Genomic DNA, 230686 nt, shown 5'->3' on the forward strand with positions numbered 1-230686 from the left:
GTATTGCCACACGCTATGACAAATTGGCTCAAAACTTCCTGTCAGCAATCTATCTTGCTTCAACAATAATTTGGCTTAATTGATGACACGCCCTAGCTTCATCCTTATAAAAAACCCGCAATAAATACGGGCTATCATCAGTTGAATTAAACTATATATGCTTATTCCATATTATTAATGATTGCTTGACCAAACTCTGAACAACGTAACAAAGTCGCATCAGGCATTAAACGCTCGAAGTCATACGTTACCGTTTTCGCAGTAATCGCACCAGCAATACCTTTGATGATTAAATCAGCAGCTTCAGTCCACCCCATGTCACGAAGCATCATTTCAGCAGAAAGAATAATAGACCCAGGGTTTACTTTGTCTTGACCCGCATATTTAGGCGCAGTACCGTGAGTTGCTTCATAAACTTGGATCGCACCACCGATATTTGCACCAGGCGCGATACCGATACCACCTACTTCAGCTGCAAGCGCATCCGAAATATAGTCACCGTTCAAATTAAGTGTCGCAATAACAGAGTAATCAGCTGGACGCATCAAAATTTGCTGCAAAAATGCATCGGCAATGACGTCTTTAATGATGATTTTTTTGCCAGTTTTAGGATTCTTAATCGTGACCCATGGCCCACCATCAAGAAGTTCACCACCGAAACGCTCAAGTGCGACTTCATAGCCCCATTCTTTAAATGCACCTTCGGTGTACTTCATAATGTTGCCTTTGTGAACTAAAGTCACGCTTGGCTTATCATTATCAATCGCAAATTGAATTGCTTTACGTACAAGACGTTGAGTCCCTTCTTTAGATACGGGCTTGATACCAATACCACAGTTCTCTTCGAAACGGATTTTAGTCACACCCATTTCTTCTTTCAGAAATTTGATCACTTTTTTAGCTTCAGGAGAGTCAGCTTTCCATTCAATACCTGCATAAATGTCTTCAGAGTTTTCACGGAAGATCACCATGTCAGTCAGTTCAGGATGATGAACTGGTGAAGGAACACCTTCAAACCAACGAACTGGACGCACACAAACATAAAGATCTAATTCTTGACGTAAAGCTACGTTAAGCGAACGAATACCACCACCCACTGGAGTCGTTAATGGGCCTTTAATAGAAACAACAAATTCACGCAGTGCATCAAAAGTTTCTTCTGGCATATAAGTACCATAGATTTTGTCTGCTTTTTCGCCGCAATACACCTCCATCCATTCGATCGAGCGTTTGCCAGCATAAGCTTTTTGCACCGCAGCATCTACCACCGCTTTCATCGCTGGTGTAATATCCACACCTATACCATCACCTTCAATAAAAGGAATGATTGGATTATTCGGAACATTGAGTGACAAATCTGCGTTTACGGTAATTTTGCTACCATCCACAGGAACTGCAATCTTTTGATAACCCATTGTACAACTTCTCCGTTTGTCGCTGGCGAATCTAAAAAATAATTGCCAATAAGCAATACTTTCAACTGTTCTTAACGCATAATATCCTAATCTAGATTCAGTATTTTTGAGATTTATATGAGAAATAACAATATTTCTCGATTAAATAATACTCAACGTTTCCAAATTTAATCATTAGCAAAGTAGTTATTTTCTATGAAAATCGTCATTCTTAATAAACCTTATGACGTTCTCTCCCAGTTCCGTGCCGATGAGAAACATCAAACCATGGCTGATTTTACTCAAGATCCTGACTTGCGTATTGCAGGTCGTCTTGATTTAGATTCAGAAGGCTTAATGTTCTTAACGGATCATGGTGGTTTGAACCAGTTCATTACCAACCCAGCCAGCAAAAAGTTTAAAACTTATGTGGTTCAGGTTGACGGCGACATTACGGAGGAAGCTTTAGAGCAACTTCGTAAAGGCGTTGAACTTAAAGACGGTATCACCCTGCCAGCTACAGCTCAAAAAATTGATGAGCCAGATTGGTTATGGGAACGTACTCCGCCAGTTCGTTTTCGTACATCTGTTCCGACATCTTGGGTAGAAATTTCAATTTGTGAAGGTCGTAACCGTCAAGTACGTCGTATGACCTCTGCGGTAGGCTTCCCAACTTTACGCTTAATTCGTACCCAAATTGGTACAATTAGTATTGTAAAACTTGGCTTACAACCGGGTGAGCAAGTTGAAATTGAACCTTTACTTTATCCTGACTTTAAAGATGTTCCTGCGGACAAACCGTATGAAGGTCGCTCTTTTGCGAAAAAGACCACAACCAAGAAACAACATTTCTCGGTTGCTAAAGATAAAGCACGTGAAGAACGTGGTGAAACACCTTTTAAAGGCAAGAAAAAAGCTGGTGGTGGTACTACACGTATTTGGCAAATGGATGATGCAGATAAACCACGTCGTAAAACCAATGGTACGACACGTCCAAATACGAAAGCACCTCGTGGTCGTGGACGTAATGGTCGTTAAAAGTTTCTAGTTAAAAGGACGCATATGCGTCCTTTTAACTACATAAAAAGCTAATAAGTATTACGAAATTTCTTCATTTATAATTTGTATATATTTTGCCAAATCATTATCGATGAGATTACGAAAACGAGCGGTGATAATCTCTCTCACATTTTCAGTATCGCCACTTTCCATAAAACTCAAAATCTCATCTTGTGTTAAAATCATTTTTTGAAATGATAAATGCCATTCAGGTGCAATTTCTTTCTTCCCCATTCTCTGAAAAAAATTTTTATTTTTTGAATAAATATTGTAAAGTTTTTCTCTTATTTTCTGATCACCTCTACCAATTTTTAAATCGAATTTAACAAAACTATTTCTTACATTAAATTCAAATAGATAAACCCAATTATCTTTTAAATTATCTAATGAAGTTAACAATCCATTTTGTATTAGTTTTTCCGAATTCTCATATAAAAAATTTGGCTGAAACCTAAGATAAGTTTTATTACTATGGAAATCCTTTATTACTGACTCATTCTTAATTAATTCATTTAAAATCTCTCCTATTTCAGTAGTTTCAGTTGAAGCATTATATTTAAAAACAAGATCAAATGCTGATCTGTATTTTCTATAAAGACTCTTCGTGATTTCTTCAATTTCTTTATTTTGATTTAACATGGATTTTAATGTCCGCAAATATTGTTCAAATACAAATTTAGTTTTATCAGCAAGATTTAATTGTGGATTTAGAAGTATTCGTTCAAGAAGCTTAATAATATGTGAGTAATTTAATTGGACGTAATATTTAGCTTCTTCTTCATTAATTATTTGATCCTTAAGGGACAAGTAAATATATATTTGATGATTATATCCTGCATATAACTCATTAACTATATTTCTATACTTTTTCAATTGCCCCGCTCTTTCTCCTGAATAAATTTTGTTTTCCATTAACAAAAAAAACTTATTTTTCGGGGACAAAAACAATAGGTCTATATTTTTAAATTCTCTCTTTATGATCAGATCATCAAACTCAAAATGGATAAAATCAAAAACAGATAATCCATTCTCAACACCTAAATTTTGAAATTCATTTTCTTTAAAATAAATTTTTATGAATTCTTTAAAGGCAAAGTCACCTAAACCATGCGTTGCATTAGGATCAAACAACCAAGACAAAAAATTAGAATGTTGAAGCTCTCTATGCGATACTCTGAGAATATCCATTAAATTTACTTCTTCATTTACTAAATTTTGTAAATTTGTAAAATCATCATCAAGAATCAGTTCTTTTAATTGACTCTCTACATCACTATCCATATAACGTACCTTACTTGATAAATATTAAACACTGATCAATTATTTACAGTCTAATAGATATTCAAAACAATAAAACCTAAACCCATGTTTTACATAAAATTAATTACAAGTTAGGTCATCCCAATAAAACAATGTTGTTTTCACCCTAATCTATCCATTAATTTGAGAAAATATACATACGAACTTGTTTATGACTCCCTACTAAATTCTTTAATTTTTTTAGATGTATTTCATTACGTATAATTTACATACAAAAAAGCCGGTGCATATACACCGGCTTTTTTACATCACCGACTAAATCGTCGGCTTTGTATGATCATACTTAAACAGTTACAAGCGCTGCGTTTAAAGTCGCACTTGGACGCATTACAGCATTCACTTTCTCTTGATCAACGGCATAGTAACCACCGATGTCAACTGACTTACCTTGAACGGAAGCAAGCTCAGCAATGATTTTGTCTTCGTTTTCAGCCAATACTTTCGCAAGTGGAGCAAACTTCGCTTTCAACTCAGCATTTTCATCCTGCGCAGCAAGCTCTTCAGCCCAATACTTAGCTAAATAGAAGTGGCTACCACGGTTATCAAGCTCACCAGTACGGCGCGATGGTGACTTGTCGTTGTCAAGTAACTTACCTGTTGCTTGATCAAGCGTTTTCGCCAGCAATTTCGCACGAGCATTGTCTTCTTTAATGCCCATTTCTTCTAAAGAAACCGCAAGCGCCATGAACTCACCTAGTGAATCCCAACGTAAGTGATTTTCTTCCACTAACTGCTGAACATGTTTCGGAGCTGAACCACCCGCACCCGTTTCATACATGCCACCACCCGCCATTAACGGAACGATAGACAACATTTTTGCAGACGTACCCAATTCCATAATTGGGAACAAGTCAGTCAGGTAGTCACGTAGGATGTTACCCGTTACTGAAATCGTATCAAGACCACGTGCTACACGCTCAAGTGTGTAACGCATCGCACGAACTTGTGACATGATTTGAATGTCGAGACCTGATGTATCGTAATCTTTCAAGTACTCTTCTACTTTCTTGATCAATTCATTTTCATGTGGACGGTACGGGTCAAGCCAGAAGATCGCAGGCATACCAGAGTTAAGTGCGCGATTTACCGCAAGTTTCACCCAGTCACGGATCGGGGCATCTTTCACCTGACACATACGCCAAATGTCGCCTTCCTCAACGTTTTGAGTCATCAACACTTCACCAGTTTCAAGATCAGTGATATTCGCGATACCCGCTTCAGCGATTTCGAAAGTTTTGTCGTGCGAGCCGTATTCTTCAGCTTTTTGCGCCATCAAACCAACGTTAGGTACAGTACCCATGGTTTTCGGATCGAAGTTGCCGTTCCATTTACAGAAATTAATCATTTCTTGGTAGATACGCGCGAAAGTCGATTCAGGCATCACTGCTTTACAGTCGTATTGCTTGCCGTCAGCGCCCCACATTTTACCGCCACCACGAATCATTGCAGGCATAGAAGCATCTACAATCACATCGTTTGGTGAATGGAAGTTGGTAATGCCTTTCGCAGAATCGACCATTGCTAACGCAGGACGATGCTCCTGACATGCATGAAGATCTTCAATGATTTCTTCACGAAGAGAAGTAGGCAAAGTTGCGATTTTTTCATAAAGACCCGACATACCGTTATTGACGTTGATACCCAACTCGTCAAATAACTTACCGTGTTTATCAAATGCTTCTTTATAATAGATTTTCACACAATGACCGAATACGATCGGATGTGAAACTTTCATCATGGTCGCTTTCACGTGTAACGAGAACAAGATGCCCGCTTCGCGACAATCTTCAAGTTGCTTCTCGTAGAAATCGCAAAGTGCTTTTTTGCTCATGAACATCGAATCGATGATTTCACCGTCTTTCAATGCAACTTTCGGCTTAAGAACAACCGTTTCACCACTCTTTGTGATGAGTTCCATCTTCACATTGCGCGCACGGTCAAGTGTCATTGACTTTTCACCGTGGTAGAAGTCACCTTCTTCCATGTGTGACACATGGGTCTGTGACCATTGCTTCCATTCGCTCATTGAATGCGGGTGTTTCTTAACGTAGTTCTTGACTGCAGCAGGAGCGCGGCGGTCAGAGTTACCTTCACGTAGTACAGGGTTCACAGCCGAACCTAGACACTTGCTATAACGTGCTTTAATCGCTTTTTCTTCTTCAGTGGCTGGGTTTTCTGGATAATCAGGAATAGCATAGCCTTTAGACTGAAGCTCCTTAATACACGCCATCAATTGACCAACAGAGGCACTGATATTTGGAAGTTTGATGATGTTCGTATCTGGATCTTGCGTAAGACGACCTAGCTCTGCGAGAGTGTCAGGCACTTTTTGTTCGTCGCTTAGGAAGTCTGTGAATTCTGCGAGTACACGTACGGCCACGGAGATATCGCTTTTAACGATTTCGATGCCAGCCGGTTTAGTAAAGGTCTCAATGATCGGCAGCAGTGAGTAGGTCGCCAATAGTGGCGCCTCATCGGTCAATGTGTAAATGATTGTTGACTTTCCACCAGCCATATATAGCCCCTTGCTTTGGATTGAGTTTGTTAGGACTAAGCTTTTGACTCAGCCCTGCGAACCGGTTTGCTTAAATAAAATATTTAAAGTATTGGTGCTGATTGCACCTCAGTCAAAACAATATCTTTTCATATTGCTGTTTGGCTGATAAATTTATACGCATCAGTGTTGTTCACCAATGCTGATATTCTACTTGAAATTTCGTCTTTTTTCGAATATGGGCAGTCCTAGGCTGTCGCTTTGACTGTATCGATGCACTTCATTACCCAAGTGCTAGTTTAGGGTCTTTATAACATAAAATATATATTTATCAATATTTTAATAGATTTACACCCCATAAATATGATTAAAATTTCACCAGATCAATTTACTGATTTACAAACCAATTACTTGGAACATGTTGGGTATCATGGAAATAAATCACCTATTAGGAAATAGGATGCAAATTTCCGTCCTGATCAGCCGAAAAAGTTATTTTGGTGAGGGATGCTTTCCTCACTATGAGGTTGCACTTAATTGAAAGGCTTTGGAACAATAAGCATCAGTATGACATCGCCTGCGAATCTAAAAATCTTCAATTTCAACACATTTAAGCAATGCCTTACCCTTGCCCCATAGCTTGTTATCGACATACTTTGACTACTCTTAATCAGGTACATAAAAACCATCTTTTTTGTAAGGCTGCTAAATTTCTTCTTAAAGCTAATCTAGATTTATAAATTTTTATATCTACTTCTAATAAAAAACCGATGCCTAAGCATCGGTTGTACATGACTTCAAATCGTTAGAAAATTAAGCTTTCAGCCACTTTTCCGCTTTCACTTGATCTTCAACTTTCAATTCAACTGTGGTTAAGTTAATTGCACCACCTGAAAGTTCAAACTGCATCAACTCATCACGGCGGAATGCATACACAGTAAAAGTGCCTTCCTGTTTTGCATATTGCTCGATCAGTTTTTCAGTGGCTTTTAAACCATCAATGGCAATAATCACATCATTGGCAGAAAAACCCGCTTGAGCTGCAACACCATCACGTCGCGCACTTTGAACCAGTACACCTTCAGGTTTATCAGCAACTTTTAACCCATATGGCAAAGTTTTGTCATTTTTCAAAGTATAGCTTAGACCAAACTCTGGAAATAACTGATCAAGCGGCAATTCATCTGTAGTATTAATCAAGTGATTAATTTGCTCTGCCCAATCTTGACCTGTCAGCGCTTTACACAAATCAAAAATAGTTCGCTCACTGACTTGAATGCCATTTTGTGCATTTTCATACAGCTTACGCATTAAGGCATCTAAACTTGAACCACGTAAACGTAAGCCCAGATCTAGACACAATGCAACTAAACAACCTTTGTTGTAATAGTTGGTTCCTGCATTATTTGAATTTTCATCCTGACGGTAAAATTTCACCCACGCATCAAAACTAGACTCAGAAACAGTCTGAACAGATCGACCGGGATTTTGTAAATAACGATCAATTTGCGCTTTTAATAACTCAATATAAGACGCTTGATTCACCACACCACTGCGCAGCAAAATCAAATCATCATAGTACGACGTAAAACCTTCAAAAATCCACAATAAAGAGGTATAGCCTTCTTTGTTTAAATCATAATTGACAAAGTTTTCAGGACGAATAAATTTGACTAGCCATGAATGAAAATATTCGTGGCTACATAAACCTAAGAACCGTTGATAATCTTTAGATGGCTCAATCGGTTCATCTGCTTTAGGCAGGTCATCACGTGGCGTAATGAGACTGGTACTGTTCGGATGTTCTAAACCACCATAACTATTACCTGTCGCCATGGTCATAAAGGTGTAATTTTCAAATGGTGCAGAACCAAACATTGTAATCTCTGTACTACAGATTTTTTCAATATCTTGTTTCATCCGTTGTTCGTTCATGGCATGTTTGCCTGAAACCACAAACTCATGTGCAATTCCATTCGCTTCAAAACTAAAACGCGTTTGATCTGCCAGTTCAAATGGACTATCAATCAACTGTGCATAGTTTTTAGCTTTTAAGGTATGACGACCTTTAACCAAGCTTTGATGCGCTAAGCCCGTAGCCAATTGGAAGTGTTTCAGTTCATTTGGAAGGAAGACTTCAACCTCGACTTGATTCTCTTCCTGACCTTCAAGCCCCAAACATGCACATGCTGGATTCACATATAAACGGTTCTGGTCAACATAAGCACCACGTACTGACAGGTCATATGCATAAACATCATATTCCACGGTAATCAGTTCAAAATCGGTATTAAATAAACGCCATTTATTTTTTTCAAATTTGCTTATTTGCAGCATACGCCCATCTTCATCATAGGCTTTAACAGACTCAATATGCTTTGAAAACTCACGAATCAGATAACTTCCGGGAATCCAAGTCGGTAACGAAAGCACCTGTGTTGGAATGGCAACAAAACGTAAAGTGACATGAATTAAATGCTGACGATAATCGTCAAATTCGATTTGATAATGCAACATAATAGGCGATTCAAAATGTGAAAAAGGTAACTTATCAATGAGCTTAGCATTTTTTTACAAAGCAATGCTGAACTGTCGCAATTGTCTACAATTCTGACTAGCCATTCAGCAAAAAAAGGCATAGCATTCGCAAGGTTTTTTGCATTTTAAAGTCAACGGATTGGCAAATAAAGGAACATCATTGAAAGCTGTTATCTACCTCATCGCATCACTTGGTTTATTGTGCTCCACAATAGTCAATGCCACATTACTCAATCTAGTCCCAGAAAGCGTTGAAGCTCAAGCTTGGACCATTATTGATACTCAGTCAGGACAAGTCATTGCTGAACAAAATAGTCATGTTCAACGTGCCCCAGCCTCGCTGACTAAAATGATGGTGGCTTACATCACGTTAAAAGAACTTCAGGCTGGTCATTTACGTAAAGATGAGGTCTTAACTGCAACACCTGTGGTTAAAATGGTGATGTGGGATGAATCACAGATGTACCTAAAAGAAGGTGAGCAGATTTCAGTCGATCAACTTCTTGCTGGCTTAGTGGTGATGTCTGCCAATGATGCTGCGGTGACTTTGGCAGAACGTATTGCTGGGAATGTTCCAAAATTTATTGAACGGATGAATAAAGAAGCTCAAGCTCTGGGAATGAAAGACACTCACTTCCAAAATCCAGCAGGCATTAGCATGCCTGAACATTATTCAACCGCAGCAGATTTAGCGCTGTTAGGACAAGCCCTAGTTACACAAACACCCGATTATTTAAATTACTCAAAACAACAAAGCTTTTCCTACAATAATCGCTTTCACCATGCCACAAATAGATTGTTAAAATTAGACCCTACCGTAGATGGCTTAAAAACAGGATTCACTAAAGCTGCGGGTTATAATCTCGCATTAACTGCAAACCGCCCAACAATGAACCCAGACACGCCTGAACGTCGCTTAGTGGTTATTGTCCTAGGGGCAGCCAGTGCAGCCAAACGTGCCGAAGTTGCCTATAACCTCATGAACATGGGCTATACCTATACCCGTAATGAAGTTGCAATTAAAGACAAACAACTGATTGCAGAATTACCGGTCATCAAATCTACGTTAAAAATGTTTAAATTAGAAACGACTAAACCGCAAATTATTACCACGTCTTTATATGACCAACCTTTTGCGATTGATTTAAAAACCTATGACACAACCAACCAACGTATTATGTTAAATACAGGCAATGGTACGATTCAAACCATTGAACCCTTACAAGAAACAAAAACCCACTTAAATGTTGAAATCAACGAAAAATTACTCACTGCACCTTTGGCCAAAGTGATGCAATTAGCCACAGTACAGGTCTATCAAAACAACCAATTGATTCGAACCATTGCCATTGAAGATGATGTACACATTGAAGAAGCCAATTTTTTTCAAAAAATCGCCCTTTGGTTTAAACAACTTTTCAGTTTTTTTTCTAGCGATGAAATAGAAGTTAAAACATATCCTTTAGGATAATTAAGTTCAATGTCTTAATTTTATCCAATCTGTATAACTATTTTAAACGTAATAAAAAGAAGATGGCTTATTAGATGTCATCTTCTTTTTTTGTACTCAAAATAATACATCGGTTAAAAATAAATGATCTTCACTCAATAGCTAAAATATTGTCACAAGAAAAATCACTCAGAATGATAAAATTGCATTGAAATTTAAAAAACCGTCCCTATTATTAAAAAAACGCCATAAAAACGCGGAAAATGCAATTTTTTGCTAAATATAGTCTACAAAATTTGCTTTTCACTTTATGATGTACCCTTAAAAAATTGAATGGATCAATGACATGACTGCTATTATTGCAAATGACCTCGTGGTTTCTTTCCACTACACGTTGACTAACGCAGAGGGCGAAACTCTCGACCAATCACAAGGTGAGCCACTTGCATATTTACACGGTGCAGGTAACATCATCCCAGGTTTAGAAAATGCTTTATTAGGCAAAACTGTTGGTGAAAAATTCACTGTAAACGTTCCTGCTGCTGAAGGTTATGGCGAATACAACCCAGACCTAGTACAAGAAGTTCCTGCGCAAATGTTCCAAGGCGTAGATAACATCCAAGCAGGTATGCAGTTCCAAGCTCAAACGGATGACGGTGTTCAAATCGTTACAGTTAAAGCAATCGAAGGCGACAACATTCTTGTTGATGCAAACTTCCCACTTGCTGGTCAAGATTTAACTTTTGAAGTTGAAATCATTGAAATTCGTGAAGCATCTGCTGAAGAATTAGAACACGGTCACGTACACGGCGCTGGTGGTCATCACCACTAAGATCGGTACAGATCAAAAAAAGGCAAAGTTTTTACTTTGCCTTTTTTATTATTTAAAACACTCTTTCTCATGCTTACTGCATCATTTTTATATGATCAATATTTATAAAAATACTATGTCTTCTAAACAACATTTCATAAATTTAAGCTTATAAATAATCGCCTTCGCGTTCTGGCTGATACAACACTTTTTCAATCTTAACTTTCATTAAATGACCATCAGGTTGTGGCCATTCAATTTCTTGTCCTTCGGCCAAGCCAAGAATAGCTGCACCGACTGGAGCAAGAACATTCACTTGACCTTTATCACCGCGAAAATCATGTGGATAGACCAAAGTAATTTCCGTAGATTCACTCGCTGGTGCAATGGTAATACGCACACGAGCATTCATGGTCACTACATTTTCTGGGACATCTTGTGGAGCAACAACATCCGCACGTGCAAGTTCATCTTCAAGATGCTGCATGGTCGGACTGAGTTTAGATTGATGCTCAAGCATGGTTTCTAAACGCTGAAGATCTTGTTGTGAAATAATAATTGTTGGTTTAGCCATTTACCTGATTCCTTTGAAAGAAAGATGTCATTACAGCAACAGCAAAATGATTTATATCTTTTATGAAGTATTATTCTGTTATAGCAGAAATATGTGATTTGAAAAATATGACTTTTAAACATCTATAAAAAAAGCCCCCTTGAGGGGGCTTTCTCAAGTCGTTACTTATTTTGCATAAACTGGAAATTTAGCACAAACAATTTCAACTTTCGCTCTAGTCGCGTTAATTACAGCTTCATCGCCTTTCGCATCTAAGATGTCAGCGATCCAGCCTGCCAAATCACGAACTTCAGCTTCACCAAAACCACGAGTGGTTACAGCTGGCGTACCAATACGGATACCTGAAGTCACGAACGGAGAACGTGGGTCATTTGGTACAGCATTTTTGTTCACAGTGATGTGAGCAGCACCTAACCATGCATCTGCTTCTTTACCAGTCACATCTTGTTTAATGAGTGACAATAAGAATAAATGGTTTTCAGTACCACCAGATACAATATCGTAACCACGTGCGATTAATACTTCAGCCATTGCTTTAGCATTTACCACAACTTGCTTTTGATATTCTTTGTATTCAGGTGTCATTGCTTCTTTAAAGCAAATCGCTTTCGCTGCAACCGCGTGAACCAATGGGCCACCTTGATTACCAGGGAATACTGCTGATTGTAATTTTTTCTCGATTTCTTCGTTTGCTTTCGCAAGGATTAAACCAGAACGCGGACCACGAAGTGTTTTATGCGTAGTCGTTGTAGTTACATCAGCAATTTGTACTGGGCTTGGGTAAACACCTGCAGCAACTAAACCAGCAACGTGAGCCATATCTACAAATAGGTAAGCGCCAACTTTGTCCGCGATGTCACGGAAACGTTGCCAGTCAACAATTTGGCTATAAGCAGAGAAACCAGCAACGATCATACGTGGCTTATGTTCTACTGCTAAACGCTCAACTTCTTCATAATCGATTTCACCAGTTTCGGTGTTTAAACCGTACTGAATCGCATTATATGTTTTACCAGAGAAGCTAACTTTTGCACCGTGAGTCAAGTGACCACCGTGAGCCAAGCTCATACCTAAAACGGTATCGCCTGGGTTAAGCAACGCCAAGTAAACAGCTGAGTTAGCTTGTGAGCCAGCATGTGGCTGAACGTTTGCATAATCTGCACCGAAAAGCTCTTTAGCACGGTCAATTGCCAATTGTTCGATGATGTCTACATATTCACAACCGCCATAGTAGCGTTTGCCTGGGTAGCCTTCTGCATATTTGTTGGTAAGTTTTGAACCTTGAGCTTCCATCACTGCTGGAGAGCAATAGTTTTCAGAAGCAATCAGTTCGATGTGCGCTTCTTGGCGAGCATCTTCCTGTGTGATTGCTTGCGCGATTTCTGGGTCAAATTCAGCAATTGAGATATTGGCAAACATTAGCGAGGTCCTATAAATTAGGGCTTTTAAGCCGTGCTAAGATTGGCGCGTATTGTAGCATGAAGTTTATAAATTTCGAGAATGAACTTTACTCAGTTTTAAATAAAAAAGCTCATGTAAATACAAACATGAGCTTTTTAGGTCAAATCAAGTTATGGAGTTGGTATTGTTGCTGGCATCATCTTTTGAACATCAATAACAAACTGATCTAAATTTTCCAGATAAACACTACTGTGAGTCCATTTTGCATCTGGTTTATATTGAATTATTGTACCTTTAGCTTCAGCACTTGCTCTCAGTAAATCAGTTGCTGCTTTTGGTACAGTCGCATCTTGTCCACCTTGATAAATAATAACAGGCTGATTTAGCTTCACTGTACCGGGTTGTGAGTCTTTTATTAAGAAATTATTAATCACAGGTATAGACATAAAGTTATCCTGCTTTCGTCCATAGCCACTCAAGGAACCCGAATGCTCAGGTAGTGCAATATAATCTGTCATTCCTTTAAACAAGGCTTCCCTAACAGAATCTAAACACTCTGTTTCTGCAATAGGTGCAATTTTTGCAGTATCTGCTTTAAAAACGTCAGCATAACTGACCGAAACCTGATGCCCTTGCATTCCAGCAACAATTAAAGAAGTAAATGCATCTAAAGGTGGTAGAGCTTGGATCTGCACACCTACAGGTTGATCTTTTACAGCATTTTCTCCTCCTTGCAATATTGCAGCAAGGTTTGATGCAGGTGCAATTGCAATTGTACCCTTGTAGTCTAGCTGCGCTCTAGAAGCATATTGTGCTGCACCCAATGCAGCATGACCACCTTGCGAATGACCTATTGTCATCCATTGTGGAGCAACTTTCTTACCTTGACGACGTAGGTAATCATGTGTGGCGACTACAGCATCAGTAATGGAAAAGGCTTCGCTTTTTAAATTAAGAAATGGATGATTACCCTCTGCTCCCAATCCCTCATAATCTGGGGCAACCACCACATAACCTGCTAATAATAATTTTGTCAGCAGCATTTGAGATTCCTTTAAACCCTGCTGACTAGGTGCACACTTATCTGCAACACCCGTTGTACCATGCGCCCAAACCACAATCGGCCAGCCATTTGCAGGTGCAGCAGTTTTAGGGGTAAAAACTAAAGACGTTGCTTGAACTTCTTTGCCATTTACACCCAACATTTTATACGTCATCAGCTGACTGTCCGCAGCAACTAGAGACATACCATCCTGCGTATAAGCAGTCACACTTACGACTGGATTTTGAATATTATTGGCAGATTCATTATTAGAAGAAGTAAAGACTGAATCACCATCTCCACTACCACATGCAGTTAACAGCATGACCGAACTACTCATGAACACTGTAAGCAATGTTTTTTTCATGTTTGCACTTCCTTATACGTTTTTTGTTGTGATGATTTTAATAAAGCGATTACTTTTATTTTTCAATTTCAGACTAAATACATTATTTTAAAACAAGGTAAAACACAATAGTACTAAGGTATTGATTTTTTAAATTATTATTTTTTACAATTACAAATACTCAATAATATCAATTCAATAAAATATTTTTTAATAGAAAAGCTAAGCGCCTCAAAATGTTCGAATATTGTATCTTTTAAGATCAACACAATATTATTTGAGCCGTATTGTTGCATTAATTTTGCATAGACAATAATTCTACTTTTAAAAGGTCAATAAAGAAGAATATTCCTCAAAGCACAAACCATTATTTTGGCTAGGATTAATCCCCCACACAGCATGTTTGAAAAAATTGCAGACATTAGGAATATCTTGCTTAAACATACAATATTTTATGATTTCAGATCATGACTAGAAGACTATAGATAGCATCTAAGGCATGAAATAAATGAGTCATGAAATTGGCTTTTATATCTATAAAAAGTCTTATTTTCAGTAATAAATTAAAACAAGCACATTTAAACAGCATCTTTAGGCAGAAATAATCAGGAATAATCCAAAGTTGATGTTTTCAGTTTGTACCAAGGCATTTGAAAGTGTTAAATTTATTCAAAATTTCGCTACGGTTATGGACTAGGTCATGCAAGCAATTATTCTCGATACAGAAACCCATACTTTAAATGGACAGCCCATTGAGATTGCTTATGCACCGATTCAAATCCATGATGGCAAACTTACGCTAGATAAAAGCCAAATTTTCGATCAGCTCTATCGTGTAGATGAACCGATTTCTTATGCGGCAATGGCTGTACACCATATTTTAGAATCCGAGTTGGTCGATCAACCCCACTATACCAGCTTCAGCCTTCCACAGGACACAACCTATATTATTGGTCACAATATTGATTACGATATTCGTGCACTTGAAAAATGTGGCGTAGATACCTCAAAAATTAAAGCCATTTGTACACTTGCTCTTGCGCGTTTAGTTTGGCCAGATGCCGAGGCACATAATATTTCTGCACTCATTTATATGATTACCAAAGGCAGCGCAAAAGCCCGCGACATGATTAAAAAAGCGCACCGTGCCGATATGGATATTATTTTAACAGCAAATATTTTAATGCATGAAATACATCATTTAAAAATTCAAACCATTGAAGAACTCTATACAACATCCGAAGATGCACGTATTCCACGCACCATTAATTTTGGTAAACACCGTGGCACAGCCATTACCGATTTACCCGCAGACTATATGCAGTGGTTACTTCGTCAGGAAGATCTAGACCCTTACTTACGTAAGGCAATAGAAAATGCCAAGATCATGACTTTATAATCTTTTGATTTGTAATATTTTTTACATAATATTGTCATGATCAACTCATACAATCTGCCTTAATTTATTGCGGGGAGTAAATTAAGGTATGTCTCAATATTACAAAACTGATTTGGGCATTGAAAGTTTAAAACAGCGTTCAATGAATCTAAATGCTCGCCAACGCAGACTGTTACTGCTTATTGGTACAGATGATTTTGACCTCCTCGATGAACAATTCAAGCATCGGATTGCACCGTCAGAAGTTCTATCACAATTAATCGATATGGGATTAATTGTTCCTTCAATTCAACACCCTATTGAAATACCAGAACCCACAACACTGCTCCATACTGAAATTAAAACCAGCCTTCCACTGCAAACAACGAATTCTATTCAAGAGAAGTTAGCTGAACCCATCACCACAACGACTATCACACCAGTTAGCTCAGACATTGCTCATACCCACTCTAGGGCAACAGAACTACAACATGACCTAGATGTAACTTTAGAAGAATTAAACTTTGAGCAAGTAAAACATTTGATGGCTCAACTGCTACAACAAAACTGCGGTTTAATGGGCAAACAATTGATGAATCGCATTCTAAACAGTCATGATTTACGCAGTTTAAAATTGTGTCAAATGCAATGGATCACAGAGTTGCAAGAAAGTCGCATTCGACCTCACCAATTAAATCATTGCTTAAAACAAATCAATTTTTCGCTACAAAAGCTAAATGCTTCGTAAAAAATTAAGAGTATTTTTGTGTTTTACCAGTCATTTAAGCTCTAATTTTTTTACGTTATATTTTTATTTTATTTTTAAAAAACAATGCTATTTAATTTATTATTTAGATATTCAATTACCCTTAAGCCATATCATTTATCATACTAAGACTTTTGTTCAATGGTGCATATTCTCCAAAAATTACATACATTTAGTATTTAAGGGGAAATGAATATGAGTGCTCTATATTATTTAGACTTTCATCCAGCCGACAACCCAATGTACTTAAAAAAATTAGGTAATTGGGTGATTACTTTTTTAAGTTCTCAGGATGAAGTGGCGAATATCCAACTGGCAATTACCAGTGTGTTGCCTCGTCAATTAAGTGATAATTTACAACCTAGCCGAATTATTATTCATCAAACAGAACGCTATAATCGTTGGTTAATTCAACAAATTGAATGTTATAACAGCCTAGACGGCAAAGATAAATTATTAAGCTGTCATGATAAAGTCGGCAAACAAGTCATTCAAAATTTGATTCAAGAATTTAATAAATACGATGTAGAGGTAAACTTATTGTGAGTTTTAATTTTAAGCTCACATCGATGCGCTTTTTTAGTACGGATACTTTTTTAGTACGTATATATGGTGAATAAAATAAAATGCACCCTTCAAATTAGACTAAAAGTGCCCAACTTTCGAGGTACAGTTTATTTAAGTGAAGTTTTAGATCTGATGCTTTCATTCGAACAAACCACATATTTAACAAAAATTATTTATTCAATAACACGATAAATACTGTCCGAATGTCGACTTTCAAAGAGTAATTCAATACTCGGTTGAATCGTTTCACCATTCACCACTATATGTTCAATCCTTTGAAAAAGTGACAGATTATTCGCTTCAGCATGTTCAGGAAGATCCCGAAGTAATGCTAGTGCTTCATGAATGTTACTAAATTGATCTTTCACTTTTAATTCAATCACTTCAGTCATATGTTTTTCTCGTCTTATTTTACTCAATGGACCTTTTTATAACACAAGTTCTTGCGTGAACATGGTCTAGAGTTGTTAGATTTCTTGGCAATGTAATGTTTTATAAACAGAGAAATCATATTTACTTCGGCTATTTTCAAATAGAAAATGAAGCAATAATTCAATATAGTCTCAGCGATCTACTACACTCACAGACCATTTTAATTAAGAAAATATTTCTAACGCAATTAAGAAAGCCCGCATTTCTGCGGGCTTTTATGTTGGAAGGCTAGTGCTGATTTCTTGTTCAACCCTAAGGTTGCAAACTCAACGAGCTGTCATTGATCCGTCCAACTACTTCGTAGCATCTTCACGACCTACTGTAGGTTTAATATAGAACTGAAAAGTATATTAGGCAAGTGTGCTCAACATTTATACACATCAATCAAATAAAATTCTAATTGAATTAAAGCAAATTTATGAAATACGAGATGTATAAACTAAAAAGGATATAAAAATGAAAATTGAATGAACACATTTCTTCTATTTTAGAATTTAGATTTTTAAAAATTGGTACGGCCAGCGGGACTCGAACCCACGCCACAGGCTTCGGAGACCTGTACTCTATCCAGTTGAGCTATGGCCGCTTCTTTCGGATTGCGCACATCATAACAAAAAAAACCATAAGGTAAAGCAACTATCTCTAAGTCATCATTTTTTGTGCTCATACTTTAAACAATGTTCCATAATTGCAACACAGAATTCCTCCTTATTGACTTGGTTTATTACCCAAGATCACTCACAATACTCATACTATTCACCATGTGAGAATTTCATGACTGATGCATTGACCTTGAGAGACGTATCTAAAACTTATCGAAATGGTTTTCAAGCGCTAAAAGGGATTAACTTAAGCGTACCTGAAGGTGAGTTTTATGCCCTCCTTGGACCCAATGGCGCAGGTAAATCAACCACCATCAGCATCATTAGTTCACTCACAAAAAAAACTTCAGGTACTGTTGAAATTTTTGGACACAATCTAGATACCCACCCTTCAGAAGCAAAACAATGCTTAGGTGTTGTGCCTCAAGAGTTTAACTTTGGGCAATTTGAAAAAACATTTGATATTTTAGTCACTCAAGCGGGTTATTACGGTATTCCCAAAAAAATTGCAGAACAACGTGCTGAACAATATTTAGAAAAATTGGGTCTTTGGGACAAACGCGCGGTTCAAGCTCGTATGCTATCTGGTGGTATGAAACGCCGTTTAATGATTGCTCGCGCCATGATGCATCAGCCGAAACTGCTCATTTTAGATGAACCGACTGCGGGTGTAGATATTGAATTGCGTCGTTCAATGTGGGATTTCCTCACTGAAATGAATGAACAAGGCACTTCCATTATCCTCACAACCCATTATTTAGAAGAAGCTGAAATGCTCTGTCGCCGCATCGCCATTATTGACCGCGGCGTGATTAAAGAAGATACCACCATGAAGTCTTTCTTAAATCAGCTTAGTGAAGAATCCTTTATTTTCGATTTGGTCGAACCGATTCAGCCTATTCATATCGACATTATTGGTGTACGTTTCAATTTAATCGATCCCGTTACCTTAGAAGTAACGATGGACAAAGCCCACACCCTAAATGAACTGTTTCAGCTTTTACAATCACAAGGCATTCAAGTCGCGAGTATGCGTAATAAATCGAATCGTCTAGAAGAACTGTTTGTGAAAATGGTGGAAAAAAATCTTGAAGGGGCTGCGCAATGAACTTTAATCAATTATGCGTTGCACTCTATACGCTTGTGCATAAAGAAGTACGTCGCTTTATGCGCATTTGGCCACAAACATTATTGCCCCCTGCCATCACCATGAGTTTATATTTCGTGATTTTTGGAAATTTGGTCGGTTCGCGTATTGGTCAAATGGGCGGCTTCAGCTATATGCAATTTATTGTGCCAGGCTTAATCATGATGGCGGTCATTACCAATAGTTATGCCAACGTCTCTTCGAGTTTCTTTAGTGCTAAATTTCAAAAAAGCATTGAAGAATTGATTATGAGTCCAGTGCCTTTACATATGATTCTTTGGGGCTATGTGATTGGTGGCGTGTGCCGTGGTGTTTTGGTCGGCATTATTGTCACCAGCATGAGCATGTTCTTTACTGACTTATATATCACTAACTGGTTTGTGACTATATATACAGTATTAATTACCTCCCTCTTATTTTCGCTTGGGGGACTTATTAATGCAGTGTATGCCAAATCTTTTGATGATATTTCAATTATTCCAACATTTGTACTTACACCACTGACATATTTAGGTGGGGTATTCTATGCGATTAGCGCTTTAAGCCCTTTTTGGCAAAATCTCTCTTTAATTAACCCAATCGTATATATGGTAAATGCCTTCCGCTTCGGCATTTTAGGGCATAGTGATGTCAATGTTTCCGTTTCATTAAGCATCATTACCTTATGCTGCGTTGCGCTTTACGGCATAGCTTACTATTTACTTTCTCGTGGTTCAGGAATGCGTGAATAATGACTGTAGAACTCTCCTTATTAGGTAAAGACACCAATTATCCAACAGAATATCAACCCGATATTCTGTTTCCTATTGCACGTGCACCAGCACGTGAACACTATGCCCATGTTGAAGGCATTCAACAAGGGCAGGATTGGTGGCATGTTTTTGAAATATCTTGGTTAAATGCTGTAGGCATTCCACAAGTTGCCATTGGTCGTATTGCTCTACCCGCATCATCACCCAATTTAATCGAATCAAAATCTTTAAAGCTCTACTTTAATAGCATGAACTTCACTTCATTCGAATCAAAAGAAGCTTTTATTGCTACTGTAGAAAAGGATTTATCCGCAGCCGCAGGTGCACCTGTCACCCTCAGCCTATTCCAAGCCGACGATTTAGATATTGCCAAACCTGAGGGCATTTGTGTTGATGACTTCAGCCCTGAGCGCTTAGAAACGCATCCAGATGCAACTTTATTAAAGTTAGACACAGAAAATACTGGAACTGTCGATATTCAACTGTATTCACATTTACTACGCAGTAATTGTCCCGTCACAGGACAACCCGATTGGGGCACAGTTTTTATTCGCTATCAGGGTAAAAAACCTTGTTATCGCAGTATTTTAGCTTATATTATTTCTTACCGTCAGCATAATGGGTTCCATGAACAATGTGTGGAACAAATGTTCGCCGACATCTGGCAAAATTTTGCCCCAGAAAAACTGATGGTCTATGCAACCTATACACGTCGGGGTGGATTAGATATTAATCCTTGTCGTGTGTCGGATCTCACATGGATGCCCCGCCCCATTCGTTTGGCGCGACAATAAAATGAAAAATATTGAGGTTTTTTGACATGCCATTTTTTGGTTTTATTCCTTCTGCAGAATTATTAACAAGCATTCAGACAGGTCAGGAAAAGAAAAATTCGAGCGAGCCGCTTTACCCTTTACGTGACAAAACAGCACTACTGATTAATGATGAAATCATTGATGGGATTTTGACTGAACTTGTCCGTCGTTTTCCACCTAGCGATAAACGCGATACAGCAGAGAAACTTGCGGGTTATATCAAATCGACTGTTGCTGTTTTATTAAAACAGCTCATGGGTAAATCCTCAAATGACGTTGTTAAGCAATCCATTGAGTTTTCTGAAAAAAGTTTATTTAAAGATGCAGAAGGCAACTTCCGCGTTGGTGAACTTCTAGATGCAACTTTGGTGACAAATCTCAAAAATAGTTATGCTGAAATTAAAGCGGGCAATGAAGTCAATAAAGCAGCGCTAGCTGAACTTTATAAACAATTTGCAGACGCCACAGTCCATCATTTTATGAATGACTTTAATAAGACGCTAGATCTAGGCATGATCAAACGTAAAGCTGCGGATTTCGGTTCTGCTGCTGTCATTAAAGCGGTGCATATTGCTGCGGATAAAATCATCCCCAATCTCAATAAAGATGAGCTGCTGGCACTCGCGGAATATCATGATACTTTATTTCATGTTTAAGCTTTTTTAAAATGCTCAAAAACCTAGCTTTTGCTAGGTTTTTTTATTGCAAAATATTGATATATATTGTCTAAATGCAAGTTTATGTTAGCATCGCCTTTGCATTTATCCACCCCAAAAAGTCATGTCAACCAACCTGCATTCTAGATTTCTTAGTCAAACTCCACACAATGCTGCAAGCACAGCAAGATTGCCCTCTAAATGACAACCTTTACATTGTATTGATCCTGATTATTTTATGTTTCGTCATTATTCTTAAAACGATGCCAATTAGACTGAATTGTTTTTATCAGTCTGGTCACTTACTGGTGGGCGGTCTAGGTTTGTCGTTTTTTGTATATGTATTTGTTAACGCTGGCATGGTCAGTGTTATCTTAGCTATTACAGCACTTCTTTTTGTAAGTTATAGCGGTACTGCAATAATTGCTTTAATGGCTGCTTTTAGCGTTGTGATGTCTACCCATACACACAAATGATATTTTTTGGAACTTTGAGCAATATGTTAAACATCCACTTTTATAACAAAATGAAACGTCTCCCTTTACTTATTGGTGCGCTTTCCATCACCAGCTTCTGCCAAGCCAATGATTTTTACAACCATCCTGGTTATAGCAGTTTTAAACAGAAAACCATGCAAACCTATGGTTTAAGTGCAGAACAAATCGATTGGGCCATGAATGGTTCAAAAAACCTGCCGAATATTATTAACATTATGAATCGCCCCGGGGAAAGTAAACCGTGGTACGAATATAAAACCAATTTTATGGCTGAAAGTACCATTCAACGTGGCGTGCGTTTTAAAAACCAATATGCCGACACCTTAAACCGTGCCGAACAACAGTTTGGTGTCCCTCAATCGGTGATCTTAGGCATTTTAGGTGTGGAAACAGGTTTTGGTGCCAATAAAGGCAATTTCGTCACGCGTGATGCATTAGCAACCCTAGGGTTTGGTTACGAACGACGCGCACAATATTTCCAAGATGAACTTGCCGCACTCATTGCATGGTCATACAAAGATGGCGTTCCAACCCATTCAGTGGTTGGTTCTTATGCTGGTGCAATTGGCTACCCTCAATTTATGCCAAGCAACATTCCTAAACTCGGTGTGGACTACGATGGAAATGGACATATTGACCTGAGAAATTCTGCGGTCGATGCCATAGGTTCAATTGCGAACTATTTAGCTCAACATGGATGGCAACGCAATCAACCTATCGGTTTTGCGGCTCGCTATACAGGAAACAATCCTGAATCCATTATTGCCAAAAATTTGGAACAACCAACACCCTACGGAGCCCTAAAGAATCAAGGGATTACACCAACAAATCCGATTGTTAAAATAGATGACTTAGATCTGGTCAATGTGATTCAACTTCAAGAAAGTTATGCACCAATCTATTATATTACTTACCCTAATTTCCAAGTGATTACGACTTATAATAAGAGCCGTATGTATGCGACTGCCGTATGGCAATTGGGCACTGAAATCGCTAGTCGTTGAGACTAGCTTTTACCACAAATATAAAAAGTCAAGATTTTATTTTACAAAATAGTGTACAAAACACACTTTTTAAATAATATGTTACAATATTGATTATTTTTTAATCAAAAATTGATATATTTTCACCCTTTTTGTAATTATTTCAATTAAAGAGTAGACAGCTTTAGCCTAGCATGAATATTATCCATCTCGTCAAATGTAGTTGCAAAAGAGAATTAACAGACTTGATTGCCGATATTTCAATCGTTTAGATGAAGTTAAGCACATGGTCTTTAGGAGTTTAATAATGCAGTCTTCGCTTAAGTATATTTTAGCTTTAACCACCACTTTTGCCCTGAGCCAGTCTCAAGCAGAAATGGTTCAGTCATCATTCAATACCGATAATGACAACACTCGCCTAGCTACGCGTGTGTTAAACAAAGATGCTCAAAAGTTTAATTCACACTTTTCAAATTTAAATAGCCTTTCAATCACTGAGCGTTCTGGCGATAAAATCCGTCGTGAAACGATTGCAGCAAAAATTGAAATCCCTGAAGACGAGCCTTCAGTGATTGAAAAGTTAAACACTGTTGCATCCAATACTGTTCGTAAGTTCAGTCAGACTGGTGCAGCATCATGGTACGGTCGCCAGTTTCATGGTCGTAAAACAGCAAGTGGTGAAACATTTGATATGAATGGATTAACTGCCGCTCACCGTAGCTTGCCATTGAACTGTTATATTCGCGTCACGAATAAAACCAATGGTAAAAGTGTGGTCGTAAAAGTAAATGATCGTGGTCCATTCCATGGTAACCGAGTTCTAGACTTGTCTTACGGTGCTGCTAAACAATTGGGTATTACCAACGCTGGTACAGCCAAGGTTAATATTGAACGTGTAGATGGCCCAAGTTCATAAACACATGCAAAACTTCTAATACGTTTGACTTAAAAAGCCACTTAATGTGGCTTTTTTAATACCTTAAAAAACTTTGTTTTAAGCATCATCTTAGTGTTTAATAAATACAGCATATAAATTATAAAGAATGATAAGCATTGAGGATGAACATCATGCTAAAAACCCAAAAAACTTATACATCGAACTTGATAGCCAAATGCATCGTTTCATCACTACCCTTCACTTTACTTGTTGCCTGTTCTAATTTACCCACATCACAACATGATTCACCTCAAACAAAAGCCTCAAATACACTATTAATTTATGGCGGCCCCATTTTGACTATGGAGGGAATGCAACCTACCTATGTCGAAGCATTATTGATTCAAGCAGGTCATATCGAATTTAGTGGGAAACTTGAACAAGCGCGAAAAATTGCCCCTCGCGCACAGCAGCTTAATTTAGAACAACGCACAGTTATCCCAGGTATCATTGATGCACATAGCCATGTCAACAGTGTCGGCTTACAACAAACGGTTGCGAATCTTTATTCCCCCCCAGATGGAACAGTGACAGATATTAATTCTCTAATTGCTGCCATGAAAAGCTGGCAGCAGAAAAACCCTGAATTTATTCAGGCAACATCAGGCTGGATTATGGGCAACGGTTATGATGATGCTCAACTCAAAGAAAAACGCCATCCAACAGCAGCAGAACTCGATCAGATCTCTAAAAATCAGCCAGTCTTAATTCTTCATCAATCTGGACATCTAGCATCGGTAAATCATAAAGCTTTAGAAATACTCAACATCAATGCAAAAACACCCAATCCATCTGGTGGCGTTATTCGTCGGATGAACAACTCCATGGAGCCAAATGGTGTACTTGAAGAAAGTGTTGTTTTTAGTGCCATGATGCAGGCTTTTAAAAGTGTTCCACCCGATATTATGCAGAAAATGGCGCTCACGGCTATTCAAACTTATATCCAAAATGGCTACACCACCGTTCAAGAAGGTCGTGCGGATGCTGGAACCAGTGAATTATGGCGAAATTTAGCCAAACAAGGAAAATTACCCATTGATCTAGTGTCCTATCCAGACATCATTAATGAAAAAGAATACATGCTTAAGCATGGTACGAGTCGAAACTATGATCATCATTTTCGCATAGGTGGCGTTAAAATGAGTTTGGATGGCTCACCTCAAGGCAAAACAGCTTGGCTGACTCAACCGTATTTAATTCCACCAGAAGGTAAAGCAAACACCTATTCAGGTTATCCCGCCTTTCCTGAAAACAAAACGGTACAAGATGCCATTAATTTAGCCTTTGAACACAAATGGCAAATACTGGCCCATGCCAATGGTGATGCTGCAATTGACCAGTATTTAAATGATATTGATACCGCAACCAAGCACTATCCAAAATTAGACCGACGTAATGTCATTATTCATGCACAAACGATGCGTGAAGATCAGTTAGACAAAGCTAAATCTCTCGAACTCATTCCATCCTTCTTTTCATTGCATACCTATTATTGGGGCGACTGGCATCGGGAAGAAACTTTGGGCGTAGAACGAGCAAATCATATTTCGCCAACTGGATCCGCTTTACGCAAAGGCATTTTATTTACCGAACATCATGATGCGCCTGTAATTCCACCCCGTAGCATGATGACTCTAGATACCACTGTAAATCGCGTCACACGCAGTGGCAAGATACTGGGGGCTGAACAACGCGTCAGCCCTTATATTGCATTAAAGTCGCTCACAGACTGGGCTGCTTATCAATATTTTGAAGAAAATAGCAAAGGAACCCTAAGCAAAGGAAAACTGGCTGATTTTGTTATACTAAGTGACAACCCACTGACCATCCCAAGCAACAAAATTAAAGATATAAAAATATTAGCCACCTACAAAGAAGGTCAGCTAATTTATCAAAACCCAAACCTAAAAAACATAGAACTCAAAACATCACCATAAAATTATGGTATCGCGAGTTCTTTAATGGGTCATTCAGCCAATTTAAAGTGAATGACTCAAATCGACTATAGGATACTTTGCCCCATAACTGCTTCTGGTTTATATTTTCAGCATATAAAAATAAACACATGAATCAACATCCAACAGGAGTGATGATGAAAACAATGAACCAATGGTTTGATGAATATAGCGAAAGCCATCAAAATAAAACCAATAAAGCAATTCACTGGGCTTGTGTACCTGCAATCCTTTTTGCCATTATCGGTATACTTGCTCATTTCAGTGCCTTATTAACCGCTTTGCTTCTCGTGCTCAGCTTCGTTTTTTATGCTCGACTTGATTTGGTTCTCGCTGTAGCGATGGCTGCACTTTTAGTCGTCATGGCATGGTTGATTTACACATTACCTGTAGGTGTTGGGTTTTATCTGGGTGTTTTTGTTTTAGCTTGGATTGGTCAATTTTATGGTCACAAAGTCGAAGGCAAAAAGCCTTCATTCTTTAAAGACCTCCAATTCCTCCTCATTGGCCCAGTATGGTGCATGGACGCCTATCTAGGTAAATTGATACCTAAATGGAAAACTCGCCAAAAACTCGCTTTTTAGCGCATTTTAGCGTGGGATCAATATTTCTGACATATTTTATCTATTTCTTAAGGACTAAAGATAAAAATAAGCAGATAAAAGCACAGCAAACTGACAATCAAATTCGGAAGAAGCCTTTTAAATAGTAAGGCCAAAACAATACATATGCCTGCTGCAATAAAATATGGATCTAAAGGAATTGATCTTAAAACCTCCCCTTGATAAAAAATGATAGGGGCACAAATTGCTGTCCTATATTTTTTAATATTGATTGCTTCTTCCTTTTGTGCTTTGACTTAAAAATAATATCACTCAATGTTTTAAGTCGATTGTGATTTGAACGATGAACCCCTTAAGCTTTCCATGGCTACCCCCTCTAATCGTCAAAATTTTATAATTTTTTATTCACAATTTTATTTTCCTCTTCACAAGACAATGATTTATATTACCGCTGTATTTCTTTAGATTTATTCTTGCATGTTAGCTTGCCAACAGTTTCGTGATCATCTGATTGCCGTTTTCCCTGAACTCCAGCCTACCGATTTTCCACCAATCAACCACGCTCAAGATATAGATACTTGGATTACAGATTGGTTATCTGAATACCCAGTTAGCCGAGAATACCTCTTAGAATGTGATTATGAAGACTGGTCAAATAGTTTAGATCTTAAACTTCATTTTTTAAAAGCCAATGAAAACAACCCTATTCCTATCGATAGCGTTCTTGATGACGTTTATGATTTCTTTGAACCAGCATTGGATTTTGACGAACTTAGCAACCTTGAAATGGATCATTTTGAAATAGATGATCTTGCAGTAGAAGATCTTGAAGTAAATGACCTTGAAGTAGAAAACTTTGAACAAGATGATGTTAATGAAGATGACTCTATCCTTGTAGAAGCTGAGAATATTCTGCTCGATAATATTCTAAATTGCATTCTAAGAAATGGTATTGATGTCATTTTTATTGATTTACCTGTTAAATTTCAGCTAATTTTAAGCCGCAATCCAGATCGCTCAGCCCTACAAGCACTGGCTGCTTATTTAACAGAACACAGCGATCCGAACTACCCAGTTCGCTACTATTGCGCACGTAGCTATAGCCATCACCTTTTCCCATATCTGATTGGAAAACTTTAAAATACTCACATAAAAAAAGCCCCTAAAGGGGCTTTTTTCACACAATACTTTTACTTATACAGTAAAATTATTGAGCAGCAGCTTGAGCAGCAGCAACTTCTTCAGCGAAGCTCATTTCTGCTTTTTTCTCAATCCCTTCACCTACTTCGAAGCGAACAAATTGAGCTACAACTGTAGCAGTTGCTTTTAATACATCAGCAACTTTTTTGTCGTTGTCAATAACGTACATTTGACGTTCAAGCACAACTTCATTCAAGTATTTTTCAACTGAACCAGTCACCATTTTTTCAACGATGTTTGCTGGCTTACCAGATTCAATCGCTTTCGCTTCAGCAATTTCTTTCTCTTTAGCGATAAGATCAGCAGATACACCTTCAGCATTTACAGCAACTGGATTGAATGCAGCAACGTGCATTGCAATACCTTTACCTGTAGCAGCATCACCAGTGTAAGATACAACTACACCAATTTTTAAACCGTGTTTGTAAACTGCAAGGTTTTCACCTTCAACAATTTTCGCACGACGAACTTGGATGTTTTCACCGATTTTTTGAACAAGTGCAATACGCGCTTCTTCTACAGTCGTACCATCTTCAAGTTTTAATTCAGCAATTTTAGCAGCATCAGTTTCGTTTGCAGCAAGTGCAGCAGCAGCAACTTTAGCAGAAAAACCAGCAAAGTTTTCGTCTTTAGCAACGAAGTCAGTTTGACAGTTTACTTCTAAAAGAAGTGCTTTGTTGCCTTCTTGAGCAATAGTGATCGCGCCATCAGCAGCAATGTTACCAGCTTTTTTAGCTGCTTTTGCTTGACCTGATTTACGAAGGTTATCAATCGCTAATTCAACATCACCATTCGATTCTGTTAATGCTTTTTTGCATTCCATCATCGCAAGACCAGTACGGTCACGTAATTCTTTTACCATGCTCGCTGTAACTGCAGTCATGTTGTTCTCCTAAATACGGTAGAAAATTCAATCTGTTCAACAAAAACGGCCCAAAGTGTTCTCTGGGCCGTTCTGCTTTCTTGACGCTTAATTTGCCACCATTACATGTCGCAAAAATGACAACCTTGCGTCAAAACGCATTAAGCCTCTGGAGCTTCTTTAGCAACTTCTTCAACTTTAGCTTGAGCGTTTGCTTGTGATTGAGCGTACTCTTTACCAGCAAGAATCGCATCAGCCATAGCAGAAGCGTAAAGTGTAACCGCACGGATTGCATCGTCATTACCCGGAATAACGTAGTCTACGTTGTCTGGGTTAGAGTTTGTATCAACGATACCGATTACAGGAATACCAAGGTTTTTAGCTTCTTTAATCGCGATTGATTCGTGGTCAACGTCAATTACGAATAATGCGTCAGGTAAACCACCCATGTTTTTAACGCCGCCTAAAGCACGTTCAAGTTTTTCCATCTCACGAGTACGCTCTAAAGCTTCACGTTTAGTAAGCTTAAGGAAAGTACCGTCTTGAGATTGAGTTTGAAGGTCTTTCAAACGGTTGATCGATTGACGAAGAGTTTTCCAGTTCGTCAACATACCACCTAACCAACGGTGATCAACATATGGTTGACCAGCACGTTGCGCTTGTTCACGGATGATGTTAGAAGCAGCACGTTTAGTACCAACGAACAATACTTTGTTCTTTTTGCTAGCAAGATTGTTAACAAAGTTCAAAGCATCATTTAACGCAGGAACAGTGTGTTCAAGGTTGATGATGTGAATTTTGTTACGCGCACCAAAGATGTATTCACGCATCTTTGGATTCCAGAAACGAGTTTGGTGACCAAAGTGCGCGCCTGCTTGAAGAAGGTCACGCATGCTTACGTTGTAATCTGCCATTTTCTTTATACCTTAAAGTTTGGGTTAGGCCTCCATATATCCGCATTCTCCACCCCAAAGGGCACCCAGAGAAATGTGTCGATATATGTGCGGATTTTGTTGCCCCATCCAACAAAGCCCGTGAAATATATTCACGAAAAAGCATTTGATAAAATGGGCGGCTATTTATACCATAGTCACATATAAATTTCCAAAAGTTTTTAGAGATCATGAACAGTACTTACCAAGCGCCACGTCGACTTATTAAAACCCCAGATGAAATTGAAAAAATGCGTGTGGCGGGACGACTGGCGGCTGAAGTTTTGGATATGATCAAACCGCATATCAAACCGGGTGTCACCACACTTGAGCTTGATACGATTTGTCACGACTATATTGTCAATGTTCAAGATGCCATTCCTGCATGTTTAGGTTATGGCGCAGCTCCTGGACGCCCTGCGTTCCAACATGTCATTTGCACATCGGTCAACCATGTGGTTTGCCACGGCATTCCTTCTGACAGTAAAAAACTGAAAAAAGGTGACATCCTCAATATTGATGTCACTGTGATTAAAGATGGTTATCATGGCGATACCAATATGATGTATATCGTCGGTGGCGAAACGTCCATCTTGGCTGACCGTTTATGTAAAGTGGCTCAAGAAGCGATGTATCGCGGTATCGAAACCGTTAAACCAGGTTCAACAATTGGCGACATTGGTCATGCAATTCAACAATATGTTGAGTCGGAACGCTTTGGTGTGGTTCGTGAATACTGTGGTCATGGTATTGGCACAGTATTCCATGATGAACCACAAGTACTGCACTATGGTCAAGGCAATAGCGGCATGATCCTTGAAGAAGGTATGACTTTTACTATTGAACCTATGGTCAATGGTGGAGACTGGAAAACCAAACTTCTAGGTGATAAATGGACAGTCGTCACCAAAGACCATACTTTGTCTGCTCAATATGAACATACGCTTTTGGTCACAAAAACTGGGGTTGAAGTACTCACTGCCCGTCCTGAAGAAGATTTATCGCGCTTTATGAAATAAAAATTCAAGCATCTATTTTAAAATAGGCTACTTCAATGTGGCCTTTTTATTTTTTTACTTTTAATACGCAGTTTTTAGCTTACATCCATACAAGTGCTAATTGATTTTTAAAACATTTTAACCATACTGGCACCTATCCCAATTCATTTTCAGTTCAGAGCCTTCTATGTCCGATTTTAGTAATGTCACAGTAACCCACAATGATGATGACTCTGTTTCATTGTTAATTGATCAAAAGCCTATTTCTGAACGCTATGGCATGAATTTTAGCGCAACGATTGTCGATGAACTAAAAGCACTCACTACAGGTCAAAGTCTCAAACTATTCGAGCAATTTGTCTTTTCACATACCGATTTAAACTTTGAACACAGCTATCGTTACGTGACCTGCGTAATTAACCAAGAATCTGGTTACATCACCTCATCTAATTTCGTTTATAAAATTACTGCTGTAGATCAACAACCGATAGAACATGTCATTACTAAGCAAGGACAAGCAATGACCGCAGAAGATGTTCGTGAATTCATTAATGCTCATCTACAAAAATCTCTAAGCGATTACACAGACTTAAAATACGCTTATTAAAGTTTAATTAAATTATTTCATCATGTTGGGCACAATCATTAGCACTATTTTTCATTCAAATGCAGTGCCCACAACATCCTACAAATCTTTGCTTAAAACCTCAATTTTAGACCCGACTTATTGCCACAAACCATATTCCGATTTCACTACCAATAAAGCCATCAGCTTTTATAGCGCTATATAAACCATCAATTAAACAAAACAATGTACTTTTTCTATTGTTGGCGCATTCTGTCTCCCCTTTCTTGTGTTTTTTAGGCTAAAATAATCTGCTTTTTTATTTTCTAATCCCCATAAGAAGGAATACTGCCGTGGACGTACGTCTCTCTGATCGTGTAAATGCCATCAAACCGTCCCCTACACTTGCTGTTACCAACAAAGCTGCTGAACTTAAAGCTGCTGGTAAAAACGTAATTGGTTTGGGCGCAGGTGAACCAGATTTTGACACCCCACAACACATCAAAGATGCAGCAATTACAGCAATTAACAACGGTTTTACCAAATATACCGCTGTTGATGGTACGCCAGGTCTTAAAAAAGCGATTATCGCAAAATTTAAACGCGACAATAATCTTGATTATGCAGCAAACCAAATCTTGGTTTCTTGCGGTGGCAAACAATCCTTCTTTAACTTGGCACTTGCTTTGTTAAATAAAGGTGATGAAGTCATTATTCCTGCACCTTATTGGGTAAGCTACCCAGATATGGTGATCATCGCTGAAGGCGTTCCAGTTGTTGTAAAATGTGGTGAAGAACAACGTTTCAAAATCACACCTGCTCAATTAGAAGCTGCAATCACTGACAAAACGCGTTTAGTCGTGCTTAACAGCCCATCTAACCCAACAGGCATGATTTACACTAAAGCTGAATTAGAAGCTTTGGCTGAAGTCCTTCGTAAATACCCAGAAGTTTATATCGCTTCTGATGATATGTACGAGCCAATCCGTTGGGATGATGAGTTCTACAACATCGCAACTGTTGCGCCTGACCTTTATGACCGTACAATCGTGTTAAACGGTGTGTCTAAAGCCTATGCAATGACTGGCTGGCGTATTGGCTATGCAGCGGGTCCTGCTAAATTGATTGGCGCAATGAAAAAAATCCAATCTCAATCGACTTCAAACCCAACGTCTATTTCGCAAGTTGCTGCTGAAGCTGCATTGAATGGCCCTCAAGATGTTCTTGAGCCAATGATTGAAGCATTCAAACGTCGTCATGACTTAGTGATGGCTGGTTTAAATGACATCAACGGTATTTCTTGCCTACCTGCTGATGGTGCGTTCTATGCTTACGCAAACATCAAACCACTTATTCGTGCGAAAGGCTTAAAATCTTGCACAGAGTTTTCTGAATGGTTATTGGAAGAAACGGGTGTTGCCGTGGTTCCTGGTGATGCATTCGGTTTAGGTGGTTTCATGCGTATTTCTTACGCAACTGCTGATGAAGTACTTGTAGATGCACTTGCTCGTATTAAGAAAGCTGCTGATTCAATCGAAGGCGTAGACGCTGCGATTGCTTCAATTGCTGCTGAAAAATAATCTGCTTTTTATAAAGCTAGATTAAAAAAACCCGCGATTTTCGCGGGTTTTTTTAAAATTAAAAATAAACACTTAATATAAGAAAGTGACTTACTTATTTTTCTTCAACGCTATTTTTTCCTGCATAAATCACCAAGAAAATCCCCAATAAAACAATCACGGTTGATAAAACAAGACGTAGCCCAATAGTTTCACCAATAAAAAGTGAACCACCTAAAATTGCTAAACATGGCACACTCAACTGTACAGTGCTCGCATCTATACGATCTATACGCTTAACAATGGAATACCACAGCACATAGGCTCCACCAGAGGTAACTCCACCTGAAAGCATGGCAAGAACAACGCCTTGAGCACTCATATTTGCACCTTGATGTAACATAAAATAGCCCAAGATCACCAAAGGAACAGCCAGCAAGAAATTCCCCAAACTGCTTGCTAAAGGACTCAGCATCTTCTTACCTAAAATACTATAAACAGCCCAAGCTAAACCGGAAATCATCATAATGATGGCATAACTCAAACTCGGTGCACTGGCCCCCGGTAAAAGTAAAATCGCAATCCCCATTAATGCAAGGATTAAACCAAAACCACGTTTTAAATTTAGTTTTTCACCATGAAAAACAGCATAAAAAACCATTATCAATTGTACCGTTCCAAAGAGTAAAAGCGCCCCAACACCTGCATCAATTTGGATATAAGCATATGAAAATGCCACAATATAAATTGCCAAAGCCAACGCACTGTATAAATTCCATTGTATTGCCTGTCGCGTTTGACTCAGCAACCACAGCATTAACAAGACCACAGCACCACTACAGACACGAATTACACTAAAACTTAACGGATCTATTTGCTGTCCAGCCAAAGCTAAACGACACAACACTGAATTCGCAGAAAAAGCGATCATTGCCAAAATTATTTTAAATAGCATTGTTGAGCATCCATATTCAACGACGGGCTTCTATTCACTCTTATAGATATACATATTTAGACATAAACTCCAGTTTTTATCTCTCATGTCTTAAATTAAATAACTGATGTTACGCAACGGCTTAAATCTGCCAAATTAAATTATAGAAAAAATTAATTTCGCGGATGGGTGGCATGGATGCCACCCGTTGGGCTGGCGTACAGGGATGTTCGCTCAGACCAATAAAGGGGTTTCTTGCGAAGTAATACTTCTCATTTGCCCTGTCAAAGTAACGAAATGCCTACACAAAGGTCTTTTAAACTTTGCAATACATCTAAGGCCGTGCACATGGCATAACATCAACTCAGTCATCTGTATGTCAAGCTAATCAATCTTTATTCATGACTAGAATTATCAGGCTTTTTTAAATGACTACGTAACATCAGTTAAATAAACCAATTCAAGTCAGTCATAAAAACTTATATGCTTCGCACACGCTCATTTTATGCTTATCTCAAACTTATTATTACAAAAAGAATATCCAACAAGGGCTTAAAATAAATATCAGCAGTCAAGCACACAAATCAGCTGCGTTAACTTGACGAATATAAAACAGCCCATTAAGTTACCTACACGTTTATTTTAAAACTCAATAATAATTCAGGAAGATCGTGATGAATCCCAAAGAAATGACAGGACTGCAACTTTTACAAGCCATGTGCGCTGGAAAAATCCCAGCTGCAAGCATTAGTGAAACCATTCCTATGCAGCCATATGAAGTTTCTGAAGGAACAATCCGCTTCAAGGCTAAAGCAGATAGCCGTCATTTAAACCCACTGGGTGGTGTGCATGGCGGTTTTGCAGCAACAGTACTCGATTCTGTCACAGGCTGCGCTGTACACAGCATGTTAGAAGCAGGTGTGGGTTACGGCACCATCGACCTAAACATTAAAATGTGCCGTCCTATTCCGCAAGATCAAGAACTTATTGCAATTGGCACAGTCATTAACATCAGTAAAAACTTAGGTATTTCGGAAGGTAAAATCATAGATGAAAATGGCAAGTTATATGCACATGCCACTGCAACCTGCATGATTATTCGTTAATTTCTATACCTTAAACTGTTTAAGCCCAGTATTTTGGCAAACCAATCAAAGGTTTGCCATTACGACATACTTTTCTGTTTATATGGCTGTTTTAAAATTTTTAATCAGGCTGCCCTGAAAAATACTCGGACGATGTGTACCTTTAAAAATACACAAATATTTAAATACACTATCTAAAGATACGGAAAGCTTTTTTTGCTCAGACACAGACCAGACTTTCGAATTGTTTCGTCCTGATAAAGCACTGCCATTTAACTGATAAAGATATAAATCATGATCACGCTGTAACGGTTTTTTACGGCCATTAGAATAACTTTCCAGCAGCAATTGACATGGCGAGTTAATCAACCATTTATCACTAAACCAAAGCTGTAATAAATCACCAAGATAAAGCTGTTCAGTGCCCACTGGCCACACCTGAATATAAGCGTCTTCTACCGCAGTTCGATACTGTACAGAATCTTGAATAATTGAAAGGTAGTTGTCTTGATAAAAAGATAAATTTGAAAAAATTTCGGCAATCGTCAGCGTATGCATTCGCTTTCTCCTGTTTAGCCATTTTAGTGCTGGCAAGTTGGTTTTAAATCCACACTGTTTGAATGTTCATTCAAACGCTCTGTTATGGATTTAATCTAGCAACTCATTTTTGGCTGTGCAAGTTTTTTTAACTATTTTGATTTATTTGTCTAAATAAAAAGCATACAGTGCAAAAATGAAGGAAAGGTGACAACTTTAGCTTGACCCTCTGAAAAATCCCCTTATAATCGCACTCAGATTCTCCAATAGCTCAGTCGGTAGAGCGACGGACTGTTAATCCGCAGGTCCCTGGTTCGAGCCCAGGTTGGAGAGCCAAATATTAAAAAGCCCAATCATTTTGAATTGGGCTTTTTTTATGCCTATATTTTAAATATACTGCGCCAAATCATTCTCTTAAAAATAAAAAATGCTGATTAAAACAGATTTAAAATCCAATCAAGCCGCATTGCTACGCGCTAAACTCGCCACTTTCGTACTTCTATTTTTAAGTATCCCCTTTGTCATTTACTTAGTGAGCTGCTCACCAAAAACTCAGCTTGAAAAACTAACCAATGCCGCACCACAGCTCTACGATAGTCAAACCAATCAAGCCATTCCCAGCACTCAACAATTGCTCATTCCCACTGATCAAATTCAGGATAATAAATTTCAGCCGAATAACAACCTTCCCGCACTTGAGCAGATATCAACAGAAAAACATTGGATAAGTCCAGCAGTCCCTTTCAACAACACTACGGGTCGCTTTTACCTGCACGTTGATTTTGCAGGGCAACAACACAACCGCCAAGATCTCGAAATTACAGTACTGCCAATCTGTGAGATACAAGGCAAGTCAGCACCTTGTCGTAAAACCAATCTAAATAATCAGGGATATTTCTTTAATGTCTCAACCAATCAACAAACAGAATATCAAAGCCTAAAAGCGAATCAATCTTGGTTATTTTACGGACATGATTTTGAAGAAAGCTACAGTATTCCCTACAATACACCATCGTTAAAATTTATAGTGAAAGCCAACATTCCTGAGGGCCTAAGCATCAACTGGTTAAGATTAAGCATTAGTGAAAATCCTATCACCTCACAACAGACCAGCATCATGTTAGGCAGCAAATATATACACTGGTTTAAATATGCCTTGATATTTCTTCCTGTGTTAGGCTTTTTGCTGTTTCATTTCAATCAAGGTTTTGAGAGCGGTAGAGCATTAACCATTGGCTTGCTCAGCAGCTTACTTTTTACAATACATACCGCTGTTTGGGACATCAATTACATGGTGTTCGGATGCCTACTCTTATCCTTGGCGAGCATTTTATACTGCTTTGGCAATTCGCTCTATCGCCTGCTGTATTTAACAGGCTTTCTAGTTATTGCAGGGTATGCACAACAAAAATTTGGTGGCTTTAATCACGCATTTTTCACTCAAACCACACTGATTTTGATTATTGGTTTAGGTTTGTATTTTGCAGAATACAAAGACCAATAAGCATCGCAACCAAAATAAAAAATCCCTCAGTTCAAGAGGATTTTTTATTACTTAGATTAAAACTGAACGTGGATTACAGCGCTTCAAATCACCTTAATAACAGCCATTAATTCGGCCAAATCTAAATAATCACTCTTAATATAAATGCCCACATTTACCATTGTCTTATTATCAATACTTAAAAATGATCGTGCAAATAGATAGAAAATAAATCTCTATTGCACCTCATCTAAGAATCTAAAAAATAAAAAAGCGCATCGAAATGCGCTTTTTCTAGTCAAATTATCTAAATAAAAATCAGATTTTTTTTAACGCTTCGGTAAAGGAATATACTGTGAACTATTATTCTGCGCTTTACGCTCAGCCACAATCACATCAAGCATTAATGGTTTTTCATCTCGAATAACAGCAATTTTGATACTGCTATTTGGAGCCTGTAAAGCCACATAGTTAATCAGGTGAGAAGCTGAAGTAATCGGCTCACCATTAACCTGAATAATCTTATCGCCTTTTTTAATTCCTGCGTTTGCCGCTGGCCCTTTAGGCAGTACATCTGCCACCACAACACCTGCTTGCTTAGGTTCAAGAAAATTTTCTTGCTGTACAGGCATCAGGCTAATCCCTAACCAACCCCGAACCACACGACCATCTTTTAAAATTGAATTCAATACTTGCTGACAAACTTTAGCAGGAATTGCGAAGCCAATACCCAATGAACCACCTGATTGAGAAAATATGGCCGTATTTACCCCAATCAAATTACCCGCGACATCAGTCAATGCACCACCAGAGTTACCCGGATTAATTGCAGCATCTGTTTGAATAAAGTCTTCATAGGTATTAATCCCCAAATCTGAACGATTGGTTGCAGAGATAATCCCTTGCGTTACTGTTTGCCCAACACCAAATGGGTTACCAATCGCAAGGACAACATCTCCAACCTCATTACCACTCAATTTAAAAGGCAAAACAGGCAGCTTATCTAATTCAATTTTAATTACAGCAAGATCAGAATCTGGATCAGTACCAATAATTTTTGCAAGTGCACGACGACCATCATTTAACCCCACCACAATCTGATCTGCTTGCGCAATCACATGATTATTGGTCAAAATATAGCCATCAGAACGAACGATAACACCTGAACCTAAACTGTTTTCATTTTGTTCTTGACCCAGTTGATCTGGAATTTGATCACCAAAAAATTCACGAAAAGCAGGATCATTTAATAAAGGATGTTCGGCTTTGTTTACTTTTTGTGTGGTAAAAATATTCACTACTGCCGGAGCTGCAACTTTGACAGCGGCACTATAAGAATCAACCCCACCCGTTTTGGTCGTATTGACCAAAGACTCCACTTTCTCTGCTGGCATTTTTACACCATCAGCGGCAATAGGCGCTTTAGGTTTCTGATATTGTTGCCATGAAAGAAAACCGAGAGTCACTAGAATGAGTAAAACCCAAGGTAACCATGAAAATGTGCGACGCACTTTAATTTCCTCTAATAAATATTTTAATTCGTTGATGACTAAGTAATTTATGAATCATTGTAAGATGAAATACATCAAGAAACATAAAATAGTACAAGAGTTTTGTCATGCTTTAGTTACAATTTAAAATATGTGTTGTTGATGTTAAATATTTAGACTTTTGAGAAATTTATGGCAAAACTTAATGAAATTATTCAGTGGTGCAATCAAACCCTGAAATCACATGAATTTAAAGACTATGCACCAAATGGTTTACAAATTGAAGGTAAACAAGATGTAAATAAAATTTTGTGTGCGGTCACTGCATCACAAGATGCCATTGATGCAGCGATTGAACAAGGTGCTGACCTACTCCTAGTGCATCATGGTTATTTTTGGAAAGGTGAACCCTACCCTATCACAGGAATGCGTGGTAAACGTATTAAGAGCCTCATTCAGCATGATATCTCCCTTGTAGGCTACCATTTACCGCTCGATTCGCACCCAAGCCTTGGCAATAATGCAGCCCTCGCGGAAATTTTAGGTTTACGCGATATCGAACCCCTAGACTCCAATGAACGCTACCCGATTGGTAATATTGGTTACTTAAACCAACCCATGTCTGCGGCAGCATTTAAACAATATTGCACTGATCGTTTAGGTTTTAACACCATCCACTTACCTGCTGAAAAAAGAAGCATCCAAAAAGTGGCATATTGTACTGGCGCTGCACAAGACTTTATCAGCAAAGCGGCTGAACGTGACTGTGATGCCTATATTTCTGGGGAAGTCAGCGAGCGTACTTATTATGAAGCACGCGAATTAAACGTAAATTACTACGCCTGCGGTCATCATGCAACTGAGCGTTATGGTGTTCAGCGCCTCGCTAAAGCTATTTCAGAACAGTTCAATATTGAGTATAGTTATTTCGAATTAAACAATCCGATTTAATTTTAAAATCGCTTGTGTTTGGCATTTTTCTTTATACATATAAATTCAGGCTTTATTCTGTATTGTTATTTATAAGCAATGCGCAATTTTCCCTAAGAATCTATTACAATAAAGCCACTTAATGTCAAAACCCAGCAAAATGCAAGGAATTGAAAACATGACAACGATTACTTTACCGGCACTTCCATACGGTTATGAAGATCTTGCTCCACACATCAGCAAAGAAACTTTAGAATACCATCACGACAAACATCACAACACTTACGTTGTGAACTTGAATAACCTGATCAAAGGTACTGACCTTGAAGGTAAAACTTTAGAAGAAATCATTACAGCGACTGCTGGTGATGCAACTAAAGCGGGTGTATTCAATAACTCGGCTCAAGTTTGGAACCATACATTCTACTGGAACTGTATGGCTAAAAATGGTGGTGGTAAAGCAACTGGCGCTTTGGCTGCTAAAATTGATGAAGCTTTCGGTTCTTTTGAAAAATTTGCTGAAGAATTTGCTGCGGCTGCAACAACTCAATTCGGTTCAGGTTGGGCTTGGTTAGTTGCTGATAAAGTAAATGGCAACCTTTCTATCCTTAAAACATCAAATGCAGACACTCCACTTGCTCACGGTCAAGTTGCAGTACTCACAATTGACGTTTGGGAACATGCTTACTACATCGATTTCCGTAATGCACGTCCTGTTTATATCAAAACTTTCCTTGATAGCCTAGTAAACTGGGATTATGCAAATGCTAAATATGCTGGTCAAGCTGCTGGCGTAGAAAAATAATTTATTATTTTTGCATAAAAAACCACCCATTATGGGTGGTTTTTTTATTTTTAAGACATTTCTGCATAATTATAAGGCAAATGATTCATTTCTTTATCTTTACATGTTGACGAGCCAGACTTTCATCCCTAAAATGCGCATCAGATTCTCCAATAGCTCAGTCGGTAGAGCGACGGACTGTTAATCCGCAGGTCCCTGGTTCGAGCCCAGGTTGGAGAGCCATCTATTCTTCCATAGCTCAGTTGGTAGAGCGACGGACTGTTAATCCGCAGGTCCCTGGTTCGAGCCCAGGTGGAAGAGCCAGATTCTAAAAAGCCCACTCATAATGAAGTGGGCTTTTTTTATATCCGTATTTATGAGCTATTCAATAAATAATATCCACGCGCTCAACTTATCAAAACATAAGCATCAAAAGCACCAAATTTGACCAGAATGATGATAAAAAAAGCAGTTAAATCAACATTTAGCTTTTTTTATCAAAACTAACTTGACCAAAGCACTTTAGGTCAATAGAATCCGTTTCAGATTCTCCAATAGCTCAGTCGGTAGAGCGACGGACTGTTAATCCGCAGGTCCCTGGTTCGAGCCCAGGTTGGAGAGCCAAAATTCTAAAAACCCACTCTTTTGAGTGGGTTTTTTCTTATCTCATTGAAAGACAAATATTGTGGTTAATTTAAGCCAAATTACATTTTTAATTATTGGGTGTATCGCAAGCCTTGCCATACTCATCATCATCAATCTTGAAAAAATTAAATTTAAACGTGACACTCAAATTAGCAGTACTAAAAAAGAATATTACGCTAAGCCTGTCATTAGTAATTTTGAAATTAAAATGTTTGAACGCTTAAAAAAAGCTTGCCCAGAGCATCATGTTTTAGCACAGGTCGCCTTTAGTGCATTAATGACCAGTAACTACATGGCAACACGGAATAAATTTAATCGGAAAGTAACTGATTTTGTCATCTTAAACCACCATCTTGATGTGGTGTGTATTATCGAATTAGATGATCCAAGTCATGTGGGCAAAGAAAATGAAGATGCAAAACGTGATGCAATGCTACAAGAAGCTGGCTACACCGTAATCAGATACACCAGTATCCCCACTGTTCGCCAACTTCAAAAAGATATTCATTAAAAAAGGAGCCGAAGCTCCTTTTTAATAAAATTTATTGTGCCGGCATATATTGCTGAATAAATGCGACTAAATCAGCATTTTTTTCAACAATCGCTTGAGTATGACTTGCATCAACAACAGGTAAAAATTTCACGTTTGTACCTTGTGCTAACATCGCTTTGTACATTGCCTCAGTTACAGGATATGGAACACTCATATCTTGAGTGCCCTGAATAATCAAAATTGGTTTATCAATTTTCACTGTTGCAGGTTGGCTATCCTTTAAAAATTTCTGTATTTGAGCACTTGCATAAAACTTATCCTTATTCAAACCAGGATAATCTAATAAACCCTTAGTTGGATTCTCCGTCAGGAATGCCACAATGTCTTGAGTAAATTTATATCGCAAACTATCTTCAGGATGGTTAGTTGGATCAGAACTACTTAAACATAATCCATTGTCACCTGTTGTTCCTTCTGCCAGTGCCGCAATATTTTGTGAACGTACATCGTTAAAAATTTCGCGATAATCAAAACGAGGGTCAGAAGCTTTAATCCCGACAGCAGCAAATGCAGCATAGCTTAATAGCGTTGCATAGGCTCCAATTGAACCCTTCTCTACACGATAAGCCAATGAAACACCAGCAGCCAATTCTTTATTCTCAGCATCTAACAAAGCAGCTGGTGCTACGTTAAATATAATTTTATCCAAACTTGATGCTGGTGCCCCTGCTACTGCACCTTTATAGTTTAAGTCTGTATTCGCATATTGTGCTGTTCCTAATGATGCTTGCCCACCTTGTGATTGACCAGCAGACATCCATTGTTTATTCAAAGTATTACCATAATGATCTTGTGCCGCTTTCACCGCTGCTATCGCTGATTTAGCTTCACTTTCAAGATGTAAATACGGATGAATACCAGCAGTACCCATTCCCTCATAATCAGGCGCAATAATGACATAACCAGCAGCTAAAAGACTTTTGGCTAAAGGATCTTTAAAATTAGTACCTAAAATATTATTTGTTGGCGCACAACCATCTGCAACACCTAGTGTTCCATGCTCCCATACTACAACTCGATAACCATCTTTCGGTTGTGTAATAGTAGGAAATAAGACCATCGCAGTTGCTTTTGCAGTCTTACCTTGTACATTCACCATGTTATAAGTCATAACTTTGATAGATGCCGCTTCTTGCAAACTTTTATCAAATACGTAATTTTTTTCAGAAATAAACGTCTGAGTTGGTGTTACTCCAACGTAATCATCACTACCATCATTACACGCTGTTAAAAAGAAAATTGCAGAACAACTGATGGCCAATAATGATCGTTTAAGTACATACTTCATTTCAACATCCTATTTTTGTTAGTTTTATGCTCTCTCCTTGAGAGCCATGTAATAAAAACACAATTCAACATATAAGGCTATATTGAAGCTAAGTTATTAAATTAAAATATTTTTATTTAATACTTTCCATTCTGTGAATAGTTACAGATATTAAGAAAATTGATTGATGAATTGCTCATTTTAATTCGCAAGATGCTCTAACGCTAAGACAATTTCAAAAATATAAAAGAATAAAAAAAGCATCTGACTAGGATGCTTTTTACCAAAGATTAAAATTTATAGAAATGAAACAAATATACCTAAAAAAATAATTACACCAATCCAACGGTTATGACGGAATGCCCAAAAACAACATTGCGGATCTCGGTCATTGGTTTTTATCCATTGGTAGATAAAATCAGCAATCGCCACAAATAAGGCAATTAACCCATAAGGAAATAATAAATTTTCTAAATACAATGCACAACCAATCAATAACACACTCACCGCTTGTAACATTGAAATAATTTCAATGTCATATCGACCAAATAAAATCGCTGTAGATTTCACACCAATTTTTAAATCATATTCACGGTCAGTAATAGCATATTGAGTGTCATAAGCCACAGTCCACGCCAAATTACCAAAATAGAGTAACCAACAGGTTAAATCTAGGGGCTTGCCCATGGCCGTAAATGACATCGGAATTCCCCAAGAAAAGGCCATACCCAATACCACTTGTGGCAAATGCGTATAACGCTTCATAAATGGGTAAATAAATGCAAGTAATAAGCCGCCCAGAGCACAATAAAATGTTGCGATAGGTAGAAAAAATAAGGTACAAGCACTTGCTGCAATTAATGCTATAAATACCCAGACAGCCTCTTTAGCTGAAATAACCCCTGTCGCCAATGGACGATTTTTAGTTCTTTCTACTTGCCCATCTACTTTACGATCAGCAAAATCATTAATAGCACAACCAGCAGCGCGCATGAAGATAGTACCCAATACCATCGCAATCAATATGGTGAGATTTGGAATCCCTTCTGCCGCAATCCATAATGCCCACATGGTTGGCCAAAAAACCAATTCCGTTCCAATCGGCTTATCAAAACGACATAAATAATAATATGCTGCTAAACGCTCACGCCATGTAGTTTGTTGCGCAATGTCCATGACTATCCTTAACTTACGTTACTGTTTAATATTTTACTCTGAAAGATTTTGCTGAATAAATTGCTCAAATGCAGACAAAAAAGTTTCTTGAACAATAAATTTACAACCATGCCAAGTATAGCAACTTTGCCGCGTCCAACCATCTTCAAGCAGAATGACACGACGTTGACACTGCGGATTAGTGCGTTGAAATAGGAACCATCCTATGGGCTTTTTACCAATATGCTGAAATATCCGTGCTTTTGCTTGCAGACTTAAAATAGGAAAGATACTTTTTGCTTTGACCCAAGGCTGTGCTTCAGAGCCATAGAGATAGCTTTCACGTACCCATGACGTATGCCAATGTGGCATTTGCATCCATTGTGCATCGCTAAAATTAAGACGTTTAAAATGTTCTTTAATAGGTTTAACCCTAAACTCACCATCCGCTAAATCTGTAAGCTGTTGTGTTAACGAACCTGATGCATATAACCATGTTTTTAATTCAGGAGAAAGTTGTGCATTCTGTACGTTACATGCCTGCTTATTTCGCATATACCCACTACTCTTTGAAGATGATTTTTTTGAATATCATTTACTGTAACTGAATTGATTCATGCTTTTGTCACGGCTTCGCCTAAATACACCCTGTTGCATTTATCCAAAGCGACAAAATACCAAAGCATCAGCACTTATCCGTTTTTGCAATCACTTCAAATTTACCACTGGCCGTTTTGTGTAAAATCAAACCCTCAGAACTTAGAAAAAAATGTTCAGGATAAGCATAATCTAAAGCCAATGCTGGATTTTTCAAACCAATGAATTCAGCCTGCTTATACCCTTCAGTTGTACGCCCAAGCTCCAAGTAAATGACCGTGGAAAAATTCATTTTAAAACCTTTACTATGATCTTTAACATCAACCCAAGGATAAAAGCTGGTTTCTTTTTTACGTTGTGCCATAAGTTTTCATAAAATCTTCTAATTCAAAAGCAATGATACAAAAAAACCCGCTACATGAGCGGGTTTCTTTTTGCTTAAATTCGCGTACGAATTACAAGCTGTAGTACATATCAAATTCGACTGGGTGAGTTGTCGTATTCAAACGACGAACTTCTTCAGTTTTAACTTCGATATACGCATTAAGCATATCTTTAGTGAACACGCCACCTTTTAATAGGTAGTCATGGTCAGCTTCAAGTGCTTCAAGTGCCATATCTAAGCTGTGTGCAACTGTAGGGATTTTCGCTTCTTCTTCAGGAGGAAGATCATACAAGTTTTTGTCAGCAGCTTCACCCGGATGGATTTTATTTTGAATGCCATCTAGACCAGCCATCAACAATGCCGCAAAACCTAAGTACGGGTTCATCATTGGATCTGGGAAACGCGCCTCAATACGTTTGCCTTTAGGGCTAGAAACGTAAGGAATACGAATAGACGCTGAACGGTTACGAGCCGAATATGCAAGCATAATTGGCGCTTCGTAATGTGGCACTAAACGCTTGTACGAGTTAGTAGATGGGTTGGTAATTGCATTTAACGAACGAGCATGCTTAATCACACCACCAATGAAGTACAACGCCATTTCTGAAAGGCCTGCATATTCATCACCAGCAAACAAGTTCTTGCCATCTTTAGAGATCGACATATGAACATGCATACCAGAACCATTATCACCAACCATTGGTTTAGGCATAAACGTAGCAGTTTTAGCATATTGATGCGCAACGTTCCAAACAGCATATTTAAACTGTTGTACTTCGTCAGCTTTACGAACCATCGTGTTGAAGCTCACACCAATTTCTAATTGGCAAGATGCAACTTCATGGTGATGTACTTCTACACGACCAGGGCCCATGATGTCTTCGATTTTTGCACACATTTCTGCACGCATATCATGTGAAGAATCTACTGGTGGAACTGGGAAGTAACCGCCTTTAACACGTGGACGGTGACCAGAGTTACCGCCTTCGTAGTCTTTGTTTGTTGACCAAGCAGCTTCTTCTGCGATTAATGTATGGCGCGCGCCAGACATATCGATTTCCCATTTAACTTCGTCAAATACGAAGAATTCTGGTTCAGGACCGAAGAATGCAGTATCACCAATACCTGTTGATTTTAAGTATTCTTCTGCACGGCGAGCGATTGAGCGTGGATCACGTTCATAACCTTGACCAGTAGATGGCTCGATTACATCACAAGTTACAACAACTGTCGCTTCAGCAAAGAACGGGTCAAGGAAACATGTTTCAGCATCTGGACGTAAAATCATGTCCGAAGCTTCAATGCCTTTCCAACCTGTAATTGAAGAACCGTCAAACATTTTACCGTCTTCAAATGTATCTTCGTCAATCGTATCTGCTGGGTAAGTTACGTGCTGCTCTTTACCCTTAGTATCAGTAAAGCGAAAATCGACCCATTTTGCGCCACTTTCTTGGATGAGTTGAAGGACCTTGTTCGCCATGCTCATTTTGCTCCGATGATTTTTTGTTGCACCTGCTAAGTGCGTGTTAGTAGTTGGTATCTATTAAGCAATTCTCATACCAACTTTTAAAAACAAAGATAAAATATTGAATTCTTTATCAGAATAGAAGATTTAACCACTTTGATTTGAAGCTATTATACTGTGTGAAAATGTAAATGCACCATATTCAAACACTCTTCATTACTTTTGATTAAAAAGTTTCTTTCATTGTATCAAAATGGTGCAGATTTATTTTTAAACCGTGTAAAAGATCCTTTTTTCGAGCTATTTAACTTTAAAGTAGCCTCTTTATTTCAAAATCAATCTTTAAAATTTATTTTTATGCCATGTTGATGATTTAATTGCTGAATATTTCAGCCATTCAATATAAATTAATAAAAATAAATTTACTTTAATCAAATTATTAGCGGGTTATTGTGGTGCTATTTTATGCTTTTACATTAAATATGCAAATATTTCACTCGACCAAATAATTCAAACTCTATGCGCTATTTTGGTGACAAGAGTTCCAACCCTCATTCCATCTGATAAATGTACACTGATAAAGCCAATCTTCAACCATTTAAATTTCAATATAAACCTTACTTATAGTAAGTCTATTACTTAAAATTAAAAATATTTTATTCTAAACTGCCTTTTAAACCTGAATAAAACCCTTATATTATTTAAGCTTATTTTAGGTTTTAGCAATCTAAATGATTAAAATTGATGCAGCATAACATGCAAATAAATTAGCTTATTCCTCTGCTGAGATCCCTCTAAAATCATTATCATAGAAATAGTTCAGCCGAAAATGCTTATTTTTTGCTATGATTATTCACACTCCATTTTTTTACTTATTTTAAAGCCCCTCATTTATATCAGGTCAGCTCTTAAAAAATAAGCACAATGTGAGTATTCTTGGACTATTCGAGCACATACACGTGCGTAAATTTCAACAGGTTAGCTCATGCTTTTAATGATCGACAACTATGACTCTTTTACCTACAACATCGTGCAATATTTTGGCGAGTTAAATCAGGAAGTAAAAGTCGTCCGTAATGATGCCGTGACCTTGGAAGATATTGAGCGATGGCAACCAAAGTACCTCGTGATTGGTCCTGGTCCATGTTCCCCTTCTGAAGCGGGTATTTCTATTCCTGCTATTCAGCATTTTGCAGGGAAAATTCCATTACTGGGTGTGTGTTTAGGCCATCAAGCGATTGGTCAAGCCTTTGGCGGTGAAATTGTTCGCGCCAAAACCGTCATGCATGGTCGCTTGTCTGACATGTATCACAGTAACAAAGGTATTTTTAGCAATCTGCCTTCTCCATTCTCTGCAACACGTTATCACTCATTAGTGATTGATCAAGCGACTTTGCCAGAATGTTTAGAAGTCACCTGCTGGACCAATGAAGCCAATGGTACGATGGAAGAAATCATGGGTGTAAAACATAAGACATTGCCTGTAGAAGGCGTGCAGTTTCATCCTGAATCAATTTTGAGCCAGCATGGTCATCAAATCTTCCAAAACTTCTTAGAAATTTATGCATAGTGAACACAATGAATATTCAACAAGCTTTAAATAATATTACCAAGCAAATTCACCTGAGTCAGCCACAAATGGAAGATGTGATGCGAGCAATCATGTCTGGTGAAGCTACTGATGCACAAATTGGCGCACTGATGATGGGCTTACGTCTTAAAGGCGAAAGTATTGATGAAATTACCGCTGCTGCACGTATTATGCGTGAATTTGCCATTAAAATTGATGTCAGCGATATTCCATATTTAGTCGATATTGTGGGTACAGGTGGCGATGGTCAAAACCTATTTAATGTCTCAACAGCATCTAGTTTTGTGATTGCAGCGGCTGGTGCAACCATTGCCAAGCATGGTAATCGCGGTGTATCGACTAAATCAGGTTCATCTGACCTATTAGAAAAGGCAGGTATTAATCTTGATTTAAATATGCAGCAAACTGAGCGCTGTATCCGTGAAATGGGGGTTGGTTTCTTATTTGCACCGAACCATCATAAAGCCATGAAATATGCCGTTGGCCCTCGTCGTGAATTAGGCATTCGCAGTATTTTCAATTTACTTGGCCCGCTTACGAATCCGGCTGGAGTAAAACGCTTTGTGATTGGTGTGTTCTCGAATGAACTTTGTCGCCCGATTGCTGAAGTCATGAAACAACTCGGTGCTGAACATGTCATGGTAGTTCATTCTAAAGATGGACTAGATGAAATCAGTCTTGCATCGCCAACCTATGTTGCCGAACTTAAAAATGGTGAAATCACGGAATGGATGATTACACCAGAAGAAGTTGATATTGAATCCCAAACATTAACCGGTTTAATTGTCGATGGCTCTGCTGAAAGCTTAGCTTTAATTAAAGATGCTTTAGGTAAAAAGAAATCAGCCCTTGGTGAGAAAGCAGCAAATATGCTGGCGCTCAATGCTGGTGCAGGGATCTACGTTTCTGGTCTAACCAATGACTATAAACAGGGTGTTGCTTTAGCCCATGATATTATTTATGGCGGACAAGCTTTAGAAAAAATGAGCGTTTTGTCTGAATTCACCAAAACACTCAAAGAATATGAAGCTTAAACAGATACAGGAATAACAATCATGGTAGATATCGCAAATACAATTTTAGGTAAAATTGTTGACCGTAAATACGAAGAGTTTGCTGCACGTTTAAAACAACGTAGCTTAAAAGATGTCGAAGAGCTGGCAAAGGCTGCGACACCTGTACGTAGTTTTGCCGATGCTTTAAATGCTAAACGCCCAGGGGTGATTGCAGAAATTAAAAAAGCATCACCGTCTAAAGGCATTATTCGTGAAAACTTTAATCCTGCTGAAATTGCTCAGCAATATGAACAAGCAGGTGCAGCCTGTTTATCTGTTCTGACGGATGTGGATTTTTTCCAAGGTGCCGATGAAAACGTTGCGATTGCCCGTCAACATTGTGCCCTTCCTGCACTGCGTAAAGACTTCTTAATTGATCCTTATGGTGTGATTGAAGCACGTGCATTGCATGCAGACTGTGTGCTTTTAATTGTAGCCAGCCTTTCGGATCAGCAACTTGAAGAAATGTCGAAAACGGCTTTTGAACACAATTTAGATGTACTGGTTGAAGTACATGATGAAGCTGAACTTGAACGTGCGATGAAACTTTCAGAGCGTTGTTTATTGGGTGTGAATAATCGTAATTTAAAAACGTTTGAAGTCGATCTAAATATATCGCTACGTTTGAAAAAATTACTAGAGCCTTCACGTCTTTTAGTGACTGAAAGTGGTATTGCAACACCAGAAGATGTTCGCATGATGCAGGAAAATGATATTCATGCTTTCCTTGTTGGTGAAAGCTTCATGAAACAACCCCGTCCAGATCATGCATTTACTGCATTATTTGGTCAGCCACAAACCGTATAAAAGTTATAGATGTTATGAGTAAACATGATTCTTCGCTTTCTAAAGATCAGTTTAATCTACTGAAAGCCTTTAAAAAACAAATTACCCATCCTCATTCAAGTGCGATTGCAAAGCAAGCTGAAGTGAAAGCTCCAGTTGTACAAGAAGAATTGGATGATTTCGATTTGTTCCAAAAGTCGATGCAAGGTGTCCAGAAAATGGATAGCAGTAATATTGCACCGATTGAAAAGAACAAAAAGAAAAAGCTCGATAGCCAAACTTTGGCAAAGCGTGCGGCTGCCACTGGCCCGATGGAAATGGACAATGCAGAGCTTTCAGATACGCAAGCCATGCTCAATCCCGTTGCCAGTCAAGCCACCCTAAACTATCGCATTGCGACTTTGCAGCATAAGGTTTTTGAAGACTTAAAAGCAGGTAATTTACGTTGGTTTGAAGCGGTTGACCTGCATGGTTGTACCGTTGAAGATGCGCGTTTTGCCGTATTACAGATCATTCAAATGGCAAAAGATGAAAATCAAAATGTCATTAAAATTGTACATGGCAAAGGGCCTGAAGCCATTTTGAAAACCTATGTCAACAGCTGGCTGCGTCAACATCGTGATGTTTTAGCTTTTGTCAGTGCGCCAGAGAAACAAGGTGGTACAGGTGCTGTTTTAGTTTTACTCAAACGCAGCGAAAAAAACCCTAAATTTAAACAGTAATCGGAATTTTTCCCGAAAACAGGGCATTGTAACGGTTTTCTGCTACAATGCCGTCCTTGTTCAATATCAGTGTAAGTGAACACGTCTTATGTCTATGCAGCAATCCTACGCCAATATTTTAACTGCCGTTGGTGAAGATCTTAATCGTCCAGGTCTGAAAGACACACCTATGCGTGCTGCTAAAGCTTTTTCGTATTTAACGTCTGGTTATAGCAAAACTCTAGAAGAAGTGACCAATAATGCGGTCTTCCCTTCCGATAACCATGAAATGGTGTTAGTGAAAAACATTGAGTTTTATTCACTTTGTGAACACCATTTACTGCCATTTTATGGCCGTGTGCATATTGCTTATTTACCAGAAGGTAATGTTTTAGGCTTGTCTAAATTTGCCCGTATTACCGAAATGTTTGCCCGTCGTTTGCAAATTCAGGAACAGTTAACGCAGCAAATTGCTGAAGCTGTGGCTGAAGTAACCAAAGCGCGTGGAGTCGCAGTCGTGATTGATTCTGCACATATGTGTATGATGATGCGCGGTGTCGGTAAACAAGAATCTACAACACGTACTGTTTCTTTTGTTGGTGACTTTAAAACCAACAAAGAAGAGCGTCGTGAATTCTTAAGTGCAGTGCCTGAAAATTATTGATCGCAATACATAACCAAGCTTCGCCCAAGCTTGGTTATTCTCACGCCATATTCTTGATAAATATATTCACTTTGCCCCCATTTCAACTTTCATCATCATTTATTGTATATATAGATTTTCTATTATAATAAAACTCAAATTTAAGCATCTGTACCACCACATTTATGTCATCTATTCCAGTATCCCAAGCAATCTTGCTGTCTAGCTCAGATTTAACACAATACGAAGTCACTCTAGATTACCCTCGCCCTGATCGTTTAGTCACAGGAAATCCCGAGCGTTTGACCTATAGTCAGTATGAACATCCTCATATGAGTTGTGGAATTTGGCACTGTCAGGTAGGTGCATGGAATATTCAATTTGCTGAAAATAAACAGGAATTTTTTCAAGTAATTGAAGGTATTGTGCGTATACATGATGCAAAAACGAGTTCATTCATTGAAGTCGTTGCGGGAAATGCAGGCATTATTCCACCTGCATTTGTAGGGACATTTGAAGTGATTGAAGCCGTGAAAAAATATTATGTGATTGTTGAAGTTTGATCAGTAAAACTTGTTTTGGTTGGGTACATTAGGCTGATCAAGCCTAAAAAAATCGCATATAACCCAAACTGGCTTTATTCCAATCCTTGCCATCTTGTTGCTGATATTGCCAACCGATGCGCAAGGTATTTTGATTGTTGAGTATATATTGAAATTGTGTATTCAACTTTAATTGCCATTGGTGTGAGTCTTGCCAATACGGTAATTCAACTTGCAACAAACTATTGATTTTATCCGTCCAAATATTTTGGCAACCTAGAGTTGGCCCTATACCCACACGCCAACCTTGCTCTAATGCCTTGCCTGCCTGAATGTGATTTTGCACTTGGGCATAACATAAATGTTTACGCTCTTTGTCTGCATAGCTATAACCCATTTGAACCTTTAAATTGCTCACCCCATGTTGTTCATATTCGCTAAACTCACCTGCTTTATTCAGTGCTTCTTGCTGCCAGCCCAAATTAAAACCCCAAGTCAGTGGCATTTTAAATGACGTAATCGGGTTATAAGAATTCACTGACAGAAAGTCAAAATGCTCCAACTTCAATTCATCATTACGATATTGAATAGAACCATCCCAGAACAATAACTGCGTACCCACGCGAAAGCCCGCTTGCGGATCAAGCAAATCGTGATAGGCTTGACGGTGCCCAATCTCGATGAATTTATCACCTTGAATCTCACCAACATTGACTGAAAAATTACGCGCATCATGTGCCTGTGTCGGATCATCTTTAGGTCGTTTAGGTTGTTGGCGTTGTTTTTCTAAATCAATTTGACTACGTAAACTCAATAACTGGCGCAATCGCGGCTGGGCAAAACTCGGCTCCACTTTGCGCCCTGTAAATTGCAAATATAAGTCGTCATAAGCCATTTCTAGAATTCTAGCTTGTTCTAAAGCTGGATATTTTTCCAAAACCACGGGCATATCTTTCGTTTCAGAAAAAGCAACTTCATGTGCTGCTTGAGCAAGAATATGACCATGCTGTTTCGCTTGCGCCAATAACTGTGTTTCTAAAGCAGGACGATAAACAATCTCTTTGACCAAAGCTTGCTGTTCAATGGCTTTAATGGTTTCAATGGGTATTGCCACCACATTAAAATGTTCAGATAAATTAAGCTCTGGACGAACCAAATCAATTAAACCCAATAAACGATAAGCACAATTATCACTGACGAAATAATAGGGAAAACTGACATGTTTCATTTCCCAAATATGTTCAACTAAAAATTGAGTTTCTTTCGGGCTTAAATTTAATTCATACTCCCATAAATCACGGCTTTCCAAATCACCATATTCTTTTACTTTACGATAATACGGCATTAAGGAATATTCACCAGGATACTGCCCCGTTAAACCTTTCCATGCAAAAGACCAGCCTTCGCTATCTGTCACTGTTGCTGCATAATTCACAGCATAAGAGACTAAATTGAGTTGTTTTTGATCTTTAGGATCTAAACGCAATAAGGTGTGTCCAAACATGGAACTAGGATTACCCATAAAATCGGTTGCATAGATGAGCGTGGCTTTATAAGGTTTAATTTGCCCCATCCAATCATCTAATTCTGGACACACAACTGTAGGTAAGTCTTGTTGTTGAATATGAAGCTGTTGCATTAACCAATGACTACGTGCAGGAAAGCGACAACGTACCGATTGATTGGCTTCAGCGGGTTGAAATAGGGCTTGAATATTGGCCTGTAACTCTTGCTTGAGCTGTGTTTGACCTTCAGGTGCCAGAAAATACCCTGAATAACCCACGTCGCTTTGACCTTTTTCATTGACATACATCAGCCTTTGCCAAGTGATGTTCTGCTGTAATTTTTGCTGTTCTGCTTGATCTAAATAAGGTTGAACGATTTGAGAGGTCGTTGCTGAATAAGCAACCGTTGAAGAAACTAAAGTAAACAATAACGCGATGGATTTCATTCAAATCTTTTATTTATGATTTATTTAAAGTTAAGAAGAAAAACCCCATCTAAGTGACAGGGTTTAAATATTCAACAATTATACGTAGGCTTTAAGCACGTCGTCTTTTGCCATTACCGCTTGTAAAGCAGCCAAAACTTGTAAAGAGTCCTGATTGTTGGCTGAATAAATTTCAGAGAAGTTTTGTTTAGATACAGCAAAGAAACGTGATTTGTCTTGTGATTGAATGTTAAGAAGTTCAGCCAATACATTTAAGCTTTCGCCCTGACCTACGGCCATGTCACGCGCTAAAGATTCAGCATTTTCATTGGTAAACGTCACCGCTTGTGCAGTTACTGTACCTGTACCACTACAGCCGAGCGTACCAAAAGTGATACCGAATAATTGGTTTGCAAATAAACCATTTGTCGTTGCAGCCAGAATTTTAGGTACTTTACCAGATTGACCTGCCCAAACTTGTGAACCAATACCACAACCCACATCTTTATCTGCAAATGCAGCGCTGGAACCGAGTGCGACAACTGCAACTAAAGCTAATTTTTTCAACATGGTTATTTCTCCAGAAATTATTATCCGAGTATTTTTAATTATTTCTAATTGCGTAATTTTTATTACACCTTTGTAAGATAGCCATATCTTTCTCATAACGCAAAACAATTTATACTAAAGTTAATGATTGCTTATTAACCACTTAAAATTCATCATTTTTTAACTTCCATACCCCTTCTGCACTACGCTGACCTAATATCTTTAACACTAAAACCAGACTTAAAAGCAACAATAAATACCATGAACCTAACTTACCCCAACCCACCATATGCCATGCATCGACCTGACTCGGATACAACCAAATTTTATAAAAAGTACTGATATTTTCAGCAATCCAAATAATAAAAGCCAAAATTGCCAGTACAGGTAACATTGGCAGTGCTATCTGATGCTGTTGTAATTGAAAGTGAATTTTGGTTTTCCAAAAAATAATGATGCTCCATGTGAACAGCAACAATCGGATATCAGCAACAAAAAACTTACTCATAAAATTAATATAAGAAAGCACCGCCAAGCAGATCATATTGAAAAAACTCGGAAGCTTTTCAAATGACACCTGATATAACCGTAATGAACGCGCAAAAAAACTACCCACTGCCGAATACATAAATCCTGCAAATAATGGAACAGTCAAAATTTTAAAGATGGCTGGTTGTGGATACTGCCATGAAGCAATTTGTGGGTGGGTCAAAAAAATTTCCATGACCATGGCCATAATATGAAACAAAGCAATCACTTTCGCTTCTGCCCAAGACTCTAACTTCAAATACAATAAGCAAACTTGAATCATTAAGGCATAGAACAATAAGTAGTCATAGCGAAAAAAACCATAAAACTCTTGGCTGCCCATAGATGCAGTAAATGCAAATGCAACAAGAAGCAAAATCCCAAATAAGGCAGCCGAAGCTGCCTTAAATGAGAACTCAAAACATGATTTAAACAGACTGATCAAGGGTGAATCCTAAAAAATGAGTTGACTCATATATCATTAAAGATATTTGGCACTATATTCATGCACTGTATCAATAAATACTTTAGGATTTGCAGGATCGACCCACTGGGTAATACCATGACCTAAGTTGGCAATATAACCCGTTTTTTCACCACCAGCATAAGCATCATCCAGCATGGCTTTAGTCGCTTTTTCAATCGATGCTGGGGTGCCATATAAAGTGGCTGGGTCTAAGTTACCCTGTAAAGCTACACGACCATTCACCGTTTGACGCGCCACATGCAGCGGTGTCGTCCAATCTAAACCTAAGGCATCTGCACCGATTGCAACCATTGGCTCTAGCCACTGACCGCCACCTTTGGTGAATAAAATCACGGGAACTTTGCGACCCTCTTTTTCACGTTGTAAACCTGCAACAATTTTTTGCATATAGTTGAGTGAAAATTCAATATATTCACGGTGTGCCAAAGCCCCACCCCAACTGTCAAAAATTTGTACCGCTTGTGCACCAGCATCAATTTGCGCATTTAAATAATCAATCACAGCAATCGCCAATCGATCAAGCAAAGCATGTAACACTTCTGGCTGGCTATACATCATATGTTTGGTATAACGGAAATCCTTACTTGAACCACCTTCAACCATATACGTTGCAAGTGTCCACGGACTGCCTGAAAAACCAATCAGTGGCACTTGTCCACCCAATGCAGAACGAATTGTTGTTACCGCATTCATGACATAATCGAGATCCGATTTGGCATTAAAGTTCGGTAAATTCGCTACATCTTGTTCTGTACGAATGGTTTTGTGAAATTTCGGTCCTTCACCTGCCTCAAAATATAAGCCCAAACCCAATGCATCAGGCACGGTTAAAATATCTGAAAATAAAATAGCAGCGTCCAAATCATAACGGCGCAAAGGCTGTAACGTCACTTCACAGGCAAAGTCATTATTTTTACATAAGGAAAGAAAATCGCCTGCTTTGGCACGTGTTTCACGATATTCAGGCAAATAACGCCCTGCTTGACGCATCATCCAAACTGGTGTGGTATCTACTGGTTCACGTAATAAAGCACGTAGAAAACGATCATTTTTTAGAGCCGTCATTTCTTTCCCATCTCATTTTTAATCTTCGAACCATCATAACAAAAAGGTCGAAAATTTAATAACTTCTAACGCATCTAAAAATCAATCATGCTTAAGGTAAAATAATTTTTAAACAAAAGAACTACTGCATCTCCTCATTTTTTCTGCAATACTTGTGTCGTTTTATCAAATTGTTAATGAATAATTCTTAAGGTTGAATTACATGTTCGTTCGCACATTACTCGCTATGAGTTTAAGTTGCATTATTGCGGGTACAGCATTTGCCGCACCTATCGCGGAACAACCATTAAATCCTAAAAAGATTGCTGATACTGCGGTTCAAGACCCGATTGATCCACTTGCGACTAATGCCGCATCAAGCGCTCAAAGCACGGCTGAAACCCAGATTACACAACAAGAACAACAAGACTTAAATAAGGCTTCAAAAACCTTACAAGATCTTGAAAAGTCTGAAGATGATACAGCTGCCATCGGTGCAGCACCGAGTGCAAGTACAGCAACGCCTTCTAATACCACAGTGGCTAAAGCATCTTGGACCCTTGATGGTTTAAACAATGCCAGCTGGTATGAAAATATTGGTAAAGGTCAATTCCCTGTTTATGCACGTGCGCATGTCATGCTCAACAATGCACATGCTTCACCTGGTGCTATTGATGGTTCAAGTGGTAAAAATACCCTAAAAGCAATTGCGTCGTTCCAACAAATCAATGGCATTAAGCCTACAGGCACATTAACGCAAGAAACTTGGAATGCATTAATTGCTAAACAAGGATCTAAACCTGCATTTATTGAATACACCATTACCGATGCTGACTTAAAAGGCCCTTATGCAGCCTCGATTCCTCATGATTATGCCTTACAAGCGAAAATGAAAGGCTTATACTACACGCGTGTAACCGAGATGCTCGGTGAAAAGTTCCATATGGATGAAGACTATTTGAAAAAGTTAAATCCAAAAGCGACTTTCAAAAAAGCGGGTGAAAAAATTATTGTTGCCAACATTCGTAACGAAGTTCCTGAAGACATTCATCTTATCGTTGCGCATAAAGGTGCTAAACAGCTGTATTTGTTTAACAGCCGTAACCAAATGATTGGCTCGTTCCCTGCGACCATTGGTAGTTCTGACACGCCATCACCAACAGGTACTTATAAAGTTACTGGTGTAGCACCAAACCCATGGTATAGCTATTCACCAAGCAACTTTATTCAAGGCAACAACAAAAAACCCCTATCTTTACCACCAGGCCCTAATGCTCCTGTAGGTAATATCTGGATTGGTTTAAGCAAAAAATCATTCGGTATTCATGGTACACCGAACCCATCGGCAATATCTAAAACGGCTTCACATGGTTGTATCCGTTTAACCAACTGGGATGCCAACGATTTGGGTAAAAAAGTAAAATCTGGGGTAACAGTTAAGTTCTTAGAATAAATTTAGCTTTATTTTCAGCTTTCAGCATAAAAAAACCTACTTTAGAGTAGGTTTTTTTATGCGCTGATCTTTAATCAATTCATTTACAAGCATCGTTCCAAAAACAAAACAATATGTTGCTTTTTCAGTATTTCATCCCACCTAATCAAAGATTAAAATTACGCCATTGAAGCAATAATAATTCGGAGATTGAGCATGACAACTTATTTACATCGTAGTGAAGATCGTGGGCATGTCAAAGCAGGTTGGTTAGAATCGAAACATAGTTTTTCTTTTGGCAGTTGGTATAACCCTGAGTTGATGGGAATCGGATCTTTACGCGTCATTAATGATGATATTATTGCAGCGCATAATGGCTTTGGCACACATCCACATGACAATATGGAAATCTTAACCTGTGTACTCAAAGGTACGATTTCTCATAAAGATAGTATGGGCAATGAGAGCCAAATTCATGCGGGTGAATGGCAACTCATGAGTGCGGGCACAGGCATTCAACACAGTGAAATGAACCAAGGCAATGAAGCAGTCCATCTACTGCAAATTTGGATTATTCCTAATGTGCAAAATGCAGAACCAACTTATCAACAGATTGAACGTGATCCGAAACTAACACCGAATGAATGGCAGTTGATCGTTGGTCCGAATGCCAATGCTCCAATGCACATTCGTCAAAATGCAGAAGTAAAAACTGCATTTTTACAACAAGGTCATACGCTTGATGTAGAGGCAAGCCAAAAATTTAACTATGTCCATGTGATTGAGGGCGAAATCGACATTGCAGGACAGACCGTTAAAGCGGGTGATGCCTTATTTTTTGATGATCTGGCGACAATTAAAGCCCATACAGATAGTCAATTTATTTGGTTTGATTTAAACAATTAAAGCATTTTCATCTCAGTTCCCTTGTTATTTAAGCTATGTTGCTCAAGTAAGCGGGAACTTTGATGACTTGTCGAATTCAAATCATTCACACGAGACTTAAAAACTAAAAAGCATTAAAGCCGCGGCTTTATAGTTTCTAAAAATAAAACAAAAATTAGACTTTTTCATGCATTTAAATGTGTAGCTCAACTGAATAAATAGATAACATGAAATGCAACCTTCAAATATTATACCTCGGCTACATTTATTGCCTCGTTGATTGCACTGGGCTGACCTTCCTACTGTCTAATTTTATTTAAGCTTTTATGAGTACGCTTATGAATTCTGATCAACTCAATCAACTTATTGCGCGACATCCTATTGTTAAGGATCTGATCGCACTCAAAGAAACAGCTTGGTTTAATCCTAATTTCACCACACTTGCAGAAGGCTTACCTTATGTGGGACTCAAGCAAACAGATATTGATGATGCTCGTGACCGCTTAGCACGTTTTGCGCCCTATCTCATGGCAGTTTTCCCAGAAACAGTAGCAACTGGCGGTATGATCGAATCTGAACTTGCTGCCATTCCAAATATGCAACAGCAACTTGAACAGCATTTTGGGCAAACCATTCGCGGTAAACTGTGGCTGAAAAAAGACAGTCACCTCCCAATATCGGGTTCGATTAAAGCCCGTGGCGGTATCTATGAAGTGCTCTGCCATGCTGAAAAACTTGCGTTGCAAGCGGGCTTATTAAGCCTTGAAGATGATTATGCAAAACTTAATAGCCCCGAATTTAAACAATTCTTTAATCAATATAGTATTGCCGTTGGTTCTACAGGAAATTTAGGACTTTCAATTGGCATTATGAGCGCACAATTGGGCTTCGATGTCACAGTGCATATGTCAGCCGATGCACGTCAATGGAAAAAAGATAAATTACGCTCCCACGGCGTAACAGTCGTTGAATACGCTGAAGATTATGGCGTGGCTGTGGAACAAGGTCGTAACGCAGCACTGCAAAATCCAAATTGTTTTTTCATTGATGATGAAAATTCACGAACTTTATTTTTAGGCTATTCAGTCGCTGGAGAACGGCTAAAAGCCCAATTAGAGCAAAAAAACATTGTTGTCGATCAAGCACATCCCTTATTTGTTTATTTGCCTTGTGGTGTGGGTGGTGGCCCCGGTGGCGTTGCATTTGGTTTAAAAATGGCATTTGGCGATCACGTACATTGTATCTTTGCAGAGCCAACGCATTCGCCATGTATGCTCCTTGGGGTAGCGACTGGCTTGCATGATGAAATTTCAGTACAAGAAATTGGTATAGACAACATTACAGCAGCAGATGGTTTAGCTGTTGGGCGTGCTTCAGGCTTTGTCGGTCGAGCAATGCAAAGACTGTTAGACGGTTTTTATACCTTAGATGATCAAACCATGTATTTATTACTGGGTATGCTCAATCAGTCTGAACATCTCAAGTTAGAGCCTTCTGCGCTCGCTGGAATGTTAGGCCCTGTCATCGTCAATCAGCATCCAGAGTACGCAGTGCTACATCAGTTTACTGAGCAACAATTACAGCATTCAAATCATATTGTTTGGGGCACGGGTGGCGGCATGGTGCCTACCGAGGAAATGGAGCAGTACTTAGCTAAATCGAACATTGAGCAGTTTTAAAAATAAATCACCATAATTAAGGCAAATGAAGTTTGATCTCATCTGCCTTAATGGTTTTAAATTACTGCGGTTCTTGTCGTTGGGTTGAATTCATCTCATGTCTAACTTGGCTAATACGGTCATAAATCACCTTGCGCATCCTATTTATTGCCCCGAGCGGTTTATGTTCAGGTAAAGTATGCCATGGTGTAAACGAAAGATTTTCACAAAATTTATTCTGATCAGGGCTGTCAAAAACCTGTTGAGGAATACGAATCGTTGCCACCTGATAAAAAGGGGCTTGTGTTTCTTTCCATTCGGTCATGGCATCTTCAACAAGCAATGTATTTGATGTTCTCGGTTGCACCAGAAACTCCATACAGGCATCGCCCTTTTGTAGGCTATTTCGTAGAGCATCACGCAGAAAGTCATGACTCGGATTGTTTGGCAAAGCGTCTTTTACTGTCGAGCAAGAACGAACAGAATACTTTACCGCCTGACGGTCAGAACCCATGCCTAACTGATAGGGAACCATAGACCAATATCGAGTTTGCAACGGATTTGCAATGGTTGTTCTGAGATTTAAAGCAATCCGTGTTCCCTTAAAACCAAGTGCAAAAGGAATATGTAGCTTTCTAAAAAAATGATCGCTATTGATATCCTGCATAAACGATAGATAACGGCTAGGATCGTTCACGAAAAATACAGGATGGTTGATCATAATAAAGTCTTGGGTCGTCACTTCATCCTCTAAGTGTTTCCCTCCCGATACCCCTAAAACTTTGATTGCCATCCCACGTGCATCTTTCTTTGTGTCTGCCTGCGTGGCATCTGGGGAACCATTTGAAAAACGAATCCATGCTTGATATTTTTTATCGGGAATAAAAATACCTTGAGCCAGATTCTTTGGCAGCATTTTCAACACATGAAACTCCGCTCGTACACAACCATGTGCTTTTGGATGTGCATCACGACGCGCACTGCCTAAGGCATATTGTTTACGAATCGACTTTTCAATCACCTCAGCAATCTCTTCGGCTACCATCTGTTCATTGGGATATAATTTTTCACTTAAACCAGAATCAATACTCGGGTAAACAATGCTCTTCGGTTTGGTCAGCGTTGTAGCAGAAGTATTTTTCGGTGGCTGCGCACTGCAACCACCAATTGCAAAGACTAGCGGTGTCAGCGTAAACAGCAAACTCAAATGTAGCGGCCGCATAAAATTTGGCATTGACCTTCTCCTTGCTGTAAAGATCACATTAGGCTCATCTTCAGTTTTTTGGTCGTTATTCTATTCAATAAATTTCTTTCATAAATCAAAAAGTGATCATTCATCGGTAGTAAAATGAATATTGAAAGTTCCTTATCTTGCGCCATATATGGCTCAGAGAACAGGTTAGGATGAGTGGATTCTTTAATAACATCCTCACCCTGAGCAGTATGCTGCGCAAACCTCCTTAAAAAGAGAGGAAATTTTCATTATGAATTAAATATTGTTCAAAAAATGACTTATTCAAGATGCCTAATGTATCAAACTGCAAAACCACCAGTTGATTATTAAACATCCTAAAAGATTATTATATCTCTTTTCATATTTGCCGTATCCCCCACTTTTATTTGATCAGGGGCTTATAATTAAAATAAGGGTATTCCTTCGTAAAGAAAAAAGGAGAAACCAACAAGACCCTTGTTGATTCCTCCTTTTAGGATGCTTAACTGTTCAGCGATGCCTTGCTTGATGAACCCAAACAACATAAATCAGGCATAAAACGTAAGTAAACTTTGATTATCCGCCTTAACCTTGCATCGGACTTTTATCAATTAATCTCTCGTATTTCGCTCATTTAACCAGCGATATAACACAGGTAAGATCAACAACGTCAGAAACGTAGAAGAAATAATGCCGCCAATCACCACCGTTGCTAAAGGTCTCTGCACTTCTGCACCTGTTCCCGTAGCCAGTGCCATCGGAATAAAACCTAAAGAAGCGACACAAGCCGTCATTAATACTGGACGTAAACGTAAAACTGCGCCTGACCATGTTGCTGTATGGACATCAAACTTTTCTCTGAGCTCTTTAATAAAAGTCAGCATGACCAAACCATTTAAAACAGCCACACCTGACAGCGCAATAAAACCAATGCCTGCTGACATGGAAATTGGAATATCTCTTAACCATAACGCCATTAATCCACCAGACAGTGCAAATGGCACACCACTGAAAACCAGCAAACTATCCTTAACGTTGTTAAACACAGCCATAAGTAAAACAAAAATGATGATGAATGCCATCGGGATGACGATTTGCATTCTGGCTTTTGCTGAAGCTAGGTTTTCAAACTGACCACCATAACCCAACCAATAGCCCGCAGGTAACACCTGTTGTTTTAGCTCTTGTTGCATTTCTTGCACAAAAGAACCTAAATCACGATCACGCACATTGGCGGTGACCACAACACGGCGCTTACCATTTTCTCGACTGACTTGGCTAATCCCCAAAATATTCTCAACTTTGGCCACATCTTGTAATTGAATCAATCCACCATTTGGCAGTTGAATCGGTAACATTGCCAATTGCTGTGGCGTGCGCATGCTTTCATCTAATCGAATCACAAAATCGAAACGTCGATCCCCTTGTAAGATGCTCCCCACATTTTGACCACCAATACTCGTCGCTACTAAATCTTGTATGGACTTCACCGATAAACCATATTGTGCTGCCAAAGCATGATCAATATCGACATTTAAGACAGGTAAACCATCGGTTTGCTCGACTTTAACTTCACTCGCACCCTCAATCTTTTTCAGTTTTTCCGCAATCTTTTCCGCTTCTTGATTCAGCGTCTGCATATCATCACCAAAAATTTTGATGCCGACATCACTGCGAATGCCCGAAATCAGCTCATTAAAACGGAGTTCAATCGGTTGCGAAAACTCACTGTTATTGCCGGGAATTTTTTCTACAAACGCCAGCATTCGTGCTCGCAAATCATCAATCGTTTCATCTTGATTCGACCATTGATCATGCGGTTTCAACAACACAACACTATCGGAAATATTTGGAGGCATGACATCTGTTGCCACTTCTGCCGTACCTGTACGAGAAAAAATCGCCTTAATTTCAGGAAATTCTTTTAAAAGCTGTTTTTCTAGCCCTTCTTGTATTCTTAAGGATTCTTCAATCCCTGTACTTGGTGCGCGCATTAATTGCAGTGCAAAATCACCTTCGCTCAAAGTCGGAGAAAACTCAGTCCCCACACGTGTCGATAATGCAGCCGTAAGAAGTAAAATACTGATTGCTGCTGTCACCACCACATATTTAAAAGCATAGGCTTGATCTAAAAGTTTTGCATAGCCATTTTTTAACGAACTCATCCAACGACTTTCTGTTTCTTTTACATCTCCTGTTAGGAACAAAGCGATGGCTGCTGGCACAAAAGTAATGGATAAAATAATCGCGCCCACAAGTGCAAGAACCACGGTCATTGCCATGGGATGGAACATTTTCGCTTCAACGCCTTCCAGTGCAAAAATTGGGAAATACACCACCATAATGATGATTTGCCCAAATATAAGCGGACGTCTTGCTTGTTTTGCAGCTAAAAAGACTTCAGTAAAACGTTCAGAGCGCGTTAATTTTCTGCCTTTATGCTGCTGAGCTTCCGCTAAGCGACGGATACAGTTTTCCACAATCACCACTGCACCATCAACGATAATGCCAAAATCCAAAGCACCTAAACTCATCAGATTGGCACTAATTTTCTGCTCTGCCATGCCTGTCAAAGTAAACAACATTGACAGTGGAATCACACATGCGGTAATCAGTGCCGCTCTAAAATTTCCCAGAAAAATAAACAGGATCACAATAACAAGGATGGCACCTTCGACAAGATTTTTGGCAACCGTCTTAATTGCCTTATCCACCAAATGACTACGGTCATAAACGGTTTCAATCACTACACCTTTGGGTAATGACTGTTGAATTACCTGAACTTTTTGATCCACAGCTTGAGCGACGGCCTTACTATTTTCACCCATCATCATCATGGCCGTACCCAATACGGTTTCTTCACCGTTATAGGTCGCACCACCTGTACGTAAATCATGACCAATGGAGACTGAAGCCACATCACTGACCCGAATAGGTAAGCCATTTTTGGTGCTAATGCTGACATTTTCGATATCTTGAATAGAAGACAATAAACCTGGCACACGTACGGTCAGTTGTTGCCCATTATCTTCAATAAAACCAGCACCGCGATTTGCATTGTTATCTTGAAGTGCTTGCTCCAACTCTGCCACTGAAATTTGGATCTGTTGTAAGCGTGTTAAATCTGGAGCAACAATATAGGTTTTTTCATAGCCCCCAATACTATTGACTTCTGCAACCCCTTCAACCCGTTGTAACTGAGGACGAACAATCCAGTCTTGAATTTCCCTTAAATCCATTGCTGTATAAGGTGTTCCATCTGGCTTTTTGGCATTGGGCTGTGCTTTGATTACCCACTGATAGATTTCCCCCAAACCTGTCGAGATAGGCGACATTTGTGGCTCAACAGCTTCAGGTAAAGCACTTTTGGCTTCTTGCAAGCGTTGATTAATCAGTTGTCTTGCCCAGTAAATATCCGTCCCATCTTTAAAAATAATGGTAACTTGCGAAAGTCCGTAACGAGAAATCGAGCGTGTCTGCTCTAGATTTGACATACCAGACATTGCATTTTCAATCGGATAGGTAATCCGTTGCTCAACCTCAAGTGCGGTAAAACCATTGGCTTGACTATTAATTTGCACTTGAACATTGGTGATGTCAGGTACAGCATCTATTGTCAGTTTTTGATAACTATATATTCCGATACCAATCCATGCGATGACAAACAACAGCACCCAAATAGCATTGCGAATAGAAAACTGAATGATTCGATCAAACAGTCCTTGACTCGGAAAAAGGTCATCTTGAGAATTAATGGGCATGTTCAGCCTCTCCCTTCTCCATTTCCGATTTCAACAGAAAACTGCCCTGACTGACATACTGCTGTTTCGCAGTTAAACCCGATTTAATCTCGACCCACTGACCATCACTTGAATAGTTGCCAAGTTGTACAGGGCTTGCCATCAGATGAATTTGCTCTTTTTCAGTCTTGGCAACAAACACAATCTGTTGACCATCAATCTGTTGAATCGCGGCTTTAGAAACACGCAATACAGGTTGTCGCGTTGCTTCACCTGTTAATAAAACATTGACCATTAAATTGGGACGTAGCTCTTGGGCTGGCGTTAAGACTTTCGCACGAACTTGTAAACGTCCTGTTTGACTATCCGCTTCAGTGGTTAAGGCCTGCACTCGCGCTTTAAATAAATTATTGGTTTGCAAAGATTTAAATTCAATTTCCTGATTCGGTTGAACATGAATATTTGCAGCACTCGGCAAAATAAACTCCACCCATAATTGATCTAGCTGATCAATGATAAACAATTGCTTATCCGCAGAAATATTTTCACCCACAACAATATCTTTTTTCGTAATCACCCCATTGAAAGGTGCCTTAATTACATAACGCCCTTGACTGCCACTGCTTGCACCCAGTGCGGATAAACGACTCCGAGCCGCTTGAACTTGAATCTCCGCTTGTCGATAAGCGTTATATGCACGTTGATAATCCTGTCTGGCAGAAATCCCTTGATCAAAGAGCTGTTTTTCTCTGTGATAATCTTGCGAAGCTAAAGTGAAAGCTTCCTGAGCAATACTCAAGTTGGCTTGTTGATCCACAAGGTCAGGAATAAAAAGCGTGGCTAAAGCCTGTCCTTTTTTAACGTCCTGTCCTAAGGTTACCGCGACACTTTCAACTCTTCCTGCAAAACTCGCCTCCACATGGGCTTGTTGGTCAGTATTCACCACCAGTTTGGCAGGATATTGTTGTTTTTGTTCAACATCGCCCAATTCAACTTGGGCTAATTTCACACCAGACTCAATCAATTGTTTTGAAGTAAAGTTTAACGATTCATCTTCAGCATCAGCCTCCTCAGCTTCATCATGTCCATGCTGTTCATCTGCATGTGCATCTTCATCGGCAGCTTTACCTGCTTTCTCTTTACCACCGAATAATAAAAAGGCACTCAAAACGATACTAATCGTGATAATGGCAATGATCCAAACCCATTGTTTTTTTGCTTGATCTATAGACACGCTTATTCTCCTACCACTGGGCTTAGGTCATTTGTGGATTGCCATAAATTTTGATTGATTTTCATCAGGGCATCGGGCGACATAAGCGCATTTGCATCTACCCCCAAGGCTAAACTTTCAGCTTGCAAAGATTTTTGCCATGCCTGTTTTAACGTTTGTATTTTATTTAAGCGTTGTTCCTGAAGCTGAATGCTGGCTTGATGTACATCAGTAATAGAGTATTTACCCACTTTAAAACCCAATAAAGTTTTTTGATGTACCGACTCCGATAACGGAATTTGTTGCTCATTGATCAAGTCGTATTGCCATTTCAAACCCTTTAACTCAACCAATAAAGTGTCCAGTTGAGTCCGATTCTGCTGTTGGTAATACTGCTGTTGCTGATCCAATAAATCTTGTTTTGTTTGGGCGATTTGCATGCCATATTGCTGACGATCAAAGATATTCAAAGGTATTTCAACCCCTAAGCGTATTTGACTTTCAGTATTGTTTAAATTGGCTTGCTTACTATTGATGATCCCCAAAAGCACATTCGGATTGGGTCTGGCTTGTGCTTTTAAATATGCTAAATGGGCTTGCTGTTTGGCTTTTTTCAGTTGAATACTTTGTGTCAATAAATTTTCATTCAGCGCCTGTTGCACAAAGGCAGTTGTATCAGTTGGCCATAATTGCGCACGGCTTATACTCAGATCATGATCAAGTTCAGCTGCTCCCCATAAATTTGCCAATTGTCTTTTCACCGTGGTTAAAGACAACGCCATTTCTTGTGTCCGTCGCTGATTTTCAATGTGAGCAAGCAAAGTACGATCCAAATCTAATCTGGAAATGCTTCCAGCACGATAGCGTAATCGTGTGGCATCCACATTTGCTTGACTGTCTGTTAATTGAGTTTTGCTAATTTTAAGCTCTTCTTGTAAAACAAGAACTTGAGACCATAAATATTTCACAGCCAAGCGGGTTTCTGCTTTATATAATTTTTGATTTAAATCGACTTGAGATAATTCAACTTTTGCTAAATTTTTTCGGCTACGACGTTGACCAAAAATATCTAAAGGTTGACTAATCTCGACATCTAATTCTTGATCCTGATCAGATTTAAAGCCCGTTTTTTGCACAGATAAACTTGGATTCGCCCACAGTTGGCTGTGTTTCAGTTTAGCCGTCGCAATGTCCTGTTGAGTCTGCAAGGCATGAATTTGGTTTTGATGACCTTCCACACGCATTAATATTTGATTGAAATCTGAATCTTGCTGATTTTTAGATGCTATTGAATGATCAGCAAAAATGCTCGCTGAAATAGATATCCCGAGGATGAATGCAACCAACTGACATTGTTTTACCTGAACAATCGTTTTCTCATTCAAACTCATACCATGAGTTGAAACTTTTTTTGACATGAAGATGTCCCACAAACATTAATAGAATGATGGTGGGTTGTTTTAGGCTACCCCACCGCGAGCGGGGATAATTCGGGAGGTGGAGCTAAACGAGGGAGATAGGGCGATTGGTAAAAATTTACCCAAGGTCGAGCGTGTAGAATATCGACTTGAAAATTAGGTTCATCGTTATAATAAGACTGTGTGTCTAGCTCAAGTGCAATATGATTCGATAAGTGGCTACACCTGTCGTTAAAACATATTTTTTGACAGTAATCATAAATTTTTTGATCATCGACCAGACTTTTTTTATTGTCATTACTTTGTGCATTGGGCTGAGCAAAAGAGGGATCATTGAAAAATGAAGGCACATTTGGCATTTCATGCAGACACGCCGCTTCCGCCACACTCCAAATACTTTGGAATGTGAACAATAGCAGGAAGATCTGTAGCAGAAATGTCTTTTTCTTCATAGCATCATCTTAAACTTTAAGCCCGCATTATAGCGATCATTTGGATTGAAAGCACTTAGATTTAGAAGATACAAATTAATCTCGCCAATAAAGCGGCACCCATACATTCAATGCCACCTTGCATAAAGTGAATCATCTAGAAAAAACTCAAGCTTAAAGTTCTTTGCAATAAAGCTTTCACCCCACAATTTGATTCCCCCATTTTAGATGCAACTCAACTTTTTATTGATGATAACTTAACCATTTTCTTTCCAAAGGATTCTGGCTAAATATTTAACGGTTTTGAGCAAGTCATTGCAATCTTGAGCATATACTTTTAAATCTATCCATGATCTCGCCTTATTTCAGACATAAGCTAATGACTCATAAGCCTTTCATATAGGAATTACTCCCTTATTAATATACTTTTTGATAAAAAATTAGTACGCTATGGTTAATGAATAGATTGAATAAAAAAGATAATGTATGAAATTACCATTTTGCGCTCTCTTGACCTGTATTTTGGTGGGTGCATCAGCACTGATTTATGCAGAAAACCAACAATCAACTCAGTTTAACGTGAGTATTAGCATTAAAGAAACTTGCAATATTACGGCAGCCAATAGCGCAGATCTCGATTTTGGCAGCATTAACCGCGCATCAAAAGGCTCAAATCAAAGTAATCATTTAGCAGTAACGTGTACCCAAGGAACGCCTTATCGTATTGCACTACAAAGCCAAAGAGCGATGGCAAATGCGACTTCAAATAATACTAAAATTCCTTATACCCTGTATCAGGATGCCAATCGGACAACGCTCTGGGGCGCAGATACTCAAAATGCTTATAGCAATACAGGCACTGGAAATACCCAAAAAATTCCAGTTTGGGGACAAGTCAACCAAGCAAACACCAATGTTCCTGCGGGGCAATATACAGACAAAGTAACCGCTGTCATTACTTACTAATAGGTTAGCGTCACTGTAATGGTGTCCTGATATTCTCCCGCAGGTACAGCCGCTGAACTTGGCCCAGCCTTTCCATAAATAGGAATCGTCTGTGTGCCATTGTTGCCCGTACCCTGTGATGCACCGCTATTGTTCCACAGCTGACTGTACTGCGCATCGCGGTATAATTCATAGGCAATATAGTCTGAACCTTTGCGCATACGACGTGTCGTGCCGTCATAGTTCATTCCCTGATCTAAATTCACTTTCCAAGACGTATTCAAGGGGCAAGACAAAGTTACCGTTGTCGAACTGGTCACTGCCTGAGATAAATCATTCATGTGACCAAAATTCAGATCGGATGCAGAAATCAAATTACAACTGTTTTCATAGTTTGTCGTGACGCTCAAACTGTTGCTGCTTTGATTGCTTGACTGAGATGCCAATACATCTTCTGTAGTTGGCTGTTTGTCCTGACTAAAGGCATATAATAGACTGACTTGCGTATCATTATTATTCTGATAGCTTCCAGCTGTGACATTTTGCCCCGCATAAACATAACCATAAATCGGCAGATCGAAAACTTTCTGGTTTTCATTCACGGTGAAAGTTTTATAGCTACATGTTAATGTCGATAAATTGGCTTGCGTATCAATTCTTTGGGTCAAAGCGGGATCATAAAACAAGTCATAACTGAGATAAGAGTGCGGCCAAGAAGAATATGAAACTATTTGACGGCGATTATTGGACAAACCTAAACCACCCGCGGTCGCATAAGGACACAAAGCAACATTGACCGTTTTGGTATGACCATATTGATTACACGTCACTTGCCAATTGCTGTAACTGGTTTTTCCTTTACCCGATACCGAACCGAAATTCAAAGCGGGGCCAGACAACCAACACGAACCAGATGCTTGAGCAGATGAACTAACACTCATCAGGGCAAAAGGCAGCATTAGGGCAAAAATCCAATATGCTAGTAGCAGCCCTGAACGCTGCGTACGGTGAATATTCATTATTATTGGCACGTTAAATTCCCCAAGTCTAGAAAACCATATTGCGCTGAAAAATCAGGCAAGTCTATACGGCAAACCTGCCCCATTTGCTCGACAAAAACTGTTGATGCAGCTGGATTTTCTAAATAAATCATGCCATCCCGCCCAACAATCGTATGTTCAACATTGTCTAAATTAGGCGCAGTTTTCTGTACCCACACTCGGCTTCCCATTTTTAAAGGCTGATTCTGTTTATCAACTGCAACCCATTGTACCGAACGCATTTTATACACTGGAAAATTCACATACACGCCACTAGAGCTATAAGGAACTGCATCTATTTGTGTCGATTCAATTTTATATTCCAGTGGTAAATCTAACGTATCTATAGACACCACATTATGCTGATATGGATTCAATGAATCGATTAATAACAGTCCCTTTCGATTGGTTTTACCCACGAGACGATTTTCCAGCCGTACAGGGATATCTGCCACACCTTCGGTAGACACCACAGCAAATGAATTCAGCGATTGACGCATGGCAAAAAGATTGCGGTTCATCATCACCAGGCTGCCACGTGCTGACCCAATGACAGTGCTATAATCTTCATCGTTAATCTTGGCATTTTGAAACCCTAGATCCCATTGTCCAACTGAAGTTTCCCGCTGCAACTGTCCCTGTAAACTATAATTACTTGGATCACTATATTCGATGTTGCTTTGCCAACCCCAATCTGCTTGATTTTGCAAAGCCGTTTTACGCACACTTGCCGACACCTTATTACGTTCCGTATTCTTTTGCGCATTCATAGTGGCGTTGGTCTGACGGTCTAACGGAATATTCAGTGACATAAAAAAAGTATTACTTTTTTCATTTAAATCACGCGTCATATTCAAGGTTAAATAACTCTTGGAAGGAAAATAATAAGACCAATTAAAGATCAGATATTCATTATCAATCCCTTGATATTGCTGCGCTGCATAACTACTGCCAAATTGACCAAGAGGCGTATTCACCCCCAAGAAAATATGATCAGAGCGGTCAATATAGGCATAGCCCAAACCACTGGCCAAATCACCAAAATTACCGTCACTTTGCTGATGATGCATAGAAAAGTTGATCAAGCGGTTATTCCACTCATAACCTGCTGAAAAAGCCTGCCCTGCCTGTTGATTTAATTCGCTATAACTATAAGAGCCATTTAACACCCCCAAAGTATTTGGCAAGCGGTGTACAACACCAAATCCTGCTAAAGCCACATCATTTGAATATTCAGTATGGCTTTCCAATGTCGTGTTATTGCTTAAACCGTGCCGGAAAGTGGCATTCATTAAAAGATCATGCCCATAGCTAAATGACTTGACCGCATAATTCAGTTTATTCACCCCCAGACTCACATCCCAGTCGGATAAACCTTGCTGCAATAACTGTGAAGTGCCAAATAAGGAAAAGTTGACAATCCGTTGCTGTCCATTCAAATCGGTAATTAATAACTGCGCTGTTCCCGCACCTGTAATTGACGGTGCAGTCTGAATATTGAACTGCCCTGGAAGCACTTCACTGCTGCTTTGCTGAATACCATTAATTAATAAATCTACCGTTGACGGCAATAGCACTGAATCTTTAAATGAGGCTAATGGTGAAGTCACTTGGTACGGCTGTAAATTATAGTTTTTTGCCAGTTTAATGCCTGAAATGCGGGTCGAGCGACTCCAATCTAAAGCGCGCGACTGACTATCGCCTAATGTTAATGTCAGCGCCCGATTGGCAAAATCCTTTTGCCAATAAGTATCTAAAATCTGGCTATTCAGTTCTTCCGATGTCTTTGACTGGGTATAAGCATGGTTAGCAGAAATACTTAAAACACTGCCCGCTCCAAAACCAAAAAAACGTAGCTCATTCCAGCCGCTTAAAGACCAAACATCTTCAGTGGCTTGGGCATAAAAATCGTAATTGAAAAGCACGCCCGGTTTAATCTGCTGAGCATTGACTTTGGCGGCTTCAATCGGAATAAATCCTGCTACAGTATTGTTCTGCAAAAAAGAGACAGCTACATCCAAATGGATACTTTGCGCAGCGGCATTGTAATTGTAGCTTAAACCAGAAATTTGAGACAAACTGATAAAACCTGCATGCTGGGGAGCATCAGGTACGCTGACTTTTAATTGCAGTTCTTGCAGGGTTGTCCGTGAAATTAGTAAATCATGCGATGTTTGAATAAAGTGCCCAAAAGTTGAGCTAGATGCCTGATTCAACACAATACTTAAATACAGCTCCTGCTGCTTAATACCATCATCTTCTAAACTGACATTTTCGCTAGCAATGACCAAAGTACTGGATAAACAATACGTACACAGCAATGCTTGAAATAATGGGCCACAGTCAGCGAACTTTTTTCTCATTACAGTTTATTGGATGGGAAGCATCTGTGCTAAACCATCACTATTGATTCTGGCTTCAAACTTACCATTTGGGAGTATTTTTTTAGACTCAGGAATATCCCAACGCATAGTCTGACCAGCAAGTGCATAGCCCACTAGACCATTGATTAACGGTATTCTTTCGCCATTTGGATTGATATAGGTTAATTCACTCATCCGAATATGGCTTTTCGTATTGTTCTGCACAATCAGCTGTTGATTCTGATATTGAAAATTCACCTGATTTAACAGCGTTAAACCATTACGCATAGCAATACTGTCAGTAGGCTGGATAAAAACGGGAATAGAATACTGTAATAATAACTGCAAGCCGGTCTGTGCATCGGCTTGTCCTGAACTTGGCAGTTCATCAATCAATAAGCGGTAAGTCTGTTCTACCGCGGTATTTTGTGAGGCAATACGAATAATTCGGATCAGCTGCTGCTGACCCGCTTTAATTTCTGTAATCGATGGGCTGGCAACCAAGTCTCGTGTAGGATTCACTTGATCCTGACCTGAAACTTGCGACCAAATCAGCACGCGAGTTTGCGCCCGAATAGGTCGTTCACTGGTATTGGTCAGCCATATTTCTTTGGCTTTTTCCTGCGGGGAGAATGAAACAGAAATTGGAGCAACTTGCAGACTGGCTGCCAAACTGCTCAGCGAATAAAGTGAAACGATAGAAGCACAAATGAATTGTCTCAATTTGTTCATATACTGCGTCACTCTATTCGTACAGCTCTAACCAATTAGTAAGTTACAGTTGCAACTACTGTATCTACATAATTACCAGCTTCAACGTTGGTATCACCCGCTAACTTAGCATAGACAGGAATTGCTTGGTCTTTACCATTACCTGTTTTTGATAATAAGTTGACAGCATCCCACTCTGTTGTACGGGTAGAGTCTTGATACAATTTATATGGAATTTTGCTGGTTGAAGCAGTATTGGTATTACTCATTTTACCATTACCTGCCAAAGCAATTTTATAGGGTGTATTTAAAGTACAAGTAACATTTAACTGGCCTTTCGCATTGCTTGCAGATTTAGTAGAACGATCAACAGAAGCAAATTCCACGTCTTGAGCCGCAGTAAACTTACATGATTCATTTACTGTAAGTTTAACCTCAAATTGAGTAGAATCAGTGCCTGCTGCATGTGCTACTGTAAAAAGAGAAGAAAAACCTAGAACTGCCGAAACAATGACTTTTTTCATGAAATGCCCCATATAATGTGAAGGATGACACATTAAATTAAAATATGGGGTGGATTATAGGCTTTTTTTTGATCTTGTAAAGCACTTAAGTAAAAATTTAATTATAAAATTCATCCTATTATTTTAGATATTCATCCCCCTTATTTAACCTTGTCCCCCACATGATGTGTGCTGAGTTTATGCAAGAATCTCGTGCCTAGACTTTTAAGCAAAAATTCTACTTTTAGATTTTTTATTTTTAGGGGGGATTACCGTAAGTTGTAGGGAAAATTACAGACAAAAAAAGATCCTTGATCATCAAGAATCTTTTTAGATATTTGGCGGAAGCAGTGACAGTCATATTTACAACTTAAATAATTGATATATTTTTATAAATTTAATTTCTTACTACTATTTTTTACTGCTTTATATTTTATTATTTTTTTAATTATTTCTTATAGATAATTATACGTTACTCGTTAGTAACGTTTAGTTTTAATTATAAATCATCACAATTTTCTATTACACCATAGCAATGGAATATTTTATCAATCATAGTTCTGCTGACTTATTGAATCGACTCAAGTTGAGGCCCAAGTTCAAAACCATATCGTTTCAGCACCTTTTCAGAGTGACATACTTTCCAATATGTCTTTAACTGATTTAATTAAATGTATGCACGAACAGAAGCCTAAAGAAAATTGCTTAGGCTATATTAATCCAAAACAAAATTGTGCCATTACTATTCATGGTTTCTGCTCTACATTTCGTGACTGGTCTGCTGATAAAACTGATTACCCACATGAAGTTTGTGAACATGTACTTACACATAAGTTACCAGATGAGTTTTGAAGCAGCTTATTTAGAAAAAATGTAAAAGATTAATGACTGATTGCGCTATGTGATGTGATGAATAAGTTACTTATTTGAATAAACAGCATATTATTAAACTTCTGCCTTAACGAGCAGAAGACTTTTATAATATGCTGTTTAGGATATTCCAAGTAAAAGTCTTCAGTATTTGCAACACAATTCACTTTTTATGTTGCATATTTTATGCTTACCTTTTTTAATTCATCAAACTTTTTGAGTTCATAAGGAAGTCCAACATAGTTTTCAGCTAAAGTCGTTTGCCCTGCTTCTGAGCCCAGAATATAAGCAAGCTCAGCTTGTTTGATTTTAATATCAAACTCACTTTCAGTTTCAAAACGGTGCAATAAATGGGTCATCCACCAAGAGAAACGTTCAGCTTTCCATACCCGTTTTAGGCATTTTTCAGAATATTCATCAATGCCTTGCTTAGAACCATTTAAGTAATATTCTATTAATGCACTAGATAAATATGCAATATCAGAGGCTGCCAAATTCAAGCCTTTAGCACCAGTTGGAGGAACAATATGTGCGGCATCACCTGCTAAAAATAAGTTTCCAAAACGCATCGGCTCGGTTACAAAACTGCGTAAAGGTGCAATACTTTTTTCAATTGAAGGCCCTGTAACTAAATGCTCACAGCTTTCTTTATCTAGACGGTTTTTTAGTTCATCCCAGAAACGTTCATCCGACCAATCCTCTACTTTATCAGTTAAAGGCACTTGTAAATAATAACGGCTCCGTGTACTTGATCGCATGCTGCAAAGCGCAAAGCCACGTTCAGACTGCACATAAATCAACTCATCAGATACTGGTGGCACATCCGCCAAAATACCTAACCAGCCAAATGGATATACTTTTTCAAATGTTTTAATTTTATCTGCTGGCACACTGGCACGACATACACCATGATATCCATCACACCCTGCAATAAAGTCACAATTGACGCGATATTCTTGCCCATCTTTGTTAAAAGTCACATAAGGTAGATCATAAAATTCATGTACTTTGACATCATTCACTTCATAAAATGAAGTTAACTTGGCTTCATCACGTGCATGCATTAAATCTTTAGTGACTTCAGTTTGACCATAAACTGTCACCTGTTTTCCATGCGTTAAAGCGGATAAATCAATACGATGTTTTTCACCATTGGTTAAAATCTCTATTCCATGATGAGGTAAACCTAATTCATTTAACTGTTGGTCTACACCTGCTTGTTTAAGTAAATCAACCGAAACTTGTTCAAGAATACCAGCACGAATACGCGCAGAAACATAATCTGCACTGCGTTGTTCAATAAGAATATGTTCAATACCCGCTTTATAAAGAAGCTGTCCCAACAATAAACCTGCCGGTCCTGAACCAATAATTGCAACTTTAGTGTTTAAAATTTCCATCATTTATCTTCCCTGTCCTATCTACTTAAACTAAATTTTTTATAAAATTTCAGCTATAGTAAAACGTGAATATTCACCGTATTGCGGTGATATTGACCGTATACCGGACAAAACATCATAAATTGATGCTTTATCAGCAAGGATGCTTCATGCGCTATGATTTAATTGAAAATAAGACTTCAGGTGAAACAATCACAAATGATGATTATATTTCTGGGCTTGCCAAAGGCTTAGCTTTGTTAGAGGCCTTTGGTATTGATCGGCAAAAGCTTAATGCAACTCAAATTGCTGAACGTACAGGAATCAGCCGTACCGCGGCAAGACGTTACTTACAAACTTTAAAGTTTTTAGGTTATTTGGAAACGGACGAACATTCTTTTTGGTTAACCCATAAAGTTCTACGCTTTTCGAGTTCTTATTTAAGTTCTGCACATTTACCCAAAGTTGCCCAGCCTATTTTAAATATTTTGTGTATGCAAACCACGCTGACTTTTTCAATTGTCGTTTTAGATGATGATGAAATTGTGCCTATTGCACGAAGTTTTTTACCCCAGCAAGATAATATGCGTGCCAGTCCTGATGGTATGCATTTAGGCAATCGTTTGCCTGCTCATGCAACATCTACGGGTAAAGTTTTACTTGCAACGTTAAATCAAGAAGAACAAAAAAATTGGTTCAGTAAATATGGTTTAAAACGTCTAACGCCTTTTACGCTCCAAGATGAATCGGCATTTTATCAAGTGCTTAATCAAGTGGCTCAGCAAAATTATTGCTTATCAAAAGAAGAACACGAACTTGGGGTTATTGCAATTGCTGTACCAGTATTGAACCGTCAAGGTAAAACCATTGCAGCTTTGAACTGTATGTCACAAGTTAACCGTGTTACAGAGGAATACCTCATTCAGAGTATTTTACCTTTACTTCAAAATACAGCTTATGAAATTAGAGCAATGATTTAATAGAGTGATTAATCATCAAAAAATGCCTGCCAGTATTAAACCAGAATCCCATTAGCCGTACACCAGCAAACAGATCTTGTAACCCATATGGACTACATTTAAGAAACCATTTACCTGCACATGCAACATCAGCAGGTAAAACTTTACTCGCCTATCTAGATCTAGAAGAGCAAAAAAATGGTTAGAAAAATATCCATTACAACGGTTAACTGAATTTAGCTGCACAGACAACAATACCTTGCTAAAAATTCTTAAGGAAATTAAAGAACAAGATTGGTGTTATTCCAGTCAAGAACATGAATTAGGTGTTCATGCACTTGCTGTACCGATATACGGGCCAAAAGGTAATGTTGTCGTGGCATTGAATATTGTTTCCCCTATTAGTAAAAAAACGAAAGAATATTTGGTTCAATAAATTATGCCTTTACTCTTAGAAACCGAGCGGGAATTAAGGAATATGATTTAAATCCACCAAAAACAATATCTCCGTTACTATTCTATTATTGTGTGACATATCAACCATCAATGGCATAATTTTCCCTGTAACAAATGAGGCATCCTCAAACGGCTTTGTTGCACAAACCTATTCAGATACAGCGATTCAATGCTGCCTAATGATCAGATCCTTATTTCGATTATCTTTACGTATGGTCACTGGGGTTTTTCAAAGCCTGATTAAATTATCTGGATTAGATTGGACTGCCCCGAATATCAGTGATATTCGTCCTCAATCATATGTAAAAGACAGAAGCATATTGATATTTCGATAAACTATCAAAAAAATAGTGGTGGATTACATCTACTTGTAGACATGAGAAGCACTGCTTCGCAAAGTTTAAAATTTCTAGGCGAACGAGAATGGAAACGTAAGAGGCATCAGCCTGAATATCGCTGACAATGGCATAAACTGCACATCGGTATAGATGCTGAAACCCTGCAAATACAGGCAGTTTACCCCACCACAAACAATGTCTGTGATTCATAAGTACTTGGTGTTTGCTCGATTAGATTCCACAAGAAGAACAAATTGATTCAATCTATACAAATGAGCTTATGATACTAGGCAATACCGTCATGAGATTACAGGTCGGCAAGCACATGCGGTGATTCCACCAAGAAAGAATGCCAAGCCATGGAAAGACTCAAGGGCAAGCTCCTTAGAGCGTAATCAATTACTCGAAATAATGCAGTACTTAGGCAGGACTATTGGGGAAAATAGGTCTAGTTACCATCGTCGAAGTTTGGTAGAAAACAAGATGCATTGTATTAATGCTATTAGGAGATAAATTGAATTCAAGAAGCTTTCAAAGTCAGGGAAATGAAATTCATGCACGTGTAGCAGTGTTGAATAGATTCACTGAACTAGGCCATCCCTTGCAAAGTGGTGCTTCTCATGTCTTAAATTTGAATAGTTTAGAGCAATGTTAACTTTTAAATCTTTGTGCAACAAAGCTCTTACTCTACGATGTTTCCAGTTTGGGTTATTTCAAATTATTGACCATAATTTCTAAATTATTTCGAATCAGTAAGGCTAAATTAATATCGACACCTTTTAGCATTTTTTGCTCTAGAGCTTCCACAATCAAATTACATTCCGCAATTTTATTCTGACCACTTGCAGTGAGCTGAATTAAGATTCTTCGACCATGCGTTGGATCAGAATGCTTTTCAATCCAGCCCAAACTTAATAAATCTTGCAAAATTTTATTGGCTGACTGAGGTTTTATAAATGAACGCTCTGCCAATTTAGCATTTGACAGACTTCCTCTAGCTGCAAGTACTGACAACGCAGTGTACTGCGGTAAAGTTATATTGAGCTGTTTAAGTTGTTCTGTTAATAATTTACTAATAATCCGATCCACTCGAGCAATCATATAACTGAGCTTAGGTGATTGATTTTCATTTGATTTCATTAAGTTGTTGGGCATATCTACTCTGGATTAAATATGATGAAGTATGACCTATTAGATCATACTTCAAATCAAATAATTAAGTGGAACTGCTTAATACTTGCGTTTGTTGCTTAGGTTTACCTACCAGCATTAACGCAGCTATTGCAGCAAGTAAAATCATTGGAATACTCGCCCCGATTACCATTCCAGCGCTTGAACCAAAAGACAATAGCATTCCTGCCAATAATGGCCCTGCAAAGGAACCAATACGACCCACTGCAACAGCAGCACCTACGCCAGTCCCACGCATTTCTGTTGGATAAAATCTGGCAGCTAAGCCATAAAGTGCCGATTGCCCACCCACAATAAATAATCCACAACCAATTGCTGATAGTGAAAGTAATGCAACTGTTGGAGAAATAGCAAGACAACATAATGCAACCAAAATTCCAGCGTAAATCAGCTTAATCACAAAATTCATGCGTAGCTTATCTAACAAGAATCCCATGAGTATTGAACCAAATATTCCACCAATGTTGTAACCAATTTGCACATAATTGGCTTCGTTTTTTGATAAACCTTGCGCACCCATCAATAGCGGTAACCAGTTTAATAAGAAATATAAAACCACCAAGGTACAGAAAAAACTAATCCAAATTTGTACCGTAGAAAAACGGCGTTCTTTGGCAAAAAGCACCTGCATAAATGGTACTGTCGCTTGAGAGCCTTTAACCAAATACGCATTCGATTCGGGTAAAAACTTCAGTAATAACGGAATCATGAATACTGGAGCCAATCCCCCAATGTAAAAAATATGACGCCATTCACTGTCCCCAGCTAAAGCCATTGCCACAAATGATGTCAGCATACCGCCAAAAGGAATACCACTGTACATAATACTGACAGCCGTTCCTTTGTATTTATCTGAGACTGCTTCCGAAGCCAAAGTAATCATCATGGGTAAGGCTCCGCCCATACCTAATCCCGTTAAGAAACGAATTAGAATCAATACGCTATATTGACTTGCAAAAGCAGTTAAAATCGACATAATTCCAAAAAGTAAGATACTGAACATTAATACTTTTTTTCGTCCAATTTTATCTGCAAAACGACCACCTAATAAAGCTCCGGGCAATGTTCCCAACGTTGCTGCACTAAATGCCCATGCCATTTGAGCATTATCCAAACCAAATTCTGCTCGCATACGCGGTGCTGCTACGCCCATTGATTGCAGGTCAAAACCCTCAAAAATTGCGATAGCAAAACACAGAGCAAGCGTTAATGTGGCTTTCCCTGAATGGCTTACACTTTTTTCCATTCGCATTATCCTTGTCTTCAATTTTAATTAATACACATCCTGTATAGCTATTTTTCTTTGCAAAAAATAACGTTAAAAATATCACCTAAACTTATATAAAAAACAACCATTATTTTTATAAAAATAAAATAATGTTTATTAAAATGAATAAATACAGTAGTTTATAAAATAAATACAAAATAAGTTAAAAAAGACTTGAATGTAAGTTTAACTGATATTAAATTAAAACCCATGTAGCAACCCTCAGTCATCATGGAGAAACAAAAATGACTTATGAAAATCGTTGGAAAACAGTGGATGTCAAAGTAGAAGCTGGTATTGCTTGGGTGACGTTAAACCGCCCAGAAAAGAAAAATGCAATGAGTCCTACTCTCAATAAAGAAATGATTGATGTTTTAGAAACATTAGAATTAAATCAAGAAGCCGGTGTTGTTGTACTTACTGGTGCAGGCGATTCTTGGACAGCGGGAATGGACTTAAAAGAATACTTCCGTGAGGTAGATTCACAGCCTGAAATCTACAATGAGCGTATTCGTCGTGACTCATGTCGTTGGCAGTGGCAATTACTTCGTATGTACTCTAAACCAACCATTGCGATGGTCAATGGCTGGTGTTTTGGCGGTGGTTTTTCACCTTTAGTAGCCTGTGACTTGGCCATTTCAGCTGATGAAGCCACATTTGGTCTGTCTGAAATTAACTGGGGGATTCCACCCGGAAATTTGGTGAGTAAAGCTATGGCAGACACTGTAGGCCATCGTACTGCACTTTATTACATTATGACCGGTAAAACATTTACAGGCCAAGAAGCTGAAAAAATGGGTCTAGTAAATAAAAGTGTTCCACTCGAACAGTTAAAAGCAGAAGTTACTGAACTGGCCAATATTCTGCTGGAGAAAAACCCTGTTGTACTGCGTACTGCTAAAAATGGCTTCAAGCGCTGTCGTGAACTGACTTGGGATCAAAATGAAGATTATTTATACGCAAAACTTGATCAGTGTATTCACCGTGATACCGAAGGTGGCCGTGAAGAAGGTTTAAAACAGTTCTTGGATGAAAAAACCATTAAACCAGGTTTACAAAGCTATAAACGTACTGGCTAATTTCACACTCATTAATGGACATGTAAGGAAACATTACCCATGCAAAATGTACAGTTACTGATTCACGGACAATCTGTAAATTCAAGTTCAGCACAAACTTTTGAGCGAATTAGCCCAATTGATGGCACGGTAGCATCAGTTGCTTCAGCAGCAACGCTTAAAGATGTCGATAAAGCAATTGAATCAGCACATCGAGCATTTGATGTCTGGTCTAAATTGTCACCGACTGAACGTCGCTTAAGATTATTAAAAGCTGCTGATCTGATGGATCAAAAGACTGAACAATTTATCCAGATTGGTATGCGTGAAACAGGTTCAACTGCCACATGGTATGGGTTTAATGTTCACCTTGCTGCCAATATGCTTAGAGAAGCCGCAGCCATGACCACACAAATTGATGGCAGTATTATTCCATCTGATGTACCAGGTAACTTGGCTATGGGTATTCGTGTACCGTGTGGTGTGATTGTGGGTATGGCTCCGTGGAATGCCCCCGTTATTTTGGCTACACGGGCACTAGCAATGCCTTTGGCTTGTGGCAACACTGTGGTATTAAAAGCGTCAGAAGCCTGCCCTGCCACGCATCGCCTCATTGGCGAAGTATTACTTGAAGCGGGATTAGGCGAAGGTGTTGTGAATGTAATCACGCATTCTGCCGCCGATGCGCCTCAAATTGTAGAGCGCTTAATTTCACACCCTCTTACCAAACGGATTAACTTTACAGGTTCGACGCATGTCGGAAAGATTATTGCTGAGACTGCGGCAAAATATTTAAAACCCGTATTACTTGAACTCGGTGGTAAAGCACCAGTACTGGTTCTTGATAAAGCCAATCTTGAAGATGCAGTAAATGCAGTTGCATTTGGCGCCTTTTTTAACCAAGGGCAAATTTGTATGTCGACGGAACGTGTTTTAGTTGATGACCAAATTGCCGATCAATTTATTGAAAAATTAATTGAAAAAACCAAAACTATTGAGGCTGCTAATCCCCTTCAAGGGAATTACCCTTTGGGTGTATTAGAAAGTGAAAAAGCTGCAAATCGATTACGTCTTTTATTAGAAGATGCTCAAGCAAAAGGGGCGGATTTGCCACTCGGAATTCATATTCAGGGTGCTATGATGCAGCCGACTATCATTGTGAATATTACTCAAGAAATGAAGCTCTATCGTGAAGAATCATTTGCACCTGTATGCACGATTCAACGCTTTAAAACGGATGAAGAAGCCATTCAACTTGCCAATGACAGTGAATTTGGTTTGTCTTCCGCAGTATTTAGTCAAAATATTGTTCAAGCTTTAGCAGTAGCAAAACAAATCGAATCAGGGATTTGTCATATTAATGGTGCAACGGTTCATGATGAAGCGCAAATGCCATTTGGTGGTGTAAAACAAAGTGGTTATGGTCGCTTTGGTAGTAAAGTATCGATTGCCGAATTTACTGAGCTGCGTTGGATTACCATTCAAACAACCCCAAGACACTATCCAATTTAAATATAGACAGGGATCAAGAGTAAGAAAAATAGACTCTTGATTCAAATGGACTAAAAATAGTTATAAAAAAATTGATATGGAGTAAGGCAATGGCGCAAATGAATGCTGCCCCACAAAACTATCCAGAGCGTTTAGTCAAACTTGGTGGGCATGAAATTAATTTTCATTATGATAATGAAACGCTCTATATATCTCCAAAAGAACAATTGAAAGATTATCCGCAAAAACTGACGGATCGCTTACTCCAGTATGCTGAATCACATCCCGATCGAACCTTTGCTGCAAAACGAAATGCTCAAGGTGAATGGACGAAACTCAGTTATTCAGATACGGTACAAAAAGCATGGCATATTGCACAAGCTTTACATAACCGCAGTGATTTATCGGCCGAACGTCCGCTGCTGATTTTGTCTGGGAATGATTTAGAGCATCTATTACTGTCAATGGGTGCCATGCTAGCAGGTGTACCCTTCTCTGCTATTTCTCCTGCTTATTCCTTAATTTCTCAAGATTTTGACAAGCTTAAACATGTTTTCAATGTTTTAACACCAGGATTGGTTTTTGCAAATGATGGAAAAGCTTTCGCAAATGCAATTCAAAGCTGTGCCAAGCCAGATGTAGAAGTTATTACAAACTCTGGAATTCTAGGCAATATGGCATGCACACCATTTCAAAGTTTACTTGATACGCCAGTGCATAATGTTCAAGATCATTATGAATGTCTAGATGAGCATCAAATTGCCAAATTCTTATTTACTTCAGGCTCCACAAAACTACCCAAAGCTGTTCCGACGACACATCTAATGTTGTGTTCGAATCAACAGATGCTTTTACAAACATTTCCTGAATTTGAAGATACACCGCCGATATTATTGGACTGGCTATCTTGGCATCATACTTTTGGCGGAAGCCATAATGTTGGCATTGCACTCTACAACGGCGGAACTATTTATATTGATGATGGTAAACCAGTTACGGGCAAGTTTGATGAAACCATCAAAAATTTAAAAGAGATTTCTCCAACCGTATATTTAAATGTGCCCAAAGGTTGGGAAGAACTGACTGAAGCTTTAGAAAAAGATAAAGCGTTAAGAAATACCTTTTTTGCTCAAGTTAAAATTTTATTTTTTGCAGGTGCAGCACTCTCAGAAGCTGGATGGAACCGTTTAGATCGTATTGCCCAAGAACATTGCGGTGAACGTATTCGCATTATGTGTGGTTTGGGGATGACCGAGACTGCACCATCCTGCACATTTTCTACGGGGCCTCATGTAAAAGCAGGTTTTATTGGCTACCCTGCACCTGGCTGTGAAATTAAACTTGTTCCCAGCCATGACAAATTAGAATTTTGTGTGCGTGGCCAAAATGTCATGCGGGGCTACTGGCGTTTAACTGAAAATCAACAAAATCAAGTTTTTGATGAAGAAGGTTTCTACCGTACTGGTGATGCAGTCCGTTTGGTGGATGAATCTGACCCAAGTCAAGGCCTCATGTACGATGGCAGAATTGCCGAAGATTTCAAGTTAAATACAGGTACTTTTGTCAATGTCGGAACATTACGCAATAAAGTTCTGATCCAAGGCAATCAACTCATTCATGATGTTTGTGTTACGGGTTCTAATTTAAATGCGATTGGTTTTTAATCTTCCCGAAATTACAAGCGTGCGCGGCTTATGCAGGTTTGAAATTAACAGAACATTCAGCTGAAGAAATTTTACAACACCCCAAAATCCAACATTGGTTTAAACAATTCTTGATTGAATTTAATAAAGATGCCACGGGCAGTTCTAATCGTGTGGCCATGTTGTATTTGATGACCGAAGCACCACATTTAGATCTGGGCGAAGTGACCGATAAAGGTAATCTAAATCAAAGCAATATTTTAAAAAGACGTAGCAATCTCGTCGATGCCTTATATAGCAAAGTTACTGAGCATTCGCTGATCATTAGAATTCCTACCCTGAATAATTAGCCTTAAGCACAAGAAAAACAACTCTATTTTATAGAGTTGTTGATCCCCCTTTGTCTTTAACTTTTTACCCAATAGGTAAAACTATGCAATTAGATAGCGAATTTGAACTGTTTAGAGATAATTTTCGACGGTTTTTAAATGAATACGTTGCCCCATATTATGAGCAATGGGAAGAACAAGGATTAATTCCGCGTGAAATTTGGAACAAACTTGGTGAAAATGGTTTTCTTTGTGTCGATGTACCAGAACAGTATGGTGGATATGGCGCACCAGTCCACTATTCACTGATGTTGGTTCAAGAAACTGCTCAAGCAGGTTTTACTTCACTGGCTGTAGCCATCGGTGGACAAAGTGAACTGGTTTCCCCTTATATTCAAAATATAGGGTCAGAACAACAAAAAAACTTTTGGCTCCCCAAAATGGTGACGGGTGAAGTCGTTAGCGCGATTGCCATGACAGAAGCCAATGCTGGCTCAGACTTACAAGCCATTCGAACTCAAGCGATTTTGCACAATGAACATTATCTTGTCGATGGTTCTAAAACATTTATATCGAATGGTCATCATGCAGATCTGATTGTATTGGTGGCAAAAACAGATCCTCAAGCACGCGCCAAAGGCATTTCAATTTTATTGGTCGATGCACAACTTGAAGGTGTGAAAAAAGGTCGCTGTCTTAAAAAAATTGGGTTACATGCCCAAGACACTGCCGAACTTTTTTTTGATCAAGTTCACGTTCCCATCAACCAACTCTTAGGTGAAACAGGCAAAGGTTTTAGCTACCTGATGCAAGAATTACCTCGAGAGAGACTCAGTATTTCCATGATGGCGCTTGGTTCCATTTTAGGTGCAATTGAACTGACCAAAAGCTATGTCCAAGAACGTAAAGCCTTTGGTCAAGCACTAAGTCAATTTCAAAATACCCGATTTGTCCTTGCACAGGCTCAAATTAAAGCAAAGGCTGCGCAAGCTTTTGTGCAGCAATGTGCCGCTTTATATAGTCAAGAGCAACTTACCGTCTCTGAAGTCGCGGCACTGAAATGTTTTATTACCGATACCCAGTGCGAAATTATGGATCAATTACTCCAGTTGTTTGGTGGCTACGGCTATATGCAGGAATACCCAATTTCACGCTTTTTTGTCGATGCACGTGTGCAAAAAATCTATGGCGGCACCAATGAAATTATGAAAGAAATCGTGGCTCGCGAGCTACTAGGAAAATAGGTCTAAAGATAGGCAAATTCGGGTAATACGGGGGTCGTATTACTTTTAGAACAAGAAAGTCGTTTCAGGAAGAAATGCTATGCACAAAATTTGGATTACCTCATCAATGCTTTTATCTACACAAATATTTGCAAGTCATTTTATTGACAACAGCAGTGTAGAATTAACCACGCGAAATTTTTATTTTGATCGAGATTATCAAGAACAATCTGCTTATCCAGCTGCAAAAGACTGGTCTCAAGGATTTATCTTGAAAGCAAATTCTGGCTATACCGAAGGGAAAGTTGGTTTTGGTTTAGATATTTTAGCAACAGCAGGATTTAAGCTAAATGCTGATGCCGAGTATGCTGGCACTGGAAATTTACCGCGTGATACCCGTACCAATGAACCAGCCAGTAGCTATGGTGAAATTGGGGTAACAGCGAAAGCTAAAATGAGTCAGACGGAAATTAAAGTTGGCACACTCATGCCAATGAACCCAGTTTTAGTGGCTTCCCCTGCACGTTTATTGCCTCAAACTTATCGGGGTATTTCCGTTCAGTCAAAGGATATTCAAAAGCTTGACCTACAGGCAGCTTATATTGATCAAGTCAATCATCGTGATTCGACCAACTACGAAAACATTAAAATTTCTGGGGTAAATGGACGCTTTATACCTGCGGAAACGGATGGACTTTATTACGTAGGTGGTCATTACGATTTGAATAAAGCTTTTAAATTCACTTCATTTTATTTGGATGTCGAGGATTTATACAATCAAGCCTTAATTGGTATACAGCATAAATATATGCTGAATGAGCAGACTATCCTTACTTCACAACTACGCTACTACCGAAGTCGTGATGAAGGACAAGCCAAAGCTGGATTGGTCAATAATGATTTACTGCATGCACATTTTGAATTAAAGCATGATCAGCATAAATTTATTTTTAGCACATTCCAACATCATGGTGAAACCGCATTTCCTTATTTATCAGGCGGTGAAACAGGTCTACTTATTGACACATGGCCGGGTGAGTTCTTAAACCCAAAAGAAAAAGTATATAGCTTTCGCTATGAATATGACTTTAAAAACACCATACCCGGTCTTCGTTTTATGACACGCTACACGACTGGACATAATATTTATGCACCGAATTTAGGCGGCACAGACTTAAAAGAGGATGAACTCGATTTTGATCTGGGTTATACCGTTCAAAGTGGCTTGCTTAAAAATTTAGGCCTACGTGCACGTTATGCCATTTACGATAACAACATGCTACCTACCGCTAATATTAAACCAGTCAATGAAACAAGAATTAATATTGATTACACATGGAAATTTAAATAACTATTTTTATAAACCCTATTTCTTTGTGATTAGGGTTTATTTTTTAGGGAAAATCAGAATGATAAATATAAAAAACTTACCTCCCATTCATCATTTATTAAATGGACACGACTTGAATTGGGATGAAAGTTTAGCTCAAATTCATGTGAAATATACAGCCTTAGAAAGCTTTACCAATCCAAGGGGTAACGTCGAGGGCGGTATGATTTGTGCAATGTTAGATGATGCAATGGGACTTTTAGCAACAATGAATACATCCCAAAAGCCAGCGGCAACAATTAATCTCACCATGGATTTCTTTAGACCATGTGACATTGGGGTCATCGAAGTAAAAGCATGCTTTATAAAACAAGGCAATAAAATCTTAAATATTGAAAGTGAAGCTTGGCAACATAAAAAGTTGGTCGCAAAAAGTTCAGCTGCATTTATGGTTCTATAAATACCGTATTCATTTGGCGAATGATCAAGCACTTTAAAAAACCAAACTGATTGCAGCAGCCTAATCAATAGGAAATAGCACCCTTATTTTATTCAGCAATTCATTCAAAATATTTAAAGCCACAAATTCTAAGCCAGTCATTTAGACCTTTGAAACACCTTGCATAATTTAGTCATTAATTTATGCCACATCAATTTTTATTCGACACAAACGTTGACGTAAACGGAAATCACCAACATAAGGAATATGTATGCAAAAAAAATTGCGCTCCATTTTTACCACAAGCAGTAGCATATTGGGTATGAGCCTACTTTTAGCCAGTTGTGGGAGTGAAAATGAAACACCGCCTATAACACAACAAACGATTCCACAACTTACTCCTGCTGTTGGAGCCTCAATAAAAGGCAGTTGTGATGATTTAAAATCTTTCTTCTTTGAACACACGACCATTACTACAGCGACTTTACAAAATGCAGGCAGTTTGAGTGTGGCAAACAAACCGATAAGAGCACATTGCTTAGTCACAGGACACATGTATTCGCGTATAAGTCCTGTAGATGGGCAACAATATCAAATTGGATTTGAAATGCGCTTACCCGTGGACTGGAATGGTCGTTTTCTTTATCAAGGTAATGGAGGTACGGATGGTAATATTGCGCAAGCTGTAGGTAATGTGGGTAGCGGTGGCCCATTAACAAATGCCTTATATGAGGGCTTTGCGGTCATTTCATCTGATGCAGGACACTCCGCACAGCAAAATCCGACATTTGGAATAGATCCTCAAGCTCGAATTGATTATGGCTATGGCGCAATTACCAAACTAACACCAATGGCAAAAGATTTAATCAAGTTCGCTTATGGAAAACGACCTGATCGCTCATATGCTGGCGGTACATCAAACGGTGGAAGACATGCCATGATTGCAGCTACTCGTTTAGCCAATGAGTATGATGGTATTTTAGCCAGCTCACCTGGATTTCATTTACCACGTGCAGCAGCCGCACAGCTCTATACCGCACAGCAATTACGCACCATTGCGACTGATGAAAATGATCTCAGTACTGCCTTTACGATGTTTGAACGACAAACAGTTGCTAATTCTATTTTGGCGCGTTGTGATCAACTTGATGGAATCACTGATGGATTAGTTCAGGATGTTGAAGCATGTCGCTCTGCATTCGATATTCACGAACACGTGCCTGTATGCCAAAATGAAAGAAACGGAAGCTGTCTAACTACAGAACAAATTCAGGCTATTTCTAATATTTTTACTGGACCTGTTAATTCTAAAGGTGAAGCACTATATGCAACTCAACCTTATGATCCGGGTTTACTCGGAAGCAATTGGGCAAGTTGGAAATTTGAATCATCTGTAGGCACAGCACGAGACCCTGTTGCAGTCGGTATTATTTTTCAGGTTCCACCTGATTTAAGCATTATTCAAAATTCTAGACAGTTTGCATTCGATTTTAATTTTGATACCGATTATCCAAAATTATCAGCATCCAATGAAATCTACCAAGAAAGTGCAATGTCCTTTATGTTGCCACCGAATGAGCTGAATTTAGATACACTCCTTTATCGTGGTGGAAAAATGCTGATTGTGCAGGGAACTGCGGATGGTGTTTTTTCTGTAGATGACACTCAAAATTGGTATGACAAGCTCGTACAAACATATGCGACAAACACCTCAGCAAAAACCACTGATTTTGCACGTTTTTTCCGTGTCCCCGGCATGAATCATTCACGTGCAGGAATTGCAACAGATCAATTTGATGCACTTCATGGTTTAGTACGATGGGTTGAATATGGTGAAAAACCTGAACGTATTATTGCTGCTGCAAGAGGTGTTGGAAATATGAGTGGTCAAATCAATACTGAGTTACCATCTGATTGGGCACCTAATCGCACTCGTCCTCTCTGCGCTTACCCACTGATTGCACGTTATAGTGGTCAAGGTGATAGTGAAAAAGCCGAGAACTTCAATTGTAGTTAATCAAGGCTTTGTTATACACATCTATCACTAGGCTTATTCAACTCTATAATTCTCCAATGAATAAGCCTGCACCTGATATCAGTACTCGACTCTAAGTCATCGTCAAAAATACATTAATATTGAAATTAGTTACCAAAAAAGTGATGGTAGGCTTCATCTCTTAATTAACAGTACAAGTTTAAAACTTCTTGGTGAAGGAAATGGAAGCGTAAGAAGCATCAACCTGAATATCGTCGACAATGGTGTAAGCTACATATTGGAATTGATGCTGAAATACTGCATCAAATTATTAGGCGATAAACTCAGTTCAAGAAGCTTTCAAAGTCAGGTCAATGAAATTCATGCAAGTCTAGCAGTGTTGAATAGATTCGCTGAACTAGGCAGACCTCACACCCCTTGCAAAGCAGTGCTTCTCATATCTTAAATTTGAGGAAGTTAAGAGTACTTTTACTTTTAAATATTTGTGCAACAAAGTCAAATTTAAACAAAATCCTCAGTAATAAAAACACTTTCTTCTAAATGGCACACTTTATCGTCAATAAGAACAACTTTTGTAAATTCCCCCAAACGTCCACAATAAAGAGTATCTAGAACAAGTCGATGTAAGCCAGCGTTTTGTAATTGGCATGAAGAACTTCGCAGCAGCCTGATTTTAATGCTCTCAACTAAAAAAACACCACTTTATGTGATGTTTTTTATCTAACTGGGAGAGTTCAATGCTTAGAAAGAATTCTTCTGCTCAGTTGGAATAAGCGTTTGAACCAAAACTGTCTCGCTTTCCTCTGCTTTATGACTTTCAGTTTTAGCAATGACTGCCGTTGCAACACTATTACCAATAATATTCGTTGCTGTACGTCCCATGTCTAAGAAGTGATCTACTGCAAGAATTAGCAAAATACCCGCTTCTGGAAGTTTAAACATCGCTAATGTTGCAGCAATCACCACCAACGATGCACGAGAAACACCTGCAATACCCTTACTAGTGATCATCAGTGTGAGCAACATCAATATTTGTTGTGAGATACTTAAATCAATGTTATAAGCTTGAGCAATAAATAGCACTGCAAAAGACATGTAAATCATTGAACCATCGAGGTTAAATGAGTAGCCTAATGGCAGGACAAAGCTGATAATACGCTTTGGTACACCAAATTTTTCCAATGCTACCATTAGTTTTGGATAAGCAGATTCACTACTTGCTGTTGCAAAACCTAATACCGCAGGTTCACGAATGGTCTTAAGCAAACGGAATACATCTTTTTTCAGGAAGATATAGCCAACGCTAATAATCACAGCCCAAAGAATGAAAAGACTGGCATAAAAGTCGCCTATAAAAATACTATAGTCGATAATGATTTGTGGCCCTTTTAAGGTAATCGCAGAAGCGATTGCCGAGAAAACAGCAATAGGAGAAAACATCATAACGTAATCAGTAATACGGAACATGACACGGCACAATTCATCAATAATTTTCGCAATGACCGTACCTTCATCTTGTTGATGATGCACGTAGGCTAAGGCTGAACCAAAGAAAATAGAGAAGATTAGAATCTGTAAGATTTCATTATTTGCCATCGCCTCGGCGAAGCTTTTTGGAAAAATATGCGTAATAAAGGCTTGTATATTTAAACTGGTTGCACTGACACCTACATCAACAGGTGCTGTAGGAATTGGAAGATTCATTCCTGCACCAGGTTGTAATAAGTTTGCCATGCCCATGCCTAAAAGCAAAGAGATGAGAGATGCACCAATAAACCAGCTCATGGCTTTAAGCGTAATCGAGCCCAATGATGATGATTTACCCATTGAGATTAGCCCAGAAACAATTGTTGCAAAGACCAATGGGGCAATAATCATTTTAATTAATCTTAAGAATACATCTGTAAGAATTTTAAAATATGAAGCGATATTTTCAGCTTGAGTAGTACTCAAATTACTATGAAAAAGCCAACCAATTAGTATTCCAGAAACCATAGCAACTAGAATAAATTTTAATAGTTTTTTCTGATCCATAAAAACTTCCTTTTAATACCCTAAAATCGATAAAAACATCTTATTGTTTTATAAAATGTTTTGATTTTTTTCCATCCAAGCCAAATATCCATTTAACTTAGGGGTGTTGGCAGAATCTATCGAAAGTTGATCAGAATTGAAAATGCAAAAAAGTATTTTTCTATGCAAAATTTGCATGGAGATTATTAAGAAAATATACAAAATGCCAATGACAGTATTCATTAAAGGAACTTAAATATTGTCAATGTTTGCACAAATCAAACATTGTTGTTAATGGAATTTAAGAACTAGGATCTGGTTAATGATAAGTAAAACTCTCCAATCATGCGGCTTGGCACTCACCCTTTTAGCATCATCCATGGCACTTTACGCAAAAAATAATGTCGTAGTGGTTGCTACTGGCGGAACGATTGCTGGTGCAGGTGCAAGTTCAACCAATAGTGCAACTTATAGCGCGGCTAAAGTTCCAGTTGATGCACTGATCAAAGCTGTACCACAAGTAAATGATCTGGCGAATGTAACGGGAATACAGGCACTGCAAGTTGCATCTGAAAGTATTACTGACAAAGAATTGTTATCTTTAGCGCGTCAAGTCAGTGATTTAGTAAAGAAACCTTCTGTGAATGGTGTAGTCATTACTCATGGTACGGATACCATGGAAGAAACAGCTTTTTTCTTAAATTTAGTGGTACATACTGATAAACCGATTGTACTGGTTGGCTCTATGCGACCTTCGACTGCAATGTCGGCAGATGGCCCACTAAATCTATATAGCGCTGTTGCTTTGGCTTCTTCGGATGAAGCTAAAAACAAAGGCGTGATGGTCTTAATGAATGATTCGATTTTTGCCGCACGAGATGTGACCAAAGGCATTAATATTCATACCAATGCTTTTGTGAGCCAATGGGGAGCTTTGGGTACTTTAGTTGAAGGTAAGCCGTATTGGTTCAGAAGTTCAGTGAAAAAGCATACCAATAATTCCGAGTTTCATATTGATAAAATTCAGGGTGATGCGTTACCTAGCGTTCAAATTGTCTATGGTTCAGATTCTATGATACCTGATGCATACCAAGCATTTGCCAAAGCTGGTGTAAAAGCGATTATTCATGCAGGAACTGGCAATGGTTCTATGGCGAATTATCTGGTGCCAGAAGTAAGAAAACTGCACGATGAGCAAGGTATTCAAATTGTCCGTTCATCACGTGTAGCACAAGGTTTTATCATTCGGAATGCCGAACAGCCTGATGATAAATATGGTTGGATTGCTGCACATGATTTAAACCCACAAAAAGCCCGAATTTTGACTGCTTTAGCACTAACCAAAACCAATGATGCTAAGCAAATTCAGGAGATGTTCTGGAAATATTAAGCGTTGAAACAAATCTATCAGCGTTGAAAAGCCCGATTCTAGCGATTACATCTAGAATCGGGCTTTTTATTTAAATAACAACTAGGGCGTGTCATCAATTAGGTTGATAAAATTTGACGCGTCCTTATTATTCTTTTATGACTAAACGCTATGCATTAAGAGACGATCAATGGGAACAGATTAAAGATCTGTTAGGCATTACTGTTAAAAAAGACGTTGATCCATCCCAAAACAGACCCTGAGCTTACAACGAAATTTATTGATTCTCTTGATGTATTAAAGACTAAACATTCCTTGCACGGCAATGCTGCTCATTATTTTGATGAAAGTGGATTTAAATCCCATGATCATCGACCTTAGGGTTATGCGCCAAAAGGTTTTGTCTGTTTGGGGCAGTAAATTGGCAATTGAAGAATCAGACCAATGCGATTGAAGCAGTGCATCATAATCAGTTATTCGCAGTCGGTTTATTTGATTGTAAGATTAATTCAGATGTTTTTCATTTTTGGGTAGAGAGATTTCTTATTCCAGAATTGCCAAAAATAGTGTTGTTATAATGGATAATGCAACATTTCATAAAAGATCAGACACACAAGAATGATTAGAGAATCATGGTCATCAAATTTTATGGTTACCTCCTTATAGCCCTGATCTAAATCCAATAGAAAAAATGTGGGCATGGGTTAAGCGCAAGCGTAAGAGTGGCTTGTTGATTCTATTGATCAGCTATTGCAGTTGTTTTTTCATTTGTGTATGCGAAATTAGACGGTTTGACTATAACTTCCAACTTCTTAACTAACTCGATTATGAAGATGCATTATAAATTTTATAAAACACTAATTAAATCTCAATGTATCAATCACCAACTTCAAGGCTGGAGACTGTTGACGTCGATGTGGGTAATACAGGTGATAACCTTGAAACTGAATACTATATGGTTCAAGTACCTTGACTAAACGACCACCTAACAGATCATCCTCAATCATATCCTCAGGAATATAAGCAATTCCCAAACCTAAGCGCACCGCATCCACACTATGGTAAGACTCATTAAAAACCCACTGTCCATTTATTTTAATCTTGACTTCTAATCCGTCATGTTCAAATTCCCAAGCATATATTCCACCTTGGGTGGTTAAACGAAAACCAATACATGAATGATTATGTAAATCTTGGGGAGTCTGTGGCACACCATTTTTTTCAAAATACTCGGGACTTGCGACGACAGCCATATTGACATCAGGGCCTATACGCACGGCGATCATTCCCTCAGCAACTCGACCGCCAAAACGGACACCTGCATCAAAGCGTTCCGCCACGATATCCACCATGCCGCTATTCGCTGTCAGTTCTATATGGATGTCTGGATAAAGTTGGGTCAACTGCTGTAATTTAGGTAATAAAATTTGTCGAATCGCATGGCTACTGGCATTAATTCTTACAGTACCCGCAGGGCTATCCCTCAGTTTGGTAAGTAATGAAAGTTCATTATCAATATGGTCAAAACTGGAACTGATAGTTTGACGTAACCGTTCTCCAGCTTCTGTTGGCGATACACTTCGAGTAGTTCTCGTGAGCAGCAACATCCCCAAGCGTTCTTCCAGCCCACGGATGGTATGGCTCAGTGCAGATTGGGAAACCCCTAGCTTTCCTGCTGCCTTGGTAAAACTTCCCTCCCGTGTCACCATTAGGAAAGCATAAAGATCATTGTAATTTTCTTTGGGCAGCACGAGGATTTATCCCATTTAAAACACTGGTTGAGCAGTTGATGATCAGAATAATACAATGCTTCTTTTCTTTGTCCAAGTTTGGGGGTAGAGATGATATTATTTCTGATTAAATCTGATTTCAACATCACCATTTCCCAGAATTTCAGCCAATTTCTCTGGATGATTCACTTTGCCAAGTCGGGTATAGGAATAAGGGGATGCAAAAATTTGGTAAAACACCACCAGTGTCTTTGAACCATATAACATCAGATCGCCATTATGAATAATACCTCGACGCTTTTCATCTGTCGGTAAAGTACCCGATAATTGACCGTGTTTTTCATTGCCATAGTTCCTCCATTTGTAATATTAAAGGTAATTGTGATGCAAATGCATGCGTTGTGGCATGATCTTCAAGTGTTACCTCAAAACGATGTCCATTCACTGTCATCCACATATTTAATTGTCCCTTTTTCGAGATTGGTTGTGCTGGATTCTGCTGGCTTCCCGTTTGAGTTAAATCTTGAGCAATCACTGGTAAATTTGTTGCTGCACCTTGCTCTTCACCACAAGCACTTAATCCTGTCATGGTTGCAATGACCATGACAAACACTATTCTCATTCGTTGCCTTAGATTCATTTTTTAATTTTCCTTAAAACTTTTACTTCGTGGTTAATCGTGAAGTCAAAATGGAAGAAATCACTAAAATAATGGCACTGACCACAAAAGTTACCTGATAACCACTATGGTCAAATAGCACACCACCTAGAGTTGAACCTAAAGCAATTGCAAGCTGAACAACCGCAACCATTAATCCACCACCAGCTTCAGCATCATTAGGCAAGGTACGGGCCAACCAACTCCACCATCCTACAGGTGCGGCTGTTCCCAGAAATCCCCATATACCCAGTAATACAGCTACCACCATTGGCCATGTACCCAAAAAGATCAGGGTTACTGCAATGACCGCCATCATGATTGGGATAGTGATTAAAGTTGTATAAAAACCACGTTTCAGGAAAGTATTAATGACACTGGTGCCAATAAAGCCCATCACTCCAATACCAAGCAGAATCAGGGATAAGGTCGAAATATTAACTTGGGTGATGGTTTCTAGGAATGGTCTGACATAGGTATAAAGCGAGAACTGCCCCATAAAAAATAAGCTTACAGCCAGCATACCAATCATCACTACAGGATTGCGCAACAACCCCACAATCGATGGGCGCTTTTCTGCTGGCTCAGATGTAACTGGCATTGATGGCAGGCTGATCCACTGCCAGATAAATGCCAGTATGGCAACGGGAACCAAACTAAAAAATGCACCTCGCCAGCCAATGATTGATCCCAGATAACTGCCTAAAGGTGCAGCAATAACCATAGCCAAGGCATTACCACTATTAAAGATCGCCAATGCACGAGGAACTTGTACACTTGGTACTAAACGCATCGCCATTGCTGCCGACATTGACCAGAACCCACCGATCACCATACCAATCAGTGCCCGTCCAATCATGTATACCGTATAGCTTTGTGCAAGTGCAACAATTGCACCTGACACTGCCATGATGGCAGTTAAAATTAATAATAGGGTTTTACGGTTGATGCCTCCTGCCAAGCGAGAGATTGTCAAACTCGTCATGACCGCAAACGCCCCTGAAATGGCAATTCCCTGTCCCACCATTCCCTCAGTAATTGTAAGATCTACCGCAATCGGGGTAAGTAAACTGACTGGCATAAATTCAGAGGCAATCAATGCGAAAACACATAAGGTCATTGCAAAAATACCACTCCAATAAGCAGGTGGTTCCACATGGTTTTGTTTTTCTTGAGGACTTGACATCGTTATGCCCGACATAAGTAAAATTGAGACGTCAATTATAAAAATAAGAATACCCGAGAATAAGTGGGCTAAACAGAATAGAGTTATGTATATAATTCATGAATCAATATCTAAAGTTATGCTATGAATGTCCACTACTTAGGTTTGATTCAAATAATAAATTCGCCATTAACCTATTAATATCTAAAAATTAAAAGACTTCACTCTCCAACTCATGAATATTACTCATAAGTCTATGCTGTTTTTTTAGACTAATCCTGAGCATCTGAAGCCGTTAAACTTTCTTCCCTACCTAAATTCGTTAAAACAAATCTTATACGGGAGCTGAGATCATGCAAACACGTATGGAAAAATTTCGCAATGTAGCCTTAACCGCAGCTCTGGCAGCTACAGTCGGTTTATTTTCTTCCACCTCAACAACGGCGGCAGATATGTCAAACGGTGCAAATAACTTTTATCAAAGTAGTCAGGTCACCATTCAAAAGGTGACTTTTAAAAATCAGTACAATATGAACATTGTGGGTAATCTGGTGATTCCTAAAAATTTTAAGAAAAACACCAAGGCACCAGCCATTGTCATTGGACACCCAATGGGAGCAGTCAAAGAACAAAGTTCCATGCTCTATGCCCAAAAGTTAGCGGAACAAGGTTTTGTGACGCTTGCAATCGATCAGTCATTCTGGGGTGAAAGCGATGGTCAGCCTCGCAACGTGGTCGCACCCGATATCTATGCTGAAGCATTCAGTGCGGCTGTAGACTATTTGGGAACCCGTGATTTTATTGACCGTAACCGTATTGGCGCTTTAGGGATTTGTGGTAGTGGTAGCTTTGTCATCAGTGCAGCGAAAATTGATCCACGTATGAAAGCAATTGCAACTGTCAGCATGTACGACATGGGGGCAGCTAACCGTAATGCATTAAACCATTCTCAAACCTTAGAGCAGAGAATACAGATTATTGCTGACGCAGCTCAACAGCGTTATGTGGAATTTACTGGGGGTAAAACAGAATATACCAGTGGTACCGTGCATGAACTTACTGCCGCCTCCCATCCTATTCAACGTGAATTTTATGACTTTTACCGTACTCCACGTGGTGAATTTACGCCTAAAGGTTCAAGCCCAGAGTTGACTACACATCCAACTTTAACCAGTAATGTCAAGTTCATGAATTTCTATCCATTTAATGACATAGAAACCATCTCACCTCGTCCAATGTTATTTATTACTGGTGATCAGGCACATTCCAAAGAGTTCAGTGAAGATGCCTATAAACGTGCTGGTGAGCCTAAAGAACTGTATTACGTCAAGGGTGCAGGACATGTTGATCTTTATGATCGTGTTGATTTAATTCCTTTTAACAAATTAACTGACTTCTTTACTAAAAACTTAAAGTAACCCTTATCTTAACCAAGTTGTGCTGACTCAAATCAACTTGGCTTTTTTTAATTGGAAGCCCAGGTTATTGTCCAACCATGATGAGAAAAAAATATAAAGTTAGCCTTATTCTAATTGTAGTAGGTATAGGCATATTATTTACCGCCTGTACCACTTTACATCATCCACAATTTGGAAAGTTACCAGAACAGGTGCGCTTGGAACGAATCAAGCAATCCCCTCATTATATTCAAGATGAATTTATCTATCCTGTTGCAACTCCTATGCTAAGTGATGGAGAAAGTACTCTAAAAATCTTCTGGGATAATTTCTGGGCAGAGAAACAGCAGACTATACCCACACAGGCCATTCCAACTGTTAATACAAATTTATTGGCTTTAAATCCAAAACAAGATGTGGTGATTTGGCTGGGACATTCAGCCTATTATATTCAGTTGGCTGGAAAACGAATTCTGGTAGATCCCGTCCTCAGTGATCATGCCGCACCTTTTTCATTTTTAGTGAAAGCATTTAAAGGAAGTACGCTATATAAAGCCGAAGATATTCCTGAGATTGACTATTTGCTAATTTCCCACGATCACTATGACCATCTGGACTATGCGACCGTAACCCAGCTCAAGGATAAGGTTAAAAATGTCGTCGTACCGCTTGGTATTGGTTCACATTTTGAATACTGGGGTTATCCTTTATCAAAGATCCATGAAAATGACTGGTTTGATACCCTGAGAACTGATACTGGTTTAAACATTCATACTTTAATCAATCGAGGTAATATCTCGATTTGGTTTGATTCCAATACTCAATGGTATGCCCAACCAAAAGGTAAACAAGGACGAAATCAAACCTATTCCGATACAGCTATTCAATGCTGTTTGATGATCAAATCTCTATTTCGACTTTCTTTAGGCATGGTTACTGGCTTTGTTCAGAGCCTGATTAAACTTTGCTGTTTAGATTCGACAGCGCCGAATATCAGTGATATTCGTATTCCACCCTTTGTAGAAGACAAAAGCATATTGATATTGCGATTAGCTATCAAAAAAGCACTGATGGGCTCCATCTACTCGTTGACTCCACTGGCTTGAAGTTTTTGGGTGAAGATGATGGCGTAAAACTGCATATCGGTATAGATGCTAACACACTGCAAATACGTGCTGTACAGCTCACGACGAATGATGTTAGTGATTCGCAAGTACTTGGAGATTTACTTGATCAAATTCCACCAGAGGAGCCGATTTATTCTGTCTATACAGATGGAGCTTATGACACAAAATACTGTAGACAGCTGATGTCAGATCAACAGGCACATGCAGTGATTCCACCAAGAAAAAATGCAAAGCATTGGAAAGATAAAAAAGCTCATTCATTAGAGCGAAATGAGTTACTTCGGACAGTTAAACATTTAGGCAGGACACTATGGAAAAAATGGTCAGGGTATCATCGTCGAAGTTTGGTCGAAACGAAAATGCATTGTATAAAATTATTAGGAGATAAACTCAGTGCTAGGAACTTTCAAAGCCAAGTCAATGAGATTCATGTACGTGTGGCAGTCTTAAATAAATTTACGGCACTAGGCAGACCTCATACCCAAGTTGCAACTTAAATTTGAGTAGCTTAGGGGAACTTTAATTTTTAAATCTTTATGCAACAAAGCCCAGCATCTCTAAAATAAGTATGTTATTTCAATATCAAAATATTTAACAATTGGAATGATTATTCCGCTCACGACCCTCTGACTAAGGTAACATCCAAGCCCCCTTAAATATGAATGGGCTTAAAGAAAAAGGAGAAACATAGTATTTCTCCTTTTAAGCACTTTGTTTATTCGATTTCATGATTTTAAAATCAATATTCTAATCTCAAGATTTACGTCTGCGTATTATGGAACCTAAAACCAAGCCGACTAAAGACAAAATAGACCATAACCCCATGCTGCCACCACCACTCTTCCCGTTATCAATATTATTTGATACAGATTCATTTAAATCTAAATCAACAATCACTGGATCATGGTCTGAAGAACGGAATGCATCATCGCTATAAAATGAAGCTTTTTGCTCATCCGTTTTATATTCTTCATTATAGTCTAAAGCAGTCGGTTCATCGGCATTGATGTGCCATGCAAAAGCGCGTTTCACCATTGGATATAGACTAGCATCTGCAATCGCATGGTCTAAGTTTCCTGAACCACCATTGCCATTAGCATCACTTGCTACACCAAAAACATAACTATATGCTGTTTTACCCTGACCAATTTTTTCGTCATTAACTAAGGCTTTATAGTTGGCTTTCTCCAATGCCAACATTGGATCTTCTTTAGCATAACTATTCATATCACCAACCAATAAATAATTTGGCTTCTCAACCTTAGTTGGATTAGTTGCAATCCACTGCATCAACTTTTGTACAGCAGTCAAACGTGTTGGGTTCCAACAACCTTGACCATCCCCTTGATCAGCATCCAGTGACGTTTTATCGTCAGGGCAACTACCTTTAGATTTTAAATGATTTGGTACAATCGTAAAAATTTTCCCGCCAGATAAAGCTTGGAAGCTTTGCGCCATGGTCACTCGGTTCTTTTGAGTCTGATCATCATAAACCACAGGTTCGCCCACAGGTTTTACACGCTTACTGTTATAAATAATAGCAACGGCAATTGCATCTGTACCGAGTTTTGTCATATTTGGTGGAATAACATATTTCCAATCTGCACCCAAAGCTTTTGTTAAGTACGCTACTGCACTTTTCTCACCATACCCATTGTTTGCAATTTCCATTAATCCATAAACATCTGCATCAATTACTTTTAAAGCACTGACAATTTTCTGATGCTGCTTTTTAAACTCAGATTCAGATGTTGCACCACGTTCTGTAGGAAAACCTTGTACTGTACCATTATCATAATTTAAGACATTAAAAGCAGCGACACGAACTTGCTTAGAATCTTTTGCGATAACAGTTGCATTACGTGAATTGGTTTCTTTTAAAATTTCAGGTAAGACTTTATTTTGAATAGGTTGAATACGCCATGCATTGAAGCGATATTCCAAAATCCCTTCAACATTTTTCAGTTGATAACCTGTTCTTAGTGGATTTAACGCATTGAAGTTTTGTGGCAACCACGGTGTTCTATTTTGATTGCTATAACCATCATCTAAGATAATTTTTGACAATAAATTTTGCTTTGCCAAATTTACTGCTTCAGTAGATTTGGCAGGATATAGATTGGTTGGAATATATAAACGCCCTAGGCTTAATGATAACTCACCAAATCGCCCATAATTATAATTTTCACTAACGGTTAAAGTTTGTGGAATTTTAACCAGCATGCCTTGATATCGTTTAGGTGTATGTCCATTCGCATCCACTAAAGTTGAGAATGGCAATTGTAATGGTGCTGCATTGACGAGACTTGCAGCTTGATTATTACAAGTTTGAATATTGCTGCTCAGCTGGTCAATCTGCAACTGGTTCTGATAAGACGTTAGACGGCCTTTAAGAATAACTTCCTCACCTACTTTCCCACCGGTGACTGTACTACCTGAAGGTAAATAAATAAAAATTGCATTTGTTAAATCTGCTTTGGCTTTACTATCTGGTGTTTGAATATAGAAGCCTGAAAAACCATTTTCATAACGGTAATCAGCAGTAATAACACCGCGAACCACGTACTGTTGATTTTGTGCAGCTGATTGTAAATCTGCAATTGAGGTATCCGCAGCACCACAACCGATAGAAGTCAGTGGCGGTGTTGTTGTGCCAGCACCTAAATAATTGCTGAACGCATTTCGTTCTGACCATTTTGACCATTCACTATCTAAATCAAAACTAGCGGTTGAATCAATTGAAGTAACATCATTTTTGGTTTTAATTCTGCTTAGACTATTTTGATAACTCGTGATTGCTGTTCCCCAACCATTATTTGCTGGTTTTTCACCAACTCTACCAAAACGATCAATTGGCGCCCCTTTATATAGCAGGACTAGAGCATCATCACCATTGAATGCAAACCCTGCGACTTGATTAACTTTAGAACCAATTTCTGTCTGTAACTCTGAGCGGCCAATAATATACTTTGCTTTGCTTGCCAATGTACCTTGTAATTGAAAAGCTGCTGACTTAGTGGTTGATCCATTTGTAAATTGCTGAATTTCATAATCGGCTAAATTCACTGCACTTCCATCAGGATTATAAATTTCTAATCCTTTACGGTTAGCGGATCCATCAATGTACTGACTAAACATAAGCTGTGCATAGCTTGGAAATGAACAACCTAATAATGCCAAACTCAAGCATAAGGTATGTGGTTTAATATTCATAATGATTTTGAACAGTTGTTAAAATTCTAAGCAGATTAATTTTTATACATGACATCACTATGAATAATTAATTAAAGTTTTAATTTCATTGGTAAAAAAACCTACTAGGTAGGAGGTAAAATTAGAAACTACAGCAATAAAATCTAGGCATGCACTCTATATAAGATTATTTTTCAAACAGTATCAGAATGTTACTTTTTAATTCAATTTAAATAGGAATTAAATTAGGGTCTGTTGACATTTGCTGTTCAAAAAAATAGCGAGAAAGTAAAATTCAATCGCCAAACCAAATTCACTTCTCGCTATGCCTCGTACAATGCTAACTGATTAACACTGGTTAAAGCTGAAATCCATTGTCCATAATTGTTGTATTTATCTCAAACACAATCTTCGAAATTTTATTGAAGCTATTCTTTATCGAATTCGAACTGGATGTCCTTGGCGTGATTTACCCGAAGTTTTTGGAAAGCCAAACTCTATCTTTAAGAAATTCACTCGTTGGTGTAAAGACAGCAAGCTATTAAAAATATTTAAATTATTATCAAATCATGTAGATTTAGAATGGATATTTATTGATGCTAGTCATGTTCGAGCACATCAACATGCGACAGGAATCAAGGATCAAGCTATGTCTAAGAGCGTTGGTGGAAATAGCTCTAAAATTCACTTAGCTGTGGATGCCAATGGAAAAACAAAACTATGAAAATTCAGTTGCTTTAGCCTGCATCTTTATTTGGTTACCATTATGAAATGTCAACAGACCCTAATATTGAAAGAATAATATCAATATAAAATCAGACTTCGATAACATGAAAGCACATCAAACCAAATAAAGTAGCTGTCCCAACCTGTCTTAGATCGTTGTTTTTAGTTTGATCCAATCCAAAATTTGATGAGGGGTAGGTTGAGGGGTAAAATCACAGGCAAGAAAAAAGCCTTTGTAATAACAAAGGCTTTTTTCAAAATTTGGCGGAAGCGGTGAGATTCGAACTCACGGAGGACTCACACCCTCGTCGGTTTTCAAGACCGGTGCATTAAACCGCTCTGCCACGCTTCCATGTGCGCCATAATACGGATATTTTTAAAAACTGACAAGTAAAAATTATAAGCAAAGCGTTCAAATGAATATTGTTTCACCAAATCAACTTAAAAAATCATAATTTGGCTGCTAATTCAGCACCTTCACGAATTGCACGCTTCGCATCAAGCTCTGCCGCCAGTTTTGCACCACCAATAATATGGTAATTTGCCAAAGTATTTTCACCTTCATTTGGCATAATGTCTTTTACTGACTCTTGCCCCGCACAAACCACGACAGTATCGACACGTAAAAGTTGGTCATAGCCGTTGGTTTCAATCCATAAACCTTCATCGGTAATGGATTTATATTGCACACCACGCAACATTTTAACCGCATGTTTTTTAAGTTGTGCGCGATGCACCCAACCCGATGTTTTTCCTAAACCAGCACCTAAAGGTGTCGTTTTACGTTGCAATAAATAGATTTCACGCACAGGATGATCGACTTGTGCGGGCTGCAAACCACCTTCGGAAATATAGTTCGGATTTGGATCAATACCCCACTCTCGTTGCCAGTCTACTAACGGTTGTGGTTGAGGCTGATGTTCTGGTTTCAATAAAAATTCGGAAACATCAAACCCTATACCGCCTGCACCAATCACTGCAACACGATTGCCAACGGCAGCACCCCGTAAAACTTCTGCATACGACAACACTTGTGGCGCATGACTGCCTTCAATTTTTAAACCACGCGGCACAACACCCGTTGCAACAATGACCTCATCAAAACCTTCACGTTCTAATTGCTCACGGTTCACTTTCGTATTTAAACGCAGTTCTACCCCTGTTTTTTCAATTTGGACTTTAAAGTAGCGAATAGTTTCATGGAACTCTTCTTTACCCGGAACAACTTTGGCTAAATTAAACTGCCCGCCAATTTCTTGCGCGGCTTCAAATAAAGTCACCTGATGACCACGACTCGCAGCCACTGTTGCAGCAGACATACCCGCTACACCACCACCGACAACTGCAATTTTTTTCGGTGCTTTGGTCTTTAAATAAACCAATTCAGTTTCATACGCTGCACGAGGATTGACTAAACAAGTGGCACGTTGATTTTTAAAAGTATGATCTAAACACGCTTGATTACACGCAATACAGGTATTAATTTCATCAACACGATTGGTTGCGGTTTTACTCACCCAAAATGCATCTGCCAACAACGGACGTGCCATCTGAACCATATCTGCTTTTCCAGCAGCTAAAATAGCTTCAGCTGTTTCAGGCATATTAATACGGTTTGAAGCGATCACAGGAATAGAGACATGCTTTTTCACTTCTGCCGTATAATCAGCAAATGCTGCACGTGGTACAGACGTGACAATGGTAGGAATACGTGCTTCGTGCCAACCAATACCTGTATTTAGCAATGTTACCCCTGCTTTTTCCAAAGCTTGAGCTACGATAATCACTTCATCCATGGTATTACCATCATGAACCAAATCAAGCATCGACAAACGGAAGCAGATAATAAATTTCTCACCGACTTTCTCACGAATCGCTCTGACAATCTCAACTGCAAAACGCATCCGATTCTGAATATCACCACCCCAACGATCATCACGCTGATTGACATGGCGACTTAAAAACTGGTTCAGTAAGTAGCCTTCAGAACCCATGATTTCTACACCATCATAGCCTGCTTTTTTAGCAATACTGGCAGTATGTGCATAATCATCAATGGTATCTAAAATCTGCTTTTCACTCATTTGACGCGGTTTAAAAGGTGAAATGGGTGACTTAATTGGACTTGCAGACATTACAAAAGGTTGATAACCATAACGTCCTGCATGCAAAATTTGCATCAAAATTTTTGCGCCATGTTTATGCACAGCATGTGTCACTAAACGGTGTGGTGCAACATCGCCCAAGGTATTCATAGTACCGCCCGCAGGAAGTAACCAACCTGAACGGTTGGGTGAAATTCCCCCAGTAATAATTAAACCAACACCACCTTTTGCACGTTCCCCAAAATATGCCGCCAGTTTAGGGTAGTTGTAAAAACGATCTTCCAAACCTGTGTGCATTGACCCCATCACGACACGGTTTTTAATGGTCGTAAAGCCTAAATGAAGTGGTTTTAATATATTTGCATAGCGAGTTGTCATCATGAATCCTTTAAGGTTGGCTTTGCAACTTGTTGCATACTACTTTACCGACTTTTCATATTTTGTTTATGGCTTTTTAAATAATTTGTCTGCAAGAAACTGTCAATTTGACATAAAAAAAGTGTAGCTATTGAGACTACACTTAAAGTATTACACCTGATGATTATTTACCTCAATTTATGAAGATTTCCAGTTTTTTAATTTCGTTGTATGCCCAATACCGACATTGAAACGATTGGTTGGATCTAGTTTTTGATAATGTTTTTTAAGTGCTGGCTTCGCCACATATAAATGCCCCACATTATGTTCCGCAGGATATTCCGCACCACGCTCATCCAACAAATGCCACATTTGATGCTCTATCGCTAAAGGATCAACCCCTTTTTTGACGATATAGTCTTGATGAAAGACATGACACAGAAAATGACCGTAATAAAGTTTATGAATCATCAAATCATCGATGTCTTTGGGTAAAGTCTCTAACCATTCACGGTCATTACGGCGTAAAGCAATATCCAGCGCCACAATATCTTCAACCTCACTGCGATGGGTATCCCGATAACGAATCGCAGCACCAGCAACCGCAAAACGATGTAAAAAAGCTTTTCGTCCTTCTTCCTCTGTACACAAAAAATAATGACCTGAAGTATTTGAGGTAAAATATTGTTTTAAAAATTGCTCAACCTGTCCAACATCCTGATTTTCTATACGCAAAACCAAATGATGTTCATATAAATCACGGAATTCATTCATACGTTGCGGTAAATGGTTGGGCATAAACTTGGTGACCAATTGCAGAACTTTGTCCGAAAGTCCTTTCATGCCAAATTTTTCTAAATAACCATCGACCTTATCTTTCATGGCAAAAGCGGCTGGCACTTTGGCTGTACCAAACTTTTCAATAAACATGAAAGTATCTTTGCCATATTCAGCACCAATATCATAAGCAACACGGTGGATATATTCGCCTGCTATCGGCAAACGTGCTAAATCTTTGAGTAAAAAACGACGAATTTCAGTTAAATCATTCTGTGAATTTGTGCCGACATAGAACACTTGGCTTGGGATTTTCTCAAAAGTATCTAAACGCACTGCAAATACACACACTTTGCCTGCCGAACCCGATGCTTCAAATAAACGCGATGGATCTGCATTAAATCGTGCAGGCGTATTTTCATCTACTTGGGTTACATCGTGTGCATAATGCTGATCTGAAGCACAGCAATTTGCATCATTTTGGATATCATCTATTTGATAGTGCTGCTTTTGCAATTTAGATAAAATTTCTTCAGGCGTTGTACCTAAGTCCACACCTAAATGATTCACCAGTTCTAACTCACCTACTTCATTTACGCGGGCATAAAGTGCCAGCTCAGTATAAGCAGGTCCACGACGTACCAATGCGCCGCCCGAGTTATTACATACCCCACCTAACACAGATGCACCTATACACGATGAACCAATTACCGAATGTGGTTCACGGTTAAAGGGTGCCAATTCTTTTTCGAGTCGATCCAGTGTTGCACCCGGCAAACAAATCACTTGCTGACCGTCATTAATTACTTGAATCCCCGCTAAACGGCGAGTACTGATTAAAACGACTGGACGATCATAATCATCACCAAACGGTGTAGAACCACCCGTCAATCCTGTATTGGCAGCTTGCATAATCACAATACAATCTGCATCGACTGCAGTTTGTAAAACATGCCATTGCTCAATTAAAGAACCTGGGGTAACAACAGCCAAAACTTGACCAGAACCATAACGTCGACCCTGACGATATAAGCGTGTGGCATTATCATCGGTTAAAACGTGTGCTTTACCCACGATGCTGATGAGTTTATGAATGGTTTGCTGTGAATCTGATTGGGATTGCATATTCCATATCCTGTTTACGAATCCTTATTCAATATCAATCAACAAGGCATTCATTACGACGGAGTCTTTTCAATATTATTTATACTTCTGGATAAACCTTCGGTTCGACCTACTTTTCTTTCGGGAAAAGTAGGCAAAACCATTGTCATCCGCAAAACTCGGCAAAGACCGCCTTTTCAATACATTCTTCGCAGAAACATTATTTTTAATAATGTAGTCCTGCCTCAAACAATTGCAGATGACACTTTCGTGTATCAAACTTAGCGATTAAACTTATATTCCATTTTCATTCAAAATATAAATCACCCAGCCAATTCTCGATCCAATTTCACCAAACAATCAGAAGTAATATCTGCAATGGTTTTTGCACCTGTTAACGTCATTGCAACACGCATCTCTTTATCAATTAAATCTAATAGATTAGATACACCTGCTCCACCCGCAGCACCCAATGCATAAACAAATGCACGACCAAGCATGCAAGTATCCGCTCCCATCGCCAGCATACGGACCACATCTAAACCATTACGAATGCCTGAATCAGCTAGAATTTTAATCTCACCTTTCACCGCATCTGCAATTGGAGGCAATGCACGAGCACTGGATAAAACCCCATCCAACTGACGACCACCATGGTTTGAAACCACGATTCCATCTGCACCAAAACGAACAGCATCTTTAGCATCTTCAGGATCTAAAATACCCTTGATGACCATTGGACCATCCCAAAACTCACGAATCCACTCTAAGTCTTTCCATGAAATAGACGGGTCAAAGTTATTCCCCAACCAACCAATATAATCTTCAAGCCCTGTAGGTTTACCTAGATATTTTGAAATATTACCCAAGTCATGTGGACGACCATGTAAACCCACATCCCAAGCCCATTGAGGATGAAGTACCGATTGTAAATAACGACGCATTGCTGCATTTGGACCACTCATGCCCGAATGTGCATCACGATAACGCGCACCAGGTACGGGCATATCTACAGTAAAAACCAAGGTCGAACAGCCCGCAGCTTTAGCACGTTCTAAGGCATTTTTCATAAAGCCACGGTCGCGTAACACGTATAACTGAAACCACATTGGACGTTGAATCGCGGGGGCAACTTCTTCAATCGGGCACACTGAAACCGTAGATAAAGTAAAGGGAATGCCTTTCTTATCTGCCGCGACTGCTGCCTGTACTTCACCACGACGCGCATACATCCCTGTTAACCCTACAGGTGACAAAGCCACAGGCATCGATAAGGTTTCATTAAATAGCTTAGTTTCAAGACTTAAGGAAGACATATCATTCAAAACACGCTGTCTTAAGGCAATTTTGGATAAATCTTCTACATTGCGCTTTAGCGTATGTTCCGCATATGCACCACCATCGATGTAATGAAATAAAAACGGCGGTAAGCGACGTTTTGCAGCTTCACGGTAATCATTAGTAGAAGAAATAATCATAGCTATATCCTGTTTAATCGACTTGCACGCTGACGACGAGCTTCTTCTTCATCAATCGAGCGTACTTGTTGAACTACAAACTCAATATGTCCACACACTGCTTGTCGAGCAGCTTCTGGATCTCTACGTTCAATTGCAGCCATCACGCGAAAATGTTGGTCATGCAATTGATCAAAACGGTGTGATTCTGAATAGACTTTTCGACGGCCTAAAACCACGTTAAATTGCAACAAATCAAATAAGCCACGCATCATCTGAATGAGCACCAAATTATGTGATGCCTCAGCAATCGCAAGATGAAATTTAGCATCGGCTTTTGCGGCCTGATCATCATCACCAAGCGACTGAAAATAAGCAATTTTATCGTACCATTGACGAATATTTTGCAGGTCTTCTGGCGTGGCACGCTCTGCGGCATACCAAGCCGTCCCCCCTTCTAAAATGGTTCGTGCTTCCTGCACATCAAAACGATAAGCAGGATCTTGATCAATCAAATTAATTAAAGGCTGCACAATTTGATGTTGCGACCAATTGGTCGGCAACTGCTGCAAAAAAGTACCCGCCCCAACTTTACTTAACAACATGCCCATACTGCTCAGTTGCTGAATGGCTTCACGTAAAGAAGAACGGGAAACACCTAACTGCTCACATAATTTTCGTTCAGCAGGCAAACGATCTCCAACTTGCATATTATTTTTTTCAATCAATATACGAAGGCTTTGTACCACTTTGTCGGAGACTTTCATTTGCTGTCCTGAATTGCGTGTTATGGAATCATCCATGGGAACACATAAGCTTGTAAGGTAATAATAATACCCATCATTATGGTGAAAACGATACTGTGTTTCACCGTAAAACGGAACAGGTCTGATTCTTTACCTACCAATCCTACCGCAGCACATGCAATGGCAATCGATTGTGGAGAAATCATTTTTCCTGTAACCCCACCACTGGTATTGGCTGCAACCAATAATACTTCAGGCACACCAATTTGACGTGCTGTCGTTGCTTGTAATGCTGCAAACAATGCATTGGCTGAAGTATCTGAACCGGTTAAGAACACCCCAACCCAACCCAAGAATGGCGAGAAGAATGTAAAAGCTTTACCTGTATGCGCCAGTGCCAATGCCAAGGTTGCTGACATACCCGAATAATTGGCAATAAAAGCAAATGCCAACACCATACCAATCGAATAAATCGGTGTTTTCAATTCATAAATAGTTTCACCAAAAGTGACCACAGCTTCTTTTGGCTTCATTTTCAAGAAAAGAATGGTAATAACCGCAGCAATAAAAATGGCTGTACCTGTTGCAGAGAACCAGTCAAATTTAAAAATAGCATCATAGTTTTTGATTTCAGGTACAACGGGTGGCATTTTTTGCACCAATTGATGTAAATATGGCACTTTGATTGAAATCACTAAATCATGTAATGCACCGTCTTTGGTAAACAAATCTTTAAAAGGTTTGACACTCCAAATCGTCACCATTACGGTTAAAATCATAAATGGAGACCAAGCTTTGGCAATTTGTCCAATGCTGTATTTCTGTTGCTTTTGAGCCTCTAGGTTTTCATCAACATTTGCATCCTGATCAGCAAAGCGGAAGATATGCTTTGGTTTCCAGTATTTAAGTAAAATCGTCAAAGTCACTAAAGATGCAATTGCAGCGGTAATATCGGGTAATTCTGGGCCAACAAAGTTAGAGGTTAAATATTGTGCAATCGCGAATGATCCACCCGCCACAATAACTGCTGGCCATGTTTCTTTAATCCCACGCCAGCCATCCATAATCCCCATGATCCAGAACAGAACGATAGGCACCATAAACGGTAATTGACGACCCACCATCTGGCTGATTTCCATGGTATCAACCCCAGAAACCTGTCCTGCAACAATAATTGGAATACCCATGGCACCAAATGCAACAGGTGCAGTGTTCACAATTAAGCAAAGTCCTGCTGCATATAATGGTTTAAAACCTAAACCAACCAATAACGCAGCGGTAATTGCCACTGGTGCACCAAAACCTGCCGCACCTTCAAGGAAAGTACCAAATGCAAATCCCACCAACAGCATTTGTAAACGCTGGTCTTCAGTAATGGATAAAATTGAAGAACGGATAATATTGAATTGACCCGTTTTTACTGAAATTTTATATAAAAAGACTGCGCCAATAATGATCCAAGCAATCGGCCATAAACCGTAGAAAAAGCCATAAATCATTGATGCAAATGCGATTGTTACAGGCACCTGATAAGCAAAAAGTGAAACCAGTAATGCTAAAACAACGGTAATTGTTCCCGCCACACTACCTTTTAAGCGAAAAACAGCCAGTGCGAGGAAGAAAAAAATAATAGGAATAAGTGCAATAAAACTGGAGATCCAAATATTGCCAAGAGGATCATAAATCTGTTGCCAAGATTGAAGCATTGTCATCTCCTTGAAATGCTTACTGGTACATGAATAATGGAATAGTGGTCTGAACACTCACAAGATTACTCAGTAATTGGTATGACCAATATTGAGTAAAATAAAAAAATATTCCGTATTTACACAAATATAGTAAATTTTGTTTAATTAAAGATCAATATCGGTCTAACATATTTTATATTGGTCTGACCAATATTAAGTGAATTTCCATCATAAAATCTACTTATCCAACAAGCTCTAAAATCATAAAAATGGACAGCAGCTTTGTTTTTATTTAATTTTTTAGCATAAAATACGAAAATGCCTCCCAACCTACAACTTTAGTCTAATAGTCTATTTTTTATTGTTTACGCTGTACTTTAAAGCAGCAAAATTAAGCTCAAGAGATCCAAATCAAGATATTATTTTGCAAAAAACCGATTATTTTTTAAAATTCAGCCTTAAAAAAAGCTCATCATAAAATCACTTTTTCGATATAGATCATTTCCAATAAAATGACATTTGCAACAGGAATTGCCCATTTCAAACCCTTTATTTTCATCAATCTCGGCCTCTAAAGCATTTCTGCCCAGCCAAGAATAACGCTCCCACTGACACAGTTCCCAATACCATACATGGTAATTTTTGAATATTGACTTAACTTCATCTGCTGTCTTTTTAAGTTAATTAAATCAATCATCATTTTCCAAAATCGTTATCCCCTTAAAAATTGCAGATATTTTTTTGATTGGTTATTTTTACGAAAAAAAATTTCCCTAAGAGTGCTATAATTAAGCCAACTATAGATTCTCCTCGGCTACCAATTATCGTGGTGCCTATTTTATATCGTTAGGACTAACAATGACTGATAATGCAACGATCTTGCAGAATGTACCAGTAGGTAAAAAAGTTGGGATTGCCTTCTCTGGTGGCCTTGATACTTCAGCTGCTCTATTGTGGATGAAACAAAAAGGTGCTGAACCTTATGCCTATACCGCAAATTTAGGTCAGCCAGATGAAGATGACTATGATGCGATTCCAAAGAAAGCTGAAGCTTATGGCGCAGTAAAAGCACGTTTAGTGGACTGCCGTTTACAGCTTGCACTTGAAGGTATTGCTGCAATTCAGTGTGGCGCATTCCATATCAGTACCGGTGGTGTTCCTTACTTCAATACAACACCTCTTGGTCGTGCAGTGACAGGTACTATGCTTGTGACCGCAATGAAAGAAGATGATGTCAACATTTGGGGTGATGGTTCAACGTATAAAGGTAACGACATTGAACGTTTTTACCGTTATGGTTTGTTGACTAATCCTGCGCTTAAAATCTATAAACCATGGTTAGACCAGACATTTATTGATGAGTTAGGCGGCCGTGCCGAAATGTCACAATTCTTAATCGACAATGGTTTTGATTACAAAATGTCGAAAGAGAAAGCTTACTCAACTGATTCAAATATGTTGGGTGCAACGCACGAAGCAAAAGATCTTGAATACCTCAATGCTGGTATCAAAATCGTTGACCCAATTATGGGCGTTGCTTTTTGGAAAGATGACGTAGCGGTTAAAGCTGAAGAAGTCACGGTTACTTTCGAAGAAGGTATGCCTGTTGCTTTAAATGGCCAACGTATCGAAGACCCAGTTGAGTTGATTCTTGAAGCGAACCGTATCGGTGGTCGTCATGGTCTAGGTATGTCGGATCAAATTGAAAACCGTATCATTGAAGCGAAATCTCGTGGTATTTACGAAGCGCCGGGTATGGCTCTACTTCATATCGCTTATGAACGTCTGGTCACAGGGATTCATAACGAAGATACCATTGAACAATACCGCATCAACGGTTTACGTTTAGGTCGTCTGCTTTATCAAGGTCGTTGGTTTGACTCTCAAGCGCTTATGCTGCGTGAAACTGCACAGCGTTGGGTTGCTAAAGCCATTAGTGGTACTGTAACTTTAGAACTGCGTCGTGGTAATGACTACACCATTATGAACACTGAATCTGAAAACCTCACTTATGAAGCTGAGCGTTTAACCATGGAGAAAGGTGATTCAATGTTCTCTCCGATGGATCGTATTGGTCAACTCACCATGCGTAATTTAGATATCACAGATACACGTGCTAAATTAAGCATTTATACCAACACTGGCTTACTTGCAGTGGGTACGGGTTCTGCTGTTCCGCAATTAAAAGACAAAAACAAATAAGTTTGTTTAAAGTCAAAAAACCGCCTCATGAGGCGGTTTTTTTATATCTCATTTTAAAAGCTAATTTAAAATTTTAGGCAACTTGTGTTGTACGAATAGATTGATAATAAATTTGATTTCGTCCCAGTTCCTTCGCTCGATATAAAGCCTGATCTGCAATACTGAGTAATTCTTCTTTACCTAACTCTATTTCCCCCCGATACACCGTAACCCCTAAACTAATCGTAATATGATTTGAGACTAAAGATTTGATGTGCGGAATTTCTAAACGATCAATGGCTTTATATATATTGGATGCCACGGCATAAGCACCATGCGCGTCGGTTTCAGGTAATAACACCACAAATTCTTCACCACCATATCGCGCAACAAAGTCCATATGTCGTATGGCATTTTTAACTGATTTTGCAATAGAGGAAATCACATCATCCCCTTTTTGATGACCATAAAAATCATTATATTTCTTAAAAAAATCGACATCAATAAACAAAACAGACAAAGGCGTTTGATCACGACGGGATTGTTCGTAAAATACATCCATCATTTCATCAAATGTTCGACGATTTGAAATTTTAGTCAGTTCATCATGCTGACTTAAATGGAGTAATTCTGAATTATAAATACGGTGAATTTTTTCACTTACTTTGGAACGCATTGAATATAAATAAATCATTCGTTCACGGGCAAAAATCATCTGGCTAATCACATAGCCGAGCATACAGCTGCCAAACAAAATACGTGCTAACACCATCGCATCAAAATTAACATTCAGTCCGACAAAAATAAAAACTGTGACTGTTGCTGCGGATAAACCCGTCATCAACATATAAAAGGGTTTCACCCCAGTCAGAATATAAGCCAGTATATAAATAATACAGACGATTGCCATCGCTTGATTTTGTAAGGCAACCGTTTCAACCGTAATGGTCAGCCATGAAATTGAAACAATTGCCCAAAACATGATAACCATGGAAGCATGAGAAAAATATGGACGCGCTTTAGGAGAAGAAGCAAAAAAGAATAACGCCAACAAACATAGAGCGCCATTTAGTAACCCAAGCATACATTGCAAAAAATCATGCACAAAATATTGCTTATCGATAATCCAATAATCACTGGGCACCATGACGACAGTAAAAATAAAATAAGCTAAAATACCACCCCAAACATATTTTTCCACATGCTTTCGGGCACGTTCTAAGTTTTTTGACCAAAACTCTTGTTCCATTTTTTTTGGAAAAACTTGACCTACACGACGACTTTGCCGCGTAATCAGTTCTTCTATTTTTTCTTTATCGTACTGTAATTTAGCCAGATTATACTTATATTCCATTGCTAGGCATTATGTAATTCTTTTAGTTACTTAAAATAACATAATTTTATTGTTTATAATTATATATATCTCACCATTTGTCTTTAATTCCCGTTACCATTTTCACACTTTATGGATTATCATTTGTTTTATTTCTTTGATTGAAATGACCTTGAATACGATCACTCTTCTCCAGCCAGATGATTGGCATGCTCACCTTCGCGATGGTCTCTCATTACAACGCACGGTTCCTGATTTAGCTCAGCAGTTTGCTCGCGCAATCTGTATGCCCAATACTGTTCCTCCTGTAAAAACAGTTGAAGAAGCAATTGCGTATCGTGAACGCATTATGGCACATGTACCAGAAGGCATCGCCTTTGACCCACGTATGGTGCTTTATTTCACTGACCACACTGCGCCAAGTGAAGTCAAAAAAATTAAAGAATCTGAACATGTAAATGCCATCAAGCTATATCCTGCTGGTGCAACCACAAACTCAGACAACGGTGTCAGCGATATTCGTAAAGTTTATGCGGTGATTGAACAACTTGAAGAACATCAAGTGCCTTTACTGCTACATGGCGAAGTCACTCACAGCCATGTCGATATCTTTGATCGTGAAAAACGCTTTGTAGATGAAATTTTAGCGCCATTACTTAAACAATTTCCAAAGCTAAAATTGGTTTTGGAACATATCACCACCAGTGAAGCTGCACATTTTGTCCTTGAACAAGACCGCAATGTAGCTGCTACAATTACGCCACAGCATTTATTGTTTAATCGCAATGATATGTTGGTCGGTGGTATCAAGCCGCATTTCTATTGTTTGCCTATTTTAAAACGTCAAACCCATCAGCAAACTTTACTTGAAGTTGCAACCAGCTCGAATCCTAAGTTTTTCTTAGGTACAGACAGTGCGCCTCATTCAAAAAATGCCAAAGAAAATGCATGTGGTTGTGCAGGTTGTTATAGTGCACCGACCGCAATTGAATTATATGCTCAAGCTTTTGACCAAGTTGGTAAAATTGACCGTCTAGAAGGTTTTGCTAGCCATTTTGGTGCTGACTTCTATGGTCTTCCACGTAATACCAACACCATTACCTTGGTCAAAGAAGATCAAATTATTCCGACCAGTTTAGACTATTTGGATGGTGAACAAATTATCCCTCTGTATGCGGGTAAAACCATTCAATGGAGAAAAGTGTGACAGATGAAACCCAACCAATAATTGGTCAACGTTTCCGTGGATTTTTACCTGTTGTTGTGGATGTCGAAACAGCAGGTTTTAACTCACAGACCGATGCCTTATTGGAAATTGCAGCAATCCCAATCATTTATAATGAAGCAGGTCAGTTTGTGCCAGGTGAAGCTTACCATGCACATATCAACCCTTTCCAAGGGGCTAACTTAGACCGTCGTTCCTTAGATTTTATTGGTATTGATCCGTCCAATCCAATGCGTATGGCCATGGCTGAAGATGAAAAGACCGCATTAAAGCGTATTTTTAAAGCCGTGAATGAGGTACGTCGTCAGCAAAACTGTACCCATGCCGTATTGGTTGGACATAATGCCCATTTTGATTTAGGTTTTGTACAAGCTGCTATTGCGCGTACTGGAACTAAAAATCAAAATCCTTTTCACAGTTTTTCTGTATTCGATACAGTGACTTTAAGTGCTGTGATGTTTGGTCAAACGGTACTAGCAAAATCTTGTATTCAAGCTGGAATTGAGTTCGATGGCAAAGAAGCACACTCTGCTTTATACGATACTCAAAAGACTGCGGAACTGTTCTGTTATATTTTGAACAAACTCGCACCTTACCTACTTGACACTTTGGCGGCGGATCAATAAGATACCGCCATCTTCTAAACGTCCCTATCGTCTAGAGGCCTAGGACATCGCCCTTTCACGGCGGTAACCGGGGTTCGAATCCCCGTAGGGACGCCATCTATTATTTCTGCTTTATTCAATTTCTAAATATTGCTCTATATATTTAGCCATAAGTTTATTTATAATTGATCGATACTCTTATTTATCAATTTCATTAAAAATAATCCTTATTTCTGTTTTTTTAATACACCATACTTAACAATAATTTTTTGTTTTTATTTGCCCTACCTTTACCCTAAGACTTGCTTACTCATTCACTTAGTTTTGTAGCCCCTTGCATTTTAAGTTCAACTGCATATATCAGCATAGAATGAGCCTTCGATTAATCCATGTATAAGCACTATTTAAAAACTGCGCTTTTTTATTTTGAATTTGTTATTTTTTATGCAATCAATTCAATCTTATAAAAATAATGCCATTACAGGTTTGACAGCCTGATCAAAAATCCATACTATACCCATCACCTCATTACGACCCTATCGTCTAGAGGCCTAGGACATCGCCCTTTCACGGCGGTAACCGGGGTTCGAATCCCCGTAGGGTCGCCATATATCGTGCTATACGATCATTCAAGCTCCAACATTCATCATTATTGCATTGCAGATTTGTAGTTTTTCACTACAATAGCTCGCTTCATCTATATCTTTCCTTTTCTCTTATGCAGCCATCTCATACTCCGAATGATGCTTCGCATCAGGGCAATTCTGCGCCATTAAAACGCGCTATGAGTACCCGACACCTAGTCATGATTTCGCTTGGTGGCGCAATCGGGACAGGGTTATTTTTAGGTTCGGGTGAAGTCATTGCACAAACGGGGCCTGTGGGTGCCATTTTTTCTTATCTTTTAGGCGGTTTAATTGCCTACGCTGTAATGCTTTGCTTAGGCGAGCTTGCCGTACATATGCCTGAATCTGGCTCTTTTGGTAGTTATGCACAAAAATTCATTGGTCCTGGTACAGGCTATACCATTACGTGGTTGTATTGGCTCACTTGGACTGCCACCCTTGGAACTGAATTTACTGCTGCCGCACTACTGATGCAGGAATGGTTTCCTCAAATTTCAGTCTGGATTTGGACGATTGCTTTTGCCGCAATTGTTTTTGGGCTGAATATGACATCAACCAAACTGTTTGCTGAATCTGAATTCTGGCTGTCTTTAGTCAAAGTTGTGACTGTGATTGTCTTCATTATTTTAGGTCTTTTGGCCATCTTTGGCATACTTTCTTTCCAAGGTCACTCATCTGCGCCTTTATTTAGTAATCTAACGGCTCAAGGTTGGTTCCCTCAAGGTTTATTCCCTATTTTTGCCACCATGCTGATTGTGAATTTTGCCTTTTCAGGGACAGAATTGATTGGTGTTGCCGCAGGTGAAACAGAAGACCCAGCGAAGAATGTACCGAAAGCTATTAATGCCGCAATTTGGCGACTGTTAATCTTCTTTGTCGGGACAATTGTTGTCATTAGCGCACTCTTGCCACATCAAATGGCAGGCTTAAATGCTGAAGGGGTCAGTAGTAGTCCATTCGTGACCGTGTTTACCTATATTGGTATTCCATATTCAGAAGATATTATTCGCTTTGTCATTATCACCGCGCTGTTATCCGCAGCAAATTCTGGCTTGTATGCTGCTTCGCGTATGATGTGGTCTTTATCGGATAAAAAACAATTACCTGCTGTATTTTCTACAGTCAATCATCGTGGTATTCCATTTGTTGCCATTATTGTCACCATGTTTGGCGCACTTCCGGGCTTATTATCAGAACAATTTGCACCTGAAACAATTTTTAAAAATTTACTCGGAATAGCCGCATTTACCATGGTGATTGTATGGATGAGCATTTGCTTAAGCCAATTCAATTTCCGTCGCCAGTGGTACAAAGCGGGTCATACAGCGAAAGAGTTAGGCTTTGCTGCACCACTCTTTCCAATCGTCCCCATTCTTGGTTTTGTTTTCTGTTTGATCACTGGTATTAGTATGGCAACTGACCCAGAAATGTTACCGGGCTTTATTGGTTGTCTAATCTTTATTGCAGGTTGTTATCTGAGTTATTATATTTTCTACCGAAAGCAAAACTAACACACAAAAAGAGTGGTCAAGTACCACTCTTTTTTTTAAGCTAAATACAGACAATGTCCTCTATAAAAAATCTGAGCCTGTATGAAAATCATTTTTATTCACGGCATGAATCAACAAAATTATGATGAAAATGCTTTAAAACAACATTGGTTGAATGTATTTAAAACTGGCTTAAATCATGCAGAGCAAAATATTGAGCTTAAATCACTGGATATTAAACTGCCCTTTTATGGCGACTTACTGAGCAAACACCAGCTCTATAACATTTTAGATTTAGCCACACTACTCCCTAAGTCACTTTTACATTTACACCTTCCCTTTCACCTCAGACAGAACACATCTATTGTTCAAGAACATAGGCCATGTGTCACCCCCTTACCCTGTTTCAATCCTGAGCAATCTGAATCGCTTACTCAGCGTTTATCCGTCATTTCAGCGTTAACCAAAGACCATGCTTTTAGAGAATTAAGCATGTTTCTCAACCACTACCCAAAACTACACGAAACGCTAATTCATAAATTTTTAATCGAAACCTATTTGTACTTGTCCAATCCGGACTTTATGCATGAAGTTCACCAAAGAATTATGTCCCATATCCATCCGACTAAAGATCATATTATTGTGGCGCATTCATTAGGAACCGTCATTGCCTACAACTTATTGCATCAATTTACCCATTTTAGAGTGCATCGGTTTATTACCCTCGGCTCACCACTTGCATTTAAAGTGGTTCAAGAAAAACTTAACTTACCTATTTCTCGACCACCTCAACTGCATGGCGATTGGTTTAATTTTTATTCACCCGATGATTTCCTAACCGCTTTCCCTTTATGCGAAGCACCTTTCAATTTCGAACCACCGATTATTAATCAAGCAATCACTACGCTTGTGAATAATCCACATCAAATTACCGGTTACCTACAACACCCAGCGGTTATTAAAAGCATTGTGGATGCTTTAAAGCTCAAAAAATAAGCCACTTCAAAGTATATTTCACAGATTTGTTTTATTTTTATTCACTTGATTCTATTTTTAAAGATTATGCTCGAAAAAGGTTTGACAGCTTTTCATATCCACCCTATTATACGCCCACCTCTGAAACGACCCTATCGTCTAGAGGCCTAGGACATCGCCCTTTCACGGCGGTAACCGGGGTTCGAATCCCCGTAGGGTCGCCATTTAATTTATGGTTTTGTTTTCAGAAGTATGCCTCACCTATTGACCCTATCGTCTAGAGGCCTAGGACATCGCCCTTTCACGGCGGTAACCGGGGTTCGAATCCCCGTAGGGTCGCCACATTCGAGATTGAAAAATCTCATAAAAAAGCCTGATTAATAATAATCAGGCTTTTTTATTTTCAGCAGTATCATCTTCAAAATCGCATTGTGTTTTATACTCAAGTCCAACAAAACAATAAATTATTACTTCATGCAGATTCGTCTATTTCATAAAACCAATTCGCGCTCTCAACGCATCGTATGGTTATTAGCCGAATTAAAACTCGATTATGAATTGGTTTTTTGTGATAACAATCCATCGGATCAAAACTCCGCGCACATTAAACATCCGCACCGACTTGCAAAATTTCCAACTGTGCAAATTTGTGAAAATGATGGTTCAGATGTGATTACCCTTGCTGAGACAGCTGCAATTGCAGATTATTTTAGCTATTTATGTAATGACTTAGGCATAACTCAGCTTAGCCAGCAAGAAATACAGTATTTTTATTATTGGAAAAATTTTGCTGAAGCGACATTGATGCCTGATTTAGCACTCAAACAAATTTTTGCTGCAATTGTAACAAGAACACCTTGGGCAGTACGTTTTGTCAGTCAATTGCTAAAGTTTGGATTTGATCGCGGCTATTTAAATCATACCTTGCATCAACATCTGCAAATGATTGATGAACATCTAAAAGACCACAGCTATGTTGCAGGTCAGCAGTTCACCATTGCAGATCTTTTATTATGGTTTCCCTTGTTGGCTTGCACACAATCCAACCCAGCGTTTGAATCGTTACCGCATATCCAGCGTTATTTATTACTCATCCAAAGCAGACCCGCCTTTCAACGTACATTGGAGAAAGGACAATGGTCTGCTGTGGAGTTTCAATCGTATTGGTCTAAAGCATGGTAATCAATACCTATGCACTACGACGTGAATTGACCCGACCTTTAATCATAGCGGTAATATTGCCTTTGGCGTATTTTAAGAATACTTTAAGCGGGGACAATTTAGGATTTGGACGTTTGCCCTGCGCAATATCTTTAAACTGTGCGGCATACCAAATAATTTCCATAATCGCCATTTTATCGACCATCGGAATACCTGTTTTAATATTATTGACTGCGTAACGCACATCTTGCCCCGCAATCAGACGATCGGTTAAATCGGTTTCGACGGCCAAAGGACGTGCAATACCAATAAATTCACAAGCACCACTGTCTAAGGCTGCATTCATTCCTTCTACGGTACGGAAACCACCCGTCACCATTAAATGGCATTTTACTTCTTTGCGAATGTTCTCTGCAAAATCGAGGAAATATGCTTCGCGGGCAATGGTACTGACTTTACGTTTATCGGCTTTAGCCCCAGCCATTGCTGGTGCTTCATAGGTTCCGCCTGAAATCTCAATTAAATCAATACCCGCTTCATCAATGGCTTTAAAGACAGTAATCACTTCTTCTTCCGTAATACCGCCACGCTGGAAGTCTGCTGAATTTAGCTTTACTGAAATAATAAATTGCTCTGAAGTCGCTGCGCGTACAGCTTGATAAATTTCCAATAAGAAGCGCATACGATTTTCAATTGAACCGCCCCATTGGTCTTGACGTTTATTGGTCAATGGTGATAAAAATTGACTGATCAGATAACCATGTGCGCCATGTAACTGTACGCCTTCAAAGCCCGCTTTTTCACAAATTTTTGCCGATGTGGCAAAGCGCTGAATAATGTCCAAAATTTCATCTTCACGTAATTCACGCGGTGTACCAAAAGTTGTCGCTAGCATTGGACTAAACGGCACAGCCGAAGGGGCAACAGTTTCTTTATTGAGTCCTTTGGGGCACTGGCGCCCCGGATGCGACAATTGAATCAATTGCACCATGCCATATTGCTTACCAATTGCTGCCCAGCGTTGCAATTGAGCGAGATCTCGCTCTGATTCAATCACCACAACACCCGGTTCATTTTTGGCACGAAAGTCCACCATCACATTGCCAGTAATCGCACAACCTAAGCCACCTTTTGCCCATGCTTCATATAAACCCCAGTGTAATTGGCTCGGCTGACCTGCATAATTGGCTAAGGCTTCACTCATCGCACCCTTAATAATGCGGTTTTTAAAGTTGATATTTCGAATACTGGCTGTTTCAGCAAGATGACTCATACTCATACCCTAATTTATTTGTCGTTATGTAGAGCTAAAACTCTAAACTTTTTATATTATCCGTCAATGACTATTCTGACAATATGACTTGTCAGTAAACTTATACATACTGGCTTGCGGCAATCAATTGTTGGGTATATTCCGTTTTCGGATTTAAAAATAATTGCTCTGTGGTCTGAAATTCCATCACTTTGGCACGACGTAAAACCAAAACTTTTTGACAAAGTGCTTTCACAACCTGTAAATCATGGCTGATAAATAAATAACTAATTTGGTGTTCTTGCTGCAAATGCCTTAACAGCTTCACTATCGCCCGTTGTGTGGTGCGATCCAGTGCCGAAGTCGGTTCATCCAGTACCAGTAATTTAGGGTCAAGCACCAACGCTCGTGCCAAAGCCACACGCTGCCGCTGTCCCCCCGAAAGCTCATGTGGGTAACGCGTTCTAAAGCGAATGGGTAATTCTACTTTTGCTAAAGCTTCATCAATACGCTGTGATATTTCAGAATTAGAAAGTTTTTTTAAACCCAAACCCTCCCCAATGGTCTGCTCCACATTCAAACGTGGATTTAAACTGCTAAATGGGTCTTGAAAAACGATTTGAAATTCAGCACGTAAAGGACGTAATTGTGTTTCATTGCATCGGTTTAAATCTGTACCAAGCAAAACAATTTCACCCTCACTTTTAATAAGTCGGGTAATCGCCAAAGCCAGTGAACTTTTACCTGAACCACTTTCCCCAACAATGCCAATCGACTCCCCCTGTGCCAACTGTAAATCTAAAGGTTCAACAGCGACAAAGTAATCTTTGACTCGGTTTAACCAACCCTGCTTAATTGGAAACTTCACCGCAACATTGTGTAAAGTCAATATATGAGGACGATCTGCAATCGCGATGGCTTGACCAAAATCATGATTCAATAAATCTTGGGTATATGCCTGCTTTGGATGTTTAAATATTTCGTCAACACTGCCCTGTTCTGCAACCAGGCCTTTATTCATCACAATCACCTGATCGGCATAGCGATGAACCAAATTTAAGTCATGGCTAATCAAGATCATAGCCATATTGCGGCTTTGTTGTAATGATTTAAGCAGTGCTAAAATTTGCGCCTGTAAAGTCACATCCAAAGCCGTCGTTGGCTCATCTGCAATTAAAATATCGGGATCTAAGGCCAAAGCCATGGCAATCATCACACGTTGACGCTGACCACCCGACAGTTCATGTGGATAACGGCGCAATTTATCCTCTGGGTCGGTCATACCCACATCGTTGAGTAATTCGATAACACGCGCTTGAGTCTTTGCTTTTGACCAGCCTTGCAGCAACAACGTTTCACCAATAATCTTTTCCACCCGATGTAATGGGTTTAAAGCCGTCATCGGTTCTTGGAAAATCATCGCCATTTTCTGACCACGAATTTGTCGCAGTTGTTCAGACTTGAGGGTTAACACATCTTGTTGCCCTAACCAGACCTGACCTTGTATGGTTAAAGTACTGGGTAAAAGCCCCAGTAAAGCCAAACTACTGATCGACTTCCCTGAACCACTTTCACCGACAATGGCAATGGTTTCACCGGCATGGAGCTGAAAATTTAAATCATCCACCAACAGCTGTTGCTCATGCTGAATATTTAAATGTTCTACAGCCAATACCACTTTTGGATTATTGACGTCTTGGATCGAATGCATCACGTGTCGCCTCCCCAATATAAATCAATAATGATAAAACAATGGCTAAGGTAAAGAAGCCTGACAGTGCCAACCATGGTGCATTTAAATTCGACTTGCCTTGTAATAACAATTCACCTAAGGATGCTGCATCTGGAGGTAAACCATATCCCAAGAAGTCCAAAGCCGTCAGTGCAGTAATATTGGCCGTTAACATAAATGGCAGTTGTGACAAGCTCGAACTCATGGCATTCGGTAAAATATGCCGAAACATAATGGTTCGATCACTGACTCCCAGACCACGTGCTGCACGAACATAGTCCAAATTACGGGCTTTCAAAAATTCTGCGCGCACCAACCCCACCAGTGTCGTCCAACCAAAACAGAGCATAATCAGAAACAGCCAATACACATTTGGGGTAAACATACTGACCAGAATCATCACCATAAATAATGTCGGTAAGCCACCCCAGACTTCAAGGATACGCTGCCCCAGTAAATCGACCCATCCACCATAATAGCCCTGAATTGCGCCCACCACGATTCCCAGAATGGCTGAAGCAAAGGTTAAGGCAAAGCCAAAAAGCAGCGACACGCGTAAACCATAGAGAATACGTGCCAACACGTCTCGTCCTTGGTCATCGGTTCCTAACCAGTTTTGCGAAGTTGGTGCAGAAGGTACAGGCACCGCCAGTTCTAAATTTGGCGTTTGGTAGGAATATTGAATCAGGGGCCAAAGCGCCCACCCTTGATTATCAATCAGCTGTTGTACTACGGGGTCTTTATAATCGGCTTCTGTTTCAAATACACCGCCAAAGGTGGTTTCGGGATAGGATTTAAAAACAGGTAGATAAAATGAATCATCATATTTCACTAACAGCGGTTTATCGTTAGCAATCAATTCCGAAGCCAGCGACACAATAAAAATCAGCGCAAATAAAATCAGACAAGCAAAACCGAGTTTATTTTCCTTAAAGCGTTTTAAGCGCATATGCATTAAAGGTGACATTACTCTGCACCTCGTGAATCAAAATTAATACGCGGATCAATCACCTGATACAGTACGTCACTGATTAAACGTAAAAGCAAACCGAGCAAGGTGAATAAAAATAATGTACCAAAAATGACAGGATAATCACGCTGTTGAATGGCTTCAAAGCCCAGCAAACCTAAACCATCTAAATTAAAGATGATTTCAATAAATAAGTTGCCAACAAAGAAAATACCAATCAATGCTTCGGGTAAACCCGCAATCACAATCAACATCGCATTTCGGAACACGTGACCATATAACACGCGTGATTCGCTTAAACCTTTAGAACGCGCAGCCAAGACATATTGTTTGTTTAACTCTTCCATAAAGGAATATTTGGTTAAATAGGTCAGTCCCGCAAAACCACCAATCACCATGGCTAATAACGGCAAAGTCATATGCCAAAAATAATCTTTAATTTTACCCAGCCAACTTAAGCTGTGAAAATTTTCAGACACTAAGCCCTGCAAGGGAAACCATTGAAAATAGGAGCCACCGGCAAAAAAGACTATCAGTAACACGGCAAAAACAAAAGATGGGATGGCATAGCCAATCGCCAATAACATTGAGGTCGATTTATCAAACAGCATGCCATGTTGGCGCGCCTTTTTAATCCCCAAAGGAATCGAAATCAGATAAATTAACAAAGTGCTCCATAAGCCCAAAGACAAGGACACTGGCATTTTTTCCCAAAGTAATTGGGTAACAGGCTTATCTTTAAAAAAACTGGTGCCAAAATCAAAGCTGGCATAACTTTTCAGCATAGTCCAAAAGCGTTCATGTGCAGGTCGATCAAAACCATATTGGGCTTTAATCTTCTCCACCATTTCCTCACTTAAACCTTTTGCACCCTGATAATTACTTTTGCTATGCGCAGTTTCACCACCCGTTGCACCCATACCTTGAAAAGTTTCCGCTTGTTGAATCGCTTGCTCAACGGGCCCTCCCGGTGCAATTTGAATCACCACAAAGTTAATCAGTAAAATGAAAAACAGGGTCGGAATAATCAGCAGCAGTCTTTTTAATATATATATGCCCATCGAAACAATGTTCCTTGTGCCTTGGTGATTGCTTATTGTTGACGTAAATAATGCGTGATTTTTTTGGCTTGTTCGGCATCACTCCACCAATAGTCAATCCCCGATGATAACTTTGGTTTGACTTTAGGCTGATGATACATATTCCAATAGGCAAACCAGTTTTCACCTTTACCATAAGTCGGAATTTGATAATAACCAGCACGTAATAATCGATCGAGCACCTTGGTTCTCAGCACCAATTGTTCGCGATCTGGTGCCTGAATAACCTGCTGAATGACAGCATCAATCACCGCATTTTTAATGCCCGAATAATTATAATTCCCCGGCTGATCTGCCGATGCGCTGCCCCAAAACTGCGCCTGCTCATTGCCCGGATTAAGTGACTGTGGCATCACGCTGGTGGTCATGTCAAAATCTTTACTCCGCATTCGTTCAATGTACTGTGGCACATCGACTTGTCGAATAGCAACATCAACACCCAAACGCTTCATATTGCGGATAAATGGCATCAGCGTACGCTGCAAACCCTCTTGATGAATGAGGAATTCAATCTGAATGGGCTGGGCTTTGCTGTCCAGTAATCGTCCATTTTGGAAGGTATAACCTGCTTTTAATAACTGCTGCCGTGCAATGAGCAAATTATTACGATTAAAACCACTGGCATCAGAAATTGGATATTGCCAAGCTTTAAGCACCCCCTGACGTTGAATCGGATTTAATCGTGCCAAATACGGCTTCAAAATGGCCATTTCTGCCCGACTAGGAACACCTTTCGCTTCAAGTTCACTGTTGGAAAAATAGCTCTGCAAGCGTTGATATTGCCCATAAAACAAAGCTTTATTTTGCCATTCAAAATCATAAGCATTGCTGATGGCTTGACGAAATTGAATGTCATTAAAAGGGGCACGGCGCGTATTAAAGACAAAACTTTGTGTCGCAATCGGATTGTGGTGCTGAAATCTATATTTCACCACCATCCCCGATTTCACAGCAGGAAAATTGTATTCCGTAACCCATTTGCGCGCAGTCATTTCTTCATGCAAGGTATATTGACCCGACTTAAAACCTTCAAAAGCGATGTCTAAGCTGCGGTAATAGACATACTTCAAACGCGCAAAATTATAACGCCCTTTATTCACCGCTAAGTCTTTGCCCCAATAATTGGGATTCAATTTATAGGTAATACTGCGACCAGCATCAATGCGATCAATTAAATAAGGCCCTGAACCCAAAATAGGTTGCAAAGTGACGCGGGTAAAATCTTTATGCAGCCAATCCTTTTTTGAATAAATCGGCATTTGCGACAAAATCAGCGGCATTTCCGTGTTTTTGTCCGATTTAAAACTCATCTTGACCACATATTTGGACAAGACTTCAGTTTTATCCAAATCAGCCAAATACATTTGCAAACCCGGATTGGATTTAGTCTGATAAGCATCAAAACTAAACTTGACATCTTGTGCTGTCACGGCACTGCCATCGCTAAAACGTGCTTTTGGATTTAAATGAAAAATGACATATTGCATTTTTTTAGGATCAAAGGTGACTTTTTCTGCCAGCAAAGGATACATCACCCCAGGCTCATCCAGTGAACTTGACATCAATGAATCAAACAGATGCTCAACCCCATCTGTGGAACTGCCTTTACCATTCATACTATTTAAGTTATCGAACGTGCCATTACTGGCGGTACTTAAATAGCCCCCTTTCGGCGCATGGGCATTGGCATAAGGCATGACAGACAAGCCAGCATATTTCGGCTGACTATGTACGGCAATATACGGTGTAGTCTGCACAGCAGCCCACACCCCTTGAGTCAGAAGACCCAGTCCACAGGCAAAACCAAAGCGTTTTGCGCTAGCCAATAACATGTAAAAGCACTCCCTGTCTTTGCATGTTTTATAAGTTTGGAACTTTAATCACTTCACCAATACGCAATTGAGTATTCGTTTGAATATCATTCATTTCAGCGAGTTTTCCAGTATCCACGCCATAACGGTTTGCCAAACCAATCAAGGTATCACCGCGTTTAATTTTATAGTCAGCCACTGTTTTAGGAACCACAATCTGTTGACCTACCCGTAAACTTGCACGGGCATTTAAATCATTTAGCGCAGCCAATTCAGCCACCGACACTCCAGACCGACTCGCAATGGCATTTAAAGACTCACCGGGTTTTACCGTATAGGCTTCAGTATTGCGCGATGGTTTCGCGGCTTTGCTGTTTGGTGCATCCACCTTTATTTCAGGCTTTGGCAGATCACCTTCAATTTTTAAGCGTTGCCCGACCCGTACATTTGAAGTACGCGACAAACCATTTAAAGTCGCCAAATAATCCAACTGTAAGTGATATTTTTTCGCAATGCTGCTGAGTGTTTCACCCGATTTCACCACATGGGTATCACTCTGTTTTTCAGTACTCTGCTTTTCTGCACTGGCTTTTTCAATTTTTGCTTCGATCTTACTTACGACAGGTTCTTCACCGCTCAGTTTTAAACGCTGTCCCACACGTAGTCCCGTATTACGATTAATACCATTGATATTAGCAATATAGTCCATGCCTAAATTATATTTCGCAGAAATGGCAGATAAACTATCACCCGATTGCACCGTGTAACTCTCGGGAACCGTTGAACCCGCAGGAATTTTAATAGTTTGCCCGACTTGTAAACCACGGCTATTAGAAAGTTTATTAAGCTGTGCCAGTTCAGTTAAAGACATTTTTGATTGTGCTGCAATGCTATACAAAGTATCGCCACGTTGTACCTGATAATTTTCAGTTTTATACGATGGTTCTACAATTGCTGCATCCACTTTAACAGGGGTGGATTTTTCTTCCGGTTTACTGTCTACCTTGGTATCTACTTCCTGTAATGGAACATTAATTTTTTGTCCCACCATTAAATGACTGCCCGAAGTTAAACCCGTGGTTAAGTCTGCCAATTCTTGATTAGACAAAGCATAACGGTCTGCAATCAGTTTTAAGTATTCACCGCGTTTAACCACATACGGCTTGGTCTTTACTTTAGAAACTGGGCTTGCACTGCTTACCTTATTTTCTGTTTTATTCGAATTTGCCGAAGCGGTTTCTTTTAATGCTAATTTCTGCCCAACACGCACGCCACTGTTTACAGCTAAATCATTGTAATCCGCCAGTTGTTTGACCGACAGACCAAATTGGCTCGCAATGCCCGTTAAGCTATCATTGGCTTGCACCACATAGGTTTCAGGTGCTGCTTTGGTCTTAGGCGGTGTAGATGATTCTGTATTTTGTGGCTTCGCATCGTATAAATAAATACTGGTTCCGACATAGAGCGGTGAACTTGGGTCAATCTGATTCCACTTCGCCACATCAAGCCAATTCAAACCATTTTTCATGGCAATCACTGCCAGCGTATCCCCCGGAAGCACCGTATAGGTACTGCGCTTGCCTTTAGGCGGCACGACAACAATTTCTGAATCCGTCTTCACGTAATTTTTACCTTGGTTACGTTTGGCTTCGTCAGAATCCGCTTTGGTATTTTCAGCTACGCCTTTTGGATACGAGAATCCTTTGGTTAATTCCTTCCCTTGTTGCTCGGCAACTGACTGACTGGTTTGAATCGCGGTTAATTTGATTTTACCGTCAAAAGGATCAGTAATTTCTGTACCTTGCGGTGCGATTGCTTTAATTTCTTCGACCACTTTGTCTTGCTCAGCTTTACTGGCGACGGGCTGAAGCACTTGCTCTACGGTTTTATTTTCACCTTCAGCTTTGACTGCCGCCAAAATCTGTTCACGCTCACGTGCAGATAACGGTGGCTCAACGCTTACAAGTTTAACATTGGCAACTTGAGTGACCGCAACAGGAATACGTGGTGCACTTGGGATATCACTATTTGCAGCAAAAGATGCCAATGCTGCCGAACCTTGAGGGGTAGATATCCGTTTAGTTGAGCTTTGTGTTGCCACCACAGGACTCACAGGTTTCACTGTGGTCGCGGCGACAGGCTGAGATGCTTTGGTTGTATTGGTCACTAATATCGGTGGTGCTGTTTTTACCGGATTAATCACTTGCGTATTCAGTTCAGGCGGATTACTTCTTTCTGGGGTAAAGGGCTGTGCTGCACTTGCCCATAAACTGCCCGAACTTGATTGTAATTTTTTGAGTTTTGTATCAATTGATGGACTTAAATCGGCAGGAATAATAATGCGCATTGGGCTTTCACTATCAATACGATCACCACGATGCCCCGGATTTAACTGATAGAGCTCTGCACGGCTTAAACCCGTAATCGCAGCAACCTCATTTAAACTTACTGCCCCAATCGCGACTTCCCTAAAATGCGGACGATTGGCAATCGGTGGCAATGACACACCATAAGCATTTGGATTTTTAATAATTTGAGCCACAGCCAAGAAACGCGGTACATAGTTCATAGTTTCTTGCGGCAGTTTCAGTGACCAATAATCGGTTGGTAAACCTGCGGCTTTATTACGATTGATCGCTTGTTGGATACGACCGGGACCTGCATTGTATGCGGCTAAAGCCAGCTCCCATGAACCAAACTGGTTATACAGCCCACCTAAAAACTCATACGCCGCACGGGTTGATTCAACCACATCTCGACGACCATCGTATAAACTGGTTTGTTTTAAACCATAAATACGTCCCGTACTGGGAATAAACTGCCACATCCCTGCGGCGGCTGCACTACTGGTCGCAGCGGGATCATACGAACTTTCAATAATCGGTAACAAAGCCAGTTCTGTTGGCAAACCGCGACGTTCAGCTTCTTTCACCGTGTGATAAAGATAGCGCGAAGCACGTGCGCTCAAACGATCTAAATATGGTTGACGCGAAATAAACCAACCACGTTGCGCCTCAATACGAGAGTCCCAATGCGTTTGATCCATTTTAAAACCAACAGTCATACGCTTCCAAACGTCACCGTGTTTTAAAATTAACAGACGATCACCCTCTACTGCACGCATATCGGTTGCAGAAAGTAAATCTTCTAAAGAATCCAAGCTATTGGCATCTAGATATCCAGAACCCACCAATTTTGATTTTGATCCTTGCGTTGCATTTTGGCTTGAGGAACAGCCCGTCAAACCTAAAGCAGCTAAGGCTGAACCCAATACAGTAATTTTTAAAAACTGAGGTAATGAAGGCTGATACAAAATCGCGGTTGGTTTATACATAAAGGAATCCAAACAACTCGTATAAAATTTATTTTTTAGATATGCCATTGTAGTGAAGCATGTCGTAGACACAAGGCTGTAATTTAGCGCTATTTCAGTATAAATGTTACAAGAAATTAAAAATTAACCATGTTATACGGTTCTAAACTGCAATTGCGTTATACAATATACCACTCGCTTTGTTTAATTTGACTCTCACTTGTTCGGATTTGGTTATATGACTCAAACAATTACACTCTATGTCGATGGCGCTTGCCGCGGCAATCCTGGTTTAGGCGGTTGGGGTGCATATGTCATTACTGAATCTAAAGAACACAAACTTTATGGTGGCGAACCACACACCACCAACAATCGTATGGAATTAATGGCGGCAATTGAAGGGATTAAATTTTGCCCTACCGATGCCAAATTGATTATCTGGACCGATTCGAACTACGTCAAACAAGGCATTACCGAGTGGATTCACGGCTGGAAAAAGAAAAACTGGAAAGATGTTAAAAATCCAGATCTTTGGAAATTACTGGATGCAACCTGCCAAGGTCGTGAAATTGAGTGGCACTGGATTAAAGGTCATGCAGGACATGCAGGTAATGAAATGGCAGATCAATTGGCAAATTTAGGGGCAGACCAAACCCTTGAGTCAATGAAAAATCCATCTGCAAATGCAAATCAAACACCCACAGTCGTTGTCGATATGGATAAAAAAAAAGATGAAAAAGATTGGTTGTTAGATGACCCTTTTGGTTTTGATTTAATGGATTCTGACCCACAAGATGACGATGAAATTTTAGAAAATGATGATCAAATTACAGAACATTTAACAGTAGAAATTGCTCAGACTGAAACGGTGCAAGACTATATTATGCCGCAACAAGAAATTTTATCGAGTACTGCCACACCTTCTGCATCAGCGCATCCACACATTGTTATTACCCCTCGAAGCAAAGAAGTATTTGGCCCACGCCAACTGATTTTAGATACAGAAACCACAGGTTTTTATTTCCAAGATACGGATCGTATTATTGAGGTCGGTGCGATTGAAATGGTGAACCGTAAACTTACGGGCAGCTCCATTCATATTTATATCAACCCGAAAAAACCTGTGGGCGACTCTGAAAATATTCATGGTATTTCAGATGCCTTCTTGCAAGACAAACCTGAGTATGCAGAAATTGCAGAGGTACTTTTTAATTACTTAAAAGGTGCTGAAATTATTGCCCATAACGCCACCTTCGATATGAACTTCCTGAACATGGAGTTTAAACGCGCAGGTTTTGTTGCCCTCTCTGAAGTCTGTTCCGTCACCGACACCTTGGCTATGGCGAAAAATAAGCATCCGGGGCAAAAAAACTCCCTTGATGCTTTAGTGCGCCGTTATGAAGTTCCACAACGAGACCGTACTTTCCATGGTGCGTTACTCGATGCGGAAATTTTATCTGATGTTTATCTTGCCATGACGGGTGGTCAAGTCTCCTTCGATATGGATAGCTTGACTGAAAGTGAACAACAAGAAGCACAAACCGCACGCCAGCAAAGTGTACAGGTTGATCTACCAATCATTTATCCTTCAGCACAAGAACTTGACGAACATGAGACATGGATCAAACAATTTGAAGAAAAACATGGAATAGCCTGTCTTTTTGCAAAATAAAATCTACATTTCTAGTGTTTTTTGTATTTAAACGTTTAGCAGTTAAGTTATAGTTAAACGTAAAGAAGTTTCGCCTTAATTGGCTGCTCATAAACAGATAAAACCCTAGGAAAGGTGCAGATACATGTCTTACCAAACCTCTATTCATTTTGACCCAACTGCATTGCTGATAATAAAAAATGAGGTTGATAACTCAATTAAATTAGTTGAATCAGCGGTGAGTACTTTAGCAGAAGACCAAAGTTTACCTTTTGGTATTGATGATGCGCTCAATCAATTTGAGCAATGTGCTCAAGTCTTGGCGCTGATTGACATGCAAAGTTTGGCTAAAATTGCACAATATTCAGCTGAATTAATGCGTAAAATTATGGGGAATCCTGCGCAAATTAACACGCAAGAGGTGATTGCTTTAAGTGAAGGCACCACCATGTTGAAGCGCTATATCGAATTTATTTGCTTACGCGAAGTTAAAATCCCACAATTCCTACTCGACACCCTCAATCGTTTGGAAATTGTCTTGGGTAAACCAATTACCCATGAAGGTCAGCATATCGAGTCGCTACTTGACTGCATCACCCCAGATTTTCAACTGCCTCAAGCACCTACATTAGAAAAATCTAAATATGTGCATCGCTTGTATAAATTATCTTTGAACAAGATGATTAAACAAGATGAAACTGAATTTGATCTTCAAGCCATTAAATTAGTCGGTGCATATTTAGCAGGTCTTGCTGAAAATACACCAAGTAAACAATATTGGAATTTGGTGCATGTCGCGTTTAATCAGATGGATCATTTGCTGCTCAATGACCCACGTTTACGCACCTTAGTCAGCATTGAAAGAAATATGGCCCAATATTTCAATGCACCTGATCGTTTCAAACCAAGTTTGTCCGATTTAGCCAATATTTTAAGTTTGTGTATTAGCCAAGAAGATGATGCTGCACAGCATATTCGTAACCAATTAAACATTGGTGACGACCATCTTACAGATACGCAATTACAAGTCTTCAGCCGTCATTTATATGGCCCTGATTTTGATACCATGCATACGATTAGTGAACTTGTGACCAGTGAAATGGCACAAATTCGTAACGACATCGAATATAACTATCAAAACATGACCGCAGAGAAAACTTCAGAATTACAACAGAAATTAAACAATCTGGCTAATATTTTCAAAGTGTTAAATCTCAATGAAGCCTTCAATGATTTATCGCGCCAAGCCAGTTTGCTTAACGATGCAGAGGTGCTAAAAGATGAAGGTTTTGCACAACAATTGATGAATTGTATTTTATCTGCAATGAATTCAATTGGGGTTTTAGAGCGTCATCACACTTCAAGCCGTTTACAGCTTCGTGTTAACAATATGAATATTTCGTTAGATCGTTTAGACGAAGCACATGAAGCTTTACTCAATGAAGCGAAGATGCTGGTTGATCTGTCTAGTCAAACCTTAATGCAATATGCACAAGACAATAATCTTACGATAGTAGAAAGTATTCCGACCCAATTACGTGAAATTGGTGGTGCATTACTGTTCTTAAATGCTGAAGCAGGTCAAACGGCATTAAGAACTGCGGCTGATTTTATCCAACAGCAAATTGAAACGTCAGGATTGATCAACCCTGAACACATCAATTATACGCTCGACACTTTAGCCAGTGCCGATATGATGATTGACAATTTAAAATACAAACAGCCTGTATTACAGTCGATGTTTAATGTAGCATTGCAAAGTAGCGAAAAACTGAAAACTGTTGCCTAATGTCTGAACTATCACTTGCTTATATTTTTCATCAACATCAACTTTTAGTGGATGAAAACTTTCAACTTCCTCGAGTTGAAAGTTTAGCAAGTGATCTTTACTTTCACGCAGGCGATCAAGTGATTGCCCGTGATTTACGTGAAGATGAAGCTATTCCTCAAGGTTTACAGTTGGTTCCCATCCGTCAATTATTGACGCTTTGGGATACCCAGCAATTTGAATATGCCAGTCGTGCAATTCAACTCTTAGAATGGCGTAGAAACCATAAATTTTGCAGTCATTGTGGGCATCAAACAGAAGCACATCCGACTGAACATGCCATGATTTGCCCTGCATGCCGCTATCATCAATATCCCCGTGTCCAACCTTGCGTTATCATTGTAATTACACGCGGTGATGATGAAATTCTGCTGGCAAAAAATGCAAAAAATACAACCGATATGTACGGTCTCATAGCAGGTTTTGTCGAAGTTGGGGAAACTTTGGAAGAGGCTGTACGCCGTGAAACCTTCGAGGAAATTGGATTAAAATTAAAAAATGTCCAATATCTTGCCAGCCAACCTTGGCCTTTCCCAAGCAATCTCATGCTCGCTTTTCGTGCTGAATATGCTTCTGGAGTAATCAAACTTCAAGAAGAAGAAATTAGCGATGCGCAATTTTTTAAATTTGATCAACTGCCTGAAATTCCATTTAAAGGCAGCATTGCATACGCGATGATCAAGCACGTCATTGAAGGTCACCCTGTGGCAGATGACACTCGTGAATGGTTATAAATTAAGGTTTTAGCGCTTCCTCTAAAACCGCCAAAATTTGTTTTTTGGTTTGGAAATAACGGCTAAACAAACTCGAAACCGATCCCATAATGGAAACATGCCCCGTACCAGAGATGGTAATCATTTGGCTATGATTGCCCTTTTCCTGCAAAATACGATGAAAATCTTCTGAATTATTACGACCGACCACTTGATCATTCGATGCTAAAAACAGGTAATGCTTAACTTCATTGGTTTCAACAAAATAATACGGCATGACATTTTGATAGGGTACGTTCTGATCAAATGCGTCTGCACATAAGGGATCATCTTTATAATCAAAATGATAAGGTCCCGATAAACCAATAATCACGCGAATTTGAGAACGACATTGCAAAGCATAAGGCTTCGGATGATAAATGGCCGACATCACATTAAAGGCACCCGCTGAATGCCCCATCAAGACTATTTTTTCAGTGCGAATCTTTAATTTCGTTTGATGCTGCGTCAGATAATTTAATGCCAAATTCAAGTCATCAATATAACTCGGAAAAACATATTTCGGTGCCAGATGATAATTAATGACGACAACATCATAGCCTTCTTTCGCAAAGGCTTCACCGACAAAGCGATAGTCTTTTTTGTCCCCATGCAACCATGCCCCGCCATGTACAAACACAATTAAAGGGCGTTGCTCACGTGCGACTTCGGCAGAAAAAATATCTAAGCGCTGTCGTGCTTTTAGACCATAAGCAATATTTTTATTCAGCGTATAACCCTTTCGAGGAGTTAAACGATTCAAGACATAACTACCAAAATCGTAAAGGCGGAACTCTTTATACAGCGTTCTCGCCAATTCTACTTTTTGATGCAACGTTTTTGTGATGACCCGAGTAACATTATTGAGCATTCGTAGGCTCTGCTTGATCTGGATCGATTGCTACAGGTGTTTGTTCAACAGGTTGGGCATTGACAACTGGACTACTAAAGCTTGAAGTCACTGCACGTGATTGTTCAACATTATCAATCAAGGTAATAATTTTAGTAACATTACCCACTTGCTGAAGCACTTGATTAAGATCATTAATCTCTGCCTGATTTAAACGCCCCATCACGTACAGAATCCCATCTTCGGTATGGATACGCACTTTACTATCAGAGACCACTACAGCTTTCATAATCAGACCACGTGTATTTGCCGTCACTGTGGTATCTTGCATAATGCTGCTATAACCAATTTGATCGCCAACGGTAAGGTAATTATGTACCGTTTTAACATCCGTCATCGCACGTAAATTATCTTCCGCCAATTGCTTTAAATGCGCATCTGGCACTTGTCCTGTAAGCAGGACATTACCGTGAAAACTTTCAATATTTACACGAGATTGTTTAAAGCGTGAATCTAATTTATATAAATTAATTTTAGCAGTACGTTCTATAGAAGAATCAATAAATACCTGTCCAAGTGAACGAGCACCACTTTCTGTTCCAACTGGCGCTGACCCTGTACCACTTGATATAAAGCTCGCACAACCAGATAAACTTGCTACACACAGTAACGTCATTGCAATACGATTAAACACTCAGCAAGACTCCTAATCATCCATTTAAATTCTATTTTATTGCAATATTTATACTCTAATTTTGTTCAAAGATTAATAAACTCTTGATCAAAAGTAAAAGCATTTTCTATCCATTGCTGATCATAAGGGCATTTAGAAAAATCTTGCTGTATCTTTTTTGCAAATTGTTGGAAAAAATCAAAACAAATCACATCAAAACGGCAATAAAATTCTTGGAATTGCGGCTGTGCATTTAAAAAGCACAGTGCTGATTTCATAATCTTCTTTTGCTTTGAGGATGAAATCGTTTCACATGATTGTGCATATTGCGTCACTGAGCGTGCCTTGACCTCCACAAAAATCAATTCTTGATCCTTTTGTACAATCAGATCAATTTCCCCATAGCGGCAATGATAATTCGCAACAATCAAGGTAAAACCCTGCGCTTGTAATAACTTTAAAGCCTGCTGCTCTGCCCACTGCCCCAAGTTTAATGGGCTAGATATCGTCTCTAACATTACAACACCTTCAAACCTTTTTGAGTATTTTCATAACAATGTGGTACACGATGAATTTGATGATCACTCAGTTGAATCAGTCCTGTACGTCCCTGAAACTCAAGATTTCTCAAATGAGGCGCTTGTAAATACTGCTGACTGATCTGCCAAGCATCGCCACCAAATGCTAATAATCGCTGATAGGACATCGCAACAGGGTTCTGTTGATAGGCATGTATCAGATCGGGCCAGACACGGCTATATAAAGCGGGTGCATCACAAAATTTCACGCCCTGAGGTATGGTTTGATCTTGTTCAATGGCATTGGCCAATACATAAATGTGCTGCGTGGGCAGTTTAATCAGGCTGTTTATCCATTCATGCTGACCAAGCAATAATAAACCCTGCTGCTTGGTCAGCTTTTGGGGCACTTCTTCCACAATGCGAATAGCATGCTGCGTCTGCCCCATTAACGACATCAAAAAAAGTTCACTTTCAGCTTCCGATCCTTTTTGACGCAAAACATAGAGCTGTTTAATTTTATCTTGCTCGAACACTTGATTCAGTGCATCCGCATCTTGTTTTTTCGACAAACTAAATTGCCACACATTTTCCGCTTGGTTGCTGACATCGTTTAAAGCCAAAATACGCAGTTTCAAGTTCGCCTGCATTACAATATCCACCTCGCTGCGCGCTAAAGGCCCAACAATCATTTGCGTGCTTTTGCTCACATGGCGTTTTAACAGTTGCGCCATAGATTTCTGATCTGAGTTTACAAATTTAATCGAGGTTTTCATGCCCGATGCTTGATAAGCACTCATAAAGCCCTGTTTGATACTCAATCCAGCTCGCGCCATAGGCCCCGATTCAGGTAAAATGACCAATACTTCGGCTTGTGCATAATTAAAAATGCCAAACAGGATAAAACCTATCAAATTCTTTTTATTATTCAACATTGGAAAAACCTTATGAGTGCTCAGTTATTTGTTGTAGCGACCCCAATTGGGCACTTAGATGACATTACTTATCGTGCTATTGATGTTTTAAAGTCAGTGAGTATTATCGCGGCAGAAGATACACGTACTTCTGCTCAATTATTAAAGCACCATAATATATCAACTCCACTCACTGCTTGTCATGAGCATAATGAAAGTAACAAAATTGATATTTTGATCCAAAGATTGCTGAACGGCGAAAACATGGCATTGATTAGTGATGCGGGTACACCGCTCATTAGTGATCCGGGTTTTAAATTGGTGCGTGCCGCACAAGACAATAATATCCGTGTTGTTCCTGTACCCGGTGCCTGCGCTGCAATTGCCGCACTTAGTTCGGTGGGTTTACCTAGCGACCGTTTTAGTTTTCAAGGCTTCTTGCCTTCGCGTCAATCTCAACGCCTGATTCAGTTAGAAAAGCTCAAAGATGAAACACAAACTTTAATTTTTTATGAAGCACCACACCGTATTTTAGAGTCAGTTAAAGATATGGCAGATGTTTTTGGGGCAGACCGCCCTGTGGGTTTTGCTCGTGAAATTACTAAAACCTTTGAAACCATTAAAAAAATGACCTTGGCAGATTTAATTCAATTGATTGAATCGGATCGTAACCAGCAAAAAGGCGAAATTGTTTTAGTCATTGGTGGTGCAACGCAAGAGAAAGATTTAGAACAAGAAAAACTAGATCAGTTATTAACGCGTTTATTGCAAGATTTATCGGTCAAAGCGGCTTCGCAACTGGCAGCGGACTTGACTGGCATTAAAAAGAAAGTGGCGTATCAACGTGCGTTGGAACTCACCAATAAAGATTAAAGAATTAGTTCATCAAAACTAAAAAAGCATCACCGAAGTGATGCTTTTTTATATCTCTGACAACATGGAGCAAAAAAAGATTAGTCTTTTGCAGATTCGTCCGCAGGAACTTCCGTAATGCGTCCACCACGTGCCAGAAAGGCTGCAACTTCATCTTCCAATGCCTGACGTTGCTTCAATTTTGCTGTCACAGTCAATGTTTCAGCTTCTGCCATATCACCATCAGTTGCACTGTTTTCACTGCTGTCAGATGCACCTTTTTCAGCCGCTTTGGCTTCATCATCATCTACTGCTGTTTCTTCTACGTCATCGTAGTCATTCATATCCGTCATCTTTATTTCTCCCCACAAATGACTTCTCTTGATCCAATTTAAATTGGATGCGAATTAGGAAGAAATTTAGCAATCTCTGAGCATTTCGCATAGAGTTAAATATCAAAAATTCGTATCTTTTTTAATCAAAAAAGTAAACTTATATGAATATTTGTACAAAAAGCAGCATTTTCAAAATTAAACGGCATACATGGTCTGTTTTAAAACCTGCAATCCATTGGCTTGAGACAAAAAGGCATCTTTTAAAATCGCATGCTGTTCCACTTGTTTTAAGCCCAAATTTCGCGCCCATACCACTGGAAAAAGCGATGTCGTTTCCAACCACCCCAGTGCAGACATACTGTGCATCATGGCATCATTTTGTCCTTTACGGCGGTGCTCATAGCGCTGTAGGGTTTGCTCGTGTGCCCATACACCACGCTTTTGATCATGCAGCAACACATCGCATAAAATAGCGGCATCTAAGCAACCAATATTCACCCCTTGCCCTGCTAAAGGATGAATCACATGTGCAGCATCACCAATTAACGCTAAGCCTGCTTTGACATACTGCTGTGCTGCCCGTGCTTTCAGTGGAAATTGTGCGCGTGGCGTTGCCTCTAGAACTTGACCCAACATATGATGACTTTCACGGGTGAGAAGTGCACAAAAATTTGCATCATCCAGAGCTGCGTATTCTTCTGCATAATCGTCTGGTAATGTCCAGACAATCGATTGCCAATAACCCTCTTGTTCAGGTTTTAAACTCGCCATCGGTAAAAATGCCAGTGGGCCAGTTTCAAGAAAAATTTGACGCGCCACATGCAGATGTGGCTGTGCCGTTCGGATCGCACAGGTCAAACCCGCTTGCTTATAATCCAAAACATCAATGTCGATAAAAGCTTGCTCGCGTACAAATGAATTTGCACCATCAGCACCAATCACCAATTTGGTTTTTAACTGAGAACCATCAGCAAGGTGAATATGCCAAACCCCAACGCCTTGTTCCACACGGGCAACTTTGACTTGAGTCCGATAATCTTTCACCTGTTCCAGCATTTTTTGCTGAATGGCTAAATTCAAGACGCTGGGTTCCACCATCGAACCCAAAGTCTGTTCAGCACGGGGCATGTTTTGGCTAGGTTGTCCAAAATTAATTTCACCATAGCCATTTTTATTCCACACTTGCATACCGCTATAAGGCATGTGACGTGCAAGTTTGTCCCAGACTTGGACTGTTTTGAGCAAATGAATAGTCGCTTGGCTTAAGGCCAATACACGCGGATTGGCAACGGCTAAAGTTTTAGCTTCATCCAAAATGGGAGCCGCATCTAAAACCGTTGCTTGCACGCCACCTTGAGCAAGCAGCAAGGCAGTTAAACCACCAACTAAACCACCGCCAATAATGACAACCTCTAGCACATCTAAAACGTCACTCATACTTTTAACCCCATTGCATAATTGGCAACAAGCGGTTTAATGCCCGGAATGGTATCAAAAGCCACCAAACCTGTGTTTCGGATAAATTTTAGTATCGGATTTTGATTGCTAAAGCCACGTACCACAGAATCGCAGAATTTAATCACACGTTGTTGATCAGTTAAACGCGCTTGCTCATACGCAAGTAACATACTTGGCTGACCAATATCATCCGATTGTGCGAGTTGTTCAGTCAAGTAACGCACCAATACATAAGCATCACGCATACACAGGTTAAAACCTTGCCCCGCCACTGGATGAATGGTGTGTGCTGCATTCCCCATCAGCACTACACGACCAATAGCTTGTTTTTCTGCAAGTACTTGTGACAATGGGAAGCTAAAGCGCTTACCTGTTTTTTGGAATTTACCTGCGCGGTCGCCATAGGTTTCTTGTAAAGCATCAAGGAAATGTTGGTCATTTTCATCGCCCAGCCATTCACCTTCTGTGCCTTTTTTCACTGGCCAAACTACAGAGCGACGATATTCACCCGGTAAAGGTAATAATGCCAAAGGCCCTAAATGGCTAAAGCGTTCAAAGCCAACATGCTTATGCGGTTTCGACGTTTGTACTGTGGTGACAATTGCAACTTGGTCGTAATCATGTTCGCTTGCACCAATACCGAGGGCTTTACGGCAAAATGAATCACGACCATCGGCAGCAATCACCAATTTTGCCTGTAATGACAAATGTTCTTCGCCACGTATCGCCTCAATCAATGCTTGATCGGTGTCTTGCGTCAGTGAAGTAACTTGTACGCCATCAATTAATTCAATCAGCGGCTGTTTGCGAACTTCTGTAAGAAGTACACGCCCCAGCCAAGCATTTTCAATCACCTGACCAAAACTTTCGACTTTTTCTTGTTCTGCTTTTAAACGTGCCTTACCAAAACTACCTTGTTCAGTAATATGCACCTCAAGAATTGGGGTCGCATGCGCTTGCAATGCATGCCATAAACCGAGTTCTTGATAAATTTGTACACTACGACGCGACAATGCACTATTTCGCGCATCAAAACTGGAGTGATATGGCGCAAGATTGACATCATCATAATTCGGGTACTTAATCGCCTCTAACAGCTTAACCGCAATGTTTGCCTTGGCCAACATTAACGCCAGACTTAGCCCGACCATACCACCGCCGACAATGATCACTTCTTGCTGCATGCGTATATCCTTTTTGTAGTATCTATAAGGTTTAGATACTTATAATCTTGATTGAATTTATATTACATCAAGCCTAAGAATTTTGACATTGCAATGCACGTTCCTGAGCAAGCTTGTTCTGATCTATTTCATTAACCAATTTATTCGTAAGTGGAATAACATAGATGATCAGACCAATCAGCAAAATAGTTCCACCGAGGCTCACATAGGATCGCCATGTGGCTTTAGCCCCATAAGCATAAGCTTGTAGCGACCATGTTTTTTGTTCAGGTAACGGGTACTGCTTTAAACGGATAATTTTAAAATTTTGCGGCAATTCATAGAGCTGAATGAGCAGAAATAAAATTGAAAAACCAAGGTATAAGCCCTTGTAAAAAATCTCATAGCCTTGTGGATGACATAAAAACCAATTTGTTGATTTAAACCATGGGATGATGCCAAAATATAAAATTCCAATAGGAATAAGCCAAAGGCTATACAAGACAATTTTTTTAATTTTTTCTTCTTTACTGTAAAGCGGTGCGTAATCGTTCATTGTATTTTGTTCATAGTCATTATTTTTAGAAAATTATAAAGAAAAAAGCCGACCATTCGGTCAGCTTTTTTAAATGAAATTCAACTTATTGAACTGCCATTAAAGCTTCAATTTCTTCAACCGTTTTCACGACTGCAGCAGTTAAAACACGTGGTCCATTTTTAGTCACAACCACATCATCTTCAATACGAATGCCTATGCCACGCCATTTCGCATCTACAGTTTCATCATCCGGTGCAATATAAAGACCCGGTTCAACTGTCACCGCCATGCCTTCTTCATAGGTACGCCAGTCTCCATCTTGTTTGTATGAACCGACATCATGCACGTCCATACCCAACCAGTGACCTGTACCATGCATATAGAATTGATGAAAACTTTCAGATTCAATAATCTGTTCAATATCGCCTTGCATCAAGCCCAAATCAAGTAAACCCTGCACCAAAATACGTACTGCAATACGATGTGGTTCTTTATACGAATTACCAATACGCACAGCATCAATCGCTGCAAGTTGCGCTTTTAAAACAACCTCATATAACGCTTTTTGTTCAGGACTAAATTTGCCGTTGACTGGAAAAGTACGGGTAATGTCCGAGGCATACAGTTGATATTCACAAGCCGCATCAATCAGGACTAAATCGCCATCTTTCAGTACTTTGTCATTTTCAACATAATGTAAAATACAGCCATTTGCACCACCGCCAACAATACTGTTATACGAAGGCACACAACCATTTTGACCAAAAATATAATTCAGTTCGGCTTCAAGCGCATATTCCATCATGCCCGGCTTAACCGCTTGCATAGCACGGGTATGTGCTTGAGCTGAAATAGTCGATGCGATTTGCATCAATTCAATTTCTTGTGTCGACTTATGCAAACGCATTTCATCTAAAATACGATCGAGTTGAATCACCTGTGCAGGTGCAGATGAGCCTTTACGCGATTCGCCATTGGCTTCAGCAATCCATTTGGCTACACGTGCATCAAAATCGACTTGTTGCCCCATGCGATAAAATAGTTTTTGCTTATTGAGCAATTTCTCAATAATTTCCTCATCCAGCAGATCAATGGCATAAGCTTCATCGGCATCATAATCCTCTACTGCACCATCAACTCCCGCTCGGTAACCGTGCCAGATTTCCATTTCACGGTCACGTTCGCGGCAGAACAAGCTATAGGTATAACCTTCATCTATAGACTCAAAGGTCTCAATGATTGCCACTGCTTCAGGTTCGGCAAATCCCGTCAGGTAGAAAAAGCTACTGTCCGCACGAAATTTATAATCTGCATCACGGTTACGCATAGCAACCGGACTGGTGGCAATAATCGCAATACTGTGCGGACCCATTTCTTCTGCTAGGCGGTCGCGACGTTCCTGAAAATCTGCTTGAGTCAGTTTCATCATTGAGAGGTACTTTTATCTTTTATGAGTGGAGTTGATAACTTTTACATCGCTTGTTGTTACATCACAGTCGTCTGAGTTAGCTTGGACGATGCGGTGTAAACATTTCTACAATATTGTTTGTTTCTGGTGCAGTTGTACTTTGTTTCAATTGCGGCTGAAGATTTTTCAGCAATGGTGTTTCTGCAATTTCCACTTTTTTGCGTCCCAAAGACAGACTAACAGGAATTAAACGCACAAATTCATAAAGTTCCTGATAGCTTGCTTCGCCCTCTTCGTCATCGTCAGATTCTTCAAATTCGACTGCTGCAACATCTTGAAGATGTTCAATCCATTCGACTTCATCTTGACGGATATGACCTGAAGCCAAACCAAAACCGAGTACCACCCCTGCACACCAATCTGCCAACGCTTGAACACGATCAGCGAGAACGTGTTCATCATCAGGAAGCAGTGGTAAATAGTCCAGTTCATCATCTGATAAAGCATGAGAAATATCTTCTGCTTCCTCTGCGAGCAAATTCAGAACGTGATCATCCAATGCTGGAATTTCAAGCGTTGCTAAAATTTGTTGCCATTCTTCACTTTTAGGTGCTTGAGTAACACAAACAATACCTGTAAGTAATCCATGTAACTCACTTGGGCTTGAAATCTCTTCAATTTTTGAAAAATTGTGGTGCCATTCCGACCAACCTGAAATATCGTCTTGCATTCGTTTATCCAATCTCTATACTTCGTATATATTACCTTTGTTTGCAATACTGTGCGACTACGATATGTTAGAAGAATTACAGCGTCTACAGGCGCATATTGGCGTTTTAAAAACGCGACTTACGCATTATGAAAGTGAAAATAATGCACTCAACGCGGCAAAAGAAAATTCTGCCGATCATCATCATGCCCAAATTGTGCAAAAAAACGGCATCATTACCCAGAAACAAGAAGAAATAGACAACCTTAGCGAGCAATTAAGTGATGCGCAGTCTCAATTCAAGCAATTGAATACGGATGCGACCTCACTGGCTGATCGTTATAGTCGTTTAGAAAAAAGTTGTACCGATCTTAAGAATCGTTTTCAGGAAATTCTTGCTGAACGTAATGAATTACGTGTCATCAAAGAAAAAATGCAAAATGAACAGCGTCTTGCTCAACAGGAAATTCAGGGTTTTCAGCAAGAACGTGAAAGATTGTTACAAAAAAATGAACATGCCAAAGCAAAAGTCGAAGCCATTATTCAGCGCTTGTCTATTTTAGGCACGGCTCAGGATCATCACGCGCAAGAAATTCAACAACTTGCTCACCCAACAGAAGCAAATGAGGACATTTAATCATGACTGAACAAATTGCTGTTGAGTTGCGTGTATTGGGACATACTTTTCGTTTAGCCACGACTGAAAGTGAAAAAGGTGATTTAGAGCGCGCCGCTGAATTATTAAATCAAAAATATGATGATTTTCGTCGTAAAGCCCCACGTCTTGAACCAAGTAAACTGATTATTATGGTGGCGCTAGAACTGATGCAAGAAGTACTGGCGATGAATAAGTCGTTGCAAGAGTATTCACATTGCGAGCGTTTACTCGCAACCATTTTAGAAGATGTGGATAATTTAGTTTAGTTTTTATTCAAACTGAACAAAGTATCGGCATTTGAAATGTAAGTTTACAGTTACTGCACACTGAAGATTTGCCAATGCCACATTATTCGTTATACTTACTACATCTCTGAGGTGTTCGCCAGCGGGTCAAGTTCCCCTGAGCCGATATCAACACCATTGGATTGTGTTCTGTATATTTAGAGTGTATGCCTGCCTTCGAGTAGGAAACCCAGCAAGTATGCGTCGCGTCCACCTTGAACTTTAGGGTTCAAGGGTAATGACATGCAGCGGCATCATCGGAGTGTTTTTATTTACTCTAAAAACAATAATTTATATAAAATCAATATACTAAAAATTATTTTTAAATGTGGTTTCAATTAAAATTTCGTCAGTAAAAAATACTTTTAACAGCTATTCATAATGGCTCAATATTCTTATTTGCCTTAAAACCTTCCATATCGGTTAAAAAATATAATTTCACCCGCAGTTAAGTACCTCAACGATCAAAGCCTATGATCGATGTATTCATCATGATATGAGCTTTGAAAGCATAATATTTTTTCTATCTGGCAGAACAATAACTCAACCCTGCATAAACCTTAAAATTCTGATGCCTCGTTATCCTTGCATAATGCTGACAGGAATAGAAAAAGCAGTTAAGTTTAATCAGCGCAATACGGGGGATGTGTTCCACAACTGCCCTTCTGAGTTTAATTGCATAGAAAAATACTATGGTGTACTCAAATAGAAGATAAATCGACTTTAAATTATTTTTTAGCTATGAATTAGTTACTGTTATTGAGCTACAAGCGTTAAAACGTGCTGTTTATGTATTTTTGCTGAAACCATAATCTGAGCCTCAAAATTGACTTCTCTCACATCAAATTTCATTGTGAGTGAATGCCTCAAATAGCTAAACCCAGATAGTTCAAAACGATGAAAATCAATACCATGATGAATTTGCTTAGAAAAAGCCTTGAACGCGCTTTCCTTTGCAGAAAAGATCAATGTAGCCGCTATTTCTTTACTTATTCCTTTTGCAGTCAATAAATGAAGTTCTCTTGACGAATAAACTTTGCCCTCTATCCCCGAAAGATCGGTTTTTGTCATAATCGGTTCTATGTCTATTCCCACAAAACTGACCAATCTTGAAGGAGTAACTGCACACATTGCTATACTGTTGCTATGCGTGAGTGTGCCAATCACATTTTGGGGAAATATCGGTTCTTTATGCTTACCAATATTTACTTGTTCCAAGCAAACCCTTTGGTGCATTGCAGACAGTGCTACTTTGGCTGTATAACGCCCCGCCAAAAACTCACTTTGCCTAATACTTGGATAGGACAGCAACTGATTTGGAAGCAGAATTGAGAGTTCATCAAACAAATTCACATCAAAATATTGTCGATTAAATTTACAATATGCCAAATACAGGTCAGCACATGGTTCATATAACAGTTTTTGTGTTTCTATAAACCTATTAGGAAGTGGAAGACGAATATAGCAATTCACAAAACGATTCAGCACTGTGCCATCTCAAGCTATTAAGCGAAGCCAATAAGGACAGTGATTACCCTGCCCCTATATAAAGAACAAAACCTTATTTGCTAAGGGCGACCATGCCTTTCACCAACTTAGTAATCCCTTGGAAAATATCCTTTAAATTGGCATGATCATCCATGTAGGCTGGTGTTGTAACCAAGCGATTGGTCGTATCTATAACACAATCATTGGTTTCACATACCTGATGCACAGCACCCGTTTTTTCGATTTCTGCGGCAGTTCCAGCATGGCTACCAATGGTAAGTGTAGGCTGAAGATCACCAAATGCTAGTGCCAATAATGCAGGAGAAATACATATTGCACCGATTGGTTTATGACTTGTTTTAAAATCTGTTAGAACAGCAACGACCACGGGATCTACTTCACCCTCAGCACCTTTAAAGGCAAATGTTGATAGATTCTTTGCAACGCCAAAACCGCCAGGAATAACAAGACCATCAAATTGTTCTGCTTTAAGTTCCGTAATCGGGCTAATCTCGCCCCGAGCAATTCTGCCCGCCTCTTGTAGTACATTTCTGCTCGCAGATGGATCAGGCTCACCAGTGATATGATTCACTACATGATGTTGCTGCATATCTGGTGCAAAGATACTGTATTCAATACCTTCTATATCCAATGCCAATAGCGCTAAAACAGACTCTCGAATTTCCGCTCCATCTAAATAACCACAGCCTGATAAAATAACCGCGACTTTTTTCATCTTCATTCCTTAATTTGCTTTGCAATGTGTTGCAAACAAATCATAAATGTATCTGTCGAGTCACAATACATCCGAATACGTCATAAATTATCCCTAATCAAGCATTTTTGTTTTACGAATTTCTCGTGGCGTCATACCAAAAAGAATCTTGAATTGTTCGGTAAATCTAGATTGAGATTGATAACCACATTGCTCTGCAATATTGCCAATATGAAATTGCGTGGTTTGTAACAAATGAAGCCCATGACCTAATCGGGCTCGATTGCGAATATCTTGGATATTATTGCCTTCACTTTTAAGCTTACGTCTTAATGTTGAAGCACTCATAAATAAATTAGAAGCAATCAAATCCACAGGCCAATCACAAGAAATATCATTTGAGATCATGGACTGAACCTTCTCACTTAAGCTTGGAGGCTCAACGATATTGCAAACATCCTTGTAACCAGAATGATAGATAATCTCGAGTATTTCTCTTTTTCTCAACCTCATCACTTGAGATGGTGCGATTGATGAAAACTCTATCAATTGGCAAAGTGCGCTAGCAAGCACGGGGTTTATTTCACCCTGAAAATATTTTTTATACGGCGCAGAATTTTTAGGGAGTTCAGCAAAATCTTCGTGTTCGAAATCAATCAGTACCGCAAAATACTCCTCTTGAATCGGGATATTTCGCATATCAATTCGAGGACTGTTCGATAAAAATACAAAGCTACCTGACAGACATTCTACCGATCCAGATTTACCCAATTGTTTAGTACCACTGAGTATAAAAATGAGTAATGGCTTGATAATAGGCACATTGGTAATCATCTGCTCTTTATGAGAAGAATAAACTGAAAAAGGGAAACACGACTGATTTTTAACCGCTTCTTTAGCGACTACAATAATATTATCCATAATTAAGCGTTCGGGATATCAGCTATTTATTGATCGTTATATCCTGAAACTCTACCCCTAATATTAAATTAATACTGCATAGATAAATCTAAGACTTTTAAAAACCTAAGAAATAGCTGAAAGCTAAAGCCGAATTTTTCTGATGACAACCATATCCAGAATAGCGTAAACCATTTATGAATTTAAATTTTGTATTGGACATGTGTCTAAATGCAGCTACAACCCGAACAAAATTGCTGCTAGGTTTCTAAATTGAAATATTTAGAAGCCATCTTTACCAGAACGCAGTGTATTAATGTGTTCATATAAAGAATAAGCTGCCAACTCATGATCTGTTTAGGTAATACAATCTGATTGCATCTTTATTGTTGCTCCCATTTACCGCAGTTGATTTATCCCCTAAATCAACATATTAAATGCCCAACACATCATTTTCATTACTGTATTCTAGAGCTAGGTGCAATCACCATCGGAATTTGCACCAGTATAACCAAGATTAAATTTTAAGCTATTCATTTTATGGGAATAATAAAAAATACTGTTCCCTGTAAAACCTCTTGTTATGTTGGAGAAACCGCAACTATTTGCTGTAAATGTCATTCCCACGAGTGTAAAAAAGATCATCCTATTTACGCTGCAAGCAGCTTAGCCACACTTCAAGCATGCCATAATCTTCGTCGACCATAGAGTAACTCCTCACAATTTTATCTTTATCAATAAAATGCTTACCCATAAAATCAATCACTGTGTGATAGGTATACTTGAATGTAATTGTGCTGCGATTGAACAAGTGAATAGTCACCGATTTTGTAGACACCTTTAAGTTAGATAAAATGGCTAATTAACGAGGTGTTTATGAGCAGACATGTTATTTTTCCTTCGTTTAAGAAACATGTATTGCGAATAAGATTCAACAGCCTCCTGAGCTACATGTTCAATAGCTCAAGAAGCTATTGAAATGCTTTATCTTTTATATAGAGCTTCGATCGTACTTGATGCCAACGAATGGGCTTTGACCATATAACCTGTCAATGCCCCAGATGCATCAGCAGGTAATTCCAGTTTTTTTGAAAGTGCATACACCGTGAATTGATAGCGATGTGCGCCATGACCTTGAGGCGGACACGCTCCCCCAAATCCTTTTTGACCATAATCATTGCTCACATCAATAACATCTTTATCATCGAGCTTGCCATTACCAGATGGGATTGACGTCACTTCAGCAGGGATATTCACCACTTGCCAGTGCCACCAGCCACTGCCAGTCGGTGCATCTGGATCATAAGCCATGATTGCATAAGCCTGCGTCCCAGCTGGAGCGCCACTCCATGACAACTGCGGAGATTTATTTTCGCCCGAACAACCAAAACCTTGGAATTCAAACTTATTTTTCATGAATACGCCATGCGCGATATCGGTACTTTTTAATTTGAATTCGTCAGCATGTGCGAATCCAGCGGTCAACCCGATAACAGGCAGCATGAATTTTAAAATAGACTTATACATTAAGATCTCCGTTTATGAAAAAACACGGTGATCTTAATGTTTTTGCTTCGCTCAAATTCTCTCTAACGCGCCATATTTTCGCCTAAATAAATCATATCCTGATCAAATACAAACAATTTAGCCACTGCTACATCTGATATATCCAGTCCACACATACCTGTGATATGTTTTGCAATGTCACGACAACTCATGCCGTATGCATATAGTGACATGATTTTATTATTCATTTTTTTCAACAATCTAGTCTGATTCTTTTTAACTGACTATGACTCAAACTCACCACTACAATCTTCAGGATGCTTTAAGCCCCAATAAACCACATTCTGCTTAAACAATGATTCATCACTCAAACAGTTGGCTTAAATAAAATTCAGGCTATAACAGCATTTTAATCAATGCAATCACGGGTGGCGCAAATAGAACCATAATTATGCCAGAAATAATCATCGACAAACTTGCCACGACCCCTTCCTCGGAATGACGTTGTTGCGCCCGAGCAATCCCCATTGCATGTGCAGCATTACCAAATGCAGCACCATAAGCAATCCGATGCGGATATCTCATCCACATCAAAAACAGGTCTCCAAATAACATCCCCACTAATCCTGTAATCACAGTAAAAAGTGGAATAAGACTAATAGAGCCATCAATTTTTTCAGTTAAGATTAAGGCAAATGGGATAGAAATCGAACGTGCCAATAAACTATTTTTTACGATTTGCTCAATATTAAGTAAATTTGCCAAACACCAGCTGCTTAAAATACCAATCAACATCGAAATACTGGAGGTGATAATTAAAACTTTAAAATATTTACGGATCATCGTTCTATATCTAAATACAGGAATTGCAAATGCCACAGTAATTGGCCCGAGCATTGCCACTAAGTATTGGGTATAACTGTAATAATCCTGAAAAGTACGCTGAAAAGTGAGAATGCTTAAAATACTCAATATGGGCACAATAATAATGGGAGAAAAATAAATCTTTCTTGTGTGTATAAATAATTTCTTGGCAAAGAAATAACACACAAGCGTCCATATAAAGAAAAATATTCCCCAAAGTGACATTATTTAACCTCATCCTGTTTTAATAACATCCTGACACTAAGCATTGAACTTGCCATCACCAGAAAAGTACTGATAAAAATTACGATGACGATTTTCCATCCGCTACTCATGAGTAATTGCTGATATTGAATAACCCCAACCACAGGCGGAATAAAAAATAAAAGTAATTCAGTTAACAATAGGTTAGCACCGTGTTCCACCTGCTCTAGTCGAATCCATTGCATTTCAAGCAAAAATAATAGAATGAAGAAACCCAACACGCCTGATGCAATTGGTAAATGTAAAAATTTTTGAATGCTATAAGCAAAGCCCCAAACTATCAGGATCAGAAGAATCTGTAATAACGTAACTCGCAGCTGTTTTAAACGGAATGAACTCAACATGACTTAATGATGTACTCAACTTGTACAAGTTTGCTGTTTAAAAGGCCCAATGGAGATGTGTTTATAAATTTTAAATACAGATTTTTCTTTTAACTGCATATCGAAATATGTATTTAACTTCAATTACAGATAAAAATTTGGCTAAAATTAAAAATAAATCCATTAAGAATACCTCAAGCCATTCACTGCGTTAACACAGTTAAAGACGAGGACTAAATACAGAATTTTGATGTTGTAGACAGGTTTGCATATATTCAGCATAAACAGATAATTTTTCATAAATATGCTCGGCATAGAACATATCTTCAATTAAGTGAATGCTTTGCTGCGTATTATAACTATCACAATACTGAAGCAGCTCAGCATTAATTTCTGAAAATTTTTCACAAAGTTTAATATAGTCTGCATCTTTGTTTTTAAATAATAATTTACGCGTATTCAGCTCACCACTATCGATAATTTTTTCCTGATGCTGTGTGCTAATTAGGCGGATACTCACTTTAAAAAATATTTCTAATTCATTTCGTTTTTCAGGATTAATGTTCAAATTTGTAATAATGAAAATACTTGAAACATCCGCTCTACACAGGGCTTTAATAAGGGACAGATATAAAAAATCACTCTCCTCTAATTCAGTCAGACTTAAATCTAAATAAATATTTAAAGTGCTCAAAACTTCGTCTATTTTCAAAGTCTGCTTTTTTTCTGCCTGATAATAAGTATTCAAAATATTAAGAACAGGCTCCGTTGCAGGTGTATTATAAATCACTGTTTTATTCAGGTTCGCTAAAATAAAAGGTGCAAAAAGAAAAGCTAAACTTGCCTGCTCTGCTTGAATTTCAGATTGAATAATATAATGAACTTTAAGCTTTGAAAATTCACGTAAAACTTTGGCACGTAATAATGTTGCTTCTAAATTGACATATTGCTGTTGCAATATATTCTTTAATTGCTCAGAAAAACTCTTTGTTTCGATGAGTTCTGAGAGTGTATTCAATTTCTCTGTAACAAACATTGCATCACCATTTTGCTTCGAATCTATATTTCATGAGTATTTCACTTGCTCATTCAATGCCGATCCGTCATGTCCGATCCCAACTTGATGCATTAACAAATAGCCACTCATGAGACTGAAATAGATTTTGTCGTGATGCTGCTCAAATGTATAGCTACAAAAACATTGGAAAAAAATATAACAGTTTTAAAAATCACAGTTCAAACTGTTATATTTTTTTAAGCAATTTTCTGTACCTACTCATCATTTAAATTGTGATGCAAGATAAAGTAATTCCTCTTGATCGGTGGTTTAAATGAAACGATCTCTTACTTTTTGTGCTGTTTTATCAACTGACTGTTGTTCTATCCGTCATGTAAAACGCAATGATCTGCTCACAATGTGGAGAGTGATATGAGCCTCGGACTCACTGCTCTAGAATTAGCGCGCATACAATTTGCTTTTACTGTTTCTTTTCACATTATTTTCCCTGCTACTTCTATTGGTCTGGCATGTTTCCTTGCGGTACTGGAATGGAAATGGTTGCGTACTCAAGACCCGATCTATAAAGATTTATTCAAGTACTGGATTAAAATCTTTGCTGTTGCCTTTGGTATGGGCGTGGTATCAGGCGTTGTCATGAGTTATCAGTTTGGTACTAACTGGAGCGAATTCTCACGCATAGCAGGCAGTATTACGGGGCCTTTACTGACCTATGAAGTGCTAAGTGCTTTCTTTCTTGAAGCTGGTTTTCTCGGCATTATGCTGTTTGGCTGGGGACGAGTCAGTCCAAAAGCACATTTCTTTGCAACGCTCATGGTGGCAATTGGCACCTGTATTTCCATGTTCTGGATTTTGTCTTCCAACAGTTGGATGCAGACCCCGCAAGGCTTTGCCATTGAAAATGGCATTATTGTACCTACCGACTGGTGGGCCATTGTCTTTAATCCATCCTTCCCCTACCGTTTTGCCCATATGGCTACCGCAGCATTCCTCGTGTCATCTTTACTGGTGGTCGGTACAGCAGGATGGCATTTACTCAAAGGGCGTCGTGATACTTTGGTTAAAAAATCATTCTCTATGGGTTTATGGATGGTTCTGATCACCTCATGTTTACAAGTCGTTATTGGCGATCACCACGGCTTAAACACTCTAAAACATCAACCTGCAAAACTGGCAGCGATTGAGGGACACTGGGAAACCAATCGTGATCATGCAATGCCACTGCTGCTGTTTGCAATTCCAGATATGCAAAATGAACGCAATGCAGTCGAATTCGGCATTCCTCATTTGGGGAGTCTGATTCTCACCCACTCGATGGATGGTCAAGTCACAGGCTTAAAAGATTTTGCAGCTGAAGATCGTCCAAATGTACCAATCGTCTTCTGGAGCTTTCGTGTCATGGTCAGTCTGGGAATGTTGATGGTACTGCTCTCTTTGATTGCACTCTGGTTACGTAAGCAAGGTTCATTGTATGAAAGCTCATGGTTCCATAAATTTGCCATCATCATGGGGCCTACGGGTTATGTTACCTTATTAGCAGGTTGGGTCACCACTGAAGTCGGTCGTCAGCCGTGGGTAGTTTATGGCGTGATGCGTACTCGGGATGGTTTATCCCACTCTGTCACAGCGGATCAAGTCGGTCTTAGTCTGCTTATTTTTGTGTTGGTCTATACCGTGGTGTTTGGTAGCGGCATTTACTACATGCTCAAACTGATTAAAACTGGCCCTGCGTTCTTAGACAGTTTAGCACCTGAAGAAACAGCGGGTCTGGGTCATTTTAAAACCCCATTACGTCCACTGAGTGCTGTGGATGAAATGATTGATGATGAAACATCAACGACAGATCAAAATAAGGAGAAACATCATGATTGATCTGGCTTTAATCTGGGTCGGTATTATCGGTCTAGGTGTCCTTATTTATGTCGTTATGGATGGTTTTGACCTTGGGATTGGGATTTTATTCCCATTCATTCAGGATCATCAGGAACGTGATGTAATGATGAATACCGTTGCCCCAGTTTGGGACGGCAATGAAACATGGATGGTGCTAGGTGGGGCAAGTTTATATGCTGCCTTCCCCTTGGCGTATGCGACTATTCTTTCCGCACTTTATCTGCCAATTACCTTCATGGTGGTGGCCTTAATTTTCCGTGGCGTTGCATTTGAGTTTCGTTTTAAAGCAACGCGTACCAAATATTTGTGGGATCAAGCCTTTATTTGGGGTTCGATTCTATCTAGCTTCTTTCAAGGTGTGATTCTTGGTGCTTATATTCAGGGAATTGAAACCACGCATGGAATTTACAGTGGTGGTGCGTGGGATTGGTTGACACCTTTCTCTATTTTCTCTGGCATAGGTGTGGTTGCCATGTATGCAGCACTGGGTTGTGGTTGGTTAATTCTTAAAACGGAAGCAAGCTTACAGCACACCATGTATCAACTTATGCCAAAGTTAATCATTGCTTTGTTGATTATCTTTGCGGGTGTCAGCTTATATACTCCATTTACCCATCCTGAAATTGCACAGCGCTGGTTCTCTTTACCCAATCTTTTCTATTTCAGCCCTGTACCAATTTTAGTGCTACTTTTTGTCTGGCTTATTATCTCTGCTTGCAAGAAACAGCAAGATGTTAAACCGTTTATCTATACGTTGGCATTGGTGTTTCTCGCATTTACTGGCTTTATTATCAGTTTATGGCCAAATATTATTCCGCCATCTGTGACCATCTGGCAAGCAGCATCACCAGAATCAAGTCTGAAATTTACCTTGGTTGGTGCAGTCATTTTGATCCCGATCATTATGACTTATACCTTCCTATCTTATTGGGTATTTCGTGACAAAGTTCGTATTGGCGATGAGGGTTATCATTAATTTTTGGAGGCATTTTTAATGAATAAACTGATGTCTAAAATGAACTCAAACCAATGGTTTATTGTCCTATGGTTAGTTGGATTTCTAGGATTGGCATTGATTGCTGGACTGTTCCGAGTTCTGTTATATTTTGCTTATCCGTCATAGCAGTTTAATGCAATCTATCGACATTCATGGTTTTCCAGATTGGACTGAATTGACTTGTTACAGTAGCCAAGCAACTATGATAAAAACATATGGATAGAGTGATCTATCCATATTTTATCTACATTATGATGACCTGAATTGTTATGTATAAATCTGAAAAACTTGCCAACAGCCTAAAATTATTGATTGAAAATGGCACTTGGAAAGCCAATGAAAAATTGCCCTCCTTGCGCCATCAAGCAGAACTATCGGGTTTTAGCTTGATTACGGTCATGAATGCGTATCAAGAACTGGAAGCGCAAGGACTGATTTATTCAAAAGAAAAGTCGGGTTATTTTGTGGTTGCACAACAACCTGCAAATGATGAACAAAATCAGAATGTCACACTCAATGCTAAAATTGAAATTAACTCGACTGTATTTCAATATTTAAAATCCATTCAACCCGATACGATTATTCCTTTTGGCACTGCTTTTCCGAATAGCCAATTGCTCTATTCAGCCAAATTAATCCAGACTTTAGGACAACTCGCCCGACATAGACTGAGCTATGAACAAACGCCCAGCTTGCCACCTGGTAATTTCGCCTTACGAAAACTAATCGCTCAACGCTATTGTATGCAAGGGATTCAGACTGACCCGTCAGACATTGTGATTACATCGGGTGGATTAGATGCTTTGAACTTGTCTTTACAAGCCATGACGCAAGCAGGTGATTATATTTTATTGCAACAGACTATTTTTTATGGCGCATGGCAAGCGGCAGAACGCTTGGGCTTAAAAGTGATTACCATTCCTGAACATCCTGAACATGGAATTGATCTGAATGCCTTTGAACAAGCAATTCAAAAATACCCCATCAAGGTGTGTCTACTGATGCTGAATTGTCATAATCCGATTGGGTTTACCGTGAGTGATGAAATTAAGTTTCAATTGGCAAAGTTATTACATCAGTATGAAATTCATTTGATTGAAGATGATGTCTATGAAGAACTGCATTATGACCATAAAAAACCACTCTCAATGAAATACTTTGATCAGCAAAATCTGGTGCTACATTGTTCTTCATTCTCTAAAACATTAGGCGCAGGCTTTCGTGTGGGCTGGGTCTATGCAGGAAAATTTTCCGAACATATTCAACATATTCAGTTAATGAGTACACTATCGGTCAATTCATTTATTCAAAATGCACTGGTTGAATATTTATCACACCGTCATTATGAAAAGCATCTTAAAACCCTACGTTCATCCTTGGAGCGTAATAAAAAACAGTTTTATGCTTATCTAACAGAACATTTACCACCTGTATGTAAAATTGCCTATTATCCCTCAGGTTATTTCTTATGGATTGAATTACCTGAATATATAGAGAGTGTCTATATTTATCAGCTACTATTAGCTCGAAATATTAGCATTGCACCCAGCGTCTTATTTAATGCTAACTTTGCTAAACAAAATAATTTCTTACGGATTAATTGTTCTTTTGACTTTAATGATCGGATTAAATTTGCTTTGTCACAGGTGGTTGAATGTATTCAATATGCTATAAATAACCCTTCTGTACGATCATAATTTATCTCGTTTAAAGCCTCAATTGATTCATAAAAGTCAGTATTTTATAATTTCTATTGTTGGATTTATATGCACATAACTATAACAGATGAATAAAAACACATAAATCTGTTATATTTTTTTAATCATTTTTTGTATCTACACGTTTAAAGCTAAACTCGACATAATGATGTTATCTTAAAGGCTAAGCAGTGGGCATCAATATGAATTCATTAAAAAAGAAAAACAAAGCGAGTTTTGTATTTTTCATCATCACACTTTATGCATTCATTGGATTCGGTTTAGGTTATCTCATTTGGGAATATATTTTACAAAAAAGTATATAGTAAGTGAAAAACTCCGCACAGATGTCATGCACTGGCTTTATTAAATCTAATTTTTTGATTGTTGAATCGACCTGTTCCTATTTAGAGTAAAACGTATTCATCTTATTCCAAATGCTCCTGATAGCTTTAAGTTCTAACATGAGCTTTGATGAATTGCTAAGCTGCCTACATGGCAGTGAACTGGCTTTTATAGCATTGAGATGACGGATGTATTTTCTAAGCTGCCTACATGGCAGTGAACATAGCCCCTTGCTTCGTCATTGAAATACTTTCATTTCTAAGCTGCCTATATGGCAGTGAACTTTGCAACTAAGCTGTCATATTGCCCTGAAAATTTCTAAGCTGCCTATATGGCAGTGAACGATGCAGAATGAATTGGCACAATGGGGTAAGTTTTCTAAGCTGCCTATATGGCAGTGAACAATCAACTCAATTTTTTGGGTGGATTGTTCTTTTTCTAAGCTGCCTACATGGCAGTGAACTTCTCTTGTAGAAATGAGCGTGTAGGTGCATATTTCTAAGCTGCCTACATGGCAGTGAACACCACACCAACACCAGATCGGGTTGATGATGTTTTCTAAGCTGCCTACATGGCAGTGAACAGTCCTAGCTGATAGCTTTGAAGAGCTACAAATTTCTAAGCTGCCTACATGGCAGTGAACGCTATTATCGGACGGCGCTGTATTGGTCTTTTTTTCTAAGCTGCCTACATGGCAGTGAACCATACATCATGGCGGGCATTGCACGTATGAATTTTCTAAGCTGCCTACATGGCAGTGAACACTAATCGAAGAAATTTATTAATATAGTGTGCTTTCTAAGCTGCCTACATGGCAGTGAACGATTAATAACTTTCAATGATCACACTGTTTCTTTTCTAAGCTGCCTACATGGCAGTGAACATCGCATTCAGGGCACACGTATCGACGCGGCTTTTCTAAGCTGCCTACATGGCAGTGAACAATCGAAAATTTTCCCTGGCAAAGATTGAATATTTCTAAGCTGCCTACATGGCAGTGAACCTTCTACTGATAATCCACCTCCACCTAATGAATTTCTAAGCTGCCTACATGGCAGTGAACAAGTGGAATAAGTGCAAAGGCCATGTATTTGATTTCTAAGCTGCCTACATGGCAGTGAACAAGCATTAGAAAATACGACTAATACTGCTACTTTTCTAAGCTGCCTACATGGCAGTGAACGTCCCCGACCAGTCATAACCATGTGCATATAATTTCTAAGCTGCCTACATGGCAGTGAACGCTTTGGAGTAACATCACGAGCATCATTATCATTTCTAAGCTGCCTACATGGCAGTGAACTCAATATCCATCTGTGACAGAGTTTAGTATTGTTTCTAAGCTGCCTACATGGCAGTGAACATTTTAATGGTTTAGGTTGGTCGTTATGTCAATTTCTAAGCTGCCTACATGGCAGTGAACTCATGGATTCAGTTCAAGCAGAAGGCGGAAACTTTCTAAGCTGCCTACATGGCAGTGAACGGTGTTTCGGTAACATCAACCACTGCTCAAGGTTTTCTAAGCTGCCTACATGGCAGTGAACATTCTTCTGTATGTCAGCGTGTTATTGATGATTTTCTAAGCTGCCTACATGGCAGTGAACCTTCTACTGATAATCCACCTCCACCTAATGAATTTCTAAGCTGCCTACATGGCAGTGAACGGTTGACAGTAGGTTGGCCGTCTGGGATAAGCTTTCTAAGCTGCCTACATGGCAGTGAACCAACGCACCTCTAAGCCGTCGCTAACTTTTTGATTTCTAAGCTGCCTACATGGCAGTGAACATAATCCTGTCATTTGTCCATCAGATGTATCATTTCTAAGCTGCCTACATGGCAGTGAACAAGTTTTGGGGTGCAATGCTTGGCTGGGTTAATTTCTAAGCTGCCTACATGGCAGTGAACTGTAATTGTTGCCGTAATAAAGCGCATCTAATTTTCTAAGCTGCCTACATGGCAGTGAACCTGTGGAATTATTGTTCCATTCACCACGGTCATTTCTAAGCTGCCTACATGGCAGTGAACGGAAATCACGAAACAGATGGTTATCAAGCGTGGTTTCTAAGCTGCCTACATGGCAGTGAACAAAGGAGTGGTACGGGTATGAATTTAATGCATTTTCTAAGCTGCCTACATGGCAGTGAACCAAGCTATTCCACCAAACCCTGAATTTAGCGGTTTCTAAGCTGCCTACATGGCAGTGAACTCAATGACACATAACCTTGCGTTTCTAGATCATTTCTAAGCTGCCTACATGGCAGTGAACTTTCTCCTGAATTTGTTGTTACTCTGAAATCATTTCTAAGCTGCCTACATGGCAGTGAACTTAACCCTCTAGATTACGGTGCAAAATTTGATTTTCTAAGCTGCCTACATGGCAGTGAACGGATGGTCGCGGGCTTGGTAGTGACTGGGACGTTTCTAAGCTGCCTACATGGCAGTGAACGCTCAGTAGTGGTTCACCGCGAACCTCATCGATTTCTAAGCTGCCTACATGGCAGTGAACCAACTTTGCCAAATGGAACGGTAATCCCTGCTTTTCTAAGCTGCCTACATGGCAGTGAACATTGTTTTATAGCTCACGCTTCATCTCCTTGTTTTCTAAGCTGCCTACATGGCAGTGAACAACCTCCCATGATCCGACAATATTCCCGCTATTTTCTAAGCTGCCTACATGGCAGTGAACGGTTTTATCTTTGCTCATGAAAAGCGCTCAGATTTCTAAGCTGCCTACATGGCAGTGAACATTGGCTATCGCTGGTGCTGCTCGTTTGAATTTTTCTAAGCTGCCTACATGGCAGTGAACGAAACTAAGGCGTGAATCATATACAGTTGAAATTTCTAAGCTGCCTACATGGCAGTGAACGCACAGTCACAATTGGGTGTAAGTATCCAACATTTCTAAGCTGCCTACATGGCAGTGAACTCAAGATGATCTCTATTCACTTCAGATAGATATTTCTAAGCTGCCTACATGGCAGTGAACTTTATAATTTGCATAAGTGATCGGTATTTTAATTTCTAAGCTGCCTACATGGCAGTGAACTTTTACCTGACTTGCCCAGCGTGCCATCTCGTCTTTCTAAGCTGCCTACATGGCAGTGAACATCGTGGCTTTCCCGTCGTCTGTAAGTGGATCTTTCTAAGCTGCCTACATGGCAGTGAACTTTTTACAAACAATAGAATAAGAACCCCAATTTTTCTAAGCTGCCTACATGGCAGTGAACCATCTCGTTTAACACCTTGAGTTTTTAACAATTTTCTAAGCTGCCTACATGGCAGTGAACAACAAAACACTCAATAGAATGTTTAATGATATTTTTCTAAGCTGCCTACATGGCAGTGAACAAAAGCGCATGAGATTGAATTTCGTAAACAGTTTTCTAAGCTGCCTACATGGCAGTGAACGAGCTGAGCGATAATTTTCGTTCAGTGTATAATTTCTAAGCTGCCTACATGGCAGTGAACCAGGGAAGAACATCCCAATCATTCCTGTTTATTTTCTAAGCTGCCTACATGGCAGTGAACCTTAGATTCTTTCGAGGCTTTTCGCATCCCTTTTTCTAAGCTGCCTACATGGCAGTGAACGTCGTTACCAGTTTTTAAAGCCTACATGGGATTTTCTAAGCTGCCTACATGGCAGTGAACTTTATTGATACGGCCTATGAATTTCGTATTGCTTTCTAAGCTGCCTACATGGCAGTGAACAAGAGTTCGCCATTTCGAATAGTGCCCTCATATTTCTAAGCTGCCTACATGGCAGTGAACGCTGAAAACTCTCGATGGAATACAGTTTCAGGCTTTCTAAGCTGCCTACATGGCAGTGAACCGAAAGTAACAGTACTGAGCGCAACAGATGGCTTTCTAAGCTGCCTACATGGCAGTGAACAGCAAAATAAATGCATCGCCGTTGTCGTAATTATTTCTAAGCTGCCTACATGGCAGTGAACTTGAAGTTTCCCACCATTCTGTAACTAGAGTTTTTCTAAGCTGCCTACATGGCAGTGAACGTCAATGGATGAGTGGTGCAGGTTATAATCGTTTTCTAAGCTGCCTACATGGCAGTGAACTTTCTTGATTATCACCATAAAAAAATGATGATTTTCTAAGCTGCCTACATGGCAGTGAACGTAGATGGTCAGAATGATCAGGCAAGCACGCCTTTCTAAGCTGCCTACATGGCAGTGAACTCATTTCTTATACTTGTGATTACTTTGCTATATTTCTAAGCTGCCTACATGGCAGTGAACAAACAGTTTGGCCAGAACATGATTTACACCTTTTTCTAAGCTGCCTACATGGCAGTGAACTAATTGAAGTCGCGAATTCCTTGTTTCATCCATTTCTAAGCTGCCTACATGGCAGTGAACAGTAATTTTATAGCAAAAAATAAAGTTATAACAGTGAGTTAATACTCATAATCTACAAAAGACCCAAGTTTCAACCCACTTTTATAACTCATTGATTTTATTAAACTGTTAAAGAGTGAAAAAATATTGGGTCAAAATTCTGGTACAGATGACTCTGAACTTAAACCATAAGTACTAAAAACCTGACTTTCAGATTGTTCAGCATTTTGCTTTTCTATAAAAAGTTTAAACATTTGATCTGAAGTTAAACTTTTCATTTGGACAAATGGCAAATTCGTCGTTGTCACTACATTGCTATAGCGAGCTAAAGCTTCGTCAAAGCCAATATCACCGCGTTTTACTCGATGGCGGGCCAAACGTGCAGCATTGGTTTTAACTTGCTTACGCTTATAAATAGCGTAACCGTTTATATTCTCTGGGACTTCTCGAATAGAAGTGATGTGAACATAATCAGTTAATCGATCTAACCATTTTTTAAGATCAAGTTTTTTCAAATCAGCTTCATTTTGGGCAAAAAGCCGAAGCTTTTCACCCAAAAATCCAATACCTTTTTCCTGATTAAATCGATATTGAGGAAAAGACACACCAATATTCACCTTATTATTTGTATCTTTTATTTCAGCCAAAGCAATATGCAACTGCGTATAGAGCTTTGACCAAATGAAATACGATGAAATCTCGGCTTGATCAATCAGCGTGATTTCTTGGTAATATTTCATATTTAGTCCTTAGCACTTTGACCGAATACACCACCACGGACTAAAACAGCCATGACATAGTGTTCCTGTTCAGCATTTTCTAACTTTTCACCCAAAGCATATTTATCAAAGAGTGTGAAAAAGTCTTTTTTCTCTTTTGGGGTACGATACGCTTTACCTAAATTCGTCACTGCACCATAAGGCTCAATTGCAATCGCCATTTGTTTATCTTCAAATTCTGGATACCACGTATCAATAGTACGTAGTGCATTTCCAACTTTTTGAGAGTGCATTGCCGCGACATCATTCACTTGATATAAAATCTTACTTTTATCGCCTTTACCTTTGTCTAGTACAAGTTCTTCGCTTGGATAAACTTCCTGCGCTTTCCCCACCAAAGCATACGCTTCAACCTTTAATAGTAAATACGGTAACTCACCCTTTAAAGCCGAAGCAATTTGATCGGCTAATGCCTGAACTTTGCTGTCAACCGTATCAAAGTCATGAAGTGAATATTCAAAAGCATTAAAGCTAACTGATTGTTGATCATTCACCGTGACAACTACTTCAACTTTTTCAGCCCCCACACGGTTACGCCATAAAAAGCGCCCATTGGCAATATTCAATGCATAACGCTTAGCAAGTTCGGTAAAACCATATTGCTGAATATAGTCTTTTGCTACGGCTTCATAAGACTTAAAGAATGCTTCATTATTACAAGCGGATGGTTTTTCCACCCCACCCAGCACTTTTAAGCTAAATGAAATTTTTAATGTGTCCTGATTTTCACCCACTGAACAGGCATCTACTTTTTGTAAATTGGCATTTTCCACTTTAGCATCCAATTTAAGTGGATCAGCATCCGCTGCTTTGAGACGATTTGAAATCGTACCACGTACTGATTTTTCAATTAACTTCAATGCTGTTTGTTCAGCACGGTTTCCCCAATTTGTCCCATAAAAATATCCGTCAGATGGTACTAATTTCTTTTCAAATGCTAAGACACTTGCAACTGCTTTTTCATTTTTAGCCATGAATTTTATTCCTTAATGAATGATTTAAATCGTTGTTGTTAAGTTTTGACAAAGGTATAAATTATCTTCTAAATCAATATGATATTTCCATAACAATTGATCTAGACTTTCGATACGATAAGGCATGATAAATTCACCCAGCGTAATCACACTTTCTGCAAAACGATGGGGTGTATTTGCATCACGCTGATTTTTTGCTTGCCCTAATTCAGAAATCCCTTGAAAACCAACTGCAATTGGAACAAGCCAGCCCGTAGTTTTACGTTTAGATGACCATGTGACTTTGCCATTTTCATCTTGTGCGGAACTATGCGTGACTTTTAAATAATCCAGTACAGCATCTAAGGCATCTTTGCCTTCATTCATACTTTCAATGACCAAGTCACGACGTTCAATAAGGACATGACCGAGCATTAATTTATTTAAAAGAGGCTTGAGTTGCTGATTTTGGTCTTTATCTTCATCAAAATATTGCAAGCTACAATTTTTCACTGCCAATACATCGCCACTGGCAAATTTCATACTTAAAATTAATTTTTGTACATCTACCAATAGCCGTTTTTCTTCATCAGGGTCTAAATTTTGACATTCAATCAATAGTGAAACTTCAAGATGGCAACGTGCTTCTTCAATAAAAGCAGGTCTATTACCATCTTTATCAAGCGGATTTGCAGTGCCTACAATTGAATGTACAAAATCCCCTCGCCCCTTATAGGTTTGTAAATCAAAGTGATGACAACTTACCGCAACTTTATCTAAAACAATCTTTGTGTAACCTTGAGCTTGTAATTTTCGTTGCAAGGCATGTACCGCACCAAACCATGCTGTCATTGCAGGAAAGCCTATGGTATATGGACTACTCATGGCATTGGCATTTTGAATTTTTAAATGTGGAATCAGTAAGAAGTTACGCATTAGAAAAACTCCTTATCTTGTTCTAGTATTTCTAATACCACTATTTTGACTTCTTTAATTTCTAGATCGCTAAACATTTTTGAATGGCTCATAAACTTTTCATAACTGTCTAATATCCATTTTGCTGTGCGTCGTGAAATTTCATCACGCCATTCTTCTTGATGTTCTCTTTGTTCCCAATGTACTTCATCTAACCAAATTCTTTGATCCAATGGCAAATGTTGGTAATACTCCTTATTCGACCATCCTGACTGATTTCTACGGATACAAAATGCTATAAACAAAATTTCGTAAATAATTTGCTGTATTGTTTGTCTGATTTTTTTTCGTATATGCCTATTGCTTACAACTTGCTCCGTTTCTTTTAGATCAGAACGAACATACTTTTGTAATATTGAAAATTCATGATTAAATTTTTTCCAATAAAGACACTGCGCAAAAAAATCTTTAGTTGGTAATTTCACCTTACGTTTTTCAAATTGAGGTGGTGCACTGGATAATAAATACGCCCGTCCTGCATTTTGACTATTTAATACGCTGACATTTTGTGGTTGTGTTCCACCATAAGCCGTCACTGTTAAATCATAAACATCGGCATAACCCACATCATCAAGTTCATTCTTTTTACGTTGTTCTTTTGCCAATTTTGTTGCATCTGAAAAACGTATTGCATCAATATTTTGCTTTAATTTGGTGATTAATCCCGAAGGTGTGAGTAATGAAAGTAAATGGTAGTTTTCTCCGCCAACAGGAAAATAGACCTGCTTTACTAAATGATCTGTTTTTACTGACGTATCATTTTCTTTAATCACAAGAAAAGCTAAGCGTAAAGCATCAAAATCCAAAGAGGAATGTTGAATAAATTGTTTTAAATCTTCATTTTGTTGTTCAAAGGCATCTAAAATCGTCTGCCCATTTTCCAAATTGACTGACAAAAATTTGAAAACATCCATTGCAGCAGCATTACCAAAGACATCTAAGGAATAATTCACATTACCACTACGTAAATATCCGTCGACTGAATAGTCTGCTTGAACAATCACACTGGATGTTTTCGCACTAGGGTGACTAAATTTACTTGGATGGCTCACCATCGAAAGTTGACTGACTCGTTTAGCCGCATCAGACAACCATTCTTGTACACTAAACCGCTCATTGGCTTGCTGCTGTAATTCAGCAATTACCGTTTCATTTTCTACTTTCTTTAACCGATCTTTGAGCCACAGCTCTTTCCGTTCATTTAAAAATGCTTCAATACTTGCTGTCATTATCTATTTATCCCCCCTATTATTTATCTTTATTCAAAACCACTAAACCCAATTGCTCTGAATAAATCAGCTTTTTTTCACTGTCATATTCAGGAAGCATTATTTCTCCGTAACACTTTGATAAATTTTCAATATCAGTATTAATATCCTCACTTTCAGATACTTTTTCAATTGCCATACGACACAAAATGTCGTTGTAATTCCGATTTAACCAAAGTCGCTGCTTTTCTATATCAGTTAATACAACATGCCGAATGCTGTAGAAATCTGTCCGCTCAATATATTTACCAAAATCATCTTTTTCACAAAATATAAGCTTGTTGTTTTTCCAAACGGCAAACAGTCGAATATTCGGTGAGCTTTGTCTAAATGCATTAAAACGTTGTGGCAAAGCCGTTAAAAACCATTTTTGCGTGAGCCAACCATTTAAAGGTTGTGCCCCTACTTTTTCATAAGATGTTAAAGCATCTGCCATCACAGCATGTTCTAAATCAGCTAATTTTTTAGTTGGTTGCAATGGATTATTACGCTGTATGCGAGGAATAGCATTAATACCTGATTCAATTTTTTGAATATCTAACAGTTCAGCAAGATTCTTGCTGTCTAATTTAAAATTTCCTTTCGCAGAATTAATTTCAAAACCGGGTTTTTCAAAAGCAACATCAGCTTTCCTTAAACCTTTTAAGTTATATTGCAACAACGCAATATTCGGCTTTTCAATATCTTGTTCTAATTTACGATGCCGAAGTACCCGACCTGCCAACTGAATAATCGAACGATATGAAGAAGGTTCAACAATTGCCCAATCAAAATCATGGTCTCGTCCAACTTCTTCCACAGGTGTCGCCACTAAAATAAAAATGACGTTGTCTGCTTGTGTAGAATCTAAATGCTCTCGAATCACAGGATTTGAAAATGCTTTGGGTTGTTCACCAAATTTTTCTTTACGCTTTAGAACGATATCTAAATGATGTTCCTGCTCACTGCGCAACAATAAAACTTGTCGGCTATGATATGCCATGGTTCGAGCAGCTACATCAGACGACCATTCTGCATTGAGTAAATACTGCGTGAGCGCAACACAGGGTGGAATATTGGCAACACGGATGACTCCCAAAGAAACTTTTTTACCTGTCTTTTCATCAATCGTATAATGATCGTGATGTAATTTCTCTACATGCTGTTGAATACGTTCAAAATATTGTGATTGCACACTTTCATCTAATTGCTGTGTGTTTTTTTCTGCTACTAAATCAGCACAATCAATGATATATGCTTTATGTTTCACTACTTGTTCCAATAAATATTTAGCACGAATTTGTACAAATTTTTCATGTGCCTTTTTATAATCCAAAATAATATTGTGATTATTTTCTAATGGAATCATGTGTATTGGTGCTTTGAACTCATCTACCCACATACTAATAACATCAGTATTTTTTAACTTTTTAAAAGCACAATACAGTTGCCACCCTTGCTGATAGGCATTGAAAAACCCTTCTGCCAATGCAGGTGGAATCGTCGCAGATGAAATCATCACCTTACGTCCCAACATTCCTGTTAAATGCACTAATCGAGCAATTGCTATTAAATCTTGCCCATTAAAATCATCAACTTCATCAATCACTAAATCTGAAGACAACAACCTTAAACATGGCAAAATATATTTTCCGCCGCGTTTGGTTTCAGTGGCAGACATAATATGATCAATGGTACAAGCCAAAACAGGTTTATATAAAAATGCTTTATTTCGCTCCGCTTGATTTTGTGGAAATAACGCATTCATAAAATCGGCTTGTGGCATCGTCTCATAATCAAGTTCGTTATCTAATAGTTGTTCTAAAGATTCTGAGCCTATCTCGGCAAAATCATTTTCTATTTCATCTTTCTGTTGCGTATTTTGATGGTGTAACTCCTGAACCGCTTTAGATCCAATCAGGACTGCAAGCTCATCATTGCCCAAACCAATATCATTACGATAAGAATCACCTGTTTGTAGAGTTAAGGTTCTTAAACCCAAAGCAAGGATGTAACGTAGTGAATCAGCATTCGGTGAAAGTGCCTGCATAATTTTGGCATTGGCAATGGTTTTACCTTTACCTGTACTTGCCATATTGACAATAAACCAACCCTGTTTTTCAGCGCCCTCATTCTTTTGCACAAATTGCTGAATGCTTTTGACTGCTTGATCTTGCCATTCAAAACCATCTGGACTTTTCTTTTTCAGTTTTTGAATATCGTAAGCAGGTTCCATATCTTCAGCCAAACGACTTAAAGATTGACTCACCAATAAGGCATTTTTACTCACATTGACCAAATGTTCATCTAAGAACTGTTTTGGCTGCTTCGTCTTTTGATCCGTGTTAGCAATCAAGGTGAGTTTGGTTTTCCATGTTTTATCTGCATCACAAGATGAATAATAATGATCGCCTAACATCAAACATAAACGCGCATGATGCAATATGACCCGCCAACTACCATCGGCAAAAATTTGTTCTGTATGAACTAATTCCTGTAATAAACGCCCAGACCATTTTTTGACTTGTTTTGTCCACTCTGTAGACTGGCTCAGTAAACCTTGCTCAAACTCAAAACATTGCTTTAAACGTAGCTTATAATCATTTTCTTCAAATTTATTTTGATATCCCCAATCCGCACCAATACTTTTTAATAAACTTGAAAGTGTTTCTTTTGGAGTACATGCATAAGCTTTTCGACGATCTTCTTCTTTTAAATCGGGTAACCGGTGATGGGAAACGATCAACCAAGAAACCAATTGCGCCATAGGCGGTAGTTGATCTAAAGCTTTGGACTGATCTAAATTTTGCGTAATGGTTTGTTTTAATGCGTCTTCACTCCAGCTCTGTTGAAGTAATAAATTTAGCCATGCTTCATCATTTTCAATATCACCGGAATGTTGTACTAAAGCATTAAGTAAGAGACATGAGATCCATTCGTGTCGCAATGGATCACCCTTTTTACTATTCTTACTCGTTGAGTTTAGTTTTTCTTGGAATAAAACTGTTGCTTTTCCCCAGTCATGTAGTAAAGCAGAAACTGCCACCAATGCTTTTATTAAAGGCAAATAATGCCAATCATTCTCCCATTTATTTTGTGCCAAACTTTTCTTTGTTGTATTCACAGGTACAATCCCCTGCGCATTAAACTTATTCCGATTCCCCACAATCCACAGCAACTCACTTCTACGCCTGCCCCGAATCCAATGACAACTGACTGCTGTACTTTTAGTCACAGTTTTGCGTAATAATTTTTTAACGGCAATTAGACCATCTTCGGTAATGACCGTTTGCCAAGTGTTATCGCCAATACGGTCAGCAAAAGCATCCAATACACGACGCGTTCGAGCTAAAGCTTTCTTTTCACACTGACTAACAAAGGTGACAATCATACTTCATCTCCATTTTTAGAAGATAAAGCCGCTTCCTTCACCTGATCAAACATAAAATCTAAACATTTATGCTCTGTAAACTTCTGAAGTATTTGTTGTCTAAACTCTTGCTCACTTAACTTTTCTTTTGCGCAAATAAAGGCATACGGAAGTACCACAGCATCCTTAATTAAATCTGCCACATCAAACACCAAAGCACCACGACGGGTTTTACCATGCATCACCGCAAAACCATGTGGAATGCCTAAAACCCAAAGTGTAGTCGCTGCCAATCCATAGGCTAAATAATTACCATGATTGAGAAAATCATTGGCTAAATCGCCCTGTTCACGATTGCGCTCAAAACTCATTTTGTTACGTGTTGCAGCAATTTTATAAAGTTGTTTGGTCATTGCCGCTTCATGCAAAAGTAAATCACCGACTTTTGTGGTATTAGGAATTTTCTTTTCAAAACCATCCAGTGCAGTTTGAATATCCCGATCATCCAAATAAAAACCCTGTTCTTTTAAATCACGGTCTTTATCCCAAACTTTGCGTATAAAATCGATACGAGCCTGTTGAAATTGTTTGGCTACGGCTAGACGCTTGGCATCTTCGAACCAAAATTGCATCCAACCCTGCATATATTCTGTCGGTCGATATTCACTTTGCGGTGTCATCCACTCAATTTCACTGCCCATAAAAAGTGGCGTCCCACCGCCACCGCAAAAGCCCACCAACACCCCAGCACTGGCTAACATTCGCATCGCTGCCTGAGTGATAGATGTACCTGTGCCCAATAAAATAACGGTGGTATTGGCAATCGGGATATTCCAATATTGGTTTTCATTTTTAGCTTCAGTCAAATATAAAACACGACCGTCTTTTTGCATGACTCGTGCATGTTCAAGGTAATACACATTGGCGCGTTTAGAATGAAGAATAGCTTTTAAGTCTGATGGGTTAAGTTGTTCCATTTTTATACGTTTTATATTTTTAGATAGATAATTTAATATACATAATTTAGATAAATATTTTAAGTAAAATAAAATACTTATAAAGTTTTTTACACAGTAATTTCAACCGTTTCTTATTTGATTTAACTTCACTTACAAAGGAAAAAATACGCTAAATTTATACCTCATGATGACGATAAAATTTTTAAATATAAATTAAATATAAACACTATCCATCATAAAATTTACCCCAAAAATCTCATTGATCAACATAAAAAGATTTTCGGGGCAATATATGATTATTCACATATTAAAAAGTAATACGTTTATAACTGCGGTACTCAGGTTTCCAATAATGCTTTTCAATGGCTTTCGCTAAAGTTTCATCACTGACAATCGGTGCAACACCCGCCTGCATTGCCGCTTGAGCCACTTTTAAAGCAATGATTCTTGAAACCTGTTGAATTGAATCAATGTCGGGCAACAAATCTGCATCGGGATCAATCAGTTTCGGTGAACAATCTGCAAGGGCATTGCTTGAAGCCATTAACATACTGTCGGTCACACGTGTAGCACCTGACGCAATCACACCCAAACCAATGCCTGGGAATATATACGAGTTATTACACTGCGAAATATTATAAATCTTGCCCTGATAATTCACTGGAGCAAATGGACTCCCCGTCGCAATTAACGCCTTACCATCCGTCCACTGAATAATATCCGCAGGCACCGCTTCAACACGTGACGTCGGATTAGATAACGGTAAAACAATCGGACGTTCACAGTTGGCCGCCAGTGTGCGAATCACTTCTTCTGTAAATAAACCCGGTTGACCCGAAACCCCAATCAATACCGTGGGTTTGGCATTTTTCACTACATCCAATAAAGAAATGACTTCTTCAGCATTGCCCCACTCGGCAATCACTTCAGGTTTTTGTGCTAATTTTCTTTGGAAATCCAGTAGGTTTGGCTGATTTTCAGTAATTAAACCGAAACGGTCGACCATATAGACACGAGCACGTGCTTCGAACTCAGTTAAGCCTTCTGCCATCATTTGTGCCACAATTTGTTCAGCAATACCGCAACCTGCCGAACCCGCACCTAAAAAGGCAACGGTCTGATCTTTTAACTGTTTGCCTGCTGCATGTGAGGCTGCAATTAAGCTGCCTACTGAAACGGCTGCTGTCCCTTGAATATCATCATTAAAACAGCAAATTTTATCGCGATACTTATTCAGCAATGGCATGGCATTTTTTTGCGCAAAATCTTCAAACTGAATCAGTGCATCTGGCCAACGACGCTGAATCGCTGCAATCACATGATCAACAAAATCATAATATTCATCACCACTAATGCGTGGCTGATTCCAACCTAAATAAATAGGATCATTTAACAACTGCTGGTTATTGGTGCCGACATCCAAAGTAATGGGTAAGGTATACGCGGGGCTAATACCACCACAAGCGGTATACAGGGAAAGTTTACCAATCGGAATGCCCATGCCACCGATGCCCTGATCACCTAAACCTAAAATACGTTCGCCATCTGTAATCACAATTACTTTAACGTTTTTACGATTGACGTTATGCAAAATGTCTTCAATATGATCGCGATCAGGATAAGAGATGAAGATCCCACGATGACGGCGGTAAATATCCGAAAATTGCTGACATGCCTCACCCACTGTTGGGGTGTAAATAATCGGCATCATTTCACTTAAATGATTTTCAAGTAGATGATAAAACAGGGTTTCGTTGGTATCTTGAATATTACGCAAGTAAATATGTTTATTGATCGCATCGTTAAATGAGCAATATTGCTGATATGAACGATGGCTCTGTTCCTCAATCGTTTCAATAACATGCGGAATTAAGCCATGTAAATTAAATTTACTACGCTCTTGTTCGGTAAACGCAGAGCCTTTATTTAACAACGGAAGTTCTAAAAGCGTATTTCCTGCATAAGGAATATATAAAGGTTGTTTAATCACCAAGTTATCTGTCGTCATTTCCTATCTCATTTCAAAAGTCATGAAGATGGTATACAGAAAAATGTATATCATATCTTCACAAGCGACTAGCTTAGCCCGATTTTACCGCGATGGTATATTTTAAAATTTGATACCAATACACAAACAATTTTTTAATCTAATAAAGATAAAAAAATCTGCTTTTTCAATTCAATATATCTAGGTGAATAAAAAAACCGATGCTTTCGAATAAAATTTTGAGCTTATTTTAATCTTTTTAATCATCATTTAAAGCGGTGATAAATTTGCTTACATACATTTCCAAAATTTATAATAATTGCACAGTTGTGGTGCGTTAAATTTAAATGCTTAAAATTTGATTGAAGGCTAAAACTGTCAAACTATATTTAGCGACATTTCAGACATTATTCTTATTCAGCATACGCTATGTTGATCAGCAACTTTTTTCATATTTATGACCGATGTCATGAACTTATTTACTTCATTTAGTTCCTGCTTTCTGCGCCAAAAAAATACCCAAGAAATTTATCTTGGGTATCGCAGCGTATTTGAGCTGTTTAAACTTATTTAGAACTATGTTAAGGCTATTTAGACTTTTGCAGTCGCAAAGCATTAATCACCACGGATAATGAACTTAGTGACATGGCAACAGCAGCCAACATTGGTGTCAACAACAAACCCGTCAATGGATAAAAAATACCTGCTGCAACAGGCACACCTAAGCCGTTATAAACAAATGAAAATGCCAAATTTTGTTTCATGTTTTTGACACCCAGTTTTGCCATGTGAATGGCATCCGCCACCCCACGAATATCACCTTTTACCAAGGTAATTTGTGCCGTCTGTTTGGCAATATCCGTTCCATTACCCATTGCAATCCCAATATTGGCTTGAGCAAGTGCAGGCGCATCATTTATACCATCACCTGCCATGGCTACAATTTTGCCCTGTGCTTGATATTTTTTCACGATGTCTAATTTTTCAGTCGGTGTACAGTTGCCATAAACATGCTGAATGCCAAGCTCTGCGGCCACCAGTTTTGCATTTTGTTCGTGATCACCCGTTGCCATGACAACATCCACACCATCGGCAATCAATTGTGCTATCACTTGATGCGCATTTGGTTTAACTGCGTCATGAATCGAAATATACGCCAAAACATCCTGCTCATTGGCCAAGAAACTAATCACATTGCCTTTTGCACGTTGTTGTTGTAACTGAGTCTGAACAGATGCTTCTAAGTTTAAACCCAATTGATCGAGTAGCTTTTGACTGCCAACATACAGCATTTGATCATGAATCTGACCTCTTACGCCAAAGCCCGTGACATCTTCAAAATCATTGACTTTAAGCAGTTCAGTTGCCGCAACCAATTTCGTCAAAGTCTGTGCAATAGGATGGGTTGAATACTGTTCAATCGATGCAATCCATTGTTCAGCCTGAGCTTGTGTCACCTGATCGGACAATAACTGAATTTCTTTTAGGCTGGGCTTGCCTTCAGTCAATGTTCCTGTTTTATCAATCACCAAAGTATTGACTTTACTTAATGCTTCAATCGCTTCGGCATCTTTAAACAATACGCCTTTTTGTGCAGCTCGCCCCGTGGTTGCCATTACCGACATGGGAGTTGCCAAACCTAAAGCACAAGGACAAGCAATAATCAGTACAGCCACGGCACACATCAATGCCAAATCAAATTGTGCATTGCCAAAGACCATCCAAGCGATAAAGGTCAGCACACTAATGATAAGCACTGTAACAACAAAATATTTAGCAAAAACATCGGCAAGTCGTTGTAATGGTGCTTTAGAGCGTTGCGCTTCTGCCACGGTTTGAATCATTTTAGCGAGTGTGGTATTTGCACCCACCGCAGTGGTTCGAATACGAATACTGCCCTGCTGATTCACCGTTCCGCCAATGACTAAATCATCTAATTCTTTTTTGACTGGAACCGGTTCACCCGTCATCATCGCTTCATCGACATAGGTTTTGCCTTCAACCACAACACCATCCAGTGGAATTTGCTCCCCCGATGAAATTTGCAGAATATCGCCTTGTTTCACCATGCCAATATCAACTTCGACCACTTGATCATTCTGCACCAGTTTTGCAGTATTGGATTGCAATCGCAGTAATGACTTTAATGAATCAGCAGTTTTGGCACGGGCTTTCAACTCCATCATTTGCCCAAGCAAACTTAAAGACACAATCATACAGGCTGCTTCAAAATACACCGCCACGCCATGACCTGTTTTGGCTTCCATCGGAATAAGGGATGGAAAAACAGTTGCAACCACACTATAAATAAAGGCCGCTAATACCCCTACTCCAATGAGACTCCACATGTTTAAGTTACGTGTTTTATAAGATGTCCAGCAACGCTCAATAATGGGTTTCCCCGCCCAAAGCACCACAGGAATAGAAAGCACCAATTCAATCCACGGTTGAATATGCTGTGGAATAAAGGCATGAATATGCGAACCCATCGCCAAGACAAAAACAATTAAGGTCAAAGGCAAAGTCAGCCAAAAACGATGGCTAAAATCTACCAGTTCAGGGTTCGGTGCATCATCCAAGGTTGGTTGCATAGGCTCTAAAGCCATACCACAAATCGGGCAAGTCCCCGGGCCTTTTTGTACAATTTCGGGGTCCATCGGACAGGTATAATCCATATCTGCCGCACCTTCTGGTACAGGACGTTCATCGAGAGGAATTAAATAAAATTCAGGATCCTGTTTAAATTTATCCAAACAAGATGGATTACAGAAATAATAGGTTTTATCTTGATAATCTGTTTTTAAATCGGTTGATGTGCCCACCGACATGCCACAGACAGGATCAATTTCTGTTTGTCCTGAAGAATTTACCGCATGACCACCCGCACAACACGATGACTGTTTTTTCGGTTCTGGTGGTTTTTCTGTGCCACAGCATGAAGCGCTTTGAGTCTTTGAAACCACATATTGCTCAGGTGCGATATTAAACTTACTTAAACAACGCTCAGAACAAAAATAATAGCCATGGTCTTGGTCAATACTGTGATATTGAGAATCGGTTTTAACCTGCATACCACAAACGGGGTCAACCACCGTTTCAATGGATTGAACTGCTGTTTTCGGTTTATTTCCAGCACAACAGCCCGATGATTGCGCTACAGGTTGTTGATCTTGAGGCGCACAGCATGAAGCCGTTTTTTCTTCGGTTTTAGCTTTTGGAGCACAACCACAACCGGTTTTTTTCGGTTCATTTCCCTCAGCTGACAGCAGATATTGTTCAGGATTTAGCTCAAATTTATTTAAACAACCCTTACAACAGAAATAATAACGCTGCCCTTTATAGTCAATATTGGGTTTAGACAAATCGGTAACTTTCATCCCGCAAACAGGATCTACTTTGACCCATTCCGGACTCGATTGTTGTTTTGTACAGCAAGAAGATTTAGCTTGTTCACTCATCAGACTTACCCATTTAATTATTCAATTGTGCTAGCATAAAGTCTGTACCTAGGTACAGAGTCAAGTCATATTGAGGATACTTTTATGCTCACCATTGGAAAACTGGCTAAACAATGTCAGGTCAATGTCGAAACCATTCGTTATTATCAACGCATTGGCTTAATGCGTATTCCGGAAACCACTCAAAGTTATCGTTATTATAATAGCCAAGATATTGAAACTTTAAGCTTTATTCAAAAGGCTAAAGATGCGGGTTTACAGCTCAGTGAAATTCAGGAGTTATTACAGCTACAACTTGAAGACCGTGAACAAGTTCGCCATGTTATACAACAACGTCTGGACAAAATTGACCAACGAATTCAAGAACTCAATAGCTTAAAACAACGCCTTTCAACGTGGATTGATGAATGTAAAACAGCCAATAATAACTGTTGCCCAATATTGAAAGAACTTAAAAACAGTTAAACTTACACCCTACTCTACACTTGAACTTTTCGTTTAGGACCAACGACTTATGTCTATCGACTTAAAATCACTACGACAACAACTTAAAACCAAGCGCAAACAAGTCGATAAATTCCAACAACAGTCTTCCTCCAGCAAAATCTTACATCGCTTACGTCATTTTCCACAGCTACAACAGGCAAAGCGCGTCGGTATTTATTTACATGCTTTTGGTGAAATTCAGACCCAGCAAATGATTGAATATTGCTTCGCACAGCATAAACAGGTCTATTTACCCATGATTTGCACCATGAATCAGCAATTGCACTGGGTCAAAATTTCAAAACAACAATATCGCAACAAACGCTTTTCACATCATCCTCTTGGCATGCAAGAACCGATGGCAAGCCGTGCAATGCATGTCTCAAAACTGGATGTGCTAATCATGCCTTTACTGGCATGTGATGTTTACGGGACACGCATTGGAATGGGTGGCGGTTTTTATGATAAAACCCTTGCCAGTGCGCCAAATAAGCCTTTGCGCTTAGGCATTGCACATGACTTTCAACTGGTACAAGAGCGACTTCCCCGTCAGGTTTGGGATCAGCCACTCGATGTACTTATTACACCCTTACACATGCGGTTATTTAAACGTTAATTTGGCATTTTTGACTGTTGTTATAAGCATTAAATCAATTATTTAAGTATTTATCATACAATTTATGTGCAGCTCCCCTTGTAATTTTTGAAATACACATCACTATAAAAATATGGCAACACCATTGTTACTCATTAGGAGTGCCCATGTCTGAAATTATTATGAATCAAGAAACCTTAGAACCACAGGTTCCAAGCGTATTACCGCTTTTAGCGCTACGAGATGTTGTGGTTTATCCACACATGCAAATTGCGTTATTTGTAGGTCGTGAAAAATCGATCAAAGCAGTTGACGTGGCTCGTAACAGTGACAATCTCGTATTTGTTGTTGCGCAACAAGATTCGCTTACAGAAGAAATTGATCACGACAACCTATATCAATACGGTACTGTCGCAAAGATTGTGCAAGTTGTGAATCATGAAAATGATGAAAACTGTATCAAAGTATTAATTGAGGGATTACATCGTTCTAAACTGGTAAAAATCATCGAAAATGATGAATATTTATCGGCTGAACATGCAATTAGCCCAATGACAGTCAACATTAAAGCAGAATCTCAAGAAACACGTATACAAGAACTGCGCACTTTATTTGCACAATATGCAGAAGCAAAATTACGTAATGCACGTGAATTGATTACTGCTGCAAATAAAATTGATGATTTATTGCAACTGGTGTTCTTTGTCGCAACCCGTGTGCCTTTAAACATTGATGTCAAACAAAAGTTCTTAGAACACGATGATTTTGAAGCTCACTTACAAGAGTTAATGACTTATCTGTTGCAACAATCTGAAGAACAACAGATTGAACAAACCTTGCATGACTCGGTAAAACGCCAAATGGAGAAAAACCAGCGCGAATATTTCCTCAATGAAAAGATGAAGGTCATTCAGCGCGAACTTTCTGACATGAATGGCGGTGCTGAAGATGATGTTGCAGAAATTGAACGTCGTCTTGAAGAAGCCGATTTACCTGAACATGTGCGCAAAAAAGCAGAGTCAGAATTCCGCAAGCTTAAAGCAATGCAACCTGCTTCAAGTGAAGCCGCAGTTGTTCGCAACTATATCGAAGCTATTTTAGATACCCCGTGGAATAAAGCCAGTAAAGTTAGTATTAACTTGGCAAAAGCACAGGAAATTCTAGATGCAGACCATTATGGTCTAGATGAAGTTAAAGAGCGTATTGTTGAATACTTAGCGGTTCAATCACGGGTGAAAAAACTCAAAGGGCCTATCCTTTGCTTAGTTGGGCCTCCAGGGGTCGGTAAAACTTCACTCGGTGAATCGGTTGCCAAAGCCACAGGTCGTGAATTTGTCCGCATGGCTTTAGGTGGCGTGCGTGATGAAGCGGAAATTCGTGGTCACCGTCGTACCTATATTGGTGCGATGCCGGGTAAAATTGTGCAATCGTTAACCAAAGTCGGTGTCAAGAATCCATTGTTCTTGCTCGATGAAATTGACAAAATGGCGCAAGATTACCGTGGCGACCCTGCTTCTGCATTACTTGAAGTGCTTGATCCATCGCAAAACAGCAAGTTTAACGATCACTATTTAGATCTGGATCTTGACCTGTCTGAAGTAATGTTTATCTGTACTGCAAACAGTATGAATATTCCAGAAGCTTTGCTGGACCGTATGGAAGTGATTCGTCTTCCGGGTTATACCGAAGAAGAAAAAGTCAATATTGCAGACCGTTATCTTGTGCCTAAAGCAATTAAGGACAATGGTTTACGCGGCAAAGAATTGACCATTCATGAAGAAGCGATTCGTGACATCGTGCGTCGCTATACACGCGAAGCCGGTGTGCGTAGCCTAGAACGTGAAGTCTCAAAAATTGCCCGTAAAGTGGTCAAAGAAGCGGTCAGCAAAAAAGCCAAAAACTTGCATATCGACATCACTGCGGAAAACTTATCTGACTACTTAGGCGTACATAAATTCGACTATGGTATGGCAGAAGAAGAAGCTGAAGTCGGTCGTGTCAATGGTTTAGCTTGGACTTCTGTCGGTGGTGAATTACTGTCGATTGAAGTGGCAGCTGTAAAAGGTAAAGGTAAATTCATCACGACAGGTTCACTTGGCGATGTCATGAAAGAATCCATTACCGCTGCAATGACTGTGGTACGTACCCGTGCAGATGCACTGGGTATTGAAGCTGCACGATTTGAAGAAACCGATGTTCACGTGCATTTACCTGAAGGTGCAACACCAAAAGATGGTCCATCTGCTGGTTTAGCATTAACCACAGCATTGGTTTCTGCCTTCACAGGTATCCCTGTTCGTGCGGACATTGCAATGACAGGTGAAACCAATTTAGGTGGTCGTGCCATGCGTATTGGTGGCTTAAAAGAGAAACTACTTGCAGCACACCGTGGCGGCATTAAGTTAGTCTTTATCCCACAAGAAAATGTACGTGATCTGGTGGAAATTCCAGACAATGTCAAAGCTGGTTTAGAAATTAAAGCCGTGAAAAGTATCGATGATATTTTGCCATTGGCTTTAACAGAAATGCCAAAACCTTTGCCAAAAAATCCGATTGTAAAACCGGCCGCTGAAGGTAAAGCTGCACGTCATTAATGGTAATTTGATACAAAAAAGAGAGCTTCGGCTCTCTTTTTTTATGCGCTTAGTTTGCTATATTAGAGATATATAGCAAACTTGAAAAACCAAGCGCTTGACCTCATTTATTCATTATAGAAACACAAATATAGAAATACAGATGCGCTGTAAGCTTCTATTTTAGCTGTTGTGTGAATGGTCATCTACATCTCCAGGTGGATGACCTTTTGATCGCAGTCCCATTTTTCTTAGTGGACTGCGTTTTTTATGGCTTAGATGGCAATGGCGTTAGTAAACTATTCACCAAACCATCAATTACATTGGCCATTTTTCCAATATTCAGCGTTTTTAAAGTATCTTTTTCGGTATGATAATTCTTATTTCGAAAAAAAGCGGTATCGGTAATCATCACTGCTGGAATATCAAACTTCCAATAATTAAGATGATCTGAGAACTCCATTCCTGAAACAAAAGAAGGTGCAACCAATCTTTGACACTCTAAACGGTTCAGTGTTCGCATTTCTTCACAGTATTTCGCGCCCAAATCATAAGACTGTAAATTACTCACCGTAGCAATATAATTCGCATGACTAGGATAAACCCACTTCAAACCGGCTGGATATTCTTGCACCAATTTTTCATCAAAGTAACCAATCATATCTAAAATATACACACCTTGAATTTGATCTTTTTGTGCTTGTACCGATTTGGCATGGATATAACTGCCCATCTGCTCGGTTTTAAAAAACGGCGGTTCTTGTAAGGTATAAAATACAAATTCTATATTTTGCGTGAGTTGAGATTTCTGTTGCGCAAGAATACGTGCAGTTTCAATTACTCCCGCTACACCAGAAGCATTATCATCAGCACCCTGCTGCTCACCAAAGACATCGTAATGTGCACCTATAATCACTTTGTCCGCATGACCCGCTGTTAAAGTACACACTACATTACGATAACCTAAACCATTGACCGAATAATTTTGATATTGACATGGAATACCAAACAAGCGCATTTGTTCTTTAATCCATGCCGAAACACGCTGTAATTCTTCTATATTTTTATAATTACGATAGCTATCAGTACCAATAATTTGTTCCAAATAGACTTTTAAATTATTCGTGCTTGCTGTCGTCAGGTTAGGTGCTGCCCATGTTGAAGCACTCAAAAAAATAGAGAAAAGAAATGTGCCCAAGCATAAGCCTATATTTTGATTTTTTTTTGCTCTCATTTATTCTTCGTCCATGGTTTTTATTTATATTTACTCCACTATTCATGATTAAAACAGCATCACATACTAACTTTCAATTGCAATTTGTTGCTCAAAATAAGTAAAAAGCATTTTAGTGCTTATAATAGTGCAGACTCTTAAACCATCAAATCTTATGAAAATCCGTATTATTACCATCGGTCAAAAAATGCCTGCTTGGGTACTCACTGGTTTTGAAGATTACTTCAAGCGTATCCAACCTTTTGTGCAAACTCAGATTATTGAATTACCCATGGCAAAACGCGGGAAAAATGATTCTGAAGCCGATATCTTAAAATATCGTCAAATTGAAGGTGACAGCATTTTAAATGTGCTTAAACAGAATGAAACCCTGATTGCACTTGAAGTGGGTGGCAAAGAATTTAGCACTGAAAAACTCGCTGCAACCATGAAAGAATGGATGCTTGAAGGCAATGATGTGGTATTAGCAATTGGCGGCCCAGATGGTCACTCGGAAGCGGTGCGTAAAGCGGCTGCATGGCACTGGTCATTGTCCAAGCTCACTTTACCTCACCCTATGGTTCGAGTGATGCTGATCGAGCAGTTATACCGTGCAATGACCATCAATCACAATCATCCTTATCATCGGGCTGGTTAAATAAACCTGCTGAGTCCTTTATTAGATCACCCACATAGATTAAAAAATACTCAATACTCAGTTCTTTAAAATCAGCACGGCCTCATTTGATTGATTTAGTTTTTATACCTTTGTGTAGGCATTAGCTCTATTTTTGAAAGGTCAAAAGTAGAGCTAATGCCTTTTGTTTCCCAGACACGACATCCTGAGCCAGTTTTAAGGCTCTGTTTTAAAATACAGCGCAAGGATGGGAACCGTGTGGCATCCATGCCACACTCATGAATCCAATACTTCCTAGAATTTATTTTTAATTTTGACTTTACGAACGACTTATATTGATTGAAAAATGAATTATGAAAGAAGTCTTCTATTGAATTTTTATCAAACTGAAATTATGGTAAATACCATCGAGCAATTTTGATAAAAATGAATAAGACTATTTTCTATTGTTCTGTTTATGCAACGAGATGTTGAAATAAACCCTCTTTTATCTATAGGTTAATTTTGACATCATTGCTCCAGTCAATATAATTTGAATTAGGCGCATCATTATGAATTTGCAAACTTTACCCGGTTTATTTATTTCACATGGCTCTCCCATGCTTGCGCTTAATCCAGAACAAGTTGGCCCTGCATTACAACGACTTAGCCTGAATCTGCCTAAACCGCAGGCCATTATTGTGATGTCTGCACACTGGGAAAGTAACTCACTTGAAGTAAGTACAAGTGTACGTGCCGAAACTTGGCATGATTTCCGTGGTTTTCCCGCTGAACTCTATGAAATCCGCTATCCCGCACCGGGTCAACCAGAACTTGCTGAAGAAATTTTACATCTTTTAGCAGATGCAGGTTTAGCGGCTCATGCCAATAGCACTCGTCCGCGTGATCATGGCGTGTGGATGCCCCTGCTACATATGTATCCTGATGCAGATATTCCTGTGGTAGAAATTTCACTACCGATGAACTGGTCTGCTGAAGATATTTATAAAATTGGTCACACACTTGCTCCACTGCGTGAAAAACAAGTGTTAATTATTGGTTCGGGCAGTATCACCCATAACTTAGCTGAGTTAGCTTGGCGTGGCGAACCGACTGAAGTGCCTGTATGGGCATCCAGTTTCCGTAATTATGTCGTGAGCAAACTTACTCATCAAAATTATGATGCTGTACTGGACTGGCAAACAATTCCCTATGCAAAACGAAATCATCCAACCTTAGAGCACTTTGCCCCACTGTTCTTTACAATGGGAACTGGTCAGCGCTTCAACATTGTCCACAGTAGTTTTAGTATGGGTTCACTGGGTATGGATATCTATCGTTTTGACTGATTCATAACTTTTTATCAATAATCAACAAAATAATAGTTATGGATACATTTTGATACCTAATACCTCAAAATGTATCCATTTTTTTTGAGCACGAATACGATATGCTTATAAAAATCTTTCAAAACCAAGTACTTTTAAAATGAAACTTAAATTTTTAGCGATTGCCCTTTTTCCATTAACACTTGCGGCTTGTCAATCTAGCGATATGCAAAAAGTTGGAGATTTAGCCGTGTCGATGGTTCAACAACAAAATGCAGATAAAACACTCGCTGCCTACCAATGGTCTTATCAACCACAAGGCACAAATAAGCCACTTGTGTTGAATTTCAATGATCAACAACATTTAAGTATTGCAACAGGTTGTAATACTCAAGGTACATCATGGAAAATTGAGAAAGGTCAAATTGTCACTGCTGATTTGATGTCAACCATGATGGCTTGTTCACCCGAATTAATGAAACAAGAACAGTTCTCCAGCTCACTTTTTGCTAAACGTACTATTCCCTTTGTTTTAAATACACAAGATGTAAATAAACCAACATTAACGCTTATTGATGCAACAGGTCAAAAAATTGTATTCGAAGGCAAAATGACGCCTGAAACACAATATCAAACGCAAGCTGAAACCATTTTTCTTGAAATTGCTCCAGAAACAAAAAAATGTACAGGCGTAGCACCACAAACCTGTTTGCAAGTACGTGAAATTAAATACGCAGAAAACGGTGTTAAAACTCAGGTCGATAAAGACTGGACGTTGTTTTACAACCATATTGAAGGTTTTGAACATAATCCCAATGAGCGCCAAATCATTCGTGTAAAACGTTATGAAATTAAGAACCCTGCCGCAGATCAGTCTAAATATGCCTATGTACATGACATGACGATTGAACGCGCAACCGTAAAATAAGCTGTTCATATCAGTAATAAAAAACCGATGCCAGAGCATCGGTTTTTTATTATTCAAGAAAGTAAAATCATATACCAATTTTTGAAATTAAATGATCATCTTTTATCAACTCAAATCCCTCCCAACCTCCCTTTGAAAAAGGGAGGAGTGACACAAATTCAAATACTAATCTGATTTGTGATATTCCCCTATTTAATAAAGATGAGAAGCATTGCTTCGCAAGAGAGGAGATTCTTAGGATATTGAGATATTGATGAAAATTGGTATTAGAATACGCCTTGAGCCAACATTGCATCCGCAACTTTGACAAAGCCTGCAATGTTCGCACCATCAACATAGTTCACAGTACCATTTTCTTTAGTACCGTATTTAACACAGTTACGGTGAATTTCTTTCATGATCGCGTGTAGACGCTCATCTACTTCTTCGAAAGTCCATCCTAAACGAATCGCATTTTGCGACATTTCAAGACCAGAAGTCGCCACACCACCCGCATTTGATGCTTTACCCGGCGCATACAAAATTTTGGCTTCAATGAATTTTTCAACAGCATCTAGAGTCGATGGCATGTTTGCACCTTCAGCAACACAAATCACACCATTTGCAATCAATGCAAGCGCATCTTCACCTGTCAACTCATTTTGAGTTGCACATGGCAGCGCGATATCACATTTGATTGACCAAGGGCGTTTGCCCTCAAGATATTCAAAGCCATGTTTAGACGCGAATTCAGAAATACGACCACGTTTAACGTTTTTAAGCTCCATCACTTCAGCCAACAATTCGTCGGTAAAGCCGTCTTTCACATACACAGTACCCGCAGAGTCTGAAAGTGAAACCACTTTAGCCCCTAAGAACATCGCTTTTTCAGCAGCGAATTGTGCAACATTACCTGAACCTGAAATAGTCACCACTTTATCTTGAAAGCAATTACCCTTAGTTTTCAGCATTTCTTCAGCAAAATAAACCGTGCCATAACCCGTTGCTTCTGGACGAGCCAATGAACCACCGAATGACAAACCTTTACCTGTAAATACAGATGAAGTGTCATTACTGAGTTTTTTCATCATCCCAGCCATGTAGCCAACTTCACGACCACCTACACCAATATCCCCCGCAGGAATATCCGTATTTGAACCAAGGTAACGGTATAATTCAATCATTAATGCTTGGCAGAAACGCATAATTTCGCCTTCAGACTTACCTTTAGGATCAAAGTCTGAACCGCCTTTACCGCCACCCATAGGAAGTGTGGTTAAAGCATTTTTAAATGTTTGTTCAAAACCTAAAAATTTAAGAATTGAAAGGTTCACCGATGGGTGAAAACGCATACCACCTTTAAATGGCCCGATGGCTGAATTGTACTGTACACGGAAAGCACGGTTCACATGAGTCTGACCTTTGTCATCGACCCAAGAAACACGGAATTGAATCGCACGTTCTGGCTCAACCAAGCGTTCAAGCAAACCGTGATCAGCATACTGTGGGTTCTTTTCAATGAACGGCCAAAGGCTAGTCATGACTTCTTCTACAGCTTGTAGAAATTCGGGTTGATGTGCATCACGTGATTTAACGTAGTCTAGGAAGTCGTTAAGGCTGTTATATTTCAACACTTAATCCTCAGCAGAAAGATGGATCAAAATTGATCAAATTTTTAAAAAGTGATAATTTTTGGCGCAAAATATTAAATATCTTTTGCAGCCAATCCACAATAGTTATTTTAAAAAAAATGAAAAAAAGTTTTAATAACATATATTTATATTAACTATAACCAACTAAATTCGCTGAACCCCAGCATGTTTCATCGCTGTTTTCATTGACTTTTTTGCTCAATAATAATGCATTCATGGCGCTATTTTCGGGCAAGAGATTAAACAATAAAATCATGCTAAAATCGCACATCTTGACTCAATCTTCTTTTCTGTATGCTGCTATTTCTTTAGCAGTTGTGGTTTACACATGAATTCTCAAATTGCTCTCATCCAAAATATTGATGCCTTACTTCCTCAAACCCAATGTGGTTTATGTGGTCATCGAGATGGATGCTTACCTTATGCCAAATCCATTGCAGAAGGTGAAGAAGCCAATAAATGTGTCCCTGGAGGTCAACCTGTCGCTGATGCACTTGCAGCGCTGCTTAAACGCCCTCAATTACACGCCGAAGAAAGTGTTTGGCCTATTCAAAGTGATGGTCGTCCACAGCGCATGAAAGCGATTATTCGTGAAGATGAGTGTATTGGCTGTACCAAATGTATCAGCGCTTGTCCTGTGGATGCCATTATCGGTTCAGGTAAACTCATGCACAGCATTTTGACTGATTTATGCACGGGCTGTGAACTTTGCATTCCGCCCTGCCCTGTCGACTGCATTGATTTAATTGAAGATGATCACATTTTACCGAATGAGACATTACGTATTAGCGAACAAAATGACTTACGCAATCGTTATTACTCACATATTCAACGTGAAGAACAACGACGTACCCATCGTAAGGGCCCTGTGGTACGTGCCAATATTGACACTGCATTATTTGCTCAATTTTCAGCTCAAGATGACCGTGTGCCTGACATCTTGATTACGCAAATTGAAGATAAACCAGCGGTTCAGTTAGATGCTCAATCCACCATTGAGTTGGCAAAAATTCGAACACAAATCAAAAAGTTAGAAAAACAGCTCAGCGTTCGTGATGATGCAAAAAAACGTCTGCTCTTAGATGAACTCAACCAACAGCTCAATGCTTGTCAAGGAATGTAAAATGCCTGTAAAGAATATGACTAAAAAACAAATTCAGGTATTTTTTGAGCGATTACGTGAGCAAAGACCCAACCCGAAAACTGAACTCAATTATTCCAGTCCTTTTGAGCTTTTAGTCGCGGTTACGCTTTCTGCACAAGCAACCGATGTGAGTGTCAACAAAGCCACCGACCAGCTATTTCCGATTGCCAATACACCTGAAGCAATCTATGCGTTAGGAGTCTATGGTTTAAAGCAATATATTAAGACCATTGGCTTATATAACGCTAAAGCCGAAAATGTGATTAAAGCATGTAAGATATTGATCGAGAAGCATAATAGCATCGTACCCAACAACCGTGCTGACTTAGAAGCATTACCGGGTGTGGGGCGTAAAACGGCAAATGTGGTGCTTAATACCGCCTTTGGACAAGCGACCATGGCAGTCGATACCCATATTTTTCGTTTAGGCAATCGTACAGGTTTAGCGGTAGGCAAAAATGTGCTCGAAGTTGAACAGCGACTGCTTAAAGTGATTCCTAAAGAATTTATACTGGATGCACACCATTGGCTGATTTTACATGGTCGTTATTGTTGTATTGCCCGTAAGCCCAAGTGCAATGAATGTGTGGTGTCTGATGTCTGCCAGTGGCCAGATCGCTTTGAATTTGGCGCAGCCAAAAGCATTGCAATAAAAATGCTGCAAGACCAAAACTAAATTTAGTTTTGATCTTTATTTTTCTGTTGCAACTTCGGATGGAGTTGACGCGCTGATTGGCTGTTTTTCTTTTCTGCCGCTTCTTGCTTTTGCACGTGACGTAAAGCTTTAAAACTCTGAACCATTAAGGCCAATACCACAAGACCAAATACAATCACCAGTACAATTAAACCCATTTTCAGCAAGATAGCATCCTCAAAATTTTGCACAAATTAAAAGAGCCCTAATATGACTTAGGACTCTTTTAATGTCAAAACATTCACCGCACTATGGCATATGAATTATTTTGCTTGATCTAAAATTGCAAACAAATCTGCTTGAACTTCATCAATTGGACGAAGACCATTGAGTTTGTCATACGTCGGTGCATTTTCACCAGACGCTGCACGACCTTGGTAAAAACCGACCAATTGTTCAGTTTCAGTATGATATGAACCAAGACGTTTACGAATGGTTTCTTCTTGATCATCTGGACGTTGAACTAAATCTTCGCCAGTTTCATCATCTTTACCTTCCACTTTAGGCGGATTGTAAACCATATGATAAACACGACCAGAAGCTGGGTGCTGACGACGACCTGAAAGACGTTGTACAATTTCTTCATCTGGAACATCAATTTCAATCACATGATCGATATTAATACCTTCGCCTTCCAAAGCTTCTGCTTGAGGAATCGTGCGTGGGAAACCATCAAAAATGCAACCGTTTACACAATCAGGTTGAGCAATACGTTCTTTCACAAGACCAATGATTAGCTCGTCAGATACAAGACCGCCGCTCTCCATCACGCTTTTAGCTTTAAGACCTAATTCAGTACCTTCACGAATTGCAGCACGGAGCATATCACCGGTTGAAATTTGTGGGACATTGTAGCGCTTACAGATCAACTGAGCTTGTGTGCCTTTACCTGCTCCAGGTGGTCCGAGTAATATAATGCGCATAAAAAAACATCCTCATTTAACAATGTATATGACGCTTTGTTCATGCCAAATCTATTGATTCACCATGTAGTCCAGCATCCAATTAATCTAATTATAAGAAAGCCACAAACAAATGTATTGTACCTGCTATAAATCCAGTTACGCCACCCAGAACAATCAAAATCCATTCGTCTTCCTGAAAAGCAGGCCGTAATAAATTTTGAAACTCTCTTGGTGTCAACTCTAGAATACGCTCTCTAAACATTTGATAGATTTTCTGTGCACGGCTCGCATTAAACGCAGGGTCGCATACAGGCACCATCGTAATTTCAATTGAGCGATCGATCAAGTCTGTCTTGAGTTTTGCATACTCTTTTGGCCCTAAAGAGAGTTGTAAAGAGGTTCTAACCAGAGGTGTTTCCATAATTTGGTTAATATGGCGTTTAACAAGGCGGCGAGTTTTATCTTTCTTCCCGCCATACATCATTTCCGTCATAATGGATTTTAACGTAATTAGGTCTTCTGTGACTACTCGTGCAAAGACATCTGATACTTCATCCTGACGTTTCATAAACGCGCCTTGAATATTGTATGTGCCAATACGTGGAATCACGGGTTTTACCCACGGGAATTTACGATCTTTAGTTAATTCAAAGAATTGTGGATAACGTACATAGTGTGGTTCAAGTGGATTAAACACCATCCAGATCGCAATCCAGTTGGTCAAAAAGCCCCAAATAGATGCCCAAAAAGGTACAGTCCAATGCCATGGTACAACGAACCAAACAATCATTTGGAATACACCAAAGAACATTCCAATGAGCGCACTAATATGCCAAATAAAATTGATCTCTTTCTGACCGACTTTAAGAAACATATTGACCATTAAACGGCGATCACCTTCCATTTGGCGAACCACCATTTCACGCATATCAACAAGTGACTCGACGTTCATGGTCAGCTCAGTCACAAGTTCTCTTAAAATACCCGGCAATTGTTTATGCGCTTGAGCATAAATTCGACGTTTAATCGAATAAGGTAAGTTTTCCCAAAGGACAGCATTACGTTCAAGCATCGTTTCATCAATGAGGTGTTCAAGTTCCAAACCGACTTGCTCACCAATGATCCGTGCCATATCTTCAGGATCCATTGCATCTAAAAATTCACGCAAAGAGCCCAATTTGGATAAGGTGTTATCGGTAATAATGCCTGAAATACGACCCGCTTTACGTGGCACAATTCCCTGCCAACCGACAGGTAATGGACCTAAATGGAATCCCCAAAAAGTAAGCGGATAAAATACCATTTTAAGCGCCATCCACACATGCGCCCAAGTGACAAAAGCCGTGACTGGGATAATGCTTAGTACTGCCCAAAAATCAGGACGATTCAAGAAGGTTTGCCACAATTCGTTGACGTACTCAAGCATGCATAAAATCCATATTTAATTTTTAATCACAAAATAATAAATGTTATAAAATCAATTTTTTTTACTATAAACCAATACTTAGGGTATAGGAAAATTGTAGCCTTGGCTGTGTCTCAGCAACCACATAACCCGATTTATCCTTAAGCTCTTCACCCGCACCAATACCAACACTAAAAGTACTAATCCGTTCAGAACTCAATAACACATAGGCTAAATCAACCCCTGCACCCAATCGCGCTTTATACTCATTGTCTACGCCCTTACTTTCAATATGTCCCGCATAGACACCAATATAATAGCCATTCTTATCTTTACCAGTGAGGTGATAAGGATAGCGAAATCCGACTTGACCACCCGCAGTATAATCATCATCGATAAAAACACCTGCTTTAGCATAAGCAATCCCATAAGGATTTACCCACTCTACATTCATATGAAGCATTTCTTGTGTAAATCCTGCCCCTAAATTCCATGCTGTTGCACTTTCTGGTGTCAATTTAGCTTCTGGTAAATATGGATTATCTTGTGCATACGCTACATTGGTTAGCGCAAAAAATGCCAATAAAGGATACATTTTTGTCATTTTTTTCATCGTGGTCCCTAATTCTATTTTTAATACAGTCCTTTTTCAATTTTGACTTTAGCAGAATTATGAGAACTCTTATATACTGCACTTTACAATTTTAATGTCTGTAAAGTCAAAGTTTAAGCTAAACAAGCCCAACTGTTTACCTGAACAAATATCAAAAAATGATGATATGCATTAGAATATGCCTCTGGTTTTTCCACTCTCCTGTATGTAAGTCGATCACGTATGAAGCAGCACTTTCCTTTAAAAAATGCTCAACAAGAAAAGCGCATTTATCGCAATCGAATTTTTATCTCGGCCGGGATTGTTGCATTCTTTCTGTTATTACTGATTGTTCGTTATGCTTACTTGCAAATCTCACATTATGATGAGTTTTCAACTGCATCGGATCAAAACCGAATTCGCTTGCAACCTTTAGCACCAGCACGTGGCTACATTTATGACCGTAATGGTATTTTGCTCGCTGACAACTACCCTGTATTTTCAGCAACCATGTCTCGTGCAGATGTTGACGATATTGATGGCACCGTACAACGCTTAATTCCAATTTTGGGCTTGACTCAAGAAGATATAGACCGTTTTAGCAGTCGAATTAAAACCTCAAAAAAAACAGAACGTGTTTCGCTTAAACTTAATTTAACTGAAACGGATATCGCTAAATTTAGTGAAGTTAAATTCCAGTTTCCTGGGGTCAATATAGAAACCCAAATGACTCGCTACTACCCACATGGTGACCTGTTTGCTCATGTGATTGGTTATGTGGGACGTATTAATGACAAAGAATTAAAATCCATTGATAAAGACTTATATGCAGGCACCAACTTAATTGGCAAAATTGGCGCTGAAAAATCCTATGAAGAACTTTTGCACGGTGTACCAGGCAATGAATCTGTCGAAGCAGATGCCCACGGCAATGTGCTGCGTAATTTAGGACGTAAAGATCCCATTCGTGGCAATGACTTATATCTGTCGATTGATTATGGCTTACAAGTGGTCGCGACAGAACAGCTTGCGGGGCGACGAGGTGCAATTGTGGCACTGAACCCGAAAACGGGGGAAATTCTAGCACTGGTGTCTAGTCCAAGTTTTAATCCCAATTTATTTGTCACAGGCATTAGCACTACCGATTACAGCGCATTACGAGACAACCTAGACCAACCGCTTTATAACCGTGCTGTTCAAGGTGCCTACCCTCCCGGTTCAACCATTAAACCAATGTTTGGTTTAGGCGGGATCCATTATGGATATGTCGATTGGAATACGGCAATTTCTGACCCCGGTTATTTCACCTTACCTGGCGATAGCCACCGTTTCCGTGACCACAAAAAAGCGGGGCATGGCGTGGTCAACATGCATAAAGCCCAAAATGTATCTTGTGATACTTATTTTTATGTATTGTCCTACCGTATGGGTATCGACAAAATGAATACGTGGATGCGCCAGTTTGGTTTTGGTGAAAAAACAGGTGTTGACTTACCCAGCGAAAGTACAGGTTTATATCCAAATCCAGAATGGAAAATGCGAACCCGTAAAAGTAAGTGGCTAAAAGGTGAAACCATTTCCGTGAGTATTGGCCAAGGTGCTTTTACAGCGACCCCATTACAACTGGCAATGGCAACAGCAATTACAGCAAATCAAGGCTCGCACATTACCCCGCATGTACTGCGCGAAAGTCATGGTGCAAAACCATATACCCCTATCAATGCACCCAATGGGAAAATTCAGTTTAATGGGCAACCTGAAGACTGGATTAAAATGCGAGATGCAATGGTCGATGTCGTTGACACGGGTACGGGTCGTGGTATCCGCACCCCTATGTATAAAATTGCAGGTAAAACAGGAACAGCACAGGTTAAAAGTATTGCCCAAGGAAAGAAATATAACGAATCATTATTGACCGAGCGTCAACTGGATCATGGTTTATTTGTCGGTTTTGCTCCAGCTGAAAATCCTGAAATTGCCATTGCAGTGGTTTGGGAAAATGGTAAACACGGCGGTTCAGCTGCACAATTAGCCCGTCCTATTTTTGATTATTGGCTACTTAAACGTGAGAAAAACCCAATCCGTCCCGCAGCGCATCAAATTAGCGGTGGCTTAATGACAGCAGGAATTAAACCCGGTGAATTACCAAGTGGTACACCTCCTGTGACGGGTGCGGCTCATCCGAATCAACCTCAAGCCACAACTCAAGCTCCAGCATTAACCAGCCCACAACAAGTACAGGGTGAATGATCTATGAAAAATCAACTCCGCATTATTGGCGGTGAATGGAAACGCCGCCAACTTCCTTTTGCCAGTGTGGATGGTTTACGTCCTACACCTGACCGTGTACGTGAAACGTTGTTCAACTGGTTAATGTGGGATATTCAAAATACTCACGTTTTAGATCTTTGTGCTGGCTCTGGTGCATTAAGTTTTGAGGCATTGTCACGTGGCGCAGCTCACGTCATCATGATTGAACCGAATCGCAATCAAGCTGAATTTTTAACCAATAACTTGCAATTGCTTAAAGTCACCAATCAACGTGCAAAATTAAAAATTGCAACGGCACAACAAACCTTGCCTACGCTCAAAGAACAATTTGATTTGGTTTTTTTAGATCCACCTTATAGTTTGGATTTATGGCAAGAACTGGCTCAACTTGCAGACCCTTTAATTAAAGATAAGGGTTTCATTTATGTTGAAGCAGATCGTGACTTAACCCAATTAAAACTGCCATCGTCTTGGCAACAAATCAAACAAACCAAAGCTGGAACAGTACGCTCTGGGCTATATCAAAAACAAGATTTTAATTAAACCCAATGCAAAAGGATTCCACTATGGAATCCTTTTTTATTAAATTTTCTACTTTAATTTGCAGAAATACAGCTAAATATAGACTTGGCTTTTTCACTCATCTTTAGAATACTGCTCACTTTCCTTTTGTACGCATCGCTATGACTTGGCTGTTATTTATTCTTGGTGCAATAGTCGCTGGTTTTGTACAAGGACTTACAGGTTTTGCCTTCGCTTTAATTGCCATGTCTTTTTGGGTATGGGTACTCTCTCCTCAGATTGCCGCACCTTTAGTGGTGTTTGCGTCGGTATGGAGCCATATTATTTCTTTATCCAATGAACCGAAACAAGTTCATCTGAATAAATCACTGGTTTTACCTTATTTAATTGCGGGTATGATTGGCGTTCCATTAGGCAGTTACTTACTCCACATTATTCAAGCCGATACCTTTAAATTAATTTTAGGCTTATTTTTAATTGTGTGGTGCCCGATGATGCTTTTTAATCCACAATTTCCACGCCTGCAACAAGCCGGAAAATTTGCAGATAGTTGGGTTGGCTTTATCGGTGGAATATTGGGTGGTTTAGGCGGATTTTGTGGTGCACTGCCTTCCGCTTGGCTGATGCTCAAAAACTTATCCAAACAAGAACAGCGCTATATTTTACGCCATTTCAACTTCGGCATTCAGGTCTTTACCTTACTCGCATATTTAGTCCAAGGCACACTGGATATACAATTACTCCCTTATCTGCTGATCTTGCTTATTTTTGTCAGTTTCCCTGCCATTTTAGGGGCAAAATTATTCTATAAAATTTCAGAAAAACAATTTAAACATATTGTTTTAAGTCTTTTATTTTCATCTGGTTGTTTCTTAATGTTCAGTAATCTGCTCTAACTTTCAGACTGATTGTGAGGTTTATTCTTTTATAATAAGTTTCGCAATTAATCCAAATTTCATTTAATCAAAAAACAGCCAATCAATATGCAATCAAGCATTTATAATAAAAAAAACTTTATACAATATCGGCTTCCCTTCACCAGTCGTTTTAAAAATGAAAACCTTGATTTTATTAGCAGGGATTATTCTTCTCACTGCCTGCTCCTTGGGTACATCACGTGAAGTCAAACTTGCTGAAAAAATGCTCTCACATTTTCAATGTAATAAAATTGAAAGTGCACAAATGACACATAATTCTATAACCACTTATCACGAACAATCTTTAGCCTCTAGCCATCAAAAAGCCAGCTTGTATGTACAAAGCTATAAAGATGGTGAACAATTATTTGATATGCCCTTAACTGAAGTCATTGAGCAGCAATATGTCATTTACAAAGCAGCTTGCCAAAATTTAGGGGGGATTGAACCGACATTTGCTGAATAAAAAATGAATTCAAATAAATTGATGAATGAGATGAAATTCTATTTTTTATTAAAATTATCAAACATTAAGCTCAGATCTTTGTAATGGAGCAATCTAAGCCTTACTTTAAAGTCAGACAGGGATCACACCCTGTCTTTTTAAACATTATGCTTCAGGGTAATAGCGTGTATCTACGCTAAATTTTTCTGGAAATTTAGGATTAATTTGAGCATAGAAACCCATAATTTCAGCCATATCTTTCTCATAATCCCCTGTCGGATATACAATTTTTCCTACGCCCGTTTTTTTCTTGGCATAATCCATATAAGCCAAAGCAATCGGTACACCCGCACTGATGGCAACATGATAAAAGCCTGTTTTCCATTGTTCTTGTTTGGCACGTGTCGCTTCGGGTGTTACCAACATCACCAACTTTGGATGCTGTTTAAATAAGTCTGTCATGACCTGAACCATACTAAGACGAGGTTCACCTGCATTTTTTGGCGTTCGGTCTATACCTATTCCGCCCATCGCTCTTACAAATGGACCAAATGGCAGTTTCATGTAACTGTCTTTAATGGTTAAACGAACATTAACGCCTAAAGCTTTAAGTGCTAAACGTGCGTATAAGGCATCCCAATTACTGGTGTGTGGCGCGGCAATCATGACACATTGATCTAAATCAAGCGGCCAATGATTATCCAGTTCCCATCCCATCATTTCTAAACTTTGTTCAGCTAATTTTTCGAACACCTAAAAACACCACACTTAAGAAAGTGTGCAGATTCTAACAATGCGGCTGAAATATGAAAGCACAATACGATCAATAAATAATCAATTAATGTATAAATGTATAAATTAATTGCTTCATTATTTTTCAAAATTTCTCTTCTTGACGAAAATCATGACCTTATTTTAAAAATGATAAAAGCGGAATCAATCAAAATCCATGTACAGAATAACAAAGCATAACAATATCTATATTTAATAAACTTCATTTTTTTCGTAGTTTTAGCAGTTGCATTGAAACATCTTAGGAATCACCTCATGAAAAAAATAATTTTCATTCTCTCTCTGACCACATTGGCTTTAAGTGCATGCACAAAACCAAATAATGATACTCAGCAGACCAATAAAGCACCTGAAACTACAGCAACGCAAACGACTGAAACTACAGCGACCCAACCTGCAATGCCAATGGGTGACACAGCCGAAACTTCACTGGATTGGGCGGGTGAATATACAGGCATTTTCCCCTGTGCAGACTGCGAAGGAATTGAAACAGAACTTGAATTAAAAGCAGATAAAACCTATGAGCTCACAGAAGAATATCTCGGTAAAGGAAAAGGCAATGAATTTAAAGTTAAAGGAACATTTAGCTTTGATCAGAACAATCCATCCGTGATTAGTTTAGATAAAGCTGGAGAAAATCGTAAATTCTTTGTCGGTGAAAACTTTGTTGAAGCACGTGAGATGGATACAGGTAAAGCGATTGACTCTAAGCTTAATTATAAACTACAGAAAAAGTTGAATTAATTCCGCTATTTTTAGCCGAAAAAGCCTGAAAGATGGCTTTTTTGGCTACTTTTCTGATGCATTAATCATGATTTGCTACAAATAAATGACTTATTTTGCTCATCTAGACTAGATAGATCATTCAGTTGTGATTATGTTTAAAAAAACCTTTTTTATAATTTGATGCTCATTATGAAAAAAACGATGATTTTGCTCGGTTTTTTTCCCATACTCTTTTTAAGTAGTTGTGAGAAATCATCAAGTACGTCCTCAATGAAACAAGATGCTGATCCACATCAACACTCCTTAAAATCGGTGCAGACTCAAGTTCCAGACTGGCTTGGCCAGTATAAAGCGTTCGTTCCTTGTCATTCTTGTGAAAAAAAACTGATTTCATTACAACTGAATCAAAATAAAACCTATACCTTAAAAGAAGTTCAATTCTTTAAGCAAAAGCAGCAGCAAAAAGAATCTTCGGGAACACTTCATTTCAATGCTCAAAATACTAATTTGGTGCAATTAGTCGAAGATAAAACCCACAAAATTCATTACATTGCTTTGCATAATCAGTTCATTGAACTGCTTGATCAAAATAAAAACCGCTTTGAAAATTTCGAAAAATATCAAATTCCGAAAGTACAGCATATTGAAGTTAATAATGCACTTAAACATGTCAGCATACAGGCAGATTTATTTAAAATAGAAAAAATAAATCTGAATAGCATTGAAAATACAAAACTAACGTATCTCTTTGAAATTAATAATCTCTCAGATCGTGTACTTAAGTTACGCGACAACGATATTATTTTAGTCGATGAAAAAAATAATGAGCACATTTCAACAATAGAAAATAGCCTCATTGCTCCCAATAAAACCCGTTATGAGCTTGTCTCCTTTGTTTATCCTAAACCCTCCCCACCCACTTATATTAAAATTAAATAATTTCAAGTTTAATCTCAGAATAAGAAAATCCCCGCACTATGTGGGGATTTTTAAGGTCGAATAACTTATCTGACTTAGATGATTATTTTGGTGAGAATCATTGTCTAAAATAACCATACCAATATTCCTGTAAATAACACTAAGCCTCCTCATGCCTCAATTAATTGTAATCACAGCAATTTATGTTCTAAAGCCATAAACATGAATGGCTGAAAATAACGATATGTTATATCATAACAATAATATTCATTTATCTTTGGACTTTGCTTAATAATGAAATACAAGACCACTTTTCTACCTGTTTTGAGCTTCTCATTTATTTCCTGTTTTGCTTGGGGCGATGATATGACGGTGTTAGAAACCATTAAAGTTCATGCTGAGGCTTCATCGGAGCATGATTTGCAAAAAAATACTGCTGCGACCAAATTTTCACATGATGTATTAGATGTTCCCTTCAATCGTGCTTTTATTGATTCCGAAACGTTAAAGCAACAAGATGCTCAACGGATTGACGATGTGCTCACCTTAGTCAGTGGTGTTTTTCATCAAAACAACTATGGCGGTGGATTTTGGGATAATTACTCTTTTCGTGGCTTTAGTAGCGATCCAAGTTTAGGTGCAGCAATCATTCGTAATGGCTTAAGTGTTAATCGTGGTATTAGTGCACCCAAAGATATGGTCAATATTCAATCTCTCGATTTTTTAAAAGGGCCTGCCGCAGCACTATATGGCCGTGGTGAAACAGGTGGGTTACTGAACATCAATAGTAAAAAACCGCTTTGGCAATCTGAAAGTGAAATTAACTTAAGTACCAACACCTTCGAACAATATCGTTTCAGTGCCGAGCACACAGCACCTTTAAATGATGAAATTGCTTATCGTTTTGCAATAGCACATGAAAATAATCAGAGCTTTCGAGATCATGTATCTAGTGAACGCTGGTTCTTTTCGCCTCAACTCTCTTGGAAAATTTCAGATCAAACCCAACTGGATTTCGACAGTGAATTTACCCAGCATATGGGTACATTTGATCGCGGGGTTAGCACCCTTCATCAACAATTTGTGATGGATCCTAAGACCTTTACTGGTGAACCCAGTGATGGAGACATGCGCGTAAAGGATCATTTTTTCCAGCTACGTTTAAATCATGCTTTAAATGATGTATGGCGCTTTAAAACAGCTATCAGCTATAAAGATGCTCAAATGGTCGGTTATTCAACTGAGCCACGTCGTATTCAGGCAGATGGACAAACTCTAGAGCGTCAGCGCCGTTATCGTGATTATCAAAGTGAAGATGTTCTATGGCAAAATGAGTTACTTGGCACAGTTGATCAGAATTGGGCACGCCACGAATTACTGGTTGCAACCGAATTAGGACAACTCGATTTTAAACAATATCAATTACGCCGTAACCATAGTACTGGTTATTTAAATACCATCGATATTTATCAACCTATATATGGTGTGTATGCTCCTGAGCTGGCAGCGTTTACCAACACGCAAGAACGACAACGCTATGCTGCGATTAATTTGCAAGATCAAATATTCTTCAATGATCAGTGGAGTATTTTAATTGGTAATCGCTACGACTATATCCAACAAAATTTTGAAAATCACTTAAATGCAAAGCAAGACAAACAAAACCTGCAACGTAATAGCCCACGTGTAGGTATTAATTTTAAAATTTCAGATCAAGCGTCTATTTATAGCAACTATGGACATTCTTTTGCCATGAATAGCGGTATCAATCGTTTAGGCGAGACTTTCGCTCCAGAACAAGGGCAAAGTTATGAATTAGGTGGAAAATATCGCTTAAATGAAGCAAGTTTAGTGAGTATGGCACTCTTTAAAATAAAAAAACAAAATGTGTTAACCACTGATCCGATTGACTCTAACTTTCAGACCACTGCTGGGGAAGTAAGCAGTCAAGGCATCGAATTTGATTTAAACAGTCAACTCACAGACCAGTGGACAATAGCAGCAACCTATAGTTTGACTGATGCTAAAATTGAAAAAGACCAAGATTTGGCAAAAGGTGCTCGTTTAAGCAATATCCCAAAACATCAAGCCTCTCTAAGTAGCCAATACGAATGGTTATTACACGGTACTCAACGTGCTGGAATTGGAGCAAATATCATTCATGTTGGGGAACGTAGTGGACATAACTTAGATAATGGCTTCAATCTGCCAAGTTATACCTTAACCAATTTAAATGCTTATTACTCACCCTCTGAGCAGTTACGTTATCAACTAAACCTAAACAATGTATTTGACGAAAAGTACTATGTTTCTAGTTATAGTGAATTATGGGTTCAACCGGGCGAACCTTTAAATGCTTCTGTTTCTGCACAGTTTAAATTTTAAATTATTTTATATGCACTCTCGTACTACTCGCCAAAAGTTAGATACCTCATCTGACTTTTGGCGGTGTGTTCTATAGAAAATAATAAGTTTTAAATGACGATAAGATCATTCTCATTTTTTAAAAAAATTATTGGAAATTTTAAACAACCCCATTATGCGCAAAAATAGGTTGGGCAAACAAAAAACAAGCAGACTGTTATCTCAAGATATTGCGCTTTGAGATGCATTGGAAATGCTTTACAGCACTTAAATTATGCTTGGCTATATAGTTTAGTTTAAAAATAAACCTTATATAAATGACAATAAAGTGCTCATTCTTGATTGCTCTAAATATGCTGACGGTTAAATGGATAAATCTGCGTTAATTATTTTTCGAATCACTTTCAATACGCCCATCAACCAAATTAATGGTTCGATCACAGTTCGCTGACAGACGTGGATCATGCGTAACCAGCAGTACTGCACAGTCTCGCTCACGATTCACTTTACGGAATAACTCAAAAACCTCAGCAGCCGTCTGGGTATCCAGATTACCTGTAGGTTCATCGGCTAGAAGCAATGCTGGCTCAGTGATAAGTGCTCTGGCAATCGCGACCCGTTGTTGCTGACCACCCGAGAGTTCATTCGGTTTACGATGAGCAAACTTTTCCAGACCAACTGCGGCAAGCAATTCATATGCTTGCTGTATCGCAAATTTATCGGGTTTGCCTCTTGTCAGCATCAATGGCATCAACACATTATCCAAAGCCGTAAAAGCTTGAATAAGGTGGTGAAACTGAAAGACAAATCCGATACTGTTGCCGCGCAGTGCAGTGCGTCCAGCATCATCCATGCCACTTGTCGCCTGCCCCAAAAGATAAAGCTCACCGCTGCTGGGTTTATCCAGTAAGCCAAGAATATTCAACAAAGTACTTTTACCAGAGCCAGATGGACCAATGAGTGCAGCAAAGTCGTGGCGTTCAATACACAGATCAATGCCATGCAACACCTCAACCTCATTGGGTTGAGCAATATTGTAAGACTTACGCAGCGCCTCTAGGCGTAACACTTCAGCAGACTTAGACATGACGAATCGCCTCCACTGGATCCAGTGCTGCTGCACGGCGTGCTGGTACAGCAGCAGCCAACACACCAGTAAGTATGGCCAATAATAATGCCAGCATAATCAGCTCGATAGACACGGGAATATAAAATAAACCCGGGCCAAAATTATTAAATACCCACACCAATGCGTAACTTGCCAAACTGCCCAGAACTGAACCAAGCAAGCCAAACAGCGCACCCTGAAAGAGAAAAATTCGTAAAATTTGCTGTCGAGTCGCGCCTGTCGCACGCAAAATACCAATTTCTCGGGTGCGCTGTACGACACTAACTGACAATACACTGGCAATGCCAAAGGCTACCGAAATAGCCACAAAAACAATAATCATACTGGTCGATAGACTCTGCGCTGAAATCGCATTCATTAATTGCGCATTGGTTTTAATCCAGCTTTCAGCTTGCAGCGATGTCAGACGTCCAACCTGCGCAGCCACATTTTCTGCCTGAAAAATATCTGCGACGGTTAAGTCAATGACCGTGACCCCACCGGGGAGACCGAGTAAAGATTGTGCTTGCTTCAAATCTAGATAGACATAGCGAGCATCCAGCTCACGTACCCCCAGTTCAAATATACCGGCAATATTTACCACCGCACTGTTCTGCTGACCAGTATCCAGTCGCAGCTTATTGCCTACTTGCACCCCCAGATCTTCAGCCAATTGGCTGCCAATCAGCACATCATTGGCTCCCACGCGTAGCTGACCACTGATCAGATACTGTTTAAGGGGGATGATTTTCTGATAACGCTCAATATTTATACCTACCAATGCCACCGACTCCAAAGCATCACCACGCTGGGCAAATGCAGGCCCAGATACGACTGGTGACACAGCTGTCAGTAATGGCAACTGATCTAGAGTTGCTGTAATTTGCTGCCAATTGTTGATAGAGCGCAAGCGCTGTGGGCGTTTATCTTCCTGCAACAACTGTAGAGTACCCACTGCTGGTGGTACTATTTGGTTCACATCATCTGGTGACAGCAAACGGATATGGGCCTGAGTGCCTAAGGTACGCTGGATAATATTGGACTGTAAACCTTGCATTAAAGCCGTAACAAACACAATCACAGCCACACCCACTGCAACACCCACAGTAATCATGGTGGACTGCGCACGCCCCTCGCGCAAAAAACTGATCGCAATAGTCCACTCGATCCAAAGTCGCCCGAAAAAAATTTTCAATCGAATTTCACCGGCAATTCATTTTTGCTGTTTGCGTCATTGGTATTATGAGTAAATGGTGTTTTTTGCAGCTTTAAGCGTACCCGCGTACCATCCGCTAGTGAAGATTCAGCATCAGTCAGTACATGATCACCTGCACTTAAACCTGACATCACTTCAGACATGGCCAAACCACGTAAACCTAGATTGACCTGTTGACGCTGTATTTTTCCATCTCGCAGCAACAGCACCACTGCCTTATTTCCTTGCACACGACTTAAAGCATCATTTGGAATAACCAACGCTTGCTCTCGCTTGCCAGTTTCGATATTCACCGATACGGTCATATCCTGACGCAAAAATTCAGGCACTGGATTAACCGCCAACCGAACCTCCACCGTACCACGCTGTGGATCAATGCTGGGTGCAATAAAATTGATACGGGCAGGAAAAGGTTTATCTGGATAGGCATCGGCAATGACTGCCGCATTTTGCTGCAAAGCAAGCCGTGGTAAATTTCGCTCGTCGAACGGCACACGAATTTCCGTGCTGCCATCAAGTGCAATAGTAAGCAGAGTTCGCCCCGGCTGTACCAGATCGCCTGGCTCTACATTACGTGTCAGCACTGTACCTGCCACTTCGGTACGTACTTTTGTTTTAGCAAGTTGTGCCTGTAGCGCAGCAAGACGCTCACGGAGCAAAACTTCCTCAACTTTACCGGGTGCCAGTGCGGCCACTCTTAAGCGAGCCGACTTAACGTTATTGCGGGCAACCTTCTCAGCTTTCTCCGCCTGTTCCCTAGCTTCGGCCGACAACATTTCAGGTTCAGTCAAATTGCGTCTACGCTCCGCTTCACGGCGAGCCTGTTCAAACTGTACTTTCGCATTCGCCAAATCCACTTCAGCTTGTGGACGCCTGCTGGTCGCCAACTCGGTCAGCGCAGCCTCGGCCTGCCGTACCTGAGCAGTCAGCTCATCCGATTTCAGTACCAACAGCAAATCACCGCGTGAAACCCGATCTCCTTCTTGCACAAGCCGCTCAAGTACCACCCCAGTAATTTCACTGCCAATCTGGGTGCGTGACACCGTTACTACTCGCCCAGTCGCAACCACTGTTTGTACCAATGGCATCGACGCAACGGTATAGCTCGACAACAGCGGCCCCTGCCACCAATGAAATACCGCAAAACCAGCTGTGAGCATAAGCAGTATAATAATAACCACAGATTTATAGCGAGCAGCGCGCAATGAGCTTCTCCAGTTCAAATTAAAAGCGTAGTACATCAATCAAAAGTACCATGCCTCTGTAAAATTATATATTTTAGAGAGCATTCAAAAATCTGTCTCACTCACTCAACGAGAAATAAGACAGATTTTTTAAGTTAACAGTAACCCATTGAGCTTAGGTTACTTTTATAAATAAAATCCACATATTAAATAGAGAGATGTCTATTTTTACTCTTCTAAAAGACTTCTTAACATCCATGCTGTTTTTTCATGTACTTCAAGTCTTTGTGTGATGATATCGGCTGTTGGCTGGTCATTTACTTCATCGACAATCGGGAAAATAGCTCGAGCAGTGCGCGCAACAGTTTCATGAGCATTGACCAATAAACTGACCATTTCCTGTGCTTTTGGAACGCCTTCCACTTCTTTAATTGCAGTTAATTTTACAAATTGTTTATATGTCCCGGGAGCCGGAAAACCTAAAGCACGAATTCGCTCAGCAATGATATCCAATGCGTTCCATTGCTCAGTATATTGGTTCATAAACATGTTATGTAAGCTATTGAATTGTGGCCCTGTAACATTCCAGTGAAAGTTATGGGTCATCAAATATAAAGTATAGCTATCAGCAAGTAGTTTGGATAAACCTTCAACAATTTTGGCACGATCATTATGAGAGATGCCAATATCAATTTTCATGGTTTTAGATTGTTTTTTAGAATTAGCCATTTAAAGACTCCTCATTATTTAAGTATTTGTTTATTCTATATAAAATTAAAATCTATCACTAAGACCATAAGTTCTGTCGAACAAAGGATATCTGTTGTTATACTCCCCTAACAGCATTTTGCAAACCTTTACAATCATTAGATCTTATTATCACAAGATCTGCCTTAAGCTGTATCGCAGCAGAAATACAGCTTCCCCAAGCACTAGATTTTTAATGACTTTCGTTTCTATTTTAACACCCGCTATATGTGCAGTTTTGCTTGTTTCTTTTAACACGTCCTCTGCATTAGCATAGGCTTAAAAATTATTTCTAGGCACAGATATAGTCGTAATAGAAGCCTACCTGTGTGAATAAATCTTTTAAAAGCATAAATGAACCAAGTGTGTTCATTAACTGAGATACATCCAAGCCTTAAATCAGTTGGAAATAACATGAAATCCAAGCATAGAAAAGGTCGCATTTAAGCGACCTTTTCTACAACAAAAACAAATGTGAGTCACACTGTGCGTAATCTTGATATAAAAGTAATATTTATAAAAAATTACAACAACAAGTATTACTCAAAGGCAGATTACATCATACCGCCCATACCACCCATGCCGCCCATATCTGGCATAGCAGCTTTGTCTTCTGGGATATCAGTGATCATGCATTCCGTTGTTAACATTAAAGCAGCAACAGATGCAGCATGCTCAAGTGCAGAACGCGTTACTTTAGCTGGGTCAAGAATACCCATTTCAAGCATATCGCCATATTCACCTGTTGCAGCGTTATAACCGAAGTTACCTTCACCATTTTTAACAGCATTGATGACTACAGATGGTTCATCACCCGCATTGGCAACAATTTGACGTAAAGGCGCTTCAATTGCACGACGTAAAATGTTGATACCAACATTTTGGTCATCATTCACGCCAACTAAACCATCAAGTGCAGAAGCAGCACGTACCAACGCAACACCACCACCCGCAACTACACCTTCTTCAACCGCTGCGCGAGTTGCATGAAGTGCATCGTCTACACGGTCTTTCTTCTCTTTCATTTCAACTTCTGTTGCTGCACCAATTTTGATGACTGCAACACCGCCTGCTAATTTAGCCACACGTTCTTGAAGTTTTTCTTTGTCATATTCTGACGTTGATTCTTCAATTTGTGCACGGATTTGAGTAACACGTTCAGAAATTTGAGCTGCATTACCTGCACCATCAACAAGTACTGTATTTTCTTTAGAAACAGTCACTTTATGCGCTGTACCTAAATCTTGTAATGATGCAGTTTCTAAAGACATACCAACTTCTTCAGAAATCACAGTTGCACCAGTTAAGATCGCGATATCTTGCAGCATTGCTTTACGGCGGTCACCAAAACCAGGTGCTTTAACCGCACATACTTTAATAATGCCACGCATGTTATTAACAACAAGTGTTGCTAACGCTTCGCCTTCAACATCTTCAGCAATAATAAGCAGCGGTTTACCGGTTTTCGCAACAGCTTCTAACACTGCAATCAATTCACGGATATTGCCGATTTTTTTATCAACAAGCAAAATGAACGGATTTTCAAGTTCAGCCGTTAACGTTTCTTGTTTGTTTGCAAAATACGGGCTGATATAACCACGGTCAAACTGCATACCTTCAACAACGTCAAGTGAATCTTCAAAGCCTGAACCTTCTTCAACCGTGATCACGCCTTCTTTACCCACGCGTTCCATTGCTTGTGCAATGAGTTTACCCACAGTGGTGTCAGAGTTTGCAGAGATTGAACCCACTTGTTCAATGGCTTTCGTGTCTGAAGCTGGTTTAGCGGTTGCTTTAATATTTTCAACCACTGCACGAACAGCAAGGTCGATACCACGTTTCAAGTCCATTGGGTTCATACCCGCAGTTACTGACTTGATGCCTTCATTCAAAATAGCTTGCGCCAATACAGTTGCAGTCGTTGTACCGTCACCTGCGATGTCATTGGTTTTTGAAGATACTTCACGAACCAGTTGAGCACCCATGTTTTCGAATTTGTCTTTTAAAACAATTTCTTTAGCAACAGTTACACCATCTTTAGTGATGTGCGGTGCACCAAAAGAACGATCAATAACAACGTTACGACCTTTAGGGCCTAAAGTAACTTTTACTGCATCTGCAAGTACGTTTACGCCTGCAATCATTTTGCTGCGCGCTGAATCACCAAATTTTACATCTTTAGCTGACATGACTTACTCCAAATATTTTTAATTTTTCAAGAATCTGATTCAATAAAACAGGTCTGTATTAGCCTTCTAAAACCGCTAAAATATCAGACTCTTTCATTACAAGAAGTTCTTCACCATCAACTTTTACTTTTGTTCCCGCATATGCGCCAAACAATACATTATCACCAACTTTAACATCTAAAGCACGCACGCCATTGTCTGTAATTTTACCGTTACCTACAGCAATGATTTCACCTTGAGCAGGCTGTTCAGCTGCTGAAGTGCTTAAGATTAGACCACCCGCTGTTTTGGTTTCCTTTTCAACACGGCGAATAACAACGTTATCATGTAAAGGACGAATGTTGCTCATTTGAAACTCCATCTACCTGATTGTAAGAACAGGTCTTTATACAGTGAATTGATAATGACTTAATTATTCCGTGGGTCATTATCAGAAAATAATTTCGATGACACTTTTGTGGGGATGGAAAAAAACGCTTCAAGGGTAAAATGAAAAAATATTTATGATTTTGTCTTTTTTTTATTCAATTCTCGCTATTTCTGGACTTAATCCGCATTTCTTTTATGCAGAACAAAATCACCTAACGCATTATCAAAATAATAATGTGCAATAGCACAATTAGAATGAATTACATTAAAACTGTTTGGCAAACCGCCATGTAAGCGATAGGAAGTTGCTGTTCCTGCATGAATTTCTAACACAGAATGACTCACATTTAAGTGGTAAAGCGCATTTAAATCATAAACAGCAGTATGATGTAAATGACCATGTAATAAGCCATTTAGACCACTTTTACTCCACACTTCCAGCGCCATTCGCCCTAATATTGGACAATCTTTTACGCCATGTTCAGCATTTGGAGGCGTATAAAAAGGCTGATGCGCCACAATTAATTTAATTTTATTTGGCGGTGCATGCTGCAAAGACTGATCAATCTGCTGAATTTGCTCCAGTGAAATATGCCCTTTGGTATGATAACGCCGCCGAATACTGTTCACACCCACAATAAAAAAGTGATCTGTTTCAAGTGTGGTTTCCATGTTGCCAAAAAACAACTGATAACGGGTAAATGGACTGAAGACCCGATTCCATAAATGATACAGTGGAATATCATGATTCCCCGGCACGACCAAATAAGGCAGCTTCAAACTGTCCAAAAACTGTTTACAATCATAAAACTGTGTATAACGCGCACGTTGGGTTAAATCACCACTGACTACAACAGCTTCAATTTCATGTTCTAGACAAAATAGCCTGATCGCAGCCATACAGGCAGATTTCTCAGTGCCAAAATGTAAATCAGACAGGTGCAGAATCATAAGGCACCATGACTTTTAACGCATTTTTCCGCACAGTAATTTTTAATGGCGGCTGCATTTCAACAATTTCTCCATCGATGGCAACGGTCAGCTTGTTGCGCTTCGAATGAACCTTGACTTCATCTGCGGCAAAACTGTAAACATCTGGGGCTTTTTCCAAATTTCCTTGAATCAATTGCCACAGCATTTTAAATAAGGTCAGTTTGTCACTTTTAGCGACCACCACCCCAGCAACCTGTCCAAGTTCTGCGCATTTGGCAATCTTCAAATTCATTTCCGCCAATTGCAGTTGATTATTGCCAAAAAAAATCAGCGGTGTTTTCACTGGATACTTTTTACCATCCACCTCAACCTCAAGCTTCAATTCCTTGCGATCACGAATTAACACATCCAGACTTGAGGTATACGCATGTAAAGGAAATCGACCAAAACGCTGATTGTAAAGTTCGCGCTTCTGAATAAATAACGGATACAAGCCTAAGCTGGCATTGTTTAGGTAAATGTGATTATTGATCTGTGCCACGTGAATATTTCTGGTGGTTCCTGTAGCAATAACTTCTGTGGCTTCAAGCAAATCCAGTGGAATATTCAGCACCCGAGCAACATAGTTAAAAGTACCTAAGGGTAAGATTCCCATCGGAATATCCAAACCCATTAAACTTGCAGCGACGGCATTTAAAGTACCATCGCCCCCTGCCGCAACAATAACCCCTTTATGTTCGCAATCCCGATGCCGTGCCAATACCTTTTGCATCAAGAGATCAAAACTACGCTGTGAACTGATTTCAAAAGACTGAATTTCAAAACCATGCTTAGATAACCGATTGATGATTTGCTCATAAAACTCAGCTTGGTTTGAAGCGTGAAATCCTGACTTTGCATTATAGATAATGGATAATGGTTTGTGCTGTTTAAACATTTTTATACACAATTAAAGCTTTTGTTCTAATTTCAACCAGTTGAGCTATTATTTAAAGCCCCTTTATGTAAATATTGAATTAGCACCATTTATTTAATCAATAACAATTCTCATAAAGAAGTAACACATAAGTAGCTGATTATTAAAAACATAATTAAAATAAATAACACTCATAAATACATTAAATAAAGAGATATGAATTAAAAAAACCCAATAAACAATTGTATTTTATGGTTTTTATAACAAATCAAGCTAAACCACCCATAGAAATCCAGCACGTCTTTGGTCTTATTTTTTTTATGATTTTATGCTTTAATACAGCCACTTTTTTTTCATATTTTATCTGAGTGATGTATTCCATTACTCAGATTGTACTTTGTACAGTTAAATTGTACACATTCGAGATAGGCCTCACCATGACCCAAGTGAACGCACCAGAATTCGTTCGTCACCCTAAGCTTATTGCATGGGTTGAAGAAATTGCAAAATTAACGAAACCAGCGAAAATTGAATGGTGTGACGGCAGCGAAGAAGAATATCAACGTTATATTAACTTGATGATCGCTAACGGCACTATGCAAGCGCTTAACCAAGAAACTCATCCTGGTTCTTATCTTGCTAATTCTGATCCTTCTGACGTTGCTCGTGTTGAAGGCCGTACTTACATTTGTTCAGAAAAACAAGAAGATGCTGGCGCGACAAACAACTGGGAAGAGCCTGCTGAAATGCGTGCCCGCTTAAACGGTTTGTTTGATGGCTCGATGAAAGGTCGTACTTTGTACGTTGTTCCTTTCTCTATGGGTCCTTTAGGTTCTCATATTGCGCACATCGGTATCGAACTCACTGATTCTCCTTATGTAGCAGTCAGCATGTCTAAAATGGCTCGCATGGGTAAAGCTGTTTATGATGTTCTTGGTACTGATGGTGAATATGTTCCTTGCGTACACACTGTAGGCGCACCGCTTGAAGCAAATCAAAAAGACGTTGCATGGCCTTGCAACCCTGAAAAATACATCGTTCATTACCCAGAAACACGTGAAATTTGGTCTTACGGTTCTGGTTACGGCGGTAATGCATTGCTAGGTAAAAAATGCTTAGCTTTACGTATTGCATCAGCTATGGGTCGTCAACAAGGCTGGTTAGCTGAACATATGTTGATCCTTGGTGTGACTAATCCACAAGGCGAAAAACATTACATCGCAGCGGCATTCCCTTCTGCTTGTGGTAAAACCAACTTTGCAATGCTCATTCCACCAGCAGGTTATGAAGGCTGGAAAATTGAAACTGTAGGTGACGATATTGCTTGGATCAAACCAGGTGAAGACGGTCGCTTATATGCAATCAATCCTGAAGCTGGTTTCTTCGGTGTTGCACCGGGTACAAATACCAAAACCAATCCAAACTGTATGGCAACACTGCATAAAGACGTGATCTATACCAACGTTGCGGTAACAGACAACGGTGAAGTTTGGTGGGAAGGTCTAACCAAAGAAGCACCTGCTAACCTAACCAACTGGAAAGGTCAACCACACACTGGCGCAGAAAAAGCAGCACATCCAAATGCACGCTTTACTGTTGCTGCGGGTCAATGCCCTTCAATTGACGCTGACTGGGAAAATCCAGCGGGTGTTCCAATTTCTGCATTCATCTTCGGTGGTCGTCGTGCAGACACAGTGCCTTTAGTTTCTGAAGCGTTTGACTGGGTTGATGGCGTATATAAAGCTGCAACAATGGGTTCTGAAACCACTGCTGCTGCTGTTGGTCAACAAGGTGTTGTTCGTCGCGATCCGTTTGCGATGCTTCCATTTGCTGGCTACAACATGGCAGATTACTTCTCTCACTGGTTAGAACTTGGTGAACAAGTTGCAGCTAAAGCTGAAGTTGCAGGCAATAAACTTCCTAAAATCTTTAACGTAAACTGGTTCCGTCGTGATGCTGAAGGCAACTTCGTATGGCCTGGTTTCGGTCAGAACATGCGTGTTCTTGAGTGGATGATTGATCGTTGTGAAGGTCGGGCTGAAGCGACTGAAACACCAATCGGTTTAGTTCCAACTTACGAACAATTAAACTGGGAAGGTATTGATTTCTCTAAAGAGCAATTCAACACCGTAACAGCGCAAGACAAAGACCAATGGATCAAAGAGCTTGAAAGCCATACTGAATTATTCAGTAAACTGGGTGAGCGTTTACCCGCTGCTCTAACAGCACGTCAAAATGAACTTTTAGAAGCAGTTAAAAAATCTGCTTAATCTAAATTGAAAAAAAGGTCGCTTCGGCGACCTTTTTTTAGAATTATACATTACAAAAAAATCTAAAAAACTTTATTACAACAAGGGGCAACTCATGCTAAAAACATTCACACTGACGGCCTGCTTACTCGGCTTATCTAGTCTAGCCATGGCGAAACCAGAGACTACCGAACAACCTGCTCTTCATATTTGTGCAATCAAAGGTACGCCAGATTCCAGCCAATTTCAGATTAAAAAGCGTATTAAAGTTGCCAAAGGTACATACGGCAGCGTAGTAGAGCTGTATCCGCGCTTTGCAGAGCGAGCACATCAAGTGGGTGGTAACGTCGTCATCAACTACAATGCCAGCCAAAGATTCGGTTTCTGGCCTTGGCGCGTTGTACGACCAGTAATGTGGGGAACAGCAGTAAAATGGAATACTCCCGTTGACTGCAAAGCACTGGGCGGCATAGAGATCTAATGATTTAAAACACATAAAGAAGGTCACTGCTGTGACCTTCTTTATGTATAAACACCCGATCACTCAAAATAAAATTTATAACAACACTCGCGTCTACCCACTCAAAGCTGACATCGCAAAAACCTGATGGAATTGGAAAAACAATTGCCATTTCTACCCAGAAATTCAAAATATCCAATCAAAAAATTAAGCTACAGCAGACATGGCGCGGCGTTTATGCAATTCAAGTAAATATTCATCCAAAACTTGAATCTCAGCTTCAGTAAATTCTAGACCTAATTTACTTCTACGCCACAAAATATCAGAACTCTTCATCGCCCATTCTTGATTTACAAGATAGTCCACTTCTTGCGCATATAAACCATGCCCAAAATCCTGCCCAAGCTCATGTAACATTGAAATATTGTTTAAAAATATCCATACCCTTGAGCCATAGGCATGTGCCCACCTTGAAGCCAATTGCAAAGGTACATCCTGAACCGCTTGTACAAGCTGCTGAATTAAAAGCTCAACTGAAACCAAGTTCTCGGCACCCGGTAATAAAGCCTTTTCTGTCCAAGGCTTTTTCATCGTTGGGAAAAAAGGCTGTAAGTGTGTCAGGGCAGATTCTGCTAACTTTCTATAGGTGGTGAGTTTCCCCCCAAACACCGAAAGCAAAGGTGCATCCTGCTCTTGCGAGAGAGCCAGAGTATAATCACGGGTGATCGCTGATGGATTATCAGACTCATCATCACATAAAGACCTCACCCCTGAATAAGTATATAAAATATCCTGAGGAGCTAATTGATGCTTAAAGTGATCATTATAAACATCCAATAAATAGTCCATTTCTGGCTGGGTAATATCGACTTTATTTAAATCACCTTGATATTCATGATCCGTTGTACCAATTAGGGTGTATTGATCTAAATAAGGAATCGCAAAAACAATCCGATGATCATCATTTTGCAGAATAAAAGCCCTATCCCCTGCATAAATTTTAGGGACAACAATATGACTGCCCTGAATCAGCCGAAGACCATAAGGGGATTTTTGTTTTAAATTCTGTTGAATAAATTGTGCCACCCACGGCCCAGCAGCATTCACCAACGCTTTAGCCTGAACGGTATAACTGCCTTGCGTATTTTCTAACTGAATCACCCACAAGCCATTTTCACGGTAAGCCGATGTACATCGGGTTTGGGTCGCAATATGAGCCCCTCGTTCCCGCGCCTGTATCGCATTTAACACCACTAATCGTGCATCATCTACAGCACAATCAGAATACTCAAAACCCTGAGTGATTTCTGCTTTTAAAGGGCTTGTTGCTGCATCAAAAGTAAGATGAGTTGAAGCTGCTAATTTTTCTCTTTTACCCAAATGATCATAAAAAAATAAGCCTGTTCGAATCAGCCATGCAGGACGTAAATGGGGCTGATGAGGCATAATAAAACGCAAAGGACGAATAATATGCGGGGCTTTGGCCAACAGAATCTCTCGTTCTGCTAAAGCTTCACGTACCAAGCGAAACTCTTTATGCTCAAGATAACGTAAACCACCATGAATAAGCTTACTGCTCGCTGAAGAAGTATGGCTGGCTAAATCATCCTTTTCACACAAAAATACAGACAAGCCACGCCCTACAGCGTCAACAGCAATACCAATGCCATTAATACCACCACCCACAACAACTACATCATAAACTGGATGACTAACTTGCATGATTACCTCCCTTATATTATTAAAAAATTGGGCTTAAACTTCTTCTTATTTTAGGAAACTTAACACTATTTAAAGTGAAATGACACCGAGAAATCATCTATCAGTTTAAGGAAAATAAAATAACCATTTCACATCAGGACTTAAAGCATTTACAGCAGCAACTTATTCTCCTTTTCTTTAAACCGATTGCTTAAAAAACCAATACCGCACACTTTTTGTACAAAACTAAAAATCCATATGCTTATGTCGTTAAAACAATTGGTTTACCATTTAAAAAGAATAACAAAATGGACTTGTACAGATGATTGAACAAAATGTCCCACAAGCAAATTTAGACACGAAAACACGGGTCAAATCCATTCTGGGTGGCTCAGCAGGTAACCTTGTTGAATGGTATGACTGGTATGTCTATGCTGCATTTACATTATATTTTGCCCACGCATTCTTCCCCAAAGGTAGTCAAACCGCACAATTACTCCAAGCTGCTGCCATTTTCGCTGTTGGCTTTTTAATGCGCCCGATTGGGGCTTGGATTATGGGCATTTACTCAGATAAAAAAGGACGTAAATCAGGTCTGACCCTTTCTGTGACACTGATGTGTATTGGCTCTCTGATGATCTCGATTGCTCCCACACATGATCAAATTGGAATATTTTCACCAATTATTTTAGTGGTTGCCCGACTCATTCAAGGCTTAAGTGTCGGTGGAGAATATGGTGCAAGTGCGACCTATCTCAGTGAAATGGCAGAAAAAAACCGACGCGGCTTTTTTTCCAGTTTTCAATATGTCACCCTCATTGCAGGGCAGCTTACCGCCCTCTGCGTTTTACTCATTTTGCAATTTGTACTCACCGAAGAACAACTCCATGCTTGGGGATGGCGAATTCCATTCTTTATCGGTGCTTGCCTCGCTATTGTGGTCTTTTATATTCGTCGCGGACTATTAGAGACGCAATCTTTTAAAAATGCACAACAAGATAAAAACCAACCTGAATCCAGCATGTTTTCCTTGTTTAAACATTATCCTAGACAAGCATTTACAGTTTTATTTTTAACGGCTGGTGGTACTGTTGCTTTTTACACTTACACGACTTATCTGCAAAAATATCTGGTGAATACGTCTGGATTTAGCAAACCTGAAGCTACGCAAATCACCACCTTAGCACTTTTTATTTTCATGTGTTTACAACCCTTCGCAGGTGCTTTATCTGACAGGATTGGTCGAAAACCACTCATGATTAGCTTTGGTGTACTTGGTGTTTTATTTACCTATTTCCTCTTTGACAAGTTAGGACAAACTCAAGATTATTGGTCAGCATTTTGGATTTGCTTAGCAGGTCTAGTGATTGTTACAGGTTACACATCCATCAATGCCGTGGTGAAAGCCGAAATGTTTCCTGCTCATATTCGTGCATTAGGGGTCGCCCTTCCCTACGCACTTGCCAACACCCTATTTGGGGGAACAGCAGAATTTTTCGCACTCAGTTTTAAAGAAGCGGGACATGAGTCTTGGTACTTCATTTATGTCACTATTTTAATTTCTATCTCTTTGATTGTTTATATTTTTATGAAAGACACCAAACACCATTCAGAAATTAAAGAACATTAATTGAGGAGCTTTTTAAAAGGATTTGTTTTGCCAATATTCTTTTGCAGGACAACATCATTACTGATGACTAAACCTATGCAACTTAGTTGAACAATCATCTAAAAAAGCTTTCTAAAAGCTCAGCATTGGAAAGCTTTTTTATGCAATATAGACCGATCTAAGATCGTTAAAAAAATAAGCTTATGGCATACTCAATAGAATAATAACGCTTGGAACTTTTGAAGATGAACAATACCTATAAATTGCTTGGCTTAGGTTTTATTGCGCTTGGACTTACTGCGTGTCAAAGCACTCCACGCCAATACAATGGCAATGTGGGCTATCAAATTGAAAGCCAGTCAAATAATACTGCTACACTGGCTTATACTTTGGCTGGTCGTCAAAACCAACAAATGGATGCAAAGAAATTACAACGTGCATGCCAAAAAGTTCTAGGTGCAAATAAACAATACACACTCAGTATTTTAAGTATCAATGAAATTGTAAACCCTGCCACTCAACTCGAAAAATCGGGTCGTCAAATTGGTAACAGCCGTACCAGTATTGGCTTGAGCAACACGCCCGACCTATACAACAGCGAAGATTATGCAACTCGCCAAGCGCTAAATACTCGCCCGAGCACATTGCGCGTGGTTCGTTATACCTGCTCTTAAGTAAAAAATTCTATAAGACGCTAATTACAGCGTCTTATAGAAACTGACATTACGAAATTCCTTCGACTCATCCAAATCAGGCCAAGTGGTGGCACTACGTTCATCCAATTTTTGATAATTCGGATGACTAAAGTTTTTTACTCGGCTGTCTGCCACCCAGACTTCTGGTGCAAATTTCAGAAATTCATCTAAGAAAAAACGATTGCATTGGTCATAAAGTACATCCGCAGCCAAGAGCACATCGACTTGCTCAGCTTGATACAGATCATCTAAATATTCGAGTTCCACAGCATTTAATTCAGCATTGGCACGACAGGAATCCAAACTAATGGGATCTATATCACAACAGATAACACGTTTTGCGCCTGCCATTTTCGCTGCAATCGCCACTACGCCCGATCCTGCACCAAAGTCTAGAATAACTTTATCTTTGACATGATGCGGCTCTGCAAGCAACCACTGTGCCATTGCCAACCCTGAAGCCCAACAGAAGATCCAATACGGCGTATCGTTCCAAATACGACGAATCACCTCATCATCCAAGCGATCGGTTGGAAATACAGGTGGAATCAACCACAGTGAAATGGGTGTCTCAGGCAGTTGCTGAGCTACAAGCTCACAATGTGGAATCACTTCATGTAAAGCTTTACGCAAATGTTCTGGGGCTTGAGGAAATTGAAAAGTACAGCTCATAGATAAGCCTTGAAAACTTATTAGAATTTACAACGATAATTTGATACACGATATGCCATCTACAGCTGTTCGAGGCAGACCATCATTAAATAATTAATGTTTCTGCGACATATTAAATCAAAGATTAAATAGGTCGAGTTCTGTAGATGGCAATGGTTTTGGTTACTTTTGCCGAAACAAAAGTAACATACGAGCTTCTTACATCAATAGTTACAACGAAAAGACTCCGTCGAGACTCATATCAATCAAATTAACCTAAAGCTTTTTCAGCAGCTTCAACCGTTTGACGAATCAACGTGGTAATGGTCATTGGTCCTACGCCACCCGGAACAGGTGTATACGCAGATGCCACATCTTCAATACCCACCAACTGAATATCACCTACACCACCGCCATCACGTGGATGGAAACCAGCATCAACCACCACAGCGCCTTGTTTAATCCAGTCTTTTTGGATCAATTCAGCTTTACCCACTGCACCAACAATAATATCCGCTTGTTTTACCAATTCTGGAAGATTTTTAGTACGTGAATGGCAAATCGTAACTGTTGCATTAGCTTGCAACAGCATCGCTGCCATTGGTTTACCCAAAATTGCAGAACGACCCACAACAACCGCATGTTGACCTGCAATTTCAATCTTATTTTCTTTTAAAATGGTCATGATGCCCGCTGGTGTTGCAGAACCATATGCTGCTTCACCCATTGCCATACGACCAAAACCAAGGCAAGTTACACCATCTACGTCTTTTGCAAGCGAGATTGCATCGAAACATGCACGCTCATCAATTTGCTCTGGTACTGGATGTTGCAACAAAATACCGTGAACATCTGGATTGGCATTGAGTTTCTCAATTTCTGCCAAAAGTTGTTCAGTACTGGTTTCTTTACCTAATTCAACTTTTAATGAATCCATACCGACACGACGGCAAGCATTCCCTTTCATACGCACATACGTTGCAGATGCACCATCATCACCGACCAAAATCGTGGCAAGGATTGGGGTACGACCTGTTTTTGCTTTTAACGCTTCTACACGTGTTAACAAGTCAGCTTCAATTTGTTTTGCCAATGCACGACCATCTAAAACTAATGCCACGGCACATCTCCAGAGTAGATATGAATCAATTTCGCAAATAATACATGATTATTTAGCCGATTTTATTCTATATGCCGATTTTATGTGCATATACACTATTTATAGTATTGTTTTTTTTTCAAAGGTTGCTAATATACGCATCAACAAGACATGGCGGGGTGGCAGAGTGGTCATGCAGCGGACTGCAACTCCGTGTACGCCGGTTCGATTCCGACCTCCGCCTCCATCTTGTTAAAATGCCCGAGTGGTGAAATCGGTAGACACAGGGGATTTAAAATCCCCCGCCCACAAAGCGTGCCAGTTCGAGTCTGGCCTCGGGCACCATTTTAATACTTCTTAAAATGGTGCAATAAAAATCCCAGCTTATGCTGGTTTTTTTATGTCTAAAATTTGAGTTTAACAATTTTTATATCATAAAAACTTAACGATTCATTTCTAATCTCTATTTCTGGTTTTGAATCCCATCTTAGGCAGCACTGCTCACCTTTTAAAACAGAAAGAAAAAATCCCTCTTTATTACAGAGGGATTTAAGACAACTTAAATTTTTAAATCACTTCCACCACAATCTTACCAACATGATCACCTATATCCATCGCAATATGCGCATCGACAATTTGATCAAACTTAAAGGTCTTGTAGATCATTGGTAAGCATTCACCTTTTGCCCAAAGTGGTGCAACAGTGTCTTTTAAACCTTGAGCAATTTCAGCTTTTTCAGCCGTGGTACGCGCTCGCATAGTTGAACCAGTAATGGTCAAGCGTTTCATCATAATTTGACCAAGTTTTACATCTTTGGCTTTTGCTCCAGCCAAAAATGCAATATAGACCAAACGACCATCGCGACGTAAAAGATTTAAATTACGTTCTAAATACGGTGCACCCACCATGTCTAAAATAATGTCTACGCCACCATTGTCCGTTTTCTCATTAACCACTTGTTCGAAGTCTTGAGTTTTATAGTTAATGGCATCTGTAAGTTCTGCAATAGCAGCAACCTTGTCATCAGAACCAACCGTTGCAAAGGTTTTAAGACCAAGTGCTTTACATAGCATCAGTGCAGTTGTACCAATTCCACTGGTTCCACCATGAACCAAAATAGTTTCACCTGCTTTGGCTTTCGCCATTTGGAACACATTCGCCCATACAGTAAAGAAAGTTTCAGGAATAGCTGCCGCTTGGCTAAAGCTGACATTTTCAGGAATGTTCAAAGTTTGGCTTTCAGGCACAACGCAATATTCTGCATAACCACCGCCATTGGTCAGTCCACAAACTTTATCACCCACTTTAAACTGAGTGACATTTTCCCCAACTGCAACAACCTCGCCAGCCACTTCTAAGCCCGGCACAGGTGTTACACCTTTAGGCATCGGATATAAGCCTTGACGCTGCAAGATGTCTGGACGGTTAATACCAAAAGCATGCACTTTCACTAAGACTTCATCTGCTTGTGCAGTTGGAATAGCGACGGCTTCATAAGATAATTTTTCTGGGCCACCCACTTCGGTAATGATGACTTGTTGCATGGTTGCTTGTGACATGACGGCTTTCCCTATTCGTTACTTATCAAGTTTATTGAGCTTATTTGAACATAGATAGAGTAAGGAATGAAGTCAGGTCGGACTTATGTCTTAAGCCAACTTCATCAAGATAAAAAATACCTGTGCTTGATCTAACTTTATCCGCATTACTTTGCCAAATGATTAGGTGAAGCAACAAAAGGCATCAGCAGTTTACGTACCAATGGAATAAAGACCAGAATTAATGGAAAAGCCACCAACCAAGACAACACCCACGTATGTAGCCAGATCGAAATAAATCCATCAACCCAGCCTTTATTCATCAATAAGTTAAAACATGATAGTGAACCACTCATGACACATGACAAAATTAAAGGCATAAGCCAAGCCATGTGTTTAGGATGAAATTTTGGAAGAGAATTTGACATTAAATACCTTAAATATATCAATTTAATAACAGTTAAATTTCTTTTGGTGCAGATTTTTTCAATGCTTTCATAAACTGTACAAACTGAGGCATAAACTCTTTAAACAAAGGCACGTCTTTATGTTCCAGTAATACTTCACCAAACAGTTTTAACCCAACTGCGAAAGCCTTTGCTGATTCGCCATCGAGCAGTTCTGTTTTTTGTATAAAACCCAATACTTTAAAAATATCGTCATGGTTGTATGTGGTAAATTCGAGTGCTTCTGCGTAGGTCGATGGATTACCTGTTACATCGGTAATATGTTCAACGCTAATTTTATATTTATGCTGTTTCACGTGTTACTCCTATAAACGGCCAATTTCTACGGCAGCCTGATCAATTTTGTCTGCAATGCAACGCACTTGTTCAGGAGTTAATTCAGTATGTTGAATTTTCAATCGTAGCGATGCTTTCAGGTTTTCCATTGCACGTTTAATGTCGATATATTCTATTTGTATGTGGATTTTTCGACGGGTTTCAAAACGACCAAGAATGCTTTCTACTTGATCTTGCTGAGCACTTAAATGTTCTATGCCTGTTGGGCTAATGCTGTATTGCTTACGATCCCCCGCAACAAGTATTGAAGCAACAAATTCATGCTCTTCTAGATAGTTCAGGGTTGGATAAATGGTGCCTGCACTTGGGATATAACCACCACCGACAATATCACCCATATCTTTGATAATGTCGTAACCGTGTTTCGGTGCAAGCGAGATGAGATGCAGGGCTAAGAGTTTCATTTGCCCTGCTTCAAATAAGCGCTGTTTACGTAGGGTTTGGGAACTTTCGAGGTCTGTGAGCAGTTCTGGATTGGGAGTTTTAGGCATAATTAAGATATAGCTTTATTTAATTAAGATATATCTTAACACAGGTTTAAGATTTATCTAATAAATCTTGGCAATGCTTGAATTCAGTAATTTTAGGACTATCTTCATTTGTAAAATAATACCTTACCCCATCATATCTTAAGGCTTGAAATATCAAGTTATTAAATAAATTAAGACACAATAGAAAATTACTCTCAACTTTTTTTTGATCATCAATATCTAAAATTTTATTTTTTGGATGTGCTACTTCATTTCTTAGCTCTTTCCATGCCTTCACCTCATCCTTAGTTAAAACTTTTTTTATCACCAATAAATTAAGTGCTTTATTTGCTGTTATATTCTTTAAATAAGAAATTGAGTTATGTAACCTTTGCTTGTAACTATGATTTATATCCAACGCCTTAATAATATTTTTAATATTTGATATTTCATCCAATAATTTCTGATCCACATCTTCCTCAAATATAGGTATAAAAATATCATTCAACAACCCCTCAACTGAGGTTGTAATCACTAAATTTAGAATTTGCTGAGTTGATCTAGAAGCATCCCACAAACGACTCCACTGCTCAAAAACACTATTAAATATATTTTCGTTTTCAGCAGCTAATTTAAATATTATTACAAGAAAATTTTCATGAAAATCCAAAGATAATTTATTATCAACACTTATATTTGTCGGACACACCTGAAAGAATCTATGATCAATTTTATTAGTATTTATTGAATTAATCCTTTGTATTCTTTCTTTTTTTATTTGCTGAAATGAATAATAAAATTGAAGAAGACACCCTGTTGTCAACCCATAGTACAACCTTAGACAATCATGCGTTCTGTTTGTTTGAAAATTCCCTATTAACTCTATATAGCTTTTATTTTGATAATTTTTAACATATCTAAATTTTAAATTATCATTAAAAAGGCTAAAAATAGTTTCATTACGTTCCGATCTTGAATCGCCAATTGTTGAAGTAATTGTATTAATTTTATTACTTGGTATTTCTAAAATTTGCTGTGTTTCCAAATAAAGAAAGCTAATTTCATTTTTAACTTTCTCAGAAAACTCTATATAAGAAAGAAAAATATAAATTTGAATTGGTAATAAATAAATCTGATGATTTAGCTTTACGTTAAAACTCTTTGATGTAAAAGTACGACCATCTAAGGTTTTTCCAATTAAATTAAAACCTGCTCAGCAATTAAATCATTTTTGGGATATTTGGTAGAAAAAAATTCAATTTCTGGCAAGTTATAAGCACTTTGGCAAATAAAATCTAAGTAAATTGTGCCAACGCTATTAATCTTAATTTTTCCATAGCCTTTTAAACACATCCCTTTATTTTGATAAATTAAAATTTCCGTACAATTTAACTCAATTTTTTTATTTCTTACATCATCTGTAAATCTTTCATTCATAATATTTTTCCTATAGATATTATGAATGAAAGCATAAGTCCTACCAAAAAAAAACCCACCTAACGGTGGGTTTCTTCAAATCAACTCATCTCTTAAAGACGAACCAATTCCACAATTTTTTCAGCCAACTCTTCAACAGCATCTTGCGTAAATGCGACATCTGTACCTTCAGTCACAGTCGTAATCACCGCAATCCCTGTTTCACGAAGCAATGCCACTTGTGCAGCATCTAAATCCGCTTTAGCAATTGCCACAATACCTTGTTGAAGCAATAAGCTTTCAAGTGCTTGTGCATTTTCCAAAGCTTTGTTCGACACCGTAATAGACGCAGGTTTTTGACCCAAACGTGCTGCACGGTCTTCTGCTGTTACAGGGTTGCTATGCGCAGACCATTCAACAGATTCTTCCACCATGCCCGCACCAATCGTTACGTTATTTAAACGATCAATGAAGATAAACGAACCTGTATAACGGCTGTCTTGATAACGGTCAAATACCACTGGCGCATCAAATTCAACAGTCACATTGGCAATGGCATTAAGATCAAGATGATCCACGTGCATTTGCTCAAGCGTGTTCACATTAGTACGGAAGTTAATGGCAGTCACTTTTGCAGGAACAGTTTGCGTACCCACTTTTAAGTTATATAACTTGCCAAGCACCAGCGGTTGATCCGCCATCCAGACCACAGTCGCTTTTACAGAACGAGAAATTGCAGGAACACCCTGATCCGCACGTACCAACATATTACCGCGTGATACATCAATCTCATCGTTTAGCGTGAGTGTCACCGCTTGACCTGCAAATGCATGTTCAAGGTTGCCATCAAACGTGACGATTTCTTTCACCGTTGAAGACTTACCCGATGGTAAAGCCACAACTTTATCGCCCACGTTGATTTCACCTAGCGCAATAGTGCCTGCAAAGCCACGGAAGTCGAGGTTAGGACGGTTCACATATTGCACAGGGAAACGAAAATCACGTTTCGCGGTATCACGGTTAATTTGTATCGACTCAAGCGTACCCATTAAGGTTTCGCCCTTGTACCACGGTGTGTGTTCCGAAACATTCACCACGTTATCGCCATTCAATGCAGAAATTGGCGTAAAGATGATGTTGCTTGGCTTACGGTCGCCCAATTGAGCAACGAAACCTGCATATTCAGTTTGAATTTCATTGAAACGTGTTTCAGAGAATTCCACCAAGTCCATTTTGTTGATCGCAACAACAATGTTCTTAATACCCAGCAAGCTTGCAATATAAGTGTGACGACGCGTTTGCGTTTGTACACCATAGCGCGCATCAATCAGGATGATTGCAAGGTCACAAGTAGATGCACCTGTTGCCATGTTACGCGTATATTGTTCATGCCCCGGTGTATCGGCAATAATGAACTTACGTTTTTCAGTCGAGAAATAACGGTATGCCACATCAATGGTAATACCCTGCTCACGTTCTGCTTGCAAACCATCAACAAGAAGTGCCAAGTCAGGTGCATCACCTGTCGTACCCACTTTTTTAGAGTCACGAGTCACGGCTTGTAATTGATCTTCATAGATCAATTTTGAATCATAAAGTAAACGACCAATTAAGGTAGATTTACCATCATCGACATTACCGCAAGTCAAAAAACGTAATAAGTCTTTATTTTCGTGTTGTTTCAAATATGCCAAGATATCTTGGCTAATCAGTTCAGATTGATGAGACATTGCTCAAACTCCACAAATTCGTTAGAAATCGGTTTTAATCTCCCTAAATCCCTCTTTTTAAAGAGGGACTTTCTTAAGGAAATTAGAAATAGCCTTCTTGCTTTTTCTTTTCCATCGAGCCTGCTTCATCATGGTCAATCATACGACCTTGACGTTCAGAGCTTGTGGCAAGCAGCATTTCTTGAATAATTTCCGGTAAGGTATTGGCAGTTGACTCAACCGCACCCGTTAATGGGTAACACCCTAAAGTACGGAAACGTACCGATTTCATTTGTGGAACTTCACCTTCTTTTAAAGGCATACGCTCATCATCAACCATGATGAGTGTACCGCTACGTTCAACCACAGGACGTTCTGCAGCTAAATATAAAGGTACAAGTGGAATGCTTTCCAAGTAAATGTACTGCCAAATATCAAGCTCAGTCCAGTTTGACAATGGGAACACACGAATACTTTCGCCTTTGTTCACTTTACCATTGTAAAGATTCCAAAGTTCAGGACGTTGGTTTTTAGGGTCCCAACGATGCTTGCTATCACGGAAAGAATAAACACGTTCTTTAGCACGTGATTTTTCTTCATCACGACGTGCACCACCAAAGGCAGCATCAAAACCGTATTTATCCAGTGCTTGTTTTAAGCCCTGAGTTTTCATGATATCGGTATATTTTGAACTGCCATGATCAAATGGATTGATCCCAGCGTCTTTACCTTCTTTATTTTGATGAACGATCAAATCGAAACCATGGGTTTTTGCCATGTTGTCACGGAATGTGATCATCTCTTTGAACTTCCAGCCTGTATCGACATGCAATAGTGGGAATGGAAGTTTTGCAGGATAAAATGCTTTTAACGCAAGATGCAGCATGACTGCCGAATCTTTACCAATAGAATACAACATGACCGGATTTTCAAATTCGGCAGCCACTTCACGGATAATGTGAATACTCTCAGCTTCAAGCTGTTTAAGATGAGTAAGTCTTTCCTCATTTATGGACATTGACAACACCAGCTCAGATCAACGTGTACTTATTACACTTTTAAAATATATATATTCATTATAAAGATTTAGTTATCTGAACTATTGCTTGTTTTATTATATTGATATGCAAAATTATCATATAGAGCTTATCTAATAATAAGTATAAGTTTTTATTAATGATCAATTTTAAATACGCTATGATTTTACTTAAATAAAGAGAATACAACAACTTTCGCACAGGAATGTATAAAATATAAGCTGACCGCTCACTTATTCAAAAGATCTATTTTATTCAGCTTAAAAATTTCATACAGTATCTAAATGCTCCCCATACCTTATGTTGTGTTGAATGATGCTTACGCTAGACCGTACTATCGAAACCGTTAAAACAAGCCTAGAAGATGCACAACTGGCAGGCTCTATCTATCAACATCATTCACATTTATTGGCACTACAAGAACCCTTAAATGACGATGGTTCAATCCTGAATAATTTTGTTCAACATGAACTGACAGCTGACCAAATTGGTCTGCAATTTGGTCTACGACTTTCGAACAATACATTTGAATTTTTGCTTGGTTTAACCCACAGCAATCAAGACCGTAGCTATGAAATTGGCGCTGGGCATTTAAAAGCAGACCAGAAAGCCTTTAATTTACTTTATGCTTTTTATAATTATCCCAAAGCATTTTATTTGATCCATCTGCCGTTAATGACAAATAGCGCCCAATTAGAAGATGCCATTGAAAGCCAACTGTTTCACCACGAAAAGTTAGACTTTCTCAATAGCGCGATTAAAACCAATCCCATGGGGCAACAGTATAATTGGATGAAAAGCTTTATTGTACAGCAAGCCTTAGACATGCAGGTGCGAATGCAAACCTGTTTATATTAAAATGAGCTTGTTCTACCCCGTCATTTCACCTATAGAACAGCATGTTCGTCATCGCTAGCTTTTGATTTTTTCTGAGCGTCTTTTTGATGATGTAAATTTTAATTTATGTTCATTTCAACAAAAGAATTGATTAAAAATAATGTACTTAAAGTCACCACTATCATCATATTGATAATCATAAAACCATGTTATTTCTTTAGACAAAAGTATCCTTCAATGCTATCTTGAGTTAGATTTAGTTATAAACAAGAATCAATAACATTTAATAACTTACTAACATAAAGACAGAGAAAAAAATAATGTGGGAACTTTTTATTCATCCGTCCAATTTCATTTTTAGCGTTTCAATTTTCCTCATGCTGTTATTCGGCATTTTAGAACTGATTTTGCTGTTATTGGGTGGTGGTTCTCAAAGCTTTTTAGAACAATTTTTACCCAATGATTTCACATCTGCACAACATGCCGAAATTACAATAGATGCTGATCAGAGTCTATTTACCCTAGTGTTAGATTGGTTATATTTGGGACGTGTTCCACTGTTTGTTTGGTTGATTATTTTCTTAACCATTTATGGTTTAACTGGCTTCATTCTTCAAAGCATTTTTCATCATTTTACAGCAGACTTTTTAGTGCTTGGATTATTGCACCTGCATGTTTATTCCTCAGCATGCCTCTTGTGCGCTATAGCACCATGGTTATGGCGAAAATTTTACCGCAAGATGAAACCACAGCTATTTATAGTGAAGAACTCATTGGGCGCACAGCGCTAATTATTTTAGGTGAAGCCAAAATAAATTCACCAGCTCAAGCCAAAGTCAAAGATCAATTTGGGCAAATGCACTATGTGTTGGTTGAACCAGAACAAAATGAAGTTTTTCGCCAAGGTCAATCTGTTGTATTAACCCAAAAAACTAAAATCGGTTTTCAAGCCATTACCCTTTAATTTTTAACTTCCAATAAAATAATTGAGATAACAATGTTAAATTCAAATTTGTACAACATCTTAGTCATTGCAGGTATTATTTTTGCCGCACTGGTCATTATTGGTATTATTATTGCCAGACTTTATCAACGCTCAAGTAAAGAAATTTCTTTTGTCCGTACAGGTTTTGGTGGGGAAAAAGTCATTTTAGGCGGTGGTGCCATTGTCCTTCCCGTGCTTCACGAAACAATTCCAGTCAACATGAATACGCTTCGTCTTGAGGTTCGCCGCGCAGATGATCAAGCGCTGATTACACGTGACCGGATGCGTGTGGATGTAATGGCTGAATTCTATGTGCGAGTTAAGCCCACAGCTGAATCTATTGCAACAGCAGCACAAACTTTGGGGCAAAAAACCATGTCACCCAATGAACTGAAAAATCTCGTTGAAGGCAAATTTGTTGATTCACTGCGAGCAGTAGCAGCTGAAATGGCGATGGAAGAACTGCATGAGAAACGTGTCGATTTCGTGCAAAAAGTTCAACAAGTGGTTTCTGAAGACCTCTTTAAAAACGGCTTAGAACTGGAAACCGTGTCTTTAACGGGTTTAGATCAAACAGGCTTTAAATATTTCAACCCGCAAAATGCCTTCGATGCCGAAGGTTTAACCAAATTAACGGAAACCATTGAAGACCGTCGTCGTAAGCGCAACCATATTGAACAAGATACCGACCTTGCTATTCGAACCAAAAACCTAGAAGCAGAACAAGCACGTTTACAAATTTTGCGTGAAGAAGAATATGCAAAAATGCAACAAGAGCGTGAAATTTCAATTCGTAAAGCTGAACAATTGGCTGAAATTGCCATGCAAGAAGCGGCTAAAAAACGTGAAGCGGAAGAAGCACGTATTGCGGCTGAACGTGAAGTCGATTTAAAACGGATCACTGCTGCCCGTGATGTGGAAAGTCAAAACATTCAGAAATCACAGATTATTCAACAAGCAGAAGTGGAACAGAAAAAAACCATTGAATTGGCTGAACAAATCCGTGCCATTGCAATTGCAGAAAAATCTCGTGAAGAATCAGAAGCCAAAGCATCTGCCGACCGTGCTCGCGCAGAAGCAGTAAAAGCAGAAGAAGAAGTCATTACGGTACGTGAAACACAACGTGCAGAACGTCAAAAAGCCGTTGAACTGGTTGCAGCAAAACAAGCGGCAGAAAAAGATGCCATTGCAATCACGGTCGCAGCCGAAGCTGGGAAAAAAGCCGCGATTGACGATGCAGAAGCAATCCGCATCGCTGCTGAAGCAGATGCAGAGAAAGAACGCCTGAAAGCCAAAGGTGAAGCAGATGCAAAAATTCTTTTGGCCCAAGCCATGGAAAAACAATACCAAGTCGATGCTGAAGGTACACGTGCTGTGAATGAAGCCAATAATATCTTGTCTTCTGAACAAGTCGAAATGCAGATTCGCTTGGCATTATTGAAATATTTACCAGAAATTATCCGTGAAAGCGTTAAACCTATGGAAAATATTGATGATATTAAGATTTTGCAAGTTACTGGTTTAGGCGGTATCGGCGGCAATAGTGTGCAAGGTGAAGGTTATTCAGATCAAGGACAAATTTCCCTATCTGATCAAGTGGTGAATAGTGCATTACGTTACCGTACTCAAGCGCCACTGATTGATAGCCTGATGAATGAACTGGGTATTCAAGGGGGTGATATCAATGGCTTAACTCAGAGTTTAAAACCTCAAACCACTTCAATAAAGTAAGGCTTTAGCAGCCAAAAATGCAGCCTAGACGCTGCATTTTTTATTTTAAATTGAATAAATTTTATACAATCAATCCACGTAAACTTACTTAAGTTAACTCGAAAAAAAGCTACATTATCTGCTAATACTGCACATATAGAGCACAATAATGACTCACTCTATTTACCCTGCTTTGCGGTTTAAAAAAAATGCTAAAACTGCATTAGAATGGTATTGCTCTATTTTTCCAAACAGCCAAATCATACAAGAACATGACACTGCACTAAAAGTACAATTCGCAGGTGTTCCATTTATGGGCATTAATGGTGGCCCCCCTTTCACCCCTAACCCTTCTATTTCTTTTATGGTAATTTGTGAAAGTCGAACTGAAATTGATGAATATTGGAAACAATTGATTGATGGTGGCTTCGCACGAATGGAGCTGGGTCTATATCCTTGGAGTAATTATTATGGTTGGTTACAAGACCAACATGGTTTTAACTGGCAACTCTATTTAGGTCAATTATCGGATGTCAATCAGCAAAAAATTGTCCCGACACTTATGTATTGCGGTTCATATCAAGGACAATGCTTAACAGCATTGAATTTCTATCAAACTCTATTTAAGCACTTTCAATTTCAAGGTGTTCTAAAATATAGCGAGGGAGAATATATTGGACAAGTAAAACATGCTCAATTTACAGCCAACGACCTGACCTTGATGGCCATGGACAGTGGCATTCAACAAAATTTCGAATTTAGTGAAGCTGTATCCTTAGTGATTGAATGCAAAGATCAAGCTGAAATTGACTATTACTGGAATGCCATCACCTTACATGGTACTGAAGACCAGTGTAGTTGGTGTAAAGATCAATTTGGTGTCAGTTGGCAAATTGTCCCGCAAAATTTATGGGAAATTTTAACAAACAATCCTCATGCACTCACCGCATTATTTAAAATGAAAAAACTGATTATTCAAGACTTACTTCAAACAAAATAACTTTTTATAAACAATAATTTGAATACTAAAAAGCCACTTTCAAACTTTTGTTTTCGATCACGAAATAAGCATTACAAATCCATCCTTTACTAAAAAGAGTACTATTCAAAATGATTAATTTTAAAAATTTATACAAAAATCGTTTTACTCACTGTCTTTATTTGAGTTTAGGTTATTTTCCTTTATCGACATCAGCAGGTTTAGCTGAAATTCAACACCACCCGATCAATGATATTGTTCAACAATATACAGCCTCTAAAACCACGGCGACTGTAAAGAGAACAAGTAAAATTGATCAAATGCGAATTATGCATATCGACATTGACTATGTATATGATGAAGACAAACAACAACAACGACAGAATATTCAAGCGTTATTGAAACGCATAAACATGATTCAACCCAACACCATTTTTTTACAAGCTTTTGCTGATCCAGATGCTAATGGGTCAGCAGATCAAGTTTACTTTAAAAATAGACACATCCCATTAAGAGACAATCTATTTCCCACGCTTGTCAGCCAAATTCGTAGCACAACGCAGGTTAAACATATTTATGCATGGCTGCCCTTAATGGCTTGGGAGTTTCCTAAACGCTACAAGCTTTCCTATGTTTCACATAGTGCTGGCGGAAAGCAAGGCTATATTCGAGTATCACCATTTGATCCACAAAATCTTAAATATGTCTCAGAAATTTATTTAGATTTCATGCAATCAAATTCAGTCGATGGCGTGCTCTATCATGATGACGTTACCCTCAGTGATTATGAAGACTCTTCCAACATAGCCAAAAAGATGTACCAATCTTGGGGCTTTAATGCTGACCAGTTATTAAAACAATCGAAGCATCCTAAACCATCACAATTAGCGAAATTCAAAACAGCCTATTTAGATCAATTTGCGGAAGGCATTAGTAAAATTATTAAACAACAACAACCCAATATACTCACGGCACGAAATATGTATGCACCTGTGGTATTAAATCCTGAAAGTGAAAATTGGTTTAGCCAGTCTATGCCTAGTACCTATCAATACTATGACTACAATGCCATCATGGCGATGCCCTATATGGAAGAGGCAGATGATCATCAACAATTCTATTTGGACTTAATTCAACAAAGTAAAAAATACGACCCGAACTTGGATCGTACCATCTTTGAACTTCAAGCCGTGAATTGGATCAATAATCAAAAAATTTCAACTCAAGAAATTACCGAGACCATCCAGTTTTTAGAAAAGCATGGGGTAAAACATATTGGTTATTACCCCGATGATTTTGTGAATGAACACCCTCAGCCATCTAAGCTGAAATCCGCTTTTTTAACTGGTGATTAGCCTCAAAAAATTCAAGCATTCCTTTTTCATCATAATAAAGGGTCAGGTTTTTAGCCTGTTGCATATTTAAAATATCGGCTGTATTGACTTTAAAACTAATTGCCAACTGTTGTTCATCCACTTCTACTGGAGCAGTACGTCGTTCATCACCAACAAAGCGAACCCAGTTGTAGCTTGCCCAAAGTAGCAACACACAAATAAAGAGTAAAATCATCACGGTAAGATTTAATAGGCTTAACTGACTATTTGGTTCTGCTTGTATCACCATTTGCTGATAAATTGTTTTACCTTCAAACCACCAAAAAAACACCGTGATCAGCGGCATGAACAACCACATAAAAACAAACCAACCCGCAATTTGTAAACTGTAACCTACGCTCTTATTTCGCACATATTCAGGTCGGTCAATATATTCTGGGAGTTCTAGTTTGGATTCATCTTGAATAAGAAAAGATTCTTTTATATTAGTCATTTTCTGGCTCTCCTCGAAATCCACGGTCTGGGCTGACCCATCGCGCACGTTTTTGAGTTTTAAAAATTGTTTTTGGCAATGCGATAACAGTGGTTAGCATAGTGAGAATCCAGAAGAACAAAGGATACCAAATCACCCAAAAATAGTTCCTGAAGATTCGGTCTTTATCATAAGGCTTATCAATACACAAACTAACAAAGAATTGGATCAGACACGTTACACCTAGAATAACGCCATACCATTGAGGAAAGAGCGATTGAATTGCCCATTCTCCTGGTAAAGAGAAAAACAGACCATATAAATATAAGATAATAATTCCAGTCATGGCATATGCCCAAAGCACACTAATCACAGACTCTAGTGCAATCGGCCACATACGGCGTAAATTCCATTTAAATAAACGTGGAAGATAAGCAAACAAAACTTCAACCCCACCTTGGGCCCAGCGTAAACGTTGCTTCCACAGCCCATTTAATGTTTCTGGCATATAGATATAACACAGTGCTCTGGGTACATATTGCAGATCCCAATGATCAAACTGCAAACGCCACGACACATCAATATCTTCCGTGATCATATCGTCACGCCAATAACCAATGCGGTCTAATGCCGTTTTACGAAAACCCGCGATTGCTCCTGATATGGTAAAAATACGCCCATAGGTTCGTTGTGCACGCTTAATTAATCCAATAATAGATGAAAACTCGCCCACCTGAATTTTACCTAAAATACTAGATCGGTTCACAATACGTGGATTACCCGTCACAGCTCCAACTCGGGGATAACGGGTTAAATGGTGCATCATCCATAACACAGCATATGGATGTAACAAAGCATCACCATCAATACAAATCAAATATTCATTTTTACTGACCATCGCTCCGGCACGTAAGGCATAAGCCTTACCTTGGTTTTCAGCCAAATGAACCACTCTAAGCTTTGGGTATTGCAATAAAAGTTCATCTAAAATTTCAGCAGTTCCATCTTTACTGCCATCATTGACTGCAATAACTTCAAAATTTGGATACTGGGTTTGCATCGCAAATTTAATCGTATCTCTAACCTGCGCCTCTTCATTAAAACAAGGAATAATAATGCTGCAAGCATGCTCACTGGGCTCTGGCAATACAGGTTGTTTACGTTCATGTTTTAAATAAAACCAAATTCCACCGGCAATCCACAGCCAAGCCATAAATAGCGGGTAGAAGAAAGCAAAGCCAAAATAGAAATCGCTGAATTGCAGTAGATTTAAATTTTCCATTATTTTCTCTCCTTAACATTAGCTTGTTCATAAGGATTAAGATAAGTTAATGGACTATTATTCGAGCTTAACTCTCTATAAAGGTTTTCCTGAACACGCTGTCCTTGTGCCAATTGATAATTATTAATCCCAATTTTTTGTATCGCTAACTTTTTCAACACTTGATAATCGCGTTGATAGCGTTTCCACTCTCTTTTTGATGCATTTGGATCAATGGTAAAACTGAAAATCAAACGTTGTTTTTGTTGATCATTTAACTTTTCCAACTGTTTTTGTACAGCTTTAAATATTTCAGGCTGACTTACTGGGTCAAAATCAAGATATAGATAATCACTATAATTTAAACTATGTTCAAGTAAAGGTTTTAAACCCTCTATATGCTTATCCTTCAAAGTCATTTTTAATGCAGTTTGATAGTTATTACTGATATTCGTATAATATTTTGCCTGTTCTTTGGTGCGCTCTTTAATTTTAAAAACTTGATTAATTTTCTGGCTACAAGCTGCATCCCATGTTTTATTTTCAATAGCACATGAAAACTCATCACCTGTTTCTATCATTAACCCTTCAATTGAAG

191 protein-coding genes, 12 tRNA genes, 1 other RNA gene, 10 pseudogenes and 1 CRISPR repeat array (1 of these 215 cut by a window edge) are annotated in these 230686 nt (G+C 39.1%); of the genes and pseudogenes, 104 read left to right on the top strand and 110 right to left on the bottom strand.

What is annotated here, in order from left to right; genetic code table 11:
- Positions 1–161 precede the first annotated feature (161 nt).
- Positions 162–1415, bottom strand: a complete 1254-nt coding sequence (icd, locus tag BLV99_RS01820; RefSeq protein WP_086183456.1) for an NADP-dependent isocitrate dehydrogenase — start codon at positions 1413–1415, stop codon at positions 162–164.
- 195 nt (positions 1416–1610) lie between these two features.
- Between icd and BLV99_RS01825 the strand changes: the two genes are divergently transcribed.
- Positions 1611–2432, top strand: a complete 822-nt coding sequence (locus BLV99_RS01825; RefSeq protein ID WP_086183457.1) for an rRNA large subunit pseudouridine synthase E — start codon at positions 1611–1613, stop codon at positions 2430–2432.
- A 60-nt stretch (positions 2433–2492) separates the two neighbouring features.
- On the opposite strand, the gene BLV99_RS01830 is transcribed toward BLV99_RS01825, so the two are convergent.
- The 3 genes from BLV99_RS01830 to BLV99_RS01840 form a co-directional block, all read right to left on the bottom strand.
- Complete coding sequence (locus BLV99_RS01830; RefSeq protein ID WP_092687160.1) at positions 2493–3734, bottom strand: PDDEXK-like family protein; 1242 nt, start codon at positions 3732–3734, stop codon at positions 2493–2495.
- A gap of 322 nt (positions 3735–4056) precedes the next feature.
- The gene (locus BLV99_RS01835; protein ID WP_092687163.1) at positions 4057–6288 is read right to left on the bottom strand and encodes an NADP-dependent isocitrate dehydrogenase; all 2232 of its coding nucleotides are present in this window, start codon (positions 6286–6288) and stop codon (positions 4057–4059) included.
- Between the two features lie 792 nt (positions 6289–7080).
- Complete coding sequence (locus tag BLV99_RS01840) at positions 7081–8784, bottom strand: M61 family metallopeptidase (RefSeq protein ID WP_092687166.1); 1704 nt, start codon at positions 8782–8784, stop codon at positions 7081–7083.
- 181 nt (positions 8785–8965) lie between these two features.
- Here BLV99_RS01840 and BLV99_RS01845 point away from each other — a divergent pair, with 181 nt between their 5' ends.
- Positions 8966–10276, top strand: coding sequence for a D-alanyl-D-alanine carboxypeptidase PBP6B (locus BLV99_RS01845; RefSeq protein WP_092687169.1), 1311 nt, complete (start codon positions 8966–8968; stop codon positions 10274–10276).
- Between the two features lie 325 nt (positions 10277–10601).
- Positions 10602–11087 (top strand): FKBP-type peptidyl-prolyl cis-trans isomerase, encoded by a 486-nt coding sequence (locus tag BLV99_RS01850; RefSeq protein ID WP_086183461.1) that lies wholly within the window; start codon positions 10602–10604, stop codon positions 11085–11087.
- A 148-nt stretch (positions 11088–11235) separates the two neighbouring features.
- On the opposite strand, the gene rnk is transcribed toward BLV99_RS01850, so the two are convergent.
- The 3 genes from rnk to BLV99_RS01865 all read right to left on the bottom strand — a co-directional run bounded on the left by rnk (position 11236) and on the right by BLV99_RS01865 (position 14450).
- Positions 11236–11640 carry a nucleoside diphosphate kinase regulator gene (gene rnk / locus BLV99_RS01855; protein ID WP_086183462.1) on the bottom strand — a complete coding sequence of 135 codons (405 nt, stop codon included), beginning with the start codon at positions 11638–11640 and terminating at the stop codon, positions 11236–11238.
- Positions 11641–11805: 165 nt separating this feature from the next.
- Complete coding sequence (gene glyA, locus BLV99_RS01860; protein WP_086183463.1) at positions 11806–13059, bottom strand: serine hydroxymethyltransferase; 1254 nt, start codon at positions 13057–13059, stop codon at positions 11806–11808.
- A gap of 152 nt (positions 13060–13211) precedes the next feature.
- Complete coding sequence (locus BLV99_RS01865; RefSeq protein ID WP_092687172.1) at positions 13212–14450, bottom strand: alpha/beta fold hydrolase; 1239 nt, start codon at positions 14448–14450, stop codon at positions 13212–13214.
- Positions 14451–15129: 679 nt separating this feature from the next.
- Here BLV99_RS01865 and BLV99_RS01870 point away from each other — a divergent pair.
- The 3 genes from BLV99_RS01870 to BLV99_RS01880 all read left to right on the top strand — a co-directional run bounded on the left by BLV99_RS01870 (position 15130) and on the right by BLV99_RS01880 (position 17119).
- Positions 15130–15828, top strand: a complete 699-nt coding sequence (locus BLV99_RS01870) for an exonuclease domain-containing protein (protein WP_092687175.1) — start codon at positions 15130–15132, stop codon at positions 15826–15828.
- An 88-nt stretch (positions 15829–15916) separates the two neighbouring features.
- Entirely contained in the window at positions 15917–16555 is a 639-nt protein-coding gene (locus tag BLV99_RS01875) for a hypothetical protein (RefSeq protein ID WP_092687178.1), read from the top strand.
- 213 nt (positions 16556–16768) lie between these two features.
- Positions 16769–17119, top strand: a complete 351-nt coding sequence (locus tag BLV99_RS01880) for a hypothetical protein (RefSeq protein ID WP_092687181.1) — start codon at positions 16769–16771, stop codon at positions 17117–17119.
- A gap of 194 nt (positions 17120–17313) precedes the next feature.
- On the opposite strand, the gene BLV99_RS01885 is transcribed toward BLV99_RS01880, so the two are convergent.
- Both BLV99_RS01885 and BLV99_RS01890 read right to left on the bottom strand, forming a co-directional pair.
- On the bottom strand, positions 17314–17532 hold the full coding sequence (locus BLV99_RS01885; protein ID WP_086183468.1) for a hypothetical protein: 219 nt from the start codon (positions 17530–17532) through the stop codon (positions 17314–17316).
- Between the two features lie 550 nt (positions 17533–18082).
- Positions 18083–18158, bottom strand: a tRNA-Arg gene (locus tag BLV99_RS01890).
- 188 nt (positions 18159–18346) lie between these two features.
- On the opposite strand from BLV99_RS01890, the gene BLV99_RS01895 reads away from it, so the two are divergent.
- The 9 genes from BLV99_RS01895 (at position 18347) to BLV99_RS01935 (ending at position 26500) form a co-directional block, all read left to right on the top strand.
- Entirely contained in the window at positions 18347–19282 is a 936-nt protein-coding gene (locus tag BLV99_RS01895; protein ID WP_086183518.1) for an ABC transporter ATP-binding protein, read from the top strand.
- The gene (locus BLV99_RS01900; protein ID WP_086164162.1) at positions 19279–20052 is read left to right on the top strand and encodes an ABC transporter permease; all 774 of its coding nucleotides are present in this window, start codon (positions 19279–19281) and stop codon (positions 20050–20052) included. The genes BLV99_RS01895 and BLV99_RS01900 overlap by 4 nt, the downstream gene beginning before the upstream one ends.
- Positions 20052–20867 carry an NADPH-dependent 7-cyano-7-deazaguanine reductase QueF gene (gene queF / locus BLV99_RS01905; RefSeq protein ID WP_086183519.1) on the top strand — a complete coding sequence of 272 codons (816 nt, stop codon included), beginning with the start codon at positions 20052–20054 and terminating at the stop codon, positions 20865–20867. Before BLV99_RS01900 ends, queF begins: the two co-directional genes overlap by 1 nt.
- A gap of 26 nt (positions 20868–20893) precedes the next feature.
- Positions 20894–21544 (top strand): hypothetical protein, encoded by a 651-nt coding sequence (locus BLV99_RS01910; protein WP_086183520.1) that lies wholly within the window; start codon positions 20894–20896, stop codon positions 21542–21544.
- 170 nt (positions 21545–21714) lie between these two features.
- A complete protein-coding gene (locus BLV99_RS01915; protein ID WP_167356287.1) occupies positions 21715–22020 on the top strand; it encodes an FtsW/RodA/SpoVE family cell cycle protein in 306 nt (101 codons plus the stop codon).
- Between the two features lie 23 nt (positions 22021–22043).
- On the top strand, positions 22044–23045 hold the full coding sequence (gene mltB / locus BLV99_RS01920; RefSeq protein ID WP_086183522.1) for a lytic murein transglycosylase B: 1002 nt from the start codon (positions 22044–22046) through the stop codon (positions 23043–23045).
- A 286-nt stretch (positions 23046–23331) separates the two neighbouring features.
- On the top strand, positions 23332–23940 hold the full coding sequence (locus BLV99_RS01925; RefSeq protein ID WP_086183523.1) for a septal ring lytic transglycosylase RlpA family protein: 609 nt from the start codon (positions 23332–23334) through the stop codon (positions 23938–23940).
- Between the two features lie 152 nt (positions 23941–24092).
- A complete protein-coding gene (locus BLV99_RS01930; RefSeq protein WP_425283502.1) occupies positions 24093–25898 on the top strand; it encodes an amidohydrolase in 1806 nt (601 codons plus the stop codon).
- Positions 25899–26053: 155 nt separating this feature from the next.
- Entirely contained in the window at positions 26054–26500 is a 447-nt protein-coding gene (locus tag BLV99_RS01935; protein WP_086183525.1) for an Mpo1 family 2-hydroxy fatty acid dioxygenase, read from the top strand.
- A 47-nt stretch (positions 26501–26547) separates the two neighbouring features.
- Here the strand turns inward: BLV99_RS01935 and BLV99_RS18370 are convergent, their stop codons facing one another.
- The gene (locus BLV99_RS18370; protein ID WP_092687187.1) at positions 26548–26751 is read right to left on the bottom strand and encodes an AzlD domain-containing protein; all 204 of its coding nucleotides are present in this window, start codon (positions 26749–26751) and stop codon (positions 26548–26550) included.
- Positions 26752–26956: 205 nt separating this feature from the next.
- Between BLV99_RS18370 and BLV99_RS01945 the strand changes: the two genes are divergently transcribed.
- Positions 26957–27619 (top strand): hypothetical protein, encoded by a 663-nt coding sequence (locus BLV99_RS01945; RefSeq protein WP_092687190.1) that lies wholly within the window; start codon positions 26957–26959, stop codon positions 27617–27619.
- A gap of 67 nt (positions 27620–27686) precedes the next feature.
- On the opposite strand, the gene tsf is transcribed toward BLV99_RS01945, so the two are convergent.
- Together tsf and rpsB are read right to left on the bottom strand one after the other, a co-directional pair.
- The gene (gene tsf, locus BLV99_RS01950) at positions 27687–28562 is read right to left on the bottom strand and encodes a translation elongation factor Ts (RefSeq protein ID WP_092687193.1); all 876 of its coding nucleotides are present in this window, start codon (positions 28560–28562) and stop codon (positions 27687–27689) included.
- Positions 28563–28702: 140 nt separating this feature from the next.
- Positions 28703–29455, bottom strand: coding sequence for a 30S ribosomal protein S2 (rpsB, locus tag BLV99_RS01955; protein WP_067867857.1), 753 nt, complete (start codon positions 29453–29455; stop codon positions 28703–28705).
- 209 nt (positions 29456–29664) lie between these two features.
- Between rpsB and map the strand changes: the two genes are divergently transcribed.
- From map to BLV99_RS01970, 3 genes are all read left to right on the top strand, one after another.
- Positions 29665–30492 (top strand): type I methionyl aminopeptidase, encoded by an 828-nt coding sequence (gene map / locus BLV99_RS01960; RefSeq protein WP_086183530.1) that lies wholly within the window; start codon positions 29665–29667, stop codon positions 30490–30492.
- Positions 30493–30658: 166 nt separating this feature from the next.
- Entirely contained in the window at positions 30659–31078 is a 420-nt protein-coding gene (locus BLV99_RS01965; RefSeq protein WP_086183531.1) for a hypothetical protein, read from the top strand.
- 311 nt (positions 31079–31389) lie between these two features.
- On the top strand, positions 31390–32616 hold the full coding sequence (locus BLV99_RS01970) for a pyridoxal phosphate-dependent aminotransferase (protein ID WP_086183532.1): 1227 nt from the start codon (positions 31390–31392) through the stop codon (positions 32614–32616).
- 94 nt (positions 32617–32710) lie between these two features.
- Here the strand turns inward: BLV99_RS01970 and BLV99_RS01975 are convergent, their stop codons facing one another.
- The gene (locus BLV99_RS01975; RefSeq protein ID WP_092687196.1) at positions 32711–33550 is read right to left on the bottom strand and encodes a DMT family transporter; all 840 of its coding nucleotides are present in this window, start codon (positions 33548–33550) and stop codon (positions 32711–32713) included.
- Between the two features lie 650 nt (positions 33551–34200).
- Between BLV99_RS01975 and BLV99_RS01980 the strand changes: the two genes are divergently transcribed.
- Entirely contained in the window at positions 34201–34635 is a 435-nt protein-coding gene (locus BLV99_RS01980; RefSeq protein ID WP_167356288.1) for a PaaI family thioesterase, read from the top strand.
- A 78-nt stretch (positions 34636–34713) separates the two neighbouring features.
- Here BLV99_RS01980 and BLV99_RS01985 read toward each other — a convergent pair whose 3' ends face one another.
- Positions 34714–35172 carry a hypothetical protein gene (locus tag BLV99_RS01985; protein ID WP_092687201.1) on the bottom strand — a complete coding sequence of 153 codons (459 nt, stop codon included), beginning with the start codon at positions 35170–35172 and terminating at the stop codon, positions 34714–34716.
- A 239-nt stretch (positions 35173–35411) separates the two neighbouring features.
- Between BLV99_RS01985 and BLV99_RS01990 the strand changes: the two genes are divergently transcribed.
- Both BLV99_RS01990 and BLV99_RS01995 read left to right on the top strand, forming a co-directional pair.
- Positions 35412–35487, top strand: a tRNA-Asn gene (locus tag BLV99_RS01990).
- Positions 35488–35578: 91 nt separating this feature from the next.
- Complete coding sequence (locus BLV99_RS01995) at positions 35579–36655, top strand: hypothetical protein (protein ID WP_092687204.1); 1077 nt, start codon at positions 35579–35581, stop codon at positions 36653–36655.
- A 308-nt stretch (positions 36656–36963) separates the two neighbouring features.
- Here the strand turns inward: BLV99_RS01995 and BLV99_RS02000 are convergent, their stop codons facing one another.
- On the bottom strand, positions 36964–38145 hold the full coding sequence (locus tag BLV99_RS02000; RefSeq protein WP_092687207.1) for a trypsin-like peptidase domain-containing protein: 1182 nt from the start codon (positions 38143–38145) through the stop codon (positions 36964–36966).
- Positions 38146–38316: 171 nt separating this feature from the next.
- On the opposite strand from BLV99_RS02000, the gene BLV99_RS02005 reads away from it, so the two are divergent.
- The 6 genes from BLV99_RS02005 to BLV99_RS02030 all read left to right on the top strand — a co-directional run bounded on the left by BLV99_RS02005 (position 38317) and on the right by BLV99_RS02030 (position 40994).
- Positions 38317–39075, top strand: a complete 759-nt coding sequence (locus tag BLV99_RS02005) for a Nif3-like dinuclear metal center hexameric protein (RefSeq protein WP_092687210.1) — start codon at positions 38317–38319, stop codon at positions 39073–39075.
- Between the two features lie 157 nt (positions 39076–39232).
- Positions 39233–39859 carry a superoxide dismutase gene (locus tag BLV99_RS02010; RefSeq protein ID WP_004651484.1) on the top strand — a complete coding sequence of 209 codons (627 nt, stop codon included), beginning with the start codon at positions 39233–39235 and terminating at the stop codon, positions 39857–39859.
- A 146-nt stretch (positions 39860–40005) separates the two neighbouring features.
- Positions 40006–40081 (top strand) — tRNA-Asn (locus tag BLV99_RS02015).
- Between the two features lie 5 nt (positions 40082–40086).
- Positions 40087–40162: transfer RNA gene (locus BLV99_RS02020), tRNA-Asn, on the top strand.
- A 224-nt stretch (positions 40163–40386) separates the two neighbouring features.
- Positions 40387–40462 (top strand) — tRNA-Asn (locus BLV99_RS02025).
- Between the two features lie 145 nt (positions 40463–40607).
- A complete protein-coding gene (locus BLV99_RS02030; protein WP_413772549.1) occupies positions 40608–40994 on the top strand; it encodes a DUF2726 domain-containing protein in 387 nt (128 codons plus the stop codon).
- A 31-nt stretch (positions 40995–41025) separates the two neighbouring features.
- On the opposite strand, the gene BLV99_RS02035 is transcribed toward BLV99_RS02030, so the two are convergent.
- From BLV99_RS02035 to glnA, 5 genes are all read right to left on the bottom strand, one after another.
- On the bottom strand, positions 41026–42324 hold the full coding sequence (locus tag BLV99_RS02035) for an alpha/beta hydrolase (protein WP_092687213.1): 1299 nt from the start codon (positions 42322–42324) through the stop codon (positions 41026–41028).
- 276 nt (positions 42325–42600) lie between these two features.
- A complete protein-coding gene (gene ubiA / locus BLV99_RS02040; RefSeq protein ID WP_092687217.1) occupies positions 42601–43479 on the bottom strand; it encodes a 4-hydroxybenzoate octaprenyltransferase in 879 nt (292 codons plus the stop codon).
- Positions 43480–43512: 33 nt separating this feature from the next.
- The gene (locus BLV99_RS02045) at positions 43513–44013 is read right to left on the bottom strand and encodes a chorismate--pyruvate lyase family protein (protein WP_092687220.1); all 501 of its coding nucleotides are present in this window, start codon (positions 44011–44013) and stop codon (positions 43513–43515) included.
- Positions 44014–44143: 130 nt separating this feature from the next.
- Positions 44144–44419, bottom strand: coding sequence for a hypothetical protein (locus tag BLV99_RS02050; RefSeq protein ID WP_092687223.1), 276 nt, complete (start codon positions 44417–44419; stop codon positions 44144–44146).
- A gap of 91 nt (positions 44420–44510) precedes the next feature.
- Positions 44511–45926, bottom strand: coding sequence for a type I glutamate--ammonia ligase (gene glnA / locus BLV99_RS02055; RefSeq protein WP_171065353.1), 1416 nt, complete (start codon positions 45924–45926; stop codon positions 44511–44513).
- A 964-nt stretch (positions 45927–46890) separates the two neighbouring features.
- On the opposite strand from glnA, the gene BLV99_RS02060 reads away from it, so the two are divergent.
- From BLV99_RS02060 to BLV99_RS02085, 6 genes are all read left to right on the top strand, one after another.
- Positions 46891–47475: an anthranilate synthase component II gene (locus BLV99_RS02060; RefSeq protein WP_086164186.1), complete on the top strand. Its 585-nt coding sequence runs from the start codon at positions 46891–46893 to the stop codon at positions 47473–47475.
- Between the two features lie 8 nt (positions 47476–47483).
- The gene (gene trpD / locus BLV99_RS02065; protein WP_092687226.1) at positions 47484–48530 is read left to right on the top strand and encodes an anthranilate phosphoribosyltransferase; all 1047 of its coding nucleotides are present in this window, start codon (positions 47484–47486) and stop codon (positions 48528–48530) included.
- A gap of 21 nt (positions 48531–48551) precedes the next feature.
- On the top strand, positions 48552–49358 hold the full coding sequence (trpC, locus tag BLV99_RS02070) for an indole-3-glycerol phosphate synthase TrpC (protein WP_092687229.1): 807 nt from the start codon (positions 48552–48554) through the stop codon (positions 49356–49358).
- 14 nt (positions 49359–49372) lie between these two features.
- On the top strand, positions 49373–50059 hold the full coding sequence (locus tag BLV99_RS02075; RefSeq protein ID WP_092687232.1) for a Smr/MutS family protein: 687 nt from the start codon (positions 49373–49375) through the stop codon (positions 50057–50059).
- A 94-nt stretch (positions 50060–50153) separates the two neighbouring features.
- Positions 50154–50702 carry a GTP cyclohydrolase I FolE gene (gene folE / locus BLV99_RS02080; RefSeq protein WP_171065360.1) on the top strand — a complete coding sequence of 183 codons (549 nt, stop codon included), beginning with the start codon at positions 50154–50156 and terminating at the stop codon, positions 50700–50702.
- 164 nt (positions 50703–50866) lie between these two features.
- Positions 50867–51244, top strand: a complete 378-nt coding sequence (locus BLV99_RS02085) for a cupin domain-containing protein (RefSeq protein WP_092687235.1) — start codon at positions 50867–50869, stop codon at positions 51242–51244.
- A 43-nt stretch (positions 51245–51287) separates the two neighbouring features.
- Here the strand turns inward: BLV99_RS02085 and BLV99_RS02090 are convergent, their stop codons facing one another.
- From BLV99_RS02090 to hemE, 4 genes are all read right to left on the bottom strand, one after another.
- The gene (locus tag BLV99_RS02090) at positions 51288–53174 is read right to left on the bottom strand and encodes an Lnb N-terminal periplasmic domain-containing protein (protein ID WP_092687238.1); all 1887 of its coding nucleotides are present in this window, start codon (positions 53172–53174) and stop codon (positions 51288–51290) included.
- 78 nt (positions 53175–53252) lie between these two features.
- Positions 53253–53723: a DUF3015 family protein gene (locus BLV99_RS02095; protein ID WP_086164192.1), complete on the bottom strand. Its 471-nt coding sequence runs from the start codon at positions 53721–53723 to the stop codon at positions 53253–53255.
- Positions 53724–53865: 142 nt separating this feature from the next.
- Positions 53866–54672 (bottom strand): DUF817 family protein, encoded by an 807-nt coding sequence (locus tag BLV99_RS02100; RefSeq protein ID WP_171259144.1) that lies wholly within the window; start codon positions 54670–54672, stop codon positions 53866–53868.
- 39 nt (positions 54673–54711) lie between these two features.
- A complete protein-coding gene (hemE, locus tag BLV99_RS02105; RefSeq protein ID WP_086164194.1) occupies positions 54712–55782 on the bottom strand; it encodes a uroporphyrinogen decarboxylase in 1071 nt (356 codons plus the stop codon).
- A gap of 202 nt (positions 55783–55984) precedes the next feature.
- On the opposite strand from hemE, the gene BLV99_RS02110 reads away from it, so the two are divergent.
- From BLV99_RS02110 to dsdA, 3 genes are all read left to right on the top strand, one after another.
- Positions 55985–57214 (top strand): L,D-transpeptidase family protein, encoded by a 1230-nt coding sequence (locus tag BLV99_RS02110; protein ID WP_092687245.1) that lies wholly within the window; start codon positions 55985–55987, stop codon positions 57212–57214.
- Between the two features lie 195 nt (positions 57215–57409).
- Positions 57410–58099, top strand: a complete 690-nt coding sequence (locus BLV99_RS02115) for a pirin family protein (protein ID WP_092687249.1) — start codon at positions 57410–57412, stop codon at positions 58097–58099.
- Positions 58100–58416: 317 nt separating this feature from the next.
- Entirely contained in the window at positions 58417–59757 is a 1341-nt protein-coding gene (dsdA, locus tag BLV99_RS02120) for a D-serine ammonia-lyase (RefSeq protein WP_092687252.1), read from the top strand.
- 61 nt (positions 59758–59818) lie between these two features.
- Here the strand turns inward: dsdA and BLV99_RS02125 are convergent, their stop codons facing one another.
- The 5 genes from BLV99_RS02125 to BLV99_RS02145 all read right to left on the bottom strand — a co-directional run bounded on the left by BLV99_RS02125 (position 59819) and on the right by BLV99_RS02145 (position 67772).
- Positions 59819–60970 (bottom strand): catalase family protein, encoded by a 1152-nt coding sequence (locus BLV99_RS02125; protein ID WP_086183557.1) that lies wholly within the window; start codon positions 60968–60970, stop codon positions 59819–59821.
- Positions 60971–61560: 590 nt separating this feature from the next.
- Positions 61561–64710, bottom strand: a complete 3150-nt coding sequence (locus BLV99_RS02130; RefSeq protein WP_092687255.1) for an efflux RND transporter permease subunit — start codon at positions 64708–64710, stop codon at positions 61561–61563.
- Positions 64700–65923 carry an efflux RND transporter periplasmic adaptor subunit gene (locus tag BLV99_RS02135; protein ID WP_092687258.1) on the bottom strand — a complete coding sequence of 408 codons (1224 nt, stop codon included), beginning with the start codon at positions 65921–65923 and terminating at the stop codon, positions 64700–64702. Before BLV99_RS02135 ends, BLV99_RS02130 begins: the two co-directional genes overlap by 11 nt.
- Before the next feature lie 2 nt (positions 65924–65925).
- Complete coding sequence (locus BLV99_RS02140; RefSeq protein WP_092687261.1) at positions 65926–67320, bottom strand: TolC family protein; 1395 nt, start codon at positions 67318–67320, stop codon at positions 65926–65928.
- 47 nt (positions 67321–67367) lie between these two features.
- Positions 67368–67772, bottom strand: coding sequence for a hypothetical protein (locus BLV99_RS02145; RefSeq protein WP_086183561.1), 405 nt, complete (start codon positions 67770–67772; stop codon positions 67368–67370).
- Positions 67773–68237: 465 nt separating this feature from the next.
- Between BLV99_RS02145 and BLV99_RS02150 the strand changes: the two genes are divergently transcribed.
- On the top strand, positions 68238–68717 hold the full coding sequence (locus tag BLV99_RS02150; RefSeq protein ID WP_092687264.1) for a Csu type fimbrial protein: 480 nt from the start codon (positions 68238–68240) through the stop codon (positions 68715–68717).
- On the opposite strand, the gene BLV99_RS02155 is transcribed toward BLV99_RS02150, so the two are convergent.
- From BLV99_RS02155 to BLV99_RS02170, 4 genes are read right to left on the bottom strand one after another with little or no spacing between them, the layout of a single operon-like run.
- Positions 68714–69727, bottom strand: a complete 1014-nt coding sequence (locus BLV99_RS02155) for a Csu type fimbrial protein (protein WP_139243513.1) — start codon at positions 69725–69727, stop codon at positions 68714–68716. The genes BLV99_RS02150 and BLV99_RS02155 overlap by 4 nt on opposite strands.
- Entirely contained in the window at positions 69718–72099 is a 2382-nt protein-coding gene (locus tag BLV99_RS02160; protein ID WP_092687270.1) for a fimbria/pilus outer membrane usher protein, read from the bottom strand. Before BLV99_RS02160 ends, BLV99_RS02155 begins: the two co-directional genes overlap by 10 nt.
- A gap of 6 nt (positions 72100–72105) precedes the next feature.
- Positions 72106–72831 (bottom strand): fimbrial biogenesis chaperone, encoded by a 726-nt coding sequence (locus BLV99_RS02165; protein ID WP_092687273.1) that lies wholly within the window; start codon positions 72829–72831, stop codon positions 72106–72108.
- A gap of 35 nt (positions 72832–72866) precedes the next feature.
- Positions 72867–73334, bottom strand: coding sequence for a Csu type fimbrial protein (locus BLV99_RS02170; protein WP_244516269.1), 468 nt, complete (start codon positions 73332–73334; stop codon positions 72867–72869).
- Positions 73335–73880: 546 nt separating this feature from the next.
- On the opposite strand from BLV99_RS02170, the pseudogene BLV99_RS02175 reads away from it, so the two are divergent.
- Positions 73881–74159, top strand: a pseudogene (locus tag BLV99_RS02175) (tyrosine-type recombinase/integrase); the annotation flags it as partial.
- Between the two features lie 194 nt (positions 74160–74353).
- Here the strand turns inward: BLV99_RS02175 and pobA are convergent.
- Positions 74354–75583, bottom strand: coding sequence for a 4-hydroxybenzoate 3-monooxygenase (gene pobA, locus BLV99_RS02180; RefSeq protein ID WP_092687556.1), 1230 nt, complete (start codon positions 75581–75583; stop codon positions 74354–74356).
- A gap of 149 nt (positions 75584–75732) precedes the next feature.
- Between pobA and BLV99_RS02185 the strand changes: the two genes are divergently transcribed.
- The 3 genes and pseudogenes from BLV99_RS02185 to BLV99_RS02195 form a co-directional block, all read left to right on the top strand.
- Complete coding sequence (locus BLV99_RS02185; protein ID WP_092687279.1) at positions 75733–76542, top strand: IclR family transcriptional regulator domain-containing protein; 810 nt, start codon at positions 75733–75735, stop codon at positions 76540–76542.
- Between the two features lie 54 nt (positions 76543–76596).
- A pseudogene (locus BLV99_RS02190) lies at positions 76597–76957 on the top strand (IclR family transcriptional regulator domain-containing protein); the annotation flags it as partial.
- A 163-nt stretch (positions 76958–77120) separates the two neighbouring features.
- Positions 77121–77970: pseudogene (locus tag BLV99_RS02195) on the top strand (IS5 family transposase); the annotation flags it as partial.
- A gap of 53 nt (positions 77971–78023) precedes the next feature.
- Here the strand turns inward: BLV99_RS02195 and BLV99_RS02200 are convergent.
- Complete coding sequence (locus BLV99_RS02200) at positions 78024–78470, bottom strand: MarR family winged helix-turn-helix transcriptional regulator (protein WP_086183568.1); 447 nt, start codon at positions 78468–78470, stop codon at positions 78024–78026.
- A 61-nt stretch (positions 78471–78531) separates the two neighbouring features.
- Positions 78532–79752: a 3-(3-hydroxy-phenyl)propionate transporter MhpT gene (gene mhpT, locus BLV99_RS02205; RefSeq protein WP_092687282.1), complete on the bottom strand. Its 1221-nt coding sequence runs from the start codon at positions 79750–79752 to the stop codon at positions 78532–78534.
- Positions 79753–80018: 266 nt separating this feature from the next.
- Here mhpT and BLV99_RS02210 point away from each other — a divergent pair, with 266 nt between their 5' ends.
- The 8 genes and pseudogenes from BLV99_RS02210 to BLV99_RS02245 form a co-directional block, all read left to right on the top strand.
- Entirely contained in the window at positions 80019–80852 is an 834-nt protein-coding gene (locus BLV99_RS02210; protein WP_092687285.1) for a p-hydroxycinnamoyl CoA hydratase/lyase, read from the top strand.
- 39 nt (positions 80853–80891) lie between these two features.
- Entirely contained in the window at positions 80892–82343 is a 1452-nt protein-coding gene (locus BLV99_RS02215) for an aldehyde dehydrogenase (RefSeq protein ID WP_092687288.1), read from the top strand.
- A gap of 89 nt (positions 82344–82432) precedes the next feature.
- Positions 82433–84315: pseudogene (locus tag BLV99_RS02220) on the top strand (feruloyl-CoA synthase).
- Between the two features lie 83 nt (positions 84316–84398).
- Positions 84399–85538, top strand: coding sequence for an acyl-CoA dehydrogenase family protein (locus BLV99_RS02225; RefSeq protein WP_092687291.1), 1140 nt, complete (start codon positions 84399–84401; stop codon positions 85536–85538).
- Positions 85539–85617: 79 nt separating this feature from the next.
- Positions 85618–86868: an OprD family porin gene (locus tag BLV99_RS02230; protein ID WP_092687294.1), complete on the top strand. Its 1251-nt coding sequence runs from the start codon at positions 85618–85620 to the stop codon at positions 86866–86868.
- 58 nt (positions 86869–86926) lie between these two features.
- Complete coding sequence (locus tag BLV99_RS02235; RefSeq protein WP_092687559.1) at positions 86927–87307, top strand: PaaI family thioesterase; 381 nt, start codon at positions 86927–86929, stop codon at positions 87305–87307.
- A 250-nt stretch (positions 87308–87557) separates the two neighbouring features.
- Positions 87558–89303, top strand: coding sequence for a tannase/feruloyl esterase family alpha/beta hydrolase (locus BLV99_RS02240; protein ID WP_092687297.1), 1746 nt, complete (start codon positions 87558–87560; stop codon positions 89301–89303).
- An 82-nt stretch (positions 89304–89385) separates the two neighbouring features.
- A pseudogene (locus tag BLV99_RS02245) lies at positions 89386–89727 on the top strand (transposase); the annotation flags it as partial.
- 296 nt (positions 89728–90023) lie between these two features.
- Here the strand turns inward: BLV99_RS02245 and BLV99_RS02250 are convergent.
- Positions 90024–91316, bottom strand: coding sequence for a dicarboxylate/amino acid:cation symporter (locus BLV99_RS02250; RefSeq protein WP_086183576.1), 1293 nt, complete (start codon positions 91314–91316; stop codon positions 90024–90026).
- Between the two features lie 301 nt (positions 91317–91617).
- Between BLV99_RS02250 and BLV99_RS02255 the strand changes: the two genes are divergently transcribed.
- Both BLV99_RS02255 and BLV99_RS18685 read left to right on the top strand, forming a co-directional pair.
- Positions 91618–92685, top strand: coding sequence for an asparaginase (locus BLV99_RS02255; RefSeq protein ID WP_086183577.1), 1068 nt, complete (start codon positions 91618–91620; stop codon positions 92683–92685).
- Between the two features lie 619 nt (positions 92686–93304).
- Positions 93305–93484 (top strand): annotated as a pseudogene (locus BLV99_RS18685) (transposase); the annotation flags it as partial.
- A gap of 37 nt (positions 93485–93521) precedes the next feature.
- On the opposite strand, the gene BLV99_RS02265 reads toward BLV99_RS18685, so the two are convergent.
- The 4 genes from BLV99_RS02265 to BLV99_RS02275 form a co-directional block, all read right to left on the bottom strand.
- On the bottom strand, positions 93522–94415 hold the full coding sequence (locus BLV99_RS02265; protein WP_092687300.1) for a LysR family transcriptional regulator: 894 nt from the start codon (positions 94413–94415) through the stop codon (positions 93522–93524).
- A gap of 96 nt (positions 94416–94511) precedes the next feature.
- Positions 94512–94682, bottom strand: a complete 171-nt coding sequence (locus BLV99_RS18690; RefSeq protein WP_425283509.1) for a cyclophilin-like fold protein — start codon at positions 94680–94682, stop codon at positions 94512–94514.
- Positions 94683–94734: 52 nt separating this feature from the next.
- A complete protein-coding gene (locus tag BLV99_RS18695) occupies positions 94735–95016 on the bottom strand; it encodes a cyclophilin-like fold protein (protein ID WP_425283504.1) in 282 nt (93 codons plus the stop codon).
- A 40-nt stretch (positions 95017–95056) separates the two neighbouring features.
- Positions 95057–96238 (bottom strand): MFS transporter, encoded by a 1182-nt coding sequence (locus BLV99_RS02275; RefSeq protein ID WP_092687303.1) that lies wholly within the window; start codon positions 96236–96238, stop codon positions 95057–95059.
- A 332-nt stretch (positions 96239–96570) separates the two neighbouring features.
- Between BLV99_RS02275 and BLV99_RS02280 the strand changes: the two genes are divergently transcribed.
- From BLV99_RS02280 to BLV99_RS18380, 3 genes and pseudogenes are all read left to right on the top strand, one after another.
- Positions 96571–97635, top strand: coding sequence for an alpha/beta hydrolase (locus tag BLV99_RS02280; protein WP_092687306.1), 1065 nt, complete (start codon positions 96571–96573; stop codon positions 97633–97635).
- 263 nt (positions 97636–97898) lie between these two features.
- Positions 97899–98372 (top strand): annotated as a pseudogene (locus tag BLV99_RS18185) (MBL fold metallo-hydrolase); the annotation flags it as partial.
- Positions 98358–99238 (top strand): annotated as a pseudogene (locus tag BLV99_RS18380) (IS5 family transposase). The pseudogenes BLV99_RS18185 and BLV99_RS18380, both read left to right, overlap by 15 nt.
- Positions 99239–99494: 256 nt before the next feature.
- On the opposite strand, the gene BLV99_RS02290 reads toward BLV99_RS18380, so the two are convergent.
- Complete coding sequence (locus tag BLV99_RS02290; RefSeq protein WP_092687309.1) at positions 99495–101957, bottom strand: ExeM/NucH family extracellular endonuclease; 2463 nt, start codon at positions 101955–101957, stop codon at positions 99495–99497.
- A 340-nt stretch (positions 101958–102297) separates the two neighbouring features.
- Here BLV99_RS02290 and BLV99_RS02295 point away from each other — a divergent pair.
- Positions 102298–102642, top strand: a pseudogene (locus BLV99_RS02295) (transposase); the annotation flags it as partial.
- 279 nt (positions 102643–102921) lie between these two features.
- Here BLV99_RS02295 and BLV99_RS02300 read toward each other — a convergent pair.
- From BLV99_RS02300 to lldP, 6 genes are all read right to left on the bottom strand, one after another.
- Positions 102922–103011: transfer RNA gene (locus BLV99_RS02300), tRNA-Ser, on the bottom strand.
- A gap of 97 nt (positions 103012–103108) precedes the next feature.
- A complete protein-coding gene (locus BLV99_RS02305) occupies positions 103109–105145 on the bottom strand; it encodes an NADPH-dependent 2,4-dienoyl-CoA reductase (protein ID WP_171259139.1) in 2037 nt (678 codons plus the stop codon).
- Positions 105146–105319: 174 nt separating this feature from the next.
- Positions 105320–107023 (bottom strand): D-lactate dehydrogenase, encoded by a 1704-nt coding sequence (dld, locus tag BLV99_RS02310; RefSeq protein WP_092687314.1) that lies wholly within the window; start codon positions 107021–107023, stop codon positions 105320–105322.
- Between the two features lie 302 nt (positions 107024–107325).
- The gene (lldD, locus tag BLV99_RS02320; protein ID WP_086183580.1) at positions 107326–108480 is read right to left on the bottom strand and encodes an FMN-dependent L-lactate dehydrogenase LldD; all 1155 of its coding nucleotides are present in this window, start codon (positions 108478–108480) and stop codon (positions 107326–107328) included.
- 2 nt (positions 108481–108482) lie between these two features.
- The gene (gene lldR / locus BLV99_RS02325) at positions 108483–109226 is read right to left on the bottom strand and encodes a transcriptional regulator LldR (RefSeq protein WP_092687562.1); all 744 of its coding nucleotides are present in this window, start codon (positions 109224–109226) and stop codon (positions 108483–108485) included.
- 20 nt (positions 109227–109246) lie between these two features.
- Complete coding sequence (gene lldP, locus BLV99_RS02330; protein ID WP_171259140.1) at positions 109247–110917, bottom strand: L-lactate permease; 1671 nt, start codon at positions 110915–110917, stop codon at positions 109247–109249.
- Between the two features lie 834 nt (positions 110918–111751).
- Here lldP and argG point away from each other — a divergent pair.
- Positions 111752–113095: an argininosuccinate synthase gene (gene argG / locus BLV99_RS02335; protein ID WP_086183583.1), complete on the top strand. Its 1344-nt coding sequence runs from the start codon at positions 111752–111754 to the stop codon at positions 113093–113095.
- A 73-nt stretch (positions 113096–113168) separates the two neighbouring features.
- Here the strand turns inward: argG and BLV99_RS02340 are convergent, their stop codons facing one another.
- Entirely contained in the window at positions 113169–114428 is a 1260-nt protein-coding gene (locus BLV99_RS02340) for a GGDEF domain-containing protein (protein ID WP_086183584.1), read from the bottom strand.
- A 151-nt stretch (positions 114429–114579) separates the two neighbouring features.
- Between BLV99_RS02340 and pyrC the strand changes: the two genes are divergently transcribed.
- The 9 genes from pyrC to BLV99_RS02385 all read left to right on the top strand — a co-directional run bounded on the left by pyrC (position 114580) and on the right by BLV99_RS02385 (position 120510).
- Positions 114580–115614 (top strand): dihydroorotase, encoded by a 1035-nt coding sequence (pyrC, locus tag BLV99_RS02345; RefSeq protein WP_086164566.1) that lies wholly within the window; start codon positions 114580–114582, stop codon positions 115612–115614.
- Complete coding sequence (gene rnt / locus BLV99_RS02350) at positions 115599–116258, top strand: ribonuclease T (protein WP_086164221.1); 660 nt, start codon at positions 115599–115601, stop codon at positions 116256–116258. The genes pyrC and rnt overlap by 16 nt, the downstream gene beginning before the upstream one ends.
- A 20-nt stretch (positions 116259–116278) precedes the next feature.
- Positions 116279–116354, top strand: a tRNA-Glu gene (locus tag BLV99_RS02355).
- Between the two features lie 415 nt (positions 116355–116769).
- Positions 116770–116845, top strand: a tRNA-Glu gene (locus BLV99_RS02360).
- A 110-nt stretch (positions 116846–116955) separates the two neighbouring features.
- Entirely contained in the window at positions 116956–118374 is a 1419-nt protein-coding gene (locus BLV99_RS02365; RefSeq protein ID WP_086183585.1) for an amino acid permease, read from the top strand.
- A gap of 81 nt (positions 118375–118455) precedes the next feature.
- Positions 118456–119349 (top strand): lipase family protein, encoded by an 894-nt coding sequence (locus BLV99_RS02370; RefSeq protein ID WP_092687320.1) that lies wholly within the window; start codon positions 118456–118458, stop codon positions 119347–119349.
- Between the two features lie 127 nt (positions 119350–119476).
- A tRNA-Glu gene (locus BLV99_RS02375) sits at positions 119477–119552 on the top strand.
- A 42-nt stretch (positions 119553–119594) separates the two neighbouring features.
- Positions 119595–119670: transfer RNA gene (locus BLV99_RS02380), tRNA-Glu, on the top strand.
- 132 nt (positions 119671–119802) lie between these two features.
- Entirely contained in the window at positions 119803–120510 is a 708-nt protein-coding gene (locus tag BLV99_RS02385; RefSeq protein ID WP_092687323.1) for a glutathione binding-like protein, read from the top strand.
- A 7-nt stretch (positions 120511–120517) separates the two neighbouring features.
- Here the strand turns inward: BLV99_RS02385 and BLV99_RS02390 are convergent, their stop codons facing one another.
- The 6 genes from BLV99_RS02390 to BLV99_RS02415 form a co-directional block, all read right to left on the bottom strand.
- Positions 120518–121762 carry an NADH:flavin oxidoreductase/NADH oxidase family protein gene (locus BLV99_RS02390; RefSeq protein ID WP_086183588.1) on the bottom strand — a complete coding sequence of 415 codons (1245 nt, stop codon included), beginning with the start codon at positions 121760–121762 and terminating at the stop codon, positions 120518–120520.
- Between the two features lie 100 nt (positions 121763–121862).
- Positions 121863–123452 (bottom strand): ABC transporter ATP-binding protein, encoded by a 1590-nt coding sequence (locus BLV99_RS02395; RefSeq protein WP_092687326.1) that lies wholly within the window; start codon positions 123450–123452, stop codon positions 121863–121865.
- On the bottom strand, positions 123427–124440 hold the full coding sequence (locus BLV99_RS02400) for an ABC transporter permease (protein ID WP_092687329.1): 1014 nt from the start codon (positions 124438–124440) through the stop codon (positions 123427–123429). The genes BLV99_RS02395 and BLV99_RS02400 overlap by 26 nt, the downstream gene beginning before the upstream one ends.
- Complete coding sequence (locus BLV99_RS02405) at positions 124440–125504, bottom strand: microcin C ABC transporter permease YejB (RefSeq protein WP_092687332.1); 1065 nt, start codon at positions 125502–125504, stop codon at positions 124440–124442. The genes BLV99_RS02400 and BLV99_RS02405 overlap by 1 nt, the downstream gene beginning before the upstream one ends.
- Positions 125505–125536: 32 nt before the next feature.
- Positions 125537–127375 (bottom strand): extracellular solute-binding protein, encoded by a 1839-nt coding sequence (locus BLV99_RS02410; protein WP_092687335.1) that lies wholly within the window; start codon positions 127373–127375, stop codon positions 125537–125539.
- A 28-nt stretch (positions 127376–127403) separates the two neighbouring features.
- Positions 127404–130688 (bottom strand): LysM peptidoglycan-binding domain-containing protein, encoded by a 3285-nt coding sequence (locus BLV99_RS02415; RefSeq protein WP_092687338.1) that lies wholly within the window; start codon positions 130686–130688, stop codon positions 127404–127406.
- A 217-nt stretch (positions 130689–130905) separates the two neighbouring features.
- Here BLV99_RS02415 and dnaQ point away from each other — a divergent pair, with 217 nt between their 5' ends.
- The 3 genes from dnaQ to nudC all read left to right on the top strand — a co-directional run bounded on the left by dnaQ (position 130906) and on the right by nudC (position 134880).
- The gene (dnaQ, locus tag BLV99_RS02420; protein ID WP_092687341.1) at positions 130906–132339 is read left to right on the top strand and encodes a DNA polymerase III subunit epsilon; all 1434 of its coding nucleotides are present in this window, start codon (positions 130906–130908) and stop codon (positions 132337–132339) included.
- A gap of 124 nt (positions 132340–132463) precedes the next feature.
- On the top strand, positions 132464–134107 hold the full coding sequence (locus BLV99_RS02425; RefSeq protein WP_086183595.1) for a chemotaxis protein: 1644 nt from the start codon (positions 132464–132466) through the stop codon (positions 134105–134107).
- Entirely contained in the window at positions 134107–134880 is a 774-nt protein-coding gene (gene nudC, locus BLV99_RS02430; RefSeq protein ID WP_092687344.1) for an NAD(+) diphosphatase, read from the top strand. The genes BLV99_RS02425 and nudC overlap by 1 nt, the downstream gene beginning before the upstream one ends.
- Before the next feature lies 1 nt (position 134881).
- On the opposite strand, the gene BLV99_RS02435 is transcribed toward nudC, so the two are convergent.
- The 4 genes from BLV99_RS02435 to BLV99_RS02450 form a co-directional block, all read right to left on the bottom strand.
- Positions 134882–135769, bottom strand: a complete 888-nt coding sequence (locus BLV99_RS02435; protein ID WP_086183597.1) for an alpha/beta hydrolase — start codon at positions 135767–135769, stop codon at positions 134882–134884.
- On the bottom strand, positions 135759–136442 hold the full coding sequence (locus tag BLV99_RS02440; protein WP_086183598.1) for a BON domain-containing protein: 684 nt from the start codon (positions 136440–136442) through the stop codon (positions 135759–135761). Before BLV99_RS02440 ends, BLV99_RS02435 begins: the two co-directional genes overlap by 11 nt.
- 65 nt (positions 136443–136507) lie before the next feature.
- On the bottom strand, positions 136508–136939 hold the full coding sequence (locus tag BLV99_RS02445) for a YraN family protein (RefSeq protein ID WP_086164236.1): 432 nt from the start codon (positions 136937–136939) through the stop codon (positions 136508–136510).
- Entirely contained in the window at positions 136939–137874 is a 936-nt protein-coding gene (locus BLV99_RS02450) for a penicillin-binding protein activator (protein WP_092687347.1), read from the bottom strand. The genes BLV99_RS02445 and BLV99_RS02450 overlap by 1 nt, the downstream gene beginning before the upstream one ends.
- A 12-nt stretch (positions 137875–137886) precedes the next feature.
- Here BLV99_RS02450 and rsmI point away from each other — a divergent pair, with 12 nt between their 5' ends.
- Positions 137887–138726 (top strand): 16S rRNA (cytidine(1402)-2'-O)-methyltransferase, encoded by an 840-nt coding sequence (gene rsmI, locus BLV99_RS02455; RefSeq protein ID WP_086164238.1) that lies wholly within the window; start codon positions 137887–137889, stop codon positions 138724–138726.
- An 80-nt stretch (positions 138727–138806) separates the two neighbouring features.
- Here the strand turns inward: rsmI and BLV99_RS02460 are convergent, their stop codons facing one another.
- The 6 genes from BLV99_RS02460 to BLV99_RS02485 all read right to left on the bottom strand — a co-directional run bounded on the left by BLV99_RS02460 (position 138807) and on the right by BLV99_RS02485 (position 144337).
- Positions 138807–139058, bottom strand: a complete 252-nt coding sequence (locus BLV99_RS02460; protein WP_086164239.1) for a hypothetical protein — start codon at positions 139056–139058, stop codon at positions 138807–138809.
- A 177-nt stretch (positions 139059–139235) separates the two neighbouring features.
- Complete coding sequence (locus tag BLV99_RS02465) at positions 139236–140477, bottom strand: FAD-dependent monooxygenase (protein WP_092687350.1); 1242 nt, start codon at positions 140475–140477, stop codon at positions 139236–139238.
- On the bottom strand, positions 140474–141682 hold the full coding sequence (gene ubiH / locus BLV99_RS02470) for a 2-octaprenyl-6-methoxyphenyl hydroxylase (protein WP_092687353.1): 1209 nt from the start codon (positions 141680–141682) through the stop codon (positions 140474–140476). The genes BLV99_RS02465 and ubiH overlap by 4 nt, the downstream gene beginning before the upstream one ends.
- Positions 141683–141755: 73 nt before the next feature.
- Positions 141756–142217: a hypothetical protein gene (locus BLV99_RS02475; protein ID WP_092687356.1), complete on the bottom strand. Its 462-nt coding sequence runs from the start codon at positions 142215–142217 to the stop codon at positions 141756–141758.
- An 85-nt stretch (positions 142218–142302) separates the two neighbouring features.
- Positions 142303–143625 carry a Xaa-Pro aminopeptidase gene (pepP, locus tag BLV99_RS02480; protein ID WP_167356292.1) on the bottom strand — a complete coding sequence of 441 codons (1323 nt, stop codon included), beginning with the start codon at positions 143623–143625 and terminating at the stop codon, positions 142303–142305.
- 79 nt (positions 143626–143704) lie between these two features.
- Complete coding sequence (locus tag BLV99_RS02485; RefSeq protein ID WP_092687362.1) at positions 143705–144337, bottom strand: UPF0149 family protein; 633 nt, start codon at positions 144335–144337, stop codon at positions 143705–143707.
- 64 nt (positions 144338–144401) lie between these two features.
- Here BLV99_RS02485 and BLV99_RS02490 point away from each other — a divergent pair, with 64 nt between their 5' ends.
- The 3 genes from BLV99_RS02490 to ssrS all read left to right on the top strand — a co-directional run bounded on the left by BLV99_RS02490 (position 144402) and on the right by ssrS (position 145525).
- Positions 144402–144953, top strand: coding sequence for a hypothetical protein (locus tag BLV99_RS02490; protein ID WP_086164245.1), 552 nt, complete (start codon positions 144402–144404; stop codon positions 144951–144953).
- A gap of 2 nt (positions 144954–144955) precedes the next feature.
- Positions 144956–145240, top strand: a complete 285-nt coding sequence (locus BLV99_RS02495; protein WP_092687365.1) for a cell division protein ZapA — start codon at positions 144956–144958, stop codon at positions 145238–145240.
- Between the two features lie 100 nt (positions 145241–145340).
- A non-coding RNA gene (ssrS, locus tag BLV99_RS02500) (6S RNA) lies at positions 145341–145525 on the top strand.
- Between the two features lie 489 nt (positions 145526–146014).
- On the opposite strand, the gene BLV99_RS02505 is transcribed toward ssrS, so the two are convergent.
- The 8 genes from BLV99_RS02505 to BLV99_RS02535 form a co-directional block, all read right to left on the bottom strand.
- Complete coding sequence (locus BLV99_RS02505; protein WP_092687368.1) at positions 146015–146746, bottom strand: 4'-phosphopantetheinyl transferase family protein; 732 nt, start codon at positions 146744–146746, stop codon at positions 146015–146017.
- A gap of 73 nt (positions 146747–146819) precedes the next feature.
- Complete coding sequence (elbB, locus tag BLV99_RS02510) at positions 146820–147482, bottom strand: isoprenoid biosynthesis glyoxalase ElbB (protein ID WP_092687371.1); 663 nt, start codon at positions 147480–147482, stop codon at positions 146820–146822.
- Positions 147483–147575: 93 nt separating this feature from the next.
- Positions 147576–148382 carry an AraC family transcriptional regulator gene (locus BLV99_RS02515; RefSeq protein WP_092687374.1) on the bottom strand — a complete coding sequence of 269 codons (807 nt, stop codon included), beginning with the start codon at positions 148380–148382 and terminating at the stop codon, positions 147576–147578.
- A gap of 963 nt (positions 148383–149345) precedes the next feature.
- Positions 149346–149888, bottom strand: a complete 543-nt coding sequence (locus tag BLV99_RS02520) for a YbhB/YbcL family Raf kinase inhibitor-like protein (protein WP_092687377.1) — start codon at positions 149886–149888, stop codon at positions 149346–149348.
- 62 nt (positions 149889–149950) lie between these two features.
- Entirely contained in the window at positions 149951–150127 is a 177-nt protein-coding gene (locus BLV99_RS18005; RefSeq protein ID WP_342028086.1) for a transposase, read from the bottom strand.
- 136 nt (positions 150128–150263) lie between these two features.
- Positions 150264–150959, bottom strand: coding sequence for an LrgB family protein (locus BLV99_RS02525; RefSeq protein ID WP_092687380.1), 696 nt, complete (start codon positions 150957–150959; stop codon positions 150264–150266).
- Positions 150956–151339 carry a CidA/LrgA family protein gene (locus BLV99_RS02530; protein ID WP_092687383.1) on the bottom strand — a complete coding sequence of 128 codons (384 nt, stop codon included), beginning with the start codon at positions 151337–151339 and terminating at the stop codon, positions 150956–150958. Before BLV99_RS02530 ends, BLV99_RS02525 begins: the two co-directional genes overlap by 4 nt.
- Before the next feature lie 199 nt (positions 151340–151538).
- Positions 151539–152354 (bottom strand): hypothetical protein, encoded by an 816-nt coding sequence (locus BLV99_RS02535; RefSeq protein WP_092687387.1) that lies wholly within the window; start codon positions 152352–152354, stop codon positions 151539–151541.
- 393 nt (positions 152355–152747) lie between these two features.
- On the opposite strand from BLV99_RS02535, the gene BLV99_RS02540 reads away from it, so the two are divergent.
- The 5 genes from BLV99_RS02540 (at position 152748) to BLV99_RS02560 (ending at position 157249) form a co-directional block, all read left to right on the top strand.
- Positions 152748–154208 (top strand): cytochrome ubiquinol oxidase subunit I, encoded by a 1461-nt coding sequence (locus tag BLV99_RS02540; RefSeq protein WP_092687390.1) that lies wholly within the window; start codon positions 152748–152750, stop codon positions 154206–154208.
- Positions 154201–155205 carry a cytochrome d ubiquinol oxidase subunit II gene (gene cydB, locus BLV99_RS02545; RefSeq protein ID WP_092687393.1) on the top strand — a complete coding sequence of 335 codons (1005 nt, stop codon included), beginning with the start codon at positions 154201–154203 and terminating at the stop codon, positions 155203–155205. The genes BLV99_RS02540 and cydB overlap by 8 nt, the downstream gene beginning before the upstream one ends.
- A 30-nt stretch (positions 155206–155235) precedes the next feature.
- Entirely contained in the window at positions 155236–155352 is a 117-nt protein-coding gene (locus tag BLV99_RS18320) for a DUF2474 domain-containing protein (protein WP_413772550.1), read from the top strand.
- 143 nt (positions 155353–155495) lie between these two features.
- Positions 155496–156923, top strand: a complete 1428-nt coding sequence (locus tag BLV99_RS02555; protein ID WP_092687396.1) for an aminotransferase-like domain-containing protein — start codon at positions 155496–155498, stop codon at positions 156921–156923.
- A 203-nt stretch (positions 156924–157126) separates the two neighbouring features.
- Positions 157127–157249, top strand: a complete 123-nt coding sequence (locus tag BLV99_RS02560) for a hypothetical protein (RefSeq protein ID WP_086183618.1) — start codon at positions 157127–157129, stop codon at positions 157247–157249.
- A 153-nt stretch (positions 157250–157402) separates the two neighbouring features.
- Positions 157403–161638: direct repeats of the CRISPR family, unit length 28 nt; unit sequence TTTCTAAGCTGCCTACATGGCAGTGAAC.
- Between the two features lie 131 nt (positions 161639–161769).
- On the opposite strand, the gene cas6f is transcribed toward BLV99_RS02560, so the two are convergent.
- From cas6f to BLV99_RS02600, 8 genes are all read right to left on the bottom strand, one after another.
- On the bottom strand, positions 161770–162357 hold the full coding sequence (gene cas6f, locus BLV99_RS02565; protein ID WP_092687399.1) for a type I-F CRISPR-associated endoribonuclease Cas6/Csy4: 588 nt from the start codon (positions 162355–162357) through the stop codon (positions 161770–161772).
- A gap of 2 nt (positions 162358–162359) precedes the next feature.
- Complete coding sequence (gene csy3 / locus BLV99_RS02570; protein ID WP_092687402.1) at positions 162360–163370, bottom strand: type I-F CRISPR-associated protein Csy3; 1011 nt, start codon at positions 163368–163370, stop codon at positions 162360–162362.
- 24 nt (positions 163371–163394) lie between these two features.
- Entirely contained in the window at positions 163395–164285 is an 891-nt protein-coding gene (gene csy2, locus BLV99_RS02575) for a type I-F CRISPR-associated protein Csy2 (protein WP_092687405.1), read from the bottom strand.
- The gene (csy1, locus tag BLV99_RS02580) at positions 164285–165553 is read right to left on the bottom strand and encodes a type I-F CRISPR-associated protein Csy1 (protein ID WP_092687408.1); all 1269 of its coding nucleotides are present in this window, start codon (positions 165551–165553) and stop codon (positions 164285–164287) included. Before csy1 ends, csy2 begins: the two co-directional genes overlap by 1 nt.
- A gap of 19 nt (positions 165554–165572) precedes the next feature.
- Positions 165573–168962 carry a type I-F CRISPR-associated helicase Cas3f gene (gene cas3f, locus BLV99_RS02585; RefSeq protein ID WP_092687411.1) on the bottom strand — a complete coding sequence of 1130 codons (3390 nt, stop codon included), beginning with the start codon at positions 168960–168962 and terminating at the stop codon, positions 165573–165575.
- On the bottom strand, positions 168959–169918 hold the full coding sequence (cas1f, locus tag BLV99_RS02590) for a type I-F CRISPR-associated endonuclease Cas1f (RefSeq protein WP_092687414.1): 960 nt from the start codon (positions 169916–169918) through the stop codon (positions 168959–168961). Before cas1f ends, cas3f begins: the two co-directional genes overlap by 4 nt.
- 289 nt (positions 169919–170207) lie before the next feature.
- Positions 170208–171908 carry an NAD-dependent malic enzyme gene (locus BLV99_RS02595; protein WP_092687417.1) on the bottom strand — a complete coding sequence of 567 codons (1701 nt, stop codon included), beginning with the start codon at positions 171906–171908 and terminating at the stop codon, positions 170208–170210.
- A gap of 566 nt (positions 171909–172474) precedes the next feature.
- Complete coding sequence (locus BLV99_RS02600; protein WP_092687421.1) at positions 172475–175345, bottom strand: heavy metal translocating P-type ATPase; 2871 nt, start codon at positions 175343–175345, stop codon at positions 172475–172477.
- Between the two features lie 84 nt (positions 175346–175429).
- Here BLV99_RS02600 and BLV99_RS02605 point away from each other — a divergent pair, with 84 nt between their 5' ends.
- The 3 genes from BLV99_RS02605 (at position 175430) to lon (ending at position 179020) form a co-directional block, all read left to right on the top strand.
- Positions 175430–175810 (top strand): MerR family transcriptional regulator, encoded by a 381-nt coding sequence (locus tag BLV99_RS02605; RefSeq protein WP_092687424.1) that lies wholly within the window; start codon positions 175430–175432, stop codon positions 175808–175810.
- A 49-nt stretch (positions 175811–175859) separates the two neighbouring features.
- Complete coding sequence (locus tag BLV99_RS02610; RefSeq protein WP_092687427.1) at positions 175860–176447, top strand: 5-formyltetrahydrofolate cyclo-ligase; 588 nt, start codon at positions 175860–175862, stop codon at positions 176445–176447.
- A 146-nt stretch (positions 176448–176593) separates the two neighbouring features.
- The gene (gene lon, locus BLV99_RS02615) at positions 176594–179020 is read left to right on the top strand and encodes an endopeptidase La (protein WP_092687430.1); all 2427 of its coding nucleotides are present in this window, start codon (positions 176594–176596) and stop codon (positions 179018–179020) included.
- 247 nt (positions 179021–179267) lie between these two features.
- Here the strand turns inward: lon and BLV99_RS02620 are convergent, their stop codons facing one another.
- Positions 179268–180233 (bottom strand): M28 family peptidase, encoded by a 966-nt coding sequence (locus BLV99_RS02620; RefSeq protein WP_092687433.1) that lies wholly within the window; start codon positions 180231–180233, stop codon positions 179268–179270.
- Between the two features lie 154 nt (positions 180234–180387).
- On the opposite strand from BLV99_RS02620, the gene rlmH reads away from it, so the two are divergent.
- The 3 genes from rlmH to BLV99_RS02635 all read left to right on the top strand — a co-directional run bounded on the left by rlmH (position 180388) and on the right by BLV99_RS02635 (position 183084).
- On the top strand, positions 180388–180870 hold the full coding sequence (gene rlmH / locus BLV99_RS02625) for a 23S rRNA (pseudouridine(1915)-N(3))-methyltransferase RlmH (protein WP_074943347.1): 483 nt from the start codon (positions 180388–180390) through the stop codon (positions 180868–180870).
- 530 nt (positions 180871–181400) lie between these two features.
- Positions 181401–182177, top strand: coding sequence for a dioxygenase family protein (locus BLV99_RS02630; RefSeq protein WP_092687436.1), 777 nt, complete (start codon positions 181401–181403; stop codon positions 182175–182177).
- 139 nt (positions 182178–182316) lie between these two features.
- Entirely contained in the window at positions 182317–183084 is a 768-nt protein-coding gene (locus BLV99_RS02635; protein WP_092687439.1) for an META and DUF4377 domain-containing protein, read from the top strand.
- A gap of 266 nt (positions 183085–183350) precedes the next feature.
- Here the strand turns inward: BLV99_RS02635 and gdhA are convergent, their stop codons facing one another.
- Positions 183351–184697 (bottom strand): NADP-specific glutamate dehydrogenase, encoded by a 1347-nt coding sequence (gene gdhA, locus BLV99_RS02640; RefSeq protein WP_244516270.1) that lies wholly within the window; start codon positions 184695–184697, stop codon positions 183351–183353.
- A gap of 346 nt (positions 184698–185043) precedes the next feature.
- Here gdhA and BLV99_RS02645 point away from each other — a divergent pair, with 346 nt between their 5' ends.
- Positions 185044–185838, top strand: a complete 795-nt coding sequence (locus BLV99_RS02645) for an RnfABCDGE type electron transport complex subunit B (RefSeq protein WP_086183633.1) — start codon at positions 185044–185046, stop codon at positions 185836–185838.
- Position 185839: 1 nt separating this feature from the next.
- The gene (nth, locus tag BLV99_RS02650; RefSeq protein WP_092687443.1) at positions 185840–186535 is read left to right on the top strand and encodes an endonuclease III; all 696 of its coding nucleotides are present in this window, start codon (positions 185840–185842) and stop codon (positions 186533–186535) included.
- A 2-nt stretch (positions 186536–186537) separates the two neighbouring features.
- On the opposite strand, the gene BLV99_RS02655 is transcribed toward nth, so the two are convergent.
- The 4 genes from BLV99_RS02655 to BLV99_RS02670 all read right to left on the bottom strand — a co-directional run bounded on the left by BLV99_RS02655 (position 186538) and on the right by BLV99_RS02670 (position 189467).
- The gene (locus BLV99_RS02655; protein WP_034697385.1) at positions 186538–186720 is read right to left on the bottom strand and encodes a hypothetical protein; all 183 of its coding nucleotides are present in this window, start codon (positions 186718–186720) and stop codon (positions 186538–186540) included.
- 96 nt (positions 186721–186816) lie between these two features.
- Positions 186817–187476, bottom strand: coding sequence for an adenylate kinase (gene adk / locus BLV99_RS02660; protein ID WP_074943360.1), 660 nt, complete (start codon positions 187474–187476; stop codon positions 186817–186819).
- Between the two features lie 91 nt (positions 187477–187567).
- Positions 187568–188884, bottom strand: a complete 1317-nt coding sequence (locus BLV99_RS02665) for a DUF445 domain-containing protein (protein WP_086183635.1) — start codon at positions 188882–188884, stop codon at positions 187568–187570.
- Between the two features lie 64 nt (positions 188885–188948).
- Positions 188949–189467 carry a hypothetical protein gene (locus tag BLV99_RS02670; RefSeq protein ID WP_086164570.1) on the bottom strand — a complete coding sequence of 173 codons (519 nt, stop codon included), beginning with the start codon at positions 189465–189467 and terminating at the stop codon, positions 188949–188951.
- Between the two features lie 231 nt (positions 189468–189698).
- Between BLV99_RS02670 and mrdA the strand changes: the two genes are divergently transcribed.
- The 4 genes from mrdA (at position 189699) to BLV99_RS02690 (ending at position 193631) form a co-directional block, all read left to right on the top strand.
- A complete protein-coding gene (gene mrdA, locus BLV99_RS02675) occupies positions 189699–191705 on the top strand; it encodes a penicillin-binding protein 2 (protein WP_092687447.1) in 2007 nt (668 codons plus the stop codon).
- A gap of 3 nt (positions 191706–191708) precedes the next feature.
- Positions 191709–192269: a 16S rRNA (guanine(966)-N(2))-methyltransferase RsmD gene (gene rsmD, locus BLV99_RS02680; RefSeq protein ID WP_092687450.1), complete on the top strand. Its 561-nt coding sequence runs from the start codon at positions 191709–191711 to the stop codon at positions 192267–192269.
- Between the two features lie 140 nt (positions 192270–192409).
- Positions 192410–193144 (top strand): sulfite exporter TauE/SafE family protein, encoded by a 735-nt coding sequence (locus BLV99_RS02685; RefSeq protein ID WP_092687453.1) that lies wholly within the window; start codon positions 192410–192412, stop codon positions 193142–193144.
- Positions 193145–193301: 157 nt separating this feature from the next.
- The gene (locus BLV99_RS02690; RefSeq protein WP_092687456.1) at positions 193302–193631 is read left to right on the top strand and encodes a hypothetical protein; all 330 of its coding nucleotides are present in this window, start codon (positions 193302–193304) and stop codon (positions 193629–193631) included.
- 144 nt (positions 193632–193775) lie between these two features.
- On the opposite strand, the gene BLV99_RS02695 is transcribed toward BLV99_RS02690, so the two are convergent.
- Entirely contained in the window at positions 193776–194363 is a 588-nt protein-coding gene (locus tag BLV99_RS02695) for a 1-acyl-sn-glycerol-3-phosphate acyltransferase (protein ID WP_086183640.1), read from the bottom strand.
- Positions 194364–194657: 294 nt separating this feature from the next.
- Between BLV99_RS02695 and BLV99_RS02700 the strand changes: the two genes are divergently transcribed.
- The 3 genes from BLV99_RS02700 to BLV99_RS02710 all read left to right on the top strand — a co-directional run bounded on the left by BLV99_RS02700 (position 194658) and on the right by BLV99_RS02710 (position 198431).
- Positions 194658–195146 (top strand): copper resistance protein NlpE, encoded by a 489-nt coding sequence (locus tag BLV99_RS02700; protein WP_092687459.1) that lies wholly within the window; start codon positions 194658–194660, stop codon positions 195144–195146.
- Positions 195147–195398: 252 nt separating this feature from the next.
- Positions 195399–196067: a copper resistance protein NlpE N-terminal domain-containing protein gene (locus BLV99_RS02705; protein ID WP_167356290.1), complete on the top strand. Its 669-nt coding sequence runs from the start codon at positions 195399–195401 to the stop codon at positions 196065–196067.
- 273 nt (positions 196068–196340) lie between these two features.
- Positions 196341–198431, top strand: a complete 2091-nt coding sequence (locus tag BLV99_RS02710) for a TonB-dependent siderophore receptor (protein ID WP_092687465.1) — start codon at positions 196341–196343, stop codon at positions 198429–198431.
- A gap of 361 nt (positions 198432–198792) precedes the next feature.
- On the opposite strand, the gene BLV99_RS02715 is transcribed toward BLV99_RS02710, so the two are convergent.
- From BLV99_RS02715 to BLV99_RS02750, 8 genes are all read right to left on the bottom strand, one after another.
- Complete coding sequence (locus tag BLV99_RS02715; RefSeq protein WP_092687468.1) at positions 198793–199497, bottom strand: ABC transporter ATP-binding protein; 705 nt, start codon at positions 199495–199497, stop codon at positions 198793–198795.
- Complete coding sequence (locus BLV99_RS02720; protein ID WP_092687471.1) at positions 199490–200713, bottom strand: ABC transporter permease; 1224 nt, start codon at positions 200711–200713, stop codon at positions 199490–199492. The genes BLV99_RS02715 and BLV99_RS02720 overlap by 8 nt, the downstream gene beginning before the upstream one ends.
- Positions 200710–201939: an efflux RND transporter periplasmic adaptor subunit gene (locus tag BLV99_RS02725; protein ID WP_092687474.1), complete on the bottom strand. Its 1230-nt coding sequence runs from the start codon at positions 201937–201939 to the stop codon at positions 200710–200712. The genes BLV99_RS02720 and BLV99_RS02725 overlap by 4 nt, the downstream gene beginning before the upstream one ends.
- A 207-nt stretch (positions 201940–202146) precedes the next feature.
- A complete protein-coding gene (locus BLV99_RS02730) occupies positions 202147–202647 on the bottom strand; it encodes a Dps family protein (RefSeq protein WP_086164287.1) in 501 nt (166 codons plus the stop codon).
- A gap of 572 nt (positions 202648–203219) precedes the next feature.
- Complete coding sequence (groL, locus tag BLV99_RS02735; RefSeq protein WP_086164288.1) at positions 203220–204854, bottom strand: chaperonin GroEL; 1635 nt, start codon at positions 204852–204854, stop codon at positions 203220–203222.
- Between the two features lie 58 nt (positions 204855–204912).
- A complete protein-coding gene (locus BLV99_RS02740) occupies positions 204913–205203 on the bottom strand; it encodes a co-chaperone GroES (protein WP_086164289.1) in 291 nt (96 codons plus the stop codon).
- A gap of 197 nt (positions 205204–205400) precedes the next feature.
- A complete protein-coding gene (locus BLV99_RS02745) occupies positions 205401–206174 on the bottom strand; it encodes a metallophosphoesterase family protein (protein WP_092687477.1) in 774 nt (257 codons plus the stop codon).
- A complete protein-coding gene (locus tag BLV99_RS02750) occupies positions 206155–207093 on the bottom strand; it encodes a diacylglycerol/lipid kinase family protein (RefSeq protein ID WP_092687480.1) in 939 nt (312 codons plus the stop codon). The genes BLV99_RS02745 and BLV99_RS02750 overlap by 20 nt, the downstream gene beginning before the upstream one ends.
- Positions 207094–207509: 416 nt before the next feature.
- Here BLV99_RS02750 and BLV99_RS02755 point away from each other — a divergent pair, with 416 nt between their 5' ends.
- Both BLV99_RS02755 and BLV99_RS02760 read left to right on the top strand, forming a co-directional pair.
- A complete protein-coding gene (locus BLV99_RS02755) occupies positions 207510–209342 on the top strand; it encodes a phosphoenolpyruvate carboxykinase (GTP) (protein ID WP_092687483.1) in 1833 nt (610 codons plus the stop codon).
- 94 nt (positions 209343–209436) lie between these two features.
- Complete coding sequence (locus tag BLV99_RS02760) at positions 209437–209802, top strand: hypothetical protein (protein ID WP_092687486.1); 366 nt, start codon at positions 209437–209439, stop codon at positions 209800–209802.
- A gap of 186 nt (positions 209803–209988) precedes the next feature.
- Here the strand turns inward: BLV99_RS02760 and glpD are convergent, their stop codons facing one another.
- Positions 209989–211503, bottom strand: a complete 1515-nt coding sequence (glpD, locus tag BLV99_RS02765) for a glycerol-3-phosphate dehydrogenase (protein ID WP_092687489.1) — start codon at positions 211501–211503, stop codon at positions 209989–209991.
- 301 nt (positions 211504–211804) lie between these two features.
- On the opposite strand from glpD, the gene BLV99_RS02770 reads away from it, so the two are divergent.
- Positions 211805–213112 carry an MFS transporter gene (locus BLV99_RS02770; RefSeq protein WP_092687492.1) on the top strand — a complete coding sequence of 436 codons (1308 nt, stop codon included), beginning with the start codon at positions 211805–211807 and terminating at the stop codon, positions 213110–213112.
- A 224-nt stretch (positions 213113–213336) separates the two neighbouring features.
- Positions 213337–213765, top strand: coding sequence for a hypothetical protein (locus BLV99_RS02775; RefSeq protein WP_086183653.1), 429 nt, complete (start codon positions 213337–213339; stop codon positions 213763–213765).
- Positions 213766–213789: 24 nt separating this feature from the next.
- Here BLV99_RS02775 and BLV99_RS02780 read toward each other — a convergent pair whose 3' ends face one another.
- Both BLV99_RS02780 and folD read right to left on the bottom strand, forming a co-directional pair.
- Positions 213790–214458, bottom strand: coding sequence for a class I SAM-dependent methyltransferase (locus BLV99_RS02780; RefSeq protein WP_092687496.1), 669 nt, complete (start codon positions 214456–214458; stop codon positions 213790–213792).
- Between the two features lie 250 nt (positions 214459–214708).
- Positions 214709–215557, bottom strand: coding sequence for a bifunctional methylenetetrahydrofolate dehydrogenase/methenyltetrahydrofolate cyclohydrolase FolD (gene folD, locus BLV99_RS02785; RefSeq protein ID WP_092687499.1), 849 nt, complete (start codon positions 215555–215557; stop codon positions 214709–214711).
- Positions 215558–215709: 152 nt separating this feature from the next.
- Here folD and BLV99_RS02790 point away from each other — a divergent pair.
- Positions 215710–215783, top strand: a tRNA-Cys gene (locus BLV99_RS02790).
- A 12-nt stretch (positions 215784–215795) separates the two neighbouring features.
- Positions 215796–215881, top strand: a tRNA-Leu gene (locus BLV99_RS02795).
- Between the two features lie 222 nt (positions 215882–216103).
- Here BLV99_RS02795 and BLV99_RS02800 read toward each other — a convergent pair.
- The 8 genes from BLV99_RS02800 to cysD all read right to left on the bottom strand — a co-directional run bounded on the left by BLV99_RS02800 (position 216104) and on the right by cysD (position 222485).
- The gene (locus BLV99_RS02800; protein ID WP_092687503.1) at positions 216104–217096 is read right to left on the bottom strand and encodes an NAD(P)H-quinone oxidoreductase; all 993 of its coding nucleotides are present in this window, start codon (positions 217094–217096) and stop codon (positions 216104–216106) included.
- Positions 217097–217242: 146 nt separating this feature from the next.
- On the bottom strand, positions 217243–217503 hold the full coding sequence (locus BLV99_RS02805) for a DUF2798 domain-containing protein (RefSeq protein ID WP_086183657.1): 261 nt from the start codon (positions 217501–217503) through the stop codon (positions 217243–217245).
- A gap of 32 nt (positions 217504–217535) precedes the next feature.
- Positions 217536–217838 (bottom strand): DUF3861 domain-containing protein, encoded by a 303-nt coding sequence (locus BLV99_RS02810; protein WP_092687506.1) that lies wholly within the window; start codon positions 217836–217838, stop codon positions 217536–217538.
- A 9-nt stretch (positions 217839–217847) separates the two neighbouring features.
- Entirely contained in the window at positions 217848–218369 is a 522-nt protein-coding gene (locus tag BLV99_RS02815; protein WP_092687509.1) for a PadR family transcriptional regulator, read from the bottom strand.
- A gap of 46 nt (positions 218370–218415) precedes the next feature.
- Positions 218416–219393: a hypothetical protein gene (locus BLV99_RS02820; RefSeq protein ID WP_092687511.1), complete on the bottom strand. Its 978-nt coding sequence runs from the start codon at positions 219391–219393 to the stop codon at positions 218416–218418.
- A gap of 152 nt (positions 219394–219545) precedes the next feature.
- Positions 219546–219785, bottom strand: a complete 240-nt coding sequence (locus BLV99_RS02825; protein ID WP_092687513.1) for a hypothetical protein — start codon at positions 219783–219785, stop codon at positions 219546–219548.
- Positions 219786–219877: 92 nt separating this feature from the next.
- The gene (cysN, locus tag BLV99_RS02830; protein ID WP_092687516.1) at positions 219878–221494 is read right to left on the bottom strand and encodes a sulfate adenylyltransferase subunit CysN; all 1617 of its coding nucleotides are present in this window, start codon (positions 221492–221494) and stop codon (positions 219878–219880) included.
- An 82-nt stretch (positions 221495–221576) separates the two neighbouring features.
- The gene (cysD, locus tag BLV99_RS02835) at positions 221577–222485 is read right to left on the bottom strand and encodes a sulfate adenylyltransferase subunit CysD (protein ID WP_171065359.1); all 909 of its coding nucleotides are present in this window, start codon (positions 222483–222485) and stop codon (positions 221577–221579) included.
- 340 nt (positions 222486–222825) lie between these two features.
- Here cysD and BLV99_RS02840 point away from each other — a divergent pair, with 340 nt between their 5' ends.
- From BLV99_RS02840 to pgaB (BLV99_RS02860), 5 genes and pseudogenes are all read left to right on the top strand, one after another.
- The gene (locus BLV99_RS02840) at positions 222826–223368 is read left to right on the top strand and encodes a hypothetical protein (protein ID WP_092687519.1); all 543 of its coding nucleotides are present in this window, start codon (positions 222826–222828) and stop codon (positions 223366–223368) included.
- Positions 223369–223667: 299 nt separating this feature from the next.
- Positions 223668–224311 (top strand): annotated as a pseudogene (locus BLV99_RS02845) (YqiJ family protein).
- Between the two features lie 33 nt (positions 224312–224344).
- Entirely contained in the window at positions 224345–226063 is a 1719-nt protein-coding gene (locus BLV99_RS02850; protein WP_092687522.1) for a flotillin family protein, read from the top strand.
- A gap of 148 nt (positions 226064–226211) precedes the next feature.
- Positions 226212–227042 (top strand): VOC family protein, encoded by an 831-nt coding sequence (locus BLV99_RS02855; RefSeq protein ID WP_086183664.1) that lies wholly within the window; start codon positions 226212–226214, stop codon positions 227040–227042.
- 110 nt (positions 227043–227152) lie between these two features.
- A complete protein-coding gene (gene pgaB / locus BLV99_RS02860; RefSeq protein WP_092687525.1) occupies positions 227153–228376 on the top strand; it encodes a poly-beta-1,6-N-acetyl-D-glucosamine N-deacetylase PgaB in 1224 nt (407 codons plus the stop codon).
- On the opposite strand, the gene pgaD is transcribed toward pgaB (BLV99_RS02860), so the two are convergent.
- The 3 genes in view from pgaD to pgaB (BLV99_RS02875) are tightly spaced (each overlapping or abutting the next) and all read right to left on the bottom strand, a layout consistent with a single transcriptional unit that may run on beyond the window.
- On the bottom strand, positions 228342–228848 hold the full coding sequence (gene pgaD, locus BLV99_RS02865; RefSeq protein ID WP_086183666.1) for a poly-beta-1,6-N-acetyl-D-glucosamine biosynthesis protein PgaD: 507 nt from the start codon (positions 228846–228848) through the stop codon (positions 228342–228344). The genes pgaB (BLV99_RS02860) and pgaD overlap by 35 nt on opposite strands.
- Entirely contained in the window at positions 228841–230109 is a 1269-nt protein-coding gene (gene pgaC, locus BLV99_RS02870) for a poly-beta-1,6-N-acetyl-D-glucosamine synthase (RefSeq protein WP_092687528.1), read from the bottom strand. The genes pgaD and pgaC overlap by 8 nt, the downstream gene beginning before the upstream one ends.
- Positions 230109–230686, bottom strand: the end of a protein-coding gene (gene pgaB, locus BLV99_RS02875; protein WP_092687531.1) for a poly-beta-1,6-N-acetyl-D-glucosamine N-deacetylase PgaB. Its footprint extends 1261 nt past the window's final position; the window shows 578 of its 1839 coding nt (coding positions 1262–1839); its start codon lies beyond the right edge, outside the window; the stop codon is at positions 230109–230111. The genes pgaC and pgaB (BLV99_RS02875) overlap by 1 nt, the downstream gene beginning before the upstream one ends.

This window comes from Acinetobacter kyonggiensis, assembly GCF_900107285.1.
GTDB lineage: Bacteria > Pseudomonadota > Gammaproteobacteria > Pseudomonadales > Moraxellaceae > Acinetobacter > Acinetobacter kyonggiensis.

Bases quoted from the DNA above. Each gene is read 5' to 3' on its own strand.
- rpsB (WP_067867857.1), bottom strand. From the start codon at position 29,455: ATGGCAGATTACAACGTAAGCATGCGTGACCTTCTTCAAGCAGGCGCG.
- BLV99_RS02385 (WP_092687323.1), top strand. From the start codon at position 119,803: ATGCAGATTCGTCTATTTCATAAAACCAATTCGCGCTCTCAACGCATC.
- BLV99_RS02630 (WP_092687436.1), top strand. From the start codon at position 181,401: ATGAATTTGCAAACTTTACCCGGTTTATTTATTTCACATGGCTCTCCC.
- BLV99_RS02745 (WP_092687477.1), bottom strand. From the start codon at position 206,174: ATGATTCTGCACCTGTCTGATTTACATTTTGGCACTGAGAAATCTGCC.
- glnA (WP_171065353.1), bottom strand. From the start codon at position 45,926: ATGAGCATGGCGAACAAGGTCCTTCAACTCATCCAAGAAAGTGGCGCA.
- BLV99_RS01865 (WP_092687172.1), bottom strand. From the start codon at position 14,450: ATGAAAAAAACATTGCTTACAGTGTTCATGAGTAGTTCGGTCATGCTG.
- glyA (WP_086183463.1), bottom strand. From the start codon at position 13,059: ATGTTTGCCAATATCTCAATTGCTGAATTTGACCCAGAAATCGCGCAA.
- BLV99_RS01885 (WP_086183468.1), bottom strand. From the start codon at position 17,532: ATGACTGAAGTGATTGAATTAAAAGTGAAAGATCAATTTAGTAACATT.
- BLV99_RS02390 (WP_086183588.1), bottom strand. From the start codon at position 121,762: ATGAGTCATCTTGCTGAAACAGCCAGTATTCGAAATATCAACTTTAAA.
- BLV99_RS01915 (WP_167356287.1), top strand. From the start codon at position 21,715: ATGCTGCAAGCACAGCAAGATTGCCCTCTAAATGACAACCTTTACATT.
- BLV99_RS02060 (WP_086164186.1), top strand. From the start codon at position 46,891: ATGCTTTTAATGATCGACAACTATGACTCTTTTACCTACAACATCGTG.
- BLV99_RS02425 (WP_086183595.1), top strand. From the start codon at position 132,464: ATGTCTTACCAAACCTCTATTCATTTTGACCCAACTGCATTGCTGATA.
- cas1f (WP_092687414.1), bottom strand. From the start codon at position 169,918: ATGGAACAACTTAACCCATCAGACTTAAAAGCTATTCTTCATTCTAAA.
- BLV99_RS02215 (WP_092687288.1), top strand. From the start codon at position 80,892: ATGCAAAATGTACAGTTACTGATTCACGGACAATCTGTAAATTCAAGT.
- BLV99_RS02005 (WP_092687210.1), top strand. From the start codon at position 38,317: ATGGCAAAACTTAATGAAATTATTCAGTGGTGCAATCAAACCCTGAAA.
- dsdA (WP_092687252.1), top strand. From the start codon at position 58,417: ATGAATTCTGATCAACTCAATCAACTTATTGCGCGACATCCTATTGTT.
- BLV99_RS02200 (WP_086183568.1), bottom strand. From the start codon at position 78,470: ATGCCCAACAACTTAATGAAATCAAATGAAAATCAATCACCTAAGCTC.
- mltB (WP_086183522.1), top strand. From the start codon at position 22,044: ATGTTAAACATCCACTTTTATAACAAAATGAAACGTCTCCCTTTACTT.
- BLV99_RS02115 (WP_092687249.1), top strand. From the start codon at position 57,410: ATGACAACTTATTTACATCGTAGTGAAGATCGTGGGCATGTCAAAGCA.
- cysN (WP_092687516.1), bottom strand. From the start codon at position 221,494: ATGTCTCATCAATCTGAACTGATTAGCCAAGATATCTTGGCATATTTG.
- BLV99_RS02145 (WP_086183561.1), bottom strand. From the start codon at position 67,772: ATGAAGAAAAAGACATTTCTGCTACAGATCTTCCTGCTATTGTTCACA.
- BLV99_RS02160 (WP_092687270.1), bottom strand. From the start codon at position 72,099: ATGAGAAAAAAGTTCGCTGACTGTGGCCCATTATTTCAAGCATTGCTG.
- pobA (WP_092687556.1), bottom strand. From the start codon at position 75,583: ATGGAAATTTTAAACACTAAAGTTGCAATTATTGGTTCAGGACCGGCA.
- BLV99_RS02520 (WP_092687377.1), bottom strand. From the start codon at position 149,888: ATGTATAAGTCTATTTTAAAATTCATGCTGCCTGTTATCGGGTTGACC.
- pepP (WP_167356292.1), bottom strand. From the start codon at position 143,625: ATGAAACTGACTCAAGCAGATTTTCAGGAACGTCGCGACCGCCTAGCA.
- BLV99_RS02305 (WP_171259139.1), bottom strand. From the start codon at position 105,145: ATGATGACAACTCGCTATGCAAATATATTAAAACCACTTCATTTAGGC.
- rlmH (WP_074943347.1), top strand. From the start codon at position 180,388: ATGAAAATCCGTATTATTACCATCGGTCAAAAAATGCCTGCTTGGGTA.
- BLV99_RS01875 (WP_092687178.1), top strand. From the start codon at position 15,917: ATGTCTCAATATTACAAAACTGATTTGGGCATTGAAAGTTTAAAACAG.
- BLV99_RS02255 (WP_086183577.1), top strand. From the start codon at position 91,618: ATGATAAGTAAAACTCTCCAATCATGCGGCTTGGCACTCACCCTTTTA.
- BLV99_RS02610 (WP_092687427.1), top strand. From the start codon at position 175,860: ATGTCTATCGACTTAAAATCACTACGACAACAACTTAAAACCAAGCGC.
- BLV99_RS02225 (WP_092687291.1), top strand. From the start codon at position 84,399: ATGCAATTAGATAGCGAATTTGAACTGTTTAGAGATAATTTTCGACGG.
- BLV99_RS01880 (WP_092687181.1), top strand. From the start codon at position 16,769: ATGAGTGCTCTATATTATTTAGACTTTCATCCAGCCGACAACCCAATG.
- BLV99_RS02850 (WP_092687522.1), top strand. From the start codon at position 224,345: ATGTTAAATTCAAATTTGTACAACATCTTAGTCATTGCAGGTATTATT.
- BLV99_RS02275 (WP_092687303.1), bottom strand. From the start codon at position 96,238: ATGTCAAGTCCTCAAGAAAAACAAAACCATGTGGAACCACCTGCTTAT.
- BLV99_RS02365 (WP_086183585.1), top strand. From the start codon at position 116,956: ATGCAGCCATCTCATACTCCGAATGATGCTTCGCATCAGGGCAATTCT.
- argG (WP_086183583.1), top strand. From the start codon at position 111,752: ATGACTGATAATGCAACGATCTTGCAGAATGTACCAGTAGGTAAAAAA.
- BLV99_RS02670 (WP_086164570.1), bottom strand. From the start codon at position 189,467: ATGACAAAAATGTATCCTTTATTGGCATTTTTTGCGCTAACCAATGTA.
- BLV99_RS02010 (WP_004651484.1), top strand. From the start codon at position 39,233: ATGACAACGATTACTTTACCGGCACTTCCATACGGTTATGAAGATCTT.
- groL (WP_086164288.1), bottom strand. From the start codon at position 204,854: ATGTCAGCTAAAGATGTAAAATTTGGTGATTCAGCGCGCAGCAAAATG.
- BLV99_RS02370 (WP_092687320.1), top strand. From the start codon at position 118,456: ATGAAAATCATTTTTATTCACGGCATGAATCAACAAAATTATGATGAA.
- cas6f (WP_092687399.1), bottom strand. From the start codon at position 162,357: ATGAAATATTACCAAGAAATCACGCTGATTGATCAAGCCGAGATTTCA.
- BLV99_RS02150 (WP_092687264.1), top strand. From the start codon at position 68,238: ATGAAATTACCATTTTGCGCTCTCTTGACCTGTATTTTGGTGGGTGCA.
- BLV99_RS02445 (WP_086164236.1), bottom strand. From the start codon at position 136,939: ATGTTAGAGACGATATCTAGCCCATTAAACTTGGGGCAGTGGGCAGAG.
- BLV99_RS02400 (WP_092687329.1), bottom strand. From the start codon at position 124,440: ATGTCACCTTTAATGCATATGCGCTTAAAACGCTTTAAGGAAAATAAA.
- BLV99_RS02110 (WP_092687245.1), top strand. From the start codon at position 55,985: ATGTTCGTTCGCACATTACTCGCTATGAGTTTAAGTTGCATTATTGCG.
- nudC (WP_092687344.1), top strand. From the start codon at position 134,107: ATGTCTGAACTATCACTTGCTTATATTTTTCATCAACATCAACTTTTA.
- BLV99_RS02710 (WP_092687465.1), top strand. From the start codon at position 196,341: ATGAAATACAAGACCACTTTTCTACCTGTTTTGAGCTTCTCATTTATT.
- BLV99_RS02715 (WP_092687468.1), bottom strand. From the start codon at position 199,497: ATGTCTAAGTCTGCTGAAGTGTTACGCCTAGAGGCGCTGCGTAAGTCT.
- BLV99_RS02185 (WP_092687279.1), top strand. From the start codon at position 75,733: ATGCGCTATGATTTAATTGAAAATAAGACTTCAGGTGAAACAATCACA.
- rsmD (WP_092687450.1), top strand. From the start codon at position 191,709: ATGAAAAATCAACTCCGCATTATTGGCGGTGAATGGAAACGCCGCCAA.
- BLV99_RS01975 (WP_092687196.1), bottom strand. From the start codon at position 33,550: ATGCTATTTAAAATAATTTTGGCAATGATCGCTTTTTCTGCGAATTCA.
- rnt (WP_086164221.1), top strand. From the start codon at position 115,599: ATGGAGAAAAGTGTGACAGATGAAACCCAACCAATAATTGGTCAACGT.
- BLV99_RS02760 (WP_092687486.1), top strand. From the start codon at position 209,437: ATGCTAAAAACATTCACACTGACGGCCTGCTTACTCGGCTTATCTAGT.
- cas3f (WP_092687411.1), bottom strand. From the start codon at position 168,962: ATGATTGTCACCTTTGTTAGTCAGTGTGAAAAGAAAGCTTTAGCTCGA.
- dnaQ (WP_092687341.1), top strand. From the start codon at position 130,906: ATGACTCAAACAATTACACTCTATGTCGATGGCGCTTGCCGCGGCAAT.
- BLV99_RS02495 (WP_092687365.1), top strand. From the start codon at position 144,956: ATGACTGAACAAATTGCTGTTGAGTTGCGTGTATTGGGACATACTTTT.
- BLV99_RS02530 (WP_092687383.1), bottom strand. From the start codon at position 151,339: ATGTTGAGTTCATTCCGTTTAAAACAGCTGCGAGTTACGTTATTACAG.
- BLV99_RS02815 (WP_092687509.1), bottom strand. From the start codon at position 218,369: ATGCCTAAAACTCCCAATCCAGAACTGCTCACAGACCTCGAAAGTTCC.
- lldP (WP_171259140.1), bottom strand. From the start codon at position 110,917: ATGACAATGCTTCAATCTTGGCAACAGATTTATGATCCTCTTGGCAAT.
- BLV99_RS02485 (WP_092687362.1), bottom strand. From the start codon at position 144,337: ATGCAAGACGATATTTCAGGTTGGTCGGAATGGCACCACAATTTTTCA.
- BLV99_RS02755 (WP_092687483.1), top strand. From the start codon at position 207,510: ATGACCCAAGTGAACGCACCAGAATTCGTTCGTCACCCTAAGCTTATT.
- hemE (WP_086164194.1), bottom strand. From the start codon at position 55,782: ATGACGGCTCTAAAAAATGATCGTTTTCTACGTGCTTTATTACGTGAA.
- BLV99_RS02125 (WP_086183557.1), bottom strand. From the start codon at position 60,970: ATGCCAAATTTTATGCGGCCGCTACATTTGAGTTTGCTGTTTACGCTG.
- BLV99_RS02415 (WP_092687338.1), bottom strand. From the start codon at position 130,688: ATGTATAAACCAACCGCGATTTTGTATCAGCCTTCATTACCTCAGTTT.
- BLV99_RS02705 (WP_167356290.1), top strand. From the start codon at position 195,399: ATGAAACAAGATGCTGATCCACATCAACACTCCTTAAAATCGGTGCAG.
- BLV99_RS01900 (WP_086164162.1), top strand. From the start codon at position 19,279: ATGAACTTTAATCAATTATGCGTTGCACTCTATACGCTTGTGCATAAA.
- BLV99_RS02075 (WP_092687232.1), top strand. From the start codon at position 49,373: ATGAGTAAACATGATTCTTCGCTTTCTAAAGATCAGTTTAATCTACTG.
- BLV99_RS02475 (WP_092687356.1), bottom strand. From the start codon at position 142,217: ATGAACGATTACGCACCGCTTTACAGTAAAGAAGAAAAAATTAAAAAA.
- pgaD (WP_086183666.1), bottom strand. From the start codon at position 228,848: ATGACTAATATAAAAGAATCTTTTCTTATTCAAGATGAATCCAAACTA.
- BLV99_RS02165 (WP_092687273.1), bottom strand. From the start codon at position 72,831: ATGAACAAATTGAGACAATTCATTTGTGCTTCTATCGTTTCACTTTAT.
- BLV99_RS02050 (WP_092687223.1), bottom strand. From the start codon at position 44,419: ATGGCACAACGTAAAAAAGAAACCAGCTTTTATCCTTGGGTTGATGTT.
- lldR (WP_092687562.1), bottom strand. From the start codon at position 109,226: ATGAAAGTCTCCGACAAAGTGGTACAAAGCCTTCGTATATTGATTGAA.
- BLV99_RS02395 (WP_092687326.1), bottom strand. From the start codon at position 123,452: ATGCATTCGATCCAAGACGTCAATAATCCAAAAGTGGTATTGGCTGTA.
- BLV99_RS02405 (WP_092687332.1), bottom strand. From the start codon at position 125,504: ATGGGCATATATATATTAAAAAGACTGCTGCTGATTATTCCGACCCTG.
- BLV99_RS01825 (WP_086183457.1), top strand. From the start codon at position 1,611: ATGAAAATCGTCATTCTTAATAAACCTTATGACGTTCTCTCCCAGTTC.
- csy2 (WP_092687405.1), bottom strand. From the start codon at position 164,285: ATGCGTAACTTCTTACTGATTCCACATTTAAAAATTCAAAATGCCAAT.
- BLV99_RS02560 (WP_086183618.1), top strand. From the start codon at position 157,127: ATGAATTCATTAAAAAAGAAAAACAAAGCGAGTTTTGTATTTTTCATC.
- BLV99_RS01840 (WP_092687166.1), bottom strand. From the start codon at position 8,784: ATGTTGCATTATCAAATCGAATTTGACGATTATCGTCAGCATTTAATT.
- BLV99_RS02685 (WP_092687453.1), top strand. From the start codon at position 192,410: ATGACTTGGCTGTTATTTATTCTTGGTGCAATAGTCGCTGGTTTTGTA.
- BLV99_RS01945 (WP_092687190.1), top strand. From the start codon at position 26,957: ATGTTAGCTTGCCAACAGTTTCGTGATCATCTGATTGCCGTTTTCCCT.
- csy1 (WP_092687408.1), bottom strand. From the start codon at position 165,553: ATGACAGCAAGTATTGAAGCATTTTTAAATGAACGGAAAGAGCTGTGG.
- BLV99_RS02085 (WP_092687235.1), top strand. From the start codon at position 50,867: ATGTCATCTATTCCAGTATCCCAAGCAATCTTGCTGTCTAGCTCAGAT.
- BLV99_RS02130 (WP_092687255.1), bottom strand. From the start codon at position 64,710: ATGCCCATTAATTCTCAAGATGACCTTTTTCCGAGTCAAGGACTGTTT.
- BLV99_RS18695 (WP_425283504.1), bottom strand. From the start codon at position 95,016: ATGAGAATAGTGTTTGTCATGGTCATTGCAACCATGACAGGATTAAGT.
- BLV99_RS02740 (WP_086164289.1), bottom strand. From the start codon at position 205,203: ATGAGCAACATTCGTCCTTTACATGATAACGTTGTTATTCGCCGTGTT.
- pgaB (WP_092687525.1), top strand. From the start codon at position 227,153: ATGATTAATTTTAAAAATTTATACAAAAATCGTTTTACTCACTGTCTT.
- mhpT (WP_092687282.1), bottom strand. From the start codon at position 79,752: ATGGAAAAAAGTGTAAGCCATTCAGGGAAAGCCACATTAACGCTTGCT.
- BLV99_RS02090 (WP_092687238.1), bottom strand. From the start codon at position 53,174: ATGAAATCCATCGCGTTATTGTTTACTTTAGTTTCTTCAACGGTTGCT.
- ubiA (WP_092687217.1), bottom strand. From the start codon at position 43,479: ATGGACATTGCGCAACAAACTACATGGCGTGAGCGTTTAGCAGCATAT.
- dld (WP_092687314.1), bottom strand. From the start codon at position 107,023: ATGCAATCCCAATCAGATTCACAGCAAACCATTCATAAACTCATCAGC.
- trpC (WP_092687229.1), top strand. From the start codon at position 48,552: ATGGTAGATATCGCAAATACAATTTTAGGTAAAATTGTTGACCGTAAA.
- BLV99_RS02230 (WP_092687294.1), top strand. From the start codon at position 85,618: ATGCACAAAATTTGGATTACCTCATCAATGCTTTTATCTACACAAATA.
- rnk (WP_086183462.1), bottom strand. From the start codon at position 11,640: ATGGCTAAACCAACAATTATTATTTCACAACAAGATCTTCAGCGTTTA.
- BLV99_RS01830 (WP_092687160.1), bottom strand. From the start codon at position 3,734: ATGGATAGTGATGTAGAGAGTCAATTAAAAGAACTGATTCTTGATGAT.
- BLV99_RS02620 (WP_092687433.1), bottom strand. From the start codon at position 180,233: ATGAGAGCAAAAAAAAATCAAAATATAGGCTTATGCTTGGGCACATTT.
- tsf (WP_092687193.1), bottom strand. From the start codon at position 28,562: ATGACTGCAGTTACAGCGAGCATGGTAAAAGAATTACGTGACCGTACT.
- BLV99_RS01935 (WP_086183525.1), top strand. From the start codon at position 26,054: ATGAAAACAATGAACCAATGGTTTGATGAATATAGCGAAAGCCATCAA.
- BLV99_RS02825 (WP_092687513.1), bottom strand. From the start codon at position 219,785: ATGAATGAAAGATTTACAGATGATGTAAGAAATAAAAAAATTGAGTTA.
- BLV99_RS01895 (WP_086183518.1), top strand. From the start codon at position 18,347: ATGACTGATGCATTGACCTTGAGAGACGTATCTAAAACTTATCGAAAT.
- BLV99_RS02635 (WP_092687439.1), top strand. From the start codon at position 182,317: ATGAAACTTAAATTTTTAGCGATTGCCCTTTTTCCATTAACACTTGCG.
- BLV99_RS02600 (WP_092687421.1), bottom strand. From the start codon at position 175,345: ATGAGTGAACAAGCTAAATCTTCTTGCTGTACAAAACAACAATCGAGT.
- BLV99_RS02780 (WP_092687496.1), bottom strand. From the start codon at position 214,458: ATGAGCTGTACTTTTCAATTTCCTCAAGCCCCAGAACATTTGCGTAAA.
- BLV99_RS02840 (WP_092687519.1), top strand. From the start codon at position 222,826: ATGCTTACGCTAGACCGTACTATCGAAACCGTTAAAACAAGCCTAGAA.
- BLV99_RS02515 (WP_092687374.1), bottom strand. From the start codon at position 148,382: ATGGATAATATTATTGTAGTCGCTAAAGAAGCGGTTAAAAATCAGTCG.
- BLV99_RS01965 (WP_086183531.1), top strand. From the start codon at position 30,659: ATGTCCGATTTTAGTAATGTCACAGTAACCCACAATGATGATGACTCT.
- glpD (WP_092687489.1), bottom strand. From the start codon at position 211,503: ATGCAAGTTAGTCATCCAGTTTATGATGTAGTTGTTGTGGGTGGTGGT.
- BLV99_RS01910 (WP_086183520.1), top strand. From the start codon at position 20,894: ATGCCATTTTTTGGTTTTATTCCTTCTGCAGAATTATTAACAAGCATT.
- BLV99_RS02555 (WP_092687396.1), top strand. From the start codon at position 155,496: ATGTATAAATCTGAAAAACTTGCCAACAGCCTAAAATTATTGATTGAA.
- BLV99_RS02465 (WP_092687350.1), bottom strand. From the start codon at position 140,477: ATGAGTGACGTTTTAGATGTGCTAGAGGTTGTCATTATTGGCGGTGGT.
- ubiH (WP_092687353.1), bottom strand. From the start codon at position 141,682: ATGCAGCAAGAAGTGATCATTGTCGGCGGTGGTATGGTCGGGCTAAGT.
- BLV99_RS02805 (WP_086183657.1), bottom strand. From the start codon at position 217,503: ATGTCAAATTCTCTTCCAAAATTTCATCCTAAACACATGGCTTGGCTT.
- elbB (WP_092687371.1), bottom strand. From the start codon at position 147,482: ATGAAAAAAGTCGCGGTTATTTTATCAGGCTGTGGTTATTTAGATGGA.
- mrdA (WP_092687447.1), top strand. From the start codon at position 189,699: ATGAAGCAGCACTTTCCTTTAAAAAATGCTCAACAAGAAAAGCGCATT.
- BLV99_RS02435 (WP_086183597.1), bottom strand. From the start codon at position 135,769: ATGCTCAATAATGTTACTCGGGTCATCACAAAAACGTTGCATCAAAAA.
- BLV99_RS02280 (WP_092687306.1), top strand. From the start codon at position 96,571: ATGCAAACACGTATGGAAAAATTTCGCAATGTAGCCTTAACCGCAGCT.
- BLV99_RS02045 (WP_092687220.1), bottom strand. From the start codon at position 44,013: ATGCGAAATAAGCAGGCATGTAACGTACAGAATGCACAACTTTCTCCT.
- BLV99_RS02595 (WP_092687417.1), bottom strand. From the start codon at position 171,908: ATGACGACAGATAACTTGGTGATTAAACAACCTTTATATATTCCTTAT.
- rsmI (WP_086164238.1), top strand. From the start codon at position 137,887: ATGAGTGCTCAGTTATTTGTTGTAGCGACCCCAATTGGGCACTTAGAT.
- adk (WP_074943360.1), bottom strand. From the start codon at position 187,476: ATGCGCATTATATTACTCGGACCACCTGGAGCAGGTAAAGGCACACAA.
- BLV99_RS02700 (WP_092687459.1), top strand. From the start codon at position 194,658: ATGAAAAAAATAATTTTCATTCTCTCTCTGACCACATTGGCTTTAAGT.
- BLV99_RS02210 (WP_092687285.1), top strand. From the start codon at position 80,019: ATGACTTATGAAAATCGTTGGAAAACAGTGGATGTCAAAGTAGAAGCT.
- nth (WP_092687443.1), top strand. From the start codon at position 185,840: ATGCCTGTAAAGAATATGACTAAAAAACAAATTCAGGTATTTTTTGAG.
- BLV99_RS02665 (WP_086183635.1), bottom strand. From the start codon at position 188,884: ATGCTTGAGTACGTCAACGAATTGTGGCAAACCTTCTTGAATCGTCCT.
- BLV99_RS18320 (WP_413772550.1), top strand. From the start codon at position 155,236: ATGTCTAAAATGAACTCAAACCAATGGTTTATTGTCCTATGGTTAGTT.
- BLV99_RS02770 (WP_092687492.1), top strand. From the start codon at position 211,805: ATGATTGAACAAAATGTCCCACAAGCAAATTTAGACACGAAAACACGG.
- BLV99_RS01995 (WP_092687204.1), top strand. From the start codon at position 35,579: ATGCTGATTAAAACAGATTTAAAATCCAATCAAGCCGCATTGCTACGC.
- BLV99_RS02460 (WP_086164239.1), bottom strand. From the start codon at position 139,058: ATGACGGATATGAATGACTACGATGACGTAGAAGAAACAGCAGTAGAT.
- pgaC (WP_092687528.1), bottom strand. From the start codon at position 230,109: ATGGAAAATTTAAATCTACTGCAATTCAGCGATTTCTATTTTGGCTTT.
- queF (WP_086183519.1), top strand. From the start codon at position 20,052: ATGACTGTAGAACTCTCCTTATTAGGTAAAGACACCAATTATCCAACA.
- folE (WP_171065360.1), top strand. From the start codon at position 50,154: ATGCAGCAATCCTACGCCAATATTTTAACTGCCGTTGGTGAAGATCTT.
- BLV99_RS02730 (WP_086164287.1), bottom strand. From the start codon at position 202,647: ATGGCTAATTCTAAAAAACAATCTAAAACCATGAAAATTGATATTGGC.
- lon (WP_092687430.1), top strand. From the start codon at position 176,594: ATGTCTGAAATTATTATGAATCAAGAAACCTTAGAACCACAGGTTCCA.
- BLV99_RS02140 (WP_092687261.1), bottom strand. From the start codon at position 67,320: ATGTCAAAAAAAGTTTCAACTCATGGTATGAGTTTGAATGAGAAAACG.
- BLV99_RS02035 (WP_092687213.1), bottom strand. From the start codon at position 42,324: ATGAAGTATGTACTTAAACGATCATTATTGGCCATCAGTTGTTCTGCA.
- trpD (WP_092687226.1), top strand. From the start codon at position 47,484: ATGAATATTCAACAAGCTTTAAATAATATTACCAAGCAAATTCACCTG.
- BLV99_RS02250 (WP_086183576.1), bottom strand. From the start codon at position 91,316: ATGGATCAGAAAAAACTATTAAAATTTATTCTAGTTGCTATGGTTTCT.
- icd (WP_086183456.1), bottom strand. From the start codon at position 1,415: ATGGGTTATCAAAAGATTGCAGTTCCTGTGGATGGTAGCAAAATTACC.
- BLV99_RS02855 (WP_086183664.1), top strand. From the start codon at position 226,212: ATGACTCACTCTATTTACCCTGCTTTGCGGTTTAAAAAAAATGCTAAA.
- BLV99_RS02750 (WP_092687480.1), bottom strand. From the start codon at position 207,093: ATGTTTAAACAGCACAAACCATTATCCATTATCTATAATGCAAAGTCA.
- BLV99_RS02095 (WP_086164192.1), bottom strand. From the start codon at position 53,723: ATGTTGAAAAAATTAGCTTTAGTTGCAGTTGTCGCACTCGGTTCCAGC.
- BLV99_RS01870 (WP_092687175.1), top strand. From the start codon at position 15,130: ATGCAAGCAATTATTCTCGATACAGAAACCCATACTTTAAATGGACAG.
- BLV99_RS01925 (WP_086183523.1), top strand. From the start codon at position 23,332: ATGCAGTCTTCGCTTAAGTATATTTTAGCTTTAACCACCACTTTTGCC.
- BLV99_RS02645 (WP_086183633.1), top strand. From the start codon at position 185,044: ATGAATTCTCAAATTGCTCTCATCCAAAATATTGATGCCTTACTTCCT.
- map (WP_086183530.1), top strand. From the start codon at position 29,665: ATGAACAGTACTTACCAAGCGCCACGTCGACTTATTAAAACCCCAGAT.
- BLV99_RS01985 (WP_092687201.1), bottom strand. From the start codon at position 35,172: ATGCATACGCTGACGATTGCCGAAATTTTTTCAAATTTATCTTTTTAT.
- BLV99_RS02775 (WP_086183653.1), top strand. From the start codon at position 213,337: ATGAACAATACCTATAAATTGCTTGGCTTAGGTTTTATTGCGCTTGGA.
- BLV99_RS01850 (WP_086183461.1), top strand. From the start codon at position 10,602: ATGACTGCTATTATTGCAAATGACCTCGTGGTTTCTTTCCACTACACG.
- BLV99_RS02170 (WP_244516269.1), bottom strand. From the start codon at position 73,334: ATGAAAAAAGTCATTGTTTCGGCAGTTCTAGGTTTTTCTTCTCTTTTT.
- BLV99_RS02535 (WP_092687387.1), bottom strand. From the start codon at position 152,354: ATGTTTGTTACAGAGAAATTGAATACACTCTCAGAACTCATCGAAACA.
- csy3 (WP_092687402.1), bottom strand. From the start codon at position 163,370: ATGGCTAAAAATGAAAAAGCAGTTGCAAGTGTCTTAGCATTTGAAAAG.
- lldD (WP_086183580.1), bottom strand. From the start codon at position 108,480: ATGATTATTTCTTCTACTAATGATTACCGTGAAGCTGCAAAACGTCGC.
- BLV99_RS02800 (WP_092687503.1), bottom strand. From the start codon at position 217,096: ATGTCACAAGCAACCATGCAACAAGTCATCATTACCGAAGTGGGTGGC.
- BLV99_RS01835 (WP_092687163.1), bottom strand. From the start codon at position 6,288: ATGGCTGGTGGAAAGTCAACAATCATTTACACATTGACCGATGAGGCG.
- BLV99_RS02450 (WP_092687347.1), bottom strand. From the start codon at position 137,874: ATGTTGAATAATAAAAAGAATTTGATAGGTTTTATCCTGTTTGGCATT.
- cydB (WP_092687393.1), top strand. From the start codon at position 154,201: ATGATTGATCTGGCTTTAATCTGGGTCGGTATTATCGGTCTAGGTGTC.
- BLV99_RS02240 (WP_092687297.1), top strand. From the start codon at position 87,558: ATGCAAAAAAAATTGCGCTCCATTTTTACCACAAGCAGTAGCATATTG.
- BLV99_RS02490 (WP_086164245.1), top strand. From the start codon at position 144,402: ATGTTAGAAGAATTACAGCGTCTACAGGCGCATATTGGCGTTTTAAAA.
- BLV99_RS02540 (WP_092687390.1), top strand. From the start codon at position 152,748: ATGAGCCTCGGACTCACTGCTCTAGAATTAGCGCGCATACAATTTGCT.
- BLV99_RS02340 (WP_086183584.1), bottom strand. From the start codon at position 114,428: ATGGAATATAAGTATAATCTGGCTAAATTACAGTACGATAAAGAAAAA.
- BLV99_RS02410 (WP_092687335.1), bottom strand. From the start codon at position 127,375: ATGTTATTGGCTAGCGCAAAACGCTTTGGTTTTGCCTGTGGACTGGGT.
- BLV99_RS01930 (WP_425283502.1), top strand. From the start codon at position 24,093: ATGCTAAAAACCCAAAAAACTTATACATCGAACTTGATAGCCAAATGC.
- BLV99_RS02690 (WP_092687456.1), top strand. From the start codon at position 193,302: ATGAAAACCTTGATTTTATTAGCAGGGATTATTCTTCTCACTGCCTGC.
- BLV99_RS02235 (WP_092687559.1), top strand. From the start codon at position 86,927: ATGATAAATATAAAAAACTTACCTCCCATTCATCATTTATTAAATGGA.
- BLV99_RS02605 (WP_092687424.1), top strand. From the start codon at position 175,430: ATGCTCACCATTGGAAAACTGGCTAAACAATGTCAGGTCAATGTCGAA.